The 178,540-nt window shown below is 65.9% G+C and carries 172 protein-coding genes and 1 pseudogene; 89 read left to right on the top strand and 84 right to left on the bottom strand.

Translation table 11 applies throughout. From position 1 onward, the window contains the following. The 3 genes from WKW80_RS19145 to WKW80_RS19155 all read right to left on the bottom strand — a co-directional run. Positions 1–201, bottom strand: a 201-nt coding sequence (locus WKW80_RS19145) for an SDR family NAD(P)-dependent oxidoreductase (protein WP_340365157.1), incomplete at its 3' end; no start/stop codon positions are given. 130 nt (positions 202–331) lie between these two features. Then, a complete protein-coding gene (locus WKW80_RS19150) occupies positions 332–1,003 on the bottom strand; it encodes an RraA family protein (RefSeq protein ID WP_340365158.1) in 672 nt (223 codons plus the stop codon). 37 nt (positions 1,004–1,040) lie between these two features. Next, a complete protein-coding gene (locus tag WKW80_RS19155) occupies positions 1,041–2,249 on the bottom strand; it encodes an aspartate transaminase (protein WP_340365159.1) in 1,209 nt (402 codons plus the stop codon). 164 nt (positions 2,250–2,413) lie between these two features. Here WKW80_RS19155 and nac point away from each other — a divergent pair, with 164 nt between their 5' ends. From nac to WKW80_RS19215, 12 genes are all read left to right on the top strand, one after another. Beyond that, positions 2,414–3,352 (top strand): nitrogen assimilation transcriptional regulator NAC, encoded by a 939-nt coding sequence (gene nac / locus WKW80_RS19160; protein WP_340365160.1) that lies wholly within the window; start codon positions 2,414–2,416, stop codon positions 3,350–3,352. Positions 3,353–3,511: 159 nt separating this feature from the next. After that, complete coding sequence (locus WKW80_RS19165; RefSeq protein ID WP_340365161.1) at positions 3,512–3,964, top strand: acetyl-CoA carboxylase biotin carboxyl carrier protein; 453 nt, start codon at positions 3,512–3,514, stop codon at positions 3,962–3,964. A gap of 5 nt (positions 3,965–3,969) precedes the next feature. Beyond that, entirely contained in the window at positions 3,970–5,322 is a 1,353-nt protein-coding gene (accC, locus tag WKW80_RS19170) for an acetyl-CoA carboxylase biotin carboxylase subunit (protein WP_340365162.1), read from the top strand. A 95-nt stretch (positions 5,323–5,417) separates the two neighbouring features. Next, entirely contained in the window at positions 5,418–6,065 is a 648-nt protein-coding gene (gene pxpB / locus WKW80_RS19175) for a 5-oxoprolinase subunit PxpB (RefSeq protein ID WP_340365321.1), read from the top strand. Then, positions 6,062–7,048: a 5-oxoprolinase subunit C family protein gene (locus WKW80_RS19180; protein ID WP_340365163.1), complete on the top strand. Its 987-nt coding sequence runs from the start codon at positions 6,062–6,064 to the stop codon at positions 7,046–7,048. Before pxpB ends, WKW80_RS19180 begins: the two co-directional genes overlap by 4 nt. Before the next feature lie 28 nt (positions 7,049–7,076). Next, positions 7,077–7,451, top strand: coding sequence for an acetyl-CoA carboxylase biotin carboxyl carrier protein (locus WKW80_RS19185; RefSeq protein WP_340365164.1), 375 nt, complete (start codon positions 7,077–7,079; stop codon positions 7,449–7,451). Positions 7,452–7,464: 13 nt separating this feature from the next. Beyond that, the gene (locus tag WKW80_RS19190) at positions 7,465–8,232 is read left to right on the top strand and encodes a LamB/YcsF family protein (RefSeq protein ID WP_340365165.1); all 768 of its coding nucleotides are present in this window, start codon (positions 7,465–7,467) and stop codon (positions 8,230–8,232) included. A gap of 89 nt (positions 8,233–8,321) precedes the next feature. Further along, on the top strand, positions 8,322–9,074 hold the full coding sequence (locus tag WKW80_RS19195; protein ID WP_340365166.1) for an SDR family oxidoreductase: 753 nt from the start codon (positions 8,322–8,324) through the stop codon (positions 9,072–9,074). A 43-nt stretch (positions 9,075–9,117) separates the two neighbouring features. After that, complete coding sequence (locus WKW80_RS19200; RefSeq protein ID WP_340365167.1) at positions 9,118–9,819, top strand: amino acid ABC transporter permease; 702 nt, start codon at positions 9,118–9,120, stop codon at positions 9,817–9,819. 3 nt (positions 9,820–9,822) lie between these two features. Next, a complete protein-coding gene (locus tag WKW80_RS19205; RefSeq protein WP_340365168.1) occupies positions 9,823–10,581 on the top strand; it encodes an amino acid ABC transporter permease in 759 nt (252 codons plus the stop codon). A 97-nt stretch (positions 10,582–10,678) separates the two neighbouring features. Next, positions 10,679–11,413 (top strand): amino acid ABC transporter ATP-binding protein, encoded by a 735-nt coding sequence (locus WKW80_RS19210; RefSeq protein WP_340365169.1) that lies wholly within the window; start codon positions 10,679–10,681, stop codon positions 11,411–11,413. 42 nt (positions 11,414–11,455) lie between these two features. Beyond that, a complete protein-coding gene (locus WKW80_RS19215; protein ID WP_340365170.1) occupies positions 11,456–12,298 on the top strand; it encodes an ABC transporter substrate-binding protein in 843 nt (280 codons plus the stop codon). An 18-nt stretch (positions 12,299–12,316) separates the two neighbouring features. On the opposite strand, the gene WKW80_RS19220 is transcribed toward WKW80_RS19215, so the two are convergent. Further along, positions 12,317–13,330 carry an endonuclease/exonuclease/phosphatase family protein gene (locus WKW80_RS19220; RefSeq protein WP_340365171.1) on the bottom strand — a complete coding sequence of 338 codons (1,014 nt, stop codon included), beginning with the start codon at positions 13,328–13,330 and terminating at the stop codon, positions 12,317–12,319. A gap of 72 nt (positions 13,331–13,402) precedes the next feature. Here WKW80_RS19220 and WKW80_RS19225 point away from each other — a divergent pair, with 72 nt between their 5' ends. Continuing rightward, positions 13,403–13,786, top strand: coding sequence for a hypothetical protein (locus WKW80_RS19225; RefSeq protein WP_340365172.1), 384 nt, complete (start codon positions 13,403–13,405; stop codon positions 13,784–13,786). A 181-nt stretch (positions 13,787–13,967) separates the two neighbouring features. Here the strand turns inward: WKW80_RS19225 and WKW80_RS19230 are convergent, their stop codons facing one another. From WKW80_RS19230 to WKW80_RS19255, 6 genes are all read right to left on the bottom strand, one after another. Next, positions 13,968–14,363, bottom strand: coding sequence for an MAPEG family protein (locus WKW80_RS19230; RefSeq protein ID WP_340365173.1), 396 nt, complete (start codon positions 14,361–14,363; stop codon positions 13,968–13,970). A 151-nt stretch (positions 14,364–14,514) separates the two neighbouring features. Then, positions 14,515–16,386: a DEAD/DEAH box helicase gene (locus WKW80_RS19235; RefSeq protein ID WP_340365174.1), complete on the bottom strand. Its 1,872-nt coding sequence runs from the start codon at positions 16,384–16,386 to the stop codon at positions 14,515–14,517. A gap of 223 nt (positions 16,387–16,609) precedes the next feature. Next, positions 16,610–16,813, bottom strand: a complete 204-nt coding sequence (locus WKW80_RS19240) for a P-loop NTPase family protein (protein WP_340365327.1) — start codon at positions 16,811–16,813, stop codon at positions 16,610–16,612. A gap of 200 nt (positions 16,814–17,013) precedes the next feature. Further along, positions 17,014–17,436 carry a hypothetical protein gene (locus WKW80_RS19245; protein WP_340365175.1) on the bottom strand — a complete coding sequence of 141 codons (423 nt, stop codon included), beginning with the start codon at positions 17,434–17,436 and terminating at the stop codon, positions 17,014–17,016. A 372-nt stretch (positions 17,437–17,808) separates the two neighbouring features. Next, a complete protein-coding gene (locus WKW80_RS19250; protein ID WP_340365176.1) occupies positions 17,809–18,420 on the bottom strand; it encodes a hypothetical protein in 612 nt (203 codons plus the stop codon). Beyond that, complete coding sequence (locus tag WKW80_RS19255) at positions 18,407–18,544, bottom strand: hypothetical protein (protein ID WP_340365177.1); 138 nt, start codon at positions 18,542–18,544, stop codon at positions 18,407–18,409. The genes WKW80_RS19250 and WKW80_RS19255 overlap by 14 nt, the downstream gene beginning before the upstream one ends. A gap of 594 nt (positions 18,545–19,138) precedes the next feature. Between WKW80_RS19255 and ettA the strand changes: the two genes are divergently transcribed. Together ettA and WKW80_RS19265 are read left to right on the top strand one after the other, a co-directional pair. After that, on the top strand, positions 19,139–20,800 hold the full coding sequence (ettA, locus tag WKW80_RS19260) for an energy-dependent translational throttle protein EttA (protein ID WP_340365178.1): 1,662 nt from the start codon (positions 19,139–19,141) through the stop codon (positions 20,798–20,800). A gap of 466 nt (positions 20,801–21,266) precedes the next feature. Beyond that, positions 21,267–22,361, top strand: a complete 1,095-nt coding sequence (locus WKW80_RS19265; RefSeq protein ID WP_340365179.1) for a PQQ-dependent sugar dehydrogenase — start codon at positions 21,267–21,269, stop codon at positions 22,359–22,361. Here the strand turns inward: WKW80_RS19265 and WKW80_RS19270 are convergent. From WKW80_RS19270 to WKW80_RS19285, 4 genes are all read right to left on the bottom strand, one after another. Next, positions 22,352–23,446, bottom strand: coding sequence for an acyltransferase family protein (locus WKW80_RS19270; protein ID WP_340365180.1), 1,095 nt, complete (start codon positions 23,444–23,446; stop codon positions 22,352–22,354). The genes WKW80_RS19265 and WKW80_RS19270 overlap by 10 nt on opposite strands. Before the next feature lie 77 nt (positions 23,447–23,523). Further along, complete coding sequence (locus WKW80_RS19275) at positions 23,524–24,861, bottom strand: TAXI family TRAP transporter solute-binding subunit (RefSeq protein WP_340365181.1); 1,338 nt, start codon at positions 24,859–24,861, stop codon at positions 23,524–23,526. 18 nt (positions 24,862–24,879) lie between these two features. Continuing rightward, a complete protein-coding gene (locus tag WKW80_RS19280) occupies positions 24,880–25,899 on the bottom strand; it encodes a P1 family peptidase (protein WP_340365182.1) in 1,020 nt (339 codons plus the stop codon). A 403-nt stretch (positions 25,900–26,302) separates the two neighbouring features. Then, positions 26,303–27,619, bottom strand: a complete 1,317-nt coding sequence (locus tag WKW80_RS19285) for a DUF2252 domain-containing protein (RefSeq protein ID WP_340365183.1) — start codon at positions 27,617–27,619, stop codon at positions 26,303–26,305. 15 nt (positions 27,620–27,634) lie between these two features. Between WKW80_RS19285 and WKW80_RS19290 the strand changes: the two genes are divergently transcribed. Next, on the top strand, positions 27,635–28,291 hold the full coding sequence (locus WKW80_RS19290) for a thermonuclease family protein (protein ID WP_340365184.1): 657 nt from the start codon (positions 27,635–27,637) through the stop codon (positions 28,289–28,291). 13 nt (positions 28,292–28,304) lie between these two features. On the opposite strand, the gene WKW80_RS19295 is transcribed toward WKW80_RS19290, so the two are convergent. The 8 genes from WKW80_RS19295 to WKW80_RS19330 form a co-directional block, all read right to left on the bottom strand. Continuing rightward, complete coding sequence (locus WKW80_RS19295; protein WP_340365185.1) at positions 28,305–28,526, bottom strand: hypothetical protein; 222 nt, start codon at positions 28,524–28,526, stop codon at positions 28,305–28,307. 218 nt (positions 28,527–28,744) lie between these two features. Beyond that, positions 28,745–29,386 (bottom strand): ThuA domain-containing protein, encoded by a 642-nt coding sequence (locus WKW80_RS19300; protein WP_340365186.1) that lies wholly within the window; start codon positions 29,384–29,386, stop codon positions 28,745–28,747. A 20-nt stretch (positions 29,387–29,406) separates the two neighbouring features. Beyond that, entirely contained in the window at positions 29,407–30,504 is a 1,098-nt protein-coding gene (locus WKW80_RS19305) for a Gfo/Idh/MocA family protein (RefSeq protein ID WP_340365187.1), read from the bottom strand. Between the two features lie 31 nt (positions 30,505–30,535). Next, positions 30,536–31,393, bottom strand: a complete 858-nt coding sequence (locus WKW80_RS19310) for a carbohydrate ABC transporter permease (RefSeq protein WP_340365188.1) — start codon at positions 31,391–31,393, stop codon at positions 30,536–30,538. Continuing rightward, a complete protein-coding gene (locus WKW80_RS19315) occupies positions 31,386–32,258 on the bottom strand; it encodes a carbohydrate ABC transporter permease (protein WP_340365189.1) in 873 nt (290 codons plus the stop codon). Before WKW80_RS19315 ends, WKW80_RS19310 begins: the two co-directional genes overlap by 8 nt. Positions 32,259–32,403: 145 nt before the next feature. Continuing rightward, complete coding sequence (locus tag WKW80_RS19320; protein ID WP_340365190.1) at positions 32,404–33,672, bottom strand: ABC transporter substrate-binding protein; 1,269 nt, start codon at positions 33,670–33,672, stop codon at positions 32,404–32,406. A 111-nt stretch (positions 33,673–33,783) separates the two neighbouring features. Further along, the gene (locus WKW80_RS19325) at positions 33,784–34,803 is read right to left on the bottom strand and encodes a glycerophosphodiester phosphodiesterase (RefSeq protein ID WP_340365191.1); all 1,020 of its coding nucleotides are present in this window, start codon (positions 34,801–34,803) and stop codon (positions 33,784–33,786) included. Positions 34,804–34,816: 13 nt separating this feature from the next. Further along, on the bottom strand, positions 34,817–35,401 hold the full coding sequence (locus tag WKW80_RS19330) for a DUF1439 domain-containing protein (protein ID WP_340365192.1): 585 nt from the start codon (positions 35,399–35,401) through the stop codon (positions 34,817–34,819). Between the two features lie 145 nt (positions 35,402–35,546). Here WKW80_RS19330 and WKW80_RS19335 point away from each other — a divergent pair, with 145 nt between their 5' ends. Beyond that, positions 35,547–36,398, top strand: a complete 852-nt coding sequence (locus WKW80_RS19335) for an isocitrate lyase/PEP mutase family protein (protein WP_340365193.1) — start codon at positions 35,547–35,549, stop codon at positions 36,396–36,398. Positions 36,399–36,469: 71 nt separating this feature from the next. Continuing rightward, on the top strand, positions 36,470–38,158 hold the full coding sequence (locus WKW80_RS19340; RefSeq protein WP_340365194.1) for a long-chain fatty acid--CoA ligase: 1,689 nt from the start codon (positions 36,470–36,472) through the stop codon (positions 38,156–38,158). Positions 38,159–38,431: 273 nt separating this feature from the next. Here the strand turns inward: WKW80_RS19340 and WKW80_RS19345 are convergent, their stop codons facing one another. Further along, a complete protein-coding gene (locus tag WKW80_RS19345; RefSeq protein WP_340365195.1) occupies positions 38,432–39,793 on the bottom strand; it encodes an NAD(P)/FAD-dependent oxidoreductase in 1,362 nt (453 codons plus the stop codon). 162 nt (positions 39,794–39,955) lie between these two features. Here WKW80_RS19345 and egtB point away from each other — a divergent pair, with 162 nt between their 5' ends. From egtB to WKW80_RS19370, 5 genes are all read left to right on the top strand, one after another. After that, on the top strand, positions 39,956–41,218 hold the full coding sequence (egtB, locus tag WKW80_RS19350) for an ergothioneine biosynthesis protein EgtB (protein WP_340365196.1): 1,263 nt from the start codon (positions 39,956–39,958) through the stop codon (positions 41,216–41,218). 3 nt (positions 41,219–41,221) lie between these two features. Next, complete coding sequence (egtD, locus tag WKW80_RS19355; protein ID WP_340365197.1) at positions 41,222–42,202, top strand: L-histidine N(alpha)-methyltransferase; 981 nt, start codon at positions 41,222–41,224, stop codon at positions 42,200–42,202. Between the two features lie 43 nt (positions 42,203–42,245). Continuing rightward, a complete protein-coding gene (locus WKW80_RS19360) occupies positions 42,246–42,527 on the top strand; it encodes a DUF427 domain-containing protein (RefSeq protein WP_340365198.1) in 282 nt (93 codons plus the stop codon). Between the two features lie 7 nt (positions 42,528–42,534). Then, positions 42,535–43,278: a 2OG-Fe dioxygenase family protein gene (locus WKW80_RS19365; protein ID WP_340365199.1), complete on the top strand. Its 744-nt coding sequence runs from the start codon at positions 42,535–42,537 to the stop codon at positions 43,276–43,278. Positions 43,279–43,430: 152 nt separating this feature from the next. Next, complete coding sequence (locus WKW80_RS19370; protein WP_340365200.1) at positions 43,431–43,868, top strand: universal stress protein; 438 nt, start codon at positions 43,431–43,433, stop codon at positions 43,866–43,868. Here WKW80_RS19370 and WKW80_RS19375 read toward each other — a convergent pair. After that, positions 43,858–44,535 (bottom strand): RluA family pseudouridine synthase, encoded by a 678-nt coding sequence (locus WKW80_RS19375; protein WP_340365201.1) that lies wholly within the window; start codon positions 44,533–44,535, stop codon positions 43,858–43,860. The genes WKW80_RS19370 and WKW80_RS19375 overlap by 11 nt on opposite strands. Positions 44,536–44,638: 103 nt before the next feature. On the opposite strand from WKW80_RS19375, the gene WKW80_RS19380 reads away from it, so the two are divergent. Beyond that, a complete protein-coding gene (locus WKW80_RS19380; protein ID WP_422822929.1) occupies positions 44,639–45,850 on the top strand; it encodes an MFS transporter in 1,212 nt (403 codons plus the stop codon). Between the two features lie 98 nt (positions 45,851–45,948). Here WKW80_RS19380 and WKW80_RS19385 read toward each other — a convergent pair whose 3' ends face one another. The 3 genes from WKW80_RS19385 to WKW80_RS19395 are packed head-to-tail and all read right to left on the bottom strand — an operon-like array spanning position 45,949 to position 46,666. Then, on the bottom strand, positions 45,949–46,254 hold the full coding sequence (locus WKW80_RS19385) for a 2Fe-2S iron-sulfur cluster-binding protein (RefSeq protein ID WP_340365203.1): 306 nt from the start codon (positions 46,252–46,254) through the stop codon (positions 45,949–45,951). Then, entirely contained in the window at positions 46,251–46,520 is a 270-nt protein-coding gene (locus tag WKW80_RS19390) for a VF530 family protein (RefSeq protein ID WP_340365204.1), read from the bottom strand. The genes WKW80_RS19385 and WKW80_RS19390 overlap by 4 nt, the downstream gene beginning before the upstream one ends. After that, a complete protein-coding gene (locus tag WKW80_RS19395) occupies positions 46,517–46,666 on the bottom strand; it encodes a hypothetical protein (RefSeq protein ID WP_340365205.1) in 150 nt (49 codons plus the stop codon). The genes WKW80_RS19390 and WKW80_RS19395 overlap by 4 nt, the downstream gene beginning before the upstream one ends. A gap of 92 nt (positions 46,667–46,758) precedes the next feature. Here WKW80_RS19395 and WKW80_RS19400 point away from each other — a divergent pair, with 92 nt between their 5' ends. From WKW80_RS19400 to WKW80_RS19415, 4 genes are read left to right on the top strand one after another with little or no spacing between them, the layout of a single operon-like run. After that, complete coding sequence (locus WKW80_RS19400; protein ID WP_340365206.1) at positions 46,759–47,277, top strand: GNAT family N-acetyltransferase; 519 nt, start codon at positions 46,759–46,761, stop codon at positions 47,275–47,277. Then, complete coding sequence (locus tag WKW80_RS19405) at positions 47,277–47,954, top strand: PepSY-associated TM helix domain-containing protein (protein WP_340365207.1); 678 nt, start codon at positions 47,277–47,279, stop codon at positions 47,952–47,954. The genes WKW80_RS19400 and WKW80_RS19405 overlap by 1 nt, the downstream gene beginning before the upstream one ends. Before the next feature lie 3 nt (positions 47,955–47,957). Next, on the top strand, positions 47,958–48,860 hold the full coding sequence (locus tag WKW80_RS19410) for a DUF808 domain-containing protein (RefSeq protein WP_340365208.1): 903 nt from the start codon (positions 47,958–47,960) through the stop codon (positions 48,858–48,860). A 13-nt stretch (positions 48,861–48,873) separates the two neighbouring features. Continuing rightward, a complete protein-coding gene (locus WKW80_RS19415; RefSeq protein WP_340365209.1) occupies positions 48,874–49,197 on the top strand; it encodes a hypothetical protein in 324 nt (107 codons plus the stop codon). A 222-nt stretch (positions 49,198–49,419) separates the two neighbouring features. Here the strand turns inward: WKW80_RS19415 and WKW80_RS19420 are convergent, their stop codons facing one another. The 8 genes from WKW80_RS19420 to WKW80_RS19455 form a co-directional block, all read right to left on the bottom strand. Further along, positions 49,420–50,412 (bottom strand): hydroxymethylglutaryl-CoA lyase, encoded by a 993-nt coding sequence (locus WKW80_RS19420; protein ID WP_340365210.1) that lies wholly within the window; start codon positions 50,410–50,412, stop codon positions 49,420–49,422. Beyond that, positions 50,409–51,638 carry a CaiB/BaiF CoA transferase family protein gene (locus WKW80_RS19425; RefSeq protein ID WP_340365211.1) on the bottom strand — a complete coding sequence of 410 codons (1,230 nt, stop codon included), beginning with the start codon at positions 51,636–51,638 and terminating at the stop codon, positions 50,409–50,411. Before WKW80_RS19425 ends, WKW80_RS19420 begins: the two co-directional genes overlap by 4 nt. Further along, positions 51,638–52,834: a CaiB/BaiF CoA transferase family protein gene (locus WKW80_RS19430; RefSeq protein WP_340365212.1), complete on the bottom strand. Its 1,197-nt coding sequence runs from the start codon at positions 52,832–52,834 to the stop codon at positions 51,638–51,640. The genes WKW80_RS19425 and WKW80_RS19430 overlap by 1 nt, the downstream gene beginning before the upstream one ends. A 35-nt stretch (positions 52,835–52,869) precedes the next feature. Next, the gene (locus WKW80_RS19435; protein WP_340365213.1) at positions 52,870–54,240 is read right to left on the bottom strand and encodes an MFS transporter; all 1,371 of its coding nucleotides are present in this window, start codon (positions 54,238–54,240) and stop codon (positions 52,870–52,872) included. Between the two features lie 133 nt (positions 54,241–54,373). Continuing rightward, positions 54,374–55,276 (bottom strand): LysR substrate-binding domain-containing protein, encoded by a 903-nt coding sequence (locus WKW80_RS19440; protein ID WP_340365214.1) that lies wholly within the window; start codon positions 55,274–55,276, stop codon positions 54,374–54,376. Continuing rightward, positions 55,273–56,088 carry a class I SAM-dependent methyltransferase gene (locus WKW80_RS19445; RefSeq protein WP_340365215.1) on the bottom strand — a complete coding sequence of 272 codons (816 nt, stop codon included), beginning with the start codon at positions 56,086–56,088 and terminating at the stop codon, positions 55,273–55,275. Before WKW80_RS19445 ends, WKW80_RS19440 begins: the two co-directional genes overlap by 4 nt. Before the next feature lie 246 nt (positions 56,089–56,334). Continuing rightward, entirely contained in the window at positions 56,335–56,541 is a 207-nt protein-coding gene (locus WKW80_RS19450; RefSeq protein ID WP_340365216.1) for a hypothetical protein, read from the bottom strand. Beyond that, on the bottom strand, positions 56,532–58,625 hold the full coding sequence (locus tag WKW80_RS19455; RefSeq protein ID WP_340365217.1) for a prolyl oligopeptidase family serine peptidase: 2,094 nt from the start codon (positions 58,623–58,625) through the stop codon (positions 56,532–56,534). The genes WKW80_RS19450 and WKW80_RS19455 overlap by 10 nt, the downstream gene beginning before the upstream one ends. Before the next feature lie 112 nt (positions 58,626–58,737). On the opposite strand from WKW80_RS19455, the gene WKW80_RS19460 reads away from it, so the two are divergent. Further along, positions 58,738–59,154 carry a hypothetical protein gene (locus WKW80_RS19460; RefSeq protein ID WP_340365218.1) on the top strand — a complete coding sequence of 139 codons (417 nt, stop codon included), beginning with the start codon at positions 58,738–58,740 and terminating at the stop codon, positions 59,152–59,154. Here the strand turns inward: WKW80_RS19460 and WKW80_RS19465 are convergent. Continuing rightward, positions 59,117–59,824 (bottom strand): glutathione S-transferase, encoded by a 708-nt coding sequence (locus WKW80_RS19465; RefSeq protein ID WP_340365219.1) that lies wholly within the window; start codon positions 59,822–59,824, stop codon positions 59,117–59,119. The two genes, WKW80_RS19460 and WKW80_RS19465, sit on opposite strands and share 38 nt — an antisense overlap. A gap of 60 nt (positions 59,825–59,884) precedes the next feature. Between WKW80_RS19465 and WKW80_RS19470 the strand changes: the two genes are divergently transcribed. Together WKW80_RS19470 and WKW80_RS19475 are read left to right on the top strand one after the other, a co-directional pair. Further along, the gene (locus WKW80_RS19470; protein WP_340365220.1) at positions 59,885–60,547 is read left to right on the top strand and encodes an alpha/beta hydrolase; all 663 of its coding nucleotides are present in this window, start codon (positions 59,885–59,887) and stop codon (positions 60,545–60,547) included. Positions 60,548–60,682: 135 nt separating this feature from the next. After that, complete coding sequence (locus tag WKW80_RS19475) at positions 60,683–62,608, top strand: potassium transporter Kup (protein ID WP_340365221.1); 1,926 nt, start codon at positions 60,683–60,685, stop codon at positions 62,606–62,608. Between the two features lie 19 nt (positions 62,609–62,627). On the opposite strand, the gene WKW80_RS19480 is transcribed toward WKW80_RS19475, so the two are convergent. Both WKW80_RS19480 and WKW80_RS19485 read right to left on the bottom strand, forming a co-directional pair. Next, entirely contained in the window at positions 62,628–64,208 is a 1,581-nt protein-coding gene (locus tag WKW80_RS19480; RefSeq protein ID WP_340365222.1) for a S53 family peptidase, read from the bottom strand. 75 nt (positions 64,209–64,283) lie between these two features. Next, the gene (locus WKW80_RS19485; protein ID WP_340365223.1) at positions 64,284–64,886 is read right to left on the bottom strand and encodes a DUF938 domain-containing protein; all 603 of its coding nucleotides are present in this window, start codon (positions 64,884–64,886) and stop codon (positions 64,284–64,286) included. A 183-nt stretch (positions 64,887–65,069) separates the two neighbouring features. Between WKW80_RS19485 and gshA the strand changes: the two genes are divergently transcribed. Together gshA and WKW80_RS19495 are read left to right on the top strand one after the other, a co-directional pair. After that, positions 65,070–66,623: a glutamate--cysteine ligase gene (gene gshA / locus WKW80_RS19490; RefSeq protein ID WP_340365224.1), complete on the top strand. Its 1,554-nt coding sequence runs from the start codon at positions 65,070–65,072 to the stop codon at positions 66,621–66,623. 88 nt (positions 66,624–66,711) lie between these two features. After that, positions 66,712–67,092 (top strand): response regulator, encoded by a 381-nt coding sequence (locus WKW80_RS19495; protein WP_340365225.1) that lies wholly within the window; start codon positions 66,712–66,714, stop codon positions 67,090–67,092. Between the two features lie 71 nt (positions 67,093–67,163). On the opposite strand, the gene WKW80_RS19500 is transcribed toward WKW80_RS19495, so the two are convergent. Then, positions 67,164–67,523: an HPF/RaiA family ribosome-associated protein gene (locus WKW80_RS19500; RefSeq protein WP_340365226.1), complete on the bottom strand. Its 360-nt coding sequence runs from the start codon at positions 67,521–67,523 to the stop codon at positions 67,164–67,166. Between the two features lie 125 nt (positions 67,524–67,648). Here WKW80_RS19500 and WKW80_RS19505 point away from each other — a divergent pair, with 125 nt between their 5' ends. Continuing rightward, positions 67,649–68,563, top strand: coding sequence for an SDR family oxidoreductase (locus tag WKW80_RS19505; RefSeq protein WP_340365227.1), 915 nt, complete (start codon positions 67,649–67,651; stop codon positions 68,561–68,563). 200 nt (positions 68,564–68,763) lie between these two features. Here WKW80_RS19505 and WKW80_RS37340 read toward each other — a convergent pair. Then, positions 68,764–68,865: pseudogene (locus WKW80_RS37340) on the bottom strand (hypothetical protein); the annotation flags it as partial. On the opposite strand from WKW80_RS37340, the gene WKW80_RS19510 reads away from it, so the two are divergent. After that, the gene (locus WKW80_RS19510; RefSeq protein WP_422822924.1) at positions 68,855–69,199 is read left to right on the top strand and encodes a hypothetical protein; all 345 of its coding nucleotides are present in this window, start codon (positions 68,855–68,857) and stop codon (positions 69,197–69,199) included. The pseudogene WKW80_RS37340 and the gene WKW80_RS19510 overlap by 11 nt on opposite strands. A 13-nt stretch (positions 69,200–69,212) precedes the next feature. Further along, entirely contained in the window at positions 69,213–69,500 is a 288-nt protein-coding gene (locus WKW80_RS19515) for a putative quinol monooxygenase (protein WP_340365229.1), read from the top strand. A gap of 28 nt (positions 69,501–69,528) precedes the next feature. Here the strand turns inward: WKW80_RS19515 and WKW80_RS19520 are convergent, their stop codons facing one another. Further along, complete coding sequence (locus WKW80_RS19520) at positions 69,529–71,208, bottom strand: AMP-binding protein (protein ID WP_340365230.1); 1,680 nt, start codon at positions 71,206–71,208, stop codon at positions 69,529–69,531. A 196-nt stretch (positions 71,209–71,404) separates the two neighbouring features. Here WKW80_RS19520 and WKW80_RS19525 point away from each other — a divergent pair, with 196 nt between their 5' ends. Further along, complete coding sequence (locus WKW80_RS19525; RefSeq protein ID WP_340365231.1) at positions 71,405–71,824, top strand: hypothetical protein; 420 nt, start codon at positions 71,405–71,407, stop codon at positions 71,822–71,824. 55 nt (positions 71,825–71,879) lie between these two features. Here the strand turns inward: WKW80_RS19525 and WKW80_RS19530 are convergent, their stop codons facing one another. The 3 genes from WKW80_RS19530 to WKW80_RS19540 form a co-directional block, all read right to left on the bottom strand. Continuing rightward, positions 71,880–72,308: a CBS domain-containing protein gene (locus WKW80_RS19530; RefSeq protein WP_340365232.1), complete on the bottom strand. Its 429-nt coding sequence runs from the start codon at positions 72,306–72,308 to the stop codon at positions 71,880–71,882. A gap of 311 nt (positions 72,309–72,619) precedes the next feature. Further along, positions 72,620–73,258, bottom strand: coding sequence for a LysE/ArgO family amino acid transporter (locus WKW80_RS19535; RefSeq protein ID WP_422822925.1), 639 nt, complete (start codon positions 73,256–73,258; stop codon positions 72,620–72,622). Between the two features lie 37 nt (positions 73,259–73,295). Further along, a complete protein-coding gene (locus WKW80_RS19540) occupies positions 73,296–74,912 on the bottom strand; it encodes a DUF4139 domain-containing protein (protein ID WP_340365234.1) in 1,617 nt (538 codons plus the stop codon). A gap of 176 nt (positions 74,913–75,088) precedes the next feature. Between WKW80_RS19540 and WKW80_RS19545 the strand changes: the two genes are divergently transcribed. Beyond that, positions 75,089–76,423 (top strand): NAD(P)/FAD-dependent oxidoreductase, encoded by a 1,335-nt coding sequence (locus tag WKW80_RS19545; protein WP_340365235.1) that lies wholly within the window; start codon positions 75,089–75,091, stop codon positions 76,421–76,423. Between the two features lie 14 nt (positions 76,424–76,437). Here the strand turns inward: WKW80_RS19545 and WKW80_RS19550 are convergent, their stop codons facing one another. The 3 genes from WKW80_RS19550 to WKW80_RS19560 are packed head-to-tail and all read right to left on the bottom strand — an operon-like array spanning position 76,438 to position 79,206. Then, positions 76,438–77,472 carry an ABC transporter permease gene (locus WKW80_RS19550; protein ID WP_340365236.1) on the bottom strand — a complete coding sequence of 345 codons (1,035 nt, stop codon included), beginning with the start codon at positions 77,470–77,472 and terminating at the stop codon, positions 76,438–76,440. Beyond that, positions 77,469–78,209, bottom strand: coding sequence for an ATP-binding cassette domain-containing protein (locus tag WKW80_RS19555; protein WP_340365237.1), 741 nt, complete (start codon positions 78,207–78,209; stop codon positions 77,469–77,471). Before WKW80_RS19555 ends, WKW80_RS19550 begins: the two co-directional genes overlap by 4 nt. A gap of 4 nt (positions 78,210–78,213) precedes the next feature. After that, the gene (locus WKW80_RS19560) at positions 78,214–79,206 is read right to left on the bottom strand and encodes a substrate-binding domain-containing protein (protein ID WP_340365238.1); all 993 of its coding nucleotides are present in this window, start codon (positions 79,204–79,206) and stop codon (positions 78,214–78,216) included. Between the two features lie 368 nt (positions 79,207–79,574). Here WKW80_RS19560 and ylqF point away from each other — a divergent pair, with 368 nt between their 5' ends. Then, a complete protein-coding gene (gene ylqF / locus WKW80_RS19565) occupies positions 79,575–80,588 on the top strand; it encodes a ribosome biogenesis GTPase YlqF (protein WP_340365239.1) in 1,014 nt (337 codons plus the stop codon). Between the two features lie 154 nt (positions 80,589–80,742). Here the strand turns inward: ylqF and WKW80_RS19570 are convergent, their stop codons facing one another. Further along, entirely contained in the window at positions 80,743–81,432 is a 690-nt protein-coding gene (locus WKW80_RS19570) for a DUF899 family protein (protein ID WP_340365240.1), read from the bottom strand. Between the two features lie 125 nt (positions 81,433–81,557). Between WKW80_RS19570 and WKW80_RS19575 the strand changes: the two genes are divergently transcribed. From WKW80_RS19575 to WKW80_RS19595, 5 genes are all read left to right on the top strand, one after another. Continuing rightward, positions 81,558–81,938, top strand: a complete 381-nt coding sequence (locus WKW80_RS19575; protein ID WP_340365241.1) for a hypothetical protein — start codon at positions 81,558–81,560, stop codon at positions 81,936–81,938. 211 nt (positions 81,939–82,149) lie between these two features. Further along, the gene (locus WKW80_RS19580; protein ID WP_340365242.1) at positions 82,150–83,358 is read left to right on the top strand and encodes an ABC transporter substrate-binding protein; all 1,209 of its coding nucleotides are present in this window, start codon (positions 82,150–82,152) and stop codon (positions 83,356–83,358) included. Between the two features lie 437 nt (positions 83,359–83,795). After that, the gene (locus WKW80_RS19585; protein WP_340365243.1) at positions 83,796–84,671 is read left to right on the top strand and encodes a branched-chain amino acid ABC transporter permease; all 876 of its coding nucleotides are present in this window, start codon (positions 83,796–83,798) and stop codon (positions 84,669–84,671) included. A 17-nt stretch (positions 84,672–84,688) separates the two neighbouring features. Beyond that, positions 84,689–86,644, top strand: a complete 1,956-nt coding sequence (locus tag WKW80_RS19590) for an ABC transporter permease subunit (RefSeq protein ID WP_422822926.1) — start codon at positions 84,689–84,691, stop codon at positions 86,642–86,644. A gap of 18 nt (positions 86,645–86,662) precedes the next feature. Next, positions 86,663–87,385, top strand: coding sequence for an ABC transporter ATP-binding protein (locus WKW80_RS19595; RefSeq protein WP_340365244.1), 723 nt, complete (start codon positions 86,663–86,665; stop codon positions 87,383–87,385). A 24-nt stretch (positions 87,386–87,409) separates the two neighbouring features. Here the strand turns inward: WKW80_RS19595 and WKW80_RS19600 are convergent, their stop codons facing one another. Then, the gene (locus WKW80_RS19600) at positions 87,410–87,622 is read right to left on the bottom strand and encodes a hypothetical protein (protein ID WP_340365245.1); all 213 of its coding nucleotides are present in this window, start codon (positions 87,620–87,622) and stop codon (positions 87,410–87,412) included. Positions 87,623–87,881: 259 nt separating this feature from the next. On the opposite strand from WKW80_RS19600, the gene WKW80_RS19605 reads away from it, so the two are divergent. Both WKW80_RS19605 and WKW80_RS19610 read left to right on the top strand, forming a co-directional pair. Continuing rightward, on the top strand, positions 87,882–88,832 hold the full coding sequence (locus tag WKW80_RS19605) for a M14 family metallopeptidase (RefSeq protein WP_340365246.1): 951 nt from the start codon (positions 87,882–87,884) through the stop codon (positions 88,830–88,832). A gap of 73 nt (positions 88,833–88,905) precedes the next feature. Further along, entirely contained in the window at positions 88,906–89,238 is a 333-nt protein-coding gene (locus tag WKW80_RS19610) for a hypothetical protein (protein ID WP_340365247.1), read from the top strand. A 274-nt stretch (positions 89,239–89,512) separates the two neighbouring features. On the opposite strand, the gene WKW80_RS19615 is transcribed toward WKW80_RS19610, so the two are convergent. Both WKW80_RS19615 and WKW80_RS19620 read right to left on the bottom strand, forming a co-directional pair. After that, positions 89,513–90,412 carry a peptidoglycan DD-metalloendopeptidase family protein gene (locus WKW80_RS19615; RefSeq protein WP_340365248.1) on the bottom strand — a complete coding sequence of 300 codons (900 nt, stop codon included), beginning with the start codon at positions 90,410–90,412 and terminating at the stop codon, positions 89,513–89,515. Positions 90,413–90,427: 15 nt separating this feature from the next. Beyond that, complete coding sequence (locus WKW80_RS19620) at positions 90,428–92,230, bottom strand: glutamine--tRNA ligase/YqeY domain fusion protein (protein WP_340365249.1); 1,803 nt, start codon at positions 92,228–92,230, stop codon at positions 90,428–90,430. A gap of 136 nt (positions 92,231–92,366) precedes the next feature. Between WKW80_RS19620 and WKW80_RS19625 the strand changes: the two genes are divergently transcribed. Next, entirely contained in the window at positions 92,367–92,717 is a 351-nt protein-coding gene (locus WKW80_RS19625) for a hypothetical protein (protein ID WP_340365250.1), read from the top strand. An 89-nt stretch (positions 92,718–92,806) separates the two neighbouring features. On the opposite strand, the gene WKW80_RS19630 is transcribed toward WKW80_RS19625, so the two are convergent. From WKW80_RS19630 to WKW80_RS19650, 5 genes are all read right to left on the bottom strand, one after another. After that, the gene (locus WKW80_RS19630; protein WP_340365251.1) at positions 92,807–93,655 is read right to left on the bottom strand and encodes a LytR/AlgR family response regulator transcription factor; all 849 of its coding nucleotides are present in this window, start codon (positions 93,653–93,655) and stop codon (positions 92,807–92,809) included. Positions 93,656–93,659: 4 nt separating this feature from the next. Then, a complete protein-coding gene (locus WKW80_RS19635; protein WP_340365252.1) occupies positions 93,660–94,670 on the bottom strand; it encodes a sensor histidine kinase in 1,011 nt (336 codons plus the stop codon). A 68-nt stretch (positions 94,671–94,738) separates the two neighbouring features. Further along, positions 94,739–95,713 carry a sterol desaturase family protein gene (locus tag WKW80_RS19640; protein ID WP_340365253.1) on the bottom strand — a complete coding sequence of 325 codons (975 nt, stop codon included), beginning with the start codon at positions 95,711–95,713 and terminating at the stop codon, positions 94,739–94,741. 22 nt (positions 95,714–95,735) lie between these two features. Then, entirely contained in the window at positions 95,736–96,020 is a 285-nt protein-coding gene (locus tag WKW80_RS19645) for a 2TM domain-containing protein (RefSeq protein ID WP_340365254.1), read from the bottom strand. Positions 96,021–96,051: 31 nt separating this feature from the next. Then, a complete protein-coding gene (locus WKW80_RS19650) occupies positions 96,052–96,714 on the bottom strand; it encodes a DUF6622 family protein (RefSeq protein WP_422822927.1) in 663 nt (220 codons plus the stop codon). 144 nt (positions 96,715–96,858) lie between these two features. On the opposite strand from WKW80_RS19650, the gene WKW80_RS19655 reads away from it, so the two are divergent. From WKW80_RS19655 to WKW80_RS19680, 6 genes are all read left to right on the top strand, one after another. Beyond that, positions 96,859–98,622 carry an efflux RND transporter periplasmic adaptor subunit gene (locus tag WKW80_RS19655; RefSeq protein WP_340365256.1) on the top strand — a complete coding sequence of 588 codons (1,764 nt, stop codon included), beginning with the start codon at positions 96,859–96,861 and terminating at the stop codon, positions 98,620–98,622. Positions 98,623–98,650: 28 nt separating this feature from the next. After that, positions 98,651–101,851 carry an efflux RND transporter permease subunit gene (locus WKW80_RS19660; protein ID WP_340365257.1) on the top strand — a complete coding sequence of 1,067 codons (3,201 nt, stop codon included), beginning with the start codon at positions 98,651–98,653 and terminating at the stop codon, positions 101,849–101,851. Between the two features lie 103 nt (positions 101,852–101,954). Continuing rightward, positions 101,955–105,146: an efflux RND transporter permease subunit gene (locus tag WKW80_RS19665; RefSeq protein WP_340365258.1), complete on the top strand. Its 3,192-nt coding sequence runs from the start codon at positions 101,955–101,957 to the stop codon at positions 105,144–105,146. 158 nt (positions 105,147–105,304) lie between these two features. After that, positions 105,305–106,756, top strand: coding sequence for an efflux transporter outer membrane subunit (locus tag WKW80_RS19670; protein WP_340365259.1), 1,452 nt, complete (start codon positions 105,305–105,307; stop codon positions 106,754–106,756). Positions 106,757–106,770: 14 nt separating this feature from the next. Continuing rightward, on the top strand, positions 106,771–107,415 hold the full coding sequence (locus WKW80_RS19675; protein WP_340365260.1) for an ATP-binding protein: 645 nt from the start codon (positions 106,771–106,773) through the stop codon (positions 107,413–107,415). Between the two features lie 146 nt (positions 107,416–107,561). After that, positions 107,562–108,386 (top strand): undecaprenyl-diphosphate phosphatase, encoded by an 825-nt coding sequence (locus tag WKW80_RS19680; RefSeq protein WP_340365261.1) that lies wholly within the window; start codon positions 107,562–107,564, stop codon positions 108,384–108,386. 253 nt (positions 108,387–108,639) lie between these two features. Here the strand turns inward: WKW80_RS19680 and WKW80_RS19685 are convergent, their stop codons facing one another. After that, positions 108,640–108,975 carry a hypothetical protein gene (locus tag WKW80_RS19685; RefSeq protein ID WP_340365262.1) on the bottom strand — a complete coding sequence of 112 codons (336 nt, stop codon included), beginning with the start codon at positions 108,973–108,975 and terminating at the stop codon, positions 108,640–108,642. A 332-nt stretch (positions 108,976–109,307) separates the two neighbouring features. Here WKW80_RS19685 and tssH point away from each other — a divergent pair, with 332 nt between their 5' ends. From tssH to WKW80_RS19810, 25 genes are all read left to right on the top strand, one after another. Beyond that, positions 109,308–111,989, top strand: a complete 2,682-nt coding sequence (gene tssH / locus WKW80_RS19690) for a type VI secretion system ATPase TssH (protein ID WP_340365263.1) — start codon at positions 109,308–109,310, stop codon at positions 111,987–111,989. 40 nt (positions 111,990–112,029) lie between these two features. Continuing rightward, positions 112,030–112,566, top strand: coding sequence for a type VI secretion system contractile sheath small subunit (gene tssB, locus WKW80_RS19695; protein WP_340365264.1), 537 nt, complete (start codon positions 112,030–112,032; stop codon positions 112,564–112,566). A gap of 41 nt (positions 112,567–112,607) precedes the next feature. Then, positions 112,608–114,104, top strand: a complete 1,497-nt coding sequence (gene tssC / locus WKW80_RS19700; RefSeq protein WP_340365265.1) for a type VI secretion system contractile sheath large subunit — start codon at positions 112,608–112,610, stop codon at positions 114,102–114,104. 130 nt (positions 114,105–114,234) lie between these two features. Further along, complete coding sequence (locus WKW80_RS19705; protein ID WP_340365266.1) at positions 114,235–114,720, top strand: Hcp family type VI secretion system effector; 486 nt, start codon at positions 114,235–114,237, stop codon at positions 114,718–114,720. A 127-nt stretch (positions 114,721–114,847) separates the two neighbouring features. Continuing rightward, positions 114,848–115,435 (top strand): type VI secretion system lipoprotein TssJ, encoded by a 588-nt coding sequence (tssJ, locus tag WKW80_RS19710; RefSeq protein ID WP_340365267.1) that lies wholly within the window; start codon positions 114,848–114,850, stop codon positions 115,433–115,435. A 28-nt stretch (positions 115,436–115,463) separates the two neighbouring features. Continuing rightward, on the top strand, positions 115,464–116,819 hold the full coding sequence (tssK, locus tag WKW80_RS19715; protein ID WP_340365268.1) for a type VI secretion system baseplate subunit TssK: 1,356 nt from the start codon (positions 115,464–115,466) through the stop codon (positions 116,817–116,819). Between the two features lie 87 nt (positions 116,820–116,906). Continuing rightward, on the top strand, positions 116,907–119,597 hold the full coding sequence (locus WKW80_RS19720; RefSeq protein ID WP_340365269.1) for a type VI secretion system Vgr family protein: 2,691 nt from the start codon (positions 116,907–116,909) through the stop codon (positions 119,595–119,597). Between the two features lie 31 nt (positions 119,598–119,628). Beyond that, complete coding sequence (locus tag WKW80_RS19725) at positions 119,629–120,333, top strand: T6SS immunity protein Tli3 family protein (protein ID WP_340365270.1); 705 nt, start codon at positions 119,629–119,631, stop codon at positions 120,331–120,333. Positions 120,334–120,335: 2 nt separating this feature from the next. After that, positions 120,336–120,590: a hypothetical protein gene (locus WKW80_RS19730; protein WP_340365271.1), complete on the top strand. Its 255-nt coding sequence runs from the start codon at positions 120,336–120,338 to the stop codon at positions 120,588–120,590. 36 nt (positions 120,591–120,626) lie between these two features. Continuing rightward, positions 120,627–121,331, top strand: coding sequence for a T6SS immunity protein Tli3 family protein (locus tag WKW80_RS19735; RefSeq protein ID WP_340365272.1), 705 nt, complete (start codon positions 120,627–120,629; stop codon positions 121,329–121,331). A gap of 292 nt (positions 121,332–121,623) precedes the next feature. Further along, a complete protein-coding gene (locus WKW80_RS19740) occupies positions 121,624–122,319 on the top strand; it encodes a T6SS immunity protein Tli3 family protein (protein WP_340365273.1) in 696 nt (231 codons plus the stop codon). A gap of 2 nt (positions 122,320–122,321) precedes the next feature. Then, entirely contained in the window at positions 122,322–123,713 is a 1,392-nt protein-coding gene (locus WKW80_RS19745) for a T6SS effector phospholipase Tle3 domain-containing protein (RefSeq protein ID WP_340365274.1), read from the top strand. Positions 123,714–123,750: 37 nt separating this feature from the next. Beyond that, positions 123,751–124,446: a T6SS immunity protein Tli3 family protein gene (locus tag WKW80_RS19750; protein ID WP_340365275.1), complete on the top strand. Its 696-nt coding sequence runs from the start codon at positions 123,751–123,753 to the stop codon at positions 124,444–124,446. Between the two features lie 58 nt (positions 124,447–124,504). Beyond that, positions 124,505–126,562, top strand: coding sequence for a T6SS effector phospholipase Tle3 domain-containing protein (locus tag WKW80_RS19755; RefSeq protein ID WP_422822928.1), 2,058 nt, complete (start codon positions 124,505–124,507; stop codon positions 126,560–126,562). Then, entirely contained in the window at positions 126,559–127,920 is a 1,362-nt protein-coding gene (locus WKW80_RS19760) for a hypothetical protein (RefSeq protein WP_340365277.1), read from the top strand. The genes WKW80_RS19755 and WKW80_RS19760 overlap by 4 nt, the downstream gene beginning before the upstream one ends. Positions 127,921–127,964: 44 nt before the next feature. Next, positions 127,965–128,243, top strand: coding sequence for a PAAR domain-containing protein (locus tag WKW80_RS19765; RefSeq protein ID WP_340365278.1), 279 nt, complete (start codon positions 127,965–127,967; stop codon positions 128,241–128,243). 317 nt (positions 128,244–128,560) lie between these two features. Next, positions 128,561–129,922, top strand: a complete 1,362-nt coding sequence (gene tssL / locus WKW80_RS19770; RefSeq protein WP_340365279.1) for a type VI secretion system protein TssL, long form — start codon at positions 128,561–128,563, stop codon at positions 129,920–129,922. A gap of 91 nt (positions 129,923–130,013) precedes the next feature. After that, positions 130,014–134,324 (top strand): type VI secretion system membrane subunit TssM, encoded by a 4,311-nt coding sequence (tssM, locus tag WKW80_RS19775; protein ID WP_340365280.1) that lies wholly within the window; start codon positions 130,014–130,016, stop codon positions 134,322–134,324. Between the two features lie 31 nt (positions 134,325–134,355). Then, positions 134,356–135,105, top strand: coding sequence for a TagK domain-containing protein (locus tag WKW80_RS19780; protein WP_340365281.1), 750 nt, complete (start codon positions 134,356–134,358; stop codon positions 135,103–135,105). 303 nt (positions 135,106–135,408) lie between these two features. Then, positions 135,409–136,164, top strand: a complete 756-nt coding sequence (locus tag WKW80_RS19785) for a type VI secretion system accessory protein TagJ (protein ID WP_340365282.1) — start codon at positions 135,409–135,411, stop codon at positions 136,162–136,164. Positions 136,165–136,300: 136 nt separating this feature from the next. Then, positions 136,301–136,798, top strand: a complete 498-nt coding sequence (gene tssE / locus WKW80_RS19790; RefSeq protein ID WP_340365323.1) for a type VI secretion system baseplate subunit TssE — start codon at positions 136,301–136,303, stop codon at positions 136,796–136,798. Positions 136,799–136,843: 45 nt separating this feature from the next. Continuing rightward, complete coding sequence (gene tssF, locus WKW80_RS19795; protein WP_340365283.1) at positions 136,844–138,724, top strand: type VI secretion system baseplate subunit TssF; 1,881 nt, start codon at positions 136,844–136,846, stop codon at positions 138,722–138,724. Then, complete coding sequence (gene tssG / locus WKW80_RS19800) at positions 138,724–139,872, top strand: type VI secretion system baseplate subunit TssG (protein ID WP_340365284.1); 1,149 nt, start codon at positions 138,724–138,726, stop codon at positions 139,870–139,872. The genes tssF and tssG overlap by 1 nt, the downstream gene beginning before the upstream one ends. Before the next feature lie 114 nt (positions 139,873–139,986). Continuing rightward, positions 139,987–141,078: a type VI secretion system protein TssA gene (locus WKW80_RS19805; protein WP_340365285.1), complete on the top strand. Its 1,092-nt coding sequence runs from the start codon at positions 139,987–139,989 to the stop codon at positions 141,076–141,078. Next, a complete protein-coding gene (locus WKW80_RS19810; RefSeq protein WP_340365286.1) occupies positions 141,075–141,716 on the top strand; it encodes a hypothetical protein in 642 nt (213 codons plus the stop codon). Before WKW80_RS19805 ends, WKW80_RS19810 begins: the two co-directional genes overlap by 4 nt. A 340-nt stretch (positions 141,717–142,056) precedes the next feature. Here the strand turns inward: WKW80_RS19810 and WKW80_RS19815 are convergent, their stop codons facing one another. The 6 genes from WKW80_RS19815 to WKW80_RS19840 all read right to left on the bottom strand — a co-directional run bounded on the left by WKW80_RS19815 (position 142,057) and on the right by WKW80_RS19840 (position 150,563). Further along, a complete protein-coding gene (locus tag WKW80_RS19815) occupies positions 142,057–142,860 on the bottom strand; it encodes an alpha/beta fold hydrolase (protein WP_340365287.1) in 804 nt (267 codons plus the stop codon). A 4-nt stretch (positions 142,861–142,864) separates the two neighbouring features. After that, a complete protein-coding gene (locus tag WKW80_RS19820; RefSeq protein ID WP_340365288.1) occupies positions 142,865–143,692 on the bottom strand; it encodes a proteasome-type protease in 828 nt (275 codons plus the stop codon). A gap of 46 nt (positions 143,693–143,738) precedes the next feature. After that, a complete protein-coding gene (gene mutS, locus WKW80_RS19825) occupies positions 143,739–146,366 on the bottom strand; it encodes a DNA mismatch repair protein MutS (protein ID WP_340365289.1) in 2,628 nt (875 codons plus the stop codon). 481 nt (positions 146,367–146,847) lie between these two features. Continuing rightward, on the bottom strand, positions 146,848–147,756 hold the full coding sequence (locus tag WKW80_RS19830; RefSeq protein WP_340365290.1) for a carbon-nitrogen hydrolase family protein: 909 nt from the start codon (positions 147,754–147,756) through the stop codon (positions 146,848–146,850). Next, entirely contained in the window at positions 147,746–149,266 is a 1,521-nt protein-coding gene (locus WKW80_RS19835) for a M81 family metallopeptidase (RefSeq protein ID WP_340365291.1), read from the bottom strand. Before WKW80_RS19835 ends, WKW80_RS19830 begins: the two co-directional genes overlap by 11 nt. 13 nt (positions 149,267–149,279) lie before the next feature. Further along, the gene (locus tag WKW80_RS19840; protein ID WP_340365324.1) at positions 149,280–150,563 is read right to left on the bottom strand and encodes an MFS transporter; all 1,284 of its coding nucleotides are present in this window, start codon (positions 150,561–150,563) and stop codon (positions 149,280–149,282) included. 168 nt (positions 150,564–150,731) lie between these two features. Here WKW80_RS19840 and WKW80_RS19845 point away from each other — a divergent pair, with 168 nt between their 5' ends. Next, positions 150,732–151,625, top strand: a complete 894-nt coding sequence (locus WKW80_RS19845; protein WP_340365292.1) for a LysR family transcriptional regulator — start codon at positions 150,732–150,734, stop codon at positions 151,623–151,625. Positions 151,626–151,730: 105 nt separating this feature from the next. On the opposite strand, the gene WKW80_RS19850 is transcribed toward WKW80_RS19845, so the two are convergent. Further along, complete coding sequence (locus WKW80_RS19850) at positions 151,731–152,597, bottom strand: MurR/RpiR family transcriptional regulator (protein ID WP_340365293.1); 867 nt, start codon at positions 152,595–152,597, stop codon at positions 151,731–151,733. Between the two features lie 121 nt (positions 152,598–152,718). On the opposite strand from WKW80_RS19850, the gene WKW80_RS19855 reads away from it, so the two are divergent. The 4 genes from WKW80_RS19855 (at position 152,719) to WKW80_RS19870 (ending at position 156,959) form a co-directional block, all read left to right on the top strand. Then, positions 152,719–154,059, top strand: coding sequence for an aspartate aminotransferase family protein (locus tag WKW80_RS19855; protein ID WP_340365294.1), 1,341 nt, complete (start codon positions 152,719–152,721; stop codon positions 154,057–154,059). Positions 154,060–154,119: 60 nt separating this feature from the next. Continuing rightward, positions 154,120–154,761 (top strand): aspartate/glutamate racemase family protein, encoded by a 642-nt coding sequence (locus WKW80_RS19860; RefSeq protein ID WP_340365295.1) that lies wholly within the window; start codon positions 154,120–154,122, stop codon positions 154,759–154,761. A 180-nt stretch (positions 154,762–154,941) separates the two neighbouring features. Further along, positions 154,942–155,409 carry a MarR family winged helix-turn-helix transcriptional regulator gene (locus WKW80_RS19865; RefSeq protein ID WP_340365296.1) on the top strand — a complete coding sequence of 156 codons (468 nt, stop codon included), beginning with the start codon at positions 154,942–154,944 and terminating at the stop codon, positions 155,407–155,409. A 26-nt stretch (positions 155,410–155,435) separates the two neighbouring features. Continuing rightward, positions 155,436–156,959, top strand: coding sequence for a DHA2 family efflux MFS transporter permease subunit (locus tag WKW80_RS19870; protein WP_340365325.1), 1,524 nt, complete (start codon positions 155,436–155,438; stop codon positions 156,957–156,959). Between the two features lie 100 nt (positions 156,960–157,059). Here WKW80_RS19870 and WKW80_RS19875 read toward each other — a convergent pair whose 3' ends face one another. The 8 genes from WKW80_RS19875 to WKW80_RS19910 all read right to left on the bottom strand — a co-directional run bounded on the left by WKW80_RS19875 (position 157,060) and on the right by WKW80_RS19910 (position 163,615). Next, entirely contained in the window at positions 157,060–157,584 is a 525-nt protein-coding gene (locus WKW80_RS19875; RefSeq protein ID WP_340365297.1) for a hypothetical protein, read from the bottom strand. Between the two features lie 414 nt (positions 157,585–157,998). Further along, complete coding sequence (locus tag WKW80_RS19880) at positions 157,999–158,850, bottom strand: siderophore-interacting protein (RefSeq protein WP_340365298.1); 852 nt, start codon at positions 158,848–158,850, stop codon at positions 157,999–158,001. Continuing rightward, positions 158,850–159,458, bottom strand: a complete 609-nt coding sequence (locus tag WKW80_RS19885) for a PadR family transcriptional regulator (RefSeq protein WP_340365299.1) — start codon at positions 159,456–159,458, stop codon at positions 158,850–158,852. Before WKW80_RS19885 ends, WKW80_RS19880 begins: the two co-directional genes overlap by 1 nt. A 102-nt stretch (positions 159,459–159,560) precedes the next feature. Then, complete coding sequence (locus WKW80_RS19890) at positions 159,561–159,986, bottom strand: DUF1810 domain-containing protein (protein ID WP_340365300.1); 426 nt, start codon at positions 159,984–159,986, stop codon at positions 159,561–159,563. Positions 159,987–159,991: 5 nt separating this feature from the next. Beyond that, positions 159,992–160,168 carry a hypothetical protein gene (locus WKW80_RS19895; protein WP_340365301.1) on the bottom strand — a complete coding sequence of 59 codons (177 nt, stop codon included), beginning with the start codon at positions 160,166–160,168 and terminating at the stop codon, positions 159,992–159,994. A 1-nt stretch (position 160,169) separates the two neighbouring features. Then, complete coding sequence (locus tag WKW80_RS19900) at positions 160,170–160,319, bottom strand: hypothetical protein (RefSeq protein ID WP_340365302.1); 150 nt, start codon at positions 160,317–160,319, stop codon at positions 160,170–160,172. Further along, complete coding sequence (locus WKW80_RS19905; RefSeq protein ID WP_340365303.1) at positions 160,320–162,599, bottom strand: FUSC family protein; 2,280 nt, start codon at positions 162,597–162,599, stop codon at positions 160,320–160,322. Further along, positions 162,599–163,615, bottom strand: a complete 1,017-nt coding sequence (locus WKW80_RS19910; protein ID WP_340365304.1) for an inositol monophosphatase family protein — start codon at positions 163,613–163,615, stop codon at positions 162,599–162,601. The genes WKW80_RS19905 and WKW80_RS19910 overlap by 1 nt, the downstream gene beginning before the upstream one ends. Before the next feature lie 102 nt (positions 163,616–163,717). Here WKW80_RS19910 and WKW80_RS19915 point away from each other — a divergent pair, with 102 nt between their 5' ends. Together WKW80_RS19915 and cysE are read left to right on the top strand one after the other, a co-directional pair. Next, on the top strand, positions 163,718–164,485 hold the full coding sequence (locus WKW80_RS19915; RefSeq protein ID WP_340365305.1) for an RNA methyltransferase: 768 nt from the start codon (positions 163,718–163,720) through the stop codon (positions 164,483–164,485). A gap of 31 nt (positions 164,486–164,516) precedes the next feature. Beyond that, a complete protein-coding gene (cysE, locus tag WKW80_RS19920; RefSeq protein ID WP_340365306.1) occupies positions 164,517–165,281 on the top strand; it encodes a serine O-acetyltransferase in 765 nt (254 codons plus the stop codon). Positions 165,282–165,293: 12 nt separating this feature from the next. On the opposite strand, the gene mog is transcribed toward cysE, so the two are convergent. Together mog and yjgA are read right to left on the bottom strand one after the other, a co-directional pair. Continuing rightward, positions 165,294–165,887, bottom strand: a complete 594-nt coding sequence (mog, locus tag WKW80_RS19925) for a molybdopterin adenylyltransferase (RefSeq protein ID WP_340365307.1) — start codon at positions 165,885–165,887, stop codon at positions 165,294–165,296. Continuing rightward, positions 165,884–166,540, bottom strand: coding sequence for a ribosome biogenesis factor YjgA (gene yjgA, locus WKW80_RS19930; protein WP_340365308.1), 657 nt, complete (start codon positions 166,538–166,540; stop codon positions 165,884–165,886). Before yjgA ends, mog begins: the two co-directional genes overlap by 4 nt. 67 nt (positions 166,541–166,607) lie before the next feature. Between yjgA and pmbA the strand changes: the two genes are divergently transcribed. The 4 genes from pmbA (at position 166,608) to WKW80_RS19950 (ending at position 169,972) form a co-directional block, all read left to right on the top strand. Beyond that, positions 166,608–167,990 (top strand): metalloprotease PmbA, encoded by a 1,383-nt coding sequence (gene pmbA / locus WKW80_RS19935; RefSeq protein ID WP_340365309.1) that lies wholly within the window; start codon positions 166,608–166,610, stop codon positions 167,988–167,990. 41 nt (positions 167,991–168,031) lie between these two features. Further along, positions 168,032–168,742, top strand: a complete 711-nt coding sequence (locus WKW80_RS19940; protein ID WP_340365310.1) for an energy-coupling factor ABC transporter ATP-binding protein — start codon at positions 168,032–168,034, stop codon at positions 168,740–168,742. After that, entirely contained in the window at positions 168,735–169,262 is a 528-nt protein-coding gene (locus tag WKW80_RS19945) for a CbiQ family ECF transporter T component (RefSeq protein ID WP_340365311.1), read from the top strand. The genes WKW80_RS19940 and WKW80_RS19945 overlap by 8 nt, the downstream gene beginning before the upstream one ends. 116 nt (positions 169,263–169,378) lie before the next feature. After that, positions 169,379–169,972, top strand: coding sequence for a biotin transporter BioY (locus tag WKW80_RS19950; protein WP_340365312.1), 594 nt, complete (start codon positions 169,379–169,381; stop codon positions 169,970–169,972). 11 nt (positions 169,973–169,983) lie between these two features. Here the strand turns inward: WKW80_RS19950 and WKW80_RS19955 are convergent, their stop codons facing one another. The 10 genes from WKW80_RS19955 to WKW80_RS20000 all read right to left on the bottom strand — a co-directional run. Next, positions 169,984–170,448 (bottom strand): DUF6314 family protein, encoded by a 465-nt coding sequence (locus WKW80_RS19955; RefSeq protein WP_340365326.1) that lies wholly within the window; start codon positions 170,446–170,448, stop codon positions 169,984–169,986. Between the two features lie 15 nt (positions 170,449–170,463). Continuing rightward, positions 170,464–170,928, bottom strand: a complete 465-nt coding sequence (locus WKW80_RS19960; protein WP_340365313.1) for an NUDIX domain-containing protein — start codon at positions 170,926–170,928, stop codon at positions 170,464–170,466. 8 nt (positions 170,929–170,936) lie between these two features. Further along, complete coding sequence (locus WKW80_RS19965) at positions 170,937–171,386, bottom strand: GatB/YqeY domain-containing protein (RefSeq protein WP_340365314.1); 450 nt, start codon at positions 171,384–171,386, stop codon at positions 170,937–170,939. Positions 171,387–171,476: 90 nt separating this feature from the next. Continuing rightward, entirely contained in the window at positions 171,477–171,689 is a 213-nt protein-coding gene (gene rpsU / locus WKW80_RS19970; protein WP_007833691.1) for a 30S ribosomal protein S21, read from the bottom strand. 136 nt (positions 171,690–171,825) lie between these two features. After that, positions 171,826–173,163, bottom strand: a complete 1,338-nt coding sequence (locus WKW80_RS19975) for a BaiN/RdsA family NAD(P)/FAD-dependent oxidoreductase (RefSeq protein WP_340365315.1) — start codon at positions 173,161–173,163, stop codon at positions 171,826–171,828. Beyond that, complete coding sequence (locus tag WKW80_RS19980; RefSeq protein WP_340365316.1) at positions 173,160–173,945, bottom strand: YaeF family permuted papain-like enzyme; 786 nt, start codon at positions 173,943–173,945, stop codon at positions 173,160–173,162. The genes WKW80_RS19975 and WKW80_RS19980 overlap by 4 nt, the downstream gene beginning before the upstream one ends. Continuing rightward, the gene (locus tag WKW80_RS19985; protein WP_340365317.1) at positions 173,945–175,072 is read right to left on the bottom strand and encodes a sterol desaturase family protein; all 1,128 of its coding nucleotides are present in this window, start codon (positions 175,070–175,072) and stop codon (positions 173,945–173,947) included. Before WKW80_RS19985 ends, WKW80_RS19980 begins: the two co-directional genes overlap by 1 nt. A gap of 114 nt (positions 175,073–175,186) precedes the next feature. Continuing rightward, positions 175,187–175,981, bottom strand: a complete 795-nt coding sequence (gene cobA, locus WKW80_RS19990) for a uroporphyrinogen-III C-methyltransferase (RefSeq protein ID WP_340365318.1) — start codon at positions 175,979–175,981, stop codon at positions 175,187–175,189. After that, a complete protein-coding gene (ybiB, locus tag WKW80_RS19995; protein WP_340365319.1) occupies positions 175,978–176,883 on the bottom strand; it encodes a DNA-binding protein YbiB in 906 nt (301 codons plus the stop codon). The genes cobA and ybiB overlap by 4 nt, the downstream gene beginning before the upstream one ends. A 116-nt stretch (positions 176,884–176,999) precedes the next feature. Next, on the bottom strand, positions 177,000–178,540 hold a 1,541-nt coding region (locus WKW80_RS20000; RefSeq protein ID WP_340365320.1), incomplete at its 5' end, for a nitrate reductase.

A 178,540-nucleotide genomic window follows, 5' to 3' on the forward strand; every position in this document is an offset into this window, starting at 1 on the left:
GAGCTTGTCGGCATTGCGCGCATTCAGCACGATGCGCGCACCCGCGCCGGCCAGGCCGCGTGCCAGTGCAAAGCCGATGCCGGCGCTGGAGCCGGTGATGAGGGCCGTGCGACCGGTGAGGTCGAAACTTTTGAGGACGGGGTTCAAGCGGGTCTCCTTGTTCCTTGATCGGCGGGCCAACCCTGCCGGATGGACGGGCATGGTGTGCCGGCTTGCGGTTCAAGGCGGAGCGCGGCGATTGGATTGTCGGCGGTCAGGGCCGCCATTGCGCGCCGTGTTTGCACCGATGCACCGCCGCTGGGCGATGCAGGGAGTTGGCGCGGGTTGCGCCTCAATTGGGGCAGCGCGCTTCGAGCGCATCGATGAAGGATCGGTCCCATCGGCCTTCGGTCATCGCACGGATCGTCTCCGCTTCGGTCGCCAGGTGAGCGCGGGCTTTTTCGATCAGCCACTCCGCATCGTCCGGCGAAAAGGCCATCAACCCGTCCTGGTCACCGACCACGATGTCGCCCGGGTTCACCACCATGCCGCCGACCGACACCGTAACGTTGATTTCGCCCGGTCCGTCCTTGTAGGGGCCGCGGTGGTTCACGCCGCGCGCATACACGGGGAACTCGCGTTCCGCAATTTCCGCCAGGTCGCGGATCGCGCCGTCGAGCACCACGCCCACGGTGCCGATCTTGGCGGCATAGAACGAGAGGATGCCGCCGATCATGGCGTTGCTGAGGTCGCCGCCGCCGTCCATCACGAGCACATCGCCGGGTCGGCAGAACTCGAAGGCGCGCAGCATCGTGAGGTTGCAGCCGCCGCGCGATTTCAGCGTCACGGCCGTGCCCGCCATGGTCTTCTTGCCGGCGCGGTGATACGGCCGCAGGCCAACGCTGCCGATATTGCGGTGCATGTTGTCGCTCAGCGCGGCCACGGGAATGTCGCGCAGCGCGGCGAGGATCTTCGGGTCGGCCTGAGGGGCGGACGGGTTCTTGCGGATGGCTTTGAATTGCATGGGATGTCCTTCGTTGTGCTTTGTCGTGCGAGAGCGCTTACTGCAACTCGGCGACTGCGCCGGCGATCCGCTTGCAGCCTTCGTCCAGGATGTCGATCGAGGTGGCGATGGAAAGGCGGAAATAGGGCGAGAGGCCATATGCGGTTCCGGCGACCGTCGCCACGCCGGCGCTTTCCAGCAGGTACATCACGACGTCGCTGTCCTGCTGCAATGACTTGCCCGCCGGCGTCGTCTTGCCGATCAGGTCGCCGCAGTTGATGTAGAGGTAGAAGGCGCCCGGCGGTGTCGCGCAGCTCAGGCCGGGGATGGCATTGATTTGGGCCAACGTGCGGTCGCGCCGCTGCTTGTAGACGGCCACGCTCTCCGCGATGAAGCTCTGGTCGCCGTTGAGCGCCGTCGTGGCCGCGGCCTGGCTGATGGAACAGCAGTTGCCGGCGGTCTGCGAGAGCAGGGTGTCCATCGCGGTGATGAGGTCGGACGGGCCGGCCGCGAAGCCGATGCGCCATCCCGTCATCGCATAGGTCTTCGACACGCCGTTCACCACCAGGGTCCGATCGCGCAACGCTGGTTCGACCGCGAGGATGTGCGCGGTCGCCTCTCCATCGAAGCGGATGTGCTCGTAGATGTCGTCGGTCATCACCATCACGTGCGGGTGCTTGAGCAGCACGTCGGCCAGCGCGCGGTATTCAGGGGCGGTGTAGCTCGCGCCGGTGGGGTTGCTCGGCGAGTTGATCAGCAGCCAGCGCGTGCGCGGCGTGATGGCCGCCTCGAGCTGCGCCGCGGTGAGCTTGAACCCATTGGCTTCCGGGCAGGCGACGACAACGGGCGTGCCCTCGCAGGCGATCACCATGTCGGGGTACGAGACCCAGTAGGGCGCCGGAATGATCACTTCATCGCCCGGTTCCACCGTGATGGCGAAGGCGTTGTAGATCGCGCTCTTGGCGCCGCTGGTGACGATGATCTCGTTCATCGCATAGGTCAGGCCGTTCTCGCGCTGCAGCTTGGCAACGATGGCTTGCCGCAGCTCCACGGTGCCGGCCATCAGCGTGTAGCGCGTGGCGCCCTTGTCCATCGCCTCGGTGGCGGCGCGGCGGATGTGGGCCGGCGTGTCGAAGTCCGGCTCGCCCACGACCAGGTTGACGATGGATTTGCCCTGGCGGCGCAGTTCGTTGGCGCGGTCGGCGGCGGACGTGCTCGGCGACGGCTTGATGCGCCGGACGCGCGAGGCAATGCGGGAGGTGTTCACGGATCTTCCTTGGGGTGAGGGATGCATGGGACGTAACGGTACGCAGATCTCCTCCTCACGGCCAAGACGAGTTCGGTCTGGTTCGATAGGCTCAGCTTATGGTGCCGTCCGATAGGCAGCCCGGTCGGCCGGTGCTAGGCTTGGCTTTTGCTTGGGGACTGGGTGTGAACCTGCGACGCCTCAAATACTTCGTGAAGATCGTGGACATCGGCAGCCTGACGCAGGCGGCCGAGGTTCTTTACATTGCGCAGCCGGCGCTGAGCCAGCAGCTCGCGACGCTGGAAGGCGAAGTGCGGCAACAGCTGCTCGTGCGCACCAAGCGTGGCGTGACCCCCACGGAGGCCGGCAAGGTGCTCTACCGGCATGCGCAGATCATCCTGCGGCAGTGCGAGCAGGCGCGAGTCGACATGGAGGCAGCCGGGGAAGGGCTTTCGGGGCAGGTATCGGTCGGGTTGGCGCCCGGAACTGCGGCCTCGGCCCTGTCGCTGCCCCTGCTGCGCACCGTGCGCGCGCGCCATCCCGGCATCCTCCTGTACCTCAACGAGAATTACGGCACCACGCTGAGCGAACTCATCATGAACGGGCGCATGGACCTGGCGGTGCTGTACGGCGACAAGGCCATCCACGGGCTGACTTTCCTGCCGCTGCTCAAGGAGCCGCTGTTCCTGGTGGGGCCGGCCTCGACGCCGCCGCCTGCGCCGCCGGTTCGCCTGGCCGACCTGCGCGACATGGAACTGATGCTGCCACGCCCCTACAACGTGGTTCGCAAGCTGGTCGATGCGGCGTTCGTGCGCGCCGGCATGGTGCCGCATGTGGTGGCGGAGATCGAATCGGCTTTCACGCTCACGGCCGCCATCGCGGATGGCCTCGGCGCCAGCATCCTGCCGGCCTCGATGGCGCGCGAGGTCGTGGCGTCCTGCGGTGCCTGGCAATTCCAGATCGTGGAGCCGGTGATCGAGGCGCCGCTGGCGCTGTGCCAGTCGGACCACCTGCCGCTTTCGGAGCCCGCGCAGGCGGTGAAGAGCATCCTGCTCGAACTGGTGGTGGACCTGGCCGGCACCGTCGCGTCGACACCCGAACCCGAGCTGACCGCCTTGTCCTGACCGCCTTGTCCCGCCTTGTCATAAGGCACCCTTATCCCGGCACAGCCAATCCGTCTTGGGCAAGAAGCCCTGCGGCCGTTACCTTTCATGCATGCCGTCACGCGTTCGCGGAGTGCGTCGGCCACCAAGGATGTCCTGTCCAGACGACAGGGCGCGGTCATGAACCAGGAACAGATCAAGACGCTTATCGATGCGCTGGCAGGCTCGGACCTGTCGGAACTGGAGTTCAGCGAGAACGGCAGCACGTTGAGGCTGGTGAAGCAGTCCGCGCTTGCGGAGGCAGCGCCGCCGCGCGCCTTGGGGGCAGCGCGCAGCGCGGTTGGCCGCGTGGCGCCGAAGACGCCCGTGAAGGCGCAACCCGCGGCACGGACGAACGAATGCCTTGCACCGCTGTACGGCGTGGTGCATCTCCAGTCGACGCCCGGAGAAGCCGCCTTCGTGCAGGTCGGCCAGTCGATCAAGTCCGGCCAGACGCTTTGCGTGATCGAGGCCATGAAGGTCTTCAACGAAGTGCGCGCCGAGCGCGATGCCACGGTGAGCGAGGTGCTGGTCAAGTCAGGCCAGGAAGTCGAAGCGGGGCAGGCGATGTTCCGGTTCGGGCAGGAAGGGTGATGCACATGTTCGACACCGTCCTCATCGCCAATCGCGGAGAGATTGCGTTGCGCATCCAGCGCGCGTGCCGGGGCCTCGGGCTCAAGACAGTGGTTGTGCATTCCGACGCCGACCGCGATGCCGCCTACGTGGCGCAGGCCGACCAGGCGCTATGCATCGGCCCTGCGGCGCCGGGGCAGAGCTACCTGAATCAATCGGCCATCCTGTTTGCGGCCGAGGTCAGCGGCGCACAGGCGATCCATCCGGGCTACGGGTTCCTGTCGGAGAACGCGGGCTTCGCGGAACGCGTGGAGCGGGCCGGTCTCACCTTCATTGGCCCGAGTGCGGCGTGCATCCGCACGATGGGCGACAAGGTGGCGGCCAAGAACGCGATGCGGCGCGCCGGTGTTCCTTGCGTGCCGGGGCCTGACGAAGGGCTCCCGGAAGACCCTGCGCAAGTTCTCGCGCTGGCGCGCGACATCGGCTACCCGGTGATCGTCAAGGCTGCAGGCGGTGGCGGCGGTCGCGGGATGCGCGTCGTGCACGAAGAAGCCGGCTTGCTCGACGCGATGGCGCTGACGCGCGAAGAAGCGCGGCGCGCATTCGGCAACCCCGAGGTCTACATCGAGAAGTTCCTGCTGCATCCGCGCCATGTCGAGATCCAGGTGCTCGCCGACGGCCACGGCAACGCGGTGTGGCTGGGCAGCCGCGACTGTTCATTGCAGCGCCGCCACCAGAAGGTGATCGAGGAAGCGCCGGCGCCGGGCATCGACGACGCGCTGGTGGCCGAAGTTGGCGAACGCTGCGCTGCTGCGTGCCGGCAGATCGGCTATTGCGGCGTCGGCACCTTCGAATTCCTCTATGAGCGCGGCGCTTTCTTCTTCATCGAGATGAACACGCGCCTGCAGGTCGAGCATCCGGTGACTGAAATGACGGCGGGCATCGACATCGTGCAGCAGCAGATCCGCGTGGCGCGGGGCGAGCGGCTGGCCTTCGTTCAGGCCGACATCCGCTGCCACGGCCATGCCATCGAATGCCGCATCAACGCGGAAGACCCGGCGACCTTCGCGCCGTCGCCGGGCCGCATCACCGCCTGGCAGGTGCCGGGCGGATTCGGCGTGCGCGTGGACTCGCATGCCAATGCGGGCTATCGTGTACCACCGTACTACGACTCGATGATCGCCAAGCTGATCGTCCATGGCAGCACGCGCGACGATGCACTCGACCGCATGCGGCTCGCGCTCGCGGAGATGCGCGTGGAGGGAATCTCGACCAATGTGTCGCTGCACCGCGAAGTGTTGTGCGACGAAGGTTTTTCCAGCGGCGGCGTGGACATCCACCATCTCGAACGCTGGCTTCAGCAAAGGAGGGCGGCGTGACGACAGCAGCAACCCAACGAACGACCGGCCCGCGCTCAGGCGGTGCGGGTTCGCGCAAGGCAAAGGGCGCGTCAGCGAAAGCGCCAGGTGCCTCCATCAGCCTGCTCGGCACGACCGCGTTGCTGTTCGAGGCGCCCGGCGACCTGGAACTCGCTTCGCAAAAGCGCATCTGGGCACTGGCGCGCGAAACGCAGGCCTGGCCCGAGGTGCGTGAATCGGTGCCGGGCATGAACAACCTCATGCTGACCTTTGTCCGGCCGCCTCGCAACATGAGCGCGCTGCAAGAGCTGGAAACGCGCCTGCACGAAGCGTGGGCGGCGGCGGTCGAACTGCCGATCGAGGGCCGCGTGATCGAACTCCCGGTGGTCTACGGCGGCGAAGGCGGCCCGCACATGGCGGACGTGGTGTCCCACACGGGCCTCAGCGTGGAAGAAATCGTCGCGCTGCACAGCGCGCCCACCTATCCCGTGTATGCCCTGGGAAGCCACCCGGGCTACTGCTATCTCGGCGGCATGGACCCGCGCATCGCAACGCCGCGCCGCAAGGTGCCGGTGCTGAGCATTCCCGGCGGTGCGGTGTCGATCGGCGGCGCGCAAACCGGCGTGTCGGCGTCGGCCGGGCCGAGCGGCTGGAACACGATCGGGAGCACGGCGATGTCCTTTTTCGACCCTTTGCAAAACCCGCCCGCGCTGCTGCAGCCAGGCGACATGATCCGCTTCCGTGTCGAGAGGATCGTCAAATGATCGAAGTACTTTCCTCTGCCGCGCTGGCCACCGTGCAGGACCTCGGGCGGCCCGGCAGCCTGCGCTGGGGCGTGGGCACGTCGGGCGCGATGGACAACCTCGCGCTGGCGGCGGGCAACCTGATGCTCGGCAACGACGTCAACGCGGCCGGCATCGAGGTTCCGGTGTTTCCCTTCAAGGTGCGCTTCGACGAGGATTGCGCCTTCGCACTGACGGGCGCCGACTGCGGGGCGCGTCTCGACGAGCAGCCGCTCATGCCCTGGTGGAGCCACCAGGCGCGCGCCGGCCAGGTGCTGACGCTGGGCCTGCCGCAGGATGGCGCGCTGCGCGGCAGCCGCGCCGTCCTGTGCGTTGCAGGTGGCGTCGATGTTCCGGAAGTTCTGGGCTCGCGCAGCACGCAGTTGCGGGGCGCGTTCGGTGGCCACGAAGGCCGCGCCTTGCGTCGCGGCGACACGCTGCGCGCCGCGGGGGCAGGGCAACCCTGCAAGACAGGTTTCGGCCTGGTCCCGCCGGCGTTGGCGCTGCCGCTGGGCAAGGACGACGTGAGGGCCGTTCGCGTGCTGCCCTGCGCCGAGTACCTCGCCTTCGAGGAAAGCTCGCGCGCCGAATTCTGGGCGGGCGAATGGAAGATCACCGCGCAGAGCGACCGCTACGGCTACCGTCTGGAAGGCGAGGCATTGCGCTTTGTCGCGCCCATTGAAATGCGCTCGCACGGCATCGTGCCCGGCGTGATCCAGGTGCCGCACAGCGGCCAGCCCATCATCCAGATGCGCGACGCGCAGCCTTCGGGCGGCTATCCCAAGTTCGGCACGGTGATCGAGGCCGACCTGTGGCGGCTCGGCCAGGCGCCGATCGGCAGCCGCATCCGTTTCGTGGAAGTCACATGGGACGAAGCCGTCGCAGCGCTCGACGAGGTCGAGGCCTGGCTCGACAAGGTCAAGCGCGTCGTCGACCTGCACCACAGCGCCCCGCGCGTGAATTGACATGCCTCACATCGAACGACTCCAACAATTGATCGCGTGGCTCGCGGGCACCGACATCGGCCTGCTGGACTTGCGCACGCCGACCGGATCGATCCGCCTGGGACGCGCTGCCGCGTCGGGCGAGGTCATCGAACTGGGCGCGGACGACATGCAGCCGGATGCGGCGCTGGTCGCCGCGCCGTCCGTGGGCGTTTTCCTGCATGCCCATCCCATGCGATCGAAGCCGCTGGCGAGCGTGGGTGAACAAGTGTCGGCAGGCCAGCCCGTCGGCCTTCTGCAGATCGGCCCACTGCTCCGGTCGGTCGACGCGCCGCTCGCGGGCGTGATAGCCGAGGTGCGGGTGGACAACGGCCAGACCGTGGGCTGGGGCGAGCCGCTTCTCGCCCTTCAGACGATCGAATGAGAAGGACCGATTCATGGACATCGACCTGAACGCTGACCTGGGCGAAGGCTTCGGCCCCTGGCGGATGGGCGAGGACGAGGCGCTGCTGGAGATCGTCTCGTCCGCCAACGTGGCCTGCGGCTTCCATGCCGGCGATCCGGTCATCATGGACCGCACCGTGCGCATGGCGCAGGCGAGGGGTGTCGATGTCGGTGCGCACGTCGGCTTTCCGGACCTGCTCGGCTTCGGCCGGCGCCAGATGCAGATCGACCCGGCCGAACTCGCCACCTACGTCACCTACCAGCTCGGCGCGTTGGCGGGCATGGCGCGATCGGCGGGGCACCGCATGACGCACATGAGCTTCCATGGCGCACTCGGCAACATGGCGGCCGCCGATGCGGAACTGGCCGGGCCGCTGGTGCGCGCCGTGGCCGCATTCGACGCCGATCTCATCATCAGTTCGTCCGCCAGCCGCGCCATCGAAGATGCCGCCGAGCGATGCGGACTGCGCGTGGCCACCACCTTCCTGGCCGATCGCGCCTGCGACGACCAGGGCCTGCTGGTCCCGCGCAAGCTGCCGGATTCCGTCATCCACGACCGCGAGGCCGTGCTGGCGCGGGTGCGCCAGCTGCTCGACGACGGCACGGTCCTCAGCTACAGCGGCAAGAAGATCCCGATGAAGGTCCGCTCGATCCTGTTGCATGGCGATACGCCCGGCGCCGTGGCGCTGGCACGTGCCGTGCGCGAGATCGTGGAAGCTGCCGGCAAGGTCGTGCCGATCTCCCGCCAGCTCGCAACATAAGGACGCCTTATCTCTCCACAGACATTCCGTCTTGGCGCCAACTCCCGCTGCTCGATACAGTGAAAACACTCCTCCACGAAAGCCACAAGATGCCTTTTTCCGACTACAAGACCGCGCTGGTCACAGGTGCCTCATCGGGGATTGGCGCGGCCGTCGTCGAACGTCTTTGCAAGGAAGGCCTCCAGGTGCATGCGGTGGCCCGAAGCGCCGACAAGCTCGATGAACTGGCTGCCCGCACCGGCTGCGTGCCGCATGCCTTCGACGTGAGCGACATCGAGGCGCTGACGAAACTGGCGAAGGAAGTTCCGTTTGACGTGCTGGTCAACAACGCCGGCGTCGACCGTCCGGGCTCGATCCTGAAAGCCGACGCCGAAGGCATCGACCTGTTGGTGGACGTGAACCTGCGTGCCGTGCTGCACCTATGCCGCCTCGTGGTGCCGGGCATGGCGGAGCGCGACCGCGGGCATGTGATCAACATCAGCTCGATCGCCGGCGCCTACAACTTCAACGGCAACAGCACCTACCACGCGACCAAGGCGGCCGTGAGCATGCTGTCTCGCCAGTTGCGCATCGACGTCTTCGGCAAGCGGGTGCGCGTGACCGAGATCTGCCCTGGCCGCGTGGCGACGGACATCTTTGCGCACGTGCATGGCGATTCCGAGGAAACCTACAAGCGCTTCGTCGAAGGCTTCGAGTTGCCGAATGCCGAGGACATCGCGAATGCCATTGCCTTCGCCATTGCCGCGCCCATCGCGGTGAACGTGGGCCACATGGAAATCACGCCCACGCTGCAAGTCCCCGGTGGGTTGTCCACCACCCGCCCCGAAGTGGCTCGCGCCTGAGCGAACCGGCAGCTCCAAACCACCTCACGCAAAGGACCGGCGCATGAAAGACTTCGATTTGCTGGCGGTCTTGATGAAGCCGGAGTTCGGCGAGCTGTTGCTGCACGGCGTGTTCATGACGCTGAAGATCGCGGTGGGCTCCTGGTTGCTGGCGATGGCCATCGCCGTGGTGCTGCTGGTGGTCCGGCTCACCACCAACCGCGTGGCCGAGCGCGCGGTCGCTGCCTACGTCTCCTATCACCGCAACGTGCCGACGCTGGTTCAACTGATGCTTTGGTATTTCGGCATCTTCAGCTTGCTGCCCGACCTGTTTCAGGAGTGGCTGTCGAACCATAACGCGGAGGCGCTCATCTCGATCATCGCGCTCGGCTTGTGCCAGGCCGCGTACTTCAGCGAAGACATGCGCTCCGGCCTGCGCTCCATCCCGGCCGGCCAGGCGGAGGCCGCGCGTGCGCTGGGGCACGGCTACATCGGATCGATGCGGCACGTGATGCTGCCGCAAGCGATCCGCAATGCGATTCCTGCGCTCATCAACCACAGCGTGTCGCTCTTCAAGAACAGCAGCCTGGCCATGGCGATCGGCGTGGCGGAGCTGACCCACGCGGTCAAGGAGGTGGAAAGCCAGAGCTTCCGCGCCTTCGAGGCCTACAGCGTCGCGACCGTGCTCTACCTGGCCTTTTCGCTGGTCATCATGGCGATCGGTGCCGGAGTCGCGCGCCGCTATCGCATTGCAGGAGCGAGGTAAGCCATGTTCAGCATCTTCGAAATCCTGCGCGACAACTGGCTGCTGCTGCTCATCGGGCAGTACCCCAACGGCCCGATGGGCGGCATCGTGGCGACGCTGATGCTGTCGGTGCTGGGCATCGTGCTCGCGTTTCCGTTGTCGGTCCTGCTGGCGCTGGCCCGGTTGTCCCCGTGGAAGCTGCTGAGCTGGCCTGCCGCCGTGCTGGTGTACGTGGTGCGCGGCATTCCGCTGCTGATGGTGATCCTGTGGGTCTACTTCCTGGTGCCGATCCTGATCGGGCGCGAGGTGTCGGGCTTCACGACGATGCTCTGCACGCTGGTGATCTACGAGGGCGCCTACCTGTCGGAGGTGGTGCGCGCCGGCATCCAGGCGCTGCCCAAGGGGCAGTCCGAGGCGGCGCGCGCGCTGGGCCACAGCCACCTCGGGACCATGTGGTTCGTGATCCTGCCGCAAGCCCTCTACAACATGCTGCCCAGCATGCTGAGCCAGTTCATCTCCACGATCAAGGAGACGACGCTGGGGTATGTCATCAACGTGCAGGAACTCACCTTCGCGGCGAACCAGATCAACAACCAGCTGCTGACGAAGCCCTTCCAGGTCTTCTTCATCCTGGCGATGACCTTCTACGTCGTCTGCTTCAGCCTGACGCAATTGGCGCAGTGGGTCGAGCGGCGCATTGCGCACAAGCGGCTCGGTGCGGCACCGGTCAAGTCGATCGGAGACGAACCATCGTTGCCACCGTCGGTGGTGGCCAATCCCTGAAGTCGCACAAGACGACGCCTCTAGAACATCCGGAGACAGACGCATGAAACCCGATCCAGCCCAGGGCGCTCAACGAGGCGCCGCAGAGGATAACCCGATGATTCTGTTTTCCAACATCAACAAATGGTATGGCGACTACCAGGCGCTGACCGACGTCAACGCCGAGGTGAAGAAGGGCGAGGTGGTCGTGGTCTGCGGGCCATCGGGATCCGGCAAGTCGACGCTGATCCGCACGGTCAACCGGCTCGAGGAAGTCAAGTCGGGCCAGTTGCTATTCGACGGCCACGACATCCATGCGCCGATGAGCAGCGCCGCGCTCAACAAGCTGCGCAGCCGCATCGGCTTCGTGTTCCAGAGCTTCAACCTGTTCCCGCATCTCTCGGTGCTCGAGAACATCATGCTGTCGCCGATGCGCGTGCTGGGTGTGAAGCGTGCGGCGGCGCGCGAGAAGGCAATGCAGTTGCTCGAACGTGTCGGCCTGGCGAACAAGGCCGGCGCGTATCCGGCGCAGTTGTCGGGCGGCCAGCAGCAGCGCGTCGCCATCGCGCGTGCGCTGGCGATGGAGCCGCCGGCGATGTTGTTCGACGAACCCACCAGCGCGCTCGACCCCGAGATGGTCGGCGAAGTGCTGTCTGTCATGCGCAGCCTTGCCAATGACGGCATGACCATGATGTGCGTCACGCACGAAATGAACTTCGCCCGCGAGGTGGCGGACCGCGTCTGGTTCATGGACGCCGGCCAGATCCTCGAGAAAGCCGATCCCGAGTCCTTTTTCAATAGCCCGCAGCATCCGCGTGCGAAGCGCTTCCTGTCTGACCTGCGCGCGCACTGAATCCTTTTCCAACCTCATCCACACGTCCATTGGAGTTCAATCATGTCGAAGAAGACCGCCTTCCGTCTCGCCGCCATCGGCTGCTGCCTTTCCACGCTGGGCATGCTGGCCCACGCGGACCAGTGGGACGAGATCCAGCAACGCAAGGAACTCAAGTGCGGCACCTTCGCCGACGTGCCGCCCTTTGCCGCACCCGATCCGAAGACACGCGAGATGGTGGGCTTCGACATCGATCTCTGCAATGCGCTGGCAAAGCAACTCGGCGTCACGGCCAAGGTCACGCCGCTGTCGGTGGAAGCACGCGTGCCCGAGGTCAAGCTCGGCCGCGTCGATGTGACGGTCGCCAACCTGGCCTACACCAAGAGCCGTGGCGAGCAGATCCAGTTCAGCGATCCGTACTACGTCGCCAAGGAAATGCTCGCGGTCAAGGCGTCGGACCCCGGCACCACGAAAGCCGATTTCAAGGGCAAGCGCCTGAGTTCGACCAAGGGCTCGACGTCGGAACTGTCGATCAAGATGAACGGCTCCGAGCCCGTCACCTTCCAGGACACCGGCTCGGCCTTCATGGCGGTGCAGCAGAACAAGTCGATGGGCATGGTCGCCAACACCATGACCATCACCAAGCTCGTCAACCAGTCGAAGACCTCCGGCGTCGAACTCAAGATGATCAAGGAGCCGATGGTGCTTCAGCCGATCGGCGTGGGCATGAAGAAGGACGAACCCGTGCTGCTGGCCAAGGTCAATGCCGCGCTCATGGCGCTCGACAAGGCCGGCGAGATCGACAAGATCTGGGCCAAGTGGCTGGGGCCGAACACCGAGTACAAGATGACGCGCGACGAAAAGGTCACGCCGCTCGCGGATCTCAAGTTCGAACTGCTGCCTTGAGATATCCGCGCCTCATCGTCAGCTCGTGCGCAGCCGCAGCAACGCCCGGACAAAACCGTGGTCCGAGCGCGAGCGGTCGCGTCCCTCGTGCAGGTGGTCGTTGAAGTAGTCGACGCGGCGCACGTCGCCCAGGTTGTGATGGCTGCCGGGCATGAACTCTTCGCTCACGAGGATCTGGTCGAGCACCTCGGGGTAGCCTTGGTGGATGTGCGAGTAGGCAACGTCTTTCTTCAGCGCTGACTCGCCCTGCATTTCATACGCGTTGAACAGCGCGACGTCGCGCGCGGCCTTGTCGTAGGCCACGTCGGAAGTCGCGGCGACGAGCTGCGTGGTCACGCTGTGCGGGTTGTCGTTGAAGTCGCCCATCACGACGAGCGGCAGCTCGCTGCCCTGCAGCAGGTCGATGACGATGCAGCGCAGGGCAGCCGCTTCGGCGCCGCGCATCATCAGCGAGCGCAGCGATGCGCGCGCCGCCACCTTGCGGTCGTCGCGGTCCTCGATCGCATTGCCGCCGGCATCCTGCAGGAACTTGGGCCGTTTCGACTTCAGGTGCACCGACATCACGTTCACCGCTTGGCCGTGCTTCATGCGCAAGGTTGCGAGCAGGGGCGGCCGCTCGAAGCGCGCGTGCGGGCCGAGGCCCGGCACATCCACGACGAAGCCCGGCGCCAACTCGGTGAATGAACGCACGCCTTCCACATGAAGCCGTGTCGCGATGCCCACGCGCGGAGTTCCTTGCGCGCCGTTGGCAGGCGGTGCGTTCTCCGCGCCCGGCACCGAGACGAAGTCGTAGCGAAGCCCGCTTGCCGCGATGACATCCTTCAACGCTGCCTCGTCCCACACTTCCTGCACCGCCAGCACGTCGGCGTTGAGCGCATGGATGCGCTCGCCGGTCCAGGCTACCTTGCGTTCATATTCGTGTTGCGTGTAGGCGTCCTGGTTCTCGTAGTAGATGCGATTCGGCAGAGCCAGATTCAGGAGGTTGCCGGTTGCGAGGAACAGCGTGGCGTAGTTGGGCGGGATGTCGGGCATGCGGGAATCTAACTCTTTGGCTTCAGAATCGATCCCGGCCGTGCCTGCACCTGTCCTGGAAAGTCGAAGTCGATGACGATAAGCAACTCGGTATTTGCAGAACTGAGCTTTTGGCTCATGGCCATTGCGTCGGTGGCGCTGCCGATCGCGATCTATGCGGTGCTGCTCGCGAAGCGTGCCGTCTCGCGCACCACCGTGCTCGTGCTCGGCTTCACGCTGGTGGCCATCGCCGGGCTCGATATCTACTTCCTGCGGCACATGGCCGCAGCGGCTGCCATGACCTCATCACTGGCCGATGACGCGCTGTTCCTGTCGGAGCTTTCCTTTGCGCTCTATCTCTTTCCGCTGATGTTCGGCGGCATCGGCGTCAACCTGATATCGCATGTGTTGATCAGCCACCTCGTCGATGCCGAGCAGCGCTTCGACAGGGAGCATGCGGAAGACCGGAGGGACTAAACACCCCCGAAGCGCCTGCGGCGCCTCCCCCTCGAGGGGGCGCACCCAGCGGCCCGGCAAAGCCGGTTCCGCGGGTGCCCACGAACAGACTTCGCGGTGCTCGTCCTGGTTTCATGCGTCGCATGTCACGGGATAGCGCGGTGGAAAACTGAGATGACTTCCCGGGGAACCGCGCTTGCCGCTACAAGATGGCGGAGATCATCATGACGAGGCCAACGATGCTGACCGCCCATACGGCGGTGCGCACGTAGGTGATGCCGGCGTAGTAGACCGGAACGTACGCGACGCGGGCCCAGAAGAAGATTTGCGCGCCCGTGGCGACTTTCGGGCCGTCGACACCGGCTGCATGGGCGACCAGTGCGATGGCCGCAAAGAGCGCGAAGTTCTCCAAGGTGTTTTGTGCCGTGCGCAGTGCGCGACCTGCCAGGGCCGTCGGCGCTGGCAGGTTGTCGCGGTTGCCGATGGCAAGCAGGGTTCCCGCAAAAGTCCATCCCCTGGCGCGGATAAGGCTCGCGACAAGGATCGTCAGCCAGGTGAGGATGGCCATGTAGATAACGAAGGTGAGCGTGGCGGTCATCAGAATCTCCTGTTGGCATGAGAGCGGGAAGCGGGGCGAGTGTAAGGGGCCGTGCAAGTTCTTGCCCTGCCGAACAACGTATCCGCGGCCTTCCTTCCCAAAGAAAAAGGCGCCTGAAAAGGCGCCTCTCTCGCTGCAAGCAGATGCGTGCTCAGTACGAGCGGCCACCGCCTGATCGGTTGCCACCGCCGTAGCCGCCGCCACCCGAGCGGCCACCGCCACTGCCGTAGCCGCCACTGCTGCCATAGCCACCACCGCCGGAGCGGCCACCGCCACCGGAGCGGTTGCCGCCGCCGTAACCACCGCCGCCGCCGCCACGGCGACCACGGCCACCGCCCATGCTGTCGACGCTGGTGCGCAACGGATCGGGCTGCCCTGCGACGCCGCCACCCGCTCCCACTTCGGCGCGGCGATGCGCGAGGGCATCGGCTTGCGTCGGACTGTGGCTGTTGCCATGATGGCGCGGCTGCCGCTCTTCATGCGGGACATGGCTCGCCTGATGCCCGTGATGCGTGGCGTGCGGCTGCGGCGCGCGTGCAGCGCCCTGGTGACCGCCTGCACCCACACCCGCACCTGCACCTGCACCCGCGCCGCCACGACGGCGACGGCCGCCCTGGCCGCCATTCGCGCCACCGCCATTCGCGCCGTGGCCTGCCGCACCACCGGCATTGCGGCCTTGACCTTCACCGCCGGCGCGGCGTTGGCCGCCACCATTGCCGCCACGTTCACCCTGTGCAGCCTTGTTCTCGCGAACGCGCTGCAGCATCTCGGTGCGCGCCGCCTTGGCCGCCGCCTGCATCACTTCACGGCTCGGCGGGCGGCCGGCGCCGCCCCAGATCGTCTGGCGACCCATGGCGATCGGCTCGGCGCGCTCGCCGGTTTCGGGACCGAAACCCTCGACCAGCTTGACCGGGATCTGCTGCTTGGTGAAACGTTCGATCTCCAGCATGAAGCCTTCCTCGTCCAGGCAGACCAGGCTCACGGCCTCGCCGCTGTTGCCGGCGCGGCCGGTGCGGCCGATGCGGTGGACGTAGTCTTCGCTGACGTTCGGGATCTCGTAGTTGACGACATGCGGCAGCTCGTCGATGTCGATGCCGCGGGCCGCGATGTCGGTGGCCACCAGCGCGCGGATCTCGCCGCTCTTGAATCCGGCCAATGCCTGCGTGCGTGCGCTCTGGCTCTTGTTGCCGTGCAGCGCCATCGCCTCGATGCCGTTCTTGGTCAGGAACTCGGCCACGTTGTTGGCACCGAACTTGGTGCGCGTGAACACGAGCACCTGGCTCCAGTTGTTCTCGTTGATGATGTGCGCGAGCAGCGCCTTCTTCTTGCCGCGGCCCACCGGGTGGATCACCTGCGTGATGCGCTGCACCGTGGTGTTGCGCGGCGTGACCTGCACGCTTTGCGGGTTCTTCAGCAACGTGGCCGCGAGGTCGCGGATCTCGTCGCTGAAGGTGGCCGAGAACAGCAGGCTCTGCTTGTCCTTCGGCACCAGGGCCAGCACCTTCTTCACGTCATGGATGAAGCCCATGTCGAGCATGCGGTCGGCTTCGTCGAGCACCAGGATCTGCACTTGCGCGAGGTCCAGCATGCCTTGCTGCTGCAGGTCGAGCAGGCGGCCCGGCGTGGCCACGAGGATGTCGACGCCCTTCTTGAGCTTGCTGATCTGCGGGTTCATGCCAACGCCGCCGAAGATCACGGTGGAGTCGAGTTCGAGGTACTTGCCGTAGGTGCGAACGGACTCTTCGACCTGGGCCGCGAGCTCGCGCGTCGGGGTCAGCACCAGGGCACGGATGCCGGTGCCGCCGAACTTGTTGGTGGCGCTTTCGCCGGTGGCGAGGCGATGCAGCATCGGCAGCGTGAACGCCGCCGTCTTGCCGGTACCGGTCTGTGCGCCGCCCAGCAGGTCGTGGCCTTCGAGCACGACGGGGATCGCCTGTGCCTGAATGGGGGTGGGGGTGTCGTAGCCGTGTTCATGCACAGCCTTCAGGATGGCCGGGGCCAACTTCAGATCATCAAAGTTCATTGAGAGTAAATAGCGCCTTCCATGGCGCAGTGGCATCGGCCCGCCGCAATGCTCTTTTGTTTGGGAGCGATCCGGCCAGTCAAAGGCAGATGAGATCAGGAGTGGGAGCCGAAGGCCTGCATGGGTGTGCAGGAAGCCATCTTGTCCCCGGCAGAAGAGCCGCTGTTGCGGGCAACTGGACCCGGCAACGACGCGTATTGTCGCATGAGTCGGATTCGATGGTTCAGGCGCCGCGTCTTCCCGCCGCCGAAGCGTTCGCGCCGAGGTCAATGACGCAGCCGGCCATTTCGATCGTCTCGGGTCGATGGGCGATCGTGATGCGCGTCATCGGCAGTCCGCGGATCGCCTCGTTGACCTGCCTTTCCTTGCATTCGTCGAGGTGCCTGGTTGCTTGCAGGCTCGCAGAGAACGTTTGGTCGTCCTGCATCACGGCTTTCGATCGGTCCCCGCCGGCGCCGGGTCCGCCTGCGCGAGCGGCCCGCCGCCAATCGTCACCGTACCCGTCGTGGCCCCGTCAGCCCGAGGTGATCTTCGCGTGCGTGTCTACCTGCAGCCGGCGGGTCCACGTCGGCGACGTGCTTGCATCTTCGATCTCGAGATGTTGTGGCGAAGGGCCTCAATCTTTTTTCAACAACCGCCGTGGATGATTCTTTTGATTATTGTCGAGTATTTTTCCTTTTTGAGAATGTCGCCATTCATTGTTGTAACGTTCAATGTGCTATTTTCCTTGTTGTTTGCCGCCTCTTGAAAACGCCTGCTCTTGATCTTGCTCAGGCCACAGGCGGCATACGCCTTTGCTTCTGGCGTTGCATGCTTTGAGTAAATGGTCTCCATGAAGATGCTCTCCGCGTCACGGTCTTCGAGGATCTTCTCGAAAAGCAAGTCTTGATCTGATAGATCGCCAGCAAATCCGACTAAACCACGAAAGTAGTGTGTGCTGTGTTGCAGGTTCTTGATGTCCTGTTCGCTGATTGCTCCCAGAGACTGACGGGGCAGCGAAAGCCATAGCAATGAACAGAAAAGTACGGCGTTAAATGAATGATATTTCATCGAATTTTTCTTTGGAATTCATTGGTTGAATCTGTTTGATGTCTCGTTGAGCAAGTTGATGGATGAGTGGCGAAAGAAAGTCGATACGAGACCCGAGTGCACGGCTGTTTGTGGAGCGTGATCTTGAAGCAGCCGCCGAAGCCGGCATCGAGTTGTGGCGTCATCTGAAGGCTTTATGACTTCGACAGACGAAAGGGCAAAGGCTTTGATGTTTCGCTCAGCGGAAGAAGGCCGTGGGAGCATGTCCGGCTGCACGAGCCGCGCAAACAGTGCCAAATTCTTCCTGGAACTTCGTTGCTGGGCCTTGATATTTCGAGGGTTTGGTCTACTGGAGGAGATGTGGTTCCGGTATTCCACCTCTTGATGCGTGATTCAGAAATACCTATTCCTTCGGCGATTTCTCAAGTCAAGGGCGAGGATTGCTATCGCAAAGGCGGGTGTTGCGGCTTCCAGCACCTTATCGATATTGCTCATGAAATATGAATTCGCATCGGAAAATGTAAATTGGAATCCCATGACCAGGTAGACACATCCTGTTCCGGTGGCCAATATTGCCGCGCCCCAGGCGTACAGGCGAAGCAGGTACAGCATTCGTTCTGAAAGAGATTCGGCGCCATTCACGTCTTTCATGTATTTTGGCTGAATGGAGGATGCGGCGTGGAGCAATGCAATATTCGTCGTCACCTTGCGTGTTCGACGATTCTTCAAATTCAGAGATATGATCATTGCGGAAACGGGGGCGATTGCGAGGCCCAAGACCTTCAATATGTTATCGATGAAGTATGAATTCGCCTGCGAAAATGAAAGTTTCAGTCCGATCGCGATGTAAACGATTCCTATGGGGTTGATCGCTGCTGCTGTACACCAAATGAAACTGCCGATTAAATCTGGCATCCGTCTTGAAAGATTTGTCGAATCATCCATGATTATTTCGATTTGGTTGAAGAATGAAATGACTTGGAAAGTGCGTTCAGAAATTGCCATTGACAATCTGAGAACTGACATTCTTGGCGGGACGCGGCCGCGGTAGCCGCGCCTTGGCACGATGAATCGAGAACTTGGAGATCTCTTCCATCGATGCCTCCGCCAGCGCGAACAGTGCCGTCACGTGCGGCTGGCTTGCGAAACCGTGGGAGATGCCTTGGCAGTCGACGCAAATCCGTGCAAAGGAAAGCTGGATGCTGCGATCCTCGAGCGCTACATCCGAGATTCACGAAGGCCCCAGGTGCAGGGCGCGACGGGCACCCGCCCGTTCTTGAAGAGTTGCACCCCAGCTATCGCGCGTGTCTGGGGACAACGCGGCGGAGTCGCCCCGCAGCGTCGGCTTCGAGGGAGTATGGAAATGATTGGGGCCGCGGCCTGGCTCGCTCGGCGAGGCGCCGTGGTCTGGTTTTGCGGCAAAGCCACAGGCGCGGCAAGGCGAGCCTTGATGTCATTCTTGTCTCCCTGATGAGCGACTGGCACGCCGCCATGCGCGGCGGCCTATCGACCTCTGGCGACCAATATAGCAGCGCTTCGAGCGCTCGTTCAGGAAACGGCAAGGGCGTGCGTTAGACTTGGCGGCAAACCCCGGTCAGAAAACGTGCTGCCTCAGCAACCGCCTGACATGGCAGGCTGATTCGCAACCGATCCTCACGCAAGATCGTTTTGCCAGCTTTCCCGACCATCCCGCGCAGTCCCCCATCACCGAACAGAGATAGACATGGCCCAGTACGTCTACACCATGAATCGTGTCAGCAAGATCGTGCCGCCCAAGCGGCAGATCCTGAAGGACATTTCACTCAGCTTCTTCCCCGGCGCCAAGATCGGCGTGCTCGGCCTGAACGGTTCCGGAAAGTCTTCGCTGCTGAAGATCATGGCCGGCGTCGACAAGGAAATCGAAGGCGAAGCCACGCCGATGCCGGGCCTGACGATCGGCTACCTCGAACAAGAGCCCAAGCTGAACCCCGAGCACACGGTGCGCGAGTCGGTGGAAGAGTCGATGGGCGCGGTCAACGCGGCCAAGAAACGCCTCGACGAAGTCTATGAGCTGTATGCGGCCGAAGATGCCGACTTCGATGCGCTCGCCGCCGAGCAGGCACAACTCGAAGCCATCATCGCCACCGCCGGCACCGACTCGGAACACCAACTGGAAATCGCCGCCGACGCGCTGCGCCTGCCGCCGTGGGACGCCAAGATCGGCCTGCTCTCCGGCGGTGAAAAGCGCCGCGTCGCGCTGTGCCGCCTGCTGCTGTCCAAGCCCGACATGCTGCTGCTCGACGAACCCACCAACCACCTGGACGCCGAATCGGTCGAGTGGCTCGAAGTGTTCCTGAAGCGCTTCACCGGCACGGTGGTCGCCATCACCCACGATCGCTACTTCCTCGACAACGCGGCCGAGTGGATCCTGGAACTGGACCGCGGCCGCGGCATTCCATGGAAGGGCAACTACAGCACCTGGCTCGAGCAGAAGGGCGAACGCCTGGCGCAGGAGCAGAAGAGCGAAGAAGCCCATGCCAAGGCCCTGAAGAAGGAACTCGAATGGTCGCGCCAGAACCCGAAGGCGCGCCAGGCCAAGAGCAAGTCACGCCTGGCCCGTTTCGAGGAACTGAGCGACGTCGAATACCAGAAGCGCAACGAGACGCAGGAAATCTTCATTCCGGTGGCCGACCGCCTCGGCAGCCAGGTGTTCGAATTCCACAACGTCAGCAAGTCGTTTGGCGACCGCTTGCTGATGGACAACCTGAGCTTCACCGTGCCCGCTGGCGCCATCGTCGGCATCATCGGCCCGAACGGCGCCGGCAAGTCGACGCTGTTCAAGCTGATCGCGGGCAAGGAGAAGGCGGACTCGGGTGAAGTCATCGTCGGCCAGACAGTGAAGATGGCCTTCGTCGACCAGCACCGCGACGAACTCGCCAACAACAAGACCGTGTGGGAAGACATCTCGAACGGCCTCGACATCATCAACGTCGGCAAGTTCCAGATGGCGAGCCGTGCGTATGCTGGCCGCTTCAACTTCAACGGCAGCGACCAGCAGAAGAAGGTCGGCACGCTGTCGGGCGGCGAGCGCGGCCGGCTGCACCTGGCCAAGACGCTGATCGCGGGCGGCAACGTGTTGCTGCTGGACGAACCGTCCAACGACCTCGACGTGGAAACCCTGCGCGCACTGGAAGACGCGCTGCTGGAATTCGCGGGCTCGGTGCTGGTCATCAGCCATGACCGCTGGTTCCTCGACCGCATCGCGACGCACATCCTCGCGGCCGAAGGCGATAGCCAGTGGACCTTCTTCGACGGCAACTACCAGGAGTACGAGGCCGACAAGAAGAAGCGCCTGGGCGAAGAGGGCGCCCGGCCGCACCGCATGCGGTACAAGGCGCTCAAGTAAAGCGCTTGCGCCGCGACGGCCCCGAACCCGGGGCGTTCGCTTACAAATGAAACCGCCGCGTGGCGGTTTTTTTGTGCCCTGCGGGCAGGGCAGTGCTACAGCATCCGGCTATGGTTCGCGGAGGTTTGCGAGGTTTGCCGAAATGACCAAATCGATGCGATGGCTGTGGGTCGCTGCGCCAGTGTTGGTGGCGAGTTGCGGGGGCGGCGGCGGCGGTGGGGGCGGGGGCATCGCGTTTCCGATAGCCGCTTCCACGACGCCTGCCGCTGCGGCGGATGGCGCGAACGCGCCCGCGCCCGGGATGGGCGTCGCTTCGACACCGACGGCAGCGCCACCTCCCGCGCCCGCCATCCCGCCCGTGGCCGCCCCGGCCCCGGCCCCGGCTCCGGCCCCGGCCCCGGCTCCGGCTCCGGCTCCGGCTCCGGCTCCGGCTCCGGCCCCGTCGGAGCCTTCAAGTCTGCTGAAGGTGACGGAGGTCGCGACAGGCCTGCCATACCCTTGGTCGCTCGCGTTCCTGCCCGACGGCCGCATGCTCATCACCGAGCGCACTGGCCGGTTGCACCTGCGCAAGTCCGACGGCTCGGCCGTCAACGGCGGCAACGATACGGTGTGTTGTGTCCCGGCGGTCGACAGCGACGGGCAAGGCGGCTTGCTCGATGTGGTGCTCGACCCCGCCTTTGCCACCAACCGCCGCATCTACATGACCTTCGCCGAACGCGACGCGGCCAATGCGACGCTCAACGGCACGGCGGTCTTGCGCGCCGTGCTCGACGCGGACAACCTCGCGCTGGCCAACGTGACGGTGATTTACCGGCAGACGCCCAAGGTCGCGCAAAGCGAGGCGCACTTCGGTTCCCGGCTCGCGTTCGACAGCCAGGGCTATCTCTTCGTCACGATGGGGGAGCGGCTGCTCGACTCGCAACGTGGCTTCGCACAGGACTTGACGCGCGGCAATGGCAAGGTGGTGCGCATCACCACCGACGGCAATCCGGCGCCGGGCAACCCGAACTTCGGCGTGGCGGGCGCCCTGCCGGCGATCTGGAGCTACGGCCACCGCAACCCGCAGGGCGCGGCCATGCGGCCCGGCACCAACCAGTTGTGGACCAGCGAGCACGGGCCGCAGGGCGGCGACGAAATCAACCTGACGCAGGCGGGCCGCAACTACGGCTGGCCGATCATCAGCTACGGCCAGGAATACGGAACCCTCCTGCAGGTGGGGGAGGGCACGGCCAAGGCTGGCATGGAACAGCCCGCAACGGTTTGGGAAAAGATCGACGGGTCGGCCTGGGCGCCGGGCACGCAGAAGTCGTCGATGGCGCCCAGCGGCCTGACCTTCTACTCGGCACCCAACATTCCCGAATGGCAGGGCAACCTGTTCGCCGGTGCGCTGGCCGGAACGTCGCTGTGGCGCATCACGCTCAACGGCGACACGGTCGTATCTCGCGAGCGCCTGCTGGCCGAGCGCGCAGAACGAATCCGGGATGTGCGCCAGGGCCCGGACGGTTGGCTCTACGTGTTGACCGACGGCGCGAGCGGGAAGCTCTTACGACTTCAGCGTTGAGCGGCGGCAGGGGCGCGGGATGCGCGCTGGCGCAGCCGAAGCTGGAGCTTCGATCGAATCGGTCGATCGAACCAGCGGTCCGCGGCCCAGCTGACCGCGACGACGGTCACGAGCAGCAAGGTAGTGCCAATCACCACCTTGGCGTCCAGCACGGAGGCTGGATAGAGGTAGAGCCAGGCACGAAGGAGGGGCCCATGCAACACGTAGACCGCATAGGAAAGGACGCCAAGGCGCTGCAATGCGTCGCCCACGCGGCCATGCGGGAGTTCCGCGGCACCCAGCACCACGATCAACAGCGGAAAGACCAGGAAGATCGCTCCGAGTTCAAGCCAGAGATGCGCCGGCGCAACAAGCAAGCCGAACAGGACCGCCAGCGCCGCCAGGCTCGTCGCGCCGCCCATCGTGCGTCGTATCGGCGTGCGGCGGCAATGCCATTCATAGAGCTGCATGCCGAGGAAAAAGGAGAAGCAGACACGCGGTACGCCCATGACGATCGTGTTCCACGAGGAGCCGCCAAGGTCGTCCTTGACCAGCAGTTGCACGACCAGCAGTACGCCGGAGACGGCGATCACCGCCCAGCGCACTGCCGGTCGCTGCATCTGCCTGGCATAGATCGCGAACACGAGGTTGACGGCCAATTCGAAGGCGATCGACCAGGCGGCGATGTTGAACGGATAAAGATAGGCGCTGAAGTCGAGCGAGGGTGACGGCAGCATGACCAGCGCAAACGGCAGCTTGCCCGCCAACGCAAAGATGGACCAGGGAATGGGCCTTGAATCGATCACCATGCCGGCCAGCCAGACGAGCAGCAGAATCAATGAGAAAAGATAGAGCGGGTAGAGGCGGATCAACCGCACCACCATGAATTCGCGCACGCTCATCCGGCCGGCAGTGAGCTTGTCGAGATAGGCGTGCGCGAGCACGAAGCCGCTGAGCCCGAAGAAGAAGTCGACCGCGAGATTGGCGGATTCGAACGCGTGGCCGCGCAGCGCTTCCGGGAGGTGGTGCACGATGACCATGAGTGCCGCGACTCCGCGGCCGGCATCGAGGGCACTGAAAACATGTTTTTCGGCGGCTGGGTTCATTCCCGACGATGGTAGCCGCACAGCGTGGGGTCCCCAGCGCCATCGGGCGCCGCATTCCGCGGCTCGAGTACTTTGCCTCAGCCCGGCGATCTCGCCGCGACCACCCGCTTGCGCACCGCACCGATGTTGTTGCGCAACGCATAAAGCTCGTCGGCGTAGGAGAGCGGCACCGCGACCTTGTTGACCCTGCGGTCGATGTCATCGAGTTCCTTGATGAGTGCCTCGCGCTCGCCCTCGCCTGCCTCGAGCTTCGTTTCGACCTCGCGCAGCCGGGCATACCAGCGAAACACGCGCGAGCGCACGCGGAAGGTATAGAGCGGCGGCACCACCTTCGACAGCGGCAGCATCAACACGATCAATCCGCCCAGCACCAGCCACATGCGCTCGACCAGGTTGCTGGCCCAGAACGGCAGGTAGCGTTGCCAGAACGGCGGCGTTCCGTTGATGGCGCGGTCGCCCTCCGGGCTCACCGGCAGTTCGCTAGTGCGCGTGTTCGGAAAGTCGCGCGCCCGGTTGAACCAGCCTGCCTCGCTGTGCAGCTTCTGCGCCGTCTGCGCGAACAACTGGCGCAGGGCCGGGTGGGTTTCCTCCCGCGACAACAACGACGTGGTGGCGGCCAGCAGCGCAACGTCGTGCGGCGGGATGTCCTTGTCCAGCGTGACCACGCCGCGCGGCAGTGCCACGGCCGACAGGAAGGCGAAGCGCCGCGCGTAGGCGTCACCCTGGTCGAATGCCATCAGCTTGATGTTGGGCGAACGCAGCAGTTCGCGCACCAGTGGCGACTGCGGCGCAGACGCCAGCACGACCACGTCGATCAGGCCGGCTTGCAGGGCCGCGTTGGCCGGCGCCGGTTCGAGGTGGGACAGGTCCATGTCTTTCGCGTCCATGTGGTTGGCGTCGAACAGCTTGTCCATGATCTGCGGCACGCCGCTGCCGGCCTTGTCGACATTGACGTGCAGGCCCTTGAGTTGCGCCAGCGAGGTGAGCACGCCCGTCTTGCGATCGATCTTGCGGCCGACCTCCTCACGGTAGAACACCCAGATCGGCTCGTAGAACAGGCTGCCCAGCGAGGTGATGCCCGCCTCTTCGTCAGCCACCGCATCGGCCGCGCCGCCGCGCACGAAAGCCACATCGGCGCCGCCGCTGCGCAGCAGGGCCAGGTTGTCGAGCGCGCCGTCGGTGGGCTTCAACTCGACCGTGATGCCACTGGCCGCCAGTGCCTGCTGGTAGCGCTTGCCGAACTCCGCATAGGCGCTGCCCGCGGGGCCGGTCGCCAGCACCACCGTCCTGGGCGGCTGCGGGTCGAGGTACCAGTAAGCCGCGATCAGCAGGCCGATCACGATGAAGATCACCGGCCCGATCGAGACGATGAGGTCGCGGATGGTCAGTAGAAAAAGACGGAGGGCGCGGGGCATGTGATTCAGAGATTCCGGTTAGGGCGGGGGGCGGGCAAAGTCGCGCGCGGCTGGCGCGTGGAGGCTGCCTATCGTCAGGGATTCTGCCGCGCGCACGGCACGCAACGTCGCCCGCGCCACCACCTCGGCCGCCATCGCGCTGAGCACGGTCATGCCCGGCGTGGCACCCGTGGAGGGCGCACGGCAGGTCGCGAGCGCGAACAGCGTGTCGCCGTCGCTCATCGTGTGCACCGGGTTGATGCTGCGCGCTAGCCCATCGTGCGCCACCATCGCAAGGCGGTTGGCCTGCACCTTGGTCAACACCGCATCGGTCGCGACCACGCCGAGCGTGGTGTTGGTGCCGGCCAGCAGTGGCTGAGGCAAGTCGCCTCGCAGCAGCGCGCGGCGCGTATCGAGCAGTGCGCGGCCATCCGCCGTGCGCGCGCCGGCCACCACCCGGCCAGTATCGGGATCGATCACGTCGCCGAGCGCGTTGCACACGATCAGCGCGCCCATCGTGACGCCGGCCACGGTCACCGAGCCCGTGCCGACGCCACCCTTCATCGCCCGGTCGATGCCGAACAGCTTGCCCACCAATGCGCCACTTCCGGCGCCGACATTGCCTTCGGCCGGCGGCTGGCGCGATGCCGCCTCGCAGGCCGCGTAGCCTGCAGTGGCATCGGGGCGGATGCGCGGGTCGCCCATCGGCAAATCGAACAGCACGGCGGCCGGCATGATGGGCAGCGTTCCGTAGCGCACATCCATGCCCACGCCGTGTTCTTCGAGCCAGCGCACGGCCCCGTCGGCGGCGGCAAGTCCCCAGGCGCTGCCCCCGGCGAGCATCACGCCGTGCACGCGCTCGACCAGGTTGCCCGGCGCCAGCAAGTCGGTCTCGCGCGTGCCGGGCGCCGCGCCGCGCACGTCAACGCCGCCGACCGCACCCTCGCGCGCAAGGATGACGGTGCAGCCGGTGGGGCGGCGCGTGTCGGAGAAGTGGCCGACCTCGATACCGGCGACATCGGTGATGGTGCCCGCAGGCGGCAGTGGTGTGTGGGACATCGGCGGCGATGATAAGGCGATGCTCCCTGGACATGTCCAGCGTGTCCTGGGCAGTACCGCGACCGCCTGTTTCCGACGTCCGCCGCCACGACGAAGCCGGTAGCCGACGCGTCCTGTCGCGACCGTATCAGTTCTTCACCATGCTATTGCCAGACCCGCGAGGCATGAACCAGAACGAGCACTGCGAGCTCTGTTCGTGGGCACCCGCGGAACCGGCTTTGCCGGGCCGCCGGGTGCGCCCCCTAGAGGCCCCTGGAGGGGGAGGCGCCGCAGGCGCTTCGGGGGTGGTTCATTTCGGCACTGCGAGGTCTGTTCATGGGCACCCGCGGAACCGGCTTTGCCGGGCCGCTGGGTGCGCCCCCTAGAGGGGGAGGCGCCGCAGGCGCATCGGGGGTGGTTCATTTCAATCGGGCTCGACCAGCACGTCGATCTGCGCCGACAGCACGGCCTTCCTGAGCTCGTCGTGGTCGCGCTCGTTCTGGTCTGCGTAGGCGGCCGCGAATCCGGCGATCGCCTTGTCGAAGGTGTCGTTCTTGCCGAGGTAGCCGCTGATCTGTGCGGGATCGCCGGAGCGCGCATGGGCGCGCGCGAGCGTCCAGCCGCACAGCGTGGCGTAGTCGTTCATCCCGCTGGGTAAGAGGGTGTCGACCAGCGCGCTGATCTTCATGTCCCGGAGTTGCCGCACGAAGAAGTCGCGACCGAGCCGACCCCGGGTCCAGCCGAGGAAGATGTCGCTGGCCGATTGGATCAGGCGGTAGCCGTTCACGACCCGCTGGCCGTGGTTGGCGTGCAGGCTTTTGCCGGCGTAGGCCTCGAGCACCGATGCACGCGCCTCCTTCACCTGGAGGAAGAGCGGGTCGCTCTTGCCAGCCATCAGCAGCGCCACGGCGCAGAAGGTGCCGACGCTGCCCACGCCCACGACCTTGATCGCGACGTCCTTGATTTCGTAGCGATCGATCAGGGTGCGCCGGTCCTCCTGCACCGAATCGCGGTAGCTGCCAAAGGCCTCGCGGGCGCGGTCGAGCATGGATTGCCCGCGCTCGTCGTTCGGGTGGTAGATGAGGGGCGGATTGTCCCTGATGGTCGGCACCTCGCCCGCCATGGCGGCGAGCTTGGGGAAGTCGTGTTCGAGCACACTGCGGCGGCGTGCCGCGGCAATGCGCTTTTGCAGGCGCTTGCGGGTCGATTGGTCGCCGACGAAGGTCAGGGCTTCCTCGATTTCAATGCAGGAGTACCAGACTTCGAGCACCGACATCCGGCTGTACTCCGCCATGCGCTCGCGATAGCTGCGCACGCATGCCAGTGCCGCATCGCGCGCTGCACTTTCGCTGAATCGGTTGTTACGGCTTGCCACCACGAAGCTGGCCGCGAGCCGCTTGACGTCCCACTCCCATGGCGCGGGGAGCGTTTCATCCATGTCGTTGACGTCGAAGATCATCCTTCGCTCCGGCGTGGCGAAGGCGCCGAAATTCATCAGGTGGCAGTCGCCGCATGCTTGCACGCGCATGCCGGTGACGGGCGTATTCGCCAGGTCGTCCGCCATGTTGAGCGCGGCCCCGCGATAGAAGGTGAAGGGCGTGTGCACCATGCGGCCCATGCGCAGCGGGACCAGTTCCGGATTGCGGCCCTTGTTGGCCTGGTCCAGCAGCGCCAGCGGATCGGGGCGGTGGGACGATGGTGCCCATGCGGCATGCGATTCGCGCGGGCACTTGTCTCGCATGCTCTTGCCGAGCGCTTGCTGATCGGCGCGCGACAGGCGCGGTCGCGCCTGGGCTGGCGCCGCGCGCCTCTTTTTCTGTTCTTTTGCCACATCCCCTCCAGTCGGCCGCAATCGGGGCCGCCGGCATCGAGCGTAGCGCAAGTCGATTTGTTTGGCACCATATGCGTCATGCCAATTGCCACCGCCGCCATTCTTTGCCTCGCCCTTTCCGTCTCGGACGGCGACACCCTCAAGGCGCTCTGCGACGAAGCAGCGCTGCCGCAGAACCTCGTCACGGTTCGCCTCGCCGGCATCGATGCGCCGGAAAGCAACCAGGCTTTCGGGCAACGCGCCAGACAGGCTTTGAGGGACCTCGTGCTCGACAAGACGGTGCGGCTCGAATGCCGCGCCAACCCCGACCGCTACGGGAGAAGTGTGTGCAAGGTGATGGTGGCGCCGTCTTCATGCACGCGCGAGCCGTGCGCGAGGACGATGGATGCGGGCCTCGCCATGCTCACGCTCGGTCTGGCGTGGTGGGAGCCGCAATACGCGCGGGAACAGACGCCGCAGGAGCGCGGCCAATATGAGTTTGCCGAGTACGAGGCAAAGGGCAAGCACGCGGGGCTGTGGACGGACGGCGATCCGGTGGCGCCATGGATCTGGCGCCAGCAGCACCCGCATCCCCGCTGGTAGCGCGGCGCGCGATTCAGTGCAGGGTGTTCGGGCCGCTCGACTCCGCGTGGGCTTCGGTGCGGCGCTCGAGGGCCGCAATGCCGGCCATCATCGCGGCCGTGTAGGTGGGCATAGGCCCTGCGGCGTAGTCGACGGGCACCGGGTTCTGGTCCGGCGATTCCTGCTTGAGGAGGACCCAGCAATAGTGGCCCGGTATGGGTTCGTCGACGATCAGTTCAATGCTGTGGGCGTTCATGGCGTGTCCTTTCGCGGGGGGCGATCTGGCGGCTCGCAGAATGAGAACGAACGGCCTCGGCGCATTTGAAAATCCCCCATCCAGACTAGCTTTTGTCGTAGCGGCAATCCAGAGTCCGGCGTTGTAAACAACGCCGCGGGCGTGATCAGTTGCACGCTTGCGGCCGGCGAATTTCGCAGGAAACGCCGGGCGCGCAGTTGGCGGCCATGACGCCCCCGTCACCGTGTCGCCCATAGCAAGCCGCGCTCGAAGATCGTGCGCATCTGGGGCACCTCGAACTCCTTCGATACGTGGCCCAGGGCGCTGTAGAAAACGCGGCCGTGGCCATGCTTGCGCTTCCACACCACGGGCATCCTCACGCCCTCGATCCACGGCGCATGTTCGCCGCTGAAGGTGGTCGTTGCGAGTACCTCGTTCGACGGATCGACGTGCATGTAGTACTGCTCGGAGCGGTAGTCGAAGTCGTCCAGGCCGGCCACGACCGGGTCGTCGGGCCGCGCAATATTGACTCGGAAGTCGATCACGTTGCCGGGGTGCGCCACCCATTGCCCGCCGGTCATGAACTGGTATTCGACCGAGTCGCGGAAGGCGTCGCACATGCCGCCGTGGAAGCCCGCCAGGCCGACGCCGCCGCGCACGGCCTGGGAGAGGTTGGCGGCTTCATCCTTCTCGATCGTCGACATGGTGAAGATCGGCACGATCACGCTCAGGCCGGCGATGGCCGGATCGGCGAAGGCCCTGGTGGTGGTTTCGACGCGCACCTTGAAGCCGTGCGAGACCAGCATGCCGGCAACGATGCCCGCGCATTGCTCTGGCTCGTGGCCGGCCCACCCGCCCCACACAATCATTGCTTCACGCATTTGGCATTTCTCCGTTTGTATCAGTCGAGTTCGCCTGGCGGCAGGTGTGTGGGCAGCATCGCGGGGCGTTGGGGCCGCGTCTCGATGGTGACGTGCCGGCCGCTGTCCGACGATGTCTGGAACGCTTCCATCACTTCGAGCACATGCAGGGCCAAGGCACCCGATGCGCGATGCGGCCGGTTGTTGCGAATGGCGAATGCCAGGTCGGCCGCGCCCATGATTCGGTGGTTGCCGGTGGCAAAGGGGTGCTCGGTGGGTTGCGGTATCCAGTCCTGGCCGGCGCGGGCGAGTTCGATGGCGCCGAAGAAGCGGTTCGGGTCGGGCGCGCTCAGGCTGGCTTCGGTGCCATACAACTCGATGTGTGAATGGCGATGCCGGGGAACATCGAAGCTCGTGGCAATGGACACTACCGCGCCGCTGGCGAATTCCATCGTGCCGGTGACGTGCGTGGCAACCTCCACCGGGATCTTCGTGCCCTTGAGCGGCTCACTGGTGATGACGCGTTCCGAGCGCGCACGCGCCACCGCGCCGGACACGCGCGCCACCGGGCCGATCAGGTTGACCAGCGCCGTGATGTAGTACGGACCCATGTCGAGCATCGGCCCGCCGCCGGCCGCGTAGTAGAAGGCCGGGTTGGGATGCCAGCGCTCGTGCCCCGGGCACATGAAGAACGCGCTGCCGGCCAGCGGCTGGCCGATGGCGCCTTCGTCGATGAGCTTGCGGCAGGTCTGGTGCGAGCCGCCGAGGAAGGTGTCGGGCGCGCAGCCGACGCGCAAGCCGTGCTTGTCGGCCTCTTCCAGCAGCGTGCGGGCCTGGGCCGTGGAAAGGCCCAGCGGCTTTTCGGAATGCACGTGCTTGCCGGCACGCAAGGCTTGCAAGCCGACTTCGACATGCGCGGCCGGAATCGTCAGGTTGACGATGATCTCGATGGACGGGTCGCGCAGCAACGCGTCCACCGAACAACTCTTCAGGCCGAACTGCGCCGCACGCGCCTGTGCGGCCTCGGGCTTCATGTCGGCCAAGCCGCGGATGTCGAGGATGGGAAAGGTCGATGCCGCCTTGAGATAGGCCTCGCTGATGTTTCCGCAGCCGATGATGCCGATACCGACTTTGCTCATTCAGGTTTCCTTGGTGGGATGCGTTGCGCGTTCAGCCCTTGACCGAGCCCGACGTCAGGCCGGCCACGATGTGTTTTTGCGCGGCGAAGAACATCACCACTGCCGGCAGGATGGTCAGCGTGATGAAGGCGAGCACCAGGTGCCAGTCGGTCGAGTACTCGCCCTGGTAGGCCATGATCCCGAGCGGCCAGGTGTAGAGGCTGTCGCGGTTGAACACCACCAGCGGCAGCAGGTAGCCGTTCCAGCTGTGCACGAACACGATCACCGCCACGGTGGCCAGGATCGGCCGCGACAGCGGCAGCACGATGTGCCAGAAGAACAGGAAATAGCCGCAGCCGTCGATCAGCGAGGCTTCGAAGAGATCGGGCGGAAGTTGCTTGAAGTAGTTGCGAAACAGGAGGATGCTGGTCGCCAATCCGAAAGCCACTTGCGGCAGCACCACGCCCCAGTACGTATCGAGCAGGCCCAGGTCGCGGATCTTGATGAACAGCGGCAGGATCGCCGTCGCCGCCGGGAACATCAGGCCCAGCAGCAGGTAGTTGAAGAGAAAGTCCGAGCCGAAGAAGCGTACGTGCACGAAAGTGAAGGCGGCCATGGCGGAGACGGTCACGGTCAGCACCACCGTGAGCACGGCAATCACCAACGAGTTGAGCATCAGGCGCCAATAACGCCCGCCGCTGAGGATGTCCCAGTAGTTGCTCCATTCCCAGTGGGCCGGCAGGCCGAACGGATTGACCCGCAGGTCGCCCAGCGTCTTGAAGCCGCCGAGCGCAGTCGCAAACAAGGGCACCAGCACGATCGCCGCCACGAGGAACAGCACCGCATAGCGCAGCAAGGGCGACATCGATCCGGTGATCGACCCGGGATCCCGGAAGTTGCGGCTAGTCATGGCGCATCAAGGTCTTCTTGTACCCGAAGGCAAACACCACGCAGATGCAGAACAGCACCACGCCCACCGCGCTGCCGAAGCCGATCTGCATGCGCGTCACGCCGTAGGTGTAGAGGAAGGTGACCATGGTCTGCGTGCTGTCGGAGGGGCCGCCCTTCGTCAGCGGCATGATGACGTCGAAGAGCTGGATCGAGCCGAGGATCGCGAAGAACACCGACAGCCGGATCGTCGGCGCGAGCAAGGGCAGGGTGATGCGCCGGAATATCTGCCAGTCGGTGGCGCCGTCCATGCGCGCGGCTTCGTTCAGGTTGCGGTCGATCTGCTGCAGCCCGGCGATGTAGAGGATCATGTGGAAGCCGAAGTACTTCCAGATCACCACCACGAGGATGGCGTACATCGCCACTTCGGGCTCGGCCAGCACATACGGTGCGGTGGCGCCGAACAGCCCCCAGACCTTGGCAAGGAAGCCATAGTCGCCGTCATAGACAAAGCGCCAGATCAGGCCGGCCGCGATCTCGGCCAGGATGTAGGGCAGGAAGAAGATGAGCCTGAAGCTCGTGGTGCCGCGCACCTTTTCCGAGAGCAGCACCGCCATGGCAAGCGCCAGCGGCAGTTGCACCAGCAGCGACACGACGATGACCAGCAGGTTGTTGCCGAGCGCCGTGCGAAAGGCCGGCGTCTGGAACAGCAATGCGAAGTTGCGCCATCCGACGAACTGCGTGGGTCGGCCATAGCCGCTCCAGTTGAAGAAGCTGTACCAGGCCGCCTCGCCCATGGGCAATGCCACGAACAGGGTGAACAGCAGCAGGGCCGGCGGCAGGAAGAACAGGACGACGGTAGTCGACGCGCGGTTGCGCCGGGACATGCGCAGACTGGCCCACGCCGAGCCCGGCATCGTGCTTAATCTCCAGGCCAGAAACACCGCGGAAACGGCTTTGCCGGGCCGCCGGTGTTGCCCCCGGCAGGGAGAGGGAGGAGTGCGCGCAGTGCGCGGAGCCTGGGGGAGAGTGTCAATTCGTCAGCTTCCATGCCGCCTGCACCGCGTTTGCGGCGTCCAGCGGGGTGGTGCGTCCGGCCGCGAGATCGGCGGACACGTCATTGACCACCGCGCCGACCGACGGCCCGAGCATCTGGTCGTAGTAGATCTGGTGGTACTTCGACTTCGAGACGTTCTCGGCCAACTGGCGCAGCACCGGGCGCTTGATCGAATCCTGCGTGCCGTTCACCACCGGGATGTAGAGCCCTTTGTCAGCCGCGATCTTCTGGTTGTTCGCCTCCATGAAGAAGCGCAGGAATTCCGTCGTCGCGGGTGGCGAGCCCTTGGTGACCAGCCAGCCGTTCATGCCACCGAGCGTGTCGCTCGGGTCGCCCTTGCCGCCGGCCACCGTCGGGAACGCCATCCAGCCGAGCTTGTCGTCGGGGATGCCGATCTTGTCGGCCGAGTTCGCCTTCATCGAGCCCAGCATGCCGTTCAGCATCAGCACCATCGCGCCCTTGCCGTCGCCGAACTGGCCCGACGATTGCGGAAACGTCGCGCCGAGGTAGCCCGGCTGGAACGGCTTGAGGTCGGCCAGTTGCTTGAGCATCTCGCCGGCGCGCACGAAGGTGTCGGACGCAAAGCCCTTGCCTTCGCCGCGCAGGGCCGCATCGAATGCGGGCTTGCCGCCGATGCGGATGGCCAGGTGCGACCAGTAGAAGTGCAGCGGCCATTTGTCGCCACCGCCCGCGATGATCGGCGTGATGCCGGCCGCCTGGAACTTCTTCACCGCGCCGAGCAGGTCGTCCCATGTCTTGATGGACGAGGCGTCGACGCCGGCCTTGGCGAACAGGTCCTTGTTGTAGAAGAAGCCGACCTGCGACGTCTGGAACGGCACGCCGTAGATCTTGCCGTCGATGACGTAGGGCGGGACCGAGGCGGCCATCAAGGTGTCTTTCCAGCCGCTGTTCATCGGCGCCGTCAGATCCTCGATGACGCCGGCCTTGACCTGCTCGCGCAGCACGCCGCCGCCCCAGCTGTAGAGGATGTTCGGCTTGTCCGGCGACTGCAGCAGCGTCGTGAGCTTTTTCTTGTACGACTCGTTCTCCAGGTACTGGATGTCCACTTTCACGCCGGGATGCGCGGCCTCGAAGCGACGCGCGACGTCGTTGTAGAACGTGGTCACGTCGGGGTTCTGGTCGACATGCATCAAGCGGACATTGACGTCGGCCAGCGCGCCATGGGCCGCGATGAGCGCTGCGGTCGCGACAACGGCCGAGGACAGGAACTTGGCAGGATTCACCGGAGGTCTCCCTTTGTTTGGCGGGCGAACTAATCATGGGTCGGATGCGGCGTGGCGTCAGTAGGGGCTTCCACCAGTCCCCGGCAATACGTTCATCGAAGCCGAACGGCGTCAACCGCCACCGGCCGGGGGCGCGGCCTCGCGCTCGCGCACCAGGTCGCGCAGCACATCCGGGAAGTCCGTGATGAGGCCGTCGACGCCCATGTCCAGCAGGCGGGCCATGTCGGCGCGCCGGTTCACGGTCCACGGCAGCACGGTCATGTGCAGCGCATGCGCCTGCCGCACTTGCGCGGCCGTCAGGTTGTTGAACGCGGGTGACCAGATGACCGGCGCATTGCCGCCGGCCGAGGCGGCCTGCACCAGCAGCGGTGTCGTTGCGAAGTCGGCGGCGGACAGGCCGAGCGTCCAGCGGCTGTCACGCAGTGTTCGCGCGGTGGTGAGGTAGGCGCGCGGCAGTTGCGGCGCCCACCGGCCCACCAGCGCCAGCGTGCGCCAGTCGAAGCTCTGGATGGTCACGCGCTGTGCCATGCCGGCCTTGTCGATCTCCGCGAGCAACGCGTGCACCATCGACTCGGGCGCGGCGGTGTCGTCCGGCCGGGTCGGGTCGACCTTGGTCTCGATGTTGAAGCGGATCTTGCCGTCCCCGCGCTCGCGCACCAGCGCGAACAGCGCGGCGAGCGTGGGGATGCGCTCGCCATCCCTGGGCTTCTGGCTCGCGAAGGGCTTGCCGTAGTTGCTGGCGGGGTTCAGCCGGCCGACGTCGTAGCCCTGCACCTGGGCCAGCGTCATCGAACGGAGGGTGGGGCCGGTCCTGGGCAGCCAGGCACCGGTGGCATCGCGCGTGTGGTCGGGGTTGAGCGCGGTGTCGTGCGAGATGACGACGACGTCGTCGGCGGTGAGCCCGATGTCGAGTTCCAGAGTGGTCACGCCGAGCGCCATGGCGTTGGCGAATGCAGCCAGCGTGTTCTCCGGCGCGAGGCCGCGGCCGCCGCGATGGGCCTGCAAGTCCAGGTCTCGTGCCGGCGTGGCGGCCTGTGCCGCGCCTCCGGCCAGCAGCATGCCGGCGAGCAGACAGGGGCAGCATCCGCCAGCCAGCCAGCGCGCGGTGCCGTGGAGGAATGTGCGCTTCACGCGTGCGCCGCCGTTACTTGAGTTCCACCTTGATGCCGTCGTTCAGCACCGTGATCGCGCCGATCTCGTAGGTCTTGCGGCCCAGCGTCAGCTCTTCGCGCCGGAAGGTATGCAGCGGATAGTCGCGCAGCAGTTCCTGCGCGACGATGGCGCCCACCTGCTGCAACCGCTCGGCGTCGCGCCCGGCGACGCCTTGCAACTCGATGCGGTCGGCGCGAGGCTCGTCGAGCCTCAGTGTCAACGCGGCCACGTCGTACTTCAACGCGCTGCTGACCGACACGATGCCGCCGACCGCGGACGGCTGCAGCAACGGGCTTCCGATGACGACGATGGCCGAGATGGCGGCGCGGTTGTTGCGCGCATCCAGCGTCAGTTGCGGATCGCGCAGAAGCACAGAGAAGATCTCCGCATAGCGCTGTTGCACCGGGAACCGCTTCGCGATCTGCGCCATCAGCTCTTCGCGGCTGGCCGTGTATTCGCTGGTGAAGAAGTTGAAGCCGGCGAGGGCGGCCAAGGGTGCCGGCAACGCCGCTGCGCCAAGCAGCGCGCGCAGGACACCGCGGCGGGGCAAGACGCTCGTAAAAAATGGATGGGCCATGAAGATCGGAGCTTGCCATAGCCGCTGCCGTTCCCGCCACTTGCCGAGCGCATGCACGCGACCCGCGGGCTGGCGGCGCAGGGCCGTGCGGCGCCATTCCTTGCGGACCGTTACGATGGCGGCCCACCACCAGAGAGGTAGCCCCGTGACCCTTTCCTCCTCCGACATCGCGGCCCGGCGCCGGGCCTTCAAACAGCTGCATGCCACCGGCTGCTTCGTCATTCCAAACCCGTGGGACACGGGCAGCGCGCGCTACCTGAAAGGCCTTGGCTTCAAGGCGCTCGCCACAACCAGTTCGGGCTGCGCCTGGTCGCTGGGCCACGCCGATGGCGACTTGTCGCGGGAAGTGGTACTGGCCCATCTTCGCGAGATGGTCGCCGCGACCGATTTGCCGGTGAACGCCGACTTCGAAAGCGGTTTCGCGAGCGACCCGCAGGGCGTCGCAGACAGCGTGCGCCTGGCGATCGAGACCGGCGTGGCCGGCCTGTCCATCGAGGACTCGACCGGCGACCCGGCCGATCCGTTGCTGGACATCGAGGTGTCCGTCGCCCGGATGCGCGCGGCCCGTCATGCCATCGACAGGGCCGGGGGTGACACGCTGCTGGTGGGTCGCGCGGAGAACTTCATCGTCGGCCGCCCTGACCTGGACGACACCATCGCGCGGCTCAAGGCCTACGCCGAGGCCGGTGCCGACTGCCTCTACGCACCGGGCATTCGCACGCGCCAGCAGATCGAGATCGTGGTGGCCGCCGTTGCGCCAAAGCCGGTCAACCTGCTTGTCGGGTCGACCAGCGAGCTCACGATGCACGACATCGCCGCACTCGGCGTGCGGCGCGTGAGCGTGGGCGGTGCGCTGGCACGTGCGGCATGGGGTGGCTTCATGCGCGCGGCCCGCGGGCTGGCGGAGCAGGGGCGGTTCGGCGGCTTCGCCGATGCGGCGTCCGGCGTGGAGTTGAACGCACTATTTCGCGAAGACGCCCGGCCGTCGCCAAGGTGACGCCATCAGGGCTTCCCTGATGTGGAATTGCTGCGCTGCCGCGTAGGCTCGGCCTCTCTCCTGGAGACTCAATGGACCGTCCGCACTTCAAGTTCTGGCCCGCGCGCCTGCCGAAATCCATCACCGTTCCCGCAACCTCGCTGTGGCACAACCTCGCCACCAGCGCCGCGCGCTATCCCGACAAGCCCGCGCTGGTCTTCTTCGGTCGCGTCATCACCTACAGCGATTTCCTGGCGCAAACCGAGCGCCTGGCTGGCACCCTGCACGCGCTCGGCGTGAAGCGCGGCGACCGCGTGATGCTCGACATGCAGAACTCCCCGCAACTCGTGATCGCGCACTTCGCGATCCTGCGGGCCAATGCGGTGGTGGTGCCGGTCAATCCGATGAACCGGGCCGAGGAACTGAAGCACTACATCGTCGATCCCGACGCCAAGGTCGCCATCACCACCGGCGACCTCGCGGCCGAACTGGCCAAGGCCAGCGATGCGTTGCCGCCGGATCAGCGGCTGGCGCACATGGTCGTCACGCAGTTCACCGACGCCTTCGATGCGGACGTGCAGGGCGACGATGCGCCGGCTCCCGCCTGGCGCGACTGGCTGCTCACGCGCCATCCGCTGCCCAGACTGGCCGGCGGCAAGGTCACGAGCTGGACCGACGCGATGGGCGCGGGTCACATGCCGCCCCTGCATGTCGTGGGCGCCAACGACATGGCGCTGTTGCCCTACACCAGCGGGACCACCGGCTTGCCCAAGGGCTGCATTCACAACCATTCGAGCCTCAACCACAACGCCTTCGCCGCGCAACTCTGGGGCCTGGGTTCATCGGAAGGCGTGATGCTCGCCGTGGTGCCGATGTTCCACATCACCGGCACGGTGAGCCTGATGCACACCACCATCGTGTTCGGCGGCACCATGGTCATCATGCCGCGCTGGGACCGCGACGTGGCGGGCCGCCTGATCTCGCGCTGGAAGGTCACGAGCTGGACCAACATCCCGACGATGGTCATCGACCTGCTGGCCAGCCCGAACTTCGCGAACTATGACCTGAGCAGCCTGACCTATATCGGCGGCGGCGGCGCGGCCATGCCACAAGCCATCGCGCAGCGCCTGCTGGACCTGTACGGCCTCAAGTACCAGGAGGGCTACGGCCTCACCGAGACGGCCGCGCCGTCACACGCCAACCCATTCGAAAACCCGAAGCAGCAATGCCTCGGCATCCCGTACATGAGCACCGACTCGCGCGTGGTCGACCCCGACACGCTGCGGGAAATGCCCATCGGCGAATCCGGCGAGATCATCACGCACGGCCCCGAGGTGTTCCAGGGCTACTGGAAGCGGCCCGACGCCACGGCCGCGGCCATCGTCGAATTCGAGGGCAAGCGCTTCTTCCGCACCGGCGACATGGGCCGCATGGACGAGGACGGCTACTTCTTCATGACCGACCGGCTCAAGCGCATGATCAATGCGAGCGGCTTCAAGGTCTGGCCGGCCGAGGTGGAACTGCTGATGTTCAAGAATCCCGCGATCCAGGAGGCCTGCATCATCGCGACGAAGGACGACTACCGCGGCGAATCGGTCAAGGCCGTGGTGGTGCTGCGCGCCACGCACAAGGACACCACCGAGCAGCAGATCATCGACTGGTGCCGCGAGAACATGGCGGTCTACAAGATCCCGCGCAAGGTGCAGTTCGTCGATTCTCTGCCCAAGAGCGGCAGCGGGAAGGTGATGTGGCGGGTGCTGCAGGAGGCGGAGAACGGCTGAAAAAAAGGAATGAAACTCCGGCGCGATCTGACGCGCCGGCACCCTGCGCAACTGCCGCCCGCCTCGGAAACCGGATTCGTCCCAAGCGGCCCAAGACTTGGTCGCGTACTCCGCTCGGCCCCATTTGTAGCGGCTGGAGCCTGATCTGCTTGAACTTCGCCGTTGGGCGATGTGCAAAAGGGACGGAGAGCAGGGGTCATGACACCGCTTCGTCAAGTCGTCGCGTCAGCCTGGGTGGACGGCCGGCGCCGTGTGTGCGCGCAACAGCCAGAGTCACGCATGGTCCTGCGGCCTGTGCTCGGCGCTCGTCTCCGGCACCACGCGCGCGCTGCGCTGGTAGGTGCCATAGGCGCTGGCCCAGTCCATCAGCACGATCAGCCGGTTGCGAAAGCCGATCAGGAAGTAGACGTGCGCGAACAGCCAGAACAGCCAGGCCATCCGGCCGCTGAATCGCAGCGGGCCGAGCGGCGTGCTCAGGTCGACCACCGCGGCATTGCGGCCGATGGTGGCCAGGTTGCCGTAGTCGGCGTAGCGGAACCGCTCGGTAGGCTGGCCCTTGATGCGGCGCAGGATGTTGGCAGCCGCGGCTCGGCCCATCTGCTTGGCGCCGGGTGAGACGCCCGGCACGGGCTTGGGTTCCTTGCCCTTGTGAAAGCTCATCGCGGCGGCCAGGTCGCCGACCACGCTGATCTCGGGGTGGCCGGCCAGGCACAGGTCCGGCTCGACCTTGAGCCGGCCCGCGCGGTCGACGCTCATGCCGAGCGCCTCGCCAAGCAGGCGGCCCAGCGGCGAACCGGTGACGCCCGCCGCCCATACGACGCAGCGGCTGTCGATCCTGTGCACGCTCGCAGGCGCCCCGTCCTTGCCGCCGCCCGTCTGGAAACTCAGCCCATTGGCATCGATGGACGTGACCTTGGCATTCAGTTGCACTTCGACGCCCAACTCCTCCAGATGCTTCTGTGCCTTCTGGCTCAGGCTTTCCGGCATCGCTTGCAGCACGCGTGAGCCGCCCTCGATCAGCATCACCCGCGATTTGGCCGGGTTGATGCGGCGGAATTCCCCCTTCAGCGTGTGCCGCGCGATCTCGACCATCGTGCCGGCCATCTCGACGCCGGTCGGGCCGGCGCCGATCACGCAGAAGGTAAGCATCGCGCGCCGCTTTTCAGGGTCGGGCTCGAGTTCCGCGGCCTCGAAGGCAAAGAGCACCTTGCCGCGAACGGTGAATGCGTCCGCCAGCGTCTTCAGGCCCGGCGCGTTGGCCGCCCAGTCGTCGTGCCCGAAGTAACTGTGCGTCGTGCCCGCAGCGACCACCAGGTGGTCGTAGCCGATTCGATGGCCGTCGGCCAGGATCACCTCCCGCGTGGCCGGCGCGAAGCCGCAGACTTCGCCCATCAGCGTCGTGACATTGCGTTGGTTTCGAAACAGGGCACGCGCTGGCGCCGAGATCGACGGTGCCGCCAGGCCGGCCGTGGCCACCTGGTACAGCAGCGGCTGGAACAGGTGGTGGTTGGTCCGTTCGATCACCGTGATGTCGACGTCCGCCCGCTGCAGCGCTCGTGTCGTTTCAAGTCCGCCGAAACCGCAGCCGACGATGACGATGCGGGGACGCGCAGGGAGTGTGGGCGAGGTGCTCATTCTTGATTATCCCGATAAACTTTGTGGCCTTCCGGGGCCTGGGGGAAGGACGTATCGACTGGGCGCGCTCTGAATGGGGTTTGTGGCGCCGGCGCGATTTTGTCCTACGAGCATCCCGGGCCCCGATCGGCTACAACCACGCTTTGCCCGCCAGGAGACCGCATGAATCCGGACAGGCCGCTTGCGCAGGCGGCAGACACCTTGCGTGAGCAGTATCGTGCCGTGCGTGCCCACAGCCTGGCCCTGGCGGCGCCGTTGTCGGCCGAGGACCAGTGCATCCAGTCGATGCCCGACGCGAGCCCGACCAAATGGCACCTGGCGCACACCACCTGGTTTTTCGAGGCCGTGCTGCTGCAACCGCACACACACGGCTACACGCCGTTCGACACACGCTTTCACTACCTTTTCAACTCGTACTACGAGGCCTTGGGCCCCCGCCATCCGAGGCCGCAGCGCGGCTTGCTGACACGGCCCTCGGTGGACGAGGTGCGTGCGTATCGCGCACATGTGGACGAGGCAGTGGAGGCCCTGCTCGGCCGGGCAGTCGAGGGCGCGTGGCCACAGGTCGAGGCGATCGTCATGCTGGGCCTGCAGCACGAGCAGCAGCATCAGGAACTGCTGGTGACCGACATCCTCCATGCGCTGTCGTGCAACCCGATGTTGCCGGCGTATCGGTCGGCATCGGGTCCCTCGCTGCGGCTGGCCGCCGTGCCGGCGTCGATGCGCTGGTTGCGCCATGCGGGCGGGCGGGTCGAAGTCGGGCACGCGGGCGGGGGCTTCTCGTTCGACAACGAAACGCCCCGTCACGAGGTGCTGCTTCGGCCCTTCGAGATAGCCGACCGGCTCGTCAGTTGCGGTGACTATGCGCAGTTCATCGCCGACGGCGGCTACCAGCGTCCCGACCTGTGGCTGTCGGACGGTTGGGCGACGGTGCAGGCGCAAGGCTGGCGTTGCCCTGCCTACTGGCTTGCGCCGGACGATCCGCGCCTTGCGTTGCATGGTGCTGGCGGCGGGGGCAATTCGGCCGGCTGGCAGGTGTTCGGCGTGCATGGGGTGCGTCCACTGGAAGCCGATGCGCCGGTGTCGCAATTGAGCTTTTACGAGGCCGCCGCGTACGCCGAGTGGGCCGGCGCGCGGCTGCCTACCGAATTCGAATGGGAAGCCGCCAGCAGCCTGCCAGGCATCCGGCAGCTCACCGGCCATGTCTGGCAGTGGACGCGTTCGTCGTACGACCCATATCCCGGCTTCCGGCCGCTGCCTGGCATCGCGGCCGAATACAACGGCAAGTTCATGGTGGGGCAGCTTGTGCTGCGCGGCGGCAGTTCGGCCACGCCGGACGGGCATGCGCGCCCGACCTACCGCAATTTCTTTCCGCCGGCCGCGCGCTGGCAGTTCACCGGGCTGCGGCTCGCGCGGGAGCTTTGACACATGCGCAATCCATCCTTCAACGTCGATTCGTTTCAGGCACAGCAGGCGACGCTTTCGGACTTTGCGCAGGACATGCTTGCCGGCATGGCGCGGAGGCCGCGCAGCATTCCGCCGAAGTACTTCTACGACGAGGCCGGTTCGGCACTGTTCGACCGCATCTGCGCGTTGCCCGAGTACTACCCGACGCGCACCGAACTGCGCATCCTGACCGACCGAGCCGCCGAGATCGCGAATCACATCGGGCCCGCGGCCGAGATCGTCGAGTTCGGCGCCGGCTCGCTCACCAAGGTGCGGCTGCTGCTCGACGCGCTCGAGGCACCGAAACGCTACCTGCCCATCGACATCTCCGGCGCACATCTCGAAAGCGCCGTGGCGCGCTTGCGGGCCGAATATCCCGCCCTCGAGGTACAGCCCGTCGTGGCCGACTACACCCGGCGTTTTGCACTGCCCGCGCCGACGGTCGAGAGCGGCCGGCGCGTCGGCTTCTTTCCCGGTTCGACGCTCGGCAACTTCAGCCCCGAAGAGGCGCTTGCCTTCCTGCAAAGCGCTGCGCGCATGCTGCATGGTGGCGGCCTGCTGCTTGGCGTCGACCTGATCAAGGACCCGGCGCTGCTGCACGAGGCCTACAACGATGCGCAGGGCGTGACGGCGGCCTTCAATGCCAACTTGCTGCACCGTGCCAACGCCGAGTTGGGCGCGGATTTCCAACCCGGCAATTTCCTCCATGCGGCGTTCTACAACGCGCCGCTGCAGCGCATCGAGATGCACCTGGTCAGCAAGCGCGCCCATGCGGTGAACCTGCTGGGTGAACGCCTCACCTTTGCCGAAGGCGAGACCATCCACACGGAGAACTCGCACAAGTTCAGCATCGACGGACTGCGCACGCTGGCGGTGAAGGCCGGCTTCGGCATCGGGCCGGTATGGACCGATCCGGAGCGATTGTTCAGCGTGCACTGGTTGCCGGTCGCCACGGCACAATAGGAGGCTGTCCCGCGCATTGCGGGATGCCTGGAGAATCTGGTACATGAAAGCAACCTGGAACGGCGTCACCATCGCCGAGAGCGACGATACCGTCGTGGTCGAAGGCAACCACTACTTCCCGATGAGCGCGTTGAACCGCGACTTCGTCACCTTCAGCAACCACCGCACCACTTGCGCCTGGAAGGGCTCGGCCAACTACTACTCGCTGCTTGTCAACGGCGAGCTCAATCCCGATGCCGCCTGGTACTACGCCGACCCGAAGCCCGAGGCCGAAGCAGTTCGCGACCGCGTGGCGTTCTGGAAGGGCGTGAAGGTTTCGCAGTAGTTCCGGCATGGCTGAATTCGCCCCGCGTTTCTGCTCGCCCGCCCAACTCAACACCGCATTGCGCGAAGATGGCTATGCCGTCCTGAACCCGGACGGCGTGGTCGAATGGATCGGCCAGTCGCTCGACGACCTCGACGCGATGCATCCCGACTGGGACAACCTGCCGCCCGACGACTACCTCAAGGACGGCGGGCGCTACCGCCAGCGCCGGCATGCCTGCTTCACCGTGGCCGACGACGTGTTGCACCTGGTGCCGCATCGCGCCCACTGGCAGCCGGTGGAATACAACGCCCTGCACGGCGGCATGCAGCGCTGGTTCGCACCGATGGAGGCACACACGCTGGTGCGGCCGGCGTGGCGGCAGCTGATGCTGAGCGTGGCCCGTGCGGCCAGCGCCCTGCGCGGCGCGCAGACCTGGCATGTCGAGGCGCACCAGTTCCGCATCGACACCGCAGGCGGCATCGGCCGACCGACGCCAGAGGGTGCGCACCGCGACGGTGTCGACCTGGTGGCGGTGGCGCTGGTCGGTCGCCACAACGTCAAGGGCGGGGAGACGCGCGTGTTCGAGGCCAACGGCCGGCGCGGCGAGCGCTTCACCATGACCGAGCCGTGGAGCCTGCTGCTGCTCGACGATGCCCGCGTCATCCACGAGTCCACGCCGATCCAGCCGTGGAACGAAAACCATGGCGGCTACCGTGACACGCTGGTCGTCACCTGCCGCGCGCAAGCCTTCCAGGGCGACGACGTCTGAACGCGCGTGGCTCGCGACTTGCGTGGGCCGCCAAAACGCGCGCTTCGAGGGTTCGGCGGCCTTGTGGGCTTGCGGCAGCAGTCCTACAGTCAGCCGGCCTGCCGCGCATTAAATTGATTTACGCAGCGCTTGCAAGAAGGAGAGGTCCGGTCATGTTCAATCACATCATGGTTCCGATCGACGGTTCCGAAACGTCGATGACGGCGGTCAGCAAGGCCAGCGCGCTGGCGTTGGCTTTCGGCAGCCGTATCACGCTGATCCACGTGATCGACAACTACCCCTTCATCGGCGTGGGTGCCGACTATGCGCTGGGCCAGAACGAATACCTGGCAGCCGCCACCACCAGCGCCAATGCGGCACTTGCACGCGGCGTGGCCGCGCTGGCGGCCGAGGGCCTGCACAGCGACCAGCGCGTCATCGATGGCCACGTGGTGCATGAAGGCATCGTCGACACGGCCAATGCCATCGGCGCCGACCTGATCGTGATGGGTTCGCACGGCCGCTCCGGCATCGAGAAGCTGCTGCTCGGCAGCGTGACGCAACGCGTGCTGCAGGACGCGCACATGCCGGTGCTGGTCGTCAAGACCTGAGCGCCACTTCCACGAACGGCGCAGGGCTCTCGAATCGCATGGGCAGCATCGTCGCGGGGTGCATGAAGGCCAGCGACGTCGCATGCAGCATCAGCCGCGGCGCCCGCCGTCGGGCCGCATCGCTCGCATACAACGCATCGCCCAGGATTGCATGGCCGATCGACGCCAGGTGCACCCGCAACTGGTGTGAGCGGCCGGTCAGCGGTTCCAGAAGCACATGCGTGGCATGGTCGTGCGGCAACTGGCGCAATGCGCGCCAGCGGGTCTGGCTTGGCTTGCCCTCCGGATCGATTTTTTGCAGGGGCCGGCGCGGCCAGTCGGCGATGAGGGGCGCATCGATCACCGCCCATTCTTCGGAGACCGGCATCAAGCCGTCGACGACGGCCTCGTAGCGCTTGTCCACGAGGCGCATGGCAAACGCATCGCCGAGCGCGCGCTGCATCGCGGGGCTGCGCGCCATCAGCACCAGGCCGCTGGTCGACATGTCGAGGCGGTGCACGACCAGCGCATCGGGCCACCACATCCGAGCCCGGGTGCTCAGGCAGTCCTGCTTGTCCGCGCCGCGGCCGGGCACGCAAAGCAGGCCGGCCGGCTTGTCGAGGACCAGCAGGTGCGCGTCCTCGTGGATCGCACGGACCGCAGGGGCTTCATGGACGGGGGGCATCATCGGCGGCCAGTGTAGGTGCGCGGCCTCTGCGCTATCCTTCGAAACGATGCCCGAGCCTGCCGCCGCCCCCGGATTTTCCGAACTCACGCGCGAGCGGCCATTCATGCACATGTGGATGTCGCGGCTGTTCGGCACGGCCGGCACGCAGATGCTGATGGTGGCCATCGGTTGGCACATGTACGACCTCACGGGCAGCGCGTGGGACCTGGGCCTGGTCGGCCTCTACCAGTTCGTGCCGGCGTTGCTGCTGGCGCTCTACGCAGGCCACATCGTCGACCGGCATCATCGCGGCCACATCGTTGCCGCATGCCTTTCGGTGCAGGCGTCGGTCGCGCTGACCTTGCTGGCCGCCGGCTCCATGAACCTGGATTCGCGCGGGCTGCTGCTCGGTCTTTCACTGGTGCTAGGTGCGGTGCGGGCATTCCAGATGCCGGCCCAGCAGGCGCTTACGCCGATGCTGGTGCCGCCGTTGATGCTGCCGCGCGCAATGGCCTTCAGTTCGGCCGGCACGCAGGGCGCGATCATCGCCGGCCCTGCCATCGGAGGGCTGCTGTTCGTGGCCGGCATCGGCGTGGTCTACGCCGCCTGCATGCTGTTGTTCGTCGCGGGCGGCCTGCTGGTGGCGCGGCTGCGCTATGCCCATGCGCCGCCGCCCAAGGCGCCGGTCACGCTGCAGACGCTATTTGCGGGCGTCGATTTCATCTGGCGCCGCAAGACGGTGCTCGGCGCCGTCTCGCTCGACCTGTTTGCGGTGCTTCTCGGCGGCGCGGTGGCGCTGCTGCCGATCTATGCAAGGGACATCCTGCACACCGGGCCATGGGGACTCGGCCTGCTGCGTGGTGCGCCGGCGGTGGGGGCGCTGCTGGCGTCCATCGCGCTGACACGCCGGCCCCCCGAGCGCCGCGTGGGCCGCACGTTGCTGGCGGCGGTGGGCGCATTCGGCGTCTGCATGATCGTGTTCGGCATTTCGCAAAACTTCATCGTGTCGCTGCTGGCGCTGGCGGTCTCCGGCGGCGCCGACATGGTCAACGTCGTGATCCGGCAGACGCTGGTGCAACTCGAAACGCCCGACGAGATGCGCGGCCGCGTGAGTGCGGTGAACTCGATCTTCATCGGGGCCAGCAACCAGCTTGGCGAGTTCGAATCGGGCGCCACGGCCGCCTTGCTCGGGCCGGTGGGCTCGGTGGTGGCCGGCGGTGTCGGCACGGTGCTGGTGGCGCTGGGCTGGCTACGGCTGTTCCCGTCGCTGGCCAGGCGCGACCGGATCGGGGCGACGGCCGACGCCGTTGCTCGCACAAGATCTTCCACGAAATAGTGGCGGCACCGGCTATGGCGCCGCGGCACGCGTTGTCCCGCGCGCAGGGGCATGCCTAGGCAAGTTCATCGCCGTGAGGACGGACTTCAGCGCCCCAGCTACAGCAATTGGTACGCCAACGGCACGTCGAGCGTGACGTCGCTCGTCGCCTCGGCCACGCAGGGCAGGATCCAGCCCTCGTCCTTCTCGTCGACGCTCACGCCGGGCCAATCGATCTGGTAGCGGATGTTGCCTTCGACCATACGGCACAGGCAGGTGCGGCAGGTGCCGTTGCGACACGAACTGGGCAATTCAACGCCGGATTGCAGCGCCGCGCGCAACAAGGTCTGGCCAGGCGCGGCTTCGAACGAATAGCCGGCAGGTTCGATGCGCACCGTCCGGCGCGGCGCCGCTTCGTTGCTCACTGGCCATCGCCGGGCTCGGCCGGCCGGTTGCGCCGGATGTCGCGCAGCATGAAGAGGTAGAGGCTCTCGACCTTTTCGCGCGCCCAGGGCGTCTTGCGCAGGAACTTGAGGCTTGACCCGACGCTCGGGTCATGGGTGAAGCAGCGCACCGGAATGCGTTCGCCAAGCCCTTCCCAACCATAGTGGTCCGCCAGCGCGGTGACGATGGCTTCCAGTGTCAGGCCGTGCAGCGGATTGCGTGGCTGGGCAGGCGGCGAGTCGGTCACTTGTTCTTGAGCTTGCCGCGTGGAATCACGGCAGTCGTCACGGTCGGGCGCACCAACTCGCCGCCGGCAGCAGGTGCCTTCGGGGGCGAAGTGTCCTTCTTCGGCTTTTTCGATTCCTTGTTGCTCTTTTGCTGACCTTTGGCCATGGCGAACTCCGTTCCGGTGCTGGGGATATGAAGCGAGCCAGTTTAGCGACACAGCGACAATAGCGCCCCGATTCCGCTTGTTCCCTTGATCCATGTCCGATTACCAAGTCCGCCCCGCCGAACTGAGCGATTCACGCGCCGTCGCCGAAGTCCATGCCGCCGCCGCCCGCGCCGCCTACGAGGGCCTGCTGCCCGAAGAACAGTTGCGCGCACTGGCGCCCGCCACCCGCGAGGCCAAGTGGCGCGAGGCCATCGAGTTCAGCGAGCCGCAAGTCCACGTGGCCGAACTCGACGGCGAGATCGTCGGCTTCGTCGGCTTCGACCGCTCGCGCGACCCCAAGACGCCGTCCACCGCAGGCGAAATCTGGGCCATCTACGTCAAGCCCGAACACTGGGGCAAGGGCGTGGGCGTCGCACTGTGGGACGCGGCGCGCGAAGGCCTCGAGGAAGAAGGCTGCCTGACCGTCACCATCTGGGTGCCGTTGCGCAATGACCGCGCCATTCGCTTCCATGAACTCGCCGGCTTCAAGCGCGAAATGAAGACGGCGCGGACCACGACGCTCGGCAGTATCAGGATCGAGGAGGTCCGCCTCAAGCGGAACGTTGCTTGATGGACAACACCATAGCGACCGACACCCGCCTCGACGACGGGCTCCAGCGCCGCATGGCGTTCGTGCGCTGGCTGCGCAACACGCACGGCTGGTTCGGCCTGTGGGGCGCGGTGCTGGGCCTGATGATGGGCTTCAGCGGCATCTGGCTCAACCACCGCAACGTGCTCAAGCTGCCGCAGGCACAGGAGCGCAACCGTGCGCAATTGGCGCTGCCCGATCCGGTTCCCGACACGCCCGAGGCGATGGCCGCGTGGCTGCAGGATGCGTTGCGCATGAAGGCGCCGCCGAACAACACGCGCATCGAACCCGGCCGCACGGTCGCCTGGGCCGAGAAGGGCGACAAGACTGCGCCGGCGCTCGCGCAACCGGCGCACTGGATCTTTAACTTCGGTGGCCCGCGTGAGACGGTGCAGGCCGACTTCTGGCAAGGCAATCGCTCGGTCGGGATCAACACCACCAGCAACGGCCTCATTGCGACGCTCACCAACATGCACAAGGGCACGGGCATGCCGGTGGCGTGGATTCTGCTGATCGATACGCTGGCCGGCAGCCTGGTCGTCCTGTCGATCTCCGGCATCACCCTCTGGCTGCTGACGCACCGCCGCCGCAAACTTGGACTCAGCCTGTTCGGCCTGTCGCTGGCCACGCTGTTGACCGTGGCTTTGACCAATCTCTGATCGATGGCCGCGAGCCTGTTCCTGCTGCTGGACGACATCGCCACGGTCCTCGACGACGTGTCGGTGCTGACCAAGGTGGCGGCCAAGAAGACCGCTGGCGTGCTCGGCGATGACCTGGCGCTGAATGCGCAGCAGGTGTCCGGCGTGAAGGCCGACCGCGAACTGCCCGTGGTGTGGGCGGTGGCCAAGGGCTCGTTCATCAACAAGGCGATCCTGGTGCCACTGGCATTGCTTGTCGGCACCTTCCTGCCGTGGGCGGTGATTCCGCTGCTGATGGTCGGCGGTGCATTCCTGTGCTTCGAAGGCGTCGAGAAGCTCGCGCACAAGTACCTGCACAAGGAAGAGCATGACGCCGAGGTCAAGCATCACGTCGAGGCCATCGTGACGCCCGCGGTCGACATGGTTGCGGCCGAGAAGGGCAAGATCAAGGGCGCGGTGCGCACCGACTTCATCCTGTCCGCTGAAATCATCGTCATCACGCTGGGCACGGTGGCCGAGCAGCCCTTCACCTCGAAGCTGGCGGTCCTGGTGGGCATCTCGATCATCATGACCGTGGGCGTCTACGGCCTGGTGGCCGGCATCGTCAAGCTCGACGACGCCGGCCTTTGGCTGAGCCGGCGCGAAGGAGCGGCGCAACAGTCGCTGGGCCGCGGCATCCTCGCGTTTGCGCCCTGGCTCATGAAGGCGCTGTCCGTGGCTGGAACGGCCGCGATGTTTCTCGTGGGCGGGCAGATCCTCGTGCATGGCGTGCCGGCCCTGGGGCATGCGGTGGAGGCCTGGGCCGCGGGCATCGGAGGGCTGGCGGGATCGCTGGGCACGATGGCGGTGGACGCGGTCGTGGGCGTTGTGGCCGGGGCGGTGGTGCTCGGCCTGGTCGAGGTGGTGAAGAAGGCGTTGAAGAAGTAGTGGGAGATCGCCGATGCGCCACGTCATTGAAGCCTGCATCGCGGGCGTTCTGATCGCATTCGGCGCCTCGCAAGTCCACGCACAGACCACGCAGAAAGTGGTGGACATTCCCACCCGGCCCTGGGTGACACAACGAATGCTCGTGTTGTCACCCCCGACGGCAAGGGCGGCGGTGATCCTGATGGCGGGCGGTCATGGCGGGCTGCAAATCTTCCCCAATGGCTCGTTCAATCGGGGCGCCGAGAACTTCCTTGTTCGCACACGGCAGTTGTTTGCAGACCAGGGACTCATGGTTGCGGTCGTCGATGCCCCATCGGACCGGCAGAGCCCACCCTAACGACGGTGGCCGAGTTGGTGGCCTTGGATGCCCTTCGTTCGGCTTGCCGAGGTCGGCCCCGACGGGTCACGCGCGGCCGTGGGCGGATGTCTGGGTAGGGAACATCCTTGGGCAGCGACCAGGCCAGTGCCGGCCAGCCGCACGAGGCGAAAAGAACCGCGAAGGCGGGGCGTACGGGTTGCGCGTCTTGCGGGGTCATTCCTTCTCTCGAAGGTGGGTGCTTCAGGCGGATCGTACGAGCGCACGTTCACGAATGGCCGCGAAATCGGCAGGCACCGGATGCAGGTCGAGCCGGCGACCGGCCTTGACAATCTGGCTCGGAATGTCGTGGCCGATCAGCGCCGGCAGGCGCCTTGACGCTTCGATCAACCGCTCGAGGTCGACGCCGGTGTCGAAGCCCATCAGCGCGAGCGCATGCACGATTTCTTCGCTGCAGACGTTGCCCGTGGCACCCGGCGCATATGGGCAGCCACCGATGCCTCCCAGCGATGCATCGAAGCGGTCGGCGCCCACGCCAATGCCCGCCAGCACGTTGGCCAGGCCCATGCCACGCGTGTTGTGGAAGTGCAGGGTGACTTCCGTGCGGGGCCAGCGCTCCCGGAAAGCCGCGGTGAGCGTCGCGACTTGCCCCGGGTAGGCCATGCCGGTGGTGTCGCAGAGCGTCACGCCACGCGCCCCCATGTCCTCGATGAAGCGCGCGCACCAGTCGAGCACCGTCGGCACGGGCACATCGCCTTCCATTGGACAACCGAACGAACATGAGAGCGAGACGTTGACCGCCACCTTGGCCTGTCGCGCCAGCGCGTTGACTTCCGACAGCGCGGCGAAGGACTGCTCGCGCGTCATGCGCAGGTTCGAAAGGTTGTGGCTCTCGCTGGCCGACATGACGAGGTTCAGTTCGTCGGCCCGGGCGTCGATGGCGCGCTCGGCACCGTGCACGTTGGGCACCAGGGCGCTGTAGACGATGCCGGGCTGGCGATCGATCTCGCGCAGCACAACCTCGGCGTCGCGCAAGGCAGGAATCGCCTTGGGCGAAACGAAAGCCGTGACCTCGATCTTCGCCATGCCGGCCTGCGACAGCGCGTTGACCAGCGAGATCTTTTCCTCGGTGGCCACGAATGCCGCTTCCACCTGCAAGCCGTCGCGCGTGCCGACCTCCTGCATGTAGATGCGCCGGCCGGCGCCGTTCCAGAGCGTGTCGTTGCTCGTATTCATGCGACCACCTTCCTGCCGCGCAGCGCGGCGATGTCCTGTGTTGAAAATCCGAGCTCGCCGAGCACTGCATCGGTGTCGTCGCCGAGGTGCGGTGCCGACGAGCGCACGGTGCCCGGCGTACCGAGCAGCTTGGGCACCACGCCCGGCACATCGATCACGTGGCCGTCGCGCGTGGTCTGCTGAAGAATCATGTCGCGCGCGCGGTAGTGCGGGTCTTCGTCGATGTCCTTGGCGGTGTAGACCTTGCCGGCCGGCACTTTCGCCTTGCCGAGGATGGCGAGCACGTCGGCCATCGAACGCGTCTGCGTCCATGCCTCTATGGCCTCGTCGAGTTCCGCGACGCGCGCCACGCGGCCGGCGTTGCTGGCCAGCCCCTCGTCGTCGCCCAGATCATCCCGTCCAATGGTCTGCATCAGGCGCTTGAAGATGCTGTCGCCGTTGCCCGCGATCAGCACATAGCCGTCGGTGCAGCGGTACGCGTTCGACGGTGCAATGCCGGGCAGCGCACTGCCGGCCGCCTCGCGCACTGCATCGAAAGCGCTGTACTCGGGCAACAGGCTCTCCATGACGTTGAACACGGCCTCGTGCAGCGCCACGTCGATCACCTGGCCCTGGCCGCCGTTGACCTTGCGGTGATAGAGCGCGGTGAGGATGCCGATGGTGCCGTGCAGCGCAGCCAGCGTGTCGCCGATCGAGATGCCGCAGCGAACCGGCACGCGGCCCGGCTCGCCGGTCAGGTGGCGCAGGCCGCCCATGGCCTCGCCGATCGCGCCGAAGCCGGGCAGGTCGCGATACGGGCCGGTCTGTCCGTAGCCCGAGATGCGCAGCATCACCAGGCCCGGATTCAGCTTGGACAGCACGTCGTAGCCCATGCCCCAGCCTTCCAGCGTGCCCGGGCGAAAGTTCTCGATCAGGACGTCGGCCTCGGCGATCAACTTGCGGGCGATGTCCTGGCCGTCGGCGCTGCGAAGGTCGAGCGCGATCGAACGCTTGTTGCGCGACTGCACTTGCCACCACACCGAGGTGCCTTCCTGGATCAGGCGCCAGTTGCGCAGCGGGTCGCCGGCACCGGGGGCCTCGATCTTGATCACGTCGGCGCCGAACTCGCCAAGTGTCTTGCCAGCGAAGGGGCCAGCGATCAGTTGGCCCATCTCGATCACGCGCACGCCGTGAAGGGCGCCGCGTGGAAGGGTTGTCTCAGGGGTGTTGTTCAGCCGCCGATTCATCAGATGACTCCTTCGCTGCGCAACGCAGCCAGCCGATCGGCGGGCAGGCCCAGCAGGCTGCCAAAGACGCTGTCGGTGTGCTCTCCCAGCAGCGGTGCCGGCGTGCGCAGGCGCGCAGGCGTCGCGCTCAGCTTGATGTGTGCGCCGGTCAGCTTGGTCTTGCCGGCTGTCGGATGCTCGACGTCGACGAACATCTCGCGCGCAACGGCGATGTGCGGGTCGGTCACCAGGCGATCGACGGTGTGGATCGGGGAGGCCGGCACGCCGACGGCGAGCATCGCCTCGACGATGTCGTCGATCTGGCGTGTGCGCGTCCACCGTTCGATCAGCGGCTTGATTTCCGCATGGCGCTGAACCCGCTTCGCGTTGGTATCGAAGCGTTCGTCATGGGCCAGTGCGGGCTGCTCGATGGCGCCGCACACCAGGCGCCACAACTTGTCGTTCGCCGCCGCGATGACCACGCTGCCGTCGCTTGCCGCGAAGGAGTCATAGGGATAGCACGACTCGTAGCGGTTGCCGATGCGCTCCGGCACCCGGCCGTCAGCCAGGTAGATCTGCGTGATGATCTCGAGGCTCGCCACCACCGAATCGACCAGCGCGACGTCGACCTTCTGCCCAACGCCGGTCTGGTCGCGATGGCGCAGTGCCGCGAGCAAGCCGATGGTGACGGACAGGCCTGCCAGCACATCGCCCATGGCCGTGCCGGAGCGGGTCGGCTCGCCACCCGGCCAGCCCGTGGTGCTCATCAAGCCGCCCATCGCCTGCGCAATGATGTCGTAGCCCGGACGCAGCCGATAGGGGCCGCTGTCGCCGAAGCCGGAGACCGCTGCATACACCAGGCCGGGGTTGATCTCCTTCAGCGTCTCGTAGCCCAGGCCGAGCTTGTCCATGGTGCCGGGGCGGTAGTTCTCGACCACCACGTCCGCCGACTTCGCCAGTTCGAGGAACATCTCCCGGCCCCGGCCCTTGAGGTCGAGCGTCACGCCCTTCTTGCCCCGGTTGAGGTTCATGTAGTAGGCGCTCTCGCCATTCTGGAACGGCGCGAAATGGCGTGTGTCGTCGCCCTTGCCGGGCTGCTCGATCTTGATGACCTCGGCCCCCATGTCGGCCAGCATCATGGTGCAGAAGGGACCGGCAAGAACCCGGGTGAGGTCGAGGATGCGCAGTCCCGAGAGCGCGCCGTTGGATTCAGTCATTTGCTTGTTCCGTGGTGTGGGTGGTCATAGTCAAATCAGCGGGCGGCTTCGCTGGCGAGGCCAGTCAACGCCGCCGTGCGCTCTTCCTTGCGTCGCAGGGTGGCGGGCAGCCCGTACATGAGGATCGCCGCGCAAACCAGGCTCAGGCCACCGATGACATACAAGGCCGGCGTGGTGCTGCCGGTGATGTCCTTGATGCGCCCGACCATCACCGGGCTGACGATGCCGCCAAGTTGTCCCAACGTGTTGATCAGCGCAATGCCGCCGGCTGCGCCGGCTCCGGTCACGAGCTTGGGCGGCAGGGCCCAGAAGGCAGGGATGGACGCAATGACGCCCGCACCCATGACGCCAAGCGCGACGACCAGCAACGCGGTGCTCTTGTCGAAGAAGCCCGCCGCGAAAAAGCCGATCGCCGACAGCGAGATCAGGCCCGCGACGAATTTGCGCCGCTCACCGGTCGCGTCCGACAACTTGCCGACAACCAGCATCGCGATGGCGCCGCAGAGGTAAGGCACTGCGGTCAACAGGCCGATGATCGTGGGATGGGTGGTGCCCGAGGTGCGGATGAGGTGTGGTGCCCAGAAATTCAGGCCGTACGACGCGATCTGGATCAGGAAGTAAACCAGCCCCAGCGTCAGGAAGCCGGGCGTCTTCAGTGCGCCCAGCAGCGAGTGGCTGCCGATGCTCTTGTTCTGGTCGGCAATGCGGCTGGACAAGAGCTTTTGCTCGGCCGGCGTCAGCCAGCTCGCATCCTGGATGCGATCTTTCAGCACGTTGAACACGAGAAAGCCCAGGACGATGCATGGCAAGCCGCCCACGAGGAACAGCCAATGCCAGCCCGCCATGCCGAGCGCGCCGTCCAGGAGCGACAGCACGAGCCCCGCGGCGGGCGCGCCCACGAGGCCCGCGAACGCCGAAGCCAGGAACAAGGTCGAGGTGATGCGGCCGCGATAGGCCACCGGAAACCACAGCGTCAGGTAGAACAGCACGCCGGGTGCGAAGCCGGCTTCCATGGCACCGATCAGGAAGCGCAGCACATAAAACTGCCATTCGGTCTGAACGAACACCATCAACGCCGTGGCGATGCCCCACGACACCATGATGCGGGCGATCCAGCGCCGCGCACCGACCTTGTAGAGCATCAGGTTGCTCGGCACCTCGAACAGCACATAGCCGACGACGAAAAGGCCGGCGCCAAAGCCGTAGGCCGTGTCGCTCAGGTGCAGGTCGCTTTGCAGTGCGAACTTGGCAAAACTGATGTTGATGCGATCGAAGAATGCAAACAGATAGCACACCATGATCAGCGGCATGATTCGCCATGCGACCTTGCGCACGATGCTGGATTCGCTCGGTGGTGAGGCGTCGGCAATCGCGACGCCGGCGTGGGACTGAAATGTTGAACTCATGCTTGTCTCCTTGGGGGGTGCATGAATTCTGGAATCGCTGCCTCGCCGAGGGAACGACAAAGGTGCGGCACCAGCTTTCGTGGATCGCGAAAGCTGGGCGGGGTTTCCCCCTAGGTTGCGTGCCTGCCGCTCTTCAGCAGTGCGGCGCTTCGCAGAGGTGGTCGATCAACAGGCGCACGTGACGGGGCACTGCGCTTGCGTCCCGCAGGCCGATCAGGAGACGGCGCGAAGCCCACGCATCCTGAAGCTCGATCTGCCGCAGATTCATCGAGCGCAAATGAGGCTGGATCGCCTCGCGCGGAAGCACCGCGACGCCCAACCCTGCCGCCACCATCTGGCACATCGCATCGAAGCTGCGAACCTGCAGGCGCATCTTCAGGTTCCGGCCCAGTGCGTTGGTCTCGGCCTGCAGGCGCTTGGCGAGAGAGGTGCCCTTGGGCAAGCTGACGAAGTCGTATTCGATGGCTTCTTCGAAGCGAACCGTGCGCCGGCGCCCGAGCGCATGGCCTTGCGGCACCACGAGGACCAGCAGGTCTTCGCGGTAGTTCATCTGGTGCAAGCCGAAGGCGGGCGTGCGGTCGGCGAAGATTCCAAAGTCGGCGCGGCCGTCGAGCACGGCCAGCACGACCTCGCTGCTGTCCTCCTCCTCGAGTTCGATGCGGATGCCGGGGTTCGCGCGAACGAACGACGAGACGTCGGCCGGCAGGAACTGCGTCACCGCGGAGGTGTTGGCCCACAGCCGCACGACGCCGACCAGGCCGGTCGCGTAGTCCGAAAGATCGGCGGCCAATTGATCGACGTCGCTGAGGATGCGTTGCGCGTGCACCTGCAGCGCCTGGCCCGCCACTGTCAGCGTGATGCCGCGCGAATGACGTTCCAGCAGCGCGGTGCCCACGGCCGCCTCGAGGTCGGTGATGCGCTTGCTGGCGGCGCCGACGGCCAGGTTCGCCAGTTCGGCACCCTTGCTGATGCTGCCACTGCGTGCCACGAGGCTGAACAGCGAGAGCGAAAACAGATCCAGCCGGTGGAGATTCACGGAGATGCAGCCACGATCACGTGCGCCTGAATCTTGCCGGCCACGGGGCCTTCGCCATGGCGGCTGGCGATCGCCTCCGTCGCGCGGTCCGTAGCGAGCTGGAGCAAGCCGGCATCGCGCGCCTCGATCTCGTTGCGCAGCGGCGTTCCCTGGCAATAGGCGGTGGCGACGTCGCGGGCCGAGCCCGCGCGACTCACCTTCTCGCGCGTCTCGATCTCGATGACGGCGAATCCTGCGCGGCCCAATTCCTCGCGGATCAGTGCGACGTCGTGATAGCCGTGCGGCGTGCGGGCGAGGAACCGCGGAGGGTCGTGCGGAAACACCGCGGCGACGGCGTTGGTGACGTCGTCGGCAAAGGCGTTCTCTTCGATGCGATCCCAGGCATTGAAGACAAAGCGCCCGCCGGGCCTCAGCACGCGACGCGCCTCGGCGTAGCCGGCGACCCGGTCGGGAAAGAACATCGCGCCGAACTGGCAGCAAACGACGTCGAACGAGGCATCTTCGAACGGCAGGGCGAGCGCGTCCGCCTGCCGCCATTCGATGCGGCTATCGGACCCCTGCCGTGTGGCGGCATAGTCGAGCATGGGCTGGTTGAGGTCGGTCACCACGTAGCGCGCGCCGGCGCCGAGTCTTGGCGCAAGCGCCCGCGTGACCACGCCGCTGCCGGCCGCCGTTTCCAGCACCGAGCCGGGCGAGAAGCCAGCGACAAGCTCGGCGATGTCCGCGGCATAGGCCTCGAAGATCAGTGGGACCATCAGCGTGTCGTAGAACTTCGGGATCGAACCCGCGAACACCTTGTCGCTCTCGGTCATGAGTTCTCCTTGAAAGGTCTGAACGGCGCCCTTGGCCACTTGTTCCAGAGAGTGCAAGACGTCTCCGACGAGTGCGTCGCCTGGTTGGGCATTGGCGCCGGTGCGTCATGGTGGCCGCGCATGCCAGCCTCGTCAACGTCGTTCCTGCGGCCTTCTCCGTCATGCTTGCCTGCTGCCTGCTGCCTGCTGCCTGCTGCTTGCCGCACACCCCGCCCGCTCAACGCGCCTCAGGTGTGCGGCACTCCCTCAGCGCCCCTTGCCGCGCTTGACCAGGCCCACGACGATCAGCGCCACTCCCAGCACGATGGCGAACCAGCCGACAAGGTAGGCGCCGGCGAACATCTCCTGGTAGGCCGGCGACTGGAGGAAATTCGGCGCAAGCAGCACCACAAGGCCGATCACGATGCACGCGATGCCGCGCGGGAGCAACTGCGCGTTGTCTTTCATTGCCATTCGATCGATCTCCTCAAGAAGGCATAGCCCAGTGCCGTGAATGTGGCGCGCTCGGCGTTGTTCTTGCCGTAGGCGTGGCCACCGGCGTCGAGTTCCAGCAGCCATGCGGGCTGCGCCATGGCCTGCAGCTTGGCCGCCATCTTGCGTGCGTGGCCGGGGTGCACGCGATCGTCGCGGCGGTTGCTGGCCAGCAGGATTGGCGGCGGGTTGCTGGCGCCCGGCATGGCGCAGTGGTATGCCGACAGGTACTGCAGAAAGGCCCAGTCCTCGGCAATGTCGGGATTGCCGTATTCGGCCATCCAGCTCGCTCCTGCCAGCAGCTTGTTGTAGCGCCGCATGTCGACCAGCGGAATGGTGCAGAACAGCGCGCCGAAGCGGTCGGGGTAGCGCGTCAGCATGTTGGTGATGAGCAGGCCGCCGTTGGAGCCACCCTCGGCCGCGATGCGCTTCGGCACCGTCACGCCGCGCCGGACCAGGTCAGCCGCGACCGCTGCGAAGTCGTCGTGCGACCGGCGCTTTCCCTCGCGCCGTCCGGCGTCCTCCCAGGCCGGCCCGAACTCCCCGCCGCCGCGAATCTGCGCGACCACCGACACGCCGCCGCGCTCCAGCCAGAGCTTGCCGATCGATGCGTTGTAGCCCGGCAGCACCGAGATGCCAAAGCCGCCGTAGCCGTACAGGTGCACGGGCGCGCGACCCTCTTCGCAAGCAGACGGGTCTGCCGGGCCGGTCATCACGTAGGGGATCGAGACACCGTCCGTCGAGATCGCCTCGTGCCGCGTCGTGACCAGGCCGCGCGCGTCGAAGCGCTCGGGCGCGCGCTGGAGCAATTGCACGTCCGGGTCGGTGGCGGGCGACAGGTAGAGGGACTCGGGCGTCAGCGGTCCCTGGCACAGTGCCAGCGCATCGCCATTCGATTCTTCTTCGCAGGCGTCGAGCGGCCAGAGATAAGCGGTGCCGCCATCGGGCAAGCCCGCGACCGTATTGCAGGTCCAGCCTTGCGCAGACGGCGTCCATCGCTGGAACACGGGCTCCAGGTTTTCGAGGATCGACAGCAGCAGTTGCCCGCCGGTCCAGGAAAAGCCCTGCACGGCGCGCCGTTGCGATGGCTCGAACAGCAATGCCATGTCGCGGCTGCCACCGATGTACGCGGCAAGGCCGATCCCGAGCACGCTGCCTTCGCGCCACGTGGCGCCGTTTACGCTCCAGTCGCTGCGCAGGCGCAGCACCATCCAGTCTTCGTAGATCTCGGGGAGGGCGTCGGCCGGAATGTCGATGTGCGTTTGCGGACCATGGCGATCGCCCATCCACAACTCCAGCTTGCGATAGTCGGGGCGAGCGTAATACCAGACGCATTCGCGCTCGCCGGTTCGGCCCGCTTGCACGCCTGCTGACATGTGTGTCGCCGGGACCTCGAAGAGCAGGGGAGACTGCAGCGGATCGTCGCCGCGAGCCCATCGCCGCACCTTGCGCCCGTAGCCCGACTGCGTGGCGTTGCCTTCGCCCAGTGCCGAGAGCAGCAGCAGGGTGTCGCGGTCCAGCCACTCGACCCCGCCTTTCGACGACGGCAGCACGAAGGCATCGTTGCCGGTCACGAAGCTGCGGGACGGAACGTCGAACTCGCGCAGCACGACGGCATCGCCGCCGCCGCGCGACAGGCGCAGCATGGCGCGGTCGTGTGTGCGCGGGAGCGTGCCGGCGCCGCCCCAGACCCAGTCTTCGCCTTCGGCCGCGGCGAGCGCGTCGAGGTCGAGCAAGACATCCCAGGCGGGCCTGCCGGCCTGGAACCGCTCCATCGTCGTGGTGCGCCAGACGCCGCGCGGATGCGATGCGTCTTTCCAGAAATTGAACAGCAGCGAGCCGCGGCGCGTGATCATCGGCAGGTTGTCGTCCCGGTCGTAGATGGCCTGCAACGCATCGCGGTCGTGCGCGAACCCTTCGTTGCCGAAGGCTGCAAGCGTGCGAGCGGCCTGGGCATCGGCCCACTGAATGGCGGCAGGCGCATCGACGTCCTCAAGCCACAGGTGCGGATCGTCGTCGGGCGCTTCGAGGGAAGGATTGTTTGGGGGAAGGGACGGCGTTGGCATGGCGGGAGCTTAAGGGCATCCTCGGAAGGGAATGCCCGAGGCTTCCCCGCGCGCGCCCCGACCTGTTGGACAATCCGCGCAGAAATCGAGTCGAACACACGCCATGTACCGAATGCTCCTTCGCCCCCTTTTTCATTCCTCGAAACGTGCCACGGCCACGCTGGCCCTCATGGCCGCACTCTCGGCCGGCGCGCTGGCGCAGTCGGTGACCGACGAGTTTCCGACTGCCGCCGTGCGATTCCTGAACGAGGAACTGCCGCAGATGGACAACGCCGTCAAGGAACGCGACCGCGACTACTTCGAACAGGCGATGGGCCGCATGATCGCCTTCTCGGGCGAATGGGGCTTCAAGACGGCGTCCAACCCCGCGTTGGCGAGCTACTCGATGTGCACCGACGCCGTGAACGATTTCGTCATCGTCGGCCTCTGCCGCCTGATGCCCAACGGCAGCGAATGCGAACCCGGCCTGGCGCCGAAGTTCGACGCCAATCTCAAGCGCTGCCGCGAGGTCGCTGCGTCGAAGCGGTGATGGCTTCGGCCTGCGGCGGAAACACGACGCCGGGCTGACCGGTCTTCCAGGCCGGGTACTTCTGTGTCGCGCCGGTCCACAACGCGGACCCGACCAGGGTGGCGAGCCAGGCTTGCAGCGCCTGCCACGATTGCGCCGCGAACCATGCCACATCGGTCTGGGCGAACTGGCGCACGAAGGGTGCGATCGCGTAATCCGCCAGCGCGGGACCAGCGCCGAACAGATGGCGGCTACTGCGCAACCGCAGATCGAGTTCGCCGAGAAAGCGCGCACCGCCGGCGCGATGCACGGCCGCATCGGCGCCTTCGAATCGGTTCGGGTACTTGTAGCGGTCGAGCTGCTGCTTGAAGTCGCCATCGCATTGCGCGACCAGCGACAGCATGTCGGCAAGCGTTCCGTGCTCCGGCTGCAGCCAGCCTGCGGGATCATGGCAATTCAGCGTCCAGAGCATGATGTCGAGGCTTTGCTCGATCACCATGCCGTCGGTCCCGACCAGCACCGGCACCGTGCCCTTGGGCGAGGCGGCCAGCAACTCGGCGGGCTTGTCGCGCAGGACGACCTCGCGCAGTTCGCAGCGCTCGCCGCTTGCCATCAGCGCGAAGCGTGCGCGCATCGCGTAGGGGCAGCGGCGAAACGAATACAGGACGGGCAGGGCGGAAAGCGCGGGCATTTGGGCGATGCTACAAAATCGCGGCCACGCCGATCCGGCATACCCAACCCGCACCGCACCATGTCACTCGCCCCCATCGAAATCGAAACCGGCCCGAACCCCACAGCTTCGGTCATCCTCATGCACGGCCTCGGCGCCGATGGCAATGACTTCGTGCCGATCTGCAACGAGCTGGAATTGGGCGGGATCGGCCCGATCCGCTTCGTGTTTCCCAATGCGCCGGTGATGCCGGTCACCATCAACAACGGCTATCCGATGCCGGCCTGGTACGACATCTACGGACCGATCGCCGACAAGGGTGAAGACGAAGCCGGGCTGCGCCGCTCGATGGCCAGCATCGAGGCATTGATCGCGAAGGAAAAGACGCGCGGCATCCCGGCAAGCCGCATCGTGATCGCGGGTTTTTCGCAGGGTTGCGCGATGGCGCTTCTCACGGGCTTGCGGCATGCGGAGCGGCTGGCGGGCATCGTCGGGCTGTCGGGCTACTTGCCACTGGCCAGTACGACCGCCGCCGAGGCCACCGTCATGAATCGCGACGTGCCGATCTTCATGGCTCACGGCCAGCGCGATGCCGTGGTGCAGATCTCTCGCGCAACCGCATCGCGCGATGCGCTGAAGGCACTGGGCTACGCGATCGAATGGCACGAATACCCGATGGAGCATTCGGTGTGCCTGGAGGAGATTGCGGATCTCGGAGCCTGGTTGCGGCGCGTGCTGGCGTAGCGACACCGGTTGGGCGGTCAGCGGCAGCGAGGCCATGCGAGGACGTCATCGCAAGTAGTGGGATGGTCAGGTTCGCGGAGCCATACTGCGGACGGCCAGGTGGCCATGGTGACTTCCACTCCAACAAGGCGAGACATGACGGCATCCGCAACCACTCACAAGTCCGGCACGACCTCCGCACATGCGGGACCGACCGGGGCTGCGCTCCCGGGGCTGGCGCTGGCCGCCATCGGCGTCGTCTTCGGGGACATCGGCACCAGTCCGCTCTACACCATGAAAACGGTGTTCGATCCGGCCAACGGCCTGCCGCTCAACCAGGCCAACCTGTTCGGCGTGATCTCGCTGATCTTCTGGTCGCTCATGGTGGTCGTCTCGCTGAAATACGTGGTGCTGATCATGCGGGCCAACAACCACGGCGAGGGCGGCATCATGGCCTTGCTGGCGCTGGCCTCTTCGTCTGTGGCGGATCGGCCGCGGCTGCGGCATGTGCTGCTGTTGCTCGGTGTCTTCGGCGCGGCGCTGTTCTATGGCGACGGCGTGATCACGCCGGCCATCTCGGTGCTGAGCGCGGTCGAGGGGCTGGAGATCGCCGCGCCCAAGCTCGCGCCCTACGTGATTCCGATCACGCTGGCCGTGCTGGTCGGCCTGTTCGTGGCGCAGAAGTGGGGCACGGCCGGCATCGGTGCGGTGTTCGGCCCGGTGATGGTGGCGTGGTTCCTCGTGCTGGCGGTGAGCGGGCTGATGCACACGGTGTCGACGCCGGCGATCCTCGCGGCGCTCAATCCCTTCGAGGGGCTGGCGTTCTGCATGCATCACGGCTGGCTGGCCTTCATCGCGCTCGGCTCTGTGGTGCTGGCGCTCACCGGTGCCGAGGCGCTCTATGCCGACATGGGACATTTCGGCGCACCCCCGATCCGCCTGTCGTGGTTCGTGCTGGTGTTCCCCGCGCTCGCGCTGAACTACCTGGGGCAGGGCGCCTTGCTCATCCGTGACCCGGAGGCGCTCGAAAATCCGTTCTTCCACATGTTTCCGCCGTGGGCGCTGGTGCCGATGGTCATCCTGGCCACGGTCGCAACGGTGATCGCGTCGCAGGCCGTGATCTCCGGCGCCTATTCGATGACCAAGCAGGCGGTACAACTGGGCTTCCTGCCGCGCATGGCGGTCAAGCACACCTCCGACGAACAGATCGGGCAGATCTATGTGCCCGCGATCAACTGGCTGCTGCTGGCCTCCGTGATCGCCGCCGTGATCGGCTTCGGCTCGTCCACCAACCTCGGCGCGGCCTACGGCATCGCGGTGACCGGCACCATGCTGATCACCACCTGCCTCACCTTCTACGTGATCCGCTATGCATGGCACTACAACTGGCTGTTGTGCGTGATGGCCACCGGCTTCTTCTTCGTCATCGACCTGACCTTCTTCTCCGCCAACCTGCTGAAGATCGTGCAGGGCGGCTGGTTCCCGCTGCTGATCGGCTTGCTCATCTTTACCGTGATGGCAACCTGGGGCCGCGGGCGCCAGATGATGCTGGATGAAGCGCGTGCCAGGGCCGGCGCGACGCCGCTCAAGCCGTTCATGGACTCGCTGCTCGCCCAACGACCAGTGCGCGTGGCTGGCACCGCGATCTTCATGTCGATCGACCCCAACGTCGTGCCGCATGCCCTGCTGAACAACCTCGAGCACAACGCCGTGCTGCACGGCCGGGTGCTGTTCGTGACGGTGGCCGTCCAGGAGGTTCCGCGCGTGGCCGAGGCCGAGCGCATCACGGTCAGCATGCTCGCGCCCGAGTGCTATCAGGTCACCATCAGCTACGGCTTCAAGGACGAGGTCGACGTGCCACGGGCGTTGCAGGGTTGCACGGCCCATGGCATGGTGCTGGAGCCTGCGCGCAGTTCCTACTTCTTGAGCCGCGCGACGGTCGTGCCCACGCTGGGCGCCGGCATGCCGCTATGGCGGGAGAAGCTGTTCGCCACCATGGCGCACAACATCGGCAACGCGGCCGACTATCTCAAGCTGCCGGCCAATCGCGTGATCGAACTGGGCACGCGGGTGGAGATCTGATCCGCCCGGCCCTGTCGATTTACCCGCCCAGTGCCTTCAGCAGTTTCGCCCCGTCGGGCGAGCCCCAGCCGGTACAGGCGTCCCAGCCGGCATTGGCGTGATAGGCGCCGTTGTTGCCGACGGTGATGTCGTTGAACAGCCCCTTGCCGGCCAACTGGCCATAGATCAGCGGGTTCAGGAAGCCCACGGGCTTGCCGATCTTCTGGTTCATCAACGCGATCAGGCCGGCCCACAGGGGCGCCACCGCGCTGGTGCCGCCGATGACCATGTTTTGCCCGTCCACCCGGACTTCGTAGCCGCTGGCGGGATCCGCGTCGCCGGCCACATCGGGCACGCCGCGTCCGACGAACTTGTCGGGGGCCGCCGGCACATGGGCGTTGGCCTGGTAGGCGGGCCGTGCAAAGGTCGTGCTCACGCCGCCACCGGTCGAACTGTCGGTGCCTTCGTTCCACACCACTTCGGCGGTGATTTTTCCGGCCGAGGCCGTGAGCTTGGTGCCACCGCATCCGAGCGCGAAGGGGCTCGATGCCGGGAAGTCGACATGCGCGGCGCCATCGCCCACGCCATCGCCCGATCCGTTGTCGCCCGCGGCGCAGCAGACCGTGACGCCCATGGCCGCGGCGGCCTGGAATGCCTGGTCGAACTGGGTCATGGCCTGGGCTGTCCAGTTCGTCTCGGCGGAGCCCCAGCTGATCGAGATGACCGACGGCTTGTTCACCTTGTCATGGACTGCCCGGGTGATCGCGTCGAGGAAGCCCTGGTTGGTGTTGGGCGCGAAGTAGACGGCGATCTTCGCCTTGGGCGCCACGGCCGCGGCCACCTCGATGTCGAGCATCACTTCGCCGTCGGCCCCGTTGGCATTCGTCGGATGGTTGTGCGCGCCATCCACGAGCACCGCCTTGACGGCGGGTGCGGGAATGCCAAGGCTGGCGAAGTAGGTCTTGAGGTCCGCCGGACGGAATCCACCGCCGAGTTCGATGATGCCGATGCATTCGCCCGACCCGTCCAGGCCGGTCGGAAAGTCGTAGAGCCTGGCCAGCGCCGGCGGCGTGAAGGAGGCCGAGCCTGCGCGCGGCGCGAACGAGCGACCCTGCACCTTGAACTGGAAGTGCGGGTCGGCCTGCGGGCGGTCATCGAGGCCGAACACGCCCACCACCACGTCCGCCAGATCGGCGGGCACCGAGATGCTGCCGGTGCGGCCGCGATACGTGCCGCCCTCATGTTCCATGTTGTGCAGCGTCACGCCGAAGGCCGCCGACATCGACTTCGCATCGCCCGAGAGCACGACACTGCGGCGCTCGACGTTCGCTTCGACCACCGCGAGCTTGTGGGCCTTGGCGAAGGCCTCGACCTTGGCGATGTCCGCCGGGTCGGCACCGTGGCTCGCAGCATATTCGTCGCGGCTGAGGTACGTTCGTTGCGATGGCAGGACGTCGCTCTGGACCGATCCTTGCGCCAAGCTCTGTATCGCGGTCCTGGGCCGTATGCGAACCGTGACGTCGATGCGCTCATCGTCTGCAACAAGCCCCGTGGACTGGGCGCCGGCAACGGCTTTTTTTTCGCTGCCGGGTACGGGGACGCGTGAGGTATCAGTGGCCATCTCGTTCTCCTCGCCAGTGAGAGGGGCGCGGAGTGTGCGCCAACTGGCCTGACCTTCGGCTGACGATGAGGCCGGTCAGCCGGAGCGGGCGAATGCAACGGTGAGGTTGTTGGCCGGCATCGGAATCGTCTGTTGGAGGGAATATCCGGCCGCCTTGGCCTCCTGCGCGACGTCTTCGAGCCGGCGCAGGCCCCAGGCCGGATCGCGTGCGCGCAGGCTGGCATCGAAGGCGATGTTGCCCGGTGCGGTGGCGACATCGTCCTGGAGGTAGGGCCCATAAGTGACGAGCAGGCCCTTGGGTGCGAGCACCGAGGCCGCGCCGCGCATCAAGGCGGCGCAGGTGGGCCAGGGCGAGATGTGCAGCATGTTGGCGCAGAACACCGCGTCGAAAGGGCCGCGCACCGGCCAGTCGTTCGCCATCACGTCGATCTGGACGGGCGGCAGCACATTGGCCGCGTCCGCACGCCATGCGTCGATCGAGCCCAGCGACGACGCATCGCCGTCGCTGGGCTGCCACTGCCAGCCCGGCATGGCTGCTGCGAAGAAGGCGGCGTGCTGGCCGGTGCCGCTGGCAATTTCGAGCACGCGAGCCTCGGTCGGCAAGAGGCGCTGCAGGACCTCGAGGATCGGCTGGGAATTGCGCTCGGCGGCGGGGCTGTGTTGGCGCTGGCTTGGCATGCCCGGCACTGTACCTGCGCCGCCTTGATTCAATGCGAAAATAGACGCCCGCGCCTCACACGATGGAGGCAACGCGCACCGGTGTCCCCGAGCCACTGTCCGGCCATAAAACGCACGACAGCGGGCATTGCCGGGCCGTGCTACCTTCCAGCCCCACAAGAGAACCGAGTTGGAAAAGAACCTATGAGCAAATTGACGGAGCGGTTGAATGCGCTCTCGCCCGCGCGGCTGAAGGGGATCCGGCGCGGCATCGAGAAAGAGAGCCTGCGGGCCCTGCCGGACGGCAAGCTCGCGCTCACGCCTCATCCATTGGCGCTGGGCTCGGCGCTCACGCATCCGCACATCACAACCGACTTCAGCGAATCGCAACTCGAGTTGATCACCGGCGTGCATGCGAGCCCCGAAGCGGCGCTGGACGAACTGGTGCACGTGCACCAGTTCACCTACCGCGTGCTGGCCGAGCACGGCGACGAGCGCCTGTGGGTATCGAGCATGCCCTGTGGCCTGCCGACCGATGAAACCATTCCAATCGGCCGCTATGGCTCGTCCAACGTCGGCCGTGCCAAGAGCGTCTACCGCATGGGGTTGAGCAACCGTTATGGCCGCCGCATGCAGACCATTTCCGGCATCCACTACAACTGGTCGCTGCCCGAGGTGTCGAGCGAACAGTACTTCGCGCTGATCCGCAACTTCCGCCGCCACGCTTTCCTGCTGCTGTACCTTTTCGGCGCTTCGCCGGCCCTGTGTTCCACCTTCGTGGCCGGCCGTCCGCACGAATTGCAGCCGCTGGGCGATGGCGGCACGATGTACATGCCGCACGGCACCTCGCTGCGCATGGGCCGCCTCGGCTACCAGAGCGAGGCGCAGGCTTCGCTGGCCGTGAGCTACAACAGCCTGGACGGCTATGGCGCCTCGCTGCAGGAGGCGCTGACCAAACCCTGGCCGGCCTATGAGGCCATCGGCATCCAGAGCCTCGGCGGCGACTACAACCAGCTCGCCACCAGCCTGCTGCAGATCGAGAACGAGTTCTACGGCACCATCCGCCCCAAGCGCGTGATCTATTCCGGCGAGCGCCCGCTGCACGCCTTGCGTGAGCGCGGCGTCGAATACGTCGAAGTGCGCCTGATGGACCTCGACCCCTTCGAGCCGGTCGGCATCACCGCGCAGACCATGCGCTTCATCGATGTCTTCCTGCTGCACTGCCTGCTGAGCGACAGCCCCGACGACACGCCGCAGGAAATCGCCGAACTGGCGCACAACCAGAATGTGACCGCGGCGCGCGGCCGTGAGCCGGGGCTGAAACTGCGGCAAGCCGGCGCCGAAGTATCGCTCGCCGAATGGGGCGCGACGCTGGTCGAGGAGTTCGCACCGATCGCTGCCGCACTCGACGCGGCGCACGGTGGCAGCGACTATGCCGCCGCGCTGGCCGCGGCGGCCGCGGCGCTCCAGAACCCCGACGGCCTGCCATCGGCGCGCGTGCTCGCGGCGATGGCACGCGAGCACAGCAACTCATTCATCGGATTCGTGCGCGCGCAATCCGAGCTCACTCGCCAGACCTTGCTCGGCCTTGCGCTCGAGCCGCACCAGCTCGCGCATTTCGAGCAGATGACGCAGGATTCGATCGACGCGCAGACGGCGATCGAGGCGGCCGACACCATGCCCTTCGAGATCTATCGCGAGCAATACATCTCGCCCGCACGCCTGGGCATCCGCAGCCGGGCGGCGGTGGCCGCGTAGTCCTGCGCTCACAAGGTAGGCGTGGGCCTACCCGTATTGGCCCGCATGGCTCACTGCAAAGTCGCTCGCGGGCGCGCATCCTGCATTGATGGCCTGCAAGACGTACCTCGTGGAAGATAGTTCCGTCATCCGGGAAAACCTCGTCGGATTTTTGGAAGAAGTCACGGAGGCGCAGGTCGTCGCCTGCGCGGCGTCGGAGAACGAAGCCGTTGCGTGGCTGAAGGCGCATCGCGATGAATGGGAGTTGGCCATCGTCGACCTCTTCCTCGTGCAGGGCAACGGGTTCGGCGTCATCAAGGCGTGCCGCGACCGAGGCGCGAACCAGCAGGTCATCGTGCTCACCAACTACGCGACGACCGACATGCGCGAACGGTCGGAGGCGCTCGGCGTCGACGCCTTCTTTGACAAGTCCGCTGAACTCGATCAGCTAGTGGACTGGTTCGCATCGCGCCATAGCCCGCGGCATTGACCGCCGCAGTACCCGGGCGGCGCGGGCGGCTTGGGCGGGCGGCACTGCGAACGCCACCGGGCGAAGCCGCGTCATTCGGGCGTGGTGGGGACGTCCTTGCGTATCGAATCACGAGCGCGGTGGTTGTCGGTCCGTGCCAGCGTGTGTTCGACGACGCGCTTGAGCTTGGCCAGGGCGCCGCGAAACGCTTCGTCCTGCGAAGGTGCGTCGTGGCTGGTCGCTACCGGCTGGTGATGCGCGAGCCGTGCCTCCATCGTGCAGCGCTTGTCGCCGCCGCCGCTCTTGCCGGGCGTCTCCCCGCTCATGTGCACCTCGACGCGTGTTACATCGTCGACGAAACGTGACAGGATGCCCTGGATCTCCCCGTCGGCCCAGCGTTCCAGTGCTTCCTTGTTCTGGATGCCGTTGCTGGCGTTCACTTGAATCTGCATGCAGCCTCCTTGGTGAATTCAATACTCCCGATCATGCGTCGCCGCCATCATGAACCGATGTGACTGCGCGCGGCCCGAGCATGCCGTTAAATTCGATGCTTTTTGCAAGCAACCACAGGAGCACTATGTCAATCGATTTCAAGGGCCGCGTGGCCATCGTCACCGGCGCGGGTGGCGGGCTGGGCCGGCAACATGCATTGGCCCTTGCGGCGCGGGGCGCCAAAGTGGTGGTGAATGACCTGGGCGGTGCACGCGATGGTTCGGGCAGTTCCGTCAGCGCGGCGCAGGCCGTGGTCGACGAAATCGAGGCCGCCGGCGGCGAAGCCATTGCCAACGGGGCATCGGTGACCGACTTCGAGGCCGTGCAGGCCATGGTGCAGCAGGCGGTCGATGCCTGGGGTCGGGTCGACATCCTCGTCAACAACGCGGGCATCCTGCGCGACAAGAGCTTCAGCAAGATGGAACTGGCCGACTTCAAGCTCGTGATGGATGTGCACCTGATGGGCGCCGTCAACTGCACCAAGGCCGTCTGGTCCTTGATGAACGAACAGAAATACGGCCGCATCGTGATGACCTCGTCGTCGTCGGGCCTGTACGGCAACTTCGGCCAGAGCAACTACGGCGCGGCCAAGATGGCACTCGTGGGCCTGATGCAAACGCTGAGCATCGAGGGCGCGAAGAACGACATCCGAGTGAACTGCCTGGCGCCCACTGCCGCCACGCGAATGACCGAAGACTTGTTTCCGCCCGACTTGCTGGCGGCCTTCCAGCCCGGGGCCGTGGTGCCCGCGATGCTGGCGCTGGCCAGCCAGGACGCTCCCACGCGCACCATTCTTTGCGCGGGTGCCGGCAGCTTCGAGGCCGCGCACATCACGCTCACCAGCGGCGCCTACATCGGCATCGAGGCCGACTCGCCCGAGCAACTGGTGGCCCGGCTGGCCGAGGTCACGGACCGCACCAACGAGCAGGTGCCGCTGAGCGGCGCGGCGCAGGTCGCCAACGAGATCGGGAAGGCACAGGCGGCGCTGGTGCCGGCCTGACGCCGCGCCTGCGCAACCACGAAGCGCAGGCGGTCAGGAAGAGGTTCCGTACCCCGTGCGCTCGTCGACGCCGAGCGCATCGGCTTGGCGGCGGCGCCCCACGTGGGTGATTGCTGGCGGGGCTCTGCTTCCAGCGCGATGCTGTGCTTGTCCATGAGGCGGTACAGCGTCATGCGCGAGACGCCGAGTTCGTGGGCGGCGTGCGTGATGTTGCGGCCCACGCGGTTCAGCGTGAGGCAGATCACGTCGCGCTCCGCGGTGGTCCGGGCGGTGTTCAGCGCCAGCAACACGGTGTCCAACATTGGCAATTACGCGACGAATAACGGCAACGTCAATGGCGACCTGGTCACGCAAACGACGCTCGACTTCGGCAACCTGAGCAGGCTGACGCCGGCCCAGGCCGCGCAACAGCGACAGATGCGTGCGCTCAACCTGGTGCAGGCTGGACCTGGCAACATCGTCGATCCGTCGGTCAACCCCGGCGCGGGCGCCACCATCGTGCAGAACACGCTGAACAACCAGCACATCAGCAATCAGACGATCATCAACGCGAGTTCCAATGCCATGAGCACGATCAAGGGCATAAACTCGATGGCGACGATCACCGACGGCCTGTCGCGCGGCCTCGGGCACTGAGGAGACAGGACCCATGCACCACGTTCTTGCACGCATTACCTTCAAGCCTGAGGCCGCCGCGCAGGGGCTGGCCATCATGACCGAGTTGTCGGCCAGGTCGCGCGAGGAAAAGAACTGCGTCTCCTACGTGGTCTATCGACAGGCCGAAGCGCCGCACGTGTTCCAGACCGTGGAGGCGTGGACCGACAAGGCCGCGGCCGATGCGCACATGACCACGCCGCACGTCGGCGCGGCGGTGGCCGCGGCGGGGCCGCTATTCGGGGCGCCGCCGGAAATTCTTGCCTGGACACAGCTGGCCTGAATCCAGGTTTCGCTGTTCGGGCATCGGATCACTCCGCAAGGACGATCCTGCTGCCCGCCTGCACCCATTCCTCGAAGCGCGGCCCATAGGCTTCCTCGACGCGGATGCGCTTGACCTTGAGGGTCGGCGTGAGGAACCCGTTGTCGACGGTCCAAGGGGTCTTCAGCAACACCAGGCAGTCGAGTTGCTCATGAGGGTCGAGCCGGGCGTTGATGTCGTCGAGATGCGCGCGCATTTGCGCCACCAGTTGCCGCTGCGCGGCTTCGGTGTCGTACGCCGTCGACAGCAGGCTCACCAGCCCCAGCGGCTGGCCCAGGTTGGCGCCGGCGACCATGCAGGTTTCGATGGCCGGATGCATGCACAGGCGATCCTCGATGTGCGCGGGCGCCACGTACTTGCCCTTGGCTGTCTTGAACTGGTCCTTGATTCGGCCGGTGATGCGCCAGCATTTCTGCGCGTCGATCTCTGCCTTGTCGCCGGTGTGCAGCCAGCCGTCGTCGGTGAAGGCCTCGCGCGTCAACTCGGGTTCCTTGTAGTAGCCGAGCATAAGGCCGGGGCTGCGCATCTGGATTTCGCTGGTGACCGGATCGATGCGCGCCTCGACGCCTTCACTGACCGGGCCAACGGTGCCTTCCTGGTTCAGGCCCGGCACGGTGCAGTGCGAGACGGCCAGGTTCTCGGTCATGCCGTAGGCCTCGTTGATCGGCAAGCCGAGGCGCCGATACCACTGCAGCAGCGCCAGCGGCATTGGCGCGGCGCCGCCCCCCGCCACCCGGCATTGGTCGAGCCCGAGTGCGCCCAGGATCTTCTTGCGCACGACGCGGCCAACCAGCGGAATGCGCAGCAACAGGTCGAGCCGTTCGGCCGGCATGTGCGTGAGCACGCCCTGCTGGAACTTGACCCACAGGCGCGGCACGGAGAAGAACAGCGTCGGCCTGGCGCGGACGAGGTCGGTGGCGAAGGTCTCCAGGCTTTCTGCGAAGTAGATGTGCATGCCGGTCGCGAGCCAGCCCTGTTCGACCAGTACCCGTTCCGCGACGTGGGCCAGCGGCAGGTACGACAGCACCCGGTCCGATTCGAAGCGGGGCACCTGTTTCTTGCCGGCCTGCGCGGCCCAGGCCAGCGTGCCGAAGCTGTGCATCACGCCCTTGGGGCGGCCGGTGGTGCCCGAGGTGTAGATCACCGTGGCCAGTTCGTCGGCGCGGCGCTGCACCTCGCCCTGCATCGGCAGCTGCCGCGCGCAGATGGCGTCCCAGCTCTCGTAGCGGGCAATGGCATCGGCCGGCGCGAGCGGAAGGCAGACGCACGGCATGTCGTCGGGAATGCCGCGCCGCATCGACATCCAGCCGTCGAGCTTGCCGATGAAACAGGCCCGGGCTCCGCTGTGGTCCAGGATCAGGCGGATGGAGTCGGCCGCCAGCGTGGGATAGAGCGGCACCGACACATGGCCGGCCATCCAGATGGCCAGGTCGCTGAGCAGCCACCAGGCGCAGTTCTTCGAGAAGATGCCGATCCTGGAGCCCGGCTCCCAGCCTTGGGCCTGCAGCCAGGCGGCCATGCGCCGCGCCTGGTCGGCCACTTGCGCCCAAGTGAAGTGCTGCAACTGGCCGCCGCCGACGGGCTGCGTCAGGATGACGCGCTGCGGCACCGTGCGCTCCCAGTGATAGAGGCGAGGCAGTGGCAGGCTGTCGCCGGAAATCTCGGCCATTGAAGCTCCTTGCCTTGCGTTGAAAATCCGGCGCCGAGCTTAGGGGCGAAGGCGCCCGCGGGTCCAGCGCTTTTGCCGGCCATCATGCGCATTGGCAACGCTCTTGCTTTCGTTTCTCGTTTTTGCAAAACCGCGGCGGAGTCGCGTTAAGGTGCGGGCCAGCCGCGAAATGCGCAAGCATCGAAGGAGATTGGTCATGAACGTTCGGCATCTGATGGTTTGCCTGCTGGCCTGTGCGGCTTTGCAGGGCTGCACCACGCCGCCGCCCCCGCCGCCTGCACCGCCCCCGCCGCCACCTGCACCGCAGTCCGCACCGGCACCCACACCGGCGGACATACCGCCCACACCAGCGGCCGCATCAGCCGCTACACCTGCCGCCACATCGGAGCCAACCCCTGCGGCCACACCGGACGGCGCGGCGCCTGCACCCGCGCAGGTTCCCATGGCGCAAGCACAAGCACAAGGCGAGCCCGTGGTCGACCTGCGCAGCGTGTGCGACGGCCGTGCGGAAGGCGACCGCCTGCAGACCCGGGGGCCAGGCGGGGAATCACTTGTCGGCGTTTGCGTGCGCGGCGCGAATGGCTGGCTGAGGTTCAGCCCGAACGGCCGCCGCTAGGGGACGATGGGCCGCCGACCCGGGTGCGCGATGCGTTCGCCCGGTCGGCCCGGGCTCAACTCTGGATGTAGGTAGTCAGTTGCTCGATGGTCTGCTCGTGGTCGGCAATGATGTCGTCCATCAGGTCGCGAATCGAGATCATGCCGATGATGGTGGTGCCATCGATCACCGGCAAATGGCGGATGCGCTTCTGGCTCATCAGGTTCATGCACTCGACCGTGTTCGATTTCGAGGTCACGGTGATCACGTTGGCCGTCATGATCTCCGACACCTTCATCTCTTTCGAGTTCTTGCCCAGCAGCGCTACCTTGCGCGTGTAGTCGCGCTCGGAGAGCACCCCGACCAGCTTGCCCTCGCTTATCACCAGCAGCGCGCCCACCTCGTGCCTGGCCAGCACATGCAGCGCGTCAAACACGGTGGTGTCGGGTGCAATATGGAACAGGGCGGGGCCACGGCGCTTGAGCAACTCTGAGACGGGTTTCATCGGGTTCTCCTCTGGATCATGATGGCGACACACGCAAGGGTCGCGCCTGACAAATCATAGGCGGCACTGGCGACACCGCCATTGCAATTCGCAACAAAGGGGGCATTGCAATCAAATTGCAATACCTTCGTATACAGTTTTCGCTTGGAATTGGCTGCAACGGTGCCGCCACCACGCCATCGCGTGACTCGCGACGCATAAATCCACGACGAGCACGCGAAGTCAATTCGTGGGCACCCGCGGAACCGGCTTTGCCGGGCCGCCGGGTGCGCCCCCTGAGGGGGAGGCGCCGCAGGCGCATCGGGGGTGTTTCATGTCAGCAGCACGATGCCGAGCGCCAGCATCATCGAGCCCACGAGCGCGTCGAGCCAGCGCCATGCCACCGGGTTGGCGAACAGCGGCGCGAGCATTCGCGCACCGAAGCCCAGCAGTGCAAACCAGGCCGTGCTGGCCATTGCGGTGCCGGTCACGAAGCCGATGCGCGCGGCGCCCACCTCTTGTGCGCCGACCGAGCCGACCAACAGCACCGTGTCGACATACACATGCGGGTTCAGCAGCGTAAACGCCGCCGTCTGCGCGAGCACGCGGGCGCGCGACGCGGGCTCCGGGAGGCCTTGCGCGGCTCTCAGCGCTTGTGGTTTCCGGGCCCGTCGCAACGCAAGCAGGCCATAGCCGAACAGGAACAGCGCGCCGCCCAGCGTGAGCGCCGGGGCCAGTGCCGGGATCGCCGTGCGCAGGCTCCCCATGGTCCAGACGCCGGCCATGACGAGCAAGGTGTCGGCCAATGCGCAAAACGCCACCACCGGCCCGACCTGCTCGCGCCGCAGCCCCTGCCGCAGCACGAAGGCGTTTTGTGCGCCGATCGCGACGATCAGGCCGAGGGTGATGCCAAAGCCGGTCAGGAAGGCAGTCACGAAGCCAGGGAGGAGGGCGGTGGCGGGTGGAGGCATGCGGCCCCGCATTGTCGTCACCCGCGAGGCGCGGTATTTACCGCATCGAAACCCGCGCGTCCTTCGGATAGCTGATCGTGTAGTCGGCCGCCACGCGGGCGCTGTCGCCGGCGGCGAGGTCGAAGGACCACATCGTCATGCCGGGCTGCCTGTTCCACTCGCGCTCGGCAGGCTTCGGCTGGAAGGCGGCGCTGACCTGTACGGCGTCGTTCACCGACACCGGAGCCGCCTCGAGCACCTGAACCGCGATGGGCGTGCGGTGGCGGTTCACCACCACGTAGCCGCGCTGCAGCTTGCGCTCGGCACGCAAGCCGACGAAGCCGCCCGTGCCCTGGTTGTCGCGCTCGGGCTCGGCCTGGACGCGCACCAGTTCGTCGCGGCCGAACGACAGGGTCACGCGCGCATCGCCCGGCGCTGTCCACTGCCCGTTGCCGACAAAGGAGCCGTCGCGATACAGCTGCAGCGGCCCGGCCGGCCACACGCCTTCGGGCGGTGCCATGTCGGCGATGAGGAAGGCGCTCGCGTCGACCTGCGGACTGGTGCGGGCTGCGAGCTTGACCGTGTCCTCGACCTGCCCGAGCGCCAGTCCGACGCGATGGCCGCTGGAGGGCACGTCGACGGCGTTCGGTACGGAAAATTCGGTCGCAAAGCTGTTGTTGAACACGCTCACGTCGAACACCGGCTCGTCGAGCCGGTCCATGGCGGACTTCATCATCGGCGCGGGCGCTGCCGCCGCCATCGGCGCGCTCGGATAGGCGCTGCGCTCGCGCGGAGCCGGCTCGACGATGCCGATGCGCCACGGGGCCGGCAGGCGGCCCGCGGTTTCCCGGCGCGGCTGGCCGGTGGAGAGCGTGAGCTTCACGCCGCGCCAGTCCTCACCGGTCGATTGCGCGACCAGTGCCTGCCGTTCGATGCGGATCTTGCGGGTGGCGGTGTCGAGCAGCGCCCGGTACGCCGGCGACCAGCCCGGGCCGGCCACCTGGTAGCTGAGCGTCACGTCGGCATCGCGAGCGGCGGCCAGCGTGACGGTCACTGTCGTCACGTTGCCGCCCTGGCCCTGCGACCGGCTGCGCTCGGCGACGAGGGGCGCGAGCTGCTTGTCCAGTTCGGTCTGGCGGCGCTTCAGCAGGTACTGCTTCTGCAGTGAATCCTGGCCGGTGCGGCGCAGTGCTTCGGCCGTGGCCGCGACGGACTTTGCGTCGGGCGCAGCACGCAGGAGCGGCATGCCTTCGCCGGCCGTGCCATTGGCGCCGTGCGCGGTGATGCCCTTGAGGTAGCCCGTCACCAGGTCCAGCGCTTCGCTCTCGGATTGCAGCGCGGCCTTCTGGTCTTCCAGTGCGCGGATGCGGCCGTCAAGCGCATTCAGGGCGCAATCGGCGGAGAGTGCGCGCGGTTCGGTCAGGACCGAGGTTTCGCCAAGGCGCACCGCCGCGTCGGCGCTCACCTGGATGCTCTGCGCGTCGAGGCCCGCTGGCAGGCAGGTGAAGGTGAGCGTCCGGCTCCCCGCCGCGACGCGCGCCACGCGCTCGACCGTGGCACTGCCGGGGTAGACCTTGACCTGCGTGATGCGCGAATCAGCATGTGCCTCGAGGGCCAGCAAGGGTGAAAGCGCCAGAGCGATGGCGCAGCGACAAAGGGCGAACGGTAGCGGCATGGTGACCTCGGGAGTGATGAACGAGCTTGTACGGTGCGCCCTCCCGAAGCGGGTTAACCGCCGCGAAAAAGGAGTGCGGCGGCGCAGTGCAACTTCCGCCGCCGAGCGAGGCTGTGTCGATAATGCGGGCGAACGACCGCACCAGCGGTCCACCCGAACAGGAGAACACGGCCCCCATGCATGCGACTCAAGAGATTCAGAATTGCGACGTGCTTGTCATTGGCGGAGGGCCTGCAGGCTCGACCATCGCCACGCTACTTGCGCGCGAGGGACGCAATGTGGTGTTGCTCGAAAAGGAACACCACCCCCGCTTTCACATCGGCGAATCGCTGCTGCCAGGCAACGTCGAGCTGTTCGACAAGCTGGGTGTGCGAGAGGAGGTCGAGAAAATCGGGATGCCCAAGTTCGGCATCGAGTTTGTGCCGCCCGACCTCGACTACTGCAGCTACGTGGACTTTTCCGAAGGATGGGACCCGTCGAAGGATTCGGCGTGGCAGGTGCGGCGCTCCGAACTCGACGAACTGCTGTTCCGCAATGCCGCCAGATCGGGAGCGCTCGCCATGGAAGGCGCCAAGGTGCGCCAGGTGGACTTCGACGATGACGGCGCCACCGTCCAGGCCACGCTCGACGATGGGGCAAGGCGCACATGGCGCGCTCGCTTCATCGTCGACGCCAGCGGCCGCGACACGCTGCTGGCGAACAAGCTCCAGTGCAAGAAAAAGAACCAGAAGCACAACAGCACGGCCCTGTTCGGTCATTTCCGCGGCGCGCGCCGGCTGGAGGGCAAGCGCGAAGGCAACATCAGCATCTGCTGGTTCGAGCACGGCTGGTTCTGGTTCATCCCACTGGCGGACGGCACGACCAGTGTCGGCGCAGTGTGCTGGGCCTACTACCTGAAGGCGCGCGACAAGCCCTTGAAGGATTACTTCTTCGACACGATCGCGCTGTGTCCTGAATTGCACGATCGCCTGAAGGACGCGACGCTCGTCGACGACGCAGTGCATGCCACAGGCAACTTCTCGTACGCCAGCACGCATGCCACCGGCGAGCGCTACCTGATGGTGGGCGATGCGTACACCTTCATCGATCCGATGTTCTCCTCCGGCGTGTTCCTGGCGATGCAGAGCGCCTTCGATGGCGCTCAACTGGTGCAGACGGCGCTCGACCGGCCGGCCGCGCTGCCCGCGGCGCGCGAGGCGCTGGAGAAGCGTTTCCGCGTCGGCCCGCGCGACTATTCGTGGTTCATCTACCGTGTCACGAATCCGACGATCCGCGACATGTTCATGCATCCGCAGAACATCTTCAACGTGAAGCAAGGCCTGATGTCGCTGCTCGCTGCCGACATCCACCAGGGACGCGCCTACCGTCGCTCGCTATGGATGTTCAAGGTCGTGTACTACTTCGTGTCCATGCTCAACTGGCGACGCACGTATGCCGGCTGGAAGCGCCATCGGTTCAATATCCGGGACATGGGGCAATTGCGCGGCGAGACCATCCTCAAGACGGATTGATCGCGCGCGCGGCCCTACTCGTTGGCGTTGCGCGCGCGAAGCCGGTCGAACAGCACCGCGACGATGATGAAGCTGCCGACGAACGTACCCTGCCAGAACGTGCTGATGCCCAGCAGGATCAGGCTGTTGCGGATGACCTCGATCAGGGCGGCGCCGACCACCGCGCCGAACGCGGTGCCGATGCCGCCCGCAAGATTGGTCCCGCCGATCACCGATGCGGCAATCACCGACAGTTCCATGCCCTGGCCGAGGCTCGTGGTCACCGTGCCCAGCCAGCCCACTTCCAGGATGCCCGCGATGCCCGCGCAGAGGCTGCAGAACATGTAGACGCTGACCTTGACGAGCTTGACCGGTACGCCGGTCATGGTCGAGGCGCGCTCGTTGCCGCCGATGGCGTAGAGGTGCCGCCCCCACCGTGTCCAGCGGAAGGCAAAGGTGGCGAACACCAGCAGCACGATCAGGAACAGCACCGGGCTCGGCACGCGAATCGGGTCGACAAGGGGCAGCGAAAGGTTGACGAAGCCGCCGCCCAGCGCGAGCAGCTTCGGCTGGTCCGGCCCGAACTGGTACACCATGCGGTTGTTCGACAGCACCATCGCCAGGCTGCGCGCGATGGACAGCATGCCCAGCGTCACCACGAACGGCGGCACGCCGATGTAGGCGATCATGAAGCCGTTGATCGCACCCACCAGCAAGGCCGTTCCGAGCGCGAGCGGCACCGCCATCCAGATCGACATGCCCTCGCTCATCGCCATGCCGATCACCATGCCCGACAGCACCAGCACGGCACCCACCGACAGGTCGATGCCGCCGGTGATGATCACGGCGGTCATGCCGATCGCGATGATTGCGACGAAGGCGAAGTTCCGCGTCACGTTGAACAGGTTCTGCTGCGTCGCGAAAACGTCGCTGGCCAGCGACAGCACCACGAATGCCACCACCGCGGCGACCGAGACCCAGAAGGTCTGCTGGCTCATGAGCCAGCTGAGCCAGGTGCGGTGCACGCGCCGGTCGATCGATTCCGCGAGACTTTTGTCTTGCGATGTCATGCCGTTTCGATCGCGCCGGTGATGAGCCCGGTCACTTCCTCGGGCGAGCTTTGCGCAATGGGCTTGTCCGTGACCTTTGCGCCGCGCCGCAGCACGACGATGCGGTCGGCCACGGCGAACACGTCGGGCATGCGATGGCTGATGAGCACCACGGCGATGCCGTGGTCGCGCAGGCGCCGTATCAGGTTGAGCACTTCGGTGATCTGCCGCACGCTGATTGCGGCGGTGGGCTCGTCCATGAGCACGATCTTCGGGTCGGCCAGGCGCGTGCGCGCGATCGCCACCGCCTGCCGCTGGCCGCCGGACATGCGGCGCACCAGGTCGCGCGGCCGCGTCTCCGACTTGAGTTCGGCGAAAAGTTCGCCGGCACGCTGGTACATCGCGCGGTAATCCAGGATCTTGAACGGCCCGACGCCGCGCCGCAGCTCGCGGCCGAGGTACACGTTTTCCGCGGCCGTGAGGTTGTCGCAGAGGGCCAGGTCCTGGTAGACGATCTCGATGCCTTCGCCGCGCGCATCGGCAGGCTTGTGAAAGGCGACCTTGCGGCCGTCCATGGCCAGCGTGCCGTCGCTCGGCGGGTAATTGCCGGCGACGATCTTCACGAGCGTCGACTTGCCGGCCCCGTTGTCGCCCATCAAGCCGACCACCTCGCCGGCCCGCAGCGACAGGGACACGTCAGTCAACGCCTGGATGGCGCCAAAGTGCTTGGAGACTCCGCTGAGCTCCAGGACAGCCATGCCGCTACTTCGCCGGGCACTTGTCCAGGTTGGTCGGCACGCATTCGTCCAGCCCCGTGTAGAGCGGATCCGCCACCTTCTTTCCGCCGATGAGGTCGATCAGCACGGCCGGCGCGCGGTGGCCCATCTCGAACGGCCGCTGGCCGATCTGCGCATGGCTGCGGCCCGCCTTCAGCGCGTCGAGCTGCGGCGGCAGCGTGTCGCCGGCGATGATGATCAGCTCTTTCGACTTGAGCTTGGCCATGACCTGGTCGGTCACTTGCGCATAGGCCGACGGCCCGAACTGCGCCCAGCCGCCCACCAGGATGAACGCGTTCAGCGTCGGGTTCTTGGTGAACACGTCGGACATCTGCTGGTTGGCCAGGTCGATCTGGTCATTGGTGAACAGCGGGCAGCCGGCGATCTCGGTCCATCCGCCTTCGCCCTTCAGGCGGTCGATGCCCTTCTTGCCGCTGGCGGTGTCGCGGAACCCTGCGGCGCGCTGGTTGATGTTGTCGGCCGCCACGTTGCCGAGTTGCATGCACACCGTGCCGCCCTTGGGATTGAGCGCCTTCAGGTGCTTGGCCATGAGCACGCCCATGTCGTAGTTGTTGGTGCCGAGGTAGGTCTTGCGCAGCGACCGGTCCGCCGCCGCGAGATCGGCATCGATGGTCATGATCGGCATTTTCGGCGCCTTGGCCTTGAGCATGTTGCCCATGGCCGGCGCGTTCGATGGCGAGATGGCGATGCCGGCCACGCCCTTGTTGATAAGGTCCTCGACGATCTGCACCTCGCCGGCTTCATCGGCGCTCGATGCCGGGCCGGTGTACAGGCAGGTGTACTCGGAGGTGGGGTTTTCCTTGTTCCACAGCGCACAGCCATCGCCGAGCACCGTGAAGAAGGGGTTGTCCAGGCCCTTCACGACCACAGCGAGCGTTTTCTTCTGGGCCATCGCCGGTGTGGCGACAAGGAGGGCGGCCAGCGCCGCGCCCATGAACACAAGCATCGACTTTTTCATTGCGTCTCCTTCATTTTTGGATATGCACTGACAAGCTCTCTTGCACCGCTGGCAAGCCGCGCGGATTCTCATGCGGGCTGCTGTGACCCAAGAGAAGGCGGACTGTAGTACCGGGGGCGGGGCGTGTCGAGCGTGGAGACCCGCACCCCGGGGCCGCGGCGTCGGAGCCGCCACGACAGGGCAGCAGGGGCTCATATCGGTTTTTGACCACGCTGGCGCGTGACCGCAACGCATGAAACCAGGACGAGCACCGCGAGGTCTGTTCGCGGGTCGCGCAATAGCGGGGAATACTGAAATGCGAGCGAATTCCAGGGTCGCCGACAATGCATCCCTTCACGCAAATACCCGAGTGAGAGAAAGTACACACGATGGCCATCCAATGGTTCCCCGGTCACATGCACGTGACGCAAAAGGCCATCAGCGAGCGCGTCAAGGACATCGACGTGGTAATCGAATTGCTCGACGCGCGGCTCCCCGGTTCGAGCGCCAACCCGATGCTGGCCGACCTCACCGGCCACAAGCCCGGCCTGAAGGTGCTCAACAAGCAGGACCTGGCGGACCCCGAGCGCACCGCGCTCTGGCTCGCGCACTACAACGCGCAACCGGACACGCGCGCCATCGGGCTCGATGCGAGCCTGGCCACGCCGGCCCAGCGCCTCATCGCGGCCTGTCACGAACTCGCGCCGAGCCGCGGCGGCATGGCCAAGCCGATGCGCGTGCTGATCTGCGGCATTCCCAACGTGGGCAAGTCGACTCTCATCAACACCATGACCGGCACGAAGAAGGCGAAGACCGGCGACGAGGCCGGCATCACCAAGCTGGAGCAGCGCATCGTTCTGGCCGACGACTTCTATCTTTGGGACACCCCCGGCATGCTCTGGCCGCGCATCGTCGTGCCCAAGAGCGGCTATAACCTTGCGGCCAGCGGCGCGGTAGGGCGCAATGCCTACGATGAGGAGGAGGTCGCGCTGGAATTGCTGGCCACGCTGAAGACGCACTACGCCGGCCTGGTCGAGGCGCGCTTCAAGCTCACCGAACCGATCGCGCCACTCTCCGACGAAGAGGCGCTCGAAGCGGTCGGCCGCAAGCGCGGCGCGCTGCTCGGCAAGGGCAAGGTCAACCTGCAGAAGGCAGCCGAAATTGTGATGCACGAATTCCGCAACGGCAGCATGGGCCGCATCACGCTGGAAACGCCGGAGGAGTTCTCGCAGTGGTTGGCGGCAGGGCTTCAGGCGGATGCCGAGCGCGCCGCGAAGAAGGCCGCGCGCCTGAAGAAGAAAGCGCCGCAACGCGGTGAGGCGCCGCAGTCGTCGCAGCCGTCAGCGCCTGAGCGGGCACCGCCGGAGCCAGCACAGCAACCCGCGCCCGGCGACACGCCCTGAGCGGCCTCGTGTCAGATGCTCCGCCGCGCCCCGCGCGACCCCGACGCATCGAGATCGGCGCCGCCAAATTCCAGGGATCGCGGAACCGGCTTTCGCCGGGCCGCCGGGTGCGCCCCCTCGAGGGGGGAGGTGCCGCAGGCGCATCGGGGTGGTTTCAATACTCCAGCTTCGGATACCAGTCGGTGCCGCGCCCTGCGGGCGTGAGGTCGAGGATGTTCCACAGCGGCGTCGGGTCCGGCGCACCCCGCGGGTCCTGGCCGGGGTCCTGGGTGCCGCCGAGTTCGCTGGCCCAGAAGTGCCGTACCCGGCCATCGCGTTTCACCCACACGTCGAGCGCAGGCCATTCGCTGCCGTCCGGCGCGAGGCCGCGATAGTCGCGCGCGAAGTCGTCGCCGACCGTGGCGTAGAACTTGAGATTGCGCCAGCCGCGCTCGCGCGCGAACGCGAGTTGTCGCGAGACAGGGGAGCGCCCGATCACTGCCATCGCGACCTTCTGGCCGATGTCGCGCGCCGGCGTATCGAGGGCGCCCAGGAAAGCCGTGCACATCGGACACGGCCGCTCGCGCTGCGGTCCGAACATCCAGAAGTAGGTGACCAGCGTGTCGTGCGCGCCGAACAGATCACCCAGGCCCAGGGTCTTGCCGGTCGCGTCCTGGAACGCGTAGTCGGGTGGCTCGCCGCCCGGCGGCAGCGCACGCCGCTGGGCGGCCACGCGCTCGATGTGCCGCCGGAGCTCGATCTCTTCCGCGAGCAGCGCGGTGCGCGCCGCGCGGTACTCGGCGCTGTCGTTGGGGTAGGGCTTGCTCGCGGCGGCCGCGAGTTCGGAGGCGGGCTGAAGTGCCATCACGTTTTTCGCTCCTTTCGCGGCGGATGATCGCGCCGCGCAGATGTGCGGGCAAGTACTGTCAACACATGCGACAGTGCGGCGTTCAATGGGCGCAGTCGCGGTTGCTCGCGAAGGAGTTGCGAATGAAACGCACGCATCGATTCGGTCGGGCCATGACGATGGCCTCGGCGCTGGCCTTGGTTTTTGGTGGCCTGCTCGCTCTCGGCGGCTGCGTCGCCGTGCCGGCGGGTGGCTACGCTTACCCGTACGCCTATTCGGGGTACTACGGCGACACCTACTGGGCGCCGTCGCTGTACTTGAGCGGCGCCTACTACGGCGCCTATTACGGCGGCTGCTGCTACAGGCCCTATGGCTGGTATGGCCGCTACCCGTACTACGGCTACGGCGGTCGCGGGTATTACGGCTACGGGTCGCGGCCGGGCTGGGGGCGCGGATATGCTGGGCCCGGTGGCCGCGGCGGAGGCTGGGGCGGCCACGGGGGTGGCGGCGGTGGCCGACACTAGCAGGATCGGCCCGTCGGAGAGGCGAAGGTGGCGCCCGTGCCATCTTCATCCACGCGAAACTTATCTCTGCCTTACAAGCGCCGTGCGGTTCCCGCTAGGGTTGTCACTCTCTGAAGAGCCGTTACTTTTGGTTATGTTTCGGAAGCATCGTGCGACGGCAGGGGCCGTTGCCTTTCAGTCAGCGGGCTGACTCATATTCGGAGACCTTTTCATGCAAATTCGTTTTCACCATCTGGCCATGGCCAGCCTCATCGTCTGCTCTGCCGGTGCGTTCGCTGCCGACCCGATCAAGATTGGCGTGGACGGACCGTTCACTGGTGGCTCGTCGTCGATGGGCGTGAGCATGCGCGACGGCGTGCGCCTGGCCGCTGAAGAAATCAACAAGGCCGGCGGCGTCCTTGGCCGCCAGATCGTGCTCGTGGAGCGCGATGACGAAGCCAAGAACGAGCGCGGCGTACAAATCGCGCAGGAACTGATCAACAAGGAAAAGGTCGTTGCTACCGTCGGGTATATCAATACCGGCGTGGCCCTGGCCTCGCAGCGCTTCTTCCAGGAAGCCAAGATCCCGGTGATGAACAACGTGGCGACGGGCTCCATCGTCACGCACCAGTTCGACAAGGAACCCGACAACTACATCTTCCGCAACGCCGCGCATGACAGCATCCAGGCGCCGATGATCGTGGAAGAGGCCGTCACCCGCCGCGGCTACAAGAAGGTCGCGATCCTGGCCGACTCCACCAACTACGGCCAGCTCGGCCGCGAAGACCTGGAGAAGGCGCTGAAGGCCAAGGGCATCACGCCGGTCGCGGTCGAGAAGTTCAACATAAAGGACGTCGACATGACGGCCCAGTTGCTCAAGGCCAAGGAAGCCGGCGCCGAAGCCATCCTCACCTACGGCATCGGCCCCGAGCTGGCACAGATCGCCAACGGCATGACCAAGCTGGGCTGGAAGGTGCCGATGGTCGGCAGCTGGACGCTGTCGATGGCCAACTACATCGACAACGCCGGCCCGGGCGGCGAGGGCGCGCGCATGCCGCAGACCTTCATCCAGGAGCCGACCACGCCGAAGCGCAAGGCTTTCATCGAGGCCTACCTGAAGACCTTCAAGCCGAAGAACAACCGTATCGATTCGCCGGTGTCCGCCGCGCAAGGCTATGACTCGGTGTATCTGCTGGCCGCGGCCATGAAGCAGGCCGGCGACACCGATGGCCCGAAGATCAAGGCCGCCCTGGAAGACCTGAAGACGCCGGTCGAAGGCGTGGTGACCACCTACAACAAGCCTTTCACCAAGTCCGACCATGACGCGATCACCTCGAACATCCCGGTGTTCGGCGAAGTGAAGGGCGGCCGGGTCGTGTTTGCCAATGCGGAGGACCTGAAGAACGCTGCCCAGGTTCGCGTGAAACAGCAGCAACCGTAAGGCACCAGACGCACGCGCCGCCGCAGTGTTGACAGCCTGCGGCGGCGCGTTTCATTTCAGTTTTCCAGCACGCTATCGCGTGACCCGCACGATGAAACCGGCGCCGCCAAATGCCAGGGATACCGCGGAACCGGCTTCGCCGGGCCGCCGGTATCGCCCCCTCGAGGGGGAGGCGCCGCCGGCGCATCGGGGGTGGGTCATCTCCACCAGGGATACCGCGGAACCGGCTTTGCCGGGCCGCCGGTATCGCCCCCTGGAGGGGGAGGCCCGCCGGCGCATCGGGGGTGGGTCATCTCCACCAGGGATACCGCGGAACCGGCTTTGCCGGGCCGCTGGTATCGCCCCCTGGAGGGGGAGGCGCCGCAGGCGCATCGGGGGTGGGTCATTAAAGCGAATAATCGGCCCGCGAAACGAGCCAGGACACAAGAGGGAACGCCATGCAAATCCTTACTCAACTCATCTTCAGCGGCATTGCGCTCGGCATGATCTACGCGGTCATCGCGTTCGGTTACCAACTCACCTTCGCCACGTCGGACACCCTTAATTTCGGGCAGGGCGATGCGCTGATGCTCGGCGCGCTGGTCGGCCTGACGCTGGTCGGGCTCGGGGTGAACTACTGGCTGATGATCCCGATCGTGTGCGTGTTCGGTGCCTTGCAGGGCGCGGTGGTCGAGCGCATCGGCGTGCGGCCCGCCATCAAGATCAAGAGCGAGTTCGGCTGGATCATGTCGACCATCGCGCTCGGCATCATCTTCAAGAACGTGGCCGAAAACGTCTGGGGCCGCGACGACCTGAAGTTTCCGTCGCCGCTGCCGGAGTCGCCGCTCAAGTTCCTCGGCGCGAACGTGCTCCCCATGGAAATCCTCGTGGTCGGCGGTGCGTTGCTGATGATGCTGGCGGTCGAGTTCTTCAACCGCAAGACGATCTACGGCAAGGCGGTGGTCGCGACTTTCAATGACCGCGATGCGGCCAAGCTGATGGGCATCAACACGGGCCTCGTCATCACCTTTTCCTACGCGCTGTCGTCGATGACGGCGGCGTTTGCCGGCGTGCTGATTGCCCCGCTGACGCTCACCGGCGCGACGATGGGCGCGGTGCTGGGTCTCAAGGCCTTTGCGGTCGCCATCATCGGCGGGCTGACCAGCGGCATGGGCATCGTGGTCGGCGGGATCATCCTCGGCGTGGCCGAGACCACCACCGGCTTCTACCTGAGCACCGGCTACAAGGACGTGCCGGGCCTGGTGCTGTTGCTCATCGTTCTGGCCGTGCGGCCGGCGGGCCTGTTCGGCAAGACGGCGATCAAGAAGGTCTGAGGCGGGCGGCGCACAACATGAACAACAAGACTTCCAGGTTTCTTCTCGCCATCGTCGGCTTTGCGGTGCTGATGCTGTTTCCGATCGGCATCAACAACCCGTACTACATCCACCTGCTCGAGACCATCATGATCTACGCGATCCTGCTGTTCGGGCTCGACATCGTGGTGGGCTATACCGGCCAGGTTTCGCTGGGGCATGCCGGGCTGTTCGGCATCGGGGCGTACACGGCGGGCGTGCTCGTGTTCAAGCTGGGGGCGCCGCTGATGGTGTCGCTGCTGGCAGCGGTGGGCGTGACGGCGATCTTCGGTGCGATCCTGGCGCTGCCCGCCTTGCGCGTAACCGGCCCGTACCTGGCCATGGTGACGCTGGCGTTCGGCACCATCATCCAGATCCTCATCAACGAGATGAGCTTCATCACCGAAGGGCCGATGGGCATCAAGCTGCAGAAGCCGCCGCTGTTCGGCCACAAGCTCGACGAGCGCGAATTCTTCTGGCTGGTGGCGGTGCTGCTGGTGGTGTCGCTCGTTATCGTGCACCGCGTTCTGCGCTCGCATCTGGGGCGTGCGTTCGAGGCGCTGCGCGGCAGCCCTGTGGCGTCGGACTGCATGGGCGTTTCGGTGTACCGCTACAAGGTCTACGCCTTCGTGATCAGCGCCGGCTTTGCCGGCATGGCGGGCAGCCTGTATGCGTACTCGGAGCAGTACATCTCGCCGAACTCGTACAACTTCGAACTGACGGTGCTGTTCCTCCTGGCCGTGATCATGGGAGGGCGCAAGAGCCGGATCGGCTCGCTGATCGGCGCGGCCATCATCGTGCTGCTGCCGAAACTGCTCGACGACGTGGTGCTGTTCCGCTATGTGTCGGTGGCGCTGGCGGTGATGGTGCTGATCAGCGCCGCGGTGGCGGTGAAGCGCCAGAAGGCGACGCCGGCTGCAATGGCAATCCCGGTGGTCGGCAGCATCGCGCTGGCGGGCCTCGCGTTCTGGCTCGACACCATGACCGATTGGCGCCTGTCGATCTTCGGTGTGATCATGCTGTTCGTCGTGTACTACCTGCAGGACGGCATCGTCGGCTTCGTGCGCAATGCGCTCAACCTGCGCCGACCCAAGCCGCAGCTCGACGTATCGGTCGAGGGCGCGTCCACTGCCGAGGCGGTGTCGAAGGCGGCCGGTGCCGGCGGCAGCGACCAGGTGCTCGAGGCCGCCGGCGTGCTGATGCAGTTCGGCGGCCTGAAGGCGCTGAACAACGTCGACCTGGTGGTCAGGCGCGGCACCATCCATGGGCTGATCGGCCCCAACGGCTCGGGCAAGAGCACGATGATGAACGTGCTCACCGGCATCTATGTGCCGACCGCCGGCAGCCTGTCCTTTGGCGGGCGCTCGCTGGTCGGGCGAACGTCATCGGACATCGCCTTGTCGGGCATTGCGCGCACGTTCCAGAACGTGCAGTTGTTCGGCGAGATGACGGCGCTGCAGAACGTGCAGGTGGGCCTGCACCACACCTTTGCGAGCAATTTCTTCGACGTTGCGGTGCACACGCCGCGCTACCGGCGCGAAAGCGCTTCGGCAGTGAACCGGGCTTTGAGCCTGCTGAAGTTCGTAGGGCTCGAGGCGCTTGCCGAAGAGGAGGCGCGCAACCTGCCGTACGGCAAGCAACGCCTGCTGGAAATCGCACGTGCGCTGGCGCTGGACCCGCAACTGCTGCTGCTCGACGAGCCCGCCGCCGGCCTGACCGCGCCGGACATCAAGGAACTGATCGCCATCATCCGGAAAATCCGCGACCACGGCATCACCGTGATCCTGATCGAGCACCACATGGACGTGGTGATGAGCATGTGCGACACCGTCTCGGTGCTTGACTTCGGCCAGAAGATCGCGGAGGGCGAACCCGCGAAGGTGCAGGCCGACGAGAAGGTGATCGAGGCCTACCTGGGCGGCCAGGAAACCGACGCGCACGCACAGCCCGCCTGACAGAGGAAGAGGAACCACATGCTGACCATTCACAACCTCTTCGCAGGCTACGGCAAGGTACAGGTGCTGCACGGCATTTCGATCGAGGTGCCCAAGGGCAAGGTCGTCACGCTGATCGGCTCCAACGGCGCGGGCAAGACCACGACGATGCGCGCGGTGTCTGGAATGATCGCCGCCACCGGGGGCGAGATCACCCTCAACGGCAAGCGCATCGATGGACTCGAGGCACACCGGATCGCCAAGCTCGGCCTGGCGCATTCGCCGGAAGGCCGGCGCGTGTTCGCGACGATGACCGTCACGGACAACCTCACGCTCGGTGCGTTTCCCCGATTGACCGGCAGCCGGCCCAAGGGCGACGTGACGGGCGACTTGGAACGCGCGCTGGAACTGTTCCCGCGCCTCAAGGAGCGGCGCTCGCAACTCGCCGGCACCTTGTCCGGCGGCGAGCAGCAGATGCTCGCGATGGCCCGCGCCGTGATGCTCGACCCCGAGGTGGTGCTGCTCGACGAACCGTCGATGGGTCTCGCGCCCATCCTTGTCGCGGAAGTGTTTCGCATCATCGAGCGGCTCAAGAGCCAGGGCGTGACGATGCTGCTGGTCGAGCAGTTCGCCGCCGCCGCGCTGGGCGTGGCCGACTACGGCTATGTGCTGGAGAACGGACGTATTTCGGTGGAAGGGCCTGCCGAGAAACTGCGCAACGATCCGGCGGTGAAGGCGGCATACCTCGGCGGCGGGCACTGACGCGGCTGGCACTGAGGCCGGCGGCTACTCCATCACGATCTTTCCGTCTTCGACATACTCGTCGAATTGCGTGCGGGGAATCGCCGTGAGACCGACCACGCCGCGCTCGGCTTCCCAACTCAAGGTGGCGCTGTCGTCCGCCAGGTCGACCTCGATGCGGCCCTTGGGGATGGGAATGGGCGTGCCTTCGCCGGGGGTGTAAGTCACGAGGCCGACGACGGTGGCGTATTGGGGCATGGCATTTCCTTCCGCGTGGATTGAGGCACCATTAGAGCGGTTTTAGAACACAGGCGTGTGTCGGATGACCGCCCAAGACGCCGCCCGGGCGCCCGAAGGCGCTTTGCCCGCAGTGCGAGGCACGAAGGTGCCACCCCAAGAGCGCCGCTCGGCCACCCGAAGCGCTTGCACCGCGGTGCGAAGCACGGAGGTGTTTCCCAACGAGCGCGATACGCCAGTGTGTAGCAAACTCTGGTGCACCACGCACTTCCACGATTCCATGACTGCCGAGACCGATCAAGCAACAACCACCCTCATCGAAGTCATCCAGGGCGACTTGTCCGCCTATCGCCAGGGCAACACAGGCGTCGACTACGTGCACCGCTTCGAGTCCGGCAAGCCCGGCCCGCACGTTCTCATCAACGCACTGACCCACGGCAACGAAATCTGCGGCATGGTCGCCGCGAGGCACCTCCTCGACACCGGCGTACGCCCGTTGGTCGGCACGCTGACAGTGAGCTTTGCGCACGTCGAGGCCTACAACGCCTTCGACGTCGCCAAGCCTTTCGAGAACCGGCAGATCGTTCACAACCTGAACCGCATCTGGTCGGATGAACTGCTGGACGGCACCGAAGACAGCCCTGAACTGCGGCGCGCACGCGCCCTGCGCCCCGTAGTGGCGGCAGCCGACCACATCCTGGACATCCATTCGACGAGCCAGGACGTGGTGCCGTTCTGGGTCTATCCCGACTTCGCCCGCAACGCCGACGTGGCCCTGGCCATCGGCCTGCCGCCCGTGCATCTCGTCATGCCGTATGGCCTGGGCTCCGGCACGCCGTTGATCCAGCACGGCCGGCATGCAGCCGCCGAGGCGCCCGGTGCCGCGATGGTGGTCGAATGCGGCCAGCATTTCAAGCGCGCCACGGCGGACGTGGCCACCGAAGTGACGATGCACTTTCTCGCGCACTTCGGTCTCATCGAGCGCGAAGCCTCGCGTGTGACCGAACCCCAACGCCGCTTCGAGTTGCTGCAAACGCTGATGGTCAAGACGAAGGACTTTTCTTTTACGCGTCCGCTGATCGGCTTCGAGACCTTTGCCAGGGACGAACTGATCGGCACGGACGGCACGGAAGAGATTCGCGCGCCTTGCGACGAGTGCACCGTCTTCATGCCGACGCGCGAGCCGATCGTCGGGCGCGAGGCGGTGTACTTGACGCGGCCTATGGCGTGACAGGGCAAGTCAGGTCGAAAAGATTCCGTTGATGCGCAGACTAAGATCTGCCGACTTCAAGGGGAACAACGCCATGCAGAACTACTTCAGTGCAAAGACGGCGGCGGCTTTCGCTGCAGCGGCGTTGATGGCAGCGTGCGGCGGTGACATGCCACTGGATGTTCCGGTGCCGGTGTCGTCTGCCAAGGTGGGCGGAGCGCCGCAGCGCGCGTTGGCCAACTGCGTCAATGCATCCGCGCGGACGCTGAAGGTGCCCGCATCGGACATCGTCGTCGACAGTGGCACCTCGACGGTCGATGGCGTCTACGCCATCAACCTGAAAGTCGGCCCGCAGGCCCGCAGTGCCGTATGCAGCGTGGACGACAACGGCACAGTGATGGGCGTGGTCTACAAGCGGCCGCAATAAGCGGCCGCCAACCGCTGATTTTTCCACCACGCCATCGCGGGACCCGCGACGCACGAAGCGAGGACGAGCACGGCGAAGTCTGTTCGTGGGCACCCGCGGAACCGGCTTTGCCGGGCCGCCGGGTGCGCCCCCTCGACACACGCAACCGCGTGACCCTCGACCCACGAAACCGGCGCCGCCAAATGCCAGGGATACCGAGGAACCGGCTTTGCCGGGCCGCTGGTATCGCCCCCTTGAGGGGGAGGCGCCGCAGGCGCTTCGGGGGTGTTTCATCCTACGCCGTGATGAACAGCGCCGGGTCGACCATCACGCGATTCAGCATCACCGACCAGTGCAGGTGTGGCCCCGTCACGCGGCCGGTGGCGCCGACCAGCGCAATGCGTTCGCCGGTCTTCACCATGTCGCCGCGTTGCACGTCGATCCGGCTCAGATGGCAATACATGGTCAGCAGCCCGCCGCCGTGGTCGAGCCAGACCGTGTTGCCGTTGAAGAAATAGTCGCCGGTGTCGATGACCGTGCCCGGCAGGGGGGCCAACACCGGCACGCCCGTGCCGGCCGCGATGTCCATGCCGCTGTGCGGATTGCGCGACTGGCCGTTGAACACGCGGCGCAGGCCGAAGGAACCGGATCGCCGACCCGGCGCCGGCACGCGCATGTGCAATTGCTGCGGCAAGGGTTCGCTGAAGATGGACGTCACCGATTCAAGATGCGTGCGTTCGCGGTTGTAGCGTGCCTGGTCCTCGGGGGACAGGTCGACAGTGCCGGGAGCGACCTTGAGGCGCTGGACGCTGTACTGCTTGGGCGCGATCGTGTAGCCGATCTCGCGCGACGGACCGCCTTCGGGTGGCAGTACGGAGATGTGCGCCTCGCCGGGCTGCGCCGACAACGGGATGCCGACCAATGCCGTCCACTCGGTCGAGCTGCCGATGACGAGCAGCGGCACGTCGCCGTCGTGTGCTGCAGGGCGCGTCTTGCCGGAGCCCAGCGAAAGGCGGGCGACGCCGCCGGGAACTTGCGATGCACGCGGCCACATGGCCGGCGAGGGCCGGGACGTCCGCGCGGCGGGCGCGGCTGTCACGCTTGTCGATGGCAGTGTCAACAAGCTGAGCGCACAGATCAGCGCGCCGCGACGATTTGGGAGTGAGGGCGAGACGTTGAAATCAGGAAAAAGCATGGTGCCCCGATTTTTCTACTTGCCCCAGCTGTCTCGCATCCCGGCTGCCCGATTGAACACGTGCCTGCCGTCGGCGGTTGCCTTCGAATCGGCGACGAAGTAACCATGGCGTTCGAACTGAAACCCTGCGCCGCCAGCCGCAGCCGCCAGTGACGGCTCGACATACGCCAGGCATGTCACCAGGCTGTCCTTGTTCAACTCATCGAGCAGCTCTCCGCTCCCCGGATTCGCCGCCTCGAACAGCCGCTCGTACAACCTCACTTCGGCTTGCAGTGCGTCGGCCGCGGCCACCCAGGAGATGTTGCCCTTGACCTTGACCGCATTCGCCCCGGGCGTGCCGCTCTTGGTGTCGGGCACGAGCCTGGCTTGTACTTCCACCAGCTTGCCGTCCGCATTCCGTGTGCCGCCGATGCATTCGATGACATGCCCGTACTTCAGGCGCACCTTGTTGCCCGGGAAAAGGCGGAAAAAGCCCTTGGGTTGCACGTCTTCGTAGTCGGTGGCCTCGATCCACACTTCGCGGCCGAGCTTGAAGTTGCGGCGGCCGGCTTCGGGGTCGTGCGGGTTCAGGGGCGCACTGCAATCGTCCAGCACGTCGTCGCCGCCCATCAGTTCACCCCAGTTGGTGATGACGAGCTTCACGGGGTCGAGCACGGCCATGGCGCGCGGGGCGATCGGGTCGAGCGTGTCGCGCAATGCCGCTTCCAGGCTGGCGTAGTCGATCCAGCCGCCGGACTTGGTCACGCCCGAGCGTTCGCAGAACAGCTTCAGCGCCGCAGGCGTGTAGCCGCGGCGGCGCAGGCCGGCGAGGGTGGGCATGCGCGGGTCATCCCAGCCATCGACGTGACCCTCTTCGACCAGTTGGCGCAGCTTGCGCTTGCTGGTGATGATATGAGTGATGTTGAGCCGCGCAAATTCATACTGGCGCGGGTGCGGGCTGGCGACGAGGCCGCCTTCGGCCAGGCGGTCGAGCAGCCAGTCGTAGAACGGGCGCTGGTCTTCGAATTCCAGCGTGCAGATGCTGTGGGTGATCTGCTCCAGCGCGTCTTCGATGGGGTGCGCATAGGTGTACATCGGGTAGATGCACCACTTGTCGCCGGTGTTGTGGTGCGTCGCCCGGCGGATGCGGTAGAGCGCCGGGTCTCGCATGTTGATGTTGGGGCTCGCCATGTCGATCTTCGCCCGCAGGATGGCGGCGCCGTCTTCGAGCTGGCCATCGCGCATGGCACGGAAGCGTGCGAGGTTTTCTTCCGGTGTGCGGATTCGGAAGGGGCTGTCGGTGCCCGGCGTGTTGAAATCGCCACGGTTTTGGCGAATCTCGTCGGCGCTCTGCTCGTCGACGTAGGCCAGGCCGGCGCCGATCAGGTACTCGGCCGCGCGGTACATGAAATCGAAGTAGTCGCTGGCGAAGTACTCGTGCGGCTGTATCGTGCCGGGGGCGCTGGGGCGGTCGGCCAGGAAAGTCTCGTAGCCGAGCCATTGCACAGCGTCGCGGATGGCGTCGACGTATTCCTGCTCTTCCTTTTCGGGATTGGTATCGTCGAAGCGCAAGTGGCTGACGCCGCCGTACTCCCTCGCCAGCTCGAAATTGAGCCAAATGCTCTTGGCATGGCCGATGTGCAGATATCCGTTAGGCTCGGGTGGAAAGCGCATGCGGACCTTGGCCGGGTCCTGCATGCCCTGCGCGTGGTGCGTCGCGTCGCCGGGGCTTCCGCCCCACCTGCGAGCGGCATAAACGCCCTGTTCGAGGTCGCTTTCGATCACATGGCGCAGAAAATTGCTAGGCTTGGCGGAATCTTTGTCAACGGGGGAAGTCATCTGTTCATTCTAGGATGCACGTCGTGGGCGTTACCTTTGGCTACTTTCTTCACAGAAGAGCGTGTACCTGATTTGCAGCTGACGCGTTGAATACCTCATACGGGCGGTTTTTTGCCCTAACTGGAGATACACAAGCATGAACTTCAATCGTTCAACCTTTTTCAAGCTTGCTGGCGCCGCCACCGTGGCAGCGGGTGCCCTTTTCGCGGCCGGGTCGGCCAATGCCGGTGTGAGCTGGTCCGTGGGAGTCAGCGCGCCGGGCGTCGTGGTTGGCGTGGGCCAGCCCGGGTATTACGCCGCACCGGCGCCCGTGTACTACAGCGCGCCTGCGCCGATCTACGCGCCCGCGCCGGTGTATTACCAGCCGGCACCTCGGGTGTACTACCGGCCGGCGCCGGTGTATTACGCACCGCCCGCGGCGTACTATCGACACGGCCCTCGGTACTACGGTCCGGGCTCCCACCATCATCACCGCGACTGGCGCTAAGGCCTTCGTTTCAAAGCCATTGACTTCTGTCGCTGGCACACTGGCCGGTTCCGAAAGGCGCCGGCCTTTTTCATGGGCGCGCCGACCGACTACATCGCGCGAAACAAGTGTGCAAATAGGCGGCTGACGGCGAGGCGCCCGGGTCGGCCCTTGAGTTGCAGGTGCAGCTTGCCGGCGTCGTCGCGGTGCACCGACTCGACAGCGCTGGCGTTGACCACCACGGCGCGATGCACTTGCCAGAAGCTGCTGGCATCGAGTTGCGGCAGCAGTTGCTTGAGCGGGGTGCGGATGAGGTATTCATGCGTGGCGGTGAGCACGCGCACGTATTTGTCAGCGGCTTCGAAGTACTGCACTTCGTCCACAGGCACCATGCGCACAGTGGCGCCCGCGCTGCCGGCATCGCTGGCAGCGATGAGCTTGAGAGCAGCTGGCGCGCCCGCTGCTGTCGACGCGGGCAGGGCGCCCGGCGCGGCGGCGGACAACATGCGGCGCCACTGAGCCAGGGTTTCCTCGAGCGCAACGCTGGTGTTGTCTGGCGCAGGTGCTCGCACCGAGAGTGCGGCTTGCAGTCGGGCAGTGGTCTTTGCCAACCGTTCGGGTTGCACCGGCTTCAACACGTAGTCGACGGCCTGGTGCTCGAAGGCGCGAACGGCGTATTCGTCGTACGCGGTGACGAAGACCAGTTGCGGCAGCGGTGCGCGCTCGATCGGCCAACTGTCCGCCAGCTCCGCAGCGGCGGAGAGACCGTCCTGGCCGGGCATGCGGATGTCGAGGAACAGCACGTCGGGCAGCAGCCTCAATGCCTCAGTGACGGCGCTGCGGCCGTCGCCGACCGTTGCCACGACCTCCAGCTCGGGCCACGCCTGCGCCAGTTCGGCGCGCAGGGCCTGGGCCAACAGGTGTTCGTCCTCGGCGATGAGAGCGGTCGGGCGGGTCATGCGGTCAATCGGCCTGGACTTGCGCTGGCTGCACGGAGTGGGTCAGTGGAAAGGAGGCGATGGCGGATGCCCCGCCCGCGGGATTGGCCTTCAAACGAATGGCGCCCTGGCTACCAAAGGCGCTGGCCAACCGCTCGCGCACCTGTGTCAGCCCGAAGCCTGGGCGGGCATTCTCCAGCGTGTCGTCGGCCTGCGACGAAAGGCCGACACCCGAGTCGTCCACTTCGATCACCAGAAGAGGGCCGCGCTGCGATGCACGCACCGTGATGCTGCCGCCACCCACCTTCGGTTCCAGGCCATGCTGGATGGCGTTCTCGACGAGCGGTTGCAGCAGCAGCGGCGGCACCGAGACGTCGCGCAGGTCATCGGGTAGGTCGAGCGTGTACTTGAGCCGGTCGCCCATCCGCACCGACATCAATTCGAGATAGTCGCGCAGCAGTTCGAACTCGGCCGCGAGCGGATGCGCCACGGCGCGCGAGCCGCTCAGCGTGGCGCGCAGGTAGCTGTTGAGCCGGTCGAGCATGGCCACGGCGCGCGGCGGGTCGGTGGTGATGAGCACGCGCAGATTGGCCAGCGTGTTGAACAGCATGTGCGGCTCGAGTTGGGTCTCGAGCAGCTTGAGCTTGGCTTCGCTGGCGTCGCGCTCTGCGGCGTTGACGCGGGCGGCGAGTGCGTTGCGATGTCCTCGTGAGTAGAAGAAATAACTTCCCGACACGCCGGCGAGCACGGTAATGAGCCATGAAATTCTCTGGTCGCGCTTGGAATCCATCCAGCTTGCGTAGGCGTCGCCGGTGAAAAAGGCGTCTCCGATCATCGAGCCCAGGAAAAATCCGACGCCGATGCCGACCACCGTCAACAGAATGCCCCGGATACCTTTCGGCCAACCACCCGGGTCATCAGGCTTGCGCACGACAAAGCGGCCGCACTCGATCACTGCCCAGGTGATGCCGCCAATGCTGGACGAATAGGCGAACTGGTGCAGGAAGCTGTTGTTCGGCCAGATGGCTGTGGTCATGATCGCGATCACCAGGCAAAACCCCTGGACTTGCAGGGCGCGGCGAAGTGGATTGCGCCACTGGAGATTCATGGCGCCAACGAAGGTGTCTCGGGCGACGGCCCGGTCAAGCGGGCAGGCGCCGCAGGGTGGCCGCCCATCGACGATCGTGCGCGTTCCCGCAACTCCTCGGTGGTGGTGCCATGCCCGTCGGGCGACCAGCCCGGTGGCTTGGCCAGGTAGCCCCAGACGGCCCGCGCCGAGCGTGCCGAACGCAAGTCGCGCCAGAGCGCCTGCCAATGGCCGAACTCGATGTGCAGCAGGTTGTAGTTGGTGATGGGCTGCACCAGGCCGTAGCGGCAGGGCACGTCTTTGCGTTCGGCGATGAAGGTTCCGAACAGGCGGTCGAATACGATGAGCACGCCGCCGTAGTTGCCGTCGAGGTATTCGAGGTTCGACGCGTGATGCACACGGTGCGCCGAGGGCGTGTTGAGCACCCATTCCAGCGGGCCAAGGCGCGGGATCCAGGTCGCATGAATCCAGAACTGGTAGATCAGGTTGAGCGTCAGCATCAGCAGGATCACGTTGGGCGGCATGCCGAAAAGCGGTGCCAGCATGAAGAAGGCCAGCGAGCCGGTGAGCTTGCCGGTCCAGCCGAAGCGATAGGCGGCGGACAGGTTGAGTTGATTCGGCGAATGGTGGATGGCATGCGTGCACCAGAACCAACGCACGCGATGCGCCGCGCGGTGGTACCAGTAGTAGCAGAACTCCTGCCCGATGAAGCAGGCGGCCCAGCCCCACCAATGGTCGAGCGGCAGGGTCCACAGGCGGTGCTGCCAGGCCCAGTCCATCGCGCCGTTCCACATCGCGAAGGGCCACAGCAGCAGCCAGGTGAGCGCGTATTGGCGCACCATGAAGTCGACCACCGAGACGCCTGCCGCCTTCCAGTCGTAGGCCGGATCGCCGTGCCGGGCGTGGCGCCACGAAAGCACAAGGGCCTCGGTGACGGAGGCGACAAGCACCACCATGACCGAGACCTTCAGGATCAGCAGGAGAACGCTCATGACGCGATTCTGGATGAAGAAGTCACCACGGTTCGACCTTGGCCGCCAGCCTGGCGCGCTCGCGCTGCACCATGCCTTCCATGATGTTGTTGCCCGGCGCGAACAGCCACACCGCGAGGCCGTGAGCCAGCAAGCCGACGCCCCAGCCCAGCATCGGGTACACCGCCCAGTGCCGGCCCCCGGCCAGCGAGAGCGCGACAAGCCCGGCGTTGACGACGGCATATACCGTCGCATGCGTGAAGAAACCGAGCTTGGACCGCGCGCGGCGACGGGCGAGTTTGTCGAGTCGAGAGTCGTTGGCTTGCATGGTGTTTGCCTCCAGATGATGAATCGCGCGATCAGGCCGCATGTCCGTTGCCCAGCACGGCGCGGTCCTGGCGGATCGCCAGCTTCCACAGGCGAAGCGACCGCGCCACGAAGATGCCGGTGAAGGCACCGTAAAGCGTGCCTATGCCCATCGCGAGGTTGTGGTCGTGGGCCAGGACGGGGTGCATCGCCATCAGCACGCCGACGATGTACTTGGTGAAGAAGATCCCCATCATCAACGCCAGCGGTACGACGCTACCCGCCACCTGAAACCTGCGTGTGGCCGCGTCATAGCTCGTGGAGGCGGGCAATGCGCGTTGCAGCACCAGCGCGGCCAGCACCAGCGCCGCGATGGCCCAGCCGGCGAGCGCCATCGGCGAGTCGCCAAAGGCGGAGAACACGCCATACATCGAAAGCCCTGACATCGCGACCGGCATGACCGTGGTGCGCAGCAGGCTGACCTGACTGGCCAGCAATTGTTTCGCGCCAAACCAGAACAGCAGGGCGAACAAGCCGAACACCCAGCGGGGCGTGTGGACGAGGATTTGGAGCAGCATGGTGTTGTTCCGATCGACAAGAAAGGTGTTGGAAGGAATGAATGGGCGGACTGTGCCGGCGGTCCGTCGTCGCCGCGACCCGCATGCGACGAAATGCCGCCCGGCGGCGCCAAATGCAGCCCGCTGGCGCCAAGGCAAGGGGTGGTCCGCTCCTTTACCAACGCTTTACGGCGCCGCAAGGAGCCCGTCGCAATGCGCCGAGATGCGCGCGCTACCATCGGCCGCGGCCGCGAATTGCCGCGCCGTTTTTCTTGCGCTTTGCACCGTAGACCAGGACGATCCATGGATTCCCGCCCGCCCGATCCCCAGCAACTGCCGCCGTCCGCCACGGTGCCGCCGCCACGTCGCCGGCGCTGGATCGGCGCGGTGGTGGCGATTCTGCTGGTGGCCGGTGTTGCCGGGGCGGCGTACTACCTGGTCAATCGCCCGCCGCCGGATGCGACAGCGGGTAACGGACGCCCCGGCGGCCAGCGCGGGCCCGGCGGCCCCGGCGCAGGGCGTGCACCGGGCGGCAGCTCGGGCGCCGGTCCGACCGTCACGGTGGGCATGGCTGTCGCCGAACATGCGGACATTCCGGTGATGCTCGACGCACTCGGCACCGTGACGCCACTCACCACGGTGATGCTGCGATCGCAGGTCAGCGGCGTCATGACCGATGTGCTGTTCAAGGAAGGCCAGATCGTGAAGAAGGGCGAGGTGCTTGCGCGCATCGACCCGCGTCCTTTCGAGCAGGCGCTGATGCAGGCCACCGGCGTGCGCGTGCGCGACGAGGCGCAACTCGAAGCCGCGCGCGTCACCTTGTCGCGCTACCGCACGCTGCTGGGCCAGGACTCGATCGCGCGGCAGGATGTCGACACCCAGGCCGCGCTGGTCAAGCAACTCGAAGGCACCGTGATCTCCGACAAGGCCTCGGAGGCCGCGGCCAAGCTCAACCTCGACTGGACGCGCATCACTTCGCCCGTGGCCGGCCGCGTCGGGCTGCGCACGGTCGACCCCGGCAACTACGTCACTGCGGGTGGCACCACCGGCATTGCGGTGATCACGCAGATGAATCCGATCGACGTGCAGTTCGCGGTGCCGCAAGACCGCGTGCCCGAGATCGAGGCGCGCATGGCGCAGGGCGCGAAACTGGTAGTGACGGCGCTGGATCGGGTTCGCGCCACCACGCTCGATGTGGGCACGTTCTCGACCCTCGACAACGTGGTCGACACCACCACCGGCACGGTCAAGGCAAAGGCTCGTTTCGACAACGCGAAGAACACGCTGTTTCCGAGCCAGTTCGTCAACGTCAAGCTGCAATTGCGCACGATCAATGCCGCGGTGGTGGTGCCTGTGACGGCGTTGCGCACGGCCGGCACCGGCAACTATGTCTACGTGATCAACGAAGACCGCACCGTGAGCATGCGCAACGTGAAGCGCGGCGATTCGTCGGTGGAGTCGGTCGTGATCACCGAAGGCCTGAAGGATGGCGAGCGGGTTGTCACCGAAGGCGGCGACCGGTTGAAGGATGGCTCGCGTGTGCAGCTGCCGACGGATGCGCCGCGCACGGGTGGACGGCGCCAGGGTGCGGGCACACCGCAGTCGGGTAATGGCGCGCCTGCGGGTAGTGGCACGCCTGCGGGTAGTGGCACGCCAGCGGCGGGTGGCGCGCCCGCGGCGTCGGCTGCTGATGGCGCTGCGGCGCCAGCGGACGCCGCCGCAGGAGAAAGGCGCGCGCGGCGCGCGGCGCCGGATGCCGCGCAAGCACCGGCCGGCCCGGGCGCGACGACACCGCCTGCCGCGGTGGTCGTACCTGCTGCACCCGCCGCACCGAACGCCGCCGCTGCACCCGCCTCACCCAATGCCGCCGCTGCGCCGGCCTCCCCAGCCGCGCCCCGGCCTCTCCCAACGGCCGAGCAGCGCCAGCGCATGCTCGACGCGGTCAAGGACGAGCCGGAGCAATTGGAGCGGCGCAAGCGCTTCCTCGAAGCGCTCGACAAGGGCGACCCGGCCGCGCTGGAACGTTGGCAGCGCATGAGCGAGCGTCCTCGACGCCAGGCGGAATGAACGCGCCGGAAGGGGAAGGAGCCAGGCGATGAGTCCTTCGCGTCCATTCATCGAGCGGCCCGTCGCGACGGCGCTGCTCATGATTGCCATCGTGCTGGCGGGGCTGGTGGGCTTCCGCCTCCTGCCGCTTTCGGCATTGCCGCAAGTCGACTACCCGACCATCCAGGTGCAGACGCTCTACCCGGGCGGCAGCCCGGAGGTGATGAGCCGCACGATCACCGCGCCGCTGGAGCGCAACTTCGGCCAGATGTCGGGACTCAGCCGCATGAGTTCCACCAGCGCCGCCGGCGTATCGATCATCACGCTGCAGTTCTCGCTGACCGAGACGCTGGACGTGGCCGAGCAGGAAGTGCAGGCCGCCATCAACGCCAGCAACTCCCTGTTGCCGGCCGACCTGCCCGCGCCCCCGGTGTATGCCAAGGTGAACCCGGCCGACGCGCCGGTGCTCACGCTGGCGATCAGCTCGAAGACGATGCCGTTGACCGAGGTGCAGAACATCGTCAACACGCGGCTGGCGCAGAAGATCAGCCAGGTGTCGGGCGTGGGCCTGGTCACGCTGTCGGGCGGGCAGCGGCCTGCGGTGCGCATCCAGGCCGACACGCGCGCGCTGGCCTCGTTCGGCATCGGTCTCGACGCCTTGCGCACGGCCATTTCGAACGCGAATGCCAACAGCGCGAAGGGCAGCTTCGACGGGCCGAAGCGCTCGTACACCATCAATGCCAACGATCAGCTCGTGACGGTGGACGACTACAAGAACCTCATCGTTGCCTACAAGAACAACGCGCCGGTGCGCATGATCGATGTGGCGCAGGTGGTCGACAGCGCGGAGAACAACAAGCTGGGTGCGTGGTTCGGGGAGAAGTGTTTTCCCGACTGCGTGGCGGAGGCCAAACTGACGCCGTCGATCATCCTCAACGTGCAACGCCAGCCCGGCGCGAATGTGATCGCCACGGTGGATGCCATCAAGAGACAGTTGCCCGACTTGCAGGCCCAGCTGCCGGCGGCAATGGACGTGAAGGTGCTCAGCGATCGCACCACGGGCATCCGCGCGTCGGTGATGCATGTGGAGATCGAGCTGACGCTGGCCGTGGTGCTGGTGGTGCTCGTGATCTTCTTCTTCCTGCACAGCCTGCGCGCCACGGTGATCGCGAGCCTGGCGGTGCCGATCTCGCTGGTGGGCACCTGCGGCGTGATGTACATGATGGGCTACAGCCTCAACAACCTGAGCCTGATGTCGCTGACCATCGCGACCGGCTTCGTGGTGGACGACGCGATCGTCATGATCGAGAACATCTCGCGCTACCTGGAAGAGGGCGAGGACCCGTTCGCCGCCGCATTGAAGGGCGCGACCCAGATCGGCTTCACCATCATCTCGCTGACGGTGTCGCTGATTGCGGTGCTGATCCCGCTGTTGTTCATGGGCGACGTGGTGGGGCGCCTGTTCCGCGAGTTCGCGGTGACGCTGGCCATCACCATCCTGATCTCGGCCGTGGTGTCGTTGACGCTGGTGCCGATGATGTCGGCGCGGATGTTGACGAGCGCGCGCCGGGCCGCCCCAAGCGGGGTCGATCCCCACCGGGGACTGCCGCAGCAGGACGGCGGCCAAGCGGTCGAAGTGCTTGAGCCGCACAACACGACCCGCGGCTTCGCAGGCAAGGTGCAGACCTTCTTGGACAGGGTGATCGCCCAGTACGACGTGTGGCTCGGTTGGGTGTTCCGCAGGCAGGGCCTGACGATGATCGTCGCGTTGCTGACGCTCGCGCTGACGGTGCTGTTGTACGTGTTCATTCCCAAGGGCCTGTTCCCGACGCAGGACACCGGCCAGCTGCAGGCGCGCATCGAAGCGGCGCAGGACGTGTCGTATGACCGCATGTCCGAGCTGCAGCAGGCCGCGGCACGGGCCATCCTGGCCGATCCGGACGTGGAGAGCCTGAGTTCGTTCACCGGCGTCGACGCGGCCAACAACACCATGCTCAACACCGGCCGCATGCTGGTCAACCTGAAGTCCCGGCACGACAGGCAGGAAGACGTGATGAACCGCTTGCGCGACCGGGTGCGCGCGGTGGCCGGCGTGACGTTGTACCTGCAGCCGACGCAGGACCTGACCATCGATGCGGAGACCGGCCCGACCGAATACCGCCTGTCGATCGAGGGCGTGAGTTCGGCGACCGTGACCGAGTGGGTGAAGAAGCTGATGGCGCAGCTCGAGCATGAGCCGCGCGTGCGCAACGTCACGAGCGACGCGGGTGCGGAGGGCTTGTCGGCGTACGTGGACATCGACCGCAACACGGCGTCGCGCCTGGCGGTCACGGCGAGTGCGGTGGACGACGTGCTCTACAGCGCGTTCGGCCAGCGCATCGTGTCGACGATCTTCACCGAGACGAACCAGTACCGCGTGATCCTCGAAGCCAAGGCAGATTCGATCGCGACGCCGCAGCAGTTGGGCACCCTGAATCTCAAGACGGGCTCGGGCGCGGCTACGCCGTTGTCGGCGGTGGCGACGATCCGCGAGCAGCTTGCGCCGTTGCAGATCACGCACGTAGCGCAGTATCCGGCGGCGACGGTGGGCTTCGACACGGCGCAGGGCGTCTCGTTGGGCAATGCCGTCGACTCGATCCGCCGGGCCGCAAAGGAAATCGGCATGCCGGCAGGCGTGACGATGACGTTCCTGGGTGCCTCGGGTGCCTACGAGAAGTCGCTGTCGAACCAGTTGTGGCTGATCCTTGCGGCAGTCGTGTGCGTCTACATCGTGCTCGGCGTGCTGTACGAGAGCTACATCCACCCGCTGACGATCTTGTCGACCTTGCCTTCCGCGGGCGTGGGTGCGTTGCTGGCGTTGTGGATCACGGGCAATGACCTGGGCGTGATCGGCATCATCGGGATCATCCTGTTGATCGGCATCGTGAAGAAGAACGCGATCATGATGATCGACTTCGCGATCGATGCGGAGCGGCAGGAGGGCAAGTCGGCGCAGGAGGCGATTCACCAGGCGGCGTTGTTGCGGTTCCGGCCGATCTTGATGACGACGCTGGCTGCGTTGTTCGCGGCCGTGCCGTTGATGCTGGGGTTTGGCGAAGGGGCTGAATTGCGTCGGCCGCTGGGTCTCGCGATCTTTGGCGGGTTGATCGTGAGCCAGGTGTTGACGCTGTTCACGACGCCTGTGATCTACCTTGCTTTCGACCGGTTGGGCAAGCGGTTCGGGCACAAGGGTTCCGGGGTGGTTGCGTGACCTCCGTGCTCGTTCTCTTGCTGGGAGCGCCCGGCACGCGGTACGGGCCGCCCGATCGTGTTTCGCCAGCCGAATGCACCAAGCAAGGCCACGGAGCAGGCCAATGAACCTCTCCAGGCCCTTCGTGGAGCGCCCCATCGCCACGGTCCTGCTGACCGTTGGCATCGCACTCGCCGGCATCGCGGCCTTCTTCGTGCTGCCCGTCTCGCCGCTGCCGAACGTCGACTACCCGGCCATCTCGGTGACCGCGCAATTGCCCGGCGCCAGCCCCGACACCATGGCCAGCAGCGTCATCACGCCGCTGGAACGACGGCTTGGGACCATCGCGGGCGTCAACGAGATGACATCGAGCAGTTCGACCGGCTCGGGCCGCGTGAGCCTGCAGTTCGACCTCAAGCGCAACATCGACGGCGCAGCGCGCGAAGTGCAGGCGGCCATCAATGCGGCGCGGGTCGACCTGCCTGCGACCTTGCGGCGCAACCCGACCTATCGCAAGGCCAACCCGGCGTCCTCGCCCGTCATCATCCTGGCGCTCACGTCCAAGACCAAGACGCCTGGACAAATCTATGACGCGGTGTCCAACATCGTCAGCCAGCGCGTGTCGCAAGTCCCCGGCGTCGGCGACGTGGAGATTGGCGGTGGTTCGCTGCCGGCAGTGCGCATCGAGCTGCAGCCGTACGCGCTCAACCAGTACGGCATCAGCACGGAAGACGTGCGCGCCGCCATCCAGGCCAGCAATGCCAACCGGCCCAAGGGCGCGATCGAAGGCGAGGGGCGGCGGCTGCAGATCTACACGCCGTCGCCGGGGCTGCGCGCGACGGACTATCGCTCGATGATCATCGCGTGGCGCAACAACGCGGCGGTGCGCCTGTCGGACGTGGCCAACGTGGTCGACGGCGTCGAGAACCGGCGCACCACCGGGCTCTTCAACGGCGAGCCGGCCATCATCATCCTCATCACGCGCGAACCGGGCGCCAACATCATCGAGACCGTCGATGGCGTGCGTGCGCTCATTCCCGAATTGCGTGCGCAGTTGCCGCAAGACATCAACGTGGAGGTGGCGTCGGACAGCACCAACTCCATCCGCGCATCGCTGCGCGAGGTCGAGGGCACGCTGATGATCTCGATCGTGCTGGTGGTGCTGGTGGTGGGGCTGTTCCTGCGCAAGGCACGCGCGACCATCGTGCCGGCAGTCGCCACCATCGTCTCGCTGCTCGGCACCTTTGGCGTGATGTACCTGCTGGGCTTCAGCCTCAACAACCTCAGCCTCATGGCGCTGACCGTGGCCACCGGCTTCGTGGTGGACGACGCGATCGTCGTGCTGGAGAACACCAGTCGCCACATCGAGGCCGGCATGAACCGGCTGGAGGCCGCGCTGCTCGGCGCGCGCGAGGTGGGGTTCACCGTGCTGTCGATCAGCCTGTCGCTGGTGGCGGTCTTCATACCGCTGCTGTTCATGGACGGGCAGGTGGGGCGGCTGTTCCGCGAATTCGCGATCACGCTGTCGGCGGCCGTGTTGATCTCGCTCCTGATCTCGCTGACCACCACGCCCATGATGTGCGCCTGGCTGCTCGCGTCCGAGCCGAAGGAGGACCCGGACGCACCGCCGCGCAAGCGTGCATGGCCGATCCGCTGGGCGGAGAAGAGCTACGACTTCGTGCTGCTCACCTACGAGCACAGCCTGGACTGGGCGCTTCACAGCAAGACCATCGTGATGCTGGTGCTGGTGGCCGTGATCGGCCTGAACTTCTATCTGTTCCAGCATGTGCCCAAGGGCTACTTCCCGCAGCAGGACAACGGGCAGCTCAACGGCGGGCTGCGCGCCGACCAGAGCATCTCGTCGATCGCGCTCGGCGAGAAGCTGAAGCAGGCGGTCGACATCGTGCGCGCGGATCCTGCCGTCGACACGGTGGTCGGCTTTGCCGGTGGCAGCCGCGCGGGTGGCGGCTTCATGTTCGTCAACCTCAAACCGGTGAACCAGCGCGATGCCACCAGCCAGCAGGTCATCGCGCGGCTGCGGCCGCAGCTCGACAAACTCACCGGCCTGCGCGTGTTCCTGGGCCAGGTGCAGGAACTGCGCATGGGCGGGCGGTCCAGCAATTCGACCTATCAATACACGCTCAAGAGCGACAACCTCGGCGACTTGCGGCTGTGGGTCGGCAAGCTGGTCGAACGGCTGAAGCTGGAGGAGTCGCTTACCGACATCGACAGCGACCAGGCGGACAACGGCGTGGAGACCTACGTGACGGTGGACCGCGACAGCGCCGCGCGGCTCGGCCTGAATTCGACCGCTATAGACAACGCGCTTTACAACGCCTATGGACAGCGCTCCGTGGCCACCATCTACGACGAGCTCAACCAGTACGCGGTGATCATGGAATGGGCGCCGCGATTCATGCGCGGGCCGGTGGAACTCAAGGACATGTACGTGCCGTCCGACCCGGTGCTGATCAGCGGCACCGTGCCCGTCCTCACGTCGGCCAACCCGGGCCTGCGCGGCGCCTCGACAGGTTCGCCGCTGGCCAACACCGCGACCACCATGGTGCCGCTGAGCGCGGTGGCGCAGATCTCGGAGCGGGCCATTCCCACGTCGATCTCGCACGAGGGGGGCGAACTGTCGAGCACCATCTCGTTCGACCTCGCGCCCGGTGTGTCGATCGGCGAGGCGCGCGCGATTGTCGAGCAGGCCGGCGCGGACATCGCGATGCCGATCAACGTGCGCGGCAGCTTCAGCGGCACTGCCGCGAGCGCTCAGCAATCGCAGGGGCAACAGGCCTTCCTGATCCTCGCGGCACTGGTGGTGATCTACATCGTGCTGGGCGTGCTGTATGAAAGCCTGATCCATCCGATCACCGTGCTGACCACCTTGCCATCGGCCGGCGTGGGCGCTGTGCTGGCGCTGCTGTTGTTCCGCATGGACTTCTCGATCATTGCGCTGATCGGCGTGTTCCTGCTGATCGGCATCGTGAAGAAGAACGCCATCCTGATCATCGACTTTGCGCTCGACGCCGAGCGTGCGCGCGGCTTGACCGCCACCGAGGCCGTGCGCGAAGCCTGCCTGTTGCGCTTCCGACCGATCCTCATGACCACCATGGCGGCCGCGCTGGGCGCGTTGCCGCTGGCCATTGGCTTCGGCCAGGGCGCTGAACTGCGGCAGCCGCTGGGCGTGTCGATCATCGGCGGTCTCATCGCGAGCCAGTTGCTCACTTTGCTGACCACGCCGGTCGTCTACGTGCTCATGGACAAGCTGCGCCGCCGCTCCGCCAATGAGAAATACCTAAGCCGAAGAATATGACTCGCCCCCAGGCTCCGCGACCCATCGTGCCGCTCCTCCCACCCCCTGCCGGGGAAGGCTTGTTGCTCGCCCCCAGGCTCCGCGCACCTCGTGCGCTCCTCCCACCCCCTACCGGGGGCAACACCAGCGGCCCGGCAAAGCCGGTTCCGCGGTGTTCCTTGAGTTTTTCCAAGGCGGCCTTGCAGGTTGGGCGTTTTGGGGCGGTGGCGGTGGCCGTGTTGTTGGCTGGCTGCGCGGTCGGGCCTACCTACGAGCGGCCGGTGCAGGCGTCGCCCAGCATGTGGAAGGAAGCACCGGCCGTGGAAGGCTGGCTGCCGGCCGCGCCCGCCGATGCGCTCGACCGCGGCGAATGGTGGAAGCTGTTTGGTGACACGACACTGAACGAACTCGCCGACCGCGTGCAGGTGTCGAACCAGAACATCGCGGCAGCCGTCGCCAACTACGACCAGGCCCAGGCGCTGGTGCGCGAGCAGCGCGCGGGCTATTTTCCGACGCTGGGCTTGTCGGCCAACGCACGGCGCAGCGGCGACCGCAGCGTGCCCATCGTGGCGGGTTCCGCCGGCATATCGGTCGACGCGGGCTGGACACCTGACATCTGGGGTCGGCTGCGTTCCGCCGTCGGCAGCGCACAGGCGCAGGCGCAGGCAAGCGCTGCCGACCTGGCCGCGGCGCGCCTGTCGGCCATCGGCTTGCTGGCGACCAGCTATTTCTCGCTGCGCGAGGCCGATGCCGAACTGATCTTGCTGGACGACACCATCCAGGGCTACGAGCGAAGCTACACGATCACCCGCAACCGCTACGAAGCCAGCATCGCGCCGCAGAGCGACGTGCTGCAAGCGCAAACGCAATTGGTCAATGCGCGCGCCGAACGCGTGGCGTTGAAGCGCACGCGCGACACGCTGGAGCACGCCATCGCCGCGCTGGTCGGTGCTGCGGCGGCCGACTTCGAACTGGCTGCGTTGACGGAATGGAAACCGACAGTGCCCGCCGTGCCGCTGGGCGTTCCTTCGACGCTGTTGCAGCGCCGCCCCGACATCGCGTCCGCCGAGCGTGCCGTCGCCGCGGCCAATGCGCAGATCGGCATCGAGCGCGCCGCCTACTACCCGAGCCTCACGATCAGCGCTTCCGCGGGCACCACGTCCTTGCGATGGCAGGACCTGTTCAGTGCGCCGCAGTTGGTCTGGTCGTTCGGACTCTCTGCCTCGCAGGTGCTGTTCGATGCCGGGGCCATCGGCGCGCGCGTCGATGCGGCGAGGGCCGCGCATGAAGCATCGGTCGCGCGGTATCGCCAGACCGTGCTCACGGCCTTCCAGAACGTCGAGGACCAACTCACCGCCACTGCCAGCCTCGCCCAGCAGGAATCGCTGCGGCGTGAAGCCTCGGTCGCGGCCGACAAGACCGAGCAGCAGTTTCTCAACCGCTATCGCGCGGGCCAGGTGAGCTACACCGATGTGGTCACGGCGCAGGCCTCTGCGCTGAGCGCGCGCCGCACCGTGCTGCAGGTGCAAGTCAGTCGGCAGGCAGCAGCGGTGGGTCTAATCCAGGGGCTCGGCGGCGGTTGGGATGCGGACTGGCTCCGCAATGCTGACGCCGGGACCACCACTCATTGACGAGCCATCCAGCGATGAACGCGTACTTGCTCTTGATCTCCTTCCTCGCCGCTACCACGTTGCTGCTGCTATGGCGCACCTTGCAGACGCAGATGACGACGCGAGCCAGCTTCAGCTTGCAGACTCCTGTGCCGCCACCCGAGCCGCGCACCGACGCGGACCTGGTCCTGATGCTGCGTGCCCTGTCGACGGAATGCGCGGCGATGCTGCAGCGTGCCGGTGTCGTGCTGCAGCAGCAGTTCGCCTGTGATGAACTGCCGGTCTTCGTGCAACGACAGGGCATCCGGCAATTGCTGGCGAATGTCGTGGAGGTCGGGTGTCGCGCCATGCACGGTGGTGGCACGCTCAAGCTGATGGCCCGGGCGGACGGCTTGCAAGCGGTGGTGCATTTCATGGATGAATATGCGGGTGGCGAGGAAGCCGTGCTCGGGCGCATGTTCGAGCGCGCGTCAAGCGGCCTCCATGCACGCGATTCATCGAAAGACAGCGTCGATGCGATCGTGGCCCACTGCCAGCGCATCGCCAGCGCGCACGGCGGCCGGATCTATGCCGCACCTTCTCCGCTGGGTGAACTCGGTCTCACGCTTCGATTGCCGCTGTGCGCCGTCGTGTCGGTCGAGGCGCCGAGTGATCACACGCCTGCCGCGGATGCTGCGTGAGGAATCGACCGCGCATCCGTACGTTGGCGACGTCCCTCGATGCGGTCCTGCGGTCCGCTGCGGCGCACACCGTCTGATACGACGCAAGCTGAATGCCGGCTGACACCGCGCCTCGCGATAATTGAGGCTCTTTTCAAGGAGTGCGCGTGGATATTGTTTTGCTGGTCAAGGCCGCCATCATGGGCATCGTCGAAGGCCTGACCGAATTCCTGCCGGTTTCATCGACAGGGCACCTGATCCTGGCCGGTTCATTGCTCGGATTCGATGACGACAAGGCCAAGGTGTTCGACATCGCGATCCAGACGGGCGCGATCTTCGCGGTGATCCTCGTCTATTGGCAGAAGATCCACTCGACCATCGTCGCGCTGCCGCGGCAGGCCAAGGCGCAACGCCTGGCGCTCAACGTGTTCATCGGATTCCTGCCGGCGGTGGTGCTGGGCCTGCTGTTCGGCAAGGCCATCAAGGCGCACCTGTTCATTCCGGTGGTGGTGGCCAGCACCTTCATCATCGGCGGCTTCATCATCCTTTGGGCAGAGAAACGTCCACCGGGATCGGTGCGCATCGAGAACGTCGACGACATGACGCCGTGGGACGCGCTCAAGGTCGGCCTGGTGCAATGCTTTGCCATGATCCCGGGTACCAGCCGCAGCGGCGCGACCATCATCGGCGGCATGCTGCTGGGCCTGAGCCGGCAGGCGGCGACCGACTTTTCATTCTTCCTCGCGATCCCGACGCTTATCGGCGCCGGCGTCTACAGCCTCTACAAGGAGCGCGCGCTGCTGTCGATGGCCGACCTGCCGCTGTTCGGCGTCGGACTGGCCTTCTCGTTCATCAGCGCCTGGCTCTGCGTGCGCTGGCTGCTGCGCTACATCAGCACCCACGACTTCGTGCCGTTCGCGTGGTATCGCATCGCGTTCGGGATCGTGGTGCTCGCGACCGCGTGGAGTGGGCTGGTGGTGTGGGCTGAATGAATTGAAACACCCCGAAGCGCCTGCGGCGCCTCCCCTCGAGGGAGCGATACCAGCGGCCCGGCGAAGCCGGTTCCGCGGTGGAAGTGAAACACCCCCGAAGCGCCTGCGGCGCCTCCCCCTCGAGGGGGCGATACCAGCGGCCCGGCGAAGCCGGTTCCGCGGTATCCCTGGCTTTTGACCGCGCCGGTTTCATGCGTCGCGAGTCACGCGAAAGCGTGGTGGAAAACTGACCTAAAGAAGGCTTGCTGCCTCCTCAGCCGAGCAGGTTGCGCAGCGAGGCTTCGGCCGCTGCAACGGTGGTGATCAACTTTTTCATCAGGAGCAGGCCGTCAAGTGGCGCCCGGCGATGAAAGCGATCGGGCATTTGATGCAGATGCCGCCGCCGCAGTGCTCTGATGAGGTCGTGGGGCGCGGTGTCGTGGACGACGGTCTCGACATCGCGATCAAAGCTTTGTTTGCGCACGTCGTCCGCTTCATTGAACGGCGACAGTTTCACCAGTGCCAGTGTGCCGGCGCGCCAGCCGCCGCGCAGCAGCGAATCCAGTAGCACCACGCCCTTGGCCGACGCAGGGTGCTGGGTCGCGCACATCGGCTCAGGAAGGCTGCAAGGCTCTTTGAGTACCTCGGTGTTACTGGTGCACGCGATGAACCGGCCACGATGCATTCCCGTTGGAACCGGCCCCCTTCATCCGCTTCAACCATTCACCATTGGTTGCGTGGCCAGTGCTACGATGCAAGCACAAAAAAGCGACGGCAGAGGAAGCCGTAAAAAAAACATATGCCTAATTCAATTGAAGCACCGTGCCCGGTGCATGAGGCTGCACACGCCAGCGCGCAAGCGACTTGGCGAACCAGCCTGACAAATCCAAAACGCTCAAGGCTTGCCGTGCTCGACGATGTCGTTTTCGTCTAGCACGCGCCATGGCTGTTTCACGACGAGCGCTTTTTGGCAAGCTCGATCTGTCGCTGTTTCGAGCCATCGAATCAGCGACGGCATTCGCCAGACTTCGCGGCAATCCCTATGTCGAGCTGACGCACTGGCTGCACCAACTCTGGCAACTCAACGACAGCGACCTGCACCGGGTCTGCCGCCACTACCAGATCGAGCCGCAATCCGTCGACCGCGATCTGACATCTGCGCTGGCCGTATTGCCCTCGGGAGCAACGTCGCTCAGCGATTTCTCGCATCACATCGGCACTGCCATCGAACGTGCGTGGATTCTGTCGAGTCTCGAATTCGGTGGCCGCTGCATCCGAAGCGGAGCGCTGCTTGCGGCATTGCTGCAAACGCCCGAATTGCGCAGCGCGTTGCTAGGCATCTCTCCGGCCTTCAAGAAGATTCCCGCCGACCAGTTGACGGACTCGTTGACGTCCATCATCGCCGGTTCGCCGGAAGAGCATGAAGGGCCTCACGACGGTTCGGGGCCTGCATCCGCCGTGCCTGATGAGGCCAGCGTCGCCATCGTGGAAGCGTCGGATGAAAAATCCGCGCTCGCCAAATACTGCGCTGACCTGACGCAACGCGCACGTGCCGGTGAGATCGATCCAGTGATCGGTCGCGCACACGAGATTCGCACCATGGTCGACATCCTCCTGCGTCGTCGGCAAAACAACCCCCTGCTGACCGGTGAGGCGGGCGTCGGGAAGACGGCGGTGGTGGAAGGACTCGCGCTTGCCATCGCTCGCGCCGAAGTGCCTGCCGCGCTGCGCGAAGCCCGTTTGTTGAGTCTCGACGTCGGCGCGCTGTTGGCGGGCGCCAGTCTGCGCGGCGAATTCGAATCGCGCCTCAAAGGGCTGCTCGAGGAAGCGAGCCGCTCGCCGCAGCCCGTGATCCTGTTCGTCGATGAAGTTCATACCTTGATCGGCGCCGGAGGCCAGGCCGGCACCGGCGATGCGGCCAACCTGCTCAAGCCCGCATTGGCGCGCGGCACTTTGCGCACGATCGGCGCGACGACGTGGAGCGAATACAAGCGCCACATCGAAAAAGACCCAGCGCTCACACGCCGCTTCCAGGTTCTGCAGGTTGCGGAGCCCGAAGAGACTTCCGCCATCGAGATGGTGCGCGGTCTGGTTGCGACTTTCACCGCGCACCATGGCGTCACCGTGCTCGACGAAGCCGTGCGCGCCGCCGTGCTGCTGTCGCATCGCTATATCCCGGCGCGTCAGTTGCCCGACAAGGCCATCAGCCTGCTCGATACCGCCTGCGCTCGTGTCGCCATGTCGTTGCATGCGCCGCCCGCTGCGGTAGAGCATCTGCGCCAGCGCATCGCGGCCTTGCAGATCGAATTTGAGCTGCTCGAAAAAGAAGGCGTGGTCGCACAGGGCCGGGAAGCGCGCTCGGCCCGCATCGCGGCCATCCAGACGGACCTTGCTTCGCTTGCGGAGGACCAGTCGGCGCAGGAGCAACGCTGGCAGGACGAACTTGGCTTGGTCAGACAGATCCAGGCCTTGCGCGCAGAGCATGCGTCCGACTCCGCCTCGGCCCCGTCCACCGAACTGGCCGCGCTCGAAGCCGAACTCGCTGACCGCCAGCAGGACGCGCCGTTGATCTTTCCGCAGGTCGACGAACGCGTGGTCACCGCCATCGTCGCCGACTGGACAGGCGTTCCGGTTGGCCGCATGGTGAAGGACGACGTTGCCGCCGTTTTCCAACTGCATGCGATGCTCGACCGCCGCGTCATCGGCCAGAGCGACGCGCTGAGGGTCATCTCCGAGCGAGTGCAGACGGCACGAGCCCGCTTGACCGACCCCGACAAACCCGTCGGCGTGTTCCTCCTCGTCGGGCCGTCGGGTGTGGGCAAGACCGAAACGGCGATGGCCCTGGCCGAAGCGATGTATGGCGGTGAGCAGAACCTCATCACCATCAACATGAGTGAGTTCCAGGAGTCGCACACCGTGTCGACGCTCAAGGGTGCGCCGCCAGGCTACGTGGGCTACGGCGAGGGCGGCGTGCTGACCGAGGCCGTGCGCCGCAGGCCGTACAGCGTGATCCTGCTCGACGAGGTTGAGAAAGCGCACCCCGACGTGCACGAGATCTTCTTCCAGGTCTTCGACAAGGGCTGGATGGAAGACGGGGAAGGGCGCCGCATCGACTTCCGCCATTGCACCATCCTCCTCACCAGCAATGCGGGGTCGGACCTGATCAGCAGCCTGTGCGAAGACCCGGCGCTGATTCCCGATGCCACCGTGCTGCGCGAAGCGCTGCTGCCGCAATTGCGGCAGGTGTTTCCGGCGGCGTTCATCGGGCGGCTTTCGGTCGTGCCGTATCTGCCGCTGGGCGAAATCGCACTGGCCGACATCGTTGCGCTGCATCTGAACCGTGTCGTCGATCGCATGCAATTGCAGCATGGGATCGCCTTGAGCTATTCGCGGGCACTCGTCAAGCACATCATCGACCAGTGCGGCACGCACGAAATCGGCGCTCGCCGCCTCATTGGTTTCATCGAGCAGAACCTGCTGCCCGTTCTCTCGCGCCACTGGCTCGGCGCGTTGCAGGACCGGCGAGAAATCAAACGCATTGCCGCGGACATCGCGTCCGATCCGACCCTTCTCAACGACGCGAAAGGAGGAGGCGCCATCGTCTGCCAGATCGAGTTCGCGTGATTTTTTCCACCCCCTTTCTTGTTACCCAGTCAGGATATTCATGGCCAACAGCAGCAGTCAGAAATTCATCGCTCGCAATCGGGCGCCGCGCGTACAGATCGAGTACGACGTGGAAATCTACGGTTCGGAAAAAAAGATCGAACTGCCCTTCGTGATGGGTGTGCTCGCCGACCTTTCGGGCAAGCCCGTCGAGATGCTGCCTCCCGTCGGTGAGCGCAAGTTCCTCGACATCGACATAGACAACTTCGACGAGCGAATGAAGGCTATCCAGCCGCGCGTCGCATTCGCGGTGCCGAACACGCTCTCGGGTGAAGGCCAGCTCATGGTCGACATCACCTTCGAGAGCATCGACGACTTCTCGCCCGCCGCCGTGGCCCGCAAGGTCGAGCCGCTCAGGCAATTGCTGGAGGCACGCACGCAGCTCTCCAACCTGCAGACCTACATGGACGGCAAGGCGGGCGCCGAGAGCCTCATCAACAAGCTCATGCAGGACCCGGCGCTCATGAAGTCGCTCGCCGCAGAGCCCAAGCCCAAGTCGGCCGACGAGAGCGACGCCGAAGCAGCGGCGACCGCCTGATCCGCGCGCAGAACGCACCGCATATTCAGGGAAGGATTCACATGAAGCCAAACAACAAACAGGCCACCACCGCAACGACGAAGTTCGCAGACGTGTCGGACTTCTCCTCCTTGCTCGACAGGGAGTTCAAGCCCAAGACCGAGGAAGCGCGCGACGCCGTCGAAGCGGCTGTTCGCACGCTCGCCGAACAGGCGCTGGTCAACGCCACCACGATGACTGACGATGCCTACAGCAGCATCGAAGCCATCATTGCCGAGATCGACCACAAGCTGTCGGAGCAGATCAACCTCGTGCTGCACAAGGAAGAGTTCCAGAAGCTCGAATCCGCCTGGCGCGGCATGCATCACCTCGTGTCCAACACCGAGACCGACGAGAAGCTCAAGATCCGGTTCATGGATCTGTCGAAGGACGAACTGCGCCGCACGATGCGGCGCCACAAGGGCATCGCGTGGGACCAGAGCCCGATCTTCAAGCGCATCTACGAGGAAGAGTACGGCCAACTGGGCGGCGAACCCTACGGCTGCCTCGTCGCGGACTACTTCTTCGACCACACCCCGCCCGATGTCGAAATGCTCGGCGCGCTCGCCAAGATTTCGGCCGCATCGCATGCGCCCTTCATCGCCGGCTCGTCGCCGTCGCTGCTCGGCATGGAGTCGTGGCAAGAGCTCGCCAATCCGCGCGACCTGGCCAAGATCACCTCGAACCTCGAGCACGCACCCTGGAACTCGCTGCGCGATACCGAGGATTCGCGCTACGTGGGCTTGGCGATGCCGCGCTTCCTGGCGCGCCTCCCGTACGGTGCCAAGACCAACCCGGTCGACGAGTTCGACTTCGAGGAAGAAACCGAAGGCGCGGACCACCGCAACTACGTGTGGAACAACGCGGCCTACGCGATGGCCGTCAACATCAACCGCAGTTTCAAGCTCTACGGCTGGTGCACCATGATCCGCGGTGTCGAGTCGGGCGGCACGATCGAGAACCTGCCGTGCCATACCTTCCCGACCGACGACGGCGGCTTCGACATGAAGTGCCCGACCGAGATCGCCATCTCCGACCGCCGCGAAGCCGAGTTGGCGAAGGCCGGACTCATTCCGCTGGTGCATCGCAAGAACACGGATCACGCGGCCTTCATCGGCGCGCAGTCCTTGCAGCGACCGCAGGAGTACATGGATCCGGACGCCACTGCCAACGCCAACCTCTCGGCGCGCCTGCCGTACCTGTTCGCCAGCACGCGCTTTGCGCATTACCTCAAGTGCATCGTGCGCGACAAGATCGGTACGTTCAAGGAGCGCGACGAAATGCAGCGCTGGCTCAACGAATGGATCATGAACTACGTCGATGCCGACCCGACCAACTCCTCACAGGAGACCAAGGCGCGACGTCCGCTCGCTGCGGCTGAAGTGGTGGTGGAAGACGTCGAAGGAAACCCCGGCTACTACGGCGCCAAGTTCTTCCTGCGCCCGCACTTCCAGCTAGAAGGCCTCACGGTCTCGCTGCGGCTGGTCGCGAAGCTGCCGTCGCTCAAGCAAGCAGCCTGACGCGCACACGGCGAACCTCATTGAAGAAGCGGCGCACCAGACGCCGCATTGAAGAGAAGAAGCATCCGTGCGCCACTGCGTCCGGGTGCGCTGAAACGCAAACCAAGAACCTTTAACTCAGGGAGTCCTCATGTCACAAGACATTTATCTGAAGCTCAACGGCATCGAAGGCGAATCGCCTGATGCGGCCCACAAGAACGAGATCGAAGTCCTGTCCTTCGACTGGAAGATCAAGCAGGAATCCACCATGCACGCCGGCTCCGGCGGCGGCGCCGGCAAGGCGACGGTGGAAGACCTGGAGTTCGTGCACTACGTGGACCGCTCGAGCCCCAACCTCATGAAGTACTGCCTGACCGGCAAGCATGTGCCCGAAGCCATGCTGACCGTGCGCAAGGCCGGCGGCACCCCGCTCGAATACCTCAAGTTCACGTTCACCGACGTCATCATCACCAGCGTCGCGCCCAAGGGCTCGAACAAGGATGAGTTGCGCGTGCTGGAGACCGTTCGCCTGTCCTTCTCGAAGGTCAAGCAGGAGTACACGGTGCAGAACGCGCAGGGCGGCAGCGGCGGCGCCATCACGGCGGGCTACGACATCAAGGGCAACAAGGAGTCCTGATGTCCTGCGGGTCCGGCTTGCCGGGCCCTTTCCGAAGATTTCCGGTCCCGGGTCGGAGGTCGCGCCGCGGCGCACCTGAACACCCGGGCTGGGTCGCTTTCGTCTGACCGTACTCATCGCAATCAACATGGCCCTCCATTTCTTCGAGCCCCGTCGGCCCGATGCCTTGCATCGTCTGTCGGCCGATTCGGCGAGGCATCCGGTCGCTGCATTCTTCCTGTGGATGGCAATGGCGGTTGCGCTGGCCGTGATCACCTTGCCAGCGCAGGCCCAGTATTCGCCCCTCAGGGAGCAGACCGAGCTGGTCATCACGATCACCGCCGCCGACGACGTCAACCCGGACGTCAAGGAGCGGGCGGCGCCGATCATGGTGCGCCTCTACGAGTTGAAGGCCGAAGGCACCTTCGAGTCCGCCGACTACTACTCGCTCGAGAAAAACGACAAGGCCCTGCTCGGCGGCGACCTGCTCGTGCGCGAAGAATTCATCATGCGGCCGGGCGATGTGAAGACCATTCGCCGCAAGTCCCATCCCGACATCACGGCCATCGGCGTGCTCGCCGGCTATCGCGATCTGCCCAACGCCGACTGGCGTGCCGTGCAGAAGATCAATCCAGCGCCCGAGGCCGCTTGGTACCGGGCAGTCGTGCCCGCCAGCAAGGCCAGGCTGGAGATTCAGCTCCAGGCCCAGGGCGTCCGGCTCACGCCCATCGAGTAGTCCCCTCTCTTTCAGAAACATCGACACCATGAACTGGTACAACAAGGTCGCCTGGAGCGAGGGGCTGTTTCTCCGGCCGCAGCTCTTCCAGCAGCAGGAGCGCTACCTCGAGCATCTCGCGCACAAGCGCGCGGCGGCACTGAGCCCGTTCTACTGGGGCTTCAGTCACTACGCCATCGATTCCGAATCGCTTTCGCTCGGCAAGGTGGTGCTTGCCAGCGCCGCCGGCATTTTTTCAGACGGCACGCCCTTCGACACGCCTGGCCAAACGCTGCCGCCCGTGCCGCTCACCATCCTGCCCGAGCACCTGGAGCAGGTCATCTACCTGGCGGTGCCTATTCGCACGCCCAATGGCGAGGAAACCACCTTCGACGATGCAGCGGCGTCGAACGCTTCGCTGGCGCGCTTCTCGGTGTTCGACACAGAACTGCGCGATGCGAACTCCGTCGGACAAGGCCCGAAGACCGTGCAGCTCTCGCGCCTGCGTCTTCGCCTGTTGCCGCAGCGCGAAATGACCGACGCCTGGATCGGCCTGCCGCTGACCCGCGTCTCCATGCTGCGATCGAATGGCAGCATCACCCTCGATTCGCACCTGATTCCGCCGGTCGCCGGCTATGGCGCGAGTTCGTTGCTGACCGACTGGATCACCAACCTGCACGGCCTGTGCCGCCTGCGTGCGCAGTCGCTGGCCGCGCGGCTCAGCGGCAACGACGGTAAATCGAGCGAGGCGGCCGAGGTGTCGGACTTCCTGCTGCTGCAGATCCTCAATCGGTACGAGCCGCTGCTCGAGCACTGGCTGCGTGTGCGCGAGACCTCGCCCGAGGCGCTCTACGTTGCACTGCGCACCCTGAGCGGCGAACTGGCCACCTTCGTGCGCGCGACCACACGCCGTCCGAAGGAGCATCCCGTCTATTTGCACACGAATCCCTATCTGTCCTTCAAGGATCTGGTGGGCGACGTGCAGTCGCTGCTCAACGACGTGCTCGTGCGCAGCGCGCAGAACATCCCGTTGGCCGATCGCGCCAATGGCGTGCGCGTGGCGAGTGTCGATCCGGGCGAGCTGCGAGGCTTTTCGAACCTGGTCTTCGCGGTTGCGGCCCATGCGCCGCCCGATGTGCTTGCTGGCCAGTTTCCTGCGCGCTGCAAGGTCGGCCCCAGCGACCGGCTGCCCGAACTCATCCGCTCGCATCTGCCGGGCATCGCGCTGCAGACGCTGCCGGTTCCGCCGCGTCAGATTCCGTTCAACGCCGGCTTCGTGTACTTCCAGATCGATTCGCGCGGGCCGCTGTGGGAACACCTCCTCAAGCACGGCGGGCTTGCGCTGCACATCGCCGGGGAGATCCCGGGCCTGCGCTTGGAGTTGTGGGGGGTGAGGGAGAAATGAAGATGTGGCCAACCCTTGTGATGCGTGCGCCCTGCATGCGCGCCGTCCGTTCCATCGCATCGACAACCAAGTGAAAGAGCGCCCAACGTGCTGAACAGCCACACCTTGTTCATCGAGTCCTCGGCGATCCCGGTCTTTCAAGGCCGCCTGGTGTTGGAGCCGGTCCGCCTCTCGGGCCGCGAAGGCCTCAACAGCCTCTTCGAATACGAGCTCCTGCTCAAGACCCCCGATGACCTGAACCTCGGTGCCAGCGGCGCAGCCGACTGGAACGTGGACGACTTCATCGGCCGCGAGATCAGCTGCTCGATCCAGCTCGACGGCTCGGGCGAGTTCATCCCCGGCGTGGTCGGCGCCAGCGTGGACCACGTCGGCGCCGGCGTGCGCCAGATCAACGCCCTCATCACCGATGCCGCCCTGTGGGGCGAAGAAGGAAGGCACGTCCAGTACAGGCTGACCCTGCGCCCCTGGCTGCACCTTGCGACGCTCACCACCGACTGCAGGATCTTCCAGAACAAGACCGTCGTCGACGTCCTGGACGAACTCCTCGGCGCCTATTCCTTCCCCGTCGAAAAGCGCCTCTACGGCCTCGAAGGCGCCGCCGCCGGCTTCTACTCGCAGCGCGACTACCAGGCCCAGTACAACGAGAGCGACTTCGCGTTCTTCAGCCGACTGTGCCAGGAATGGGGCATCAGCTACCACTTCGAGCACAGCGAAGGCAAGCACCGCCTGGTCCTCGGCGACGCGATGGCCGCCTACCGGGAGAACGGCAGCCAGGCGTACCGGCAGGTCGAATACCACGCCCCCGGCTGGAAGGTCGATGCCGAATACATCCACAGCTTCGTCGCCCGGCACCAGCTCACCAGCGGGCGCTACACCACGCGGGACTATGACTACACGCGCCCGCGCGCCGACCTCACCCAGAGCCGCAGCGAGCCGCGCGCCACCGGCCAGGCCGTTGGCGAGGTCTACCAGTGGCACGACGGCAAGTCCGGCAGCCACTACGCCCAACCCAAGGCCGGCAGCGCCGAGGCCAACGATCCGCACGACGAAGGGCGCCAGTTCGCCCTGCTGCGCATGCAGGCCCTGCGCACGCACGGCGCAAGAGCCCAGGCCAGTGGCAACCTCCGGGGCATGGTCCCCGGCTGCACCTTCAAGCTGGCGAAGCATCCGCGCGAGAAGGCCAACGCCGAGTACCTGATCCTCGACACCACCTTCCTGATCGAGGACGTGGCCCAGGACAGCCAGATCGGGGATGCCGCGCCTTCCAGAAGTCAGCAATGGAAAGTCCAGGTCGACTTCACCGCGCACCCGGTCAAGGAGCCGCTGCGCCCGGAGTTCACCCAGCCCAAGCCCTATGTCCGTGGCCCGCAGTCGGCGCTGGTGGTCGGACCCGAGGGCCAGAACCTCTGGACCGACCACCTTGGCCGCATCAAAGTCCAGTTCCCATGGGATCGAGTGGGCGAGAAGAACCAGCACGCCACCTGCTGGGTGCGGGTCTCCAGCGAATGGGCGGGCAACCAGCTCGGTGGCATGCACATCCCGCGCATCGGCCAGGAAGTCATCATCAGCTTCATGGAGGGCGACCCCGATCTGCCTGTCTGCACCGGGCGGCTGTACAACCAGAACAACCTGCCGCCATGGGCCTTGCCGGGGCAGAGCGCCTTGTCCGGACTGCGCTCGCGTGAACTCGCCGAGGACGGTGGCGGCAACAGCGCGGCCGGGCGCTCCAATCATCTGGCGCTGGACGATACCGCCGGCAAGATCCAGGCGCAGCTCAAGAGCGACTACCAGAGCAGTTCCCTGAGCCTGGGCCACATCACGCGCATCGAAGACAACGCCGGGCGCAAGGACGCGCGGGGCGAAGGCGCCGAACTGCGAACGGACGGCCATGGCGCCGTGCGCGCCGCGAAGGGATTGCTGATCACCACCGATGGTCGATCCAGCGCGGTCGGCGGCGCCCTGAGTCGGGATGAACTCGTCAGTTGCCTGGAAAAGGCGCTCGCCATCGCCAAGGACCTTGCCAAGGCTGCGGACCAATGCCAGGCCGGCTCGCGCGAGACCTTGCCCCAGCAGCACCTGAGCGACGCGGTCGACGCCCTCGGCCACGGCACCGGGCCTGAGTCCAATTCGAAGGGAAATGTGCTGGGCGGACAGCCCGTACTGGCCTTCAGCGGCGCAGCCGGCATCGCCAGCGCCACCCCCAGGGACCACGTGCAATACGCCGGGCTCAACATCGACACCGTCGCCGGCCACAACCAGCAGCACTACGCTGACCAGTCCATCCTGCACACCGCTGGGCAGGACATCGAGCAGGTCACCGTGCGAGGCGATATTCGCAGCATCGCGAACAAGGGCAAGCTCATCCAGCAGGCGCAGCACAACAGCGTCGAGATCACCGGTCAGAAGACCGTCACGCTGACGTCCACCGAAGAGGATGTGATCGTGCGGGCCAAGAACAGCATCACGATGGCGCTGGAAGACGGCACCTATCTGCGGCTGGCCAACGGACAGGTCCTGTTCGGAATGAACGGTCAATTCAAGGTGATGTCCGCGGGCCGCCTGTTCACGGGTCCCAGCACCCTGCCGGTGGAACTGCCCGAGTTCAACCGCATCGATCAGGCGCAGCAAATCAAGCTGCACAACATCGCCGGCAAATCCGAAGTAGCTGCGCAGCGGGACTTCAAGATCGTGAAGAGCGAAGGTGGAAGCATCGGTGACAAGTCGGGCGGGGATGCTCTATCGAAGCTCAAGACAGATCAACCGTTCGACATCGGTTGAAGAGCGCAGACCGTTTGCAGGGAACAAACAAATGAAATACACACGCCCCGCCGCAGTCCTCGCACTGACGGCAGGCAGCATTCTTCTTGCTGGCTGCAGCCTGGGCGGCATGGGCGGACCGTATCCCGGCATGCCGGAGTTGCAGTCCGCACCCAAGTACGAAGCACGCGGACGGCCTGAGTGGATACCGCCGGCGGATGGGGGATCGGGTCGGCCGCGTGAGGTAGCACCGCCCCGGGTTTTGTACCGTATCGATGAGAACAGGTATTTCGAAGATGCCTCGGAGGCCGGACGATTCTGCGAGAACGGCAGTCCGATCCACTACGTCGACAAGGCCCGAGGCATCCGCAGCTACGTAGTGAACATGGATGGGGCTTCGATGGGGGCCAACTTCATCATCGACGCGGCGAACGACGAATACCTGATCGGCCCCGTGACGCGCGGCAACACCGACTGTTCGTCTGGTGGAGGTGGCTGCGGGGGAGCGCGCTTGCCGTACTCGACGGATGCGGGGAGGACTTGGAAAAGAGTGGGAGCGCTGTCCCCCTCGGATCCGGTGAGCATAAGCGGCTCTCTTGCCTATTCGACTGGCAACCGCAAGCTCGTTAGTAGCCTTGATCTGTCCCAGGCCAATCTCGCCAAAGCCGAGTGGGTGTATTTGCCGAACTTCACTTTCGTGCCACGCAAGCCCCCACTCGACACCAAGTTTCGCTGTACCACTAACGGGAAGGAATAGCCATGAGCGACGAACTCAGCCAACTCACGCCCGTCCATCCAGACCAAGGTAGGTGCCAATGGGTCCAAGGCGTCATGACCGGCATCGACCGCGACAACCCTGTTAGCACGCATACCGTGGGCATCCCGCATCTGATGCTCGGCACCATCATCTTTGTGCACGAAGTCAATGGCCTGTGCGGCGCAGATCCGATCGCCAGGGGTTGCCGATTGGCGCGTAGACGTGCTGCTGTGCCTCGACACAGACAGCTTCGTTGACAAACGGTGCACAGAAAAGATCAGGGAAGGAACAAGATGAAATTCACACGAACCGCCGCAGTCCTCGCACTGACGGCAGGCAGCATTCTTCTTGCTGGCTGCGGCCTGGGCGGCATGGGGGGACCGTATCCCGGCATGCCGGAGTTGCAGTCCGCACCCAAGTACGACGCACGCGGACGGCCTGAGTGGATACCGCCGGCGGATGGGGGATCGGGTCGGCCGCGTGAGGTAGCAGCGCCCCGGGTTTTGTACCGTATCGATGAGAACAGGTATTTCGAAGATGCCTCGGAGGCCGGACGATTCTGCGAGAACGGCAGTCCGATCTACTACGTCGACAAGGCCCGAGGCATTCGCAGCTATGTGGTGAACGTGGATGGGGCTTCGATGGGGGCCAACTTCATCATCGACGCGGCGAACGACGAATACCTGATCGGCCCTGCGACGAGGGGCAATACCGACTGTTCGTCCGGTGGAGGCAATTGTGGAGGCATTCGAATGCCGTACTCGACAGATGCGGGCCGAACTTGGAAACGAGCGAGCCCGCCACTAACAAGCGGCTATGAGATCTATCTGATTGGCGACAGCCTGTTCTACGCCGGCCAGCGGGTAAAGCTCTCTGAAGCATCCATCGGAGACGAAGCGTGGAAGCAGTATTACCTAGTCGGTGGCAATGAGTTGCCGCCTCTCCGCAGGCCCCCCCTCGACTCCAAGTTCCACTGCACCACCAAAGCGAAGGAATAGCCATGAGCGACGAACTCGGCCAACTCACGCCCGTCCATCCAGACCAAGGTAGGTGCCAATGGGTCCAAGGCGTCATGGCCGGCATCGACCGCGACAACCCTGTTAGCACGTATACCGTGGGCATCCCGCATCTGATGCGCGGCACCATCATCTATGTGCACGGAGTCAATGGCCTATGCGGCGCAGATCCGATCGCCAGGGGTTGCCGATTGGCGCGTAGACGTGCTGCTGCACCTCGACACAGACAGCTTCGTTGATAAACGGTGCACAGAAAGATCAGGGAAGGAACAAGATGAAATACACGCGACCCGCCGCAGTCCTCGCACTGACGGCAAGCAGCATTCTTCTTGCTGGCTGCGGCCTGGGCGGCATGGGGGGACCGTATCCCGGCATGCCGGAGTTGCAGTCCGCATCCAAGTACGACACACGCGGACGGCCTGAGTGGATACCGCCGGCGGATGGGGGATCGGGTCGGCCGCGTGAGGTAGCAGCGCCCCGGGTTTTGTACCGTATCGATGAGAACAGGTATTTCGAAGATGCCTCGGAGGCCGGACGATTCTGCGAGAACGGCAGTCCGATCCACTACGTCGACAAGGCGCGGGGCATTCGCAGCTATGTGGTGAACATGGATGGGGCTTCGATGGGGGCCAACTTCATCATCGACGCGGCGAACGACGAATACCTGAGCGGCCCCGTGACGCGCGGCAACACCGACTGTTCATCTGGCGGAGGCGGTTGCGGCGGAGCGCGCCTGCCGTATTCGACGGATGCGGGGAGGACTTGGAAGCGGGCGACTCCCAGGTATTCCGGGGGCTACGCGGTCTACATGAGCGGCGACAAGGTCTACAACTCTGCGGCATGGGCCTACATGCAAGAGCTTGCCGGCGGCATGAGTGCTTGGAAGGACGGGCAGCTCAGCGCCTTTCCCAATCCCGTCAAGTCCCCCCTCGACACCAAGTTCCACTGCACCGACAAAGGGAAGGAATAACCGTGAGCGACGAACTCAGCCAACTCACGCCCGTCCATCCAGATCAAGGCAAGTGCCAATGGGTCCAAGGCGTGATGACTGGCATCGATAGGAACAATCCTGTTCGCACGCATACCGTCGGTATCCCCCATCTGATGCCAGGCACCATCATCTTTGTGCACGGAGTCAATTCTGAAGGGGAGTGGTACGAAGAGGCAGCGAAGCAATTCGCCGAGGGTCTGAAAACCCGCCTCGGGCGCGATGATCTGGAGGCGGCGGTGTACGTGAGGGCAGATAAGCGCTTCAACGGAAAAAACACCAGAGGCGCGCGCGCCCGCTCCCCCATCCTCCCCTTCTACTGGGGCTACAGCGTCCCACCCGAGAAGCGGCTGGTTGTCCTGGGCACCGGCATCGAGTGCCACCCCGACGGCAGCATGGGCGCCCTGTGCGACGAGCACGGCAACCCCTTGCGCAAGGACGGCACCTGGGGCGGCGGCCCCTTCCAGAACGGCACCGGCAGCCTGCTGCCCTTCTGGCAGGAGGGTGGCTTCAAGAAGAAGATCCTCCACGACATCGTCAGCCTCGACTGGCTCAACCCCTTCCTGGGACGCCACCTGTTCGACTGCCCCGACCGCCGCTACTACGCCCACGCCGCGCGCCGCCTCGCGCACCTGGTCAAGACCATCCGAGGCGACCTGCCCAACGAACCCATCAACATCGTCGCCCACAGCCAGGGCACCATGGTCGCGCTGTGCGCGCTGTTCTACCTCGACAAGGACGGCGTGCGCGGCCCCGACACCGTCATCCTCAACAGCTCGCCCTATCACTTCGACACCAAGGTCACCGACTTCCTGACAGCCGCCGGCGGCGCCAGGGACGTGCAGAGCGAAGAGGCGCGGGTCAACACCTTCGCCAAGGCCGCCGAGATCATGCAAAAGGCCAAGGACAAGTTCAGCTACGTCCCTGCCCCCAAAGCCGAATGCACCCACCAGCCCGTGCACCGGCACAAGTACGACGACAAGATCTTTGTCCACCAGCCATCGGACAACCCCAAGTGGAAGGCCGAAATCGGTGCCGGCGACATCGGCAAGGACAACCTCAAGTGGTGGAGCATCCCACTGCACGACCGCGACAACCGCGGCAAGCTCTTCGTCAACTTCAACCCGAGCGACCGCGTGATCGGCGTGTCGGCCGTCGAGGGCATCGGCTGGCGCGGCATACCGCCCCGGTACTTCGGCAAGCTCGGCAACAACGTCATGCAGCGCATGTTCGTGCGTGGCAGCAAGGAGCAACCGTTCGTCGTCGGTGACCGGACCGGCTACCGGCAAGCCTGTGCGGCGCAGATCCGATCGCCCAGGGGTTGCCGATTGGCGCGTCGATGTGCTGCTGTGCCTCGACACAAACAGCTTCGTTGACAAAACGGCGCATAGAAAAGATCAGGGAAGGAACAAGATGAAATTCACACGAACCGCCGCAGTCCTCGCACTGACGGCAAGCAGCATTCTTCTTGCTGGCTGCGGCCTGGGCGGCATGGGTGGGCCGTATCCGGGCGTGCCGGAGCTACGGCCTGCGGGCAGTGCCGACCTACGCGGACGGCCTGAGTGGATACCACCCTCATCGGGAGGTGCTCAGAAGGTTGCAGCGCCACAGGTGGCCTATCGGATCGATGAGAACAGGTACTTCGAGATCGTTCCCAAGACCGAGGGGGCGTGCTATTTCGCCGACCTGTACTACACCGACAAGGCAAAGGGCATTCACAGTTTCATCTATGACTGGAAGCCGGGCTACAACTTGAGAACCGACTTCATCATCGATGCAGCCAACGACCAGTATCTGATTGCGCCCGTCACGCAGGGCAACACCGACTGTTCGTCTGGTGGAGGCGGCTGCGGGGGAGCGCGCCTGCCGTATTCGACGGATGCGGGGAGGACTTGGAAACGGGCAGACGCACTGTCTCCTTCAGATGGAATGAGCGTAAGCGGCTCCATCGCCTACGAGATTGATCAAGATCGACTCGTCAACAGCCTTGACCTTTCCGGAGACAGATTTGAGATGCGCGATTGGAAATACATGCAGAAATTCGCTCCACCTCTTCGCAAAGCTCCCCTGGACACAAAGTTCCACTGCAGCGCGAAAGGGAAGGAATAACCATGAGCGACGATCTCAGCCAACTCACGCCCGTCCATCCAGATCAAGGCAAGTGCCAATGGGTCCAAGGCGTCATGACCGGCATCGACAGGGAGAATCCTGTCCGCACCCACACCATCGGCATACCGCACCTGATGCCCGGCACGATCATCTTTGTGCATGGGGTAATTCTGAAGGGGAGTGGTACCGCGATGCGGCAGATCAGTTTGCTACTGGTTTGGGCAAGAGGCTCGGAAGAGGTGATCTACGTCCCCTCGTGGTCGACCCGGACAACAAATATCGATTCCGCCGAAGAGACAAGGACGGCAACCGCTACCGCTCCCCCATCATCCCCTTCTACTGGGGCTACAGCGTTCCACCCGAGAAGCGGCTGGTCGTCCTGGGCACCGGCATCGAGTGCCACCCCGACGGCAGCATGGGTGCCCTGTGCGACGAGCACGGCAACCCCTTGCGCAAGGACGGCACCTGGGGCGGCGGCCCCTTCCAGAACGGCACCGGCAGCCTGCTGCCCTTCTGGCAGGAGGGTGGCTTCAAGAAGAAGATCCTCCACGACATCGTCAGCCTCGACTGGCTCAACCCCTTCCTGGGCCGCCACCTGTTCGACTGCCCCGACCGCCGCCACTACGCCCACGCGGCACGCCGCCTCGCGCACTTGGTCAAGACCATCCGAGGCGACCTGCCCAATGAACCCATCAACATCGTCGCCCACAGCCAGGGCACCATGGTCGCGCTGTGCGCGCTGTTCTACCTCGACAAGGACGGCGTGCGCGGCCCCGACACCGTCATCCTCAACAGCTCGCCCTATCACTTCGACACCAAGGTCACCGACTTCCTGACAGCCGCTGGCGGCGCCAGGGACGTGCAGAGCGAAGAGGCGCGGGTCAACACCTTCGCCAAGGCCGCCGAGATCATGCAAAAGGCCAAGGACAAGTTCAGCTACGTCCCCGCCCCCAAGGCCGAGTGCACCCACCAGCCCGTGCACCGGCACAAGTACGACGACAAGATCTTTGTCCACCAGCCATCGGACAACCCCAAGTGGAAGGCCGAAATCGGTGCTGGCGACATCGGCAAGGACAACCTCAAGTGGTGGAGCATCCCACTGCACGACCGCGACAACCGCGGCAAGCTCTTCGTCAACTTCAACCCGAGCGACCGCGTGATCGGCGTGTCGGCCGTCGAGGGCATCGGCTGGCGCGGCATACCGCCCCGGTACTTCGGCAAGCTAGGCAACAACGTCATGCAGCGCATGTTCGCGCGCGGCAGCAAGGAGCAACCGTTCGTCGTCGGTGACCGGACCGGCTACCGGCAGGCCTACTTCTACACGCAGATGGACCGCAAACCGGTCGTCTCCGGAGAGAACTTCGACGGCCCCGCCTGGACCACCAGCGATGGCGTCGCACTGCAGACCGCCAACGAGAACTGGCACTACCTCGACGGCGGAAGTCCCAACAGGCAGTGGTTCATTCCTTCGGAAAAAATACTGAAACTGCTGTCCGCCCACGGCGACGTCAGCCCGCGCGGCGACGGCGGCCAAAGCGAGTACGTCACCATCAACGCACCGTTGGTGCCGGTGCCGGCGGAACTCGGGCCGGACTTCGACCTGCCCGCAGTGCGCTACGACGGCGAAGCCGGTGTCGACGCGGACGGCAAGCCTGTCGCCGCCAATCAGGAACAGAAGGAGGACTTCAAGGAAGACGTGGAATTCATGGAGCGCCGGGAGATCACTGTCGTAGACAACAACGGTTTCAAGTACAAGCGCTTCGAGACCTGGGAAGTGGTCGAGCAGCGCAGGCGTGACGCGGTGGGGCAGCGCGTGGTGTCGCCAACCAACCATGCGCAGATTCTTCGATATTCAGGCGACAACGGCTTTCCGGTTGAGCGCGTCCTCAGCTACGACATCACCGTCGGCCAAGGCTACGCATGGGGCGATGAAAGGTATTGGAACTACCTGCTCGATCTGGCGGACTGGAAGAACAGCGATCCGTACTACTTCAGCGGCGAGTTGACCGAGAAGATCGGCGACGTGCCCCCCGGCATCGACAAGACCACCTCGGCCATGGCCGACGACCCTCGCCCGTCGCCCGCCGGCCTCGGTCAGCCTGAAGGCACGCGATGAGCGAGCGTCGCGCCCGCTACAGCCCCTGGATGCCAGGCCAGGCCACGTCGACCGCGCTGCTGGGCGTGATCGGTGCCGGACTGAGCCTTGACCAGCATCCCGCGCACACGCTCTGGGCGCAGGTCGAACGGGCCGCAGGCGGCCGGATTCCGCCGCCGGCCCCGGCCGGCTCGCTGGCGCGATGCCGGGCGCAGGCCGAACTGTTCCGCGCGGCGGCGCTCAGGGGAGCGCTGCGCCACTGGCCAGCCGATGGCGACGCACCGGCGGAGTTCGTCGAGAGCTACCCCCTGCCGACCATGGCCTTCGCGCCATCGACGCCTCGTGACACCAGCACGTTGGGAGGCTGGGCCGGTGCACACAATGCCCGGCTGCGCCGCGCCTTGCGCTGTGGCGCCGGCATGCCGTTTCACGACATCGTTCAAAGGACCCCCGTCCAGGTCACTACGAACAATGACTTCTTGTGGCACCAGATCTTCGATTCCTTCGATCAGGCGGATGACCTCAACAGCCTGCTGCTGTGGGCCGAAGAAGGCTACGCGATCCGTTCGGAACTCGACAGCTGGCAGAACGAGCGCAACGAGCCGCTGGAGTCGATCCTCTCCCGCGGCAAGGCCGCCAGTGACTGGAGCGACTGCTTTTGCGCCTTGCTGCTGGCGCGGTCGGCTTCCGCCGAGTGGTTGCGCGAGCTGTCGATGCACGTCCACGATGCGAGCCGTGTGACGCGATTGGCCAACGGCAGCAGCGCCCGCACCGCACATGCGTTCGGAGGGCTGACGGGCGGGAGGGTCCACACCGCTCAGTACATCTTCCCTTCGCCCACGTCGTCCATCAAGACGGCGCACGTGCCCGAACCTTGGAGCAAGGTGCAGGTGGCGCAGTACGACGGGATGCCGGTGCTGGCCTGGGTCTATCGGCCGCAATTGGCGAGCTATCTGGGTGGCGACCAGAAACTGCTGCCGGCGCAGTCCCGGGTCGAGCGTCTGACGGCCTCCATTCGCGCTGCCGTGGATGTCTTGCTTCAAGGCAAGGTGCCCGCGCGCATCCTGTTCGATACCGGCACCGGCGAGGGCCGGGAGCAGCGCAAGGCGTTGCTGGTACAGGCCGTGAAGGCCGCGCTGCCGGCCTGCGATCTGTTCAACGTGAAGGTCGGCTACGACTTGTGCGAAAGACTGGGAGACACCGGCGCGGCGAGCGCCTTTGTGGGCCTGGGCCTGGCGAGTCTGGCCGCCTGGGAAACCGGCGCCACTGCGCTGGTGATCGGCGCCCGGCGCAACGATGGCGCGACCGTCCTGGCGCTGCAACCCATGACCGCAGCCTATCGTGCCCTGTTCAAGAAGCGTCCCTATGAAGCGACCTGAAGCGCTTCGCCCGCGACGTGATCCAGCCTCCAAGGAGTCACCCCATGGTTAGAGGAATCATCCTGGTCGGCGACAGGACCAGCCACGACGGCGTCGTCATCACGGGCTCGGAGATCGACGTTATCGATGGCCGTCCGATTGCCCGCCTCGGCGATCTGGTGGACTGCCCGGTACGCTACCCGGGCGGAGTCCCGCATGGCATCAACCGGATCATCGAGGCCGACGTGACAACGATGCTGAACGGGCGTCCGATCGCCCTGGAAGGGCACCGCACCGAGTGCGGCTGCACCTTGATCGCGAGCGGGCATGGAAGCATCGGCTGAACGGCGTTGAGCCGCAACAACAAAGAGGGAGGTAGTCAGGTATGAGAGATAAATCTCTGTCCGTGAGGGCAGGCAGCGTCAGGCGCAGCCGGGCGAGAGAGGTATTCGTGACGCCTCCTGGACCTGGATCTGCACGGGCCTCCGTCTCGGGCAGCAACTCCACAGCAGTCATTCTCGACCACGATAAATCGCGCAAAGACACAAGCGATGCGCCAGCCGGCATCGCGGAGCAAAGCGGTGGCAATGCCTACGTGGGTCTCGTCCTGATCAGCTTCTCTTCATTCCTATCCATCCCGTCCTCTCTGCGCTGATTTCCAATGAACATGAATGTAGAACTCGGCTCGCCCGTGATCGGCGGTGAAACAGCTCGGCAAGGCGGCAATGGCAAGCCTCCTGGCGCACATGCGTCGCCGGAGACAGTGCCCAAGGCGGTCCAACTGGCCCCCGAGCCGCCCCAGGCTGCACGCCTGGCCGCCGTCAAGGCCGCCGAAAACCCGCTGCTCGAAGCCGCCTACCCCCTGCTTCGCGTGCTGGGCGAGCTGCCCAAGGAACTCTCCGACGAAGGGATCGATGTCCTTCATCGTTTGCTGATGCGCGAGGTCACTACCTTCCAGGCGATTTGCAGCGACGCGCAGATCAAGCACGAGCACGCGGTAGCGGCCAGCTATGCGTTGTGCACCGCCGTCGACGAAGCGGTCAACCGCACTGCTTGGGGCGGTGGAGTGGACCGCAACACGGGCACATGGGCCAAACGGCAACTGGCCCAGGCGTTCCATGACGACAGCCATGGTGGAGACAAAGTCTTTCTGCTGATCGGACGGCTGGCCGTTTCGCCGCAGGAGCACATCGATCTGCTCGACTTGCTGTTCTTCATCCTGTCCCTGGGCTTCGAAGGCCGCTACCGTTCGCCCGCCAATGGCAGGCGCCAACACGACGCCATTCGCCATCGCCTCTACGACATCGTCTCGGCCGCGCGAGGCGAGGTGCCGCGCGCGCTTTCTCCACATTGGAAGGGTGTTGCCGCCGGCAGGTTCAAGCTGCTGTACACCGTGCCGGTGTGGGTCACGGTCTCGGTGTTGGGCCTGGTCTTGCTGGGGCAGTACTCCTGGTACAAGTACCAGCTCGTGCAGGCCAGCGCCGAGGTGGAGGCGAGCATTCGCGCCATCGGTGCGATGCAGCCGCCGCCGGCGGTCGCGCACAAGTCGCTGCGGCTGAAGGAACTTCTCGCGCCCGAGATCGCGCTCGGCAGCGTGAGCGTGGAAGAAGACGCCGAGCACAGCGCGGTCAGCTTCAGGGGCGATGACATGTTCGTGCCCGGCCAGGCACGGGTCAATGCCAAGATCCTGTCCACCATCGCCAAGGTCGCCAACGAGATCAATGAGGTCTCGGGCGCCGTGCGCGTCACGGGCCACTCCGACAACCGGCCCATCAAGACACGCCAGTTCCCCGACAACCAGGCGCTGAGCGAGAGCCGTGCTGCCGCCGTGGCGGAGGTGCTGAAGAGCAGCGGCGTGGCGTCCGATCGGGTCCAGGTGGAAGGCAAGGGCGACGCCGAGCCGCTGGCCGACAACGCCACTGCCGCGGGGCGCGCGCGCAATCGCCGGGTGGACATCGTGGTGACGCAGCGCGATTCGCCCACATCCTTGTCAAGCCGCCGCTCCGCCGTGCAGATCGATTGAGGAACAACCCATGAGCAGAAGAGTGATCGTGTTGGGCGACCGCGCCACCCACGTCGACAAGATGGTCGGTTGAAGCGCCCGGAAAGTTTTCATGCAATTTCTCAATTCATTTCTCGGTTTTGTTTTTTCCCGGGCCATGCTGGCCTTCATTGGCCTGGTGGTGTTGGGGCTGGCGATCTGGTTCATCGGCCCTTTGCTTGCGATGGACGGGCTGCGGCCGCTGGCCGCGGTGGGAGTGCGCATCAGCCTGATGGTGCTGCTGTTGGTCTGCGCGATCCTGTGGCTCGCCCCCGGGCCGATCAGCCTGGCTGGTGTGGCAGCCCTGTGTTTGCTGACATGGCATGCCGGGCCGGTGCTTTCGTTCGGCGCGGCGCGGCCGCTCGAACCTGTGTGGGTGCGCGCGACGGTGATCGGCGGCCTCGTGCTGATCTGCGCAGCCTATTGGCTGAACAAGCTCTGGCAAGCCATCAAGGAAGACCCGGACACGCTCGTCAATCTCTTTGCAGCCAGGACCGAAAAAGACAAGCAAAGGCGCGAGTCCAAGGGGAAACTCAAGAACGTGACTGCTTCGGTGCAGGTGGCCGTGGCCCAGCTCATGAATCTGCGGGGCAGTGGCGGTCTGCGCCGGGTCTTCGAAGGCAAGCGCTACCTGTATGACTTGCCGTGGTACATGATCGTCGGCAGTCCCGATGCCGGCAAGACGACCGTGGTGTTGAACTCCGGGCTGCAGTTTCCGTTGGCGCGCAGGATGGTCGGCGCTTCCAGAAACATGGCCGCCAGCACTGCTGGCGGCACGACGCACTGCGACTGGTGGCTGAGCAATGAGGCGGTGCTGATCGACACCGCGGGTCGCTACACCGAGCAGGACAGCGACGCCGCCACAGAGTGGCACGGCCTCCTTGGCCTGCTGCGCAAGCACCGCACGCGCGCGCCGATCAACGGCGCGATCGTGGCGCTGAATACGGCCGAGCTGTTGGGAATGAAGGATGCGGATCGCCTGCATCACGCCGGCGCGGTGCGCGACCGCCTGGCGGAGTTGCGGCAGGAACTGGGCATTCGCTTCCCGGTGTATGTGATCGTCACCAAGACGGACCTGCTGAGTGGCTTCTCGGAATACTTCCAGTCGCTCACCAGCGAAGGGCGCACCCAGCCCTGGGGCTTCACCGTGCCCTACGAAGGCCTGAAAGGCAAACAACGCACCTCGGCGGTCGACATAGCAGCCAACCGTGAGGCACTGCGCGCGCAGTTGGGCACCGAATTCGGTCTGCTTCGAGGTCGGTTGAATGCCGGGGTGCGTGCACGGTTGGCCGAAGAGTACGACCTCGAGCGCCGCCATCTGCTGTTGGGCTTGCCTCAGGAACTACCAGGCTTGATTGGCCCGCTGGTGCAGGTGATCGACGAAATCTTCCTGGATTCGCGCTTCGACACCACGCAACTGCACAACACGCTGCGCGGCGTCTACTTCACAAGCGGTGCGCAGGCTCGAGTGCCGATCCCGGCCGACAAAGACACGTTGATGCAGCGCTTGTGGCGTGGCTTGGCCGTGGCTGACGGGGCGGCCGCGTTCGGAAGGAAGAAGGGAGCAGAAGTAGCGGCAGCCGCAGCCGCAACCGCAACCGCAACCGCAACCGCAACCGCAGCCGCAGCCGCAGCCGCAGCCGCAGCCGCCGCCGCAGCCGCAGCCGCAGCCGCCGCCGCAGCAGCAGCAGCAGCAACCAAATCAGGCGAGCAGACCAAGGCCGGCGCGGGTTCCCTGTCCACCGACGTGCCGTCCACCGCGACGCCAGCGTCAGCCTCTGCTGTCGCCGCGCCTGCCGCCGACGCCTCCGATGCCCCGGCACCAATCGGCACAGATGCCGGCCGTGGCAAGCAGGGCTTCTTCCTGCAAGACCTGCTGACCAAGGTGATCATCCCCGAGGCCCACCTGGTGCGGCCCAATCTGCGCTGGGAGTTCCGCTTCCGCCTGATCCGTCTGCTGGGCCCTGCGCTCGCGGTGGTGGTTTTCCTGTGGCTGGCCGGCGCGTTAACGCTGAGCTTCGGCCACAACAAGGATTACCTAGCCACTGTGGGCCAACGCAGCGAGGCGCTTATCGGCCGGGTGCGTACCCTGTTCGCCGGCTTCAAGCCGACCGGCGTGCCCGACGTGCTTAACGGCGCACGCGAGCTGCCGGGCTATCCGGGCCTGGACGTCGACAACCCGCCGGTCGGCTTTCTCTACGGGCTGTACAGCGTGCCGCCGGTGCTCGAGACTTCATCCCGGACCTATGCCCAATTGCAGGACCATATGCTGCTGCCCGCCATCCTGCAGCGCATGGAAGCCGTGCTGGCGCAGAGCGTGCGCGACCAGGATGCGAAGACCGCCTACGAAACCCTGCGCGTCTACAAGCTGCTGCACGACAAGGACCGCTACATGAACGGCGGCGCGCGCGACGTGCGCGAGTGGGTGCTCAGGGACTGGGAGACCACCGAAAGCGCCGCTGCATTCGGTGGCCGGGCATCGATGGTCGGCCACGTGCAGGCCCTGTTCTCGGGAGTGCGCCCAGTGCAGTCGGCCTCGCTGCCGAATGAGGCGCTGGTGCGCGAGGTGCAGGGCTTCCTGAACAGCAACACGTCGACGCAGCGCATCTATGAGCGCGCCAAGGCGGCCCTGCTACAGCAGGCGCCGCAGGAGTTCACTCTGGTGCGCGCCGTGGGGCCGCAGGCGGGCACGGTGTTCTCGCGCGCCGGTGGCCAGCCGCTCGAAAAGGGAGTGCCCGGCCTGTTCACCTACGACGGCTATCACGAACTGTTCGGCAAACGCCTGCCTGAATTCGTGGCGCGGGCACTGGATGACGACGCCTGGGTCATGGGGCGGGGCAAGAGCGCCTTTGCATTGGACAGCCTGCCCAGGAAAGCACTGGACGAAGCGGATGAAAAGCTGCGCAGCAACGCCCTGCAGGAAGACGTCCGGCGCCAGTACCTCAGCGAGTACGCGCAAGCATGGGAGTCCTTCCTCGATTCGATCCGCACGGTCGGCAGCAGCGACGTCACCGGCACCAGCCTGGGTTTCGACTTGAGCGTGCTGCGCCAGTTCGCCGCGCCCGATTCACCGCTGTCGCGGCTCGCGCGTGCGGCAGCGCGCGAGACGACGCTTTCGCGATCGCTCGTCACGCGCGCGCAGCAGGACAAGGGATTCTTCGACAAGGCCACTGACGAATTCGACAAGCAGACGCGGGAGATCGGCAAGAACTTCGGCATTCGCGCCGAAGAGCGGTTGGAGCGGGAGATCGTCGACAACCGCTTCGCCGCACTGCGCGAAGTGGTCACGGGGCAACCTGACATTGCGTTGAGTTCGGGCGTCGGCGCCAGCAATGCGAAGCCCGGGCTCGAAGCCATCTCGGGCCTGATCAACGAGTTCTACACGACGCTGGTGGTGGCCGATACGGCGCTCTCGGCCGGCAGTCTTCCGCCAGGTGGTGCCGCAGTCGGCGCCCGCATGAAACTGGAGGCCGGCAAGCTGCCGGCGCCTTTTCGGGAGGTGCTGACGGCGCTGGCCGACAGTGGCGGCGGCAAGGTGGCCGAAGGCTCGGCCGGCATCCTGCGCAAGCAGGCGCAGGCGCAACTCGACCGCATCATGGGCCTGATGGCAACGCAGGTCAGCGAGCCTTGCCGCCGCGGTGTCGAAGGGCGCTACCCGCTCGCGGCCGTGGCCGAGGATGTCTCGATCGAGGACTTCTCACAAGTGTTCGCCGCCGGCGGCGCGGCGGACGAATTCTTCACCAAATACCTGGCGCCGTTCGTCGATATGAGCGTGCATCCGTGGCGCTACAAGAACCCCGACATGGCGGGCGCGGTGGTGGGCGGCGAAGGCGGGGCCAATGGCACCGCGCCGCAGCCTGTGACGACGGGACCGACGCTGCTCGGAGAGCTGTTGAAGCTGCTCGCGCAGAGCGGCCCCAACCTGGATGCGTTCTACCGTGCACGGCAGATCCGCGAAGTGTTCTTTCGCGACGCGGCCGGCAAGAAGTTCGCCTGGAAGATGGACCTGAAGGTGATGGAACTCGAACCCACCATCACCGACCTGATCATCGACATCGACGGGCAGGGTCAGCGCTATGTCCACGGCCCGGTGCAAGCCTTCCCGGTGAGCTGGCCCGGTCCGCGCGGCGGCTCGACGGCCGAACTGACGGCCAATCCGCGCATCTCCGGCCCGACTTCGACGTTGCAGGCCAATGGGCCCTGGGCACTGTTCCGGCTGCTCGAGAAGGGGCGCATCGTCAGCTCTGCCACGCCGGGGCGCATGAGCGTCGAGTTCCAGTTCGACGGGCGCAAGGCGCTGCTCGACATCAACTCCGGCAGCCAGCCGAATCCGCTCAACAGCGATGTGCTCAAGGGCTTTCGCTGCCCGGGGCGCTTTGCCTGAGGCGGTGGACAGATCCTTGGAGCATCGAGACATGAACGACACCCCTGCAGCGTCCGAAGCGCCGGATGCGGACTTCGATCTGCGCGAACTCGCTCATCTTGGCGACCGGCAACAGGCACAAGCGTTGGACGATCCGTTCGGCGTGCTCGACATCGCCGGGGCGAGGTCGCGCCCGGGGGCGGGCCCGCTTGCCGACTTGCTTGGCGAGCAGCCGCCACGGGCGGCCGCTGCGGCCTTGAATGTCGCGAGTCTTGCGGATGCCACCTCAGATGTGGCGGCAGCGGAGCTACTGGCTGGAGATTCCACCGAGCGGCAGCAGTCGGTTCGCGCGTTGTTCGACGACCTGCACGCGGAGTTCACTCGCGTCGTGCGCGACCAGGCCCAGCTCACTGGTGCCGCCGATTGGGAAGGCGCGTCTGCGCCAGAGGCTCCGGGCGGACCCAGCCTGGAAGAGCTGAGCCGGGATGGGGAGAAGTACCCCATGCTGCGCGATATCCTGCGGCCGCGCGACAACATCGACAAGCTTTTCGACGGCTTCGTGACGCTGGACCAGCCGATGCCGCTCGCCGGCAAGGCACCGCCGGAGCCGTTGCAGCTGTTTGCGCCGGAACCGGTGCTTGGCACCCAACTCGCCCTCCCGAGCCTTACCCGGCGCGAACACCACGCGCTCTCGCCGGACAGCCATATGCCGATGACGCACGGGCGACCAGCCGACAAGGAGTCCGACGCAGAACTGGAGCCAGGGCGGAACGCCGGGTCAACGAGCCGGTGGAAGCCATGAACATGGCATGGCCGCGCATGGCTCTCCTGATTCGGCCGGATCCAGGCTCTCGATCGCGATTCCTCCGCAACGAAGGCTCTCGTTCTCCTGGCCGCCACCGGGCATCTCCCGGATTGCTGGCCGCTCGCACTCGTCGGCATTTTTCCCCAACCTTCAATGAACCCACCGTCTCCTTTGACCAGCGCCCCAGGCCCCTCCCTGTCCTTCCGAGCATGGTCCCACGCCAAGTCCATTGCCGAATCACTCTCTCGCGCCGAAGCCTCCGTACGCGCCAAGCCCCAGGAGGCGAATGCGCGCTGGCTGTTGTTCGAACTGCTCTGCGTACTTGGTCAATGGGAACGCGCGCTCAAGCAACTGCAAACGTGGGCCGGCCTGTCTCGCGACAACGAGAGCACGGCGCATGTGATGCGGGGCCTGATCCGTGCGGAGCGCCAGCGCGTCGAAGTGCTATCGGGGCGCATCGACGCGGCGACGTTGACGGCAACCGAGACGCAGTCGCCCGCATGGATGGCGCAGCTCGGCGAGGCGCTGCGGCTGGCCGCTGCAGGTGACGAGGCGGCCATCGAGTCCGCTGACCTCGCGCGCGAGTCGGCGTTGTCACAGGCGCCGGACACGGCAGGCGCCAGCGATCTCCATTCCTTTGCCTGGATCACCGATTCCGATACCCGGCTGGGCCCGGTGTGCGAGGTGGTCCTGGCGGGCGCCTATCGCTGGGTGGCCTTTGACGACCTGGCCTCGATCACAAAGTCCGCGCCTTCGCGGCTGCTTGACTTGGTGTGGGCGCAGGTCGATCTGGTGTTGCGCGATGGCATGCCGCTCAAAAGCTACATGCCAATGCGCTATCCCGTGGGCGCGGGCGATCGCGACGCGCTGCTGATGGCGCGCGAAACAGTGTGGTCCGATGTCGGCCGCACCGGCGTTGTCGCGCGTGGCCAGAAGATGTGGACCACCGACGCGGGCGACATGGCGCTGCTCGACGTCCGGCGCTGCGAATTCATTGGCGCGCCGGCGGACCCGCGCGATGCCGCTGTTCAAGGAGATGGCCATGCCGCAGCCTGACGCTTCCCCCGAAGATGTGCTGACCACCGGCGGCAGTGGGAATGCGAGCGGCATGCATCGCGCACACCCGGTGCACCCTGGCACCCGCTCCCCACGCCCGGCCGACGAGCGCGTGGCGCGTGCGAATGCGCAACTGATGCCCACGCTGTTCGACCGCCTTCGCGACGAGGCGCCGAGCCGCGCAAGCGAGTCGCCTTCCGAGTACACCGCAACACCCAGCCAGATGCGCGACATCATCCAGCGCGACCTGGCCCTTCTTCTCAACACGACGAACGTCGAAGACCTGATCGACCGCAGGCGCTACCCCGAGGCAGCCTCGTCGACGGTGAATTTCGGCGTGCGTTCGCTGGCAGGCAGCTATCTGTCGACGCGCAAGTGGGAAGACATCGAACGCATCATCCGCCGCGCCATCGCGGACTACGAGCCGCGGCTGTTGCCCGACACGGTGACGGTGCTGCCGTTGATGAAGGATGGCGTTCACGACCAGTACAACGTGCTGCTGTTCGAGATTCGCGCCATGATCAATCTCAAGCCCTATCCGCTCGAGCTCACGGTGCAGAGCTCGGTCGACCTCGAAACCAGTCGCATGAGCATCTCCCACGCATCGCGCAGCCCGAGGCGCGCGACCCGCTGAGCTGCGGGCGCCTTCTCGTTCCTGCCTTCCTCTCAAAGACATCTGATGGACCCCCAACTCCTCGACTACTACAACAAAGAGCTGATCTACATGCGCGAGATGGCGGGCGAGTTCGCCGCCTCGCATCCCAAGATCGCACGGCGCCTCGGCATGCATGGCGTGGAGGTCGACGATCCGTATGTGGAGCGACTGATCGAGTCGTTCAGCTTCCTGTCGGCACGCATGCAGATCAAGCTGGACGCGGAGTTTCCGCGCTTCACGCAACGGCTGCTGGAGGTGCTGTATCCCAACTACCTGAGCCCGACGCCGTCGATGGCGGTGGCGCGGCTCGACCCGAGCGTGCAGGAGGGGGATTTCAAGCGCGGCTTCGTGGTGCCGCGCAATACCGCCTTCCACGCGAAGGTGCCGGCGGGTGAGCAGACACCGTGCGAATTTCGCTCCAGCCAGGACGTCACGCTATGGCCGATCGAGATCGTCGATGCAAAGCTGACCGGCGCGCCGCCGGATATTCCGGCGCTCGAACGTTATGTGCCACCGCATGTGCAAGTGACGGGCGCGTTGCGGCTGCGGCTGCGCATGGTCGGCGAGCTGAACTTCAATGCGCTGGCGGGGCTCGACCGCCTGCCGGTGTACCTCAGCGGCAACGAGCAGGTGGCTTCGCATCTGTTCGAGCTGCTGCACACCTCGGCGGTCGCCACCTTCACCGGCGAGCCGGGCAAGCTGATGCATCGGCCGCACGTGGTGACCGAAGGTGCTCTCGTCCACGAAGGGATGGAGCCGGGCCAGGGCTTGTTGCCGCTGGAATGGAACACCTTCCACGGCCACAACCTGCTGCACGAATATTTCGCGTGCCCGGAGCGCTTCTACTTCTTCACGCTCACGCAACTGGCGCCCGGCCTGTCGCGCGTGGAGGGCAAGGAGGCCGAAGTGCTGATCCTGCTGACCCGGCCGCCCGGAGCGCTCGGCAGCCTGGTCGATGCAGGGCAATTCGCGTTGTTCTGCACGCCGGTGGTCAACCTGTTCGAGAAGCGCACCGACCGCATCGAGATCGACACCGCGCAGCCGGAGTTCCACCTGGTGCCCGACCGGTCGCGGCCGCTCGACTTCGAGGTCTATTCGGTCAAGCTGATCGCGGGGCAACAGTCGCAGACCACTGCGCCAGTGGACTTCCGGCCGCTCTACCAGACGCTCAACGAAGACGAGGGCAACTACGGCCGCTACTTCTCGGTGCGGCGCGAGCCACGGCTGGCATCCGACACTTCGCGCAAGTACGGCACGCGCACGCCTTACATCGGGACCGAGGTTTTCGTGTCGCTGGTGGACCAGAACGAGGCGCCTTATCCCGATGCCATCCACTACCTGTCGGTCACGGCGCTGCTGACCAATCGCGATCTGCCTTGCCTGGTGCCGCGCAACGGGAAGACCGACCTGGCGATTGCCGAATCGATACCGGTGACCGGTGTGGGTCTCATCCGCCCGCCGAGCACGCCCAAGTCGCCCTTCGCGCAACGCGAAAACGCCTGGCGGCTGATTCGACAGATCGGCTTCAACCACTTGCCGCTGGCCGACATGCCGCACCGCGAGGGTGCGCAGGCGTTGCGCGACATGCTGCGCCTGTTCGTGACGACCGACAACGACGTGCAGCGCCGCCAGATCGAGAGCCTCGTGGGATCGCGCATCGAGCCGGTGACGCGCCGGCTGCCGGGCACGGGTCCGTTGATCTACGGGCGCGGCGTGCGCTGCACCTTGAGCGTGGATGAGGAGGGCTTCTCGGGCACCAGCCCTTACCTCTTCGGACTGGTACTCGAGCACTACCTCGCGCGTCACGTCAGCATCAACGTCTTCACGCAGACCGTGCTCGAATCCATGCAGCGCGGTAGCGTCGCGCGCTGGCCGGTGCGCATGGGCGGACGGGGCATCGTCTGATGCGGCGCGATCGCGACCCGGCGGTGTTCGGCCTGCACGAGCTGCTGCTTCGATTGCGCCGCGAGCCGTGGAAATTCAGCTTCACCGTGCTGATGCGCCGCTTCGGTGCTTTCCATTCGGACCTGCCGCGCATCGGGCTGGCGAGTCGTCCGCAACAGGAACCATTCAGGCTTGGGCAGACCGCCGCGCTGTCGTTCGCGCCGCGCGAAATCGCCGAGGTGGTGCTGCCTGTCGAGGCTGCGCTTCCGGTGGAAGCGGGCGCTTCTCGAGTGCGCACGGGCAACAACCCCGCATTGCCGAAGATTCGGCTCTACGGGCTCGGCCTGCTCGGCCCCAACGGTCCGCTGCCGCTGCACTACACCGAGCTGGTGCGCGACCGCAAGGAGAACTACAACGACAGCACGCTCGCCGACTTTCTCGACATCTTTCATCACCGCTACCTCACGCACATGTACCGCGCGTGGGCACAAAGCCAGTCGGCCGCGGGCCTCGATCGCGCGGACGACGAGACCTTCAGCCGCTACATCGCTCGCCTCACCGGCCACGATCCGATGGAGATCCGCGACTCGGTACTGCCCTCGCATGCGCGTCTTGCGGCCTCGACGCACCTCGGCCGCGAGGCGCGCAACCCCGACGGGCTCGCTGCCACGCTGGCGCGCTTCTTCACGGTTCCTGTTCAGCTTGAGGAGTTCGTGATGCATTGGATCCGCATCGACGATGAAGACCAGACGCATCTTGGAACTCCCCGCACTTCCAGCGTCATGGGCGCGGGTGCCATCGCCGGCGAAGTCGTCGCCGACCGGCAGAACAAGTTTCGCCTCGTGCTCGGCCCCTTGAGCCTCGACCAATACCTGCGCTTCACCCCACGAGGCAAGGACCTGCCCATGCTCGTCGAGTGGGTGCGCGGCTTCGTCGGCTACGAATTCGTATGGGAGGTCGAACTGCGCGTGCGCAATGACAGCACCCCGCCGGCGCGGCTTGAAGACAGGGAAAGGCTGGGTTGGTCGACCTGGCTGGGCGGCTCGGAAGGCGCGGGCCTGGGCATCGCTGCCAACCGGCGAGCGGCCGCGCTCGACTACTCCGTCGGCCTCGTGTTCGAGCCCGAGCAGTACATCGGCGCGCACCACCGTGCCGCTGCCGTCCATTGAGTCAATTCACTTAGATATCCGTTCATGCTCCAGCCTGCTCCATCTGCTCCATCTGCTCCATCTGCTCCATCTGCTCCATCTGCTCATTCCCCGAATGGCATTCCCGATTGGTTGTTGCCGATCAGCACAGATGCGCCGTGTGGTGCCAGCCTCGAATACGACGCCGAATACGCGATCCTGCTGTCGCGCATGACGCCGCGTGGCGAGGCCCAGTACGGCGACTTCGTCGGCACGCCCGAGGCGCCCAACTGGGCCGAGATCGAGCGCGACTGCCGGCGGCTCCTGCTGCGCACGAAGGACATCAACCTGTTCGCATGGCTCTGTCGTGCCCGTGCGCGGCTCGGGCAGTCCGCCGGGCTTGCGCAAGCGCTCGCCATGCTGGCGGATGTGCTTGAGGCATGGCCCGAAGCCATCCATCCGCAACTCGTCATCGAAGGCCAGATCGATCCTGACGTGCGAGCGAATGCTCTGGCCGGGCTGGCCGATCCCGAAGGCTTGCTGAACGACGTGCGCGACATCGTCGTGGCCTCCAGTACTGCCTTGCGACTGACCGTGCGCGAGGTGGAGCGCGCGTTTGCCGTGCCGCGCCCGGTTGACTCTCAGAAGCCCGAATCCGTGGGCCGGCAACTCGACGCGTTGCGCGCCGGTGCCGACGACGCCGGCGCGCCCGTGAGCCTGCTTGCGCAAGCCGCCCGGCATGCCCGCGCGATCGATGGCTGGAGCAGGCGCCACCTTGGCGACGATGCGCCTTCGCTGCAAGGACTCGTCCGCCTGCTGGATCTGTTCGTCGCGCCTGAGCCGCTGCGCGAGGCCGCGACCGAGACGTCTCCGATGCATGAAGCACCGCAAGGAGAGCCCGGTTCCATGTTTGAAGCTCGCCATGCGCCGACCCGCTCACTGCCGTCGCTGCCATCGCCGTCATCGCCGTCGTCGCCGTCCTCCCCATCATCGATGTCATCGGTGCAAGCGCTGCCATCGCTGCCCCTGGTCGGCGCGGCCACGCGCAACGACGTCTTGCACAGCATCCGCGCCGCGCGAGAGTGGTTCGAAATTCGCGAACCCAGCAGCCCCGTAGCCGTGCTGCTCAAACAGGCCGAGCGCATGGTGGGCAAGCGCTTTTTCCAAGTGGCGCATTCGATTCCACTCGACCTCCTGCAGAAGTGGGAGTCCGAAGGAGAGGGCGGATTGGAGGAGGCGCCGGTATGAATCCATCTGTCGCCTATCTTTTGATCGGCAGCTTTGCCGTGGGGTTGCTCGGCGCCTTGATGGGCATCTCGGTGATGTCGCGCCGCATCCGGGCGCAATTCGCGGCGCAGTTCCAGGCGCTGGGAAGAACGCAAGCCAACCACGATGAACCCGCGCCGCACTCCTCGAAAGCGGCCATCGATGTGGCACGTATCGCGCAACTGGTGCAACAGGCCCTTCTGGTCGAACTCGATTTTCTGGCCCGGCGACAGGCCGCGTGCGATGAGGCTCGAACGCACGAGCAACGCAGATGGCAAGCCGACCAGGACCAACGCCGCGCGAACGAGTTGCGTGGGTTGCTTCAGGCACTGGCAACGCAATCCGGCAACAGCACGCCGTCCACACGGGTCGAACCACCGGTGCCGCCGCATTGGTCGCCGACCACCGGGGCGCCACCGTCACCCAGCGATTCGAGCCGCCCGCCCGAACCGATGCACACACCACTGCCGCGACCGCACCCCCTGCATGAACCCGATCCGCCCGAGCTTGAACTCAGCGACGAAGAACTCGACGCCTTGCCGCCCGAACTGCCGTCCACGGCCAGGCCGCGAAGGCGACCACTGCCGTCGCCGAAGAAGCCGCGCCTGAGCGATCTCTAGCGTTGCACTCAGTTTTCCACCACGTTTTCGCGTGACCGCGACGCATGAACCCAGGACGCGCACTGCGAAGTCTGTTCGTGGGCACCCGCGGAACCGGCTTCGCCGGGCCGCTGGGTGCGCCCCCTGGAGGGGGAGGCGCCGCAGGCGCTTCGGGGGTGGTCCATTTCCCCCGCGGAACCGGCTTCGCCGGGCCGCTGGGTGCGCCCCCTGGAGGGGGAGGCGCCGCAGGCGCTTCGGGGGTGGTCCATTTCCCCCGCGGAACCGGCTTTGTCGGGCCGCTGGGTGCGCCCCCGGAGGGGGAGGCGCCGCAGGCGCATCGGGGGTGTTTCAACCCACGGCTTCAGCCGAGCAGGTTGCGCAGCGAAGCCTCGACCGCCGCCGCGGTGGCGATCGGTTTTTCCATCGGGAACAGGTGCGTGCCGTCCAGCATCATGATGCGACCGCGCGTGACCTGTTCGGTCATCAGCATGCCGGCTGCCTTCATCTCGCGCGACTGGCGCCCGCCGATGAAAGCGACCGGGCATTTGATGGGATGACGCCGCAGCAGAGCGCTGAGATTGTGCGGGATGGTGTCGTAGATCGCGGTCTCGACGTCGCGGTCAAAACTCAATGTGAGCGCGTCGTCCGATTCCAGCGTGCCGTGGTCGATGTAGTCGTGCAGCACCTGCTCGTCCCACTTCGCAAACGCCTTCTTGCTACGGAAATGCTCGAACACCTCGTCGCGGTGCGCCCATGTGTTCCTGCGCTTGCGGCTCACCGTGCTGGGCGACATCTGCTTCATGAATGGCGAGAGTTTCACCAGGCTGAGCGTGTCGGCGCGCCAGCCGCCGATCAGCGGTGAGTCCAGCAGCACCACGCCCCTTGCCAGCGCCGGGTTCTCGGCGGCGCACATCAGGCTCAGGAATCCTCCGAGCGAATGGCCGACCAGGAACACGGGGCCACCTGCCTTGTCGACCTTCGCCTTGGCGAAATCGGCCAGTTGCTGCACCAGGTGCGGCCAGTTGTCGGTAACGGGGTACTTCGGGTCGTGCCCGAACTTTTCTATGGCCTCGACTTCGAAGCCGCGGTTGCGCAGGCTGTCGAGCACGACGCGATAGGTGCTCGCCGGAAAGCTGTTGCCGTGCGAGAAGATGATGGGTGGCACTGGTTTAGATCAGCTTTTCTTCGGGGGTCGAGATCTTGCGCAACGGGCTGTGGCGCGCTGCGGGCATCTTCAGCGGATGCTCCGATGCGGAGCCGTCCCACACCGGATCCTCGATGCTGTCGAACACCTCGCGCAGCTTTTGGCCCCAGCTGTTGTGCATCATGCGGTAGTAGGGGTTGTCGGCATCGATGCAGATCACGCGATCGGTCTGCAGCTTGTTGGCCTCGTAGACGACCAGGTCCAGCGGCAGGCCGACCGAGAGGTTCGACTTCATCGTGGAGTCCATCGACACCAGCGCGCACTTGGCGGCTTCGTCGAGCGGCGTCTCGGGCGTGAGCACGCGGTCGAGCACGGGCTTGCCGTACTTCGATTCGCCGACCTGGAAGTAGGGCGTCTCGGTCGTGGCTTCGATGAAGTTGCCGGCCGCGTAGACCAGGAACAGGCGCATGCCTTCGCCCTTGATCTGCCCACCGAAGATGAACGACACGTTGAAGTCGAGCCCCGCATGCTTCAGCGCCTCGGCATCGCGGTGGTACACGTGGCGCACCGCCGAGCCGAGCACGCGCGCGGCATCGAACATGCTTTTCGCGTTCCAGATCGTGATCGGCTCCTTGCCTTCGGCCTCCTGCAGTTCCTCGATCTGCAGGATCTCGCGCACCGATTGCGAGATGCTGAGGTTGCCCGCGGAAAGCAGCACCATGAAGCGATCGCCCGGCTGCTCGTAGCAGATCATCTTGCGGAAGGTGCTGATGTGGTCGACGCCCGCGTTGGTGCGCGAGTCGGACAGGAACACCAGGCCGGCGTTGAGTTTGATGCCTACGCAATATGTCATGAGCAGTCCCTGTGCATGAAACGGGCCTGTTCGGCCGGCCGTGGCTTCATGCGTTCAGTCTTTTGAGTGAGTAGAGGGCTTCGAGCGCCTCCCTGGGGCTCATTGCGTCGGGGTCGAGCGCAGCCAGCGCGGATTCTACGGCGCTGATCGCCGGCGCCTCAACCGCCGGCGGCGGGGCGAACAGGTCGACCTGGGCGCGCGTCTGCGTCTGCTGCGCCTCCAATGCCTCCAGTGCCTGCCGGGCATGGTTGACCACCGCGGCTGGCATGCCTGCCAGCCGCGCGACCTGGATGCCGTAGCTCTTGCTGGCCGGGCCGGGCTGCATCTCGTGCAGGAAGACGATGTCGCGGCCCGACTCGGTGGCGCTCACGTGCATGTTCACGGCCGCGTGGTGCGTGGCCGGGAATTCGGTCAGTTCGAAGTAGTGCGTGGCGAACAACGTGAAGGCCTTGGTGCGGTCATGCAGTTGCGCCGCGATGCCGGCCGCGAGCGCGAGGCCGTCGAAGGTGCTGGTGCCGCGGCCGATCTCGTCCATCAGCACGAGCGATTGCGCGCTGGCGCCATGCAGGATCTGCGCGGCCTCGGTCATCTCGAGCATGAAGGTCGACTGCGCGTTCGCAAGGTCGTCGGCCGCGCCGATGCGCGTGTGGATCGCGTCGATCGGGCCGAGCCGGCAGGCCGTGGCCGGCACGTGGCTGCCGATCGAAGCCAGCAGCACGATGATCGCCACCTGCCGCATGTAGGTCGACTTGCCGCCCATGTTCGGCCCCGTGATGACCTGCATGCGTTGCTGCGGGCCCATTTTCGTGTCGTTGGCGATGAAGTTGCCGGCGGATTTTTCCGCGAGTCTCGCTTCGACCACGGGGTGGCGCCCGCCCGTGATTTCGATGCAGGGATGGGCCACGAAGGAAGGCGCGCGCCAGTTGAGCGTGTGGGCTCGCTCGGCCAGAGTGCAGAGGGCATCGAGCGTGGCCAGTGCGCTGGCCAGCCGGGTGAGCGCCGGTACGTGGGCCTGCAGTTCGTCGAGCAACTGCTCGTAGAGGAACTTCTCGCGAGCCAGCGCGCGGTCCTGTGCCGACAGTGCCTTGTCCTCGAAGGCCTTGAGCTCGGGGGTAATGAAGCGCTCGGCGTTCTTCAGCGTCTGTCGGCGGCGGTAGTTGTCGGGCACCTTGGCCAGCATGCTTTGCGTGACCTCGATGTAGAAGCCGTGCACACGGTTGAACTGCACGCGCAGGTTGCTGATGCCGGTGCGCTCGCGTTCTTCCACTTCGAGTTTCAGCAGGAAGTCGTCGCAGTTGTCGCTGATGGCGCGCAGTTCATCGAGATCGGCATCGTGGCCGGTGGCGATCACGCCGCCGTCGCGCACCAGCGCCGACGGGTCGGGCTTGATCGCGCTGACCAGCGCCTCGGCGCAGCCGGGCGGTGCCGCGAAGTCGCTGCAGATGCGGGCCAGCAATGACGCGAAAGCCGGCAGCCCGGGCGCGAGTTGCCCGGTCTTGGCGAGCGCCAGCCGCAGCGCGACCAACTCGCGTGGCCGCACCTGCCGCAGCGCGATGCGCGCTGCAATGCGTTCGACGTCGCTGGTGTGCTTGAGCTGCTCGCGCAGCGTGCGCCATGGCAATGCGGTGCTTCCCGCAGGCGTGGCTTGCAATGCGGCAATCGCCTCGAGCCGTGCCTGGGCCTCGCTGCGATCGCGACGCGGCGCCAGCAGCCAGCGCTTAAGCAGGCGGCTGCCCATGCCGGTCATGCAGGTGTCGAGCAGCGAGAACATCGTGGGCGAATCCTCGCCGCGCAGCGTCTGCACCAGTTCCAGGTTGCGGCGCGTGGTGGGCGGCAGTTCGATCAGTTCGCCGTCGCGTTCGACCACGAGCCGCTGCAGGTGCGTCAGGGCGCGGCCTTGCGTGTGTTCCGCGTAGCCGAGCAGGGCGGAAGCCGCGGCATGCGCGTTGGCCAGCCCTTCGGCATTCCAGGCCGCGAGACTGGCGCTGGCGAGTTGCTCGCTGAGCTTGCGCTCACCGAGCGCGCCGTCGAATTGCCAGGCCGGACGGATCGACAGCGTGAACGGCGACGTGGCGCCGCGCGCCGCCTTCAGGCGGTTTTCGAAAGCTGGCGTGACCTCCGCGCTGTAGAGCACTTCGCTCGGCGCGATGCGCCCGATCCAGGCTTCGAGCGCGTCGGACGGGCATTCGGCCAGGTGCAGGTCAGCGCCTGTCACGCTGAGCCAGGCGAGCCCGACGAAATTGCGCGCGCCGGCATGCACGGACAGCAGGAGGGATTCGCTGCGGTCGTTGAGCAACTCGGAATCGGTCAGCGTGCCCGGCGTGACGACGCGCATCACCTTGCGTTCGACCGGCCCCTTGCTCGCGCCGACCTCGCCGACCTGTTCGCAGATCGCGACCGATTCGCCGAGCTTGATGAGCCGGCCCAGATAGGTGTCGACCGCGTGGAAGGGCACGCCGCACATCACCACCGGCTGCCCGGCCGATTGGCCGCGCTGCGTCAGCGTGATGTCGAGCAGCCGCGCGGCCTTCTCGGCGTCGCCCCAGAACAGCTCGTAGAAGTCGCCCATCCGGTAGAAGAGCAGCGTGTCCGGATGGTCGGCCTTGAGGCGCAGGTATTGCGCCATCATGGGGGTGTGCTGCGAAAAATCGGCGCTCACAACTCGTTGATCCATCACGCCTTTTTCCTGCAACTCATTGAAAACAAAAGAGAATTTCCCAAAAACTCAGCCCGCCCTCATGCTGGGTTGCACTTGCCTCCGATGGGCCGCGCTTGCCGACCGAGCGTAGATTTTTGCGGAATTATCAGAAGCTACGCTGCTTGCGACCGCAGGAATTCAATCACCTACGCCACAAGCTGCGCCTGCTGAAATTCGAATGCGCCGAAGCGAAGGCCTACAGCCAGGGGAGCACATTATGGTGGACGGATGCCCGGGCTTGCCCCTGGTCGCCACGGCTTCCAGGCGAACCTGGACGTGCCGATGCAAGTCCAGGTCGACGGCCGAGTGCCGCAGATTGCTCTGGGCCAGTGGCCAAGAACGCTTGGGCTGCCGAATGTCTCGCCGGCTTCAGGCCGATCGGGTCCAGGGCAGTGTGCGAGGTACGAAAGCCGAGTCCCTCGCAGCAGGCTACCGCTCGACCCTGGCCTGAGAGTGGTCAGGCCGACCCGGTGCCGTAGCGGGCATACACGTCGGGGCGCCGGTCCGTCGACAGGCCGACGAAGCTGCGGTAGCGGATCACGTCGTCGAGGTTCAGCTGTGCCTGGATGACTTCTTCGTCTTCGGAGCGCGACTCCGCCAGCACCTTGCCGTTGGGTGCCACGATCAGGCTTCGGCCCATGAAGACACTGTTTCCTTGCCGCCCCGCACGATTGCAACTGAGAAAAAACACCCCGTTCTCGATGGCCCGCGTGTAGGCCCGGTGGGTAAAGATCTGCTCGTCTTCCGGCGGGGCGTTGTCCGGCCGGAACGAGGCCCAGACGTTGGTGACGATGTCGGCGCCTTGCAGCATCAGGGCCCGCGTCAGCTCCGGGAAGCGGATGTCGTAGCAGACCTGCATGCCGATCCGGCCGCAGGGCGTGTCCTGCACCGAGATGGTGTCGCCGGCGATGAAGTACAGCTTCTCCAGATGCCAGCGATGGATCTTGTGGTACACGCCCAGCACCCCCTGCGGGCCGACCAGCATCGAGGCGTTGTACATCGCCCCGGCGAGTACCGGATGGCGCAAGGCCAGCCCGGCCACGATATGCACGCCGTGGGCGCTGGCAACGTCGCACAGCATCTGTGTGAAGGGGCCGCCGTCCGGTTCCGCCGCCTGGTAGAGGCGAAACGCATAGTCGTCCGCGCTGCCCGCTTCCGCGCTGAAAGGCGCGCCCGGCACGAGTGGCTCGATGTAGCCGGTGTTGCACAGTTCGGGAAAAACGATGAACTGCGACCCCGCCAACGCCTGCTCCGTGGCGGCCCGCTGCATGCGCTCGAGGTTCAAGCCGGGCCGTAGCACCCTGGCATCGAACTGCACCAGGCTGACCTTGATATTGCGCCCGGGCGCACCGGCATCACTGTTCATGGAGTGCTCCTGCGAAGGACTGCGAGTTGAGCGGAAACGTTCGCCGGGTGTCGAGCCGGCGGTAGGGCAGCAGGCTGAGGTCGGCGGCGCCGTAGTCGGGCGTATCGACGATCAGGATCTCGCGGGCCAGCGGTTCGTAGAAGGCACGGAAGTGGGTTTTCGAGCGCAGGACGATGACGTCGAAGTCTTCCGGCCGCAGGCCGAAGATGGTGAAGGCGTCACCGTCCACGGCGAACGCGAATGCGCTCACGACGCTGACCGTGATGCCGTCGATGTCCAGCAGCGCCGTCATCCCGAGGTCGACCGGCATGCCGTGCATGTAGGCGCCCGACACCCGGTAGCTGATTGGGCCCGCCCACAGCACACGCGCGCAAACCTCCAGCACGGGGCCGGCCTTGTCCGAACTGTGCGCGCCCAGCCGAAGCGCCACGCTGTTGCCGCAGCCGGCCTCGAAAGCCCGGCGCGCGGCCGCGGCGTCCCACAGGAACGGAACGGCGGCGCGTGGCACGCGGCGCCGGAGCAGTTCTGCCAGCAGGTAGGTCGAATCGTTCATGCGGTCGGCGTGCTCGAGCAGAACGAAGGGGCGCTCGTCGCGTTCGCCAGTGGCCAGCCTTTCGCATACACGGTCCACGGCCTCGGTCACGCTGTGCACCTGCAGCGGTCGGTAAAGAGCTTGCCGCTCATCCCATAGCCGCGAGGACAGGCGATCCGCCAGTTCCTGCGCGCGGGCTGGTTCGCCGTCGGTGACGCATAGCACCGAGAAGCCGGTGTTGTGCGCATCCGCATAGGAGAAGCCGGCCATCAGCGAGATGTCCGTGTAGCCGTCGCTCTCGCGCTCGGCGCGATGGCCCTCTTCGATGATGTCGGCGAGCGGATGCAACGCCGTGGCGCTGAAGATCGAAGGCACCACGATCCCGGGCTTGGCGATTGCCCATACGGGCGAAATCTCGCGGCGCAGCGTGCGCACAATGCACTGCGCGGCACGACGGCCGGTCTCGCCAGTGTCGGTGTGCGGCGACTTGCGGTAGGCGAAAGCGGCCGTTGCGCCTGCGAGCGTGCGTGCGTCGAGGTTGCCGTGGTAGTCGAAGGCGACTATCAATGGCTTGTCGGGCCCGAGGGCCACGCGCACGCGATCGATGATGTAGCGCTCCGCATCGGGGTAGGAGGGCGCCCAGCAGGCGCCATGCAGGAACAGCAGCACGCCGTCCAGCCCTGGCGCATCGGACGATACGCCCGCCACGATTTCGTCGGCATAGCGAATGACCGCGTCGTCCGTCGCGGGCCCGACTGCGCCGAGGGCGGTGTGGACGAGCGGCTTCATTGCAATGCTTTCCTGTGCGCAGACCTCGATGAAGCCGCCCATCACGGTGTTGGTGCCGTGCAGTGCTTCCAAGATGCGCTCGCCGCGCAAGGCGACCTGCTCGAAGTCGTCGTAACCGGAGGCCACAGGCAGGAAACTGACCGATTCGATGTGAAAGCCGGCGATGGCGACGCGAAAGTCCTTGACCATGGTCGATCCCGGTTTACCGCGGCTCGAAAGTCGTGGCGACATGCCGGGCCATCAGGTGCTTCGGAATGGCGAAGATGAGTGCGCCGGCGGCGAAGAGTGCGATGGCCAGCAGGGACAGGCCCGCCGTCGTGCTGCCGGTGACTTGGTTCAGGAGGCCCAGCACGGCCGGACCGATGAAGCCCGCGCTGGCGGCGCCGATGTTCACCAGCCCCGCGCCGCCCGCTGCGGCGGTGCCGGCCAGGATGCGCGAGGGCAGGCTCCAGAACATCGCCAACGTGCACTGGATGCCCGCGACCCCGACGGCCAGGCACACGACGGCTAGCACGGGCATGCCCCGAGTCATCACGCCGGCCAGCAGCGCCACGCCGCCGATGAGCACCGGCAGGGCGGTGTGCCACAGCCGTTCGCCGGTCTTCACCGAGTGGAAGGAGTTGGCCAGCATGGCGCCGGCCGCGACCAGGTAGGGCACGGCCGTCACCAGGCCGATCTGGAAATTCGTCAGTCCGCCGAGCGCCTTGATCATGCTGGGCATCCAGAACACAAGGCCGTAGTTGCCGATGTTGTAGAGGAAGGAGGTGACGAACAGGATCCACAGCGTGGGTTCGCGCAGTGCCGGCCACAGGCTGGTTTGCTTGTCCTTCGACTCCGCGGCGAGTTCCAGCCGCACGGCGCTCTTTTCGGTTTCGGTCAGCCATGTCGCATCTTCGATGCGCTCGACGACCGCCTTGACCAGATAGAGCCCCAGCAGCACGGCCGGCACGCCTTCGAGCAGGAACATCCATTGCCATCCCTTGAGGCCGTAGCCGCCGTGCGTGGCGTCGATGATCCAGCCCGACAGCGGTCCACCCAGGATGACGCCCAGCGGCAGCGCCAGGAACAGCAGCGACATCACCTTGCTCAGCCGGAACGACGGAAACCAGACGCTGAAATATGCGATCACGGCTGGAAAGAAACTTGCCTCGGTGACTCCCAGCAGGAACCGAAACGCGTAGAAGGAGATCGGGTCGTGCGTGGCCAGTGTCGCGACCGAAACGATGCCCCAGCTGATCATCGATCCCGCAAGGCACCACCGAACGCCAAGCCGCTGGACCAGGTAGCCGGCCGGCACCTGCAGCAGCAGGTAGCCGATAAAGAACAGGCCGGCGCCGAAGCCGTAGGCGGCCTCGCTCAACTGCAGGTCATTGACCATCTCCAGCTTGGCGAAGCCGACGTTCACCCGGTCCAGGTAGCCGAAGAAATAGCAGATCAGGATGAGCGGAACAATGCGCAGCGTGATCTTGCGGTAGGCGGCACTCATCACCTCCGTCGTGGGCGTAGCGGGGGCCGTGGAGGTGCTTTTGACGGGTCGTTCTTCGGCGATCGTGTACATGATGAGTTCCGGGCTGTAGGGGCGGTGCCGGGGATCGTAGGAACGGCCATCGCTGCGGTCCAATGCGGGTTCACTTGTGATTGATGAGGCCACCGCATGAAAGTCGAAAACGCCGAGCTGGAAGCCTTCGTGGCAACGGCAGAACTGTTGAGCTTTCAACGTGCCGCCGACAAGCTGCACCTCACGCAGCCCGGCCTGTCGCGCCGCATCCAGAAGCTGGAGCAGACGATGGGCGTCGAACTGTTTCACCGCACGACGCGCTCGGTCAGCCTCACAGGAGTCGGGCGTCACTTCCTGCCGATGGCACGTCAGCAGATAGCGAACCTGAGCGAGATGCTCGACTCCATCAAGGAGGTTGCCGACAAGCGCTTCGGAAAGATCCGCGTGGCGAGCATCCCAACGGTCGTGCACCAGCTTTTTCCGGCGCTGCTGCTCGAATACTCCGCATCGCACCCGAACATCGGCGTGCAGATCTTCGATGGCAACCACGACTTCGTGGCGCGGCAGGTCCAGACCGGCGTAGCCGAGTTCGGCATCGGGATGGACCCGGGCGCCGACGGCGACCTGTCCTTCGAACCCCTGGTCACCGAGCGCTACGTGCTGGCGGTGCCTGTCTCGCATCCGCTGGCGTCGCGCAGCGAGGTGAGTCTGCAGGACCTGCAATCGACGCGCTTGATCATCGGCGGGCGCGACAGCGGCAATCGCCTGCTGCTGGAGGTGTTGCTCGGAAGCTCGGCGATGAGCCTGCGCTGGTTCTACGAAGTCGAGCACGTGTCGTGCGTGATGGCATTGGTCGAAGCGGGGGTGGGTTGCGCCATCGTTCCTGCGCTGTCGCTGGCTCAGCGCCACGGTACGAACATCCGTGCCGTGGGTATTGCAGGGCGCGAGATCACGCGCACCGTAGGCGTGATGCGCCACCGTTCGCTGACCCTGTCGCCCCTGGCGGGCGAATTTCTAGATCGGTTGGTCGGACGCTTTCGCGGCAGTTGAACGACGGGCGCAGTCGATGCCGGCCGGCTATTCGATCCTCGGATCGGCGATGAAGCGCTCGCGGCGCTCCGGCTCGAGGCGACTCCGCTGCAAAAGCGTCTTTCGTCAATGTCCTCGCCTGGGTACCCTCTCCAGATACGCCCCCGATTCATGCAGGTGTGCTTCTGCGCTCTCGATGCGCTTGACCACCGACTGGCCAGCCCGGCTGGCCAGTAGCTCCAACAGCGACTCGGTGAGCGCCATGCCCGAGGTAATCGAGGGAAAGAAGGAGGGGCTATGAACGCTGAACAGCAGCGTTTCATCGGCAATGAGCGACAGCGGTGAAGCAGCACTGTCGGTCAGCGCTACCACCTTGCAGCCCGCCTTCCTGGCCGCCTCCGCCACCTGCAGTGCCTCGCGCGAGTAGGGCGCGAAGCTCATCACGACCAGCGCATCGCCCTTGGCCATGGCACGCTGCTGCATCTCCAGCGAGCCACCCTGGCCGTCGAGCAGATGAACGCTATTGCGGAACAACCGGTAGACATACACGAATGAAAATGCGATTGGAAAGCACGCGCGGAACCCGGCCGCATGCACTGCATTCGCCTTTTCCAGCAGTGAGGCGACCCTGCCAAGTCCGCGGGAACTATGGCGCTCCGTCGTTTCCAGGTTGGCATGGTGCACCTGGAAGATCTCATCGGCGAGAGTCCTGTCGCTCGCACGGCGAAGCAGCGATCGTGCCCGCTCGCCATAGGCCTCCGGGCCCAGGCCCATCTCCTGTGTCATGGCCTGCTTGAACTGCGGCCAGCCTTCATAGCCGAGGTGCTGGGCGAATCGCACCAAGGTCGATGGAGGCACGCTTGCGCGCATGCCCACGGTGCGCATCGAACTCGTCACTACCTCGTTCGGGTGCTCCAGGACGTGCTTGGCGATTTGTTGCAAGGCCGGGCTGAGCGTCGCAAAGCGTTGTCGTAGCTCATCTTTCACGGACATTGGTGCGCACCCCTTCGGAACAAATGTTCCGCAAGGATAACGTCCTGCGTGAAAAACCTTGACGGAACAAATGTTCCAGAAAATAATTCATGAAGCACATTAGTTCCAAAGGCGCCCATCCATGACCCGTGTATTCCATCGGCACCTTCGCTCGACACCGCCGGTTGCCGTGTCCGCCGCCGGCATGCGGATCTACGATGCCGCAGGGCGGAGCTATCTCGACGCATCGGGGGGCGCAGCGGTGTCGTCGCTGGGCCACGGCCACCCTGACGTGATCGCGGCAATGCACGCGCAGATCGATCGTCTGCCCTACGCACACACCAGCTTCTTCACGTCCGAGACAGCGGAGCGACTGGCCGACGAGCTGATCCGCACTGCACCCGAGGGCATGAGCCACGTCTACCTGGTGAGTGGCGGCTCGGAGGCTGTGGAGTCCGCTCTGAAGATGGCGCGCCAATACTTTGTCGAGATCGGTCAGCCGCAGCGGACGCACTTCATCGCGCGACGCCAGAGCTACCACGGCAACACGCTCGGTGCGCTGGCGGTCGGAGGCAACGAATGGAGGCGTGCGCCGTTCGCGCCGATCCTGGTGGCGGCCACCCACCTGGCACCCTGTTACCCATATCGCGAGCAGCGCGCCGATGAGACGCCGGAGCAATACGGTCTGCGCCTGGCTGCCGAGCTGGACGCGGCCATCGTCGCCCAGGGTGCCGACAGCGTGATCGCCTTCGTGGCCGAAACCGTTGGCGGCGCTACCGCAGGCGTGCTGACGCCCGTCCCAGGCTACTTCAAGGCCGTGCGCGAGGTCTGCGACAAGCACGGGGTGCTGCTGATCCTCGACGAAGTCATGTGCGGCATGGGCCGCACCGGGACGCTCTATGCAAGCGAGCAGGAGGACGTGGTGCCAGATCTCGTGACCATCGCCAAGGGCTTGGGCGGCGGTTATCAGCCGATCGGCGCCGTGCTGGCACAGAGAAAGATCGTTGATGCGATGTCCAAGGGCAGCGGCTTCTTCCAGCACGGCCATACCTATCTCGGCCATCCGGTTGCCTGTGCGGCGGCCCTCGCGGTGCAGAACGTCATCCACCGCGACGGACTCCTCGAAAAGGTGCGCGCTGATGGCAGAGCGCTGGGCGCGATGTTGCGCGTGGCGCTCGGCGGCCATCCGAATGTGGGCGACATACGCGGTCGCGGCTTCTTCTGGGGGATTGAACTGGTAGCCGACCGTGCCAGCAAACGTCCATTTGCGCCGGCGCTGAAGGTCAACGCCACGATCAAGAAAGACGCGATGGCGCGCGGTCTCCTGTGCTACCCCTTCGGCGGCACGGTCGACGGCGTCCACGGCGACCACGTCCTATTGGCACCGCCATTCATTGCCAGTCGCGAAGACCTGCAGGAAATCACCCGTCTCCTGACTGCATCGATCGATGCGGTCACCCAGGCCGCAAGCGTCGCCCTCTGATACGCCTTTCCCGCAGTCCGCACACTTCGGCGCTTCTCGTTCCCAATCCAGGTGTTGCCCGTGACCCGTATCGCACTCATCCACGCGCTGAATCATTCGGTGGAGCCTATCAACCAGGCATTTGCGCGAGACTGGCCTCAAGCGGTTCGCATGAATCTCCTGGACGACAGCCTTTCTGCCGATCTTGCGCGAGATGGCGAGGGTTTGAACGAGACGATGCACCAGCGCTTCATGACGCTCGCTTGCTATGCCTTGGCGACAGGTGCCCAGGGCATCCTGTTTACCTGCTCGGCCTTCGGGCCCTGCATCGAGGCTGTGGCGACACGCTTTCCGGGCATTCCGGTGCTCAAGCCGAACGAGGCGATGATCGCCGAGGCCCTTCGGACACCGGGCCGGCTCGGGCTCATCGCAACCTTCGCTCCGACACTGGCCTCGATGCCGCCGGAGTTCGGGACTGGGGTGCAACTCGTGCCGGCGCTGGCCGAAGGTGCGCTCGAGGCACTGAACGGGGGAGACGCCGCGCGCCACGATGCGCTGATCGCGGCCGAGGCGCAGCGTCTTGTCCGCAAGGGCTGCACCCGACTCGCGCTCGCCCAGTTCAGCATGGCGCGCGCACGTGAAGCCTGCGAGCAGGCGTCAGGCTTGCCCGTGCTGACCACCGTCGACAGCGCGGTCAGCGAACTGCGTCGTCGGCTGGGCTGAGGCAGCTTTCCTGTCCTTTTCGAGGCCGCGCCCGGCCCTGTGCCGAGAGCGGTCATCGGCATTTCCAGACCCGATTCACACAAGGCCACTGCGGGCAACCCGGGCTTGCGGCGGACGCCCCACATGGCAGTCCGCCGTGGCGTGCAATTATTAGTAAGCATATTTATAATAGATGTGCTTATGAAAAGAGATTTCACCCAGCGCTTCGGTTTCCTGGTGAATGACGTGGCCAAGCTTCACGGGGAGGCGTTCGACCGCCTCGCGCGCGAGCGCATCGGCCTTTCGCGGGCGCAATGCCGGTTGCTCGGCGTGCTGGCGATGAACGACGAAGACGGCACCTTGTCGCAAACCGAGCTGGCGCAGCGCCTTGGCCTCAGCGCCATGGCCGTTGCCACGCTGTGCGATCGCATGGCCGCGGCCGGCTGGATTCGCCGCGTGCCCAGCACGACGGACCGCCGGATCAATCTGATCCACCTGGAGCCCAGTGCGAGCAAGGCACTCGACGGCGCGCTGACTCTCAGCGACAGCCTGCAGGCGAAGACCCTCAGCGTGCTCGAACCGGCCGAGCGCGCCCAGTTGCTCTTGCTGCTCGGCAAGGTGCGCAGCGGGCTCATGAGCGCGGCATCGGAGACGGAGGGCAAGCCTTGAGCGCCGCACCGGGCGTGGCCGTCCCAATGAACCACCCCAACATTCCCCATCGCGGCATGATCACCATCTCGATCATGCTGGCGACCATCATGCAGGCCCTCGACACCACGATCGCCAACGTCGCGCTGCCGCACATGCAGGGCAGCCTGCAGGCCTCGCAGGACCAGATCACCTGGGTGCTGACCTCCTACATCGTGGCTGCGGCCATCGCGCTGCCGCTCACCGGCTGGCTCTGTGGCCACTGGGGCAGGCGCCGGGTTTTCATCATCTCGGTGGTGGGTTTCACGGTCGCCTCGGCGTTGTGCGGCATGGCCACTTCGCTGATCGGCATCGTCGCGGCGCGCCTGCTGCAGGGCATCTTCGGCGCGGCGCTGGTGCCGCTGTCGCAGGCGGTTCTGCTCGACATCAATCCGCGCGAGAAGGTCGGCCAGGCCATGGCGATCTGGGGTGCGGGCATCATGGTGGGCCCCATCCTCGGCCCGCTGCTGGGCGGCTGGCTCACCGAGAACTTCGACTGGCGCTGGGTGTTCTTCATCAATCTGCCGGTTGGCGCGTTCGCGCTCTGGGGCATTGCCCGCTACCTGCCCGAGGCCCGGCCGAAGGGCCAGAAGCTCGATGTCTTCGGCTTCGTCACGCTCTCGCTCGCGATCGGCATGCTGCAGATGTTCCTCGACCGTGGCGAGCAGCTCGACTGGTTCGATTCATGGGAGATCAAGCTCGAAGCCGCCGCCGCGCTGGTGGCGTTCGGCTTCTTCGTGGTGCACACCTGGACGGTGCGCGGCGTGTCGTTCCTTGACCGCGACTTGCTGAAGGACCGCAACTTCGTCACCGGCCTGCTGTTCGCGTTCATCGTCGGCATGATCCTGTTCGCGACGATGGCACTGCTGCCCAACTTCCTGCAAGGCTTGATGGGCTATCCGGTGGTCTACACGGGGCAGGTCACGGCGCCGCGCGGCATCGGCACCATGATCGCGATGATCCTGGTCGGCCGGCTGGTGCAGAGGTTCGACGTGCGCGCCATCATGGCCGTGGGCTTCAGCCTCACCGCGTTCTCGCTCTGGCAGATGACGCGCCTGACGCTGCAGATGGACAGCACGCTGATCGTGGTGTCCGGCTTCATCCAGGGCCTGGGCATCGGCTTCACCTTCGTGCCGCTGTCCACCGCCACCTTTGCCACGCTGGCGCCGCGCCTGCGCAACCAGGGTACGCCGGTGTTCAGCCTGCTGCGCAACATCGGCAGCAGCGTGGGCATCTCGATCGTGCAGGCGATGTTGACCGAAGGCTCCAGCAAGGCGCATGCGCAACTCGCGTCCACGGTCTCCCTCGGCAACCTGGGCCTGCCCAGCCTGCCGCCGGTGATGAGCCCCGACACGACCGGCGGCCTGGCGATCCTCAATGCCGAAGTCACCCGCCAAGGCGCCCTGATCGGCTACCTGAACGACTTCGGCATCATGATGGCCGTCACCCTGGCGGCGATTCCGCTGCTATTGGTGATCCGCAGCCCCAAGCGCACGCCAACCACCGGCGCACCCGTCGAAGTGCCCCACTAAGTCGTGGAACACCGCGGAACCGGCTTTGCCGGGCCGCTGGTGTTGCCCCCGGTAGGGGGGTGGGAGGAGCGCACGAAGTGCGCGCAGCCTGGGGGCAAGCTCAATGAGCCAGCCCGCGTCGACGCCGCGCCACGCGAACGGCTTCGACCCACGTATCCAGATTGAAGCGCTGCCCTGTCTCCGCGCTGCGCGCCGCCAGTACCTGGTGCAGGAAGATCTTGCGCACGTCGCCGGGCGTGTCGGTGTGCCCGACGATCAGCTTCTTCTGCAGGTCGAGCTGCTCCACTTGCAGCACGTTCTGCACCTTCTTGCCGTCGACGTCCAGGTAGCGAATCTGCATTCGCGGCGTTTCGTCGACCATGGCATGTTCGCCGGAACCCTGGATGAACCACTCCGGCAGCGTGTCGGGATCGCCGCCGCTCGAGGTGCCGCTGCGCAGGCCGCCGCGCGTGGTCGGGATTTCGAGCGGGACGTGGCCGGAACGCACCCGCGCGGCTTCGATGCGCCGCGCCGCCTCGCTCCTGACGGCTTTCACGTGCCAGCCGTAATACACGAAGGCAATCGCGATCAAGGCAACGCCCATCCAGGCGATCAACTGCCATCTGTCATCGAGGAACACGTTCATTTTGAACTCCGCGACTAGTTCTTTAGTATTCAGGAATCACGAATCTTGTGTGTCCGTCGCTTGAGCGTCAATGTGACAAATGGCCAGATCCAATTGGCAAATTGCGGGGGGAGCGATGTAAGTTCAGCGCTGCGGCATCTCCAGCGTCGAGTGGCCCAGGATGACCGCGCAGTCGGCCGGCACTGGGGCGTTGTGCCGTTCCAGCCCGGCCGGAACCTTGTGCCTGGAGGCCGGGCCCCTGGCGCGCCAAGGGCTGCTGGCTAATCCGTTCGATGTAGTCCGCTATGCGCCGACGGGGATGCGATCAGTCGGTTGGCCGGTTGGCCGGTTGTCCGGCCGGCTTGCCGGTGCCTATCGATGACTCTCCGTTGACTCCCTGTGGACTTGCCACTCATGTCAAGCCCACCGGTCCTGTTATTCGTCGTACGAATCGTGCGTGGCCGAGCTGCCGCGGCGCCAGTAGCCCGACGCGCGGATCCACTTCGGATTGGCGCGGCACTCGTTCACGAGGTGCGCGCGCACTGCCTTGGCCGCGGCCGATTCGCAGCCGACCCAGCCATGGAAGTAGCCGCTTGGCAAGCGCGCGGTGCGCAGCGCGGTCAGCAGCGGCGGCTCGGTCGCGTTCGCATCGGCGTCGTCGCGGTGCACCCAGACCAGATCGACGGCGGCCTGGCTGTCCAGCGCGATGCGGTCGGCCGGACCGTCGACTTCCACCAGCACCAGCGCACGCGCGCCGGCGGGCAGCTCGGCCAGCCGACGGGAGATCGCCGGCAACGCCGTGTCGTCGCCCACGAGCAGGTGCCAGTCGAAATTCGTCGGCACGAGGAATGAGCCGCGCGGGCCGCCGACGCCGATCTGCTGGCCGGGTTGAGCCTGTTCGGCCCAGCGCGTGGCGGGGCCGGCTTCATGCAACGCAAAGTCGATTTCGAGCGTGCGCGCGGCGGCATCGAAGCGGCGTGGCGTGTAGTCGCGCAGGATCACCTTGGGGCCGGGTGGCCATTCCGGCTTGCCTTCGGCGCTGAGCGTCGGCATTGCGAGCACGCCGGTCGTTTCATCCGGGAAGACGAGCTTCACGTGGTCGTCGAAACCCGAACTCGTGAAGCCTTCCAGTGCATCGCCATTGAGCGTCACGCGAACGAGGTGCGGCGTCACGCGTTCGACGGTCCGCACTTCGAGCTTGCGAAAGCGCAGGGGGTGCCGCACGCGTTGCGGGGTGCGGTCGGGCAGGGTGACGGCGAGGGGGTCGAGGGTAGAGGAGGTGGTCATCAAATCTGTTCCAGTTGTTGGGCCGCGGCATCGAGCACCGCGGCGAAGGCGCTGGCTTGCGCAGGTGTGAGCGGTTCGCGCGACAGACGCATGCGCATGGCGAGCTTGAGGTTTTCGACGGCGCGCGTGACTTGGGGCGGGCGACCGCCGCGCGGGCCGGCGCCATCGACGCCGCCGTTCATGCGGGCCAGCATCGCGTCGGCGGTGACGCGGTTTTCGGCCAGGAAGTCTTGGCCGGCCGGGGTGATGGTGTATCGCTTGCGGCCGCCGGCATCGGCCTCGTCGACGGTGAGGTAGCCGAGTTCCTCGAGCAGGGTGAGGGTGGGGTAGACCGTGCCGGGGCTGGGGCTGTAGCTGCCGCCGAGGCGCTCTTCGATCGCCTTGATCAGTTCGTAGCCGTGGCTGGGTTTGTCGGCGATGAGTTGCAGCAGCACGAAGCGCAGCCCGCCATGGCCGAACACGCGGCCGCCTCCTCGCACGCCATGGCGCATGCCGTCGCCATGGTCCCGGCCGCCACGTCCGCTGGCGCCAGGTCCGCTGGCGCCAGGTCCGTCGTCGTGATCGCCGCCGCGACGCATGTAGTGCCCAAATCTTCTGGAATCGCGCATCGAGCGCTCCTATCTTGCTATATCTGAAAGCGTAAAGATATATCTAAATAGGATCGAAGTCAATGACATCAAGGCCTGCCGACTTGCCGGCAGGGTTTTCTTTCAGATAGAGAGCAGAGCCAAAGTGGCGGGGTCGCCGACGCCGCCGAAGTACTTGCGCAGACACTCCGTGAAGATGCCCTTGTCGGGTGCGGCCTGCGCGAAGAGCGTCATCGACGACCTGAACTTCATGTCGTCGGGTGACCCGAAGATTTCGTGGATCGACGCGTCCGGCACCTGCAGCACCAGCGCGCTCCAGGCTTCAAGTCGCGGACCGAGCACCGGATGGCGCAGGTACGCACGCGCCTCGTTCAGCGACGCGATGGCGTAGCGCCGGGCCATCGCGCTATGGCCAAGGCCGTCGAGTTGCGGAAAGACGAACCACATCCAGTGACTGCGCTTGCGGCCCGCGCGCAGTTCCTCAGTCACCGTCTTGATCACCGGTGCCTGCGCATCGACGAAGCGCTGGAGGTCGACCGGCGCGTCCATTCTCGTCAGCGATTGCGATAGTTGGAAACGGCGGCGTCCATGGTGCCGAATACCTCGACGCCGCTGTGGCCGGACGACGTGCCGGCGCCTTCGTTGCCAGGGTTCGCGCCACGCGGTGCAGCGCCGCAAGCGGCCAGCAGGCAGGCGACGACGACGAGGATGGAGAAGCGCGGAAATCTCAAATCAAACTCCTTCAGCGACCGTCTTGGCCATCGGGTCTTCGATTCGTACCCTGGCCAAATGTTCAGGGAATTCGCGCCGCATGAAGGTCGGCACCTTCGCAAATGCGGCAACGTTGGTGGAAAAGCCAGCCCTGCGGTCGCCAATGCGCATTCATGCAGCCTCGTGCGGGGTGCTGGCGGAAACGGAAGCAGCCGCAGCCGCAGCCGCAGCCGCCGAGGAAGGTTGCAGGATATGCGCAGCGTCGTCGCGGATCTGTGCGGCGATACCGGTTGCCAGGTCAAGACGTCTCAGCAGCCACGGGCTGACGTCGTTGTCGAATGGATCGGGCAGCGGAATCGAGCCGCCGAGCGCCGTGGCCGGCGATTGGTCGGGCAACGGCGAGGGTGCGGTCGGCGCGGAGCCGATCAGCCCTTCGATGCGCTCTGCAGTGCGCACCAGCGGCCCTTCGATGTCCGCGGGCGTGAGCCGGTCGCGGCGCAGCAGCAGCATCGACTTGATGGCGCTCAACTGCGCGAGCAACTGGTAGCTGTGCGCCTGCAGGTATTCGAGCAGCTCGAGCGGCGGGCGCACTGCGCGCGGCTCGGCGAGCGAACGCTCCGTGGCCTGCACCAGTGCCGACAGACTGTCGAAGGCCTCCCGACGCGCGAGGCGCCATTCCAGCTCCAGGCTCCTGTCGACGTCATGAAACTGGCCGAGGCCGAGCGCCAGCCGTGCATGCAGCGCCTGCGCGGCCAGCGTGCGGCGTACCAACCCGGGAATCTGCCCGCGCTCCCATGACGGCAGCACATAGCAAAACGCCCAGGCCACACCGACGCCGATGAGCGTGTCGCCGATGCGCTCGCCCAGCGCGAAGGTCGGGCCCATGCCCGCGTTCAGGATGTGCGCCTGCACCAGGCCGAGCACGGTCCCGGCGACCGAAGTGACGAGGTATTTGCGCACGGCGAATGCATGCGCCACCGCCTGCGGCAGGGTCACGGCCAGCAGCAGCGCCAGGGGGCCTGGATGCATGGCGAGCAGTGCCACGGCCAGCACGCACCCCAGCAGCGTGCCGGCCACGCGCGCGTTGCGGCGCTCCAGCGTTTGCGAGAGGCTGCCGCGAAGCACCACCACGATGGTCAGCAGGATCCAGTAGTCGTGCGAGCCCCACGGCATGAACACTGCGATGCCATAGCCGGCCGCAATCGCCAGCGCCGCGCGGATGGCGTGGCGCAGCGGCGGCGCATCCCAGTGCCAGAGCGAGAGAAATGGCCGCCATGACCATGCAGTCGGACTCACGAACACGCGCCAGTTGGCGCGCACGACGGCCAGGTCGGGCTCGAGCTCGTGGCGAGCGAGCTGGTTCAGGCGCAACACCTCGTCGTTGATGTGGCCGATGCGGTTGGCCAGGCCGCGCGCCAGCAACGCCGGCGAGGGGCCGTGGTAGGTCTGCAAATGGCCGCTGTCCTCGGGTATGCGGATCATCGACAACTGCGGCCGGCGGTCGGCCACGGCCGCCGGCAGGCGGAACATCAGCAGCGCATCGGCCAGCGCGGTGACTTCGTCGGCCAGTTCCTCGAGTACGCAGCGCATCTCGGTCAATGCGGGTGCATGTTCGGGCAGCGTGGTAAGAGCGTCGAGGTCGAGTTCGCTGGCCAGCAACTGGTCACGCATTTCGAGCACGACCACCAGCATGCCCGCCAGCCGCTGGCGATACGGTGTGCGAGGCGATTCGAGCACGATGTCGCGGGCGCTCTGGATCTGGTCGGCCAGCGCGGCGGTCTGGCGCAGCAATTGCCCGAGCAGCGGCGCGGGCAGGTCGCGCACATCGCCGGTTTCGTCGACGGCCTTGAACTGGCTGGCCTCGGTGCGCATCAGCGCGGCCACCGAATACAGCACGTCGGCAATCATCTGTGCGCGGTAGCGGCCGTTGAGAGCGAGATTGGCGAGCGTGGCCCAGATCACATACAGCCCTGCGCCAAGCCCGAAGTGCCAGGTGCGCCCGAGCGCCTCGTCCAGCCCTGTGGGCGGCGGCGTGGCCATCGAGAAAATCATCGCGAACATCAGCGCGATCGCGATCGGGATGCCGCGCTTGCCCCACGCCATGGCGCAGAACACGAGGAAGGTGGCGGGAATCAGCAGCATGCCCAGCCGTATCGGCATGGTGTGCAACATCTGCACCGCAAAGAACAACGGCAGCGACAGCAGCGGCGCCGGCAGCATCTGAAGCAACTTGCCGCGGCGCGGACTCGGCTGGTCGGGCGGCGTGGTGACGATGACGCCGACCGAAGCCGCGGCGCCGGCAATGGCGCCCAGCCACAGATGCACCGCGCCGGAGATCAGGAACAGCCCGAGCGCGACGGACAGGCCATTCGCGATGTAGTAGCTAAGCGCGATCCGCAGCGCTGCGCGGGTCCGGCGCGCCGCGGCGGCGCGAGGCGCCACCAATTGCATCACTCGGCTGCGGGATCGACCGGTGCGGCGACGGGCGTGCGTGCGCGCGTCAGCTTGCGGGGAGCGGGTGCGGCGGCGGGCGCTGCGGCGTCGGTCTCGGCGCTGGTGTCGCCCTGCTGCAGATCGACCGTGGAGCGCGCGTAGAGGTCTTTGGTCGTGTCGATGGCGCGGATGCGTTCGCTGGCGCGCAGCTTGTCGTCGACGCCGGCGAACTTCGAATACTTGGTCAGCAGTGGCACCAGTTGGCCGTAGATGCGCGGGTTGCCCGCGAGGCATTCGCGCTGTTCGAGGAAATCGGGCTCGCCGGTGAAGTTGCCGATCAGGCCACCCGCCTCGGTCACCAGCAACGAGCCGGCGGCAATGTCCCACGGATTCAATCCGGTCTCGAAGAAGGCGTCGCTGAATCCGGCGGCCACATAGGCCAGGTCGAGCGCGGCGGAGCCGGGGCGGCGCAGGCCCGCGGCGCGGGGCATCAGGTCGGCCATGATGGCCAGGTACTGCTTGAAGTTGTCGCCGGTGCGGAACGGGAAGCCGGTAGAGATCAGGCACTCGTTCATGCGGGTGCGCTTGCTCACGCGGATACGCCGGTCGTTCATGAAGGCGCCGCGGCCCTTGGTGGCGGTGAACAGGTCGTTGCGGCTCGGGTCGTAGATGACGGCCTGTTCGATCTTGCCCTTGACGGACAGCGCGATCGACACGCAATACACCGGAAAGCCATGGATGAAGTTGGTGGTGCCGTCGAGCGGATCGATGATCCAGACGAATTCGGAATCCTTGGCGCCATGCTCGGTGCCCGATTCCTCGGCCAGGATGCCGTGGCCAGGGTAGGCCGTGAGAAGGGTTTCGATGATCGCGCGCTCGCTGGCGTGGTCCACCTCGGTCACGAAGTCGTTCACCTGCTTCTGCGAGACGCGCACGGCCTCGACGTCGAGCGCGGCGCGGTTGATGATGGCGCCCGCGGCGCGTGCGGCCTTGATGGCCACATTGATCATTGGGTGCAGATTGGGTGAAGACATTGGATTGTGAGAAAGAACGCAGGCCAGCCAGGCCGGAGGATACGGCCCGGCGATGCGGGCGGCGACAATCCTGCGATTTTACCCGGCCCTTCGTTTTCACCCATGCGCACCCGCTTCATCCTGATCCAGACCAGCCATGCCGGCAACGTCGGCGCCGCCGCGCGCGCGATGAAGACGATGGGTTTCGGCGACCTGGTCCTGGTCGCGCCGCGCTGGGCCAATGTGCTGCGGCGCGAGGAGACGATCCAGCGGGCCAGCGGCGCGCTCGACGTGCTGGCCAACGCCCGCATCGTCGAGACGCTCGACGAGGCGCTCGACGGCATCACGCACATGTGCGCCACGGCAATGATCCCGCGCGACTTCGGGCCGCCGACGCGAACGCCGCGTGCGCACCTGGAAGCGTTGGCAAAGGGCGGTGAACAGCATGTGGCCTTCCTGTTCGGCTCGGAGCGGTTCGGCATGCGCAACGAGGACGTGTACCGCTGCAACGTGGCGCTGAGCATTCCGGCCGATCCCGCGTTCGGCTCGTTGAACCTGGGCGCGGCGATCCAGTTGATTGCATACGAATGGCGGGTCGCCCTGGGCGGATTCGAAGTCCGCGACGCGACCCCGGCGCACGTTCCAGCCGACGCGCAAGCCGTGGCCGGCATGTTGGCGCACTGGGAGCGATCGCTGGTGCAGATCGGGTTTCTGGACCCGGCCGCGCCGAAGAAGCTGATGCCCCGGCTGCAGCAGTTGTTCAACCGCGCGCAGCCGACGCAGGAAGAAATCCACATCCTGCGCGGCATTGCCAAGGCGATGGTCGACCCGCGCCGGCCGCAGCCGGAAGGGGAATCCACAGAGCCCGTAGGTGATGACAGCGGGCTATAGACTGCGTTTCCCCTATCGATATCACTCAAAGATGTTTGCCAGACTGCGTTCCGACATCCAGTGCATCCTCGAGCGCGACCCGGCCGCCCATTCGGCATGGGAAGTGTTGACGCTTTATCCCGGCCTGCATGCCGTTGTCATGCACCGCCCGGCGCACTGGTGTTGGAACCATGGCCTTCATTGGCTGGGTGCGTTCATTGCGCATGTCGCGCGCTGGCTGACGGGCATCGAGATCCACCCGGCCGCGAAGATCGGCGAGCGCGTGTTCTTCGACCATGCGATGGGCGTGGTGGTGGGCGAGACCGCCGAGATCGGCGACGGCTGCACCATCTACCAGGGCGTCACCCTAGGCGGCACGTCGCTTTACAAGGGCACGAAGCGTCATCCGACGTTGGGCCGCGACGTGGTCGTTGGTGCGGGTGCGAAGGTGCTCGGCGGCTTCACGGTGGGCGACGGTGCGCGCATCGGGTCCAACGCGGTGGTCACGCGGCCCGTGCCTGCGGGCGCGACCGCCGTTGGCATACCGGCACGAATCATCCCGGGCGGCGACTCCAAGGGTGCCACCGATGGGGCGTTCTCGGCCTACGGCGTGACGCAAAGCGACGACCCGCTGAGCCAGGCCATGCGCAGCCTGATCGACAACGCCGCGGGGCAGGAGCATCAGATTGCGCTGATCTGGCAGGCGATCGAGACGCTGTCCGCACAGCGCGGGCAGAAAGCGGATTGCGTGCCTTCGGATGCCGCGCGGGACGAATGCTTCGAGGCTGAGAAGTTGACGCAGCTCGTCGGGAAGTAAGTCGCAAGGACCTTACTTCGCGCGGATTGCCGCCTTCGGCCGGAACGCCTTGCAGACGTCGGCGTCCGTCTCGAAGTACGGGCCGCCGATCAGGTCGATGCAATAGGGCACGGCCGAGAAAATGCCCGACACGATTTGCTTGCCTTCGCCGTCCTTCAACCCCTCGAGCGTTTCCGCGATCGACTTGGGTTGACCAGGCAGGTTGAGGATCAGGCACTTGTCGCGGATCACCGCTACCTGTCGCGACAGGATGGCGGTCGGCACGAAGTGCAGGCTGATCTGCCGCATCTGCTCACCGAAGCCCGGCATTTCCTTGTGGGCGACGGCCAGCGTGGCCTCGGGTGTGACGTCGCGCAAGGCGGGACCGGTGCCGCCTGTGGTCAGCACCAGCGAGCAGCCTGCGTCGACCAGTTCGATCAACGCGGTACTGATGGCCATCTGCTCGTCGGGAATCAGGCGGGGTTCGAACGTGATCGGGTTCAGCAGCGCGCGCGTCAGCCATTCCTTCAGTGCCGGCAGCCCCTTGTCTTCATAGACACCGCCCGACGCGCGGTCGCTGACCGAGACGATGCCGATGCGCACGGCGTCAAAGGTCTCGTCGGTCATGCGTCGTCCTCGCGCTCCGATTCGCTGGCCTCGGCCGAATGGTCCGCGTCGCCGTGGATGGCCAGTTGCTCGCGCACGATCTGGAACACGTCGCGGTAGGCCTTGCCCTGGCGCGGCGCTTCGCCGGGCGGGCCGGCCTTGATGTCCTTGCGGGCCTGCCGCACCAGCGCGCGCAACTGTTGCGCGTCGGTGGCGGGATGGGTTTCGATCCAGCCGCCGAGGGCGTCGTCATCGGCGATCAGGCGGTCGCGCCAGCGTTCGGCTTCATGCAGCATGGCAGTCTCCTCGGCAGGGGCCCGGTGTTGTTCGGCGAGCGCGGCGCGCACGGCATCGAGCGTTTCGGAGTCGAGGCCGCGCATCAGCTTGCCGATGAATTGCATCTGGCGGCGCTTGCCCTCGAAGTTGGTGATTCGCTTGGCCTCGCGAATGGCGTCGACCAGTTTTTCGCCGAGCGGCAAAGGGTCGAACAGGCCGGCGCGCAGGGTCAGCAGGTCTTCGCCGAGCTTCTGCAGTTCGGCACTTTCCCGTTTGAGATCGGTCTTGCTGGCTTCGTCGCTGCCCTTGAGCTCTCGCTTGAGTTCAAGGTCGAGTTCGCTGCCTTCGGCAATGAACTGGCCGCGGACGAAATAGCCTTTTTTGGGTTTGCGTGACATGTGCAGACGTGGAGATAAGGAGGGCCGCGTCATCCGACACAGGGGGCGCAAGTATCATAGCCACTACATGAAGACCTCTCCGAAGACCTCGCCCGCGCAAGCGGAAACCGGCTTTGCCTACAGCCGTCCCTTCTTTGAAAACCTGGTCGACACGGCCCTGGCGCATGCCAAGAAGCTGGGTGCCACGGATGCCGGCGCCGAGGCATCCGAAGGTTGCGGGCTCAGCGTATCGGTGCGCAAGGGCGAACTGGAGAACGTCGAGCGCAACCGCGACAAGTCGCTCGGCATCACGATCTACGTCGGGCATCGCCGCGGCAACGCCAGCACCTCCGATTTCTCCGAGGCCGCCATCGCGCAGACCGTGCAAGCCGCCTACGACATCGCGCGCTTCACCGCGGAAGATCCGGTCAGCGGCTTGCCCGACGAAGAAGACATCGTGCGCGAACAGCCCGACCTCGATCTGTTCCACCCGTGGTCGGTGACGAGCGAGCAAGCCGCGGAGATCGCGCTCGAATGCGAAGCCGCCGCGCTGTCGACCGACAAGCGCGTCACCAACAGCGAAGGCGCCGGCGTTTCCGCGCAACAGAGCCATTTCTTCAGCGCACACACGCACGGGTTTCGCGGCGGCTATGCGAGTTCGCGCCATTCCATCTCGGTCGCACCGATCGCCGGAAAGGGCGACGACATGCAGCGCGATGCGTGGTACAGCTCGATGCGCTCGGCCGATGAACTGGCCGCGCCTGCTTTAGTGGGTCGCTATGCGGCAGAGCGGGCGCTGAGCAGGCTCAAGGCGCGCAAGATCAAGACGGTCGAGTGCCCGGTGCTGTTCGAGTCGCCGCTGGCCGCGGGCTTGCTTGGCGGACTGGTGCAGGCTACGAGCGGCGGGGCGCTGTATCGCAAGAGCAGCTTCCTGCTCGAGTCTCTCGGCAAGCAGGTGCTGCCCAACCACATGGACGTGGCGGAAGACCCGCATGTGATGCGTGGCAAGGGCAGCTCGCCTTTCGATGACGAAGGCGTGACGACCAAGGCGCGCAAGGTGGTGGATGCAGGTCGGCTCGAAGGCTATTTCCTCAGCACCTATTCGGCGCGCAAGCTCGGCATGAAGACCACCGGCAACGCCGGCGGCTCGCACAACCTGACGCTGCGCTCGCGCCTCACGCAAGCGGGCGACGACCTCGACGCGATGCTGGCCAAGCTCGGCACCGGCCTGTTCGTGATCGAACTGATGGGTCAGGGCGTCAACTACGTGACGGGCGACTACTCGCGCGGCGCGAGCGGCTTCTGGGTCGAGAAGGGGCGCATCGCATTCCCGGTGCAGGAGATCACGATCGCCGGCAACCTCAAGGACATGTTGATGGGCATCGAGGCCGTCGGCGCCGACGTCTACAACTACGGCGCCAAGTCGACCGGGTCGGTGCTGGTCAACCGCATGAAAGTGGCGGGGAGTTGAGCCTGGCAGCGGGTGGGGCCTGCCCGGTGCGGCGCCCGACCATGTTCGAGGCAGGCACGAGCGGCGGCATCCGCATCGAAGGCGTCACGCTGGTACGTGGCCACCGGCGGGTCTTCGAAGGACTTGCGCTGAACCTTCAGGAATCGAGAATCGGCCTGATCGGCGACAACGGCGCCGGCAAGAGCAGCCTCTTCCGGTTGATCAGTGGGCTCGACCAGCCGCAGCAGGGCCGCGTCGTCGCGCCTGGCCGCGAATCGCCGGGGCGCGTCGGGCTGATGTTCCAGAACCCCGACGACCAGATCATCTTTCCGACCGTGGCGGAGGAACTGGCCTTCAGTCTCACGGCGATCGGCGAAACGCGCCCGGCGGCGCGGCAGCGGGCGCTCGACTTTCTTGCCCGACGTGGGCTTGCGGCCTGGGCTGGGCGTGCCGTCGGCGAACTGAGCCAGGGCCAGCGCCAGCAGGTGTGTCTGCTTGCGCTGGAGATCAGCGAGCCCGTGACGCTGCTGCTCGACGAACCCTTCGCAAGCCTCGATCTGCCGAGCCAGGCGCGGCTCGCTGCGCAACTCGACGCGTCTGCGCAGCAGATCATCGTATCGACCCATCTGCTCGAGCACGTGCACGGTTTCGAGCGTGTGCTGTGGCTGGACGAGGGGCGTGTGCGTGCCGACGGTCCTGGGCGCGAGGTCTGCGAAGCCTACGCCGGCTACGTGCGCGAGCGCGTCTGGGCCGATCGGGACCGCGATGCGTAGTCTCTACTCGGCGCAGGCCACCTGGATGCATGCGATCCCGGCGTGGATCAAGCTCGCGGTGCTGTCGGTCTGCGGCGCGATCCTGGCGCTGGTCGAGCGGCCTGTGCATCTGCTCGTCGCCTGCGCGCTGGTGTTGCTGATGTTCGCCTCGCTGGGCGCGACCGCGTGGCGGTGCGTGCGCATGCTGGGCGGCGTGGCCGTCGCCGGCGCGCTGATCGTCATCTTTCACTGGGCACTGGGCACGACGGTGCAGGGCGTAGTGAGCGCCTTGCGGCTCGCGAGCGCGGCCACGCTCGCGCTGATGCTCACGTTGACCACGCGTTTTGACGACCTGCTGGCCGTGATGGAGGCCGTCATGCGTCCCATGCAGCGTTTCGGCGTGCCGACCGAGCGCGTTGCGCTCGGCCTTGGCCTGATGCTTCGCTTCGCCGAGAACTTCTGCGTCCAGTGGCGTCGCCTCGACGATGCTACCGCGCTCGCACCGGCAGAGGCGGCGGTCTGCGGCTGCTGGCGCCGCTGACCATCCGTACCCTCCAGACCGCAGATCGCGTGGCCGATGCCCTCGCGGCGCGTTTGGCCAAGTGACGCCGTCGTCGAGCCCATTCAAAAGCAACTTCAGTCACTTTCATCACTTCCATGAACGCAATCGCGCCTCCTGCCTCATCTTCCAGATCCCTCGCCTACGTCGCGCTGTTCGCGGCGCTGATGGCGGTGCTGGGCCTGATTCCGAAAGTTGACCTGCCGTTCGGCGTGCCCATCACGCTGCAGTCGCTCGGCGTGATGCTGGCGGGCTGCCTGCTCGGGCCGCGCCGCGGATTTCTTGCCATCGCATTGTTCCTGCTCGCGGTGGCGCTGGGCCTGCCCTTGCTGCCCGGCGGGCGCGGCGGTATCACTGTTTTCATCGGAGCGACGTCGGGTTTCCTGTTCGGCTGGATGTTTGGTGCCTTCGCCTGCGGCCTGCTGATGCGCCTGCTGGTGCCGCGCCTGGGCGGCACCACGGGGAGCGGCATCCTGGCCGTCACCTTCTTTTCTTCGGTGATCGGTGGGATTGCCGTGGTCTACGCCTTTGGCATCGTGGGGCTTTCGCTGGTCGCCCACATGTCGCTCTCGCAGGCGGCGCTCGCCATGCTGATCTTCATTCCTGGCGACTTGGTCAAGTGCGGTATTTGCGCCGTGGTCGTGCAGACCGTGAAGCGCGGCATGCCGAGCTGGCGGCTCGAGCGCGATTGACGTGAACAGGGCTAGCGCGTTTCCGGGCGCCTGAACACGGTGGTTGAGACGTAGTCCTTTCGCGGGCCGCGCACCGCGTGGCGGATGAGGAAGGTGCCGTCGGCAAGAAAGCGGTAGTCGCTGCGGTAGACGTCGGGCGAGCACGCGTGCGTGGCTGAGCCGGCGAACGCATCGCCATCGGGCCGGAGTTCGATTTGGTGGAAGAGCCTTGGCGGCTCTTCGGCGAAAAACACCAGGAATCCCTGGGGGGCACGCTCGAAGCGGTATTTGCGGTGTGCGTCGAACGTCTTGCCGTCGGCCAGGCGGACGCGGCCTTCTTCGCGGTATTCCAGTGCATCGGGGTCATGTCGCCTGAACGTGGCGACGCCGGTCATCGTGGCCTGGTTCTCGATGGTTCGGTCCAGACACCAGGCGCCTTCCAGCCGGTCGAAGAGGGCGTGCGCATCGCCCCAGCGGGCCAGCAGGTCCGCGGGCACGCTACGCAAGTGCTTTCATGGGCATGCCGGCAACGTTCCGGCGAGGTATTGCCGGACCTTGGCGATGACCCGGACGTAGGGTTCCGCGAATGCATCCAGAGGCGCATCGTGCGTCAGCCAGCTGAAGCTGAACACGAGCCCGTCTTCTTCGGGACTCCCCATCGCGACGTGATCGAAGGTCTCGGGCAGTACCGCCTGCAATCGCATCAGGAACAGATGCCATAGCTGGGGATGCCGGCGTTTGCTGCCTTCGACGCCGGCTTCGCAATGGCGGTCGATGGTGCCCAGCGATAGCAAGTCGCCGGTGTAGTGGATGCCGGACTCTTCCAGCAACTCGCGGCGCACGGCGGCTTCGGGTGCTTCGCCGGGTTCGATGGTGCCCTTGGGCAACTGCATGCCGCGGTCCTCGGGATGGTGGAAGACCAGGAGCCGTCCCCGCTCGTCCACCAGGCAGGCGCAGGCCTTGAGGACGGGACGCACCGCCACGTTCAGGCGCCCGAGAGCGCTGCCTTGACGGCGGCGCTGACCTGGCCCATGTCGGCCTTGCCTGCAAGGCGCGTCTTGACGACACCCATGACCTTGCCCATGTCGCCCGGGCCCTTGGCGCCGAGCTCGGCCACGATGGCGTTGACTTCGGCCGCCACTTCGTCGGCGCTCATGCGCTGCGGCAGGTAGACCTCCAGCACCTTGATTTCAGCCGCTTCCTTGTCGGCCAGGTCAAGGCGGCCACCCTGGGTGAAGGCAGTGACCGAATCCTTGCGCTGCTTGACCAGCTTGTCGACGATCGCTACCACCATCGCATCGTCGAGTTCCACGCGCTCGTCGACTTCCTTCTGCTTCATCGCGGCCAGCAGCAGGCGGATGGTGCCGAGGCGCTCGGAGTCCTTGGCGCGCATGGCGTTCTTCATGTCTTCGGTGATTTTTTCTTTGAGGCTCATGGCGATTCCTGGAAGAGAGAAAAAACAAAAGCCGCGGCAGGTTTCCCCGGCGCGGCTCGGTCCGCTGGCTTGGGCCAGCGAGAGCGGTACTCAGTACAGCTTCTTGGGGAGCTGCATGCTGCGCACGCGCTTGTAGTGGCGCTTGACGGCAGCGGCCTTCTTGCGCTTGCGCTCGGCGGTCGGCTTCTCGTAGAACTCGCGGGCGCGCAGGTCGGTCAGCAGGCCGAGCTTTTCGATGGTGCGCTTGAAGCGACGCAGTGCGACGTCGAAGGGCTCGTTTTCTTTAACGCGGATGGTGGTCATTGATGATCGTTGAACTGAATTTGGCCCGGAGAGATCGAGGCCCCGGGCCGGGGTTCCTCAACTGAAAATTTTGGCGGCCGTTGAGGGGAGGCCAGAAGTTAGCCAAAGATTATAGCAACAATCGCCCATTCGCCATCTACTGCGCGTTCGCCTGCGCCTCTTGCAGCGCAGCGGCGCAGGCGAATGCGCTGGCCCAGGCCCACTGGAAGTTGTAACCGCCGAGCCAGCCGGTGACATCGACCACTTCGCCGATGAAGTAAAGGCCGGGCTGCCTTCTCGATTCCAGGCTCTGGGACGAGAGTTCGCGGGTGTCGACGCCGCCTGCAGTGACTTCGGCCTTTTTGTAACCTTCGGTGCCGGCGGGGGTGATCTGCCAGCGGGCGATGCGCTCCGACAGCGCGTTGAGCACCCGGTCGGCCGCTTCGTTGATCGGGCGCTGCAGCGCCGCGTCCTCGCCGACCCAGGCATCGGCCAGGCGCGAGGGCACGAGCGTGGCCAACTCGTTGGCGACGCGCTTGCGCGACCGCGCCTTGGCTGCGCCCAGCGCCGCGGCCACGTCGGCGCCCGGCGCGAAATCGATCGTGAGAGGGGTGCCTTCTTTCCAGTAGCTGGAAATCTGCAGTACGGCCGGGCCCGACAGGCCGCGGTGGGTGAACAACAGATCCTCGAGGAAGGCCATGCGCTCCTTCTTCGTGCCGGTCTCGATCTGCACCGGTAGCGCAAGCCCGGCCAGGCCCGCATAGGGCGCCCAGCCTTCGCCGCCAAAGGTCAGCGGCACCAGGGCAGGGCGCGGCGCGATGACGTCCACGCCGAACTGCCGTGCGACGCGGTAGCCGAAATCGCTTGCGCCCAGCTGCGGGATCGACAAGCCGCCGGTCGCGATCACGAGGCTGGCCGCCTCGACGGCGCCGCGACTGGTGTCCAGTTGGTAGCGGGTGGCGCCGGCACCGTTCGCCCCGCCCACACCGCCCACACCGCCCGCACCGCCCACACCGCCCGCATCGCCCACACCGCCCACACCGCCCACACCGCCCGCACCGCCCGCATCCGGCGCGATGAATGCCACCGATTTGACGGTGCAGGGTTGCCAATGCTGCACGCCGCCCGCGGCGCATTCCGCCAGCAGCATGTCGATGATCTGCTGCGACGGGCCGTCGCAGAACAGCTGGCCCTTGTGTTTCTCGTGGTGGGCGATGCCGTGGCGATCGACCATCTCGATGAACTGCTGGGGCGTGTACCGCGACAGCGCCGACCGGCAGAAATTCGGATTGGCGCTGACGAAATGCTTCTGCGGCGCGCGCGGATCCAGGTCGCGGTTGGTGAAGTTGCACCGCCCGCCGCCCGAGATGCGGATCTTCTCGCCGATGCGCTCGCTGTGGTCGACCAGCAGCACCTTCAGGCCGCGCTGCCCCGCCTGCGCGGCGCAGAACAGCCCGGCTGCGCCGGCGCCGATGATGACGGCGTCGAATTTCAACGCGAAGTCGCCCCATCCGCCGTGATGACCGGCGGCGGGTTGTACTTGAGGTGGCCGACGTAGCGCAGCGGCTGGGTGGCCGGGATCGTCGGCACGTCGCCCTCGCGCATGTGCAGAAGGTCGGCGGGGCTCACCCAGCGCGGGTCGGCGGTGGTGATGGGCAGGCCGGCCCGGTTGAAGGCCTCGAGCACGAACTGCGAGCAGAAGAACTGGTCGCCGCGGCTGCCGCCCAGCTGCACGATGGCCATTCCGGTCACGCAGAAGTTGCTGACCGCCGACGGGATCAGCGGGAGCTCGCAGGCGCGGCGGTTCAGCACGAACGGCGCGTTGAGCATCACGCCGACGGTGTTGTAGCGCGTGCCCACCTGCGACAGCGCCCAGGTGCGCATGGCATCGACATGCGCCGAGTCGAGCCCGGGCGCGCGAAAGGCCACGACCATCTGTTCCTCGGCGATTACCTCGTCCAGGCTGCGCGCGCGCACGCCGCTGCCCACGGCCTCGGCGATGCGTCCGTCGCCCAGGTAGAGCACCGCATGGCTCACTGGCGAGAAGGTGCCCAGGCGGATGCCGAACGAGTTAAGCGTGGCGACCGAGGTCAGCAGGATGTCGCCGGGCTGCAGCGCCGCGGCCGTGACGAGCTCGCCGCCGTTGCCCGGCGCGATGGCCGAACTCTGCACGCGCAGCGCCAACGGCTGGTCCTTCGCCGGCAGGTCGACGCGCGAGGCGCAGGCCGACAGCAGCAGTGCCGCGCAGGCCGCGGCAATCGCGAAGCGGCTTGCCATCATCCCTTCCACACGAACGGGAACTTGAGCTGCTTGAAAAAGCCGTTCGGCACGTAGTCGCCGACCACGCCGTAGTGCTCGGGCCAGAGCCTGGTGCTCTTCACCGCCGTGCCGAACAGGTAGTCGAGGAAGGCGTAGTGCGCGGCGTAGTTCTTGTCGATGGCCTCGGTGTCCTGGCTGTGGTGCCAGTGGTGGAAGTTGGGCGTAACGATGACGTAGCGCAGCGGCCCGAGGCGCACGTTCACGTTGCAATGGTTGAACACCGCCTGGAAGCCGACCACCACGATGTAGGCGTCGATCACTTCCTTGCTGAAACCGAACACGTAGATCGGCGCCAGCACCAGCGTGCGCGTGATCAGCAGTTCGAGGATGTGCTGGCGCGAGCCGGCCATCCAGTCCATGCTCTTCACGCTGTGGTGCACCGCGTGCAGGCGCCACAGGAGCGGCACCTCGTGGTAGCCGCGGTGCGTCCAGTACTGCACCAGGTCGGCCACCAGGATGATCAGCGGCAGCCCGATCCAGAACGGCAGGCCGGCCACCCAGCCGCGAATGCCGTCGTTCGCGGCCCAGCCGAACAGCTTGTGCACCAGCAGGTTGGTCGCCAGCAGCACGAAGCCCACGATCATGTGGTTGACGATGAAGTGGTGGAAGTCGGTCTGCCACTCGGCGCGGAATACCGGCTGGTCCTTGCGGTAGGCGAACAGCTTCTCGATGAAGATGAAGATCAGCGACGAGCCGAGCAGGTCGAGGATGAACCAGTCGAGCCCGATGTAGGGCGTGTTGTCGGGGAAGTTGCTGTCCACCGGCACCTTGTGGCCGCCGAGCAGAGCGGCCGCCGCGATCATCAGGAACGCGAACGACGACAGCCATCGCGCGCGGTTGAAGACGATGTTGACCAGCGACAGGCCGCCCGCGATCACCATCGCAGCCAGCAGGATGTAGCGCATCAGGTCGACGTCGTAGCTGCGCCGCAGCTCCGGCGTGGTGAGGTACTGCGGGAAGTGAAAGGCCAGCACCCCCAGGAAGCACAGGATGCCCAGCGTCAGTGCAATGGTGCCCGTGACCAGGCCCTTGCCAGGCTGGAGTTGCCCGTGGCTTTCCGCGAATTCGTTGAGTTTCTCGAGCATCCCGGCCCCCTTGGTGTTGTTATCGCAAGGCGGGATTTTAGGTTGCCGGGCAGCGCATGCGGCGGCCAGCTACGGGCCGTCAGGCATGTCGCGAACGGCGGGGCATCGCCGGATTCAGGTGCCGAAGCGCGATGCCGGCACGTTTGCCGCCGCCAACCCGCGCAGCACGTCGCCGACCACGATGATCGACGGGCTGGCGAGCGCCGCCTCGGCAATGCCGGCCTTGAGCCGGGCCAGGGTCGTGGCGATGTGGCGCTGCTGCGGCAGGCTGGCGTGCTGGATCACCGCCACCGGCGTGTCGCCCGGCAGGCCATGCAGCAGTTCGTCCTGGATGTGGCCGACGCCCGAGACGCCCATGTAGATCACCAGCGTGAGCCGCGCGTCGCGCGCCGTGGCGGCCAGCGCGCGCCAATCGGTCGGGGCCTCGGCGGCGCCGGCGCCGGTCTTGGCATGGCCGGTGACGAACACCACGCCCTGCGCATGGTCGCGGTGCGTCAACGGCACGTTGAGCGAGGTCACGGCGGCCAGGCCGGCGGTGATGCCGTTGACCACGGTGCATTCGATGCCGGCTTCGCGCAGGTGCTCCACTTCCTCGCCGCCGCGGCCGAAGATGAACGGGTCGCCGCCCTTGAGGCGCACCACGTGCTCGCCTTCACGCACGGCCGTGATCATGAGCTTCTCGATGAAGGCCTGCGGCGTGCTCTTGCAGCCGCCGCGCTTGCCCACGTGCACGATGCGCGCGGCCGGCCGCGCATAGCCGAGGATGGCGTCGTTGACCAGGTCGTCGACGAACAGCACCGTGGCCGCGTGGATCGCCTTGACCGCCTTCAGCGTCAGCAGGTCCGGGTCGCCGGGGCCGGCGCCGACCAGCGTGCAAGTGCCCAGGGCGTGGGAAGTGAGGTTGCTCATAGCCTGTCCGCCAGTTGCTTGATGTGTTCGACCTGCTGCGCGATCGCCGCCGGCACGGGAATGTCGCCGGCCAGCACGCGCCGCGTGTAGCCTGCCGTCGTCTCGATGTCGATCTCGGTAGGCAGGCCTTCGACCTCGCCGAGCGTGCCGGGTTGCTGGGCCTGCAACGCGATGCGCGTACCGCGCAGGAAGCCGTCGATCTGCGCGGTGCGCCGCGGGTCCGACACCACTTCGCCTTCGAGGCCGCGCGAGAGCAGGGCGTTCATGCCCATGAGCTCGAAGGTGGCGGCCATCGACTCGGCATAGGCAGGGTGCGTGTAGCTGCCGACCACGACGCACGCACCTTCGGTCGGCTGCATGAGCTTGACCACGCTGTGCCCCGGGTTGCGCAAGCCAACGACGCGGCGCACGTCGAGCAGCCGCTTGAGGCCGGGGCTCAGCAGTTCGGTGGGGGCGAAGGCGACTTCGCCGTTGGCGATGGGGGCGATGGCGGTCATGGGCTGGATGCCCAGCGCCGCCAGCACATTCGATGCCAGCACGCGCGTCGATTCGGTGGCGGCGCCATGCACCAGTACCGGCAGCCCCTCGCGCGCAAGCAGCAGCGCCAGCAGCGGCGTGAGCACCGGCAACTTGCGTGCGCCGTTGTAGCTGGGCAGCACGACCAGCGGGCGGGCCGTGGCGGGAATGCGCTGCAGGCGCGCATGGGTGGCGTCGAGGAAGCCGGCCAGCTCTTCGGGCGTTTCGCCCTTGATGCGCATCGCCAGGCAGAAGCCGCCGATCTCGAGATCGGTCACGGTGCCGTCGAGCACCTGGCCGAACAAGTCGGCGGCCTGCGCGCGCAGGAGCGGCCTGGCCCCGCGCACGCCGCGGCCGATTTCCTTGATGTAGTGGCTGATTCCCATGGGTGCGCGGATTGTCCCGCAACCGTTATGCCGATTCGTGAGTCGGCTTATGCCAATGGCGCCAGTGCCGCCAATGCCTTGCGCCCCTCGCGTGGAGGGGAGGGACACGTCCCCGTTCACGGCGACGCCTCGGCGCGCTCGGGCGCACTCGCGCGCACCATGCGCTGGAGTTCGGGCAGGCAACTCCCGCAATTGGTGCCGCATTGCAGCGCCCCCTGCAGCGCCGCGAGGCGCTGGCCGTCGTTGCCGGTGCAGCCCTGCAGCGTTTTGCCGATGGCCGTCTCGGTCACGCCGAAGCAGTTGCAGACGATCTTGCCGCGCGCCGCGACCTGGATCGGCGCGGTCGACCCGGGGCGCAGCAGCTGCCGGCCGAAAGCCTGTGCGGGCAGGCGGTCCTGCAGGAGCGCCTTGATCCAGCCTTCGGCGCGGGTGTCGCCGGCGAGGAGGAAGGCTTCGAGGCGTGCTTCTCCGGGCGTGTCCGCCACCCGCACCAACCGTGCGGCGCGGCGCTGGCCGTGGCGCGCGTCGGCATAGCGCAGCGTGTCTGCAGTCGACAGGCCCATCAGCGCCTCGATGCGGGTCAGCAGCGCTTCGGGCGCGGCGTCGTGGCCGGCGGCGCGAAACAGGACGCCGGTGCGTTCGGCGCTGTCCGCGGTCGTGCCAGTGCTGGTGCTGGTGCTGCCGCTTGCACCTGCACCTGCACTGGCACTGGCACTGGCACTGGCACTGGCGAGCGCGCCGCCGGTGCCGAACGGCACGCAACTCGCGAAGGGGAACTCCTTCATCAGCGCGCAGAGCTCGCCCAGCGTGCCGAGCGCCTGGTCGTTGGGCAGCCAGGCCGCGGCCAGCAGCGACCACGGCAACTCCGCCTTGAGCACCTTGATGGCCGCATGCTTGAGTTCGGGCTGCTTGGAATCGGGGCAGAAGGCAGGGCTCGTCAGCGCGTTGATGCCGGCCAGCGGCGCGCCCGTGGACGAACGCCCGCTCAGGTATTCCTCGCCCCAGTGCATCGCCACGAAGGCCTGGCTCATGCCGACCTCCGCGCTGGCCTGCGCAGGCAGCACGATCGAGCCGCGCCGCGACGTCACATGAACCAGGTCGCCGTCCTTGATCTGCCGGCGGGCCATGTCCTGCCCGTGCATCTGCACCACCGGCTCGGGCACGTGGCCGAACAGGCGCCCGAGCGTGCCGGTGCGGCTCATGCCGTGCCACTGGTCGCGCAGGCGGCCCGTGTTCAGCGAGAACGGATAGCGCGCCTCGCGCTGTTCGGCAACGGGCTTGTAGGGCGTGTCGATGAAGCGGGCTCGGCCGTCGGGCGTCGGATAGATGCCGTCCTCGTAGAGGCGAGCCCGGCCGCTGGCCTGGCCTTCGGGCAGCGGCCACTGCTGCGGGCCTTGCGCATCGAGCAGCGGCCAGCTCAGCCCGGTGATGTCGAGGTCGCGCCCGCGCGTGGTCTCGCGATGCTCGTTCCAGATCGCCTCGGCGCCGGCTTCGGCATCGAGCGCATACGCAAACAGCGTGGCGGGCGTGGCGCGCCTGGGCAGGCGCGACTCCAGCCGCTGCGCGAAGTCCACCGCGGCCGACCAGTCGTGCCGTGCCGCACCGGGCGCGGCGACCGCGGGCCGCACGCGCGAGATGCGGCGCTCGCTGTTGGTGA

Source organism: Variovorax humicola (assembly GCF_037889915.1).
GTDB classification, from domain to species: Bacteria; Pseudomonadota; Gammaproteobacteria; order Burkholderiales; family Burkholderiaceae_C; genus Variovorax; species Variovorax humicola.

Bases quoted from the DNA above. Each gene is read 5' to 3' on its own strand.
- WKW80_RS19150 (WP_340365158.1), bottom strand. From the start codon at position 1,003: ATGCAATTCAAAGCCATCCGCAAGAACCCGTCCGCCCCTCAGGCCGAC.
- WKW80_RS19165 (WP_340365161.1), top strand. From the start codon at position 3,512: ATGAACCAGGAACAGATCAAGACGCTTATCGATGCGCTGGCAGGCTCG.
- accC (WP_340365162.1), top strand. From the start codon at position 3,970: ATGTTCGACACCGTCCTCATCGCCAATCGCGGAGAGATTGCGTTGCGC.
- WKW80_RS19180 (WP_340365163.1), top strand. From the start codon at position 6,062: ATGATCGAAGTACTTTCCTCTGCCGCGCTGGCCACCGTGCAGGACCTC.
- WKW80_RS19190 (WP_340365165.1), top strand. From the start codon at position 7,465: ATGGACATCGACCTGAACGCTGACCTGGGCGAAGGCTTCGGCCCCTGG.
- WKW80_RS19195 (WP_340365166.1), top strand. From the start codon at position 8,322: ATGCCTTTTTCCGACTACAAGACCGCGCTGGTCACAGGTGCCTCATCG.
- WKW80_RS19200 (WP_340365167.1), top strand. From the start codon at position 9,118: ATGAAAGACTTCGATTTGCTGGCGGTCTTGATGAAGCCGGAGTTCGGC.
- WKW80_RS19205 (WP_340365168.1), top strand. From the start codon at position 9,823: ATGTTCAGCATCTTCGAAATCCTGCGCGACAACTGGCTGCTGCTGCTC.
- WKW80_RS19210 (WP_340365169.1), top strand. From the start codon at position 10,679: ATGATTCTGTTTTCCAACATCAACAAATGGTATGGCGACTACCAGGCG.
- WKW80_RS19215 (WP_340365170.1), top strand. From the start codon at position 11,456: ATGTCGAAGAAGACCGCCTTCCGTCTCGCCGCCATCGGCTGCTGCCTT.
- WKW80_RS19220 (WP_340365171.1), bottom strand. From the start codon at position 13,330: ATGCCCGACATCCCGCCCAACTACGCCACGCTGTTCCTCGCAACCGGC.
- WKW80_RS19225 (WP_340365172.1), top strand. From the start codon at position 13,403: ATGACGATAAGCAACTCGGTATTTGCAGAACTGAGCTTTTGGCTCATG.
- WKW80_RS19230 (WP_340365173.1), bottom strand. From the start codon at position 14,363: ATGACCGCCACGCTCACCTTCGTTATCTACATGGCCATCCTCACCTGG.
- WKW80_RS19235 (WP_340365174.1), bottom strand. From the start codon at position 16,386: ATGAACTTTGATGATCTGAAGTTGGCCCCGGCCATCCTGAAGGCTGTG.
- WKW80_RS19240 (WP_340365327.1), bottom strand. From the start codon at position 16,813: ATGCAGGACGACCAAACGTTCTCTGCGAGCCTGCAAGCAACCAGGCAC.
- WKW80_RS19245 (WP_340365175.1), bottom strand. From the start codon at position 17,436: ATGAAATATCATTCATTTAACGCCGTACTTTTCTGTTCATTGCTATGG.
- WKW80_RS19250 (WP_340365176.1), bottom strand. From the start codon at position 18,420: ATGGCAATTTCTGAACGCACTTTCCAAGTCATTTCATTCTTCAACCAA.
- ettA (WP_340365178.1), top strand. From the start codon at position 19,139: ATGGCCCAGTACGTCTACACCATGAATCGTGTCAGCAAGATCGTGCCG.
- WKW80_RS19270 (WP_340365180.1), bottom strand. From the start codon at position 23,446: ATGAACCCAGCCGCCGAAAAACATGTTTTCAGTGCCCTCGATGCCGGC.
- WKW80_RS19275 (WP_340365181.1), bottom strand. From the start codon at position 24,861: ATGCCCCGCGCCCTCCGTCTTTTTCTACTGACCATCCGCGACCTCATC.
- WKW80_RS19280 (WP_340365182.1), bottom strand. From the start codon at position 25,899: ATGTCCCACACACCACTGCCGCCTGCGGGCACCATCACCGATGTCGCC.
- WKW80_RS19285 (WP_340365183.1), bottom strand. From the start codon at position 27,619: ATGCGAGACAAGTGCCCGCGCGAATCGCATGCCGCATGGGCACCATCG.
- WKW80_RS19295 (WP_340365185.1), bottom strand. From the start codon at position 28,526: ATGAACGCCCACAGCATTGAACTGATCGTCGACGAACCCATACCGGGC.
- WKW80_RS19300 (WP_340365186.1), bottom strand. From the start codon at position 29,386: ATGCGTGAAGCAATGATTGTGTGGGGCGGGTGGGCCGGCCACGAGCCA.
- WKW80_RS19305 (WP_340365187.1), bottom strand. From the start codon at position 30,504: ATGAGCAAAGTCGGTATCGGCATCATCGGCTGCGGAAACATCAGCGAG.
- WKW80_RS19310 (WP_340365188.1), bottom strand. From the start codon at position 31,393: ATGACTAGCCGCAACTTCCGGGATCCCGGGTCGATCACCGGATCGATG.
- WKW80_RS19315 (WP_340365189.1), bottom strand. From the start codon at position 32,258: ATGTCCCGGCGCAACCGCGCGTCGACTACCGTCGTCCTGTTCTTCCTG.
- WKW80_RS19330 (WP_340365192.1), bottom strand. From the start codon at position 35,401: ATGGCCCATCCATTTTTTACGAGCGTCTTGCCCCGCCGCGGTGTCCTG.
- WKW80_RS19340 (WP_340365194.1), top strand. From the start codon at position 36,470: ATGGACCGTCCGCACTTCAAGTTCTGGCCCGCGCGCCTGCCGAAATCC.
- WKW80_RS19345 (WP_340365195.1), bottom strand. From the start codon at position 39,793: ATGAGCACCTCGCCCACACTCCCTGCGCGTCCCCGCATCGTCATCGTC.
- egtB (WP_340365196.1), top strand. From the start codon at position 39,956: ATGAATCCGGACAGGCCGCTTGCGCAGGCGGCAGACACCTTGCGTGAG.
- egtD (WP_340365197.1), top strand. From the start codon at position 41,222: ATGCGCAATCCATCCTTCAACGTCGATTCGTTTCAGGCACAGCAGGCG.
- WKW80_RS19360 (WP_340365198.1), top strand. From the start codon at position 42,246: ATGAAAGCAACCTGGAACGGCGTCACCATCGCCGAGAGCGACGATACC.
- WKW80_RS19365 (WP_340365199.1), top strand. From the start codon at position 42,535: ATGGCTGAATTCGCCCCGCGTTTCTGCTCGCCCGCCCAACTCAACACC.
- WKW80_RS19370 (WP_340365200.1), top strand. From the start codon at position 43,431: ATGTTCAATCACATCATGGTTCCGATCGACGGTTCCGAAACGTCGATG.
- WKW80_RS19375 (WP_340365201.1), bottom strand. From the start codon at position 44,535: ATGATGCCCCCCGTCCATGAAGCCCCTGCGGTCCGTGCGATCCACGAG.
- WKW80_RS19380 (WP_422822929.1), top strand. From the start codon at position 44,639: ATGCACATGTGGATGTCGCGGCTGTTCGGCACGGCCGGCACGCAGATG.
- WKW80_RS19395 (WP_340365205.1), bottom strand. From the start codon at position 46,666: ATGGCCAAAGGTCAGCAAAAGAGCAACAAGGAATCGAAAAAGCCGAAG.
- WKW80_RS19400 (WP_340365206.1), top strand. From the start codon at position 46,759: ATGTCCGATTACCAAGTCCGCCCCGCCGAACTGAGCGATTCACGCGCC.
- WKW80_RS19405 (WP_340365207.1), top strand. From the start codon at position 47,277: ATGGACAACACCATAGCGACCGACACCCGCCTCGACGACGGGCTCCAG.
- WKW80_RS19410 (WP_340365208.1), top strand. From the start codon at position 47,958: ATGGCCGCGAGCCTGTTCCTGCTGCTGGACGACATCGCCACGGTCCTC.
- WKW80_RS19415 (WP_340365209.1), top strand. From the start codon at position 48,874: ATGCGCCACGTCATTGAAGCCTGCATCGCGGGCGTTCTGATCGCATTC.
- WKW80_RS19420 (WP_340365210.1), bottom strand. From the start codon at position 50,412: ATGAATACGAGCAACGACACGCTCTGGAACGGCGCCGGCCGGCGCATC.
- WKW80_RS19425 (WP_340365211.1), bottom strand. From the start codon at position 51,638: ATGAATCGGCGGCTGAACAACACCCCTGAGACAACCCTTCCACGCGGC.
- WKW80_RS19430 (WP_340365212.1), bottom strand. From the start codon at position 52,834: ATGACTGAATCCAACGGCGCGCTCTCGGGACTGCGCATCCTCGACCTC.
- WKW80_RS19435 (WP_340365213.1), bottom strand. From the start codon at position 54,240: ATGAGTTCAACATTTCAGTCCCACGCCGGCGTCGCGATTGCCGACGCC.
- WKW80_RS19445 (WP_340365215.1), bottom strand. From the start codon at position 56,088: ATGACCGAGAGCGACAAGGTGTTCGCGGGTTCGATCCCGAAGTTCTAC.
- WKW80_RS19450 (WP_340365216.1), bottom strand. From the start codon at position 56,541: ATGGCAATGAAAGACAACGCGCAGTTGCTCCCGCGCGGCATCGCGTGC.
- WKW80_RS19455 (WP_340365217.1), bottom strand. From the start codon at position 58,625: ATGCCAACGCCGTCCCTTCCCCCAAACAATCCTTCCCTCGAAGCGCCC.
- WKW80_RS19460 (WP_340365218.1), top strand. From the start codon at position 58,738: ATGCTCCTTCGCCCCCTTTTTCATTCCTCGAAACGTGCCACGGCCACG.
- WKW80_RS19465 (WP_340365219.1), bottom strand. From the start codon at position 59,824: ATGCCCGCGCTTTCCGCCCTGCCCGTCCTGTATTCGTTTCGCCGCTGC.
- WKW80_RS19470 (WP_340365220.1), top strand. From the start codon at position 59,885: ATGTCACTCGCCCCCATCGAAATCGAAACCGGCCCGAACCCCACAGCT.
- WKW80_RS19475 (WP_340365221.1), top strand. From the start codon at position 60,683: ATGACGGCATCCGCAACCACTCACAAGTCCGGCACGACCTCCGCACAT.
- WKW80_RS19480 (WP_340365222.1), bottom strand. From the start codon at position 64,208: ATGGCCACTGATACCTCACGCGTCCCCGTACCCGGCAGCGAAAAAAAA.
- WKW80_RS19485 (WP_340365223.1), bottom strand. From the start codon at position 64,886: ATGCCAAGCCAGCGCCAACACAGCCCCGCCGCCGAGCGCAATTCCCAG.
- gshA (WP_340365224.1), top strand. From the start codon at position 65,070: ATGAGCAAATTGACGGAGCGGTTGAATGCGCTCTCGCCCGCGCGGCTG.
- WKW80_RS19495 (WP_340365225.1), top strand. From the start codon at position 66,712: ATGGCCTGCAAGACGTACCTCGTGGAAGATAGTTCCGTCATCCGGGAA.
- WKW80_RS19500 (WP_340365226.1), bottom strand. From the start codon at position 67,523: ATGCAGATTCAAGTGAACGCCAGCAACGGCATCCAGAACAAGGAAGCA.
- WKW80_RS19505 (WP_340365227.1), top strand. From the start codon at position 67,649: ATGTCAATCGATTTCAAGGGCCGCGTGGCCATCGTCACCGGCGCGGGT.
- WKW80_RS19515 (WP_340365229.1), top strand. From the start codon at position 69,213: ATGCACCACGTTCTTGCACGCATTACCTTCAAGCCTGAGGCCGCCGCG.
- WKW80_RS19520 (WP_340365230.1), bottom strand. From the start codon at position 71,208: ATGGCCGAGATTTCCGGCGACAGCCTGCCACTGCCTCGCCTCTATCAC.
- WKW80_RS19525 (WP_340365231.1), top strand. From the start codon at position 71,405: ATGAACGTTCGGCATCTGATGGTTTGCCTGCTGGCCTGTGCGGCTTTG.
- WKW80_RS19530 (WP_340365232.1), bottom strand. From the start codon at position 72,308: ATGAAACCCGTCTCAGAGTTGCTCAAGCGCCGTGGCCCCGCCCTGTTC.
- WKW80_RS19535 (WP_422822925.1), bottom strand. From the start codon at position 73,258: ATGCCTCCACCCGCCACCGCCCTCCTCCCTGGCTTCGTGACTGCCTTC.
- WKW80_RS19540 (WP_340365234.1), bottom strand. From the start codon at position 74,912: ATGCCGCTACCGTTCGCCCTTTGTCGCTGCGCCATCGCTCTGGCGCTT.
- WKW80_RS19545 (WP_340365235.1), top strand. From the start codon at position 75,089: ATGCATGCGACTCAAGAGATTCAGAATTGCGACGTGCTTGTCATTGGC.
- WKW80_RS19550 (WP_340365236.1), bottom strand. From the start codon at position 77,472: ATGACATCGCAAGACAAAAGTCTCGCGGAATCGATCGACCGGCGCGTG.
- WKW80_RS19555 (WP_340365237.1), bottom strand. From the start codon at position 78,209: ATGGCTGTCCTGGAGCTCAGCGGAGTCTCCAAGCACTTTGGCGCCATC.
- WKW80_RS19560 (WP_340365238.1), bottom strand. From the start codon at position 79,206: ATGAAAAAGTCGATGCTTGTGTTCATGGGCGCGGCGCTGGCCGCCCTC.
- ylqF (WP_340365239.1), top strand. From the start codon at position 79,575: ATGGCCATCCAATGGTTCCCCGGTCACATGCACGTGACGCAAAAGGCC.
- WKW80_RS19570 (WP_340365240.1), bottom strand. From the start codon at position 81,432: ATGGCACTTCAGCCCGCCTCCGAACTCGCGGCCGCCGCGAGCAAGCCC.
- WKW80_RS19575 (WP_340365241.1), top strand. From the start codon at position 81,558: ATGAAACGCACGCATCGATTCGGTCGGGCCATGACGATGGCCTCGGCG.
- WKW80_RS19580 (WP_340365242.1), top strand. From the start codon at position 82,150: ATGCAAATTCGTTTTCACCATCTGGCCATGGCCAGCCTCATCGTCTGC.
- WKW80_RS19585 (WP_340365243.1), top strand. From the start codon at position 83,796: ATGCAAATCCTTACTCAACTCATCTTCAGCGGCATTGCGCTCGGCATG.
- WKW80_RS19590 (WP_422822926.1), top strand. From the start codon at position 84,689: ATGAACAACAAGACTTCCAGGTTTCTTCTCGCCATCGTCGGCTTTGCG.
- WKW80_RS19595 (WP_340365244.1), top strand. From the start codon at position 86,663: ATGCTGACCATTCACAACCTCTTCGCAGGCTACGGCAAGGTACAGGTG.
- WKW80_RS19600 (WP_340365245.1), bottom strand. From the start codon at position 87,622: ATGCCCCAATACGCCACCGTCGTCGGCCTCGTGACTTACACCCCCGGC.
- WKW80_RS19605 (WP_340365246.1), top strand. From the start codon at position 87,882: ATGACTGCCGAGACCGATCAAGCAACAACCACCCTCATCGAAGTCATC.
- WKW80_RS19610 (WP_340365247.1), top strand. From the start codon at position 88,906: ATGCAGAACTACTTCAGTGCAAAGACGGCGGCGGCTTTCGCTGCAGCG.
- WKW80_RS19615 (WP_340365248.1), bottom strand. From the start codon at position 90,412: ATGCTTTTTCCTGATTTCAACGTCTCGCCCTCACTCCCAAATCGTCGC.
- WKW80_RS19620 (WP_340365249.1), bottom strand. From the start codon at position 92,230: ATGACTTCCCCCGTTGACAAAGATTCCGCCAAGCCTAGCAATTTTCTG.
- WKW80_RS19625 (WP_340365250.1), top strand. From the start codon at position 92,367: ATGAACTTCAATCGTTCAACCTTTTTCAAGCTTGCTGGCGCCGCCACC.
- WKW80_RS19630 (WP_340365251.1), bottom strand. From the start codon at position 93,655: ATGACCCGCCCGACCGCTCTCATCGCCGAGGACGAACACCTGTTGGCC.
- WKW80_RS19635 (WP_340365252.1), bottom strand. From the start codon at position 94,670: ATGACCACAGCCATCTGGCCGAACAACAGCTTCCTGCACCAGTTCGCC.
- WKW80_RS19640 (WP_340365253.1), bottom strand. From the start codon at position 95,713: ATGAGCGTTCTCCTGCTGATCCTGAAGGTCTCGGTCATGGTGGTGCTT.
- WKW80_RS19645 (WP_340365254.1), bottom strand. From the start codon at position 96,020: ATGCAAGCCAACGACTCTCGACTCGACAAACTCGCCCGTCGCCGCGCG.
- WKW80_RS19655 (WP_340365256.1), top strand. From the start codon at position 96,859: ATGGATTCCCGCCCGCCCGATCCCCAGCAACTGCCGCCGTCCGCCACG.
- WKW80_RS19660 (WP_340365257.1), top strand. From the start codon at position 98,651: ATGAGTCCTTCGCGTCCATTCATCGAGCGGCCCGTCGCGACGGCGCTG.
- WKW80_RS19665 (WP_340365258.1), top strand. From the start codon at position 101,955: ATGAACCTCTCCAGGCCCTTCGTGGAGCGCCCCATCGCCACGGTCCTG.
- WKW80_RS19675 (WP_340365260.1), top strand. From the start codon at position 106,771: ATGAACGCGTACTTGCTCTTGATCTCCTTCCTCGCCGCTACCACGTTG.
- WKW80_RS19685 (WP_340365262.1), bottom strand. From the start codon at position 108,975: ATGTGCGCGACCCAGCACCCTGCGTCGGCCAAGGGCGTGGTGCTACTG.
- tssH (WP_340365263.1), top strand. From the start codon at position 109,308: ATGGCTGTTTCACGACGAGCGCTTTTTGGCAAGCTCGATCTGTCGCTG.
- tssB (WP_340365264.1), top strand. From the start codon at position 112,030: ATGGCCAACAGCAGCAGTCAGAAATTCATCGCTCGCAATCGGGCGCCG.
- tssC (WP_340365265.1), top strand. From the start codon at position 112,608: ATGAAGCCAAACAACAAACAGGCCACCACCGCAACGACGAAGTTCGCA.
- WKW80_RS19705 (WP_340365266.1), top strand. From the start codon at position 114,235: ATGTCACAAGACATTTATCTGAAGCTCAACGGCATCGAAGGCGAATCG.
- tssJ (WP_340365267.1), top strand. From the start codon at position 114,848: ATGGCCCTCCATTTCTTCGAGCCCCGTCGGCCCGATGCCTTGCATCGT.
- tssK (WP_340365268.1), top strand. From the start codon at position 115,464: ATGAACTGGTACAACAAGGTCGCCTGGAGCGAGGGGCTGTTTCTCCGG.
- WKW80_RS19725 (WP_340365270.1), top strand. From the start codon at position 119,629: ATGAAATACACACGCCCCGCCGCAGTCCTCGCACTGACGGCAGGCAGC.
- WKW80_RS19730 (WP_340365271.1), top strand. From the start codon at position 120,336: ATGAGCGACGAACTCAGCCAACTCACGCCCGTCCATCCAGACCAAGGT.
- WKW80_RS19735 (WP_340365272.1), top strand. From the start codon at position 120,627: ATGAAATTCACACGAACCGCCGCAGTCCTCGCACTGACGGCAGGCAGC.
- WKW80_RS19740 (WP_340365273.1), top strand. From the start codon at position 121,624: ATGAAATACACGCGACCCGCCGCAGTCCTCGCACTGACGGCAAGCAGC.
- WKW80_RS19750 (WP_340365275.1), top strand. From the start codon at position 123,751: ATGAAATTCACACGAACCGCCGCAGTCCTCGCACTGACGGCAAGCAGC.
- WKW80_RS19755 (WP_422822928.1), top strand. From the start codon at position 124,505: ATGGGTCCAAGGCGTCATGACCGGCATCGACAGGGAGAATCCTGTCCG.
- WKW80_RS19760 (WP_340365277.1), top strand. From the start codon at position 126,559: ATGAGCGAGCGTCGCGCCCGCTACAGCCCCTGGATGCCAGGCCAGGCC.
- WKW80_RS19765 (WP_340365278.1), top strand. From the start codon at position 127,965: ATGGTTAGAGGAATCATCCTGGTCGGCGACAGGACCAGCCACGACGGC.
- tssL (WP_340365279.1), top strand. From the start codon at position 128,561: ATGAACATGAATGTAGAACTCGGCTCGCCCGTGATCGGCGGTGAAACA.
- tssM (WP_340365280.1), top strand. From the start codon at position 130,014: ATGCAATTTCTCAATTCATTTCTCGGTTTTGTTTTTTCCCGGGCCATG.
- WKW80_RS19780 (WP_340365281.1), top strand. From the start codon at position 134,356: ATGAACGACACCCCTGCAGCGTCCGAAGCGCCGGATGCGGACTTCGAT.
- tssE (WP_340365323.1), top strand. From the start codon at position 136,301: ATGCCCACGCTGTTCGACCGCCTTCGCGACGAGGCGCCGAGCCGCGCA.
- tssF (WP_340365283.1), top strand. From the start codon at position 136,844: ATGGACCCCCAACTCCTCGACTACTACAACAAAGAGCTGATCTACATG.
- tssG (WP_340365284.1), top strand. From the start codon at position 138,724: ATGCGGCGCGATCGCGACCCGGCGGTGTTCGGCCTGCACGAGCTGCTG.
- WKW80_RS19810 (WP_340365286.1), top strand. From the start codon at position 141,075: ATGAATCCATCTGTCGCCTATCTTTTGATCGGCAGCTTTGCCGTGGGG.
- WKW80_RS19820 (WP_340365288.1), bottom strand. From the start codon at position 143,692: ATGACATATTGCGTAGGCATCAAACTCAACGCCGGCCTGGTGTTCCTG.
- mutS (WP_340365289.1), bottom strand. From the start codon at position 146,366: ATGGATCAACGAGTTGTGAGCGCCGATTTTTCGCAGCACACCCCCATG.
- WKW80_RS19830 (WP_340365290.1), bottom strand. From the start codon at position 147,756: ATGAACAGTGATGCCGGTGCGCCCGGGCGCAATATCAAGGTCAGCCTG.
- WKW80_RS19835 (WP_340365291.1), bottom strand. From the start codon at position 149,266: ATGGTCAAGGACTTTCGCGTCGCCATCGCCGGCTTTCACATCGAATCG.
- WKW80_RS19840 (WP_340365324.1), bottom strand. From the start codon at position 150,563: ATGAGTGCCGCCTACCGCAAGATCACGCTGCGCATTGTTCCGCTCATC.
- WKW80_RS19845 (WP_340365292.1), top strand. From the start codon at position 150,732: ATGAAAGTCGAAAACGCCGAGCTGGAAGCCTTCGTGGCAACGGCAGAA.
- WKW80_RS19850 (WP_340365293.1), bottom strand. From the start codon at position 152,597: ATGTCCGTGAAAGATGAGCTACGACAACGCTTTGCGACGCTCAGCCCG.
- WKW80_RS19855 (WP_340365294.1), top strand. From the start codon at position 152,719: ATGACCCGTGTATTCCATCGGCACCTTCGCTCGACACCGCCGGTTGCC.
- WKW80_RS19865 (WP_340365296.1), top strand. From the start codon at position 154,942: ATGAAAAGAGATTTCACCCAGCGCTTCGGTTTCCTGGTGAATGACGTG.
- WKW80_RS19870 (WP_340365325.1), top strand. From the start codon at position 155,436: ATGAACCACCCCAACATTCCCCATCGCGGCATGATCACCATCTCGATC.
- WKW80_RS19875 (WP_340365297.1), bottom strand. From the start codon at position 157,584: ATGAACGTGTTCCTCGATGACAGATGGCAGTTGATCGCCTGGATGGGC.
- WKW80_RS19880 (WP_340365298.1), bottom strand. From the start codon at position 158,850: ATGACCACCTCCTCTACCCTCGACCCCCTCGCCGTCACCCTGCCCGAC.
- WKW80_RS19885 (WP_340365299.1), bottom strand. From the start codon at position 159,458: ATGCGCGATTCCAGAAGATTTGGGCACTACATGCGTCGCGGCGGCGAT.
- WKW80_RS19890 (WP_340365300.1), bottom strand. From the start codon at position 159,986: ATGGACGCGCCGGTCGACCTCCAGCGCTTCGTCGATGCGCAGGCACCG.
- WKW80_RS19900 (WP_340365302.1), bottom strand. From the start codon at position 160,319: ATGCGCATTGGCGACCGCAGGGCTGGCTTTTCCACCAACGTTGCCGCA.
- WKW80_RS19905 (WP_340365303.1), bottom strand. From the start codon at position 162,599: ATGCAATTGGTGGCGCCTCGCGCCGCCGCGGCGCGCCGGACCCGCGCA.
- WKW80_RS19910 (WP_340365304.1), bottom strand. From the start codon at position 163,615: ATGTCTTCACCCAATCTGCACCCAATGATCAATGTGGCCATCAAGGCC.
- WKW80_RS19915 (WP_340365305.1), top strand. From the start codon at position 163,718: ATGCGCACCCGCTTCATCCTGATCCAGACCAGCCATGCCGGCAACGTC.
- cysE (WP_340365306.1), top strand. From the start codon at position 164,517: ATGTTTGCCAGACTGCGTTCCGACATCCAGTGCATCCTCGAGCGCGAC.
- mog (WP_340365307.1), bottom strand. From the start codon at position 165,887: ATGACCGACGAGACCTTTGACGCCGTGCGCATCGGCATCGTCTCGGTC.
- yjgA (WP_340365308.1), bottom strand. From the start codon at position 166,540: ATGTCACGCAAACCCAAAAAAGGCTATTTCGTCCGCGGCCAGTTCATT.
- pmbA (WP_340365309.1), top strand. From the start codon at position 166,608: ATGAAGACCTCTCCGAAGACCTCGCCCGCGCAAGCGGAAACCGGCTTT.
- WKW80_RS19940 (WP_340365310.1), top strand. From the start codon at position 168,032: ATGTTCGAGGCAGGCACGAGCGGCGGCATCCGCATCGAAGGCGTCACG.
- WKW80_RS19945 (WP_340365311.1), top strand. From the start codon at position 168,735: ATGCGTAGTCTCTACTCGGCGCAGGCCACCTGGATGCATGCGATCCCG.
- WKW80_RS19950 (WP_340365312.1), top strand. From the start codon at position 169,379: ATGAACGCAATCGCGCCTCCTGCCTCATCTTCCAGATCCCTCGCCTAC.
- WKW80_RS19965 (WP_340365314.1), bottom strand. From the start codon at position 171,386: ATGAGCCTCAAAGAAAAAATCACCGAAGACATGAAGAACGCCATGCGC.
- rpsU (WP_007833691.1), bottom strand. From the start codon at position 171,689: ATGACCACCATCCGCGTTAAAGAAAACGAGCCCTTCGACGTCGCACTG.
- WKW80_RS19980 (WP_340365316.1), bottom strand. From the start codon at position 173,945: ATGGCAAGCCGCTTCGCGATTGCCGCGGCCTGCGCGGCACTGCTGCTG.
- WKW80_RS19985 (WP_340365317.1), bottom strand. From the start codon at position 175,072: ATGCTCGAGAAACTCAACGAATTCGCGGAAAGCCACGGGCAACTCCAG.
- cobA (WP_340365318.1), bottom strand. From the start codon at position 175,981: ATGAGCAACCTCACTTCCCACGCCCTGGGCACTTGCACGCTGGTCGGC.
- ybiB (WP_340365319.1), bottom strand. From the start codon at position 176,883: ATGGGAATCAGCCACTACATCAAGGAAATCGGCCGCGGCGTGCGCGGG.